The sequence below is a fragment of the Lysinibacillus sp. K60 genome (genome assembly GCF_019731275.1).
Taxonomy (GTDB): Bacteria; Bacillota; Bacilli; order Bacillales_A; family Planococcaceae; genus Lysinibacillus; species Lysinibacillus capsici.
Window position 1 is genome coordinate 1 of record NZ_JAASJR010000006.1, and the last position, 230,686, is coordinate 230,686.

Annotated in this window: 234 protein-coding genes, 8 tRNA genes, 1 pseudogene, 2 riboswitches and 2 other annotated features (1 of these 247 cut by a window edge); of the genes and pseudogenes, 60 read left to right on the top strand and 183 right to left on the bottom strand. The window is 36.2% G+C overall.

The window, feature by feature from the left end; all coding sequences use genetic code 11:
• Positions 1–2 precede the first annotated feature (2 nt).
• The 20 genes from HCH28_RS13990 to acpS form a co-directional block, all read right to left on the bottom strand.
• Positions 3–76: transfer RNA gene (locus HCH28_RS13990), tRNA-Gly, on the bottom strand.
• A 17-nt stretch (positions 77–93) separates the two neighbouring features.
• Positions 94–170: transfer RNA gene (locus HCH28_RS13995), tRNA-Arg, on the bottom strand.
• An 18-nt stretch (positions 171–188) separates the two neighbouring features.
• A tRNA-Leu gene (locus HCH28_RS14000) sits at positions 189–274 on the bottom strand.
• A gap of 66 nt (positions 275–340) precedes the next feature.
• Positions 341–413, bottom strand: a tRNA-Lys gene (locus tag HCH28_RS14005).
• Positions 414–428: 15 nt separating this feature from the next.
• Positions 429–503 (bottom strand) — tRNA-Gln (locus HCH28_RS14010).
• A 5-nt stretch (positions 504–508) separates the two neighbouring features.
• Positions 509–584: transfer RNA gene (locus tag HCH28_RS14015), tRNA-Asp, on the bottom strand.
• Positions 585–614: 30 nt separating this feature from the next.
• Positions 615–686 (bottom strand) — tRNA-Glu (locus HCH28_RS14020).
• A 1-nt stretch (position 687) separates the two neighbouring features.
• A tRNA-Asn gene (locus tag HCH28_RS14025) sits at positions 688–764 on the bottom strand.
• 91 nt (positions 765–855) lie between these two features.
• The gene (locus tag HCH28_RS14030) at positions 856–1,317 is read right to left on the bottom strand and encodes a SprT family protein (RefSeq protein ID WP_053996974.1); all 462 of its coding nucleotides are present in this window, start codon (positions 1,315–1,317) and stop codon (positions 856–858) included.
• 67 nt (positions 1,318–1,384) lie between these two features.
• Positions 1,385–3,556: a Tex family protein gene (locus tag HCH28_RS14035; RefSeq protein WP_370635380.1), complete on the bottom strand. Its 2,172-nt coding sequence runs from the start codon at positions 3,554–3,556 to the stop codon at positions 1,385–1,387.
• Positions 3,557–3,691: 135 nt separating this feature from the next.
• Positions 3,692–4,477 carry an RNA polymerase sigma factor SigB gene (gene sigB, locus HCH28_RS14040; RefSeq protein WP_221681407.1) on the bottom strand — a complete coding sequence of 262 codons (786 nt, stop codon included), beginning with the start codon at positions 4,475–4,477 and terminating at the stop codon, positions 3,692–3,694.
• The gene (rsbW, locus tag HCH28_RS14045) at positions 4,455–4,925 is read right to left on the bottom strand and encodes an anti-sigma B factor RsbW (protein ID WP_016993413.1); all 471 of its coding nucleotides are present in this window, start codon (positions 4,923–4,925) and stop codon (positions 4,455–4,457) included. Before rsbW ends, sigB begins: the two co-directional genes overlap by 23 nt.
• Complete coding sequence (locus HCH28_RS14050) at positions 4,925–5,257, bottom strand: STAS domain-containing protein (RefSeq protein WP_004232057.1); 333 nt, start codon at positions 5,255–5,257, stop codon at positions 4,925–4,927. The genes rsbW and HCH28_RS14050 overlap by 1 nt, the downstream gene beginning before the upstream one ends.
• Positions 5,258–5,320: 63 nt before the next feature.
• Positions 5,321–6,271, bottom strand: a complete 951-nt coding sequence (locus HCH28_RS14055; RefSeq protein WP_255601420.1) for a PP2C family protein-serine/threonine phosphatase — start codon at positions 6,269–6,271, stop codon at positions 5,321–5,323.
• Positions 6,272–6,329: 58 nt separating this feature from the next.
• The gene (locus HCH28_RS14060; RefSeq protein WP_221681409.1) at positions 6,330–6,731 is read right to left on the bottom strand and encodes an anti-sigma regulatory factor; all 402 of its coding nucleotides are present in this window, start codon (positions 6,729–6,731) and stop codon (positions 6,330–6,332) included.
• Positions 6,732–7,091: 360 nt separating this feature from the next.
• On the bottom strand, positions 7,092–7,442 hold the full coding sequence (locus tag HCH28_RS14065) for a type II toxin-antitoxin system PemK/MazF family toxin (RefSeq protein ID WP_004232054.1): 351 nt from the start codon (positions 7,440–7,442) through the stop codon (positions 7,092–7,094).
• Positions 7,443–7,446: 4 nt separating this feature from the next.
• Positions 7,447–7,710 (bottom strand): hypothetical protein, encoded by a 264-nt coding sequence (locus tag HCH28_RS14070; protein WP_004232053.1) that lies wholly within the window; start codon positions 7,708–7,710, stop codon positions 7,447–7,449.
• 300 nt (positions 7,711–8,010) lie between these two features.
• On the bottom strand, positions 8,011–9,132 hold the full coding sequence (gene alr / locus HCH28_RS14075) for an alanine racemase (RefSeq protein WP_221681410.1): 1,122 nt from the start codon (positions 9,130–9,132) through the stop codon (positions 8,011–8,013).
• Positions 9,133–9,311: 179 nt separating this feature from the next.
• Positions 9,312–10,370 carry a LolA family protein gene (locus tag HCH28_RS14080; protein ID WP_221681411.1) on the bottom strand — a complete coding sequence of 353 codons (1,059 nt, stop codon included), beginning with the start codon at positions 10,368–10,370 and terminating at the stop codon, positions 9,312–9,314.
• A 124-nt stretch (positions 10,371–10,494) separates the two neighbouring features.
• Complete coding sequence (gene acpS / locus HCH28_RS14085; protein WP_221681412.1) at positions 10,495–10,848, bottom strand: holo-ACP synthase; 354 nt, start codon at positions 10,846–10,848, stop codon at positions 10,495–10,497.
• Positions 10,849–10,913: 65 nt separating this feature from the next.
• Between acpS and HCH28_RS14090 the strand changes: the two genes are divergently transcribed.
• Complete coding sequence (locus HCH28_RS14090) at positions 10,914–11,537, top strand: rhomboid family intramembrane serine protease (RefSeq protein ID WP_221681413.1); 624 nt, start codon at positions 10,914–10,916, stop codon at positions 11,535–11,537.
• Between the two features lie 60 nt (positions 11,538–11,597).
• On the opposite strand, the gene HCH28_RS14095 is transcribed toward HCH28_RS14090, so the two are convergent.
• From HCH28_RS14095 to HCH28_RS14130, 8 genes are all read right to left on the bottom strand, one after another.
• The gene (locus HCH28_RS14095) at positions 11,598–12,173 is read right to left on the bottom strand and encodes a GNAT family N-acetyltransferase (protein ID WP_054549589.1); all 576 of its coding nucleotides are present in this window, start codon (positions 12,171–12,173) and stop codon (positions 11,598–11,600) included.
• 111 nt (positions 12,174–12,284) lie between these two features.
• Complete coding sequence (locus HCH28_RS14100; protein WP_221681414.1) at positions 12,285–13,751, bottom strand: PH domain-containing protein; 1,467 nt, start codon at positions 13,749–13,751, stop codon at positions 12,285–12,287.
• Positions 13,744–14,223, bottom strand: coding sequence for a PH domain-containing protein (locus HCH28_RS14105; RefSeq protein WP_221681415.1), 480 nt, complete (start codon positions 14,221–14,223; stop codon positions 13,744–13,746). Before HCH28_RS14105 ends, HCH28_RS14100 begins: the two co-directional genes overlap by 8 nt.
• A gap of 136 nt (positions 14,224–14,359) precedes the next feature.
• On the bottom strand, positions 14,360–15,883 hold the full coding sequence (gene cshA, locus HCH28_RS14110) for a degradosome RNA helicase CshA (RefSeq protein WP_221681416.1): 1,524 nt from the start codon (positions 15,881–15,883) through the stop codon (positions 14,360–14,362).
• Between the two features lie 352 nt (positions 15,884–16,235).
• Complete coding sequence (locus HCH28_RS14115; protein WP_221681417.1) at positions 16,236–16,928, bottom strand: alpha/beta hydrolase; 693 nt, start codon at positions 16,926–16,928, stop codon at positions 16,236–16,238.
• Positions 16,929–17,003: 75 nt separating this feature from the next.
• The gene (locus HCH28_RS14120) at positions 17,004–18,371 is read right to left on the bottom strand and encodes a UDP-N-acetylmuramoyl-tripeptide--D-alanyl-D-alanine ligase (RefSeq protein ID WP_221681418.1); all 1,368 of its coding nucleotides are present in this window, start codon (positions 18,369–18,371) and stop codon (positions 17,004–17,006) included.
• Between the two features lie 11 nt (positions 18,372–18,382).
• Complete coding sequence (locus HCH28_RS14125; RefSeq protein ID WP_221681419.1) at positions 18,383–19,462, bottom strand: D-alanine--D-alanine ligase; 1,080 nt, start codon at positions 19,460–19,462, stop codon at positions 18,383–18,385.
• A 247-nt stretch (positions 19,463–19,709) separates the two neighbouring features.
• Positions 19,710–20,462, bottom strand: coding sequence for a hypothetical protein (locus tag HCH28_RS14130; RefSeq protein ID WP_221681420.1), 753 nt, complete (start codon positions 20,460–20,462; stop codon positions 19,710–19,712).
• Between the two features lie 353 nt (positions 20,463–20,815).
• On the opposite strand from HCH28_RS14130, the gene HCH28_RS14135 reads away from it, so the two are divergent.
• On the top strand, positions 20,816–22,003 hold the full coding sequence (locus HCH28_RS14135) for an FtsW/RodA/SpoVE family cell cycle protein (protein ID WP_036079404.1): 1,188 nt from the start codon (positions 20,816–20,818) through the stop codon (positions 22,001–22,003).
• A 57-nt stretch (positions 22,004–22,060) separates the two neighbouring features.
• Here the strand turns inward: HCH28_RS14135 and HCH28_RS14140 are convergent, their stop codons facing one another.
• Complete coding sequence (locus HCH28_RS14140; RefSeq protein WP_004232019.1) at positions 22,061–22,198, bottom strand: Lmo0850 family protein; 138 nt, start codon at positions 22,196–22,198, stop codon at positions 22,061–22,063.
• 368 nt (positions 22,199–22,566) lie between these two features.
• Here HCH28_RS14140 and HCH28_RS14145 point away from each other — a divergent pair, with 368 nt between their 5' ends.
• On the top strand, positions 22,567–23,727 hold the full coding sequence (locus tag HCH28_RS14145) for an MFS transporter (RefSeq protein WP_369354814.1): 1,161 nt from the start codon (positions 22,567–22,569) through the stop codon (positions 23,725–23,727).
• 220 nt (positions 23,728–23,947) lie between these two features.
• The gene (gene cls / locus HCH28_RS14150) at positions 23,948–25,405 is read left to right on the top strand and encodes a cardiolipin synthase (protein WP_202342249.1); all 1,458 of its coding nucleotides are present in this window, start codon (positions 23,948–23,950) and stop codon (positions 25,403–25,405) included.
• 49 nt (positions 25,406–25,454) lie between these two features.
• Here cls and HCH28_RS14155 read toward each other — a convergent pair whose 3' ends face one another.
• The 4 genes from HCH28_RS14155 to HCH28_RS14170 all read right to left on the bottom strand — a co-directional run bounded on the left by HCH28_RS14155 (position 25,455) and on the right by HCH28_RS14170 (position 28,421).
• Complete coding sequence (locus HCH28_RS14155) at positions 25,455–26,234, bottom strand: M15 family metallopeptidase (RefSeq protein ID WP_221681421.1); 780 nt, start codon at positions 26,232–26,234, stop codon at positions 25,455–25,457.
• Positions 26,235–26,384: 150 nt separating this feature from the next.
• On the bottom strand, positions 26,385–26,633 hold the full coding sequence (locus HCH28_RS14160; RefSeq protein WP_221681422.1) for a hypothetical protein: 249 nt from the start codon (positions 26,631–26,633) through the stop codon (positions 26,385–26,387).
• 55 nt (positions 26,634–26,688) lie between these two features.
• On the bottom strand, positions 26,689–27,450 hold the full coding sequence (gene yidC, locus HCH28_RS14165) for a membrane protein insertase YidC (RefSeq protein WP_004232011.1): 762 nt from the start codon (positions 27,448–27,450) through the stop codon (positions 26,689–26,691).
• A 176-nt stretch (positions 27,451–27,626) separates the two neighbouring features.
• On the bottom strand, positions 27,627–28,421 hold the full coding sequence (locus tag HCH28_RS14170; RefSeq protein ID WP_004232009.1) for a helix-turn-helix transcriptional regulator: 795 nt from the start codon (positions 28,419–28,421) through the stop codon (positions 27,627–27,629).
• A gap of 505 nt (positions 28,422–28,926) precedes the next feature.
• Here HCH28_RS14170 and HCH28_RS14175 point away from each other — a divergent pair.
• From HCH28_RS14175 to HCH28_RS14185, 3 genes are all read left to right on the top strand, one after another.
• Entirely contained in the window at positions 28,927–29,577 is a 651-nt protein-coding gene (locus HCH28_RS14175) for a LytTR family DNA-binding domain-containing protein (RefSeq protein ID WP_004232004.1), read from the top strand.
• 340 nt (positions 29,578–29,917) lie between these two features.
• The gene (locus tag HCH28_RS14180; RefSeq protein WP_004232003.1) at positions 29,918–31,438 is read left to right on the top strand and encodes a succinyl-CoA:acetate CoA-transferase ScpC; all 1,521 of its coding nucleotides are present in this window, start codon (positions 29,918–29,920) and stop codon (positions 31,436–31,438) included.
• Positions 31,439–31,591: 153 nt separating this feature from the next.
• Positions 31,592–32,734, top strand: a complete 1,143-nt coding sequence (locus HCH28_RS14185) for an MFS transporter (protein WP_370635381.1) — start codon at positions 31,592–31,594, stop codon at positions 32,732–32,734.
• Positions 32,735–32,751: 17 nt separating this feature from the next.
• On the opposite strand, the gene HCH28_RS14190 is transcribed toward HCH28_RS14185, so the two are convergent.
• The 12 genes from HCH28_RS14190 to HCH28_RS14245 all read right to left on the bottom strand — a co-directional run bounded on the left by HCH28_RS14190 (position 32,752) and on the right by HCH28_RS14245 (position 44,666).
• Complete coding sequence (locus HCH28_RS14190) at positions 32,752–33,060, bottom strand: hypothetical protein (RefSeq protein ID WP_004232000.1); 309 nt, start codon at positions 33,058–33,060, stop codon at positions 32,752–32,754.
• A 497-nt stretch (positions 33,061–33,557) separates the two neighbouring features.
• Positions 33,558–33,839 (bottom strand): GNAT family N-acetyltransferase, encoded by a 282-nt coding sequence (locus tag HCH28_RS14195; RefSeq protein ID WP_009370656.1) that lies wholly within the window; start codon positions 33,837–33,839, stop codon positions 33,558–33,560.
• A 228-nt stretch (positions 33,840–34,067) separates the two neighbouring features.
• Positions 34,068–34,982 (bottom strand): DUF1002 domain-containing protein, encoded by a 915-nt coding sequence (locus HCH28_RS14200; RefSeq protein WP_004231995.1) that lies wholly within the window; start codon positions 34,980–34,982, stop codon positions 34,068–34,070.
• 158 nt (positions 34,983–35,140) lie between these two features.
• Positions 35,141–35,998, bottom strand: coding sequence for a CvfB family protein (locus HCH28_RS14205; RefSeq protein ID WP_004231994.1), 858 nt, complete (start codon positions 35,996–35,998; stop codon positions 35,141–35,143).
• A gap of 29 nt (positions 35,999–36,027) precedes the next feature.
• Positions 36,028–36,447, bottom strand: coding sequence for a transcriptional regulator MntR (mntR, locus tag HCH28_RS14210; RefSeq protein ID WP_004231993.1), 420 nt, complete (start codon positions 36,445–36,447; stop codon positions 36,028–36,030).
• Between the two features lie 122 nt (positions 36,448–36,569).
• Positions 36,570–36,866 carry a late competence development ComFB family protein gene (locus tag HCH28_RS14215; protein WP_004231991.1) on the bottom strand — a complete coding sequence of 99 codons (297 nt, stop codon included), beginning with the start codon at positions 36,864–36,866 and terminating at the stop codon, positions 36,570–36,572.
• Between the two features lie 170 nt (positions 36,867–37,036).
• The gene (locus HCH28_RS14220; RefSeq protein ID WP_221681423.1) at positions 37,037–39,160 is read right to left on the bottom strand and encodes a heavy metal translocating P-type ATPase; all 2,124 of its coding nucleotides are present in this window, start codon (positions 39,158–39,160) and stop codon (positions 37,037–37,039) included.
• Positions 39,141–39,512 (bottom strand): ArsR/SmtB family transcription factor, encoded by a 372-nt coding sequence (locus HCH28_RS14225; RefSeq protein ID WP_221681424.1) that lies wholly within the window; start codon positions 39,510–39,512, stop codon positions 39,141–39,143. Before HCH28_RS14225 ends, HCH28_RS14220 begins: the two co-directional genes overlap by 20 nt.
• A 142-nt stretch (positions 39,513–39,654) precedes the next feature.
• Complete coding sequence (locus HCH28_RS14230) at positions 39,655–42,024, bottom strand: penicillin acylase family protein (protein WP_221681425.1); 2,370 nt, start codon at positions 42,022–42,024, stop codon at positions 39,655–39,657.
• Positions 42,025–42,417: 393 nt separating this feature from the next.
• On the bottom strand, positions 42,418–43,173 hold the full coding sequence (locus HCH28_RS14235; protein WP_221681426.1) for an exodeoxyribonuclease III: 756 nt from the start codon (positions 43,171–43,173) through the stop codon (positions 42,418–42,420).
• 52 nt (positions 43,174–43,225) lie between these two features.
• A complete protein-coding gene (murB, locus tag HCH28_RS14240; protein ID WP_221681427.1) occupies positions 43,226–44,140 on the bottom strand; it encodes a UDP-N-acetylmuramate dehydrogenase in 915 nt (304 codons plus the stop codon).
• Between the two features lie 220 nt (positions 44,141–44,360).
• A complete protein-coding gene (locus tag HCH28_RS14245; protein ID WP_004231981.1) occupies positions 44,361–44,666 on the bottom strand; it encodes a winged helix-turn-helix transcriptional regulator in 306 nt (101 codons plus the stop codon).
• Positions 44,667–45,025: 359 nt separating this feature from the next.
• Between HCH28_RS14245 and HCH28_RS14250 the strand changes: the two genes are divergently transcribed.
• Together HCH28_RS14250 and HCH28_RS14255 are read left to right on the top strand one after the other, a co-directional pair.
• Complete coding sequence (locus HCH28_RS14250) at positions 45,026–45,553, top strand: YceI family protein (RefSeq protein WP_221681429.1); 528 nt, start codon at positions 45,026–45,028, stop codon at positions 45,551–45,553.
• A gap of 34 nt (positions 45,554–45,587) precedes the next feature.
• On the top strand, positions 45,588–45,953 hold the full coding sequence (locus HCH28_RS14255) for a DUF2500 domain-containing protein (RefSeq protein WP_221681431.1): 366 nt from the start codon (positions 45,588–45,590) through the stop codon (positions 45,951–45,953).
• Positions 45,954–45,984: 31 nt separating this feature from the next.
• Here HCH28_RS14255 and HCH28_RS14260 read toward each other — a convergent pair whose 3' ends face one another.
• From HCH28_RS14260 to HCH28_RS14270, 3 genes are all read right to left on the bottom strand, one after another.
• Positions 45,985–48,345: a bifunctional 2',3'-cyclic-nucleotide 2'-phosphodiesterase/3'-nucleotidase gene (locus HCH28_RS14260; protein ID WP_221681433.1), complete on the bottom strand. Its 2,361-nt coding sequence runs from the start codon at positions 48,343–48,345 to the stop codon at positions 45,985–45,987.
• A gap of 303 nt (positions 48,346–48,648) precedes the next feature.
• Positions 48,649–49,275 (bottom strand): FMN-dependent NADH-azoreductase, encoded by a 627-nt coding sequence (locus HCH28_RS14265; protein WP_048394231.1) that lies wholly within the window; start codon positions 49,273–49,275, stop codon positions 48,649–48,651.
• Between the two features lie 178 nt (positions 49,276–49,453).
• The gene (locus HCH28_RS14270) at positions 49,454–50,161 is read right to left on the bottom strand and encodes a DsbA family oxidoreductase (protein ID WP_221681435.1); all 708 of its coding nucleotides are present in this window, start codon (positions 50,159–50,161) and stop codon (positions 49,454–49,456) included.
• Positions 50,162–50,286: 125 nt separating this feature from the next.
• Between HCH28_RS14270 and HCH28_RS14275 the strand changes: the two genes are divergently transcribed.
• Complete coding sequence (locus HCH28_RS14275; RefSeq protein WP_221681437.1) at positions 50,287–51,666, top strand: FAD-dependent oxidoreductase; 1,380 nt, start codon at positions 50,287–50,289, stop codon at positions 51,664–51,666.
• Between the two features lie 38 nt (positions 51,667–51,704).
• Here HCH28_RS14275 and HCH28_RS14280 read toward each other — a convergent pair whose 3' ends face one another.
• The gene (locus tag HCH28_RS14280; protein ID WP_221681439.1) at positions 51,705–52,631 is read right to left on the bottom strand and encodes a manganese-dependent inorganic pyrophosphatase; all 927 of its coding nucleotides are present in this window, start codon (positions 52,629–52,631) and stop codon (positions 51,705–51,707) included.
• 437 nt (positions 52,632–53,068) lie between these two features.
• Between HCH28_RS14280 and HCH28_RS14285 the strand changes: the two genes are divergently transcribed.
• Positions 53,069–53,899, top strand: coding sequence for a GNAT family N-acetyltransferase (locus tag HCH28_RS14285; protein ID WP_255601421.1), 831 nt, complete (start codon positions 53,069–53,071; stop codon positions 53,897–53,899).
• Between the two features lie 110 nt (positions 53,900–54,009).
• Here the strand turns inward: HCH28_RS14285 and HCH28_RS14290 are convergent, their stop codons facing one another.
• Positions 54,010–54,873 carry a MurR/RpiR family transcriptional regulator gene (locus HCH28_RS14290; protein ID WP_221681441.1) on the bottom strand — a complete coding sequence of 288 codons (864 nt, stop codon included), beginning with the start codon at positions 54,871–54,873 and terminating at the stop codon, positions 54,010–54,012.
• 316 nt (positions 54,874–55,189) lie between these two features.
• Complete coding sequence (locus HCH28_RS14295) at positions 55,190–56,419, bottom strand: MFS transporter (RefSeq protein ID WP_221681445.1); 1,230 nt, start codon at positions 56,417–56,419, stop codon at positions 55,190–55,192.
• A gap of 204 nt (positions 56,420–56,623) precedes the next feature.
• On the opposite strand from HCH28_RS14295, the gene thrC reads away from it, so the two are divergent.
• The 3 genes from thrC (at position 56,624) to HCH28_RS14310 (ending at position 59,372) form a co-directional block, all read left to right on the top strand.
• Complete coding sequence (gene thrC, locus HCH28_RS14300; protein ID WP_004231969.1) at positions 56,624–57,676, top strand: threonine synthase; 1,053 nt, start codon at positions 56,624–56,626, stop codon at positions 57,674–57,676.
• Entirely contained in the window at positions 57,673–58,587 is a 915-nt protein-coding gene (gene thrB / locus HCH28_RS14305; protein WP_202342256.1) for a homoserine kinase, read from the top strand. Before thrC ends, thrB begins: the two co-directional genes overlap by 4 nt.
• Before the next feature lie 98 nt (positions 58,588–58,685).
• Positions 58,686–59,372: an MtnX-like HAD-IB family phosphatase gene (locus HCH28_RS14310; RefSeq protein WP_221681447.1), complete on the top strand. Its 687-nt coding sequence runs from the start codon at positions 58,686–58,688 to the stop codon at positions 59,370–59,372.
• Positions 59,373–59,427: 55 nt separating this feature from the next.
• Here HCH28_RS14310 and zupT read toward each other — a convergent pair whose 3' ends face one another.
• The 8 genes from zupT to HCH28_RS14345 form a co-directional block, all read right to left on the bottom strand.
• A complete protein-coding gene (gene zupT / locus HCH28_RS14315) occupies positions 59,428–60,237 on the bottom strand; it encodes a zinc transporter ZupT (protein ID WP_016992734.1) in 810 nt (269 codons plus the stop codon).
• A 157-nt stretch (positions 60,238–60,394) separates the two neighbouring features.
• Positions 60,395–61,003, bottom strand: a complete 609-nt coding sequence (locus HCH28_RS14320; protein ID WP_221681449.1) for a phosphatase PAP2 family protein — start codon at positions 61,001–61,003, stop codon at positions 60,395–60,397.
• A gap of 85 nt (positions 61,004–61,088) precedes the next feature.
• A complete protein-coding gene (locus HCH28_RS25080) occupies positions 61,089–61,220 on the bottom strand; it encodes a hypothetical protein (RefSeq protein ID WP_255601422.1) in 132 nt (43 codons plus the stop codon).
• A 39-nt stretch (positions 61,221–61,259) separates the two neighbouring features.
• Positions 61,260–62,159 carry a hypothetical protein gene (locus tag HCH28_RS14325; protein WP_221681452.1) on the bottom strand — a complete coding sequence of 300 codons (900 nt, stop codon included), beginning with the start codon at positions 62,157–62,159 and terminating at the stop codon, positions 61,260–61,262.
• 422 nt (positions 62,160–62,581) lie between these two features.
• Positions 62,582–63,193 (bottom strand): response regulator transcription factor, encoded by a 612-nt coding sequence (locus HCH28_RS14330; protein ID WP_225341057.1) that lies wholly within the window; start codon positions 63,191–63,193, stop codon positions 62,582–62,584.
• Positions 63,177–65,480, bottom strand: a complete 2,304-nt coding sequence (locus tag HCH28_RS14335; protein WP_255601423.1) for a sensor histidine kinase — start codon at positions 65,478–65,480, stop codon at positions 63,177–63,179. The genes HCH28_RS14330 and HCH28_RS14335 overlap by 17 nt, the downstream gene beginning before the upstream one ends.
• Positions 65,471–65,629 carry a competence pheromone ComX gene (comX, locus tag HCH28_RS14340; RefSeq protein ID WP_221681459.1) on the bottom strand — a complete coding sequence of 53 codons (159 nt, stop codon included), beginning with the start codon at positions 65,627–65,629 and terminating at the stop codon, positions 65,471–65,473. The genes HCH28_RS14335 and comX overlap by 10 nt, the downstream gene beginning before the upstream one ends.
• A gap of 12 nt (positions 65,630–65,641) precedes the next feature.
• The gene (locus HCH28_RS14345; protein ID WP_221681461.1) at positions 65,642–66,544 is read right to left on the bottom strand and encodes a polyprenyl synthetase family protein; all 903 of its coding nucleotides are present in this window, start codon (positions 66,542–66,544) and stop codon (positions 65,642–65,644) included.
• 339 nt (positions 66,545–66,883) lie between these two features.
• Here HCH28_RS14345 and HCH28_RS14350 point away from each other — a divergent pair, with 339 nt between their 5' ends.
• Entirely contained in the window at positions 66,884–67,429 is a 546-nt protein-coding gene (locus HCH28_RS14350) for a hypothetical protein (protein ID WP_221681462.1), read from the top strand.
• A gap of 91 nt (positions 67,430–67,520) precedes the next feature.
• Here HCH28_RS14350 and HCH28_RS14355 read toward each other — a convergent pair whose 3' ends face one another.
• The 12 genes from HCH28_RS14355 to putP all read right to left on the bottom strand — a co-directional run bounded on the left by HCH28_RS14355 (position 67,521) and on the right by putP (position 81,065).
• Positions 67,521–67,835: an antibiotic biosynthesis monooxygenase family protein gene (locus HCH28_RS14355; RefSeq protein ID WP_221681464.1), complete on the bottom strand. Its 315-nt coding sequence runs from the start codon at positions 67,833–67,835 to the stop codon at positions 67,521–67,523.
• A gap of 1 nt (position 67,836) precedes the next feature.
• Positions 67,837–68,862 (bottom strand): siderophore ABC transporter substrate-binding protein, encoded by a 1,026-nt coding sequence (locus HCH28_RS14360; protein ID WP_221681468.1) that lies wholly within the window; start codon positions 68,860–68,862, stop codon positions 67,837–67,839.
• A 64-nt stretch (positions 68,863–68,926) separates the two neighbouring features.
• On the bottom strand, positions 68,927–69,688 hold the full coding sequence (locus tag HCH28_RS14365; protein WP_221681470.1) for an iron ABC transporter ATP-binding protein: 762 nt from the start codon (positions 69,686–69,688) through the stop codon (positions 68,927–68,929).
• On the bottom strand, positions 69,685–70,638 hold the full coding sequence (locus HCH28_RS14370; protein ID WP_004231949.1) for an iron chelate uptake ABC transporter family permease subunit: 954 nt from the start codon (positions 70,636–70,638) through the stop codon (positions 69,685–69,687). Before HCH28_RS14370 ends, HCH28_RS14365 begins: the two co-directional genes overlap by 4 nt.
• Complete coding sequence (locus HCH28_RS14375; RefSeq protein ID WP_004231947.1) at positions 70,631–71,581, bottom strand: ABC transporter permease; 951 nt, start codon at positions 71,579–71,581, stop codon at positions 70,631–70,633. The genes HCH28_RS14370 and HCH28_RS14375 overlap by 8 nt, the downstream gene beginning before the upstream one ends.
• Positions 71,582–71,865: 284 nt before the next feature.
• The gene (locus HCH28_RS14380) at positions 71,866–72,918 is read right to left on the bottom strand and encodes a YkvI family membrane protein (RefSeq protein ID WP_221681472.1); all 1,053 of its coding nucleotides are present in this window, start codon (positions 72,916–72,918) and stop codon (positions 71,866–71,868) included.
• Between the two features lie 50 nt (positions 72,919–72,968).
• Positions 72,969–74,075 carry an o-succinylbenzoate synthase gene (gene menC, locus HCH28_RS14385; protein WP_221681477.1) on the bottom strand — a complete coding sequence of 369 codons (1,107 nt, stop codon included), beginning with the start codon at positions 74,073–74,075 and terminating at the stop codon, positions 72,969–72,971.
• A 21-nt stretch (positions 74,076–74,096) separates the two neighbouring features.
• A complete protein-coding gene (locus HCH28_RS14390; RefSeq protein ID WP_221681483.1) occupies positions 74,097–74,921 on the bottom strand; it encodes a GNAT family N-acetyltransferase in 825 nt (274 codons plus the stop codon).
• The gene (locus HCH28_RS14395; RefSeq protein WP_221681484.1) at positions 74,921–76,066 is read right to left on the bottom strand and encodes a M20 peptidase aminoacylase family protein; all 1,146 of its coding nucleotides are present in this window, start codon (positions 76,064–76,066) and stop codon (positions 74,921–74,923) included. Before HCH28_RS14395 ends, HCH28_RS14390 begins: the two co-directional genes overlap by 1 nt.
• A 205-nt stretch (positions 76,067–76,271) precedes the next feature.
• Positions 76,272–77,759, bottom strand: coding sequence for a peptide MFS transporter (locus HCH28_RS14400; protein ID WP_004231940.1), 1,488 nt, complete (start codon positions 77,757–77,759; stop codon positions 76,272–76,274).
• Positions 77,760–78,158: 399 nt separating this feature from the next.
• The gene (gene hflX, locus HCH28_RS14405; RefSeq protein ID WP_221681490.1) at positions 78,159–79,445 is read right to left on the bottom strand and encodes a GTPase HflX; all 1,287 of its coding nucleotides are present in this window, start codon (positions 79,443–79,445) and stop codon (positions 78,159–78,161) included.
• 132 nt (positions 79,446–79,577) lie between these two features.
• Positions 79,578–81,065: a sodium/proline symporter PutP gene (gene putP / locus HCH28_RS14410; protein ID WP_221681491.1), complete on the bottom strand. Its 1,488-nt coding sequence runs from the start codon at positions 81,063–81,065 to the stop codon at positions 79,578–79,580.
• 198 nt (positions 81,066–81,263) lie between these two features.
• Here putP and HCH28_RS14415 point away from each other — a divergent pair, with 198 nt between their 5' ends.
• Positions 81,264–82,424 (top strand): class I SAM-dependent methyltransferase, encoded by a 1,161-nt coding sequence (locus HCH28_RS14415; protein WP_221681492.1) that lies wholly within the window; start codon positions 81,264–81,266, stop codon positions 82,422–82,424.
• Between the two features lie 62 nt (positions 82,425–82,486).
• Here the strand turns inward: HCH28_RS14415 and HCH28_RS14420 are convergent, their stop codons facing one another.
• Together HCH28_RS14420 and HCH28_RS14425 are read right to left on the bottom strand one after the other, a co-directional pair.
• A complete protein-coding gene (locus HCH28_RS14420) occupies positions 82,487–83,806 on the bottom strand; it encodes an ABC transporter permease (protein ID WP_221681497.1) in 1,320 nt (439 codons plus the stop codon).
• A gap of 1 nt (position 83,807) precedes the next feature.
• Positions 83,808–84,494 (bottom strand): ABC transporter ATP-binding protein, encoded by a 687-nt coding sequence (locus HCH28_RS14425; RefSeq protein WP_004231931.1) that lies wholly within the window; start codon positions 84,492–84,494, stop codon positions 83,808–83,810.
• A gap of 424 nt (positions 84,495–84,918) precedes the next feature.
• Between HCH28_RS14425 and HCH28_RS14430 the strand changes: the two genes are divergently transcribed.
• The 3 genes from HCH28_RS14430 (at position 84,919) to HCH28_RS14440 (ending at position 88,794) form a co-directional block, all read left to right on the top strand.
• Positions 84,919–85,539: a DUF47 domain-containing protein gene (locus HCH28_RS14430; protein ID WP_004231927.1), complete on the top strand. Its 621-nt coding sequence runs from the start codon at positions 84,919–84,921 to the stop codon at positions 85,537–85,539.
• 21 nt (positions 85,540–85,560) lie between these two features.
• On the top strand, positions 85,561–86,577 hold the full coding sequence (locus HCH28_RS14435; RefSeq protein WP_004231925.1) for an inorganic phosphate transporter: 1,017 nt from the start codon (positions 85,561–85,563) through the stop codon (positions 86,575–86,577).
• A gap of 105 nt (positions 86,578–86,682) precedes the next feature.
• A complete protein-coding gene (locus HCH28_RS14440; protein WP_221681499.1) occupies positions 86,683–88,794 on the top strand; it encodes an MMPL family transporter in 2,112 nt (703 codons plus the stop codon).
• Between the two features lie 46 nt (positions 88,795–88,840).
• Here HCH28_RS14440 and HCH28_RS14445 read toward each other — a convergent pair whose 3' ends face one another.
• The 20 genes from HCH28_RS14445 to HCH28_RS14540 form a co-directional block, all read right to left on the bottom strand.
• Positions 88,841–89,449 (bottom strand): alpha/beta hydrolase, encoded by a 609-nt coding sequence (locus tag HCH28_RS14445; protein WP_221681505.1) that lies wholly within the window; start codon positions 89,447–89,449, stop codon positions 88,841–88,843.
• A gap of 17 nt (positions 89,450–89,466) precedes the next feature.
• Entirely contained in the window at positions 89,467–89,658 is a 192-nt protein-coding gene (locus tag HCH28_RS14450) for a hypothetical protein (RefSeq protein WP_004231917.1), read from the bottom strand.
• Positions 89,659–89,680: 22 nt separating this feature from the next.
• On the bottom strand, positions 89,681–90,145 hold the full coding sequence (locus HCH28_RS14455; RefSeq protein WP_221681506.1) for a hypothetical protein: 465 nt from the start codon (positions 90,143–90,145) through the stop codon (positions 89,681–89,683).
• A 134-nt stretch (positions 90,146–90,279) separates the two neighbouring features.
• Positions 90,280–90,903, bottom strand: coding sequence for an NUDIX hydrolase (locus tag HCH28_RS14460; protein WP_202342262.1), 624 nt, complete (start codon positions 90,901–90,903; stop codon positions 90,280–90,282).
• Between the two features lie 11 nt (positions 90,904–90,914).
• Complete coding sequence (locus HCH28_RS14465; RefSeq protein WP_048394176.1) at positions 90,915–92,006, bottom strand: AI-2E family transporter; 1,092 nt, start codon at positions 92,004–92,006, stop codon at positions 90,915–90,917.
• Positions 92,007–92,171: 165 nt separating this feature from the next.
• Positions 92,172–93,869, bottom strand: coding sequence for a M3 family oligoendopeptidase (locus tag HCH28_RS14470; RefSeq protein WP_048394174.1), 1,698 nt, complete (start codon positions 93,867–93,869; stop codon positions 92,172–92,174).
• Between the two features lie 143 nt (positions 93,870–94,012).
• Positions 94,013–94,588, bottom strand: coding sequence for a YdcF family protein (locus HCH28_RS14475; protein WP_257520693.1), 576 nt, complete (start codon positions 94,586–94,588; stop codon positions 94,013–94,015).
• A 77-nt stretch (positions 94,589–94,665) separates the two neighbouring features.
• Complete coding sequence (locus HCH28_RS14480; RefSeq protein ID WP_221681507.1) at positions 94,666–96,408, bottom strand: methyl-accepting chemotaxis protein; 1,743 nt, start codon at positions 96,406–96,408, stop codon at positions 94,666–94,668.
• Positions 96,409–96,632: 224 nt separating this feature from the next.
• Positions 96,633–98,381 (bottom strand): methyl-accepting chemotaxis protein, encoded by a 1,749-nt coding sequence (locus HCH28_RS14485; RefSeq protein ID WP_221681508.1) that lies wholly within the window; start codon positions 98,379–98,381, stop codon positions 96,633–96,635.
• Positions 98,382–98,463: 82 nt separating this feature from the next.
• Positions 98,464–99,759, bottom strand: a complete 1,296-nt coding sequence (locus HCH28_RS14490; protein ID WP_221681509.1) for an arsenic transporter — start codon at positions 99,757–99,759, stop codon at positions 98,464–98,466.
• A 64-nt stretch (positions 99,760–99,823) separates the two neighbouring features.
• Positions 99,824–100,543: a YebC/PmpR family DNA-binding transcriptional regulator gene (locus HCH28_RS14495; protein WP_004231899.1), complete on the bottom strand. Its 720-nt coding sequence runs from the start codon at positions 100,541–100,543 to the stop codon at positions 99,824–99,826.
• Positions 100,544–100,745: 202 nt separating this feature from the next.
• Positions 100,746–101,207: a low molecular weight protein-tyrosine-phosphatase gene (locus tag HCH28_RS14500; RefSeq protein ID WP_221681510.1), complete on the bottom strand. Its 462-nt coding sequence runs from the start codon at positions 101,205–101,207 to the stop codon at positions 100,746–100,748.
• A 60-nt stretch (positions 101,208–101,267) separates the two neighbouring features.
• Entirely contained in the window at positions 101,268–101,870 is a 603-nt protein-coding gene (locus tag HCH28_RS14505; RefSeq protein WP_048394163.1) for a lysophospholipid acyltransferase family protein, read from the bottom strand.
• A gap of 79 nt (positions 101,871–101,949) precedes the next feature.
• Positions 101,950–102,783 carry a putative RNA methyltransferase gene (locus HCH28_RS14510; protein WP_221681511.1) on the bottom strand — a complete coding sequence of 278 codons (834 nt, stop codon included), beginning with the start codon at positions 102,781–102,783 and terminating at the stop codon, positions 101,950–101,952.
• A 2-nt stretch (positions 102,784–102,785) separates the two neighbouring features.
• Positions 102,786–104,153, bottom strand: a complete 1,368-nt coding sequence (locus HCH28_RS14515) for an MATE family efflux transporter (protein WP_221681512.1) — start codon at positions 104,151–104,153, stop codon at positions 102,786–102,788.
• Between the two features lie 134 nt (positions 104,154–104,287).
• Complete coding sequence (locus HCH28_RS14520; protein WP_221681513.1) at positions 104,288–105,055, bottom strand: tyrosine-protein phosphatase; 768 nt, start codon at positions 105,053–105,055, stop codon at positions 104,288–104,290.
• 145 nt (positions 105,056–105,200) lie between these two features.
• Positions 105,201–106,151, bottom strand: coding sequence for an ABC transporter substrate-binding protein (locus tag HCH28_RS14525; RefSeq protein ID WP_221681514.1), 951 nt, complete (start codon positions 106,149–106,151; stop codon positions 105,201–105,203).
• Positions 106,135–106,692, bottom strand: coding sequence for a hypothetical protein (locus HCH28_RS14530; protein WP_221681515.1), 558 nt, complete (start codon positions 106,690–106,692; stop codon positions 106,135–106,137). The genes HCH28_RS14525 and HCH28_RS14530 overlap by 17 nt, the downstream gene beginning before the upstream one ends.
• Positions 106,693–106,849: 157 nt before the next feature.
• Positions 106,850–107,047: riboswitch (cobalamin riboswitch) on the bottom strand.
• Positions 107,048–107,173: 126 nt separating this feature from the next.
• Positions 107,174–107,719 carry a glutathione peroxidase gene (locus tag HCH28_RS14535; RefSeq protein ID WP_009370639.1) on the bottom strand — a complete coding sequence of 182 codons (546 nt, stop codon included), beginning with the start codon at positions 107,717–107,719 and terminating at the stop codon, positions 107,174–107,176.
• 81 nt (positions 107,720–107,800) lie between these two features.
• Positions 107,801–108,355 carry a hypothetical protein gene (locus HCH28_RS14540; protein WP_202342270.1) on the bottom strand — a complete coding sequence of 185 codons (555 nt, stop codon included), beginning with the start codon at positions 108,353–108,355 and terminating at the stop codon, positions 107,801–107,803.
• Between the two features lie 90 nt (positions 108,356–108,445).
• On the opposite strand from HCH28_RS14540, the gene ytvI reads away from it, so the two are divergent.
• Complete coding sequence (gene ytvI, locus HCH28_RS14545; RefSeq protein WP_221681516.1) at positions 108,446–109,504, top strand: sporulation integral membrane protein YtvI; 1,059 nt, start codon at positions 108,446–108,448, stop codon at positions 109,502–109,504.
• A 156-nt stretch (positions 109,505–109,660) separates the two neighbouring features.
• On the opposite strand, the gene HCH28_RS14550 is transcribed toward ytvI, so the two are convergent.
• Both HCH28_RS14550 and HCH28_RS14555 read right to left on the bottom strand, forming a co-directional pair.
• Positions 109,661–110,815 (bottom strand): C40 family peptidase, encoded by a 1,155-nt coding sequence (locus HCH28_RS14550; protein ID WP_004231877.1) that lies wholly within the window; start codon positions 110,813–110,815, stop codon positions 109,661–109,663.
• A 322-nt stretch (positions 110,816–111,137) separates the two neighbouring features.
• Positions 111,138–113,126 (bottom strand): ABC1 kinase family protein, encoded by a 1,989-nt coding sequence (locus HCH28_RS14555; RefSeq protein ID WP_221681517.1) that lies wholly within the window; start codon positions 113,124–113,126, stop codon positions 111,138–111,140.
• Positions 113,127–113,377: 251 nt separating this feature from the next.
• Here HCH28_RS14555 and HCH28_RS14560 point away from each other — a divergent pair, with 251 nt between their 5' ends.
• Positions 113,378–115,072 carry an FAD-dependent oxidoreductase gene (locus tag HCH28_RS14560; RefSeq protein ID WP_221681521.1) on the top strand — a complete coding sequence of 565 codons (1,695 nt, stop codon included), beginning with the start codon at positions 113,378–113,380 and terminating at the stop codon, positions 115,070–115,072.
• A gap of 39 nt (positions 115,073–115,111) precedes the next feature.
• Here the strand turns inward: HCH28_RS14560 and HCH28_RS14565 are convergent, their stop codons facing one another.
• The 11 genes from HCH28_RS14565 to hmpA form a co-directional block, all read right to left on the bottom strand.
• Entirely contained in the window at positions 115,112–116,062 is a 951-nt protein-coding gene (locus tag HCH28_RS14565; protein WP_221681523.1) for a c-type cytochrome, read from the bottom strand.
• Between the two features lie 234 nt (positions 116,063–116,296).
• A complete protein-coding gene (locus tag HCH28_RS14570; protein WP_221681524.1) occupies positions 116,297–117,001 on the bottom strand; it encodes a DsbA family oxidoreductase in 705 nt (234 codons plus the stop codon).
• A 13-nt stretch (positions 117,002–117,014) separates the two neighbouring features.
• The gene (locus tag HCH28_RS14575; protein ID WP_004231867.1) at positions 117,015–117,791 is read right to left on the bottom strand and encodes a sulfite exporter TauE/SafE family protein; all 777 of its coding nucleotides are present in this window, start codon (positions 117,789–117,791) and stop codon (positions 117,015–117,017) included.
• An 80-nt stretch (positions 117,792–117,871) separates the two neighbouring features.
• Complete coding sequence (locus HCH28_RS14580) at positions 117,872–118,099, bottom strand: sulfurtransferase TusA family protein (RefSeq protein ID WP_370635382.1); 228 nt, start codon at positions 118,097–118,099, stop codon at positions 117,872–117,874.
• Between the two features lie 144 nt (positions 118,100–118,243).
• Positions 118,244–119,371 (bottom strand): MBL fold metallo-hydrolase, encoded by a 1,128-nt coding sequence (locus tag HCH28_RS14585; protein WP_221681526.1) that lies wholly within the window; start codon positions 119,369–119,371, stop codon positions 118,244–118,246.
• A gap of 79 nt (positions 119,372–119,450) precedes the next feature.
• Positions 119,451–119,846, bottom strand: a complete 396-nt coding sequence (locus HCH28_RS14590; protein ID WP_004231858.1) for a DsrE/DsrF/DrsH-like family protein — start codon at positions 119,844–119,846, stop codon at positions 119,451–119,453.
• Positions 119,847–119,863: 17 nt separating this feature from the next.
• Positions 119,864–120,412: a sulfurtransferase TusA family protein gene (locus tag HCH28_RS14595; RefSeq protein ID WP_255601431.1), complete on the bottom strand. Its 549-nt coding sequence runs from the start codon at positions 120,410–120,412 to the stop codon at positions 119,864–119,866.
• 63 nt (positions 120,413–120,475) lie between these two features.
• The gene (locus HCH28_RS14600) at positions 120,476–120,775 is read right to left on the bottom strand and encodes a rhodanese-like domain-containing protein (protein WP_004231854.1); all 300 of its coding nucleotides are present in this window, start codon (positions 120,773–120,775) and stop codon (positions 120,476–120,478) included.
• A 12-nt stretch (positions 120,776–120,787) separates the two neighbouring features.
• On the bottom strand, positions 120,788–121,129 hold the full coding sequence (locus tag HCH28_RS14605) for a rhodanese-like domain-containing protein (RefSeq protein ID WP_221681531.1): 342 nt from the start codon (positions 121,127–121,129) through the stop codon (positions 120,788–120,790).
• Between the two features lie 41 nt (positions 121,130–121,170).
• Complete coding sequence (locus HCH28_RS14610; RefSeq protein WP_004231849.1) at positions 121,171–121,431, bottom strand: metal-sensitive transcriptional regulator; 261 nt, start codon at positions 121,429–121,431, stop codon at positions 121,171–121,173.
• Between the two features lie 221 nt (positions 121,432–121,652).
• On the bottom strand, positions 121,653–122,819 hold the full coding sequence (gene hmpA / locus HCH28_RS14615; protein WP_221681533.1) for an NO-inducible flavohemoprotein: 1,167 nt from the start codon (positions 122,817–122,819) through the stop codon (positions 121,653–121,655).
• Between the two features lie 190 nt (positions 122,820–123,009).
• Between hmpA and HCH28_RS14620 the strand changes: the two genes are divergently transcribed.
• Positions 123,010–123,447 (top strand): Rrf2 family transcriptional regulator, encoded by a 438-nt coding sequence (locus HCH28_RS14620; RefSeq protein ID WP_004231845.1) that lies wholly within the window; start codon positions 123,010–123,012, stop codon positions 123,445–123,447.
• A gap of 48 nt (positions 123,448–123,495) precedes the next feature.
• On the opposite strand, the gene HCH28_RS14625 is transcribed toward HCH28_RS14620, so the two are convergent.
• The 4 genes from HCH28_RS14625 to HCH28_RS14640 all read right to left on the bottom strand — a co-directional run bounded on the left by HCH28_RS14625 (position 123,496) and on the right by HCH28_RS14640 (position 127,534).
• Positions 123,496–124,476 (bottom strand): GNAT family N-acetyltransferase, encoded by a 981-nt coding sequence (locus tag HCH28_RS14625; RefSeq protein WP_221681535.1) that lies wholly within the window; start codon positions 124,474–124,476, stop codon positions 123,496–123,498.
• A 767-nt stretch (positions 124,477–125,243) separates the two neighbouring features.
• The gene (locus HCH28_RS14630) at positions 125,244–126,362 is read right to left on the bottom strand and encodes a DUF4179 domain-containing protein (RefSeq protein ID WP_221681537.1); all 1,119 of its coding nucleotides are present in this window, start codon (positions 126,360–126,362) and stop codon (positions 125,244–125,246) included.
• Positions 126,334–126,924, bottom strand: a complete 591-nt coding sequence (locus HCH28_RS14635) for an RNA polymerase sigma factor (RefSeq protein WP_221681539.1) — start codon at positions 126,922–126,924, stop codon at positions 126,334–126,336. The genes HCH28_RS14630 and HCH28_RS14635 overlap by 29 nt, the downstream gene beginning before the upstream one ends.
• A 115-nt stretch (positions 126,925–127,039) precedes the next feature.
• On the bottom strand, positions 127,040–127,534 hold the full coding sequence (locus tag HCH28_RS14640; RefSeq protein WP_221681540.1) for a DUF1648 domain-containing protein: 495 nt from the start codon (positions 127,532–127,534) through the stop codon (positions 127,040–127,042).
• Positions 127,535–127,845: 311 nt separating this feature from the next.
• Here HCH28_RS14640 and HCH28_RS14645 point away from each other — a divergent pair, with 311 nt between their 5' ends.
• The gene (locus tag HCH28_RS14645; RefSeq protein WP_221681548.1) at positions 127,846–129,540 is read left to right on the top strand and encodes a methyl-accepting chemotaxis protein; all 1,695 of its coding nucleotides are present in this window, start codon (positions 127,846–127,848) and stop codon (positions 129,538–129,540) included.
• 59 nt (positions 129,541–129,599) lie between these two features.
• Here HCH28_RS14645 and HCH28_RS14650 read toward each other — a convergent pair whose 3' ends face one another.
• Positions 129,600–130,373: an HAD-IIB family hydrolase gene (locus HCH28_RS14650; protein ID WP_221681550.1), complete on the bottom strand. Its 774-nt coding sequence runs from the start codon at positions 130,371–130,373 to the stop codon at positions 129,600–129,602.
• A 197-nt stretch (positions 130,374–130,570) separates the two neighbouring features.
• Positions 130,571–130,809, top strand: a binding site (T-box leader).
• Positions 130,810–130,900: 91 nt separating this feature from the next.
• Between HCH28_RS14650 and HCH28_RS14655 the strand changes: the two genes are divergently transcribed.
• Positions 130,901–132,472: a 2-isopropylmalate synthase gene (locus tag HCH28_RS14655; protein ID WP_004231834.1), complete on the top strand. Its 1,572-nt coding sequence runs from the start codon at positions 130,901–130,903 to the stop codon at positions 132,470–132,472.
• Between the two features lie 50 nt (positions 132,473–132,522).
• Here HCH28_RS14655 and metG read toward each other — a convergent pair whose 3' ends face one another.
• From metG to rsgA, 4 genes are all read right to left on the bottom strand, one after another.
• Complete coding sequence (gene metG / locus HCH28_RS14660; protein ID WP_221681554.1) at positions 132,523–134,157, bottom strand: methionine--tRNA ligase; 1,635 nt, start codon at positions 134,155–134,157, stop codon at positions 132,523–132,525.
• A 57-nt stretch (positions 134,158–134,214) separates the two neighbouring features.
• Positions 134,215–134,474 (bottom strand) — a binding site (T-box leader).
• Positions 134,475–134,562: 88 nt separating this feature from the next.
• A complete protein-coding gene (locus HCH28_RS14665; protein ID WP_221681555.1) occupies positions 134,563–135,210 on the bottom strand; it encodes an HAD hydrolase-like protein in 648 nt (215 codons plus the stop codon).
• A gap of 15 nt (positions 135,211–135,225) precedes the next feature.
• A complete protein-coding gene (fosM, locus tag HCH28_RS14670; RefSeq protein WP_221681558.1) occupies positions 135,226–135,651 on the bottom strand; it encodes a FosM family fosfomycin resistance protein in 426 nt (141 codons plus the stop codon).
• A 17-nt stretch (positions 135,652–135,668) separates the two neighbouring features.
• Entirely contained in the window at positions 135,669–136,739 is a 1,071-nt protein-coding gene (gene rsgA, locus HCH28_RS14675; protein ID WP_221681564.1) for a ribosome small subunit-dependent GTPase A, read from the bottom strand.
• A gap of 805 nt (positions 136,740–137,544) precedes the next feature.
• On the opposite strand from rsgA, the gene HCH28_RS14680 reads away from it, so the two are divergent.
• A complete protein-coding gene (locus tag HCH28_RS14680) occupies positions 137,545–138,474 on the top strand; it encodes a polyprenyl synthetase family protein (RefSeq protein ID WP_221681566.1) in 930 nt (309 codons plus the stop codon).
• 3 nt (positions 138,475–138,477) lie between these two features.
• Here the strand turns inward: HCH28_RS14680 and HCH28_RS14685 are convergent, their stop codons facing one another.
• A complete protein-coding gene (locus tag HCH28_RS14685; protein WP_004231821.1) occupies positions 138,478–138,651 on the bottom strand; it encodes a hypothetical protein in 174 nt (57 codons plus the stop codon).
• Between the two features lie 65 nt (positions 138,652–138,716).
• Between HCH28_RS14685 and HCH28_RS14690 the strand changes: the two genes are divergently transcribed.
• Positions 138,717–141,002 carry a sensor histidine kinase gene (locus tag HCH28_RS14690; protein ID WP_221681568.1) on the top strand — a complete coding sequence of 762 codons (2,286 nt, stop codon included), beginning with the start codon at positions 138,717–138,719 and terminating at the stop codon, positions 141,000–141,002.
• Between the two features lie 5 nt (positions 141,003–141,007).
• A complete protein-coding gene (locus HCH28_RS14695; RefSeq protein WP_004231818.1) occupies positions 141,008–141,643 on the top strand; it encodes a response regulator transcription factor in 636 nt (211 codons plus the stop codon).
• A 198-nt stretch (positions 141,644–141,841) separates the two neighbouring features.
• Here HCH28_RS14695 and HCH28_RS14700 read toward each other — a convergent pair whose 3' ends face one another.
• From HCH28_RS14700 to HCH28_RS14775, 16 genes are all read right to left on the bottom strand, one after another.
• On the bottom strand, positions 141,842–143,602 hold the full coding sequence (locus tag HCH28_RS14700) for an ABC transporter ATP-binding protein (RefSeq protein ID WP_004231816.1): 1,761 nt from the start codon (positions 143,600–143,602) through the stop codon (positions 141,842–141,844).
• 58 nt (positions 143,603–143,660) lie between these two features.
• Positions 143,661–146,258: a class III lanthionine synthetase LanKC gene (gene lanKC, locus HCH28_RS14705; protein WP_221681576.1), complete on the bottom strand. Its 2,598-nt coding sequence runs from the start codon at positions 146,256–146,258 to the stop codon at positions 143,661–143,663.
• 38 nt (positions 146,259–146,296) lie between these two features.
• Entirely contained in the window at positions 146,297–146,452 is a 156-nt protein-coding gene (locus HCH28_RS14710) for a class III lanthipeptide (protein ID WP_004231812.1), read from the bottom strand.
• A 385-nt stretch (positions 146,453–146,837) separates the two neighbouring features.
• A complete protein-coding gene (locus HCH28_RS14715) occupies positions 146,838–147,026 on the bottom strand; it encodes a thiocillin family RiPP (RefSeq protein ID WP_004231811.1) in 189 nt (62 codons plus the stop codon).
• A 17-nt stretch (positions 147,027–147,043) separates the two neighbouring features.
• Complete coding sequence (locus tag HCH28_RS14720; RefSeq protein ID WP_004231810.1) at positions 147,044–147,223, bottom strand: thiocillin family RiPP; 180 nt, start codon at positions 147,221–147,223, stop codon at positions 147,044–147,046.
• Positions 147,224–147,269: 46 nt separating this feature from the next.
• Entirely contained in the window at positions 147,270–147,422 is a 153-nt protein-coding gene (locus HCH28_RS14725; protein WP_004231807.1) for a thiocillin family RiPP, read from the bottom strand.
• 233 nt (positions 147,423–147,655) lie between these two features.
• Positions 147,656–147,823: a thiocillin family RiPP gene (locus HCH28_RS14730; RefSeq protein WP_004231805.1), complete on the bottom strand. Its 168-nt coding sequence runs from the start codon at positions 147,821–147,823 to the stop codon at positions 147,656–147,658.
• 32 nt (positions 147,824–147,855) lie between these two features.
• Positions 147,856–148,614 carry an ABC transporter permease gene (locus HCH28_RS14735; RefSeq protein WP_221681577.1) on the bottom strand — a complete coding sequence of 253 codons (759 nt, stop codon included), beginning with the start codon at positions 148,612–148,614 and terminating at the stop codon, positions 147,856–147,858.
• Positions 148,611–149,327: an ATP-binding cassette domain-containing protein gene (locus HCH28_RS14740; protein ID WP_004231802.1), complete on the bottom strand. Its 717-nt coding sequence runs from the start codon at positions 149,325–149,327 to the stop codon at positions 148,611–148,613. Before HCH28_RS14740 ends, HCH28_RS14735 begins: the two co-directional genes overlap by 4 nt.
• Before the next feature lie 31 nt (positions 149,328–149,358).
• Positions 149,359–149,988: a hypothetical protein gene (locus HCH28_RS14745; protein WP_221681578.1), complete on the bottom strand. Its 630-nt coding sequence runs from the start codon at positions 149,986–149,988 to the stop codon at positions 149,359–149,361.
• Entirely contained in the window at positions 149,989–151,503 is a 1,515-nt protein-coding gene (locus HCH28_RS14750) for a nitroreductase family protein (RefSeq protein ID WP_221681579.1), read from the bottom strand.
• Positions 151,484–152,077 (bottom strand): hypothetical protein, encoded by a 594-nt coding sequence (locus HCH28_RS14755; protein ID WP_004231796.1) that lies wholly within the window; start codon positions 152,075–152,077, stop codon positions 151,484–151,486. Before HCH28_RS14755 ends, HCH28_RS14750 begins: the two co-directional genes overlap by 20 nt.
• A gap of 20 nt (positions 152,078–152,097) precedes the next feature.
• Positions 152,098–153,363 (bottom strand): YcaO-like family protein, encoded by a 1,266-nt coding sequence (locus tag HCH28_RS14760; protein ID WP_221681582.1) that lies wholly within the window; start codon positions 153,361–153,363, stop codon positions 152,098–152,100.
• Between the two features lie 15 nt (positions 153,364–153,378).
• The gene (locus HCH28_RS14765) at positions 153,379–154,041 is read right to left on the bottom strand and encodes a lantibiotic dehydratase C-terminal domain-containing protein (protein ID WP_004231791.1); all 663 of its coding nucleotides are present in this window, start codon (positions 154,039–154,041) and stop codon (positions 153,379–153,381) included.
• On the bottom strand, positions 154,041–156,164 hold the full coding sequence (locus tag HCH28_RS14770; RefSeq protein WP_221681583.1) for a hypothetical protein: 2,124 nt from the start codon (positions 156,162–156,164) through the stop codon (positions 154,041–154,043). The genes HCH28_RS14765 and HCH28_RS14770 overlap by 1 nt, the downstream gene beginning before the upstream one ends.
• Positions 156,161–157,075 carry a zinc metalloprotease gene (locus HCH28_RS14775; RefSeq protein WP_221681589.1) on the bottom strand — a complete coding sequence of 305 codons (915 nt, stop codon included), beginning with the start codon at positions 157,073–157,075 and terminating at the stop codon, positions 156,161–156,163. Before HCH28_RS14775 ends, HCH28_RS14770 begins: the two co-directional genes overlap by 4 nt.
• 332 nt (positions 157,076–157,407) lie before the next feature.
• On the opposite strand from HCH28_RS14775, the gene HCH28_RS14780 reads away from it, so the two are divergent.
• Both HCH28_RS14780 and HCH28_RS14785 read left to right on the top strand, forming a co-directional pair.
• Entirely contained in the window at positions 157,408–158,490 is a 1,083-nt protein-coding gene (locus HCH28_RS14780) for a type III polyketide synthase (RefSeq protein WP_221681590.1), read from the top strand.
• Position 158,491: 1 nt separating this feature from the next.
• Complete coding sequence (locus HCH28_RS14785) at positions 158,492–159,034, top strand: isoprenylcysteine carboxyl methyltransferase family protein (RefSeq protein WP_221681591.1); 543 nt, start codon at positions 158,492–158,494, stop codon at positions 159,032–159,034.
• A 20-nt stretch (positions 159,035–159,054) separates the two neighbouring features.
• On the opposite strand, the gene HCH28_RS14790 is transcribed toward HCH28_RS14785, so the two are convergent.
• The gene (locus HCH28_RS14790) at positions 159,055–160,248 is read right to left on the bottom strand and encodes a GTP-binding protein (RefSeq protein WP_221681592.1); all 1,194 of its coding nucleotides are present in this window, start codon (positions 160,246–160,248) and stop codon (positions 159,055–159,057) included.
• A 169-nt stretch (positions 160,249–160,417) separates the two neighbouring features.
• On the opposite strand from HCH28_RS14790, the gene rpmG reads away from it, so the two are divergent.
• Positions 160,418–160,567: a 50S ribosomal protein L33 gene (rpmG, locus tag HCH28_RS14795; protein ID WP_004231780.1), complete on the top strand. Its 150-nt coding sequence runs from the start codon at positions 160,418–160,420 to the stop codon at positions 160,565–160,567.
• 167 nt (positions 160,568–160,734) lie between these two features.
• Here rpmG and HCH28_RS14800 read toward each other — a convergent pair whose 3' ends face one another.
• The 4 genes from HCH28_RS14800 to HCH28_RS14815 form a co-directional block, all read right to left on the bottom strand.
• Positions 160,735–161,469, bottom strand: coding sequence for a hypothetical protein (locus tag HCH28_RS14800; protein WP_221681593.1), 735 nt, complete (start codon positions 161,467–161,469; stop codon positions 160,735–160,737).
• Positions 161,470–161,480: 11 nt separating this feature from the next.
• Positions 161,481–161,762: a hypothetical protein gene (locus tag HCH28_RS14805; protein ID WP_221681594.1), complete on the bottom strand. Its 282-nt coding sequence runs from the start codon at positions 161,760–161,762 to the stop codon at positions 161,481–161,483.
• On the bottom strand, positions 161,755–162,327 hold the full coding sequence (locus tag HCH28_RS14810) for a hypothetical protein (protein WP_221681595.1): 573 nt from the start codon (positions 162,325–162,327) through the stop codon (positions 161,755–161,757). The genes HCH28_RS14805 and HCH28_RS14810 overlap by 8 nt, the downstream gene beginning before the upstream one ends.
• Positions 162,328–162,412: 85 nt before the next feature.
• Entirely contained in the window at positions 162,413–163,063 is a 651-nt protein-coding gene (locus HCH28_RS14815) for a BMQ_0737 family morphogenetic spore coat protein (RefSeq protein WP_004231775.1), read from the bottom strand.
• 235 nt (positions 163,064–163,298) lie between these two features.
• On the opposite strand from HCH28_RS14815, the gene HCH28_RS14820 reads away from it, so the two are divergent.
• A complete protein-coding gene (locus tag HCH28_RS14820) occupies positions 163,299–164,486 on the top strand; it encodes a hypothetical protein (protein ID WP_221681596.1) in 1,188 nt (395 codons plus the stop codon).
• Between the two features lie 163 nt (positions 164,487–164,649).
• Positions 164,650–165,267 carry an exosporium glycoprotein BclB-related protein gene (locus tag HCH28_RS14825; RefSeq protein ID WP_221681597.1) on the top strand — a complete coding sequence of 206 codons (618 nt, stop codon included), beginning with the start codon at positions 164,650–164,652 and terminating at the stop codon, positions 165,265–165,267.
• 79 nt (positions 165,268–165,346) lie between these two features.
• On the opposite strand, the gene HCH28_RS14830 is transcribed toward HCH28_RS14825, so the two are convergent.
• The 13 genes from HCH28_RS14830 to HCH28_RS14890 form a co-directional block, all read right to left on the bottom strand.
• The gene (locus tag HCH28_RS14830; protein ID WP_221681599.1) at positions 165,347–165,859 is read right to left on the bottom strand and encodes a YfiT family bacillithiol transferase; all 513 of its coding nucleotides are present in this window, start codon (positions 165,857–165,859) and stop codon (positions 165,347–165,349) included.
• A gap of 273 nt (positions 165,860–166,132) precedes the next feature.
• A complete protein-coding gene (locus HCH28_RS14835) occupies positions 166,133–166,612 on the bottom strand; it encodes a DUF4871 domain-containing protein (RefSeq protein ID WP_221681601.1) in 480 nt (159 codons plus the stop codon).
• A gap of 72 nt (positions 166,613–166,684) precedes the next feature.
• Positions 166,685–167,332: a hypothetical protein gene (locus HCH28_RS14840; protein WP_221681603.1), complete on the bottom strand. Its 648-nt coding sequence runs from the start codon at positions 167,330–167,332 to the stop codon at positions 166,685–166,687.
• Positions 167,333–167,343: 11 nt separating this feature from the next.
• Complete coding sequence (locus HCH28_RS14845) at positions 167,344–167,817, bottom strand: GNAT family N-acetyltransferase (RefSeq protein ID WP_221681605.1); 474 nt, start codon at positions 167,815–167,817, stop codon at positions 167,344–167,346.
• Positions 167,818–167,900: 83 nt separating this feature from the next.
• Positions 167,901–169,472 carry a BCCT family transporter gene (locus tag HCH28_RS14850; RefSeq protein WP_221681607.1) on the bottom strand — a complete coding sequence of 524 codons (1,572 nt, stop codon included), beginning with the start codon at positions 169,470–169,472 and terminating at the stop codon, positions 167,901–167,903.
• 118 nt (positions 169,473–169,590) lie between these two features.
• The gene (locus HCH28_RS14855) at positions 169,591–170,361 is read right to left on the bottom strand and encodes an alpha/beta hydrolase (protein WP_221681609.1); all 771 of its coding nucleotides are present in this window, start codon (positions 170,359–170,361) and stop codon (positions 169,591–169,593) included.
• Positions 170,361–171,140 carry an ABC transporter ATP-binding protein gene (locus tag HCH28_RS14860; protein WP_221681822.1) on the bottom strand — a complete coding sequence of 260 codons (780 nt, stop codon included), beginning with the start codon at positions 171,138–171,140 and terminating at the stop codon, positions 170,361–170,363. Before HCH28_RS14860 ends, HCH28_RS14855 begins: the two co-directional genes overlap by 1 nt.
• Positions 171,141–171,169: 29 nt before the next feature.
• Entirely contained in the window at positions 171,170–172,165 is a 996-nt protein-coding gene (locus HCH28_RS14865; RefSeq protein WP_221681825.1) for a FecCD family ABC transporter permease, read from the bottom strand.
• 28 nt (positions 172,166–172,193) lie between these two features.
• On the bottom strand, positions 172,194–173,201 hold the full coding sequence (locus tag HCH28_RS14870) for a FecCD family ABC transporter permease (RefSeq protein ID WP_221681611.1): 1,008 nt from the start codon (positions 173,199–173,201) through the stop codon (positions 172,194–172,196).
• Positions 173,202–173,356: 155 nt separating this feature from the next.
• Positions 173,357–174,340, bottom strand: a complete 984-nt coding sequence (locus HCH28_RS14875) for an ABC transporter substrate-binding protein (protein WP_221681616.1) — start codon at positions 174,338–174,340, stop codon at positions 173,357–173,359.
• Between the two features lie 205 nt (positions 174,341–174,545).
• Positions 174,546–175,376, bottom strand: coding sequence for a helix-turn-helix domain-containing protein (locus tag HCH28_RS14880; protein WP_221681617.1), 831 nt, complete (start codon positions 175,374–175,376; stop codon positions 174,546–174,548).
• Between the two features lie 10 nt (positions 175,377–175,386).
• The gene (locus HCH28_RS14885) at positions 175,387–175,851 is read right to left on the bottom strand and encodes a DinB family protein (protein WP_221681618.1); all 465 of its coding nucleotides are present in this window, start codon (positions 175,849–175,851) and stop codon (positions 175,387–175,389) included.
• Between the two features lie 20 nt (positions 175,852–175,871).
• On the bottom strand, positions 175,872–176,441 hold the full coding sequence (locus HCH28_RS14890) for a nucleotidyltransferase family protein (protein ID WP_221681626.1): 570 nt from the start codon (positions 176,439–176,441) through the stop codon (positions 175,872–175,874).
• 112 nt (positions 176,442–176,553) lie between these two features.
• Between HCH28_RS14890 and HCH28_RS14895 the strand changes: the two genes are divergently transcribed.
• Positions 176,554–177,348: a sulfite exporter TauE/SafE family protein gene (locus HCH28_RS14895; RefSeq protein WP_221681627.1), complete on the top strand. Its 795-nt coding sequence runs from the start codon at positions 176,554–176,556 to the stop codon at positions 177,346–177,348.
• On the opposite strand, the gene HCH28_RS14900 is transcribed toward HCH28_RS14895, so the two are convergent.
• From HCH28_RS14900 to HCH28_RS14910, 3 genes are read right to left on the bottom strand one after another with little or no spacing between them, the layout of a single operon-like run.
• On the bottom strand, positions 177,345–177,710 hold the full coding sequence (locus tag HCH28_RS14900) for a YybH family protein (protein ID WP_016993074.1): 366 nt from the start codon (positions 177,708–177,710) through the stop codon (positions 177,345–177,347). The genes HCH28_RS14895 and HCH28_RS14900 overlap by 4 nt on opposite strands.
• Before the next feature lie 54 nt (positions 177,711–177,764).
• Positions 177,765–178,658 carry a DMT family transporter gene (locus HCH28_RS14905; protein ID WP_255601455.1) on the bottom strand — a complete coding sequence of 298 codons (894 nt, stop codon included), beginning with the start codon at positions 178,656–178,658 and terminating at the stop codon, positions 177,765–177,767.
• A 4-nt stretch (positions 178,659–178,662) separates the two neighbouring features.
• Positions 178,663–179,613 carry a proline dehydrogenase family protein gene (locus HCH28_RS14910; protein WP_221681629.1) on the bottom strand — a complete coding sequence of 317 codons (951 nt, stop codon included), beginning with the start codon at positions 179,611–179,613 and terminating at the stop codon, positions 178,663–178,665.
• A gap of 113 nt (positions 179,614–179,726) precedes the next feature.
• Between HCH28_RS14910 and pdxR the strand changes: the two genes are divergently transcribed.
• On the top strand, positions 179,727–181,118 hold the full coding sequence (gene pdxR / locus HCH28_RS14915; RefSeq protein WP_221681631.1) for a MocR-like pyridoxine biosynthesis transcription factor PdxR: 1,392 nt from the start codon (positions 179,727–179,729) through the stop codon (positions 181,116–181,118).
• A 4-nt stretch (positions 181,119–181,122) separates the two neighbouring features.
• On the top strand, positions 181,123–181,614 hold the full coding sequence (locus tag HCH28_RS14920) for an SRPBCC family protein (protein WP_255601457.1): 492 nt from the start codon (positions 181,123–181,125) through the stop codon (positions 181,612–181,614).
• Positions 181,615–181,658: 44 nt separating this feature from the next.
• On the opposite strand, the gene HCH28_RS14925 is transcribed toward HCH28_RS14920, so the two are convergent.
• From HCH28_RS14925 to HCH28_RS14935, 3 genes are all read right to left on the bottom strand, one after another.
• Entirely contained in the window at positions 181,659–182,423 is a 765-nt protein-coding gene (locus HCH28_RS14925; protein ID WP_255601459.1) for a hypothetical protein, read from the bottom strand.
• Between the two features lie 70 nt (positions 182,424–182,493).
• Positions 182,494–184,125: a ribosomal protection-like ABC-F family protein gene (gene abc-f, locus HCH28_RS14930; RefSeq protein ID WP_221681637.1), complete on the bottom strand. Its 1,632-nt coding sequence runs from the start codon at positions 184,123–184,125 to the stop codon at positions 182,494–182,496.
• A 332-nt stretch (positions 184,126–184,457) separates the two neighbouring features.
• Positions 184,458–184,823: a hypothetical protein gene (locus HCH28_RS14935; protein ID WP_221681639.1), complete on the bottom strand. Its 366-nt coding sequence runs from the start codon at positions 184,821–184,823 to the stop codon at positions 184,458–184,460.
• A gap of 132 nt (positions 184,824–184,955) precedes the next feature.
• On the opposite strand from HCH28_RS14935, the gene HCH28_RS14940 reads away from it, so the two are divergent.
• The 3 genes from HCH28_RS14940 (at position 184,956) to HCH28_RS14950 (ending at position 187,214) form a co-directional block, all read left to right on the top strand.
• Entirely contained in the window at positions 184,956–185,846 is an 891-nt protein-coding gene (locus tag HCH28_RS14940; RefSeq protein WP_221681641.1) for an endo alpha-1,4 polygalactosaminidase, read from the top strand.
• A gap of 71 nt (positions 185,847–185,917) precedes the next feature.
• The gene (locus tag HCH28_RS14945; RefSeq protein WP_221681643.1) at positions 185,918–186,400 is read left to right on the top strand and encodes a DUF2243 domain-containing protein; all 483 of its coding nucleotides are present in this window, start codon (positions 185,918–185,920) and stop codon (positions 186,398–186,400) included.
• 13 nt (positions 186,401–186,413) lie between these two features.
• Complete coding sequence (locus HCH28_RS14950) at positions 186,414–187,214, top strand: cytochrome c oxidase assembly protein (RefSeq protein WP_221681645.1); 801 nt, start codon at positions 186,414–186,416, stop codon at positions 187,212–187,214.
• Between the two features lie 14 nt (positions 187,215–187,228).
• On the opposite strand, the gene HCH28_RS14955 is transcribed toward HCH28_RS14950, so the two are convergent.
• Together HCH28_RS14955 and HCH28_RS14960 are read right to left on the bottom strand one after the other, a co-directional pair.
• Complete coding sequence (locus tag HCH28_RS14955; protein ID WP_221681649.1) at positions 187,229–187,738, bottom strand: DNA-deoxyinosine glycosylase; 510 nt, start codon at positions 187,736–187,738, stop codon at positions 187,229–187,231.
• An 18-nt stretch (positions 187,739–187,756) separates the two neighbouring features.
• Positions 187,757–188,551 (bottom strand): DUF2268 domain-containing putative Zn-dependent protease, encoded by a 795-nt coding sequence (locus tag HCH28_RS14960; RefSeq protein WP_221681653.1) that lies wholly within the window; start codon positions 188,549–188,551, stop codon positions 187,757–187,759.
• A gap of 105 nt (positions 188,552–188,656) precedes the next feature.
• Between HCH28_RS14960 and HCH28_RS14965 the strand changes: the two genes are divergently transcribed.
• Complete coding sequence (locus HCH28_RS14965) at positions 188,657–188,917, top strand: hypothetical protein (protein WP_221681654.1); 261 nt, start codon at positions 188,657–188,659, stop codon at positions 188,915–188,917.
• A 65-nt stretch (positions 188,918–188,982) separates the two neighbouring features.
• Here the strand turns inward: HCH28_RS14965 and HCH28_RS14970 are convergent, their stop codons facing one another.
• Positions 188,983–189,717, bottom strand: coding sequence for a polysaccharide deacetylase family protein (locus HCH28_RS14970; protein ID WP_221681656.1), 735 nt, complete (start codon positions 189,715–189,717; stop codon positions 188,983–188,985).
• A 271-nt stretch (positions 189,718–189,988) separates the two neighbouring features.
• Here HCH28_RS14970 and HCH28_RS25085 point away from each other — a divergent pair, with 271 nt between their 5' ends.
• The 4 genes from HCH28_RS25085 to HCH28_RS14985 all read left to right on the top strand — a co-directional run bounded on the left by HCH28_RS25085 (position 189,989) and on the right by HCH28_RS14985 (position 192,022).
• A complete protein-coding gene (locus HCH28_RS25085) occupies positions 189,989–190,111 on the top strand; it encodes a hypothetical protein (protein ID WP_004231718.1) in 123 nt (40 codons plus the stop codon).
• Between the two features lie 184 nt (positions 190,112–190,295).
• A complete protein-coding gene (locus HCH28_RS14975; RefSeq protein ID WP_004231716.1) occupies positions 190,296–190,598 on the top strand; it encodes a YunC family protein in 303 nt (100 codons plus the stop codon).
• A gap of 105 nt (positions 190,599–190,703) precedes the next feature.
• On the top strand, positions 190,704–191,330 hold the full coding sequence (locus HCH28_RS14980) for a DUF2238 domain-containing protein (RefSeq protein ID WP_221681658.1): 627 nt from the start codon (positions 190,704–190,706) through the stop codon (positions 191,328–191,330).
• 47 nt (positions 191,331–191,377) lie between these two features.
• On the top strand, positions 191,378–192,022 hold the full coding sequence (locus tag HCH28_RS14985) for an SIMPL domain-containing protein (protein WP_221681667.1): 645 nt from the start codon (positions 191,378–191,380) through the stop codon (positions 192,020–192,022).
• A gap of 41 nt (positions 192,023–192,063) precedes the next feature.
• On the opposite strand, the gene HCH28_RS14990 is transcribed toward HCH28_RS14985, so the two are convergent.
• The 3 genes from HCH28_RS14990 to HCH28_RS15000 all read right to left on the bottom strand — a co-directional run bounded on the left by HCH28_RS14990 (position 192,064) and on the right by HCH28_RS15000 (position 194,332).
• Positions 192,064–192,711 (bottom strand): uridine kinase family protein, encoded by a 648-nt coding sequence (locus HCH28_RS14990; protein WP_221681669.1) that lies wholly within the window; start codon positions 192,709–192,711, stop codon positions 192,064–192,066.
• A 60-nt stretch (positions 192,712–192,771) separates the two neighbouring features.
• Positions 192,772–193,329 (bottom strand): histidine phosphatase family protein, encoded by a 558-nt coding sequence (locus HCH28_RS14995; RefSeq protein ID WP_221681671.1) that lies wholly within the window; start codon positions 193,327–193,329, stop codon positions 192,772–192,774.
• Between the two features lie 85 nt (positions 193,330–193,414).
• Entirely contained in the window at positions 193,415–194,332 is a 918-nt protein-coding gene (locus HCH28_RS15000) for a DMT family transporter (protein WP_221681673.1), read from the bottom strand.
• A 119-nt stretch (positions 194,333–194,451) separates the two neighbouring features.
• Between HCH28_RS15000 and HCH28_RS15005 the strand changes: the two genes are divergently transcribed.
• Both HCH28_RS15005 and HCH28_RS15010 read left to right on the top strand, forming a co-directional pair.
• A complete protein-coding gene (locus HCH28_RS15005; RefSeq protein ID WP_221681674.1) occupies positions 194,452–195,789 on the top strand; it encodes an aminotransferase-like domain-containing protein in 1,338 nt (445 codons plus the stop codon).
• A gap of 74 nt (positions 195,790–195,863) precedes the next feature.
• Entirely contained in the window at positions 195,864–196,106 is a 243-nt protein-coding gene (locus tag HCH28_RS15010) for a hypothetical protein (RefSeq protein ID WP_004231701.1), read from the top strand.
• Between the two features lie 48 nt (positions 196,107–196,154).
• On the opposite strand, the gene HCH28_RS15015 is transcribed toward HCH28_RS15010, so the two are convergent.
• The 8 genes from HCH28_RS15015 to HCH28_RS15050 all read right to left on the bottom strand — a co-directional run bounded on the left by HCH28_RS15015 (position 196,155) and on the right by HCH28_RS15050 (position 203,142).
• On the bottom strand, positions 196,155–196,313 hold the full coding sequence (locus HCH28_RS15015) for a DUF1540 domain-containing protein (RefSeq protein WP_004231699.1): 159 nt from the start codon (positions 196,311–196,313) through the stop codon (positions 196,155–196,157).
• Positions 196,314–196,409: 96 nt separating this feature from the next.
• A complete protein-coding gene (locus tag HCH28_RS15020; RefSeq protein WP_221681676.1) occupies positions 196,410–197,294 on the bottom strand; it encodes a helix-turn-helix transcriptional regulator in 885 nt (294 codons plus the stop codon).
• A 69-nt stretch (positions 197,295–197,363) separates the two neighbouring features.
• Positions 197,364–198,620: an erythromycin esterase family protein gene (locus HCH28_RS15025; protein WP_221681679.1), complete on the bottom strand. Its 1,257-nt coding sequence runs from the start codon at positions 198,618–198,620 to the stop codon at positions 197,364–197,366.
• 18 nt (positions 198,621–198,638) lie between these two features.
• Positions 198,639–199,376, bottom strand: a complete 738-nt coding sequence (locus HCH28_RS15030) for an ABC transporter permease (RefSeq protein WP_221681681.1) — start codon at positions 199,374–199,376, stop codon at positions 198,639–198,641.
• Positions 199,376–200,086, bottom strand: a complete 711-nt coding sequence (locus HCH28_RS15035) for an ABC transporter permease (protein WP_221681683.1) — start codon at positions 200,084–200,086, stop codon at positions 199,376–199,378. Before HCH28_RS15035 ends, HCH28_RS15030 begins: the two co-directional genes overlap by 1 nt.
• On the bottom strand, positions 200,083–200,994 hold the full coding sequence (locus tag HCH28_RS15040) for an ABC transporter ATP-binding protein (protein ID WP_221681685.1): 912 nt from the start codon (positions 200,992–200,994) through the stop codon (positions 200,083–200,085). The genes HCH28_RS15035 and HCH28_RS15040 overlap by 4 nt, the downstream gene beginning before the upstream one ends.
• A 109-nt stretch (positions 200,995–201,103) precedes the next feature.
• Positions 201,104–202,477 (bottom strand): sensor histidine kinase, encoded by a 1,374-nt coding sequence (locus tag HCH28_RS15045; protein WP_221681687.1) that lies wholly within the window; start codon positions 202,475–202,477, stop codon positions 201,104–201,106.
• On the bottom strand, positions 202,474–203,142 hold the full coding sequence (locus HCH28_RS15050) for a response regulator transcription factor (RefSeq protein ID WP_221681689.1): 669 nt from the start codon (positions 203,140–203,142) through the stop codon (positions 202,474–202,476). The genes HCH28_RS15045 and HCH28_RS15050 overlap by 4 nt, the downstream gene beginning before the upstream one ends.
• 430 nt (positions 203,143–203,572) lie before the next feature.
• On the opposite strand from HCH28_RS15050, the pseudogene HCH28_RS15055 reads away from it, so the two are divergent.
• Positions 203,573–204,450, top strand: a pseudogene (locus tag HCH28_RS15055) (LysR family transcriptional regulator).
• Between the two features lie 56 nt (positions 204,451–204,506).
• Here the strand turns inward: HCH28_RS15055 and HCH28_RS15060 are convergent.
• A complete protein-coding gene (locus tag HCH28_RS15060; RefSeq protein WP_221681691.1) occupies positions 204,507–204,947 on the bottom strand; it encodes a VOC family protein in 441 nt (146 codons plus the stop codon).
• Between the two features lie 276 nt (positions 204,948–205,223).
• Between HCH28_RS15060 and HCH28_RS15065 the strand changes: the two genes are divergently transcribed.
• Entirely contained in the window at positions 205,224–206,069 is an 846-nt protein-coding gene (locus tag HCH28_RS15065; RefSeq protein ID WP_221681695.1) for an aldo/keto reductase, read from the top strand.
• A 50-nt stretch (positions 206,070–206,119) separates the two neighbouring features.
• On the opposite strand, the gene HCH28_RS15070 is transcribed toward HCH28_RS15065, so the two are convergent.
• Positions 206,120–206,503: a winged helix-turn-helix transcriptional regulator gene (locus HCH28_RS15070; RefSeq protein ID WP_004231672.1), complete on the bottom strand. Its 384-nt coding sequence runs from the start codon at positions 206,501–206,503 to the stop codon at positions 206,120–206,122.
• A gap of 109 nt (positions 206,504–206,612) precedes the next feature.
• Here HCH28_RS15070 and HCH28_RS15075 point away from each other — a divergent pair, with 109 nt between their 5' ends.
• From HCH28_RS15075 to HCH28_RS15095, 5 genes are all read left to right on the top strand, one after another.
• Positions 206,613–207,797 (top strand): MFS transporter, encoded by a 1,185-nt coding sequence (locus tag HCH28_RS15075; RefSeq protein WP_221681697.1) that lies wholly within the window; start codon positions 206,613–206,615, stop codon positions 207,795–207,797.
• Positions 207,798–207,955: 158 nt separating this feature from the next.
• Complete coding sequence (locus HCH28_RS15080; protein WP_221681699.1) at positions 207,956–208,906, top strand: ABC transporter substrate-binding protein; 951 nt, start codon at positions 207,956–207,958, stop codon at positions 208,904–208,906.
• A 464-nt stretch (positions 208,907–209,370) separates the two neighbouring features.
• Complete coding sequence (locus tag HCH28_RS15085; RefSeq protein WP_221681701.1) at positions 209,371–210,942, top strand: helix-turn-helix domain-containing protein; 1,572 nt, start codon at positions 209,371–209,373, stop codon at positions 210,940–210,942.
• Between the two features lie 114 nt (positions 210,943–211,056).
• Positions 211,057–211,461 carry a YuzC family spore coat inner layer protein gene (locus HCH28_RS15090; RefSeq protein ID WP_255601474.1) on the top strand — a complete coding sequence of 135 codons (405 nt, stop codon included), beginning with the start codon at positions 211,057–211,059 and terminating at the stop codon, positions 211,459–211,461.
• A gap of 81 nt (positions 211,462–211,542) precedes the next feature.
• A riboswitch (SAM riboswitch) is annotated at positions 211,543–211,648 on the top strand.
• 92 nt (positions 211,649–211,740) lie between these two features.
• Complete coding sequence (locus tag HCH28_RS15095; RefSeq protein WP_221681831.1) at positions 211,741–212,478, top strand: cyclase family protein; 738 nt, start codon at positions 211,741–211,743, stop codon at positions 212,476–212,478.
• A gap of 30 nt (positions 212,479–212,508) precedes the next feature.
• Here the strand turns inward: HCH28_RS15095 and HCH28_RS15100 are convergent, their stop codons facing one another.
• A complete protein-coding gene (locus tag HCH28_RS15100) occupies positions 212,509–213,105 on the bottom strand; it encodes a DedA family protein (RefSeq protein ID WP_221681703.1) in 597 nt (198 codons plus the stop codon).
• Positions 213,106–213,166: 61 nt separating this feature from the next.
• Complete coding sequence (locus HCH28_RS15105) at positions 213,167–213,940, bottom strand: Cof-type HAD-IIB family hydrolase (protein ID WP_221681704.1); 774 nt, start codon at positions 213,938–213,940, stop codon at positions 213,167–213,169.
• A 333-nt stretch (positions 213,941–214,273) separates the two neighbouring features.
• Between HCH28_RS15105 and HCH28_RS15110 the strand changes: the two genes are divergently transcribed.
• The 3 genes from HCH28_RS15110 (at position 214,274) to HCH28_RS15120 (ending at position 216,886) form a co-directional block, all read left to right on the top strand.
• On the top strand, positions 214,274–214,957 hold the full coding sequence (locus tag HCH28_RS15110; protein WP_221681705.1) for a DUF2225 domain-containing protein: 684 nt from the start codon (positions 214,274–214,276) through the stop codon (positions 214,955–214,957).
• A 22-nt stretch (positions 214,958–214,979) separates the two neighbouring features.
• A complete protein-coding gene (locus HCH28_RS15115) occupies positions 214,980–215,333 on the top strand; it encodes a hypothetical protein (protein WP_221681706.1) in 354 nt (117 codons plus the stop codon).
• Between the two features lie 140 nt (positions 215,334–215,473).
• Positions 215,474–216,886, top strand: coding sequence for an erythromycin esterase family protein (locus HCH28_RS15120; RefSeq protein WP_221681707.1), 1,413 nt, complete (start codon positions 215,474–215,476; stop codon positions 216,884–216,886).
• A 49-nt stretch (positions 216,887–216,935) separates the two neighbouring features.
• On the opposite strand, the gene HCH28_RS15125 is transcribed toward HCH28_RS15120, so the two are convergent.
• The 3 genes from HCH28_RS15125 to HCH28_RS15135 all read right to left on the bottom strand — a co-directional run bounded on the left by HCH28_RS15125 (position 216,936) and on the right by HCH28_RS15135 (position 220,429).
• Positions 216,936–218,111, bottom strand: coding sequence for a DUF4272 domain-containing protein (locus HCH28_RS15125; protein WP_221681709.1), 1,176 nt, complete (start codon positions 218,109–218,111; stop codon positions 216,936–216,938).
• 1 nt (position 218,112) lies between these two features.
• Positions 218,113–219,414 carry an SMI1/KNR4 family protein gene (locus HCH28_RS15130; protein ID WP_221681711.1) on the bottom strand — a complete coding sequence of 434 codons (1,302 nt, stop codon included), beginning with the start codon at positions 219,412–219,414 and terminating at the stop codon, positions 218,113–218,115.
• Between the two features lie 184 nt (positions 219,415–219,598).
• Positions 219,599–220,429 carry a MerR family transcriptional regulator gene (locus HCH28_RS15135; protein ID WP_221681713.1) on the bottom strand — a complete coding sequence of 277 codons (831 nt, stop codon included), beginning with the start codon at positions 220,427–220,429 and terminating at the stop codon, positions 219,599–219,601.
• A gap of 86 nt (positions 220,430–220,515) precedes the next feature.
• Here HCH28_RS15135 and HCH28_RS15140 point away from each other — a divergent pair, with 86 nt between their 5' ends.
• Positions 220,516–220,983: a GNAT family N-acetyltransferase gene (locus tag HCH28_RS15140; protein WP_221681715.1), complete on the top strand. Its 468-nt coding sequence runs from the start codon at positions 220,516–220,518 to the stop codon at positions 220,981–220,983.
• Positions 220,970–222,313, top strand: coding sequence for an MATE family efflux transporter (locus HCH28_RS15145; protein WP_221681718.1), 1,344 nt, complete (start codon positions 220,970–220,972; stop codon positions 222,311–222,313). The genes HCH28_RS15140 and HCH28_RS15145 overlap by 14 nt, the downstream gene beginning before the upstream one ends.
• A 42-nt stretch (positions 222,314–222,355) precedes the next feature.
• Here HCH28_RS15145 and HCH28_RS15150 read toward each other — a convergent pair whose 3' ends face one another.
• The 3 genes from HCH28_RS15150 to HCH28_RS15160 form a co-directional block, all read right to left on the bottom strand.
• The gene (locus tag HCH28_RS15150) at positions 222,356–223,387 is read right to left on the bottom strand and encodes a S66 family peptidase (RefSeq protein ID WP_221681719.1); all 1,032 of its coding nucleotides are present in this window, start codon (positions 223,385–223,387) and stop codon (positions 222,356–222,358) included.
• A gap of 210 nt (positions 223,388–223,597) precedes the next feature.
• Positions 223,598–224,131 (bottom strand): GNAT family N-acetyltransferase, encoded by a 534-nt coding sequence (locus tag HCH28_RS15155; RefSeq protein WP_221681721.1) that lies wholly within the window; start codon positions 224,129–224,131, stop codon positions 223,598–223,600.
• A 65-nt stretch (positions 224,132–224,196) separates the two neighbouring features.
• Complete coding sequence (locus HCH28_RS15160) at positions 224,197–225,249, bottom strand: AI-2E family transporter (protein WP_009370575.1); 1,053 nt, start codon at positions 225,247–225,249, stop codon at positions 224,197–224,199.
• A 422-nt stretch (positions 225,250–225,671) separates the two neighbouring features.
• Here HCH28_RS15160 and HCH28_RS15165 point away from each other — a divergent pair, with 422 nt between their 5' ends.
• Positions 225,672–226,061, top strand: a complete 390-nt coding sequence (locus tag HCH28_RS15165; protein WP_221681723.1) for a RidA family protein — start codon at positions 225,672–225,674, stop codon at positions 226,059–226,061.
• Between the two features lie 89 nt (positions 226,062–226,150).
• Here the strand turns inward: HCH28_RS15165 and HCH28_RS15170 are convergent, their stop codons facing one another.
• Positions 226,151–226,732: a TetR/AcrR family transcriptional regulator gene (locus HCH28_RS15170; RefSeq protein ID WP_221681725.1), complete on the bottom strand. Its 582-nt coding sequence runs from the start codon at positions 226,730–226,732 to the stop codon at positions 226,151–226,153.
• A gap of 248 nt (positions 226,733–226,980) precedes the next feature.
• Between HCH28_RS15170 and HCH28_RS15175 the strand changes: the two genes are divergently transcribed.
• Both HCH28_RS15175 and HCH28_RS15180 read left to right on the top strand, forming a co-directional pair.
• Complete coding sequence (locus HCH28_RS15175) at positions 226,981–228,186, top strand: MFS transporter (protein ID WP_221681727.1); 1,206 nt, start codon at positions 226,981–226,983, stop codon at positions 228,184–228,186.
• A 23-nt stretch (positions 228,187–228,209) separates the two neighbouring features.
• A complete protein-coding gene (locus HCH28_RS15180) occupies positions 228,210–229,283 on the top strand; it encodes an LLM class flavin-dependent oxidoreductase (RefSeq protein ID WP_221681729.1) in 1,074 nt (357 codons plus the stop codon).
• Positions 229,284–229,507: 224 nt separating this feature from the next.
• On the opposite strand, the gene HCH28_RS15185 is transcribed toward HCH28_RS15180, so the two are convergent.
• Both HCH28_RS15185 and HCH28_RS15190 read right to left on the bottom strand, forming a co-directional pair.
• Positions 229,508–230,446, bottom strand: coding sequence for a ring-cleaving dioxygenase (locus tag HCH28_RS15185; protein WP_221681731.1), 939 nt, complete (start codon positions 230,444–230,446; stop codon positions 229,508–229,510).
• Between the two features lie 75 nt (positions 230,447–230,521).
• Positions 230,522–230,686, bottom strand: partial view of an NADPH-dependent FMN reductase gene (locus HCH28_RS15190; protein WP_004231581.1) — the 3' portion only. It continues 429 nt past the right edge of the window; 165 of the gene's 594 nt are visible here — the last part of the coding sequence; its start codon lies beyond the right edge, outside the window — the gene reads right to left on this strand; the stop codon is at positions 230,522–230,524.

Here is a 230,686-nt window from a genome sequence, read left to right on the forward strand (position 1 = left end):
TTTGGAGCGGGTGATGAGAATCGAACTCACGACATCAGCTTGGAAGGCTGAGGTTTTACCATTAAACTACACCCGCATATATTTTCTTAAAAATGGCGCGCCCGGCAGGAGTCGAACCCACAACCTTCTGATCCGTAGTCAGACGCTCTATCCAATTGAGCTACGGGCGCATATGAAATTAATTGACTTGGTGCGGCCGAGAGGACTTGAACCTCCACGGGGTTGCCCCCACTAGGCCCTCAACCTAGCGCGTCTGCCGTTCCGCCACGACCGCATTCGATTAGTAACTTTTTTATTATACTATGATAATTCGAAAAGTCAACTCTTTTTCTTAAAGAGATGAGCCATGAAGGACTCGAACCTTCGACCCTCTGATTAAAAGTCAGATGCTCTACCAACTGAGCTAATGGCTCGAATTAAGAAATGAATGGCTGGGGTACTAGGATTCGAACCTAGGCATGACGGAATCAAAATCCGTTGCCTTACCGCTTGGCTATACCCCAATAAGTGGCGGTCCCGACCGGGATCGAACCGGCGATCTCCTGCGTGACAGGCAGGCATGTTAACCGCTACACCACGGGACCAAAATATTATATAAATTAAATTATGAAAAATGACCCCTACGGGATTCGAACCCGTGTTACCGCCGTGAAAGGGCGGTGTCTTAACCACTTGACCAAGGGGCCATGGCTCCGAAGGCAGGACTCGAACCTGCGACAACCTGATTAACAGTCAGGTGCTACTACCAACTGAGCTACTTCGGAATAATTCATGTTATGTTGTCGCCGTTATCTTGTCGACTTTTACTATTATAGGGACAACTCAACAAAACGTCAACTATTTTTCAAACTTTTTTTACTCCACTAATTTTAATTTCCCCAAACACTTACTGCAACAATACTTTTCAACATTCATTTTTATTTTCCGTATATATAATTGGTGGCAATTGACACAAGTATATGTATAGCGTCGTCGCTGTTTTTTAACTGTAGCTTTAGGGACATGTAAAACTGCACAAAATCGGGGGGCATCTACTTTCCTTAATAATTCTCTAAAATCTTTATCTCGATGCTGATACCCTTTACCTTCAATATGTAGGTGATAATGGCATAATTCGTGTAAAACAATACCTTGAATTTCCTCCAAACCATATAACTCATAGGCTTTAGGATTAATCTCAATATTATGGGATTGTAAAAGATATCGTCCTCCCGTTGAACGTAATCTCGCATTAAAGTAGGCTTGATGCAGAAATGGCCTCTGAAAGTTTTCTAAAGATAAGCGACGAACAAGCTCTTGTAATTCTTGATTGTCCATAGTAATCACCTCTAACAACAAGAATACCACACTGCGTAGTATAGACAGTGTGGCAAAAATTTAGTACTCAAACTAATACTTGATTTTTAGGTGGAAGCATCGTTAAAGAGATACGTCCTTTCGTTACATCTATTTGTTCAACCCAGACAGTTACAATATCCCCAAGCGCCACAACTTCTAATGGATGCTTAATACGTTTATTTTGGAGTTTAGAAATATGCACAAGTCCATCTTGCTTCACGCCAATGTCAACAAATGCGCCGAAATCTACTACATTTCTTACCGTTCCCTGCAATTCCATACCTACTTTTAAATCTTCCATTTTTAATACATCAGTCTTAAGCAATGGTTGTGGGAATGCATCACGTGGGTCACGACTAGGTTTCATTAAAGTATCCACGATATCTTGAATTGTCACGACTCCTACTCCAAGCACATCACTTAACTTTTGGATATTTAGTGCTGCAATAGCTTCCTCTGCCTTCTGTGTCCCTAACTCTTTTTTATCTATTTGAGCCTCTGCTAATATTTGCTCAGCAAGAGCATAGCTCTCAGGGTGAATACCTGTAGCATCAAACGGATTTTTTGCTTCTGGGACACGTAGGAAACCAATAGCTTGTTCATACGTTTTGGCGCCTAACCTTGGAATCTTCTTTAATTGCGCACGTGTAGTAAATTGACCATTTTCCTCTCGCGTCTTTACGATATTCTCCGCAACAGTTTTTGATAGACCAGAAACGTATTGTAAGAGTGATGATGAAGCCGTATTTACATCAACACCAACTTGGTTAACAGCAGTTTCTACTATAAAAGATAGTGATTCATTTAATTTTTTTTGAGAAACATCATGCTGATACTGACCTACACCCACAGCTTTTGGTTCAATTTTCACTAACTCTGATAAAGGATCCTGTAAGCGACGTGCAATGGAGACAGCACTACGTTGTTCAACCTGTAAATCAGGAAATTCTGTACGTGCAATTTCAGACGCTGAATAAACAGATGCCCCCGCTTCATTGACAATCACATAGGCTATTTCAGTAGTAAGCTCGTTTAATACATCCGCGATAAATTGTTCTGTCTCTCGAGATGCTGTACCATTACCAATGGCAATTATACTTATTGGATACTTTGCCAAAATTCCTTTTACAATAGCTTTGGATTTTGCTACATCTGGTTTCGGTGGATGTGGGTAAATAGCTGTAACCTCAAGCATTTTCCCAGTTTCATCTACAACTGCTAGCTTGCAACCTGTACGGTAAGCTGGATCAACCCCTAAAACATATTTACCTTTCATAGGTGGCTGTAGCAATAGGTTACGTAAATTTTCGGAAAAAATATGAATAGCCTGTGCCTCAGCTTTTTCTGTAAGCTCGTTTCGTAATTCCCTTTCAATTGAAGGCTGAATTAAACGCTTGTACGAATCCTCGATTGCTAGTTTAACTTCTGCAATAGCAGGAGACGAACCAGTTGCAGGTATCCATTCTTTCCACATAATCATTAATACTCGGTCCACCGGCACATGAATAGAAACCTTTAAGATTTCTTCTTTCTCTCCTCGGTTTATCGCTAAAATACGGTGTGGTACAATGCGACTAACAGGCTCTTCATATGCGTAATACATTTCAAAAACATTTTTCTTGTCGATTTCTGTATTTTTCACAGACGTCACAAGAATTCCATCTTTCCATGAATAAGCTCGGATTTTTTCACGAATAGAGGCATCGTCCGCAAAGCGTTCTGCTAATATATCTCGAGCTCCTAATAGGGCTTCTTCCGTATTGGCAACTTGTTCATTGTCCACAAAGTCAGTTGCTAATTGCTCTAATGCATCATCACTAAATGCTAATAAGAGATCTGCAAGAGGCTCTAAACCTTTCTCTTTTGCAATCGTCGCCTTTGTACGTCGTTTTTGCTTATAAGGTCTATATAAATCCTCAACACGTTGTAAGATTGTTGCAGAAAGAATAGCCTGCTCTAATTCTGGTGTAAGCTTTTCTTGCTCTTGGATTAATCGTATAACTTCTTCTTTTCGTTGTTCAAGTTGCTGTATGTAGTGATAACGATCTTCTACAGCTTTAATTTGCACCTCATCGAGTGATCCTGTAACCTCTTTTCGATAGCGCGCAATAAATGGTACCGTATTTCCCTCTTCTAATAAGTTAATTACAGCCTCTACTTGCCCTGGTTTGACTGTTACATCCTTTGCAATGAGCTGTAACATTTGCTTTTGCTCCACATCATCACTACCTTTTTCTTTTCATTTTACCATTACACTTTACTAAAAATGCAAAAAAATAGTCTACTCAGACGAATATGAGTAGACTATTTCCATTCACTTTAAAGGTATTTTTCATTAAACACCCACGAAAGATTAGAGCGAAACACCGCCACTTGCTAGAATAGCCTCTTGTAATTTCTTTATTGCTTTCCTTTGTATCCTCGATACATGCATTTGAGAAATCCCTAATCGTTCTCCAGCTTCTTTTTGACTAAGTTGCTCTAGATATGTAAGCTGAATAATTTGTTTTTCCCTCTCATTCAAAACGACCAGCGCATCTTGAACAATCATTCGTTTATTTGTCATTTCATAGCCATCGTCTTCCCTGCCTAAAATATCGAATAACGTGACTGTACTACCGTCTGAGTCTGACTCTATCGAATGGTCCATAGAAAGAGCTTGATAACTACGGCTCATTTCCATAGCTTCGAGTACCTCTTCTTCTGCTACTTCTAATCGTTCAGCAATATCTTTAATGGATGGAGAACGCTGCAACTCACTTGTCAGCGCCTCCACCGTTGATTTAATCCTCGGCCCAAGTTCCTTTATACGTCTAGGCACATGCACATCCCATGTTTTATCACGTAAAAAACGTTTGATTTCCCCAACAATTGTTGGCACCGCAAAAGCTTCAAAACTACGACCAACATTCGGATCAAAACGTCTTATTGCACCTAACAATCCCAGCATCCCTACTTGAACAATATCATCATAATAAGATTTACCATTCGAATATTTACGAGCTATAGATTCAACTAGATATCGATAATGAATCACTAAATTGGTTTGTGCTTCATCATCCTCTGTTGACTGGTACAATTCAATCCACTTAAGTACATCTTCTTTAGATGAAGATTTATGTAGTGATTCTTTCGACATTTTTCTCCACCTGCTCCCTAGTGACATACTTTGTCATGAAGACAGTTACGCCACCATCGTTATTGATCATCACCTCATCCATCAAAGTTTCCATTAAATAAAGCCCCAAACCACCTTCTCTTAGCCCTGCAATACTTTCTTCAGGATGATACGGCCCAATCTTAGATTTAATCTCTTCAAAATTAAAACTATTGCCGTAATCTGCAATCATCATTTCCATTTTATTGTCATACAGCGCACACCCGATGACAATTTCACCCTCTTCTTCGTCTTTATAAGCATGGTGAACAACATTTGTCACAGCCTCACTTGCTGCAATTTTTAAATCTTCAATATCATCATAATTAAAACCAATCCTACTCGCTAAGCCCGAGACAGTTAATCGAATGACACTGACAAATTGCGGTTTAGCAGGAACTCTAATTTCAATATAGTCAAATTCCTTCATTATCTTAATTCCACCTTTTTATCAGTTTCGATATCCATCAAATCACTAAGACCAGTAATTTCAAATAATCTTTGTAACCTATTCGATAAACCAACGAGCTTTACTTTACCATTTTCACGTAATGCTCTCTTATAAAAGGCAACAAAAATCCCAAGCCCTGTACTATCCATGTAATTTACCTTTGATAAATCAAGTTCAATTTCTAAACCCTCTGTAATCTTTACAGCTTCTAATTCCTCTCGTAATCCTGAAGCAGTAAACGTATCAATCTCACCCTCAACAAAGCCAAATAATTTATGATCAATTTCTTTAAAATGTATCGTTACGTCCATACAGCACACCTCCACCATATTTGTTAGACTATTTTCTGTACCCTGTTCAATTAAAACTTAAACCTATTTTTTTAAAATAACTACAGTAAAATCATCAAATAGTTTAAAATTTTGCACTCTCTCTATTTCCTTATAAAGGAGCTGACACAATTGCTGGGCAGATAAATGTCTATTTTCCTTTATTAAAGTTGTGATTACCTCTCGCGAATTTAATTCCTCTTTCACTCTAAATTCTGTCACACCGTCGGTCATCATAATAATCAAATCATTTTCTTCTAAAACAATTTCATGAAACGTATAGTTTGTTTCAGACAATACACCCAGTAGTAAACCTTTAGCCTCTAAGGTAAAGAACTGATCGTTCTTTGCACTATAATGTAAAGCTGGTTCATGGCCTGCCGAAGCATAAGAAAAAATGTTTTGCTCTACATCTAAGCAACCATAAAACATCGAAACAAACATACTGTCATCCACACCTTTTTCTATTACCCTATTAATAACTTCTAAAACATATGAGGGATCTTTATATGCATATACCAATGTTTCAAGTCCATATTTCACCATCGACATACATAAAGCAGCAGGAACTCCTTTACCGACAACATCTGTCACAGCCACACTCAAATATTCTTCTCCATCATGAAAAAAATGTACATAATCGCCGTTCATTTTTCGAATAGGTACTGAAATCATACCTATATCAATATTTTGCATATTCGGCACATAAGTTTTCAATAATGTTTTTTGGATGTTTGTCGCTATTTTCATTTCCATTTCATATTCAGCTTGCTTTTGAAGTAAACTTTGATGCTCTCTATGTGCCATTCCATAATGCACCATTACTTCAATCAAAAAATCATAAGCAGGCTGTGAGTCGTTCATTTGATTCGGAAATATTTGTTCTACAGCATTTTTATGAATGCTAATAACATCCTCGGGAGAGATATTTTTTTGAATTAACTGACGTGTGAAGTTCTGAGCGATATATAAATTTCTTTCTGTTTGGTTGACCATATAATCTGCTAATATTTTTTTATACTGAGCTTCTAATTGTTTCAGTTTTCTTCACGTCCTAACGCAACCATTTTTCCGCTCTTATTGTTGTTCCCTCTCCAATGACAGATTGAATATCTAAACTATCCATCAATCGTTTAACACCTGGCAAACCAGCACCTAGCCCCCCCGAGGTGGAATAACCATCCTCCATTACTTTACGAACATCTTTAATACCAGGCCCTTGATCTATTGCAACAACAACTATTTTCTTTTCAGTATCCGCCTCAACCCTTTCAATTTCTATGACGCCTTTACTTGCATATAAATATATATTTCGTGCTAATTCACTAATTGCCGTGGTGATGCGGGCTTGATCAACAGTGCCAAATCCAAGTGCTTTTGCTTCATTGCGCCCCAGTTGTCTAGCTGCAACAATATCCCACTCTGTAATAATTTCAACCGAAGACCTATATGTCACTGCTGTCCCTCCATTTCTTTTGGAGTTATACTCTAACACTTTTATTCAACCTGCTTGCCATAATTTAAGTTGAATTAATCGCCTCTATAAATGGAATATTCTATGTAGATTTTCATATACCTTTTAAGAATTTTTTCAAAAATCTATTTTTATTAAAAATCTTGTGTATATCTTAAAGCTTTTTGTAACATTTATCAATTACACCTTGGCTTAATTATTTCAGGCACTTCATCTTTCGTAGCAAAATCGTTTGCTGAACAAGATCTATAGTAATCCAAATTATAGTAAATACATTTCAGCATATAAGACAAAAAAGCATCGAGATTTCATAATCTCGATGCTTCTATACACATATGTATATCAAAATTTAACTAGACCTAAACTAATCATCAACGCACCATCAACTTTTTCCATCACAGCATGATCAAGTTGCGTAATACGATCCGTCAATCTTGACTTATCAATTGTTCGCACTTGTTCTAGCAAAATAACCGAATCACGTTCAAAACCATACTTTTCAGCATTGATTTCAACGTGTGTCGGTAACTTTGCCTTTTGAATCTGTGCAGTGATAGCTGCGATGATGACAGTCGGACTAAATCGATTGCCAATATCATTTTGAATAATCAGCACCGGCCTAGTGCCTCCTTGTTCAGAACCTATTACCGGTGATAAGTCTGCAAAAAAAACGTCACCACGTTTTACATTCAAAGTGTCATCCCCCGCTAACGAGACGCTCCACCATATGTTGTGCTTCATACTCTGCATGCAAGCATTCGCTCGCAATCATTAAATTAATATGAGACATTTCAACATATCCTTTAATCATAGCTTCCCGTATTTGATTTGGTTGCTCCTGCATTAAATTTTTGCGCGCCAAAATACGCACAAAAGATTCACCTTCAATTACTTCCTTTGTTTGTAGAAATAGTCTGTCTTGAACAGCAATTGTAGCTTCTCTTAACTTTTTCTCGTACACAGCAAGCACCTCCAACGGAACCATACACTTTTCATTACTTCTCATTCTATCATTGAAAGATATTGTTGAAAAGACATGAAATGACAAAATATCTGACAATTTGAAGTACAAATTGTAAAAATATGTTGGTTGTCGAAGGTATATGCTGAATAATTATTATTGCAATGTGTTTCCAAATATGACTCATTACTATGTTTTGGAAAAGAAATAAGTTCTCCAGTGCTAATTTATTTACCAAATTCAACTTGGAACATTGCTCATGACATTACATTGAGATTTGACTAATTCTAATGAAAATAACTAAAGATATATTCTAGGAACTCTTGTTGTTATAATGCATGGTATTTCATAATTAATTGTTTCGAGCTTTGTTGCCCATTCATCGATCGATACGCCAGTATTCCCTTGCCGACCAATGAGTGTTACCTTCTCACCTATATCATATGCTTTTGGTAGGGCAACCATACATTGGTCCATACAAATTCGTCCAACAATCGGCATTCTTTTTCCGTCAATTAAAACCTCTTGCCCACCTAACTTGCGAATCACACCATCTGCATAGCCTATTGGAATTGTTCCTATCCACATATCTGTCGGGGCAACATATGTAGCTCCATAGCCAACTGGATCACCTGATTTTATTTGCTTTACATGAACAAGTTCACTTTCAAGCGAGAACGCTGGTAACAAAGGAAAAGGTAAAATACTTTTCACATATGCAGAAGGTGATAATCCATACATTGAAATACCAAATCTAACAGCATCATATTGTAAATGCGGATCTTTTACTAATGAGGCTGCTGTATTAGATGCATGAACAAGTCGCGGCTTATTAGGTATTACAGCTAAACATTTCTCAAAAAATTGTACCTGTTGATCAAAATGTAGCGTATCCTCTTCATCAGCTGTCGCAAAGTGTGTAAATATTCCATCCAGCTCCATGTTATCTGTAGACTGTATTGTTTGATAGAGCTCTAATAATTCCTGCTCTGAGCGAATACCTATTCTACCCATTCCGCTATCTATTTTTATATGAAGTCGTAAAGGAAGCGCTTCATCCACTAAAAGAGAAGCAGCTTGCTGCATCCAATCATCGGCAAATGCCGTAAGTATAATACGTTGTTGCGCTGCATAAGGAGCAAATGAAACTGGAGATGCACCTAATATTAATATGTCTGGTTCTTCAAAATGTGCTCGAATATGTAATGCCTCATCGGGCGTTGCCACTGCAAGTACTGTGGCACCAGCTTCAAGAGCTGCCCGTGCAACGGCTACATCTCCATGACCATACGCATTTGCTTTTACTACAGCGATAATTTGAACATTAGGTCGTAAAAATTCTTTTAAGTTTTTTACATTTTGTTGAATTGCTTGTAAGTCTATTATTGCTTTGGTTGGACGAAAAAACTGCTGTGTCTTCATAAGAATACCCTCTTTATTTTTAATTAAAACATTATGTAGGACATACATGTTGCAAAGTATGTCAATTTAGCTTGTACACACAAAGTTTTAGCTTTCGCATGAGCCTATACTTTATAAGGTTCATTTTAATTATCAATAAGCTACAGCCTCCGTATTCCAGAAGGCTGTAGCCAGAAAAGTTACTTCATACTACTTATCGTCATAGATGTAGCAACTTCAATCATTTCTTCTCGCGTTAATTTACTTGATGCTACAAAGAATTCAACGCCATCTTTTTCCCAACTAATTGATGTATCTGTAATAGCACCAATTGTATAGCCTAAATCAACTGGATCACCAGGTGACGATACAGGTAACATTGAATTTTCCTTCATTACTGGTTGCTGCATAACAGTAAATGCCTTCTCACCTTCGTATGTTAAGATTACTCGTTCCATTCCACTTTCCTGCACAACTTTTTCATTCGCTAATTGTGCCCAATTTACAACAGGATAATGTGTTTGGAATTCTTGATATTCAACTTCTGCTCCAACAGCTTCCTTATCCTCATTATCTTCTTGCCCTTCTTTTTCGGCAGGTGTAGCTTGTTCACCTTTCGTGTTATCTTTATCAGTGAATTGCTCAACTGCATACTCTTTTGCAGCATGTTGTACACCTAGCTTAATTTTCTTAAATGTGATTTTGATTTGCTCTTCTTTCACATCATTCATAATAACTACTGAGGTTGGCAATAAAGTCTTCTTATCTACTGTTATAACCTGATGTGGCATACTGTTCTTATAGCTATTTCTAGTAGCCGCTTCAAATATATATGCTTTTTCTTCTTCTTTCATGACAAGATTTTTATCTTCTGCTAAATCTTCTGCTAGCGCTCCAATTAAGTACGCCTGACTATTTTTCTTTGGCCAATCACTTTGGAATTTATACATTTTGTTTAATGTCGGTGTTACGACAAAAACACCATCAGCATTACGTACAATCATTTGAGAAACATCTTTCCCACTTTCAACTACTTCTACTCGATAGAAATCAGGTTTTGTGTGCCATACTGTTACATCATAATTTCTTGGTTCCCCACCCGATTTAATTTCCATCGATGCATTTAATTCATAACCATTCGTCTCTGCCCATTTACCATTCACTTTCTTCAACACTTTTTCCTGTGAGGCTGCACCACATGCCGACAGAAGTAATATCGTACAAAGTAAGACGAGCCATTTAACTATACGGTTGCCCACGCTTTCACCCTTTCTTCTTTCAAATCCACTACGACAATATATGAACCGTATTTGTCAGTTATGTCATTTGAAGAAAGGGCAATATATTTAAATTTACATGCAATCCTTTTAGACAAGTTAAGTACTATTCTAATAAGATTACTTGAGCAGCTGCGTATTGCTTAGAATGCGTAATACTAACAAATCCATTGACAAGTTCATCCTTAAAATATAAAACAGGATTGCCTGCCGCTCCTTTTAATACTTCCATATCATGAAGCTTACAATGTTCCCCAAGCCCTGTTCCCAAAGCTTTCGAAAATGCTTCTTTTGCAGCAAATCGCCCAGCTAAAAATTCTATTTTACGAGTTTCTGAATAACCATCAAATATTTTTTTTTCATTTATCGTTAAAATGCGGTCTTTAAATTTATCTGTTCGTTTCATAGCCTTTGCAATACGATCAATCTCTACAATATCGAGGCCAATTCCCTTAATCATGTGAACCTTCTCCTTTACCTACTTCCAACAAGGCATGTATAATAATTGTAAATTGAGGTGGAGCCATGTTTAGTAGAACGGAAAATTTTAAGCAATATACAAAGTATTACCCTGTTGTTTCAACTTTAATAGCAATAAATCTTACTCTTTATGTACTGTCTCTCATACCCAGCATAGGAACACTTTTGTGGAATTACGGAATCCAAGCAAATTTCCTGATTCAAAGTGGTGAATGGTGGCGTGTTTTCTCTGCCATGTTTTTACATGCAGGTTTTATGCATGTGTTTTTTAATATGTTTTCCTTATATCTCTTTGGACCAGAGCTAGAAAAAATCGCAGGGAAAGCACGTTTCATTACAATTTATTTAGTATCAGGTATTGTAGGCAACATGGCAACCTATATATTCTATGATAGTAGTTATGCGAGTCTTGGTGCAAGTGGGGCTATTTTTGGAATTTTTGGGGCATTTGGGGCATTAGTTTACTATACTCGACGTACAATGCCAATGCTTCGTAAGCTCATTTTACCAATCATCGTCATCAGTGTCATTATGACTTTTCTCCAACCAAATGTGAATGTCTTTGCACATTTAGGCGGTTTAGTAACCGGATTTATCCTTGGACTTGTCTATTTACATCCAAAAAGAATTTTAAATTGGCGAAAACAAAAGATGGCTGGTAGACCTTAACATTAAAAAGAGGAGCTGCTCACCTATAGAGCAGCTCCTCTTTCCTTACAATGACATCCATTATAAAACCACTGTAGCTTCATTTGACATCTTTATTTTTTTCCATTCAGTTGCTGTTAAACCATAAACAACCTGATCTACGTAGTGATCATATAGCCACTCAGCATCCCTTAAACGCCCTTCTTCATGAAAGCCCAATACCTTTGGGATTGTACGACTACGAATATTACCTACTGCAACACGCACTTCTATACGATTTAACTTTAAATAATTAAAGGCAAAATCAATCAATGCTTTCATGGAATTCGTAACGAGCCCCTTTCCTACAAATTCATTCCCTAGCCAGTAGCCAATACTTGTCCATTTATGTTGCCAGTTGATTTGGTGATAACCAATAACACCCGCAAGCTTTCCATCATAGTATATCCCTGCTTGTATGCCATTGTGATCAGCATATTGTTGCATAGCATTTTTTACGAATTGCTCAGTATCCTTTACTGTTTTGACATCATCTACAAAGGGCAACCATTCACGTAATGTATCTCTTGAACGATCAGTTAAAGCGAATAACTCTTCTACATCACTTAAATCCAAAAGCTTTAAATAAGCGCTTTCATTAATGTCATATTTAAACAATGTCTCCACCCCTTTTGTTCTGTTTATTATATTATAAACAGCATCTCTATTTAATTATAGTTAAAAAAGCTAATCCTTCCATAAAATTGAAAGGATTAGCTTTTTAGTTCATTAATGTTCATACCATGTTAAGATCGTCTCGGCATCTTGTTGCTCTAAGCTGGAAACACTCCCTGTTGTACCAGTTGCTCCTGACATGACGGTTGCTTTTACAGACATAACATTCTTTCTTTTTTGAAAGTATGATTGTGTACTTTCAATAGATTGTATTCGCTTCTTCTCCATGATTAACGTAATTCGACTAAACACCCGATACTGCATAGCTAGTTGCTTGCCATCTATTTGATAGCCTGCTGTTCTATGCTGCCAAATACCAAGTAAAATTGTTAATGGAATTAACAGCAACGACAATAGCCCGTATGGATAAAAGAAATAGATAGATGCACCGATAACCGGAACTAGCCAGAAAAAATCAATGCGATAAAAAAATGGTCTTGCCCTTTTTGGTGAGCGAGTAAATGTAGGCTGCCAATTCATATCTGGAAAAAGCTGTTCTAATGTTTGCATACAATCTGGCTTCTTAATAAGTGGAAATAGCGTAATTTTTTTATCATTTCCATTTTCACCGTTACCACCAGCACTTTCAACAACCACTGTAGTAAAGCCTGTTAACTGACGTAATGGATTTTCCACAATACGAATTGCCTGAATTCGATTCAACGGCAAAGTAATACGCTTCTTTTCTAACAGACCTTTTGTGATAATCAACTTTTCTTCCTCAATGCGGACCGTATAATCATAATAATTTATCAGTGTGATGACCACAGATACAATCCAAGCAACGATTAAAACAACCATCACCGTCAATGCCACTAAAAATGCGCCGATTTTCACAAAATCAGCTAACTCATGAAATACAGTTTCATAAGGAATAATATCGGAAAATTGTGAAGCAACTGCTGCAAGACCTGATAACACAACACCAATTCCACCAGATGTTGTTGCTAATACCAGTAAATCTCGCATGGACATATGGTACATCATCGGAGTTGGTATCGCTTCCTCTACTACCTGCACTTGATCCTGTTGTTGAACCGCTTCGTTTTTAGCATGACGCATTTCTAATTCAATAATATCTGCCGCTGCTTTGCGAATGGCTGTCAGCTCAACCTCAGGTTTTCCTCCTTTACTACCAGCAGTCTCCACCTGAACTTTCACTAAACCAAAAATGCGATGAAAAACACCTTCATTGTAATTTAAACTTTGAATACGTTCAAAAGGGATATAACGTTTCTTTTTAACAAATAATCCATATGTCACACGCAATTCCCCATCTTCAAACCAGTAAACAAATGTCCGCCATTTTATGATTCCTCCCACGAACGCAAGAAGTGCTGCAACTCCCCATACACCGAACAGTAAAATGGTTTCAAAAAAATGATCACTACGAAAATTCAAAGAAAAATTAAAGCCGTTACTTATGATAATAATCGCAATTGGTAATATCATACTTTTCAATGCTTTTACACTTGTTATAATTGCAGACACTGGGTGTAAACGATTAATTTCCTTAGACATCATCTTCAGCCACCCTTGCTAAATCAGAAATACGCGCACGCAGTTCGTCTGCTTCATCCATAACAAGTGCAGGAATCGTATGTACAGTTGCAGCTGTAGAAATAGAGATATTACCTAGGTCGTATTTTTTTAATATCGGCCCTTGTGTTGTATCAACATGTTGCACACGTACCATTGGAATTAATGTGCGTTTCATAACAAATAAACCATGTTGTACTTCGATTTCATGCTCTCGAACTTCATAGCGCCATCTTTCCCATCTTATTTTCGGGAAAATAAAAATAGATAATATCGCACTTAGTAATACAATTGCACAGGCTATGAAGTAAATAAATGAAGGCCATTCAAAATAATAAGTACCATAGCTTACAAGTCCTGCTACAACTAACAGCACCAATGTTTGTATGACTCCATATAAACGCCACACTGTTAGCCCTTTACGAGAAATTTGATGAATCGGTTGTGCTCTCATTGTCGTTCCCCCCTCTTTCTTCATTAGGTGTATACGAATTCACTCACCTTTTTGTTTCAACTATAGCCGAAAAAAAACCTTACAGCCATCATGACTGTAAGGTTTACTATAAAAATTAAGTGTAATTTGTCTAAAATTATCCTTCGTGACGTCTTGGAGAACGAGAACGACCTTGTCCACCTTCACGACGTCCGCCTTCACGGCGTCCACCCTCTCGACGGCTACTGCTACTGCGACGCTCTCCACTGCGAGCATTGTCACGACGTCCTCCACCAAAGCTACGGTTTCCGCGGCCACGATCACCGCCACCACGATTATTGCTAGAACGTTCACGACGCATTGGTAATGGACGTTCTTCTGTGATTGTTACTGGTGTATCGTCTGGCTCTCTTGTTAATGAACGTAGAGCAGCTGCAACAACATCGACTGCATCATGATTCTCTAGTAATTCTGCTGCAAATGTGCGGTAATCACCTAAATTGTTATTAGCAATAAGACCTTCCAATGTTTCCACAGCTAAACGTTGTTGACCTTCTAATGCTTCATCCGTTGTTGGTGGGCGAAGAGGTGTCATACGTTTTTTAGTAGTTTCTTCTACAATACGTAAGTAACCCATTTCACGTGGTGTTACAAATGTTACTGCAAGACCTGATTTACCGGCACGACCTGTACGGCCAATACGGTGAACATATGATTCAGGATCTTGAGGAATATCAAAGTTATAAACATGTGTTACACCAGAAATATCAAGTCCACGAGCGGCTACATCAGTCGCAACAAGGATATCGATTTTATTTTCTTTAAACTGACGTAATACTGAGATACGCTTCGCTTGGCTTAAATCACCATGAATACCTTCAGCTAAATAGCCACGAATAGATAGGGCCTGTGCAAGCTCATCTACACGACGTTTTGTACGACCAAATATAATAGCTAGCTCCGGTTGGTGTACATTTAATAAACGAGATAAGACATCGAATTTTTCACGCTCAGCAGACTTAACAAAATATTGATCAATGTTATCAACTGTTAATTCTTTTGCTTTAATTTTTACAATCTCTGGATCACGCATAAATGTTTCTGCAATTTTACGGATTGCTGGTGGCATTGTTGCTGAGAAAAGTAATGTTTGGCGCTCAGAAGGTACGTTTTCTAAGATTGAATTAATATCATCGATAAAGCCCATGTTTAACATTTCATCTGCTTCATCCAATACTAATGTTTGAACATCTTCTAATTTTAACGTACGACGATTTATATGATCAATAATACGACCTGGCGTACCAACAATGATTTGAGGTCTATTTTTCAGTGCACGTATTTGACGGCCAATTTCTTGACCACCGTATACTGATAATAATTTTACGCGTTTGTCATAGCCAATTTTATAAAGCTCTTCTGAAACTTGAATCGCTAACTCACGAGTTGGAGCAATGACTAATGCTTGAATATTAGGGTTTTTTGGATCGATTTTTTCAATTAGTGGAATCCCGAAAGCGGCAGTTTTACCAGTACCTGTCTGTGCTTGACCTAATACATCGCGGCCTTCAATTGCAAAACGAATAGTACCTTCTTGGATTGGTGTTGCTTCTTCAAATCCCATACGCTTTACAGAGCGTAATGTAGATTCGCTAATATTTAATTCTGAAAAATTTGTCAAACTTCTCAATCTCCTTTTTTTCCTTTTAAGTTGACAAATGGTTACATTTTCAGATGAAGTTGTCGGCAAATTCGAGCCTGTGTAGTGGAACGTTTCCGTTACTTAAAAATTTTCTCTACATGATAGTCCATATAGAGCTCTCTTATATGAAAAGGAAAGCCCGGTCTTTACCGAGCGGTTCGATTCTGTCGTAATTTTTCACTTTAGAATAAAACCGTTGTGTTCAAAAAAAAGTACTCTTCAACCAAATATGAAGAGTCTTCGCACAAAATGTATCCATTGCTTATACTAGTCTAACATGGCTTTAAATCCTATGCAACGATAACGCATGAGTCGTAATAATCTGACTACTTTATTTGTCTTTCAAAAACATTAAAACCTGTGGAAACCATTCAGAGCAATCTTCCTCAAAACATATATGATGCTTGCCATTATCAGAAAAATACAAGAATTTGTCTGTAGAGGCTAATTCATCAAAAAGAAATTGAGCTGTATGATAAGGCACTATCCCATCCAACTTCCCCTGCACAATATATACAGGAGTTTGAATATGTCGATAATACGGCTCCACCATTCTTACCAGCTTCATAAATTCTACTGTTGAGGCAAGCGGCACATTGTTAAACTTATGACGGTATCGTAGATAGAGTTCGTTATTAGTCAAATTATGGTGATAGGCTTCAGTAGCTATCATTTTAAAATCTTTGACTAGCTGTTTAGGGCTCACATACTTTGCAGCAGCACTTAGTAATACAAGCTTTTTCACTTTATAGCGTTTAGCTAAATATAGCGCTATAATTCCTCCCATTGAAAAGCCAACAACGATTACCTCGTCAACTTTTTTTGCCAACGATCGGAAAGCTAATTCGGCATCCATCAACCAGTGTTTCGCCTTAAAACCACTCATATGTAATTCTTCACCATGCCCAGACAATGTTGGCTCTTCAATTATCCAATCTGTATGTGAACCTAAATAACTTGTGAATGGCTTCACCTCGTATGGACCACCTGAAAATCCATGAATACATAGTACACCTACTGACAACGTTCTCACCTCATTTAACAAAGATAAACCTACACAAATAAATCGGTGAGCGTTTCTCTCACCGATTCATTGCTACTATGACATAAATTTCTTTAAGATCGTCTCTAATCTCATACCACGTGAGCCTTTAAGTAAAACAATAGATAATTCATTCGCTTGTTTTAGCTTTTCAATAATAGCCGTATAATCATCTTCAGTATACAATAAACGTTCCGCCTCAAAGCGCTCTTCTAATACTTTGTAAAGATATAGCATTCGAGGGCCAAACAAACAGACATAATCAATTTCATCCTCATTAATATGCTCAGCTAGGCTCTCATGGAAGACTTGTTCATTTGGTCCAAGCTCCAGCATATCTCCTAACACAAGCCATTTTTCAGGTCGAATAGTTGATGTAGCCATAAATTGAATGGCAGCTTTTACGGAGGTTGGTGCTGCATTATAGGCATCATTGATAAATAGAGCGCCATTCGTTCCTAGTACCTGTTGCATCCTCATATCTGTTAATACGACATGCTCTAAGGATGTACGTATTTGTTCATTGCTTAAACCAAGCTTATGAGAAATTAACATTGCCACAAGTGTATTTTTCACTTGATGCTTGCCAAGCACTGAAATAAAGAAATCACCCTCTATCATACCGTGTGTAGTGAAGTGGCTGCCATCAGCGTTAGCATGAATATTGTCTGCGTATAAAAGATTATTGGGTTCTAACCCGAACGGTACTGACTGTAAGTGCTGTTCCTTTGCCACTAATTCTTGGAGCAAAGGTTCATCACCATCATAGAATAATAGACCATCATTTTGCATTCCTTGAATAATTTCAAACTTTGCTTTTGCAATACCAGCACGAGACCCCAAATCCTGCATATGGGCCTCACCAATGTTGGTAATAACCGTCATATGTGGACGAGCGAGCTTCGTTAAAAACTCAATTTCACCAAATCCACTCATGCCCATCTCAAGGACAGCCACATCTGTATCTTCATCAAGCTGTAAGATAGTAATGGGCAGGCCCAATTGATTATTAAAGTTCCCGATCGTTTTTTGTACTTTAAAGAATGGCGCTAGTGTTCCCGCTAATATATCCTTTGTTGATGTCTTACCATTTGAACCTGTAATGCCTATAAATTTTGCTTTATGTTCATTACGATATGCTCTAGCCATTTCTTGCAAAGCTAATTCTGGATCATCCACAAACAACAAAGGGTAACCTTCTGGTGGGTTCGGCTCATCCTTTTGCCAAAGAGAAGCTCCGGCACCTTTCTCAAATGCCTGCATTACAAACTTGTGCCCATTTGTATGCTCACCACGAAACGGAACAAATAGGTCTCCTTGTTGAATTGTTCTTGTATCAATAGAAATTCCTGACACAACAGTGTCACCAAAAGCCGCCATATCCTCATTTAACCATGCAGCTAATTGTTTTAAAGTTTTTTTCACGATAATCCCACTCAGTCTTTTTTATAGTGAAGCTGTTGTTTTTCTTCATAGCGCTCAATTGCTAGGGTAATTAAACGGTCGATCAGCTCTGGATAACTCACATCTGTATGCTGCCATAATAATGGATACATACTTACAGGCGTGAAACCTGGCATTGTGTTTACTTCATTAATGTAAACGTTATTTTCAGCCGTTACAAAAAAGTCCGCACGAACTAAGCCGCTACCATCTATAGCCTTAAATGCACGCTTTGCCAGTTCTTTTAAGCTTGCCACAGTTTCTACTGGAAGCTCAGCTGGAATAATAAGTGCTGTAGAACCGTCCTTATATTTAGAATCATAATCATAAAAATCAGTAACGGGTTTAATTTCTCCTGGCACTGATACTTCAGGATAGTCATTTCCTAACACTGCCAGTTCAACCTCACGAGCGACAATTCCCTGTTCAACAACGATTTTACGATCATATTGCAAAGCAACCTCAATTGCTTTTACTAATTGCCCGCGATCTGTTGCCTTGCTAATCCCAACACTTGATCCTAAGTTTGCAGGCTTTACAAACATTGGCCAATTCAAGTTATTTTCACAGCGTTCAATGATTGCCTGTTGCTCATTCTTCCACTCACTACGAATAAAATACGTATAGGGCACTTGAGGTAATCCAGCAATTTCAAATAATTGCTTCATTACCACTTTATCCATTCCAGCAGAGGATGCTAATACACCATTTCCTACATACGGTAAATTTAGAACTTCAAGTAAACCTTGCACTGTTCCATCCTCACCATTCGTACCATGTAACAATGGGAAAATGACATCAAACTTTACCTCATTGCCACTTTTATCAATCAAAAAATCAGTGATATTATTTTCTAAAATTGTAGTATTATCACCAAATTGTAGTTCTTCTATTGCACTTACGGGTTTTTCTAAACGCTCTCCACGACGCCATTCCCCATCAGATGTAATGAAAATCGGATATACTTCATACTCCTCGAAATTCAAAGCTCCAGTGACTGCACGTGCTGTCGATAATGACACTTCGTGCTCCGCTGACTTTCCGCCGTATAATAAACCGATTCTTTTTTTCATTTTTGTGCCCTCCACATACTTCTTGAGTACTATTAGTTTATCATGAAACGTCTTGACAAATGACATAAAAATCTCACCGTATTTTTAACGGTGAGATTTTACGTATATTTCATCGATTATGCCCTGGCATCATTAGTTCCTGCTATAGAAAATTATACAGGAACAATGCAATATGAATAATATCTACCAACATCCTAGATCTTCAGTTTATAGAAGTCATTGTTCTTTGATTGCGTCACCATTTTAATTAAATAATATAGATTAATTCATCGTGTTCTGTTTTTAGAATCGTACTTAAGTCATCCCAAACTTCGTCAGGAAAAGAATATTCAGACAGATTGCGAACTTCTATTCCATACGCTACTTTCGGTTTCTCAATTCGATACAGAGATAGTAATGCTCCATCTTTCGCAAAGGATCGGTAAGAACGTAAAAAATCTGGTGATATAGCGGGTATACTCGCTTTTACTTTTCGACGCCAAAATCCAGTGCTGCGTTCCTTTTCACGAATTAAACTATTAAAAACATTGGCAACCAATAAATCCGAATCACTTAAATGACGAAAATAAATTTTCGTCATTTTCTCTAAGTCTGAAGAATAATAGACAAATCTATTTTGTAATTTATTAAAAAACGCTGACGTAATCGGTTCTTTCTTGTGACTTATGTAAAGCAATTCTCCTTGTTCCATCGGTGTTAAATGATCTAGCCTCTTCTCGTCCATAAAATCAATCCAACATAATTCTTTAGATTCAGCAGATTTTTTAACAAAACGAGGAACATCTTCTTCTAATACATATTCAAATTGTGTATGCATATTAAAAGAACCGTCTTCATAGGAATGTTTTAATAACAGCAAGTGATGTAGTGGTTCAAGTGCAGCCACAAATTGCGAGAATTTTAACCCGCTAAATATAACAAATTTATCGACATCATTCATATGAACATAAATATGATACATAAAATCATCAGATGACTTTAATTTTTTAGCCACAACCATCACCCCATTCTTCACTACATTATAAGACTAAACATGATTTTTTTGAAACATTTTATGTTAATTGTCGTCACTACTATATACGCAGGCATAAAAGTAATTTATGCGTTATAATTAGGAATGTTAAACATGCATTTGCATATAAAGTTTAGATTACTCAATGAGTTCAAGTATTTGCTTAAAATTCCATTGACAATATTCAAAGCAAATTGCAAGCTTATCAATAGATATGAGCTATTCTTACACCACTGCTGGTTATTATTTTGCTTTCTTCTTTGACCAATTATAAACGAAATAGGGAGAATCGCATCATATTTACTCATATTGAGATACTATTTTAATTTTAGGTGGCTTTTATGGAAAATAAACGAAATTTCGCAAATCGTTTTGACTGGACACTTGCATTTATACTCTTCACTTTTCTAGTCATTAGTTTGTTAGCTATTGCATCTGCCCAAACCTCAGGACAATATGGCATTAACTACGTACCAAAACAAATGCAATGGTATGTGATCGGTGCAGTAATTATTGGTATAGTCATGTTTTTTGAGCCAGATCAATATAAAAAAATGTCATGGTATATGTATGGAGCAGGGATTGCCTTACTGGTACTGCTTATTTTTATGCCAGAAGGAGAAGGTCAAATCGGTGCACCCGTTAATGGTGCTAAAAGCTGGTATCATACGCCGATTGGAAATATTCAGCCTTCTGAGTTTATGAAAACTTTTTACATTTTAGCACTAGCTCGATTAATTAGTAAGCACCATGAAATTTATTCATTACGATCAATTAAAACAGACTTTTTGCTACTAGGTAAAATCGCTATCACCCTAATCGTACCATTAGCTATTATTTTAAAGCAGCCTGATCTAGGCTCAGCACTTGTATTCTTTGCTATTACTGCCGCACTCATCATTGTAGCAGGTATTTCTTGGAAAATCATTCTACCAACATTTTTAGGTGGCATGGTAGCAGGCGGTACACTACTGTGGATGGCACTCTATATGCAGGACTTTCTAGAAAAAACATTTGGTTTTAAGGCTTATCAATTTGCTCGTATTTATTCTTGGCTAGACCCCTATTCCTATTCATCCAGCGATGGCTATCATTTAATTACCTCTTTAAATGCCATTGGATCAGGTGAAATTTTTGGTAAGGGATTTAGAAATCGTGAAGTATATGTAGCTGAAAACCATACCGATTTCATTTTTACAGTTATCGGTGAGGAATGGGGCTTTATTGGGGCTAGTATTGTTATTTGCATATTCTTCTTATTAATTTATCATTTAACAAAGACAACCCTTTTATTGAAAGATCCCTTCTCGACCTATGTATGTGCTGGGATTATTGCCATGATTACCTTCCACGTTTTCGAAAATATTGGTATGACTATTCAATTATTACCTATCACAGGTATTCCACTTCCGTTCATTAGCTATGGAGGAAGTTCACTTATGGGGAATGCTTTAGCGATTGGGCTAGTCTTTAGTATGCGATTCCATTATCGAACATATATGTTTACCACACATGATGAAGATGAATAACTATAGAAAAAGGGAAGTCTCGCGTAATGAGACCTCCCTTTTTCTATTGGAAACGAGTTAAGCTTGAACTTGCGGAGTTTGCGTTGGTGGTGTTAGCACTTTTAAAAGTTCTAGTCGAGACTTTGTTACAGTGGCTGTTACACCCAACTTAGATAAATTCGAAACAATCTTTTTCAAATCTACTTCTTTTGTCATACATTCCACCTCAATCTTTCCTCGATTTTATATAACGTTTTATTTACGAAAAAGTTTCATTTTTCTACGAGTATGATGTCTGACAAATTTATCATACCATTTAACTTACCTTTAAAATTTTTCAATTTTGTTACATTGTAAAATTTTCACATCATCAAACTTTTCCATCAAACATATTTAAATTACCCAAAATGGCTACATTTTATTCAAAAATCAGAACATAGATTTAAAAAATCTCAAATTGCTTCATTTTTTCTTTACTAAATTGTTCCACTTTATTCAAGCTTAGCATCCCCTATTGTTGTAATCGCAAGAACAAGAAGGGTAGAATATACATATTGAAATATCGTATGAAAGCAGGGAACTGTATGAAAAAGGCTATTTTACTATTGATGTCTGTTCAATTCCTCGTTTATCTAGGGTTCGGCATTATTATCCCCGTCTTACCAGAGGTAATTGTGCAGCAAAATTGGCATGATCTCCACGTAGGTGGTTTATTGACCGTCTATTCACTTGCAAGTTTTTTCACAGCACCGTTTTGGGGTATGCTATCCGATAAGGTAGGGCGAAAACAACTAATCCTTACTGGTCTAATTGGCTTTAGCCTTAGTTTTGTTATTTTTTCACTATTTATAGATAACCTAGCTATACTGTATGTTTCACGTATTATTGGTGGTTTATTTTCTGGTGCATTATATACAGCAGTAACAGGATTTATCGCCGATATGTCTAGTGAAGAGGATCGCAATAAGTATATGGGCTTTATGGGCATGTCCATTGGTCTTGGGTTTATTTTTGGTCCAGCAATCGGGGGAATGCTAGGCCATTATAGCTTGCAGCTACCGTTTACTGCATCAGCAGCATTAATTGCACTATTATTTATTTATGCAAGTTTCGTCCTAAAAGAACCTAAAAAACGAAAAGATTCAAATAAACGTGCTATAGTGCCAAAAGGTGCTGCAACCATGCTACAATACCGTGTGCGCTATCTGTTTATGTTTTCTTTTTTAGTAACTTTTATGTTAGCAGGCGTTGAGGCTACATTTCAGCTATTTCAAATCGAAAAAATTCACATTACACCGTTACAAATTGGTTACTTGTTCATGTTTAGTGGCTTTGTCGATGCAGCTATTCAAGGAGGGGTCGTTCGACGCATAAAAAATGGCAGTGAAACGACATGGTTAATTGGCGCACAAATTGTAACTGCTATCGGCATGCTTTTATTTACATTGACAGCTAATCTTTTTATCGCCGGGCTTGCCCTTTGTGTCTTTACAGCAGGTAATGCACTTGCAAGAACATGTGTTGTATCACTCTCCTCTAAAGAATCTGGAGGACAATATGGGACTGCCGCTGGACTGTCCTATTCAATGGATAACTTAGGACGTATTCTTGGACCACTATTTTTCACATGGTTATTTACCGTACAAGCAAGTCTTGGTTATTATATTTCCGCTGCAATAGCTATTCTTTCTATAAGCCTAATCTACATATATAAGGCATCGCGTAAATCATTGCGCCATCCATAAAATATAGTAGGTTACATTTTTTATGGATACCAAACGTTGAGTCAGTAATCGGAGAAACATCCTATTCTATTAGAGAATTACTAATTAAACCATGCGGATTATCCCTATCTATCAAAGGGATAATCCTTTTCCATGCTATCTAGCCATTTCATATCTTCTTTCCGCATTTGAAGTAGGCTATACTAGGTATGTTATTAATAATACAAAGGCAGGTGTAGGAATGAGCATTTTTACAGATATAGAATATTTAGTTCCTTTAACTTTGTTTTTTAATATTTTATTAGCCATGACCATCATTTTCTTAGAACGTAAAGATGCTACCTCTACATGGGCATGGATTCTCGTTTTATTTTTCCTGCCATTAGCTGGATTTATTCTGTACTTATTACTTGGAAGACAATTACGAAGAAAGCATCTATTCCGTTGGGAAGGACGCAAGGATATCGGGATTGATAATCTGATTACCTATCAGATGGAAGCGATTCGTGATGAAACGTTTGAGTTTCGTATTGCTAATGCAGAAAATTATCAAGAAATGATTTATATGCACCTCAGAACAAACAATGCAGTATTAACACAGGACAACCATCTGGATATTTTTGATGATGGTGCCAATAAGTTCGAGCAGCTTCTTAAAGACATTGAAGCAGCTAAAGATCACATTCACATCCAGTATTATATTTTCAGACTTGATGACTTAGGTACACGTATCGTCAATGCATTGATAAAAAAGGCAAAGCAAGGTGTTAAGGTACGTCTTCTCTATGATGAAATGGGATCACGTAATGTTAAAAGACGCCATTTCAAAGAGTTACTGCATGCTGGTGGTGAAGTAGAAGTTTTCTTCCCATCCATTTTGCCACTTCTTAACCCTCGTTTAAATTTTAGAAATCACCGAAAAATCGTTGTCATTGATGGTCGAATTGGCTATATTGGTGGTTTTAACGTCGGTGATGAGTATTTAGGTTTACAAAAAAAGTTTGGTTATTGGCGAGATACACACTTACGTATTGAGGGTAGTGCCGTACATCCTTTGCAAACACGCTTTTTACTCGACTGGAACCAAGCTAGTGCTCAACAAAAAATGGGGTACTCGGATCGTTACTTCCCTGCCATCCCGAAAAAAGGTGATGTGGGTTTACAGATTGTTTCAAGTGGACCAGACTCAGACTGGGAGCAAATAAAGATCGGTTACTTAAAGCTTATTAATATGGCTCAAAAATATATTTATATTCAAACACCATATTTCATCCCAGATGTTAGTTTTTTAGACGCCATTAAAATTGCCACCTTGTCGGGCATTGATGTACGTATTATGATTCCTAACAAGCCTGATCACATGTTTGTATATTGGGCTACTTATTCTTATGTCGGTCAATTATTACGTGCTGGAGCCAAAGTCTATATCTATGAAAAGGGCTTTATCCATGCTAAAGCTATTATTATTGATGACGAGGCTTCCTCTGTCGGAACAGCGAATATTGATGTACGAAGTTTTAGTCTGAATTTTGAAGTCAATGCCTTCATATATGATGCAAATATATCACACCAATTGGCAGAACTGTTTGAGAAGGATATTTTTGATTGTACGGAATTAACATGGGAAATGTATAAAAACCGTTCAACACTGATTAAATTTAAAGAATCTATTTCCCGTCTATTAACACCTATTTTATAAAAATAAAAAGGAAGAGAGCCTGTTCACAGAATGGCTTCTCTTCCTATTATTATTTTACGCCTAAATATTCTTCCAACGTAATGTTTTTCTTTGTTATCTCTTTTGCAACCTCTTTGCCCACATAACGATAGTGCCAGGACTCATACATATAACCTGTTATTTCTTCTTTGTTTTGAGGGAAACGCAAAATAAAGCCATACTCCTGTGCATGTGCAAATAGCCATTGCCCTGCTGGAGTTTCCCCAAACTCTTCTGTCAGCCACACATCTTCTTTTCCACGCTCTCCTATATCAAACGCTAAGCCTGTTTGATGTTCTGAGTAGCCAGGACGAGCACTATATCGATCTGCTGCTGCCTGTCCATCACGTTTAACATAATTATCATAAAGTGTTGTCTGATATTCAAAAGATCGGTAGCCACTAAATGCAACTAAATCAAATCCTTGTTGCTTGGCAGCGGCTAACATTTGATTTAACGCTTCTCGTGCTTCTGGATTTTCTTCAGGTGCAAAGGTAGATGGAAGCGGATAAATTTTATTAGCTAACAGAATACCATTGATATAAGTTGGTTCCGTAGGTAATGTTTGATTTGGAAGATACCCATTTTCGTCTGGTTGTTGCTCTGGCTTTGCAGGTGTTTCAGTATTGTCTGGTTTCTCTATTGCAGTAGAATCTTGTTCAGTTGTTTTGTTTGTTTCTGTTGTTTTTGGCTGCTCATCAGATGCACTATTTACTTGATTATTTTTATAGTTATAGACTACAAAAATTGCTACGATTAACGCGATAGATATGAAAGCACCAACGATAAGCGGAAGACGATTGTTTTTCACTCTTTATACCCCTTTTAAAATATCAGGTATCTAAAAGGATGTTTTAAAGCATTTCACCTTGAAAATACCTATTTTATTGTATTACTAGTTATAATCTTATTTTAGCACTGTTCACATTTTCAGGTGTAAATTTACTACGTAAATATTCAATTAATCTGTTAGAACGATGACAAATACTACTATAGATGCAATTGCAAAAAAAATTGCCATATACTGCATCCATTTTGCTTCTTTTATATAACCTTGCTCTTTAAAGCTTTTTGCTCTAAACCCATTTGATAGGGCAAACATGACCGTCATTGCAAGTACGGCAAAATTAAACTTCCCCATAATAATAAATACAAGTGCTGCAATACTAAAAACTGCAACAAGAATAGATGATAGCCATTTTTTGTTCATCTTGCTGTCCTCCTAAAAAAATCGAGGCAACAAAGGCGCCTCGACATCAATCAATTTATTTTTTTGCTTTCTCAGGATGTTCCGAATAATATTTACGTCCAATATATGTTTGAATAATCAACAATGCACCACTGACAGACCAATACAAAGGCAGTGCTGCCATAGAAGACATGGAGATAAAGACAATCATAATTGGTGAAATATAAATAAACATTTTCATCTGCGCTTTTTGTTGCTCAGGTACCGTCCACAAAGATACACGAGCCTGGATTAGGTAAACAATCCCTGCAACTATAGTCATCACGATATCAGGTGAACCTAAGCTAAACCATAAAAACTCATGGGATTTCACATCGGCAGAATACAAAATCGAGAAATACAGACCCATAATAATCGGCATTTGAATTAACATCGGTAAACAACCCATATTAAGTGGATTAATGCCATGCTTTTGATATAGAGCCATCATTTCTTGTTGATATTGCGTTTGCTCCTCTTTTGTCTTAGCTTCCTTCATTTTTTTCTGAACGGCTTCCATTTCAGGTTTAAAAGCATCCATCTTCGTTTTCATTAATTGCTGTTGACGATAGTTCTTTAACATAATCGGCATTAACACTAAACGAATTAGAACAGTAATCGCAATGATTGCTAAACCATAGCTCCCTGAAAAGATATCATTCCCGAAAAACTCCAATAAAAATTCCATAGGTTTTACAAAGATACTATAGAAAAAACCTTCTTTGTTTTGCACAGCTTGACAGCCACTAAGAACAAAAACAGCAATACCAAGCATTGAAAATAGCTTCAAATTTTTCATTTTTCCACCTACTATTATTTATCAACTACTGTGAAGTATACCTTATAGGGTCTCTCTTTATCAAATAGCAAGTGCTACTCATTCCTTCAGCCTTTTCCTCAGATGATTCATCAAAAAAGATGCGAGCTTTAGCAACGCTAATATGTTCGCACCTTCTCATTCCCTATGCTCAAAATCTAAACATTTTGTAATTCAGTCTCTGCCATTTCAAAACGATAAAATTCGTGATGAAGCTCGTCTCTAAAATGTTTTGGCGTAACTCCCGTATATTTTTTGAAAATACGTGTAAAATAACTTTGATTACAGAAATGGAATTGATCTGAGATAGAAGTAATACTTTTGTTTGTATGTCGTAAGTAGTATTGTGATTCTTCTACACGTCTTACATTTAAATACTCAACCAATGTAATGCCCACATGTTCTCTAAAAATACGTGATAAGTGACTAGTGCTTATATGAAAGTTATTCGCTATACTTTCAACAGTTAAATCATTTTCAAGCTCGTCATTTATATACATTATCACTTTGTTAACAGTTTGATGTCGGAAAGTCGGTTGTTTGCGATCTGCAATAAAGTAAACAAAGAAATCAATTAAATCATCAGCAAATTGTAAAAACTCTGCGTCTTTCATCTGATTTTCTATCATATCGTTACACGCAATATTGAAAGCAAATGCTTTTTTCGAAGGTACTTGATTGTCCAGCAATTTACGAGCAACAATTGATGACAAAACAGAAAAATAACTTCGAACGATTTTAATGACCTGTTTGCCAAAACGAATTGAGAGAATATCAATTAACTCATGCAAAGATTTTTTCGCTTTTGCAGATTCTAAATGGTAAATTTCAAAAATTAATTTCGATTCAATATTAAAAAATTCTTCGACACCGATATATTGATTAATATTATCGATTTCTTGGAAGTATCTTTTGGATATCGTTTCTGACATAGAATGTTGATGTAGTTGCATAATCTTCCCCATCTTTCCTCAGAGTGCACGAATTGCATGACAATATTTGACACCAATCCCGACGAATTAAAAATAAGAAAATAGTATTTACTTATTCAATATAAGAACTGAGTCCTATTTCACAAATTTTATTAACAAATAAATCAAAAATAACCCTACTAAAACACCAAATATAAAAAAAATAGACTATACAGTGAATTTTACCATATTCTGCGATTTCCTTTCAACCACATTTTAATTGCTACTCTAGTTCTAATTTATCACATATGCATAGTAGAAACCTCGTAAACTTATTCCTAACAATTAAATTTTACCATATACATATCAAAATAAATTAGTCATTTTATAAATTTATTTACAAATTATACAAAACAACTAACATCATTCTAATGGATCATTCGACATTTTTCTATTTTATTCCTAAATCTTCTCTATATAATTTATATGAATATGTAGTAAAATAGATGATAATACTATTTTTAAAAGTTTAGACGAGGTGTTTAAAGTGGATCCAAAACAAATAGAAGAGATCATGGAGATTATTAAGGAATTCTTCCCTGAAAATACGTCCATCGCTATCTCTGATACAAATGAATATTTGTATTATCAACCAAGCAAGAAAGTTGATTTAAAAATTAAACCTGGTGACCCTATCAAAGAAGGTTCAGCCGCACACAAAGCATTAAGCTATGGTCAAAAAATCAGCTCTTATATCGAACCTGATGTCTTCGGTGTCGCATATTATGGCATGAGTATTCCTTTAATGGAGGAAGGCGAAACAAAAGGAGCTATTACTGCTATCTTCCCGCAAAAACCATCAGCATTCTTAACAAACTACATTACAATCAAAATTGATGATTGCTGGTACCCAATCAAACATGATCAAGTTATTTATTTAGAAACACAACTCCGTAAAACATTTGTTAAAACAATGACTCGTGAAGGTTATCACCGTTTAAACTTAAGTGATCTAGAGCTATTTTTAGCACCTGACTCATTTATTCGTTGTCACCGCTCTTATATCGTTAACATTGACTACATCGATGAAATTCAACCAGATTCACACTCAACGTTTTTATTAATTATGAAAGATGGTACACGTATTCCGGTAAGCCAACGCTATGCAAGCTATTTCCGTCGTTCTTTAGGTTTCTAATTTGTATGAACAGCGCGCAATTTTTATAATTGTTCGCTGTTCTTTTTTGTGAACAAATCCTCCCCATTTAACTATTTTTGCACTGTTTTTAATGTAGAAAACAACTAAATTTATACAGCTCTACAATAAAACGTTTTCTCTGTCGAAAAATCATCTTAATGCTCGATTTTCCTTTTTTTACTCAATTTAATGCTAATTCTAAAGTTTTTGTGACAATTTGGTGATAGTATTATTCAAATGGTTGGAGTCATACTACAACTGAATAAACAGAAAATTCTTAAATGTTTTTTCTAGTTTTGTAATCGGTTTCCATCAAAATTATTTAGGGGAGGATTTTTTTATGGATGCAAATGTTCAAAAACGCCTAGGTTTAAAAGAACTTGAGAGTAAAATTGTAACTGCTGAAGAAGCAGCAGCACTTATTTCTAATGGTGATGTAGTTGGGATGAGTGGTTTTACTCGTGCTGGGGATGCAAAAGTTGTTCCAATGGCATTAGTTGAGCGCGCAAAAAATGAAGAATTCAAAATTGATGTATATACAGGTGCATCATTAGGACCAGAAGTAGACAAGTACTTAGCAGAAGCTGGTGCAATTCGTAAACGTGGACCATTCCAGGGTGATGCGGGTATCCGTAATTTAATTAATTCTGGGGATATCTTATATGTAGATGCTCATCTTTCTCATAATGCTGAGCTAGTGCGCCAAGGAATTATTGGACCGATCAAGTATTTAATTCTTGAAGCGGTTGCTATTACTGAAGATGGATTAATTATTCCAACAAACTCTGTAGGTAACTCACCTATCTTTGCAGAATATGCAGAAAATATTATTATCGAATTAAATATTTCTCATCCAGAAGCTTTAATCGGTATCCATGATATTTATGTACCTGGAGAACAAGGTAAACGTGAAGCTATTCCAATGACAGATGCTATGCAACGCCTTGGTGATATTGGTATCAAAGTAGATCCAGCTAAAATTAAAGCAATTGTTATTTCTGAAGAGCCAGACGCTCCTTCATTAATCGTACCTCCAGATGAAGAAACACAAACGATGGCAAACATTTTATTAGACTTCTTCCGTGATGAAATTAAAGCGGGTCGTTTAACAAACCAATTAATGCCATTGCAATCTGGTGTAGGTTCTGTAGCAAACGCTGTCCTTGATGGCTTTGCAGATTCAGAATTTGAAGATTTAATTGTTGCATCTGAAGTACTTCAAGATGCTGTATTTAACTTAATCGATGCTGGTAAAGTTAAATTCGCTGCTGCAACTTCAATCACACTTACTGAAGAATTACAGCAAAAAGTTTATGGTAATTTAGAAAAGTATGCTGATAAAATTTGCTTACGTCCACAAGAAATTTCTAACCACCCTGAGCTTATCCGTCGTTTGGGTCTAATCTCAATCAACACAGCTCTTGAGTTAGATATCTATGGTAACGTTAATTCGACGCATGTTTCTGGTACTCGTATGATGAACGGTATCGGTGGTTCAGGTGACTTCGCACGTAACGCACGCCTTGGTATTTTTGTTACAAAATCATACGCAAAAGGTGGAGCAATTTCTTCTATCGTGCCAATGGTATCTCACGTTGACCATACTGAACATGACGTTGATGTTATCGTTACGGAACAAGGTATTGCTGACTTACGTGGTCTTGCACCAAAAGAACGTGTACCTTTAATTATTGAAAACTGTGCACACCCAGACTACAAAGAACAATTATGGGATTACTATAACCGTGCAGTTGAAGCAACTGGCAACCATCAAACGCCTCATCTTTTAGAGGAAGCACTTTCTTGGCATGTAAATCTTGCTAAAAACAAAACAATGAAAAAAGAAGTTGCAAAAGCTTAATTATTAAATTGTCGTACGTCTAATAAGTTAATACTTATTAGACGTTTTTTTACGTGAACGCAAAAAACAAGTGAGAAGTATTATCGATTGGAAAATGCTATAATAGGACTATATCAATCATTGACTATAATGTTCTATTTCATCGGAGGAACCATGAAGAAATTTATCTATGCTATTATTTTCTTTTCGTTTTTCGACCTTTTTACTCAGCTTCCTGTTATGAGTACTTATGCTGAGTCTTTAGGTGCATCGGCATTCCTCACTGGTCTTGCAGTGGGCATGTATTCGCTTTCTAATACATTCGGTAATATCATTTCTGGCTTCTTAACGGATCGCAAAGGACCTTTCGTCATACTCATAATAGGTCTTCTAACAACAGGTCTATCATTAACATTTTATAATCTAGTAGAAGAGCCTATTGCTCTATTAATTGTACGTTTTATCCATGGCCTTGTTGCAGGCTTCATTGTTCCCGCTGCCTTTACATATCTAGCGAACGCTACAGAGCAGGATAAAAGAGGAAAGGGCAGTGCTATTTCTGGCGCCTTTGTAGGTATTGCAGCCATTCTAGGCCCTGCATTTAGTGGCATTTTAGCTAGCCGGACAAGTGTACCCTTTGTTTTCAATATCACAGCAAGCTTTATGCTTCTGCTAGGTATCTTTGCGTTCTTTATATTGAAAGCAAATCAAGTAAAAAAAGAGAAGGCTAAACAGAGTAATTACATTCCGATCAGTGTCTTTTTTAATAACACAGGAACATTAAAAGCCTTTTTAGGAGCGTTTTTCTTAATGTTTTCCCAAGGGGTTATTGCGTATCTACTCCCCCTTAAAGTACATTCCTTAGGCTTCGACTCTCGTTTAAGCGGCACTTTAATGAGTACATTTGGAATTATTGCAGTCCTTGTTTTCCTATTACCAACTAATCGTATTTTTGATAAGGTTAATTCACTCAAAACATTGTCTTTTGGTATAGGTTTAATGGGAATAAGCCAGCTATTAATTAGCCAAGCAAATTCTAGCTCTTTACTCTATATAGCAATGGCTTGCTATGGAATCGGATTCGGTTTCCTATTCCCTTCAGTAAATTCGCTTCTAATTGACTCTACAACTGCTGAAGTACGAGGAAAAGCATACGGCTATTTCTATGCGTTTTTCTCTCTAGGTGTAGTTATAGGCTCTTCTTTATTAGGTTGGCTATCACTTGGTACTGTAAGTGGCTTTGCATTTACTGGCTTCTTGTTATTGCTCTTTGCAGGCGCCATCCTAATCCCAAACAAAAGACCTTCTCATGCTTAGATGAGAAGGTTTTTTGTTTACTTTTCCTTTTCTTGAATTTCTTCATTATAGAAATGGACACCAGTATGTCCTCCACCTTCAGCTACCATTTCATTCGAGGCAATTTTAGTTGGTGAAGTACCAGCCTCTGTTGCTACCTCTGTAGCTACACGTTCTGCAATATTGTCATGCATATCAGGACCTGTAGTAAGATACGACTCTAATTTTGCTTTCATACTATTAAACATTGTTAGTGCTTTATCACGATTCTCTTTTTTACTGAAATAAGATGCTGCTAGTCCTGCTAATCCCGCAACGACAACACCTGTTCCTTTTCGTTTTGCCATAGTTTATAACCTCCTAAAAATATAGAAACTAGCTCTGTAGTATAGTTTTTCCCTATTCTTAAAAGAATAAACATTATTTTTTTATACCATCTAGCATATATATTAATGTATGGATAAATACTTGCCCTTTTATCTAGTAATAAATCCGTCAATCCATTGTAGTTCGTCTAGTTTTAATGCAGACAATCTCACTCGATTTCCTATTAAAGTCCAGTTATCGTACCCCTATTTTTAGCATTCGTCAAAATTTTGTAACTATTTATGATTATAAAAGGCAAGTAAAGGGAATTAATGAATTAATACTAAAATAGGAGAGTGGTTATGATGAAAGAAATCGATTTAGCATATGATTGGATAGATATGGCTTCATTAATCGGCGGGGCTGGCTTCTTAACAGTACTAATTTATAGTGTCATTCTATTATAAGGAGCTATTTACATGATTTGCTCTAGCAATTAAAAGGCAATCCGCTTAATTAAAAGCAGATTGCCTTATTTTTATTGTTTCACGTCATTGTATGCATCTGATTTTTCAAAAGCAGCCACAACATAAGAACAAACGGCCTTCATTTTATAACCATTTTCGCGTGCATACGATGCTGCTTGATCGAGTAATTGTTTGGCCACACCTTGACCACGGAGCTTATCTGATACATATGTGTGATCCATTACCATTACTGAGCCATTTTGCTGCCAAGTAATTTCTGCTAGTTTTTCCCCTGCTTGCTCATTCAAAAATGCAAACTTATTTTCTGCTAATTGTTGTAATTGGAATTCCATTTCTCACCACTCCTTTTATTCATAGTACCATAAGCTTTTTATATTTTCACAAAATTTGTGTACGCTTCTTTTATCTAATCAGCGAAGCTATGTCCAGATAATCAGTTAGCTTTCCTATGTCGAAAACATCTCACTTCAAAATTTTTCACTTGTTTAATTAAAAAAATCTGTACACCTTCTCTAGCAAAGTGAGAAGGTATAACAGATTTTCTTTCTATCACTATAAGTTTAGTTAAACCATGAAGAAATAGTATCTTTTAAATTAGCAAAAAAGCTTTTTACGCTTTCCCAGAAACCTTTATCTTCCATAAGTGAACCGAATTTTTCTTGGATCGTATTACTGATATCATTTAATTGATCAGACCATTTACTAAAATCAATGTCCAGCTTGCTTATTTTATCCATTAAATCTACTAGCAATTGACGGTCCTTTTCACTTAAATTAATTTCAAGCTTACTTAATTGCTCTTCTACAATTTTCTCCACATCTTCACGTGTTGCTGGCTTTAACTCTGCAATTTGCTTTTTAATTTCTGTCAGTAATTCCGCAACCTTTGCATCGTCTACCCCTGCAGATTCTGCAATGGATGTTGCTACAGATAATTCTTCGTTTGCTACATCTGTACGATCAATATCCAGCGTTTCCCCTGTAGTGACCTCATATGCCTTGTAAATACCTACTAATGCTGAATGCCCTGTAACGGCTTTTGGTGCAGCTACTTGTACGGATGCATCCTGAATTCCTGCTGTTAACATCGCATTTGCGTACATCTCTGAAGTTACCTGCGTTATATTCGATGGTGTGACAATTTGTATTACTAGACCCTCTCCTGCATCTCTGCGTGTAATCTTTGCAGAAGAGTACATACGTGAGCTTGAATTACTATCTTTAATGTATTTTACTAGATCCTCACCAGACACAGTAATTTCTTCAATTTCAGGTTCTTCGCTTACTTTTAATGATTTTTTCACAGATTCTTTTTCAGCCTCAGATAAATTTGCTCCATACACGACGATTGGTACACCTAATTTTTCATCAATTGCTTTTGGAGGCGTATTGTCAGATGCAAATCCTGTTGCTGGTGCCATCACTCCAAATACTAACATTGTAGCAGTTAGTATTTTAATCCATGTTTTTTTCAAATCGTGTGACCCCTTTCGCTAAAACTTCATAATTAGCAAGTATAATGTATGCCACTATACAATAATTAGTACGAAAAAAAGACGAGAAGGTTTCAAGGATGTCTCTCGTCACTTTTCCTGCTGTAAATGTTTTGCTAGCTAGTCAAACTAACCATCCTTTAAATTTCTTCAGTCCAACCGTCCTGTTGTTTCACTTTACCAGCTTTCATTAATGTTCCTAAGGCACGTTTAAATGCCCCTTTACTCATATTAAACATTTCTTGAATCTCTTCAGGAGACGATTTATCACCAAATGGCATTTTACCGCCCACATCCTGTATATAGTTTAATATTTGTTGTGCATCATTTGAAAGACGCTCATGTTTTCTTGGTAAAAGAGAGCCATTCATGGAACCATCGTCTTTTACATCGATAATACGAACAACTACATCTTGTCCTAATCGAGGCTCATTATTTCGCTCAGACTCGTGCACAAAAATACGGTAAGGAACTTCTACACCTAGCAAAAATGTCCCAATCGGTAACAAACGATATGGGCGTGCTTGGATATTCTTATTATGCATATCTTCAAATGCACCTTCATATAGCTCCGAAATTTTTTCCTCTGTGGCTAAACGACCAAATAAATCACCGTTACGATCTGTACGTAGTGTCATAAATAAATGATCGCCTGGTTCTGGCCAAACCTCTTTTAATGCAGGTAAATCCTCTGCTCTTACTAATACTTCACGAGATGTACCAATATCCACAAAAGCACCTTCACGTTCCACTACTTTCAAGACACGTGCCCAGCCGTATTCACCTTGTGTAAAAGCTGGAATAGACGTTGTTGCAGCCAAATCCCCACGACGGTCTGCAAATAAAAATACTTCAAGGCGGTCACCTACTGTTAGTGGCTCAGTTACCTCTGAAGCATTTAAAGGTAGTTCTTCAACTCCATTTGTTAAAATCCATTTTGATGCTTGTTGCTCTAATACCGTTAATGTAACGACTTCACCTGATTTTAATGCGTTCATATTGTCTCCCTTTCCTTCACACCATCATTCTAAAGATTGTGCTGTGTCTTAGATGCCTCTAATTTTTTCACGATGTCTGGATTTTCTTCCATTACTTGCACAAGATCTGCAATACGATCGATTGAATTCCAACTTAAATGATGTTCAATTCCCTCCACATCATCATAAATACGTTCTTCATCCACACCAATCATTCGTAAAAACTGCTCGAGCAATTCATGACGCTGCACAAGACGCTTTCCGAGCTTATCCCCTTTAGGCGTCAATGTCAGTCCACGGTACTTTTCATAAACTAAATAACCATCTTTATCTAATTTTTGAACCATTTTTGTAACAGAAGAAGGAAGAACAGATAATGCTTCAGCAATGTCAGACACTCGCGCATATCCCTTGTTGGCAATTAATAAATATATTTGTTCGATATGGTCCTCCATACTAGGTGTTGGCATATCCTTTTCCCTCTCTTTCCTTTTCTTACTCTCTAGTTTACTACAAGCTTGGCTTAAAAGTTAACTGAAAATACATAGCCTAGAAAAACACTTCCTTTACAACTTAAATAGAGCCTCTTCTATTAAGAAGTAGGCTCTACTTTGTGTCGAGGATACTTATTTACCACATGTAACGCATGAATAATCTCTTTATTAATGCGCTCAATGTTTCCAGGAGTATTCATTTCTTTAAATGCCTCATCTCTAGCTTCCATAGATGTAACATACTTACTTGGCAATGCATTTAGTGTAAGTGCCACCGTGTCTAATTCACAGATTTCGCATTTACAAAATGTTTGATATTCTGGTCCTCGTAGTAAAAAGCTTACTAAACCACGCACAATTTCTTCTGTAACATTTACTAAAATAGGATCTGACATATTCAAACTTTCGCCTCATTTATATTTAATTGTTACATTACTCCTGAAACTATAATAGCCTTAAAAAAAGTCTTTTTCAAGAATCACAAGTAGCATCTATTCGCATAAAATCCCTTGTGTCAAAGCAAGATTAATTTCCTATCTTTTCAGATTGTTCTACACCTTACTTACTACTTTTTTGCTCTAATTAGTCTTAATGAATTAAACACAACTAATAGTGTTGCACCCATATCGGCAAAAATTGCTATCCATAATGTTAACCATCCTGGTATGACAAGTAGCAATGCAATTAATTTTAAAACTAGGGCAAATATAATATTTTCTTTAATGATACGTAATGTTTTTCTGCTCAAGCCAATAGTGTAAGGAAGCTTTGTCAAATCATCACCCATTAAGGCAATATCTGCTGTCTCAAGAGCTGCATCCGTTCCTGCTCCACCCATGGCTATTCCTACGTTTGCAGTGGCCAATGCTGGTGCATCGTTTACACCATCTCCAACCATTGCTACAGCACCAAATTGTGCACGTAAATCCTTAATCGCCTTTAATTTTTCTTCTGGTAACAAACCAGCGCGCACATCTGTCATCTTTAATGAAGTAGCAATGGCTTGCGCTGTAGGCTCTGCATCGCCTGTTAGCATCACCATATGCTTTACTTTTAAGGCATTTAATTTGTTCAATACGTCCTTGCTTTCATGACGTAATTGATCAGCAATTGCAATCAGGCCAATAAGTTGATTATTCGAAACAGCTGCTACTACTGTTTTACCCTGTTCTTGCAAATTCTTAACCTGATTTTCTATATTTTGATCTACAGAGGTTAATGAAGTAGCCCATTTCATGCTACCTACATAAATAATCTGATTATCAACGGTAGCATAGGCACCTTTTCCTGTTACTGATTGGAAATCTATTGGTATGAGCTCAGATAATTTTTTATCGTGTAATCTATTTAAAATTGCTTTAGCTAAAGGGTGCTGTGACTGTTTTTCTACCGCTGCCACTAGTTGTAACACATAGTCCTCTGACCAATTTTCAGTCGTTACGATATCTGTTACTGCTGGCTGCCCTTTTGTTAATGTTCCTGTTTTGTCAAAGGCAACAGCTTCAATATGTCCTAGCTGCTCTAAATGAACACCACCTTTGATCAGTACACCTTGCCTTGCTGCATTACCAATGGCTGTAACAATGGCAACGGGAGTAGAGACGACCAGTGCACAAGGACATCCTACCACTAAAACAGCTAGACCTTGGTAAATCCAATGCTGCCAATCACCTACTAATAAAGGTGGAATTACAGCTACTAGAAAAGCAATAATCATAATCGCTGGTGTATAATACTTTGCAAAGCGATCTACAAATTGCTGAGAAGGTGCCTTTTCTGCCTGTGCTTCTTCCACTAGATGAATTATTTTAGCGATAGTAGTATCTTCTACACGCTTTGTCACACGTACTTCAAGTGCACCCTCTTCATTTAAAGTCCCAGCAAATACTTCATCATTTACTGTTTTATTTACGGGAATCGACTCACCTGTAATAGCTGCCTGATTGACTGCAGACAATCCACTAATGACTATGCCATCCATCGCAATCTTTTGCCCAGGCTTTACAATCAAAATATCTCCTATTTCTATATCCTCCGTAGGTAACTCAACCTCATGGTAGTGTTCACCGTGGGCTCTTTTGATAATCGCTGTTGGTGGAGCAATATCCATTAATTGACGAATAGATTGACGTGCTTTATCCATTGAATACGCTTCAAGTGCCTCACTCACAGCAAATAAGAATACGACCACTGCCGCTTCTTCCCATTCACCGATAATAGCAGCTCCGATGATGGCGATTGTCATAAGCGTCTTCATATCAAATTCAAAGCGAACTAAATTGCGGAAGCCTATTTTAAAAATACCCACTCCCCCCACAAGGATAGCTATAATAAACATGGCAATCGGTAGCGGATTCGATTCCCCATTCATACCCACAAATAGATAACCTAGAATGACAAAAAGCAATGAAATTCCTGCTAGAACATTTTCCTTTTTACGATAAAAAGGTGTAGTATTTTCAAGTGCTTTTGCTGCCGATTGTGTAACCTTAATGCCATCAAAGGCACCTGCTTCTTCAATTTGGTCTACACTAATAGCACCGATTACTGTAATTTTAGAAGCACCAAAATTCACTTGTGCATCCTGTACTTCTGGAATAGCCTTTACATTTTTCTCAAACTTTGCGGCACAACTAGCGCAGGATAAATTTTGTAATCTGTATTCTTGTTTAATTGGCGTCGCTGCCATTCGCAATCCCCTCTTTCGCATGTTCGTAGGCAATTGTTACAATTTGATATACATGCTCATCCGCTAAAGAGTAATACATTTGCTTACCTTTGCGGTGTGATCTCGCTAAATTATTATCTTTCAAATATCGTAAATGATGGGATGCTGTAGCAACTGAAGAACCAATAATAGTTGCAACATCACAAACACATAGTTCATCTTCCACAGTTAAAGCATAGGCAATTTTAAGTCTAGTTTCATCAGATAATGCTTTTAAAAATTTTGCTACACCTGATAAATCAGGCATTTGTTGTTTCACCTTTGTGACTGCTTCTTCATGTACAAGCGTCACCTCACATATTTCTTTTGGCATTTTTCTCACCTCATTCAAATATTCGTTTGATTGTATTCAATGTAACATATTATTCCATCATATTCAAACCAATATTTGAATGTTAGGATGTATATCCTTAAATAAAAAAAGTTAGCGCACCTTCTGTACGCTAACCCTTTTATTACTTCGCTATTAATTGTAATGTTTTCCCTTTTATCTCTTCCTGTTTGATAAATGTTTGATGGTAATCACCATTTGCCCAATCCAATACCTGATCTTGATACCAATCAGATTTCACATGACCACTTTGACCAGGGCCAACAATATGATAGGCTGAGCTTAAATCACCTACATCCACCACAAAACGCCAAGATGCACCGTGATCTACATTACCAGCTAAATCATTATCTGCTGCTTGTACGGTAACTTTCGAACCACCAATAGGAACCTTTTTAGCATTAAAATAGGCTGCAAGAATAGGCGATGCACTTCCTAGTGTATGGTCAAAAGTAAGCTGATGGTAATCACCCCATTGCCATTTCGAGGAATTTTTCCCGAATTGATTTTCTAATTGTGCAACCGTTAGCTCAAATGCCTTGTATACGGTTTCATCAATGCCACCCTGCTCCTCAACCCAAATACTTTTCTCTCCTGAATAGGCTGTACGTAAGAGCTGGTCTGTAATATTAAACTTCCCATACATGATGCCATACATATCTTCAGGCATTTGATCTTTAAACAAAACTTCCTGTAACTTAATCATTAATGTATGGAACACAAGTGGTGCACCTGATTCCTTTGCATCCACCATATCCCACTTCTCTAGCATGGCCATAATCTCAGCGTACTTCCCATCCTGATCTTTTTCTTTTATCGATGTTAATAAATCAGGCAGAAATTCTCTTGCATAGAGATTGTGCTGATCCATTTGCAAAGCCATCATATCGTCTACTGTAATCGCATCATTTGCCTCTAACACTTCTTTAATTCTTTCGAAACGATAAGGTTGCGCCCAGAAATCAGTGATGTGATAAGGGTAGTCCTCTCCTATTACTTGGTTATTTGCGGTTGCAATAAAACCTTCTTTTGGATTTACTAGAGTTGGTAATTCACCCCATGGTATAAAGCCCTCCCAGCCATAATCACTCGAATCACCTGGAACTGGTAATTGGCCTTCACCTTGCTTACGAATAGGTATTTGACCATTAGCTTTATAAGCAATCGTACCGTCCTTTGATGCAAATACAAAATTTTGTGCTGGCGCTTTAAAGTCTTCTAAAGCTTTTTCGAAATCACCCCAAGTTTTTGCCTTATTAAAACCAAGCACTGCTCTTAGTTCAGCTGTCGGTTGTAGTGCTGTCCACTGCATCGAAAATTGTGCGGTTGGCTCTGTATCTTTAAAAGCTAAATCTGTCATTATAGGGCCGTGACGTGTAACAACGACTTCAAAATCTACCGTTTCTCCATCTTTTACCTTAATTGATTCGTCGCGTACCTCTGCTTGTTCCCACTTTCCATCGTATCTGAATTGTGTTGGATCATCTGGATTTGGTATTTCAATATATAAATCCTGTACATCTGGACCCACATTGGTTACTCCCCAAGCAATTTCATCATTATGGCCTAATATAATACCTGGAATCCCTGCAAAGATAACGCCACTAACATTTTGCTGTGGTGATTGCAGATGCATTTGATACCAAATAGAAGGAGTGCTTAACCCTAAATGTGGGTCATCTGCTAAAATAGGCGTTCCTGATTTCGTTTTATCACCTGAAACTACCCAATTATTACTTCCATTAAATTCGTTTGGTAGCATTTCCGCACTGAATTGCCCAGCTACTGCTACAGGATTTTGGATATTGGCCTCGATAATCGCCGAAGCATTTTCTGGATATTTAATAAATAATTCTTTTGCCTTTTCTTCATCAAAATTCTGTAATGCCCAATGACGAAAAGCTAATGTATTCCAATTTCCACCCAAATCATAGGCCATATATTTACCAATTGTTAAGGAATCAACAACTGTCCACTCCTCTGGTTCATAGCCTAACAAGGCAAATTCATAGCTTAGTGTATTGCTTTCCTTTGCCTGTGCAATAAAAGCATTTACTCCTTCAGCATACCATTCAAGTACTTGTTTGCTTTCGTCATCATAGGCAGCTAATGATGTCTCTGCAGCATTTCTCAAGCTAAATGTACGGAAATGTTTGTCGGTATTAATCGTTGCTTCTCCAATAATTTCAGATAATCGACCACTTGCCTGCCTTCGTGCTAAGTCCATTTGAAATAGTCTATCTTGCGCTTGGACATAACCTTGCGCACGATATAAATCAGCATCTGTTTTGGCAAAAATATGTGGAACCCCTTTTTCATCTCTCGTGACTGTCACATTCTGATCCAGAATAGTAACAGCTAACTCACCATCAATCACCGGCTTAGATTTATTCATAAACCATGTAAATCCAATAAAAGCCACAAGAGCCAAAGCAGCTATTATCCCAGCTATGACAATGAGCCACTTTTTCCAATTAAACTTTCTCTTCCCCACTGAATAACCCCCTCTTTGCACTATATTCCCGTACTACCTTCCCAAACCCGCTTTGAAAGGTAAATTTTTTAGCGAAATTTATTACTTTATGTATATAAAATTGTCTCTAAATACAAAATTTTATATTTATTCGCTATTAGAATAGTATAAACAATAGAGATTATAGAGGCTACTGAGTAATGTTAAAAATTCGCATTCATAAAGATATGATGTATCCTCTCTCATGAAGCCGTCCTATTGTGGTGGAAGCGGATTCCCACATGGTTGGAACGTCTACTCCTCACTTTCGAGCTATCTCCCCTGAAATTATCACACCTCACATTTTTAAAAGTCACCTTATTAATTTACAAATACAAAAAATCGTATTTCCATTTAGAAAATACGATTTAAGTACTAGCATTGTAATTGCAATTCAATTGGACAATGATCACTGCCCATAATGTGTGGGTGAATTGTTGCGCTTTCAATTTGTTTCTTCAATTGATTTGATACAACAAAATAATCGATACGCCAACCAATATTACGTTCACGCACTTTATTCATATAGGACCACCATGTGTAGTGGTCAGTTTCCTCAGGATGCTTGTATCTAAAAGAATCTACAAAACCACTTTCCAATAACGCTGAAAATTTTGCTCTCTCTTCATATGTAAAGCCCGAATTTCCAATATTAGATTTTGCATTTTTTAAATCAATTTCCGTGTGTGCAACATTTAGATCACCACAATAAACCACTGGCTTCTGATTATTTAGTTCTTGTAAATAGCTAGCCAAACGATCCTCCCATTGTAAACGTAGTGGTAATCTCGCTAAATCACGTTGTGCATTTGGTGTATAAACATTTACTAAATAGAAATTCTTATATTCTAAAGTTATAATTCTACCTTCATCCTGAGAATCTTCGGCGCCCACTCCATACTTAACAGACAATGGCGTGTGCTTCGTGAAGATTGCTGTTCCAGAATACCCTTTTTTCTGCGCGTAATTCCAATACTGTTCATAACCTTCGATAGAGAGCTCTACTTGTCCAGCTTGACATTTTGTTTCTTGGATACAAAAGAAATCAGCATCTATTTGATGAAAGAACTCTAAAAAGCCTTTACCGAGACATGCTCGTATCCCATTAACATTCCATGATATAAATTTCATTTTATCCACACTCCTAAAAAAACGCCCTTCGGCTTATGCGAAGGGCATCCTATTATAGATCGTCACCAACAATTTTAACTTCAGTCTCTAATTCAACGCCAAATTTTTCTTTCACTACACGTTGAACCATTTGGATTGTCTCAATATAGTCTGAAGCAGTAGCATTTCCTTTGTTGACAATAAATCCTGCATGCTTGGTAGAGACTTCAGCATCACCAACACCTTTACCTTGTAGGCCACTATCCTGAATAAGTTTTCCAGCAAAATGTCCAGGTGGGCGTTTAAATACACTTCCAGCAGATGGATATTCTAAAGGCTGTTTTGATTCACGTTGGAAGGTTAAATCAGCAATCTTCGCATCAATTTCCTCCTGTACACCTACTGCTAATTGAAATTCAGAGGACAGCACATAATAACCCTTTTTGGCAATAATGCTTTGTCGGTATCCTAGCTCAAGTTCTTCTTTACCTAATATTAAAATGTCCCCTTCTTTTGTTAACACCTTCGATGAAACAATAATATCTTTAATCTCCCCGCCATATGCACCTGCGTTCATAGCCATTGCTCCACCAATTGAACCAGGAATACCACATGCAAATTCAAAACCTGTTAAGGATGCTTGCGCTGATAGCTTCGATACATCTTTGATCAGTGCTCCACTTTGTGCATACACATGCTCACCAGTAATACGAATCTCATCTAAGCGTGAAAATGTTACAACGATTCCTCTATGACCGCCATCTCGAACAACCATATTAGATCCGTTACCTAACATTAATAAAGGAATATTATTTATATATGCATAGCGAATAACGGATGCTGCCTCTTCTTCTGTTTCAGGAAGAACAAAAACATCTGCTTTGCCACCTAATTTTGTCATTGTGTATTGCTGTAATGATTCATTTAACTTAATATTGGCAGGATTAATACTTTTTGCTAAATCCATCGCCCATTGTTCTTTTGTCATGAGAGCTAATTCCTTTCTAACGTCCTTCTTACTCTACACCAGTATGGATTTACAACCCCAATTTGACAAGTAAAATGAAGGGTATTTTTATCTCATAGTTAAAAGACAGGTAAGACCTGTGCAGAGATGATGAATATTATAAAGAAAATTGACAGTCATTCCAAGTGTCGTTTTTAGCACACTATTTCATTGTATTATCTAGTAAAATAATCTATTCACCTTAGAGCCAACTACTTGCCCATGTTTCGATATTACGAATAGCACCTTCAAGTGCCTGACCTTTATCTGTTAATGAATACTCAACGCGTACCGGTACTTCTGAATATACTTTACGTTCAACAAGTCCCTCTTTTTCAAGCTCCTTTAAACGTTCTGATAATAAACGTCCACTGACAGGTAGTGCAGATTCGATTTCATTAAAGCGCTGTGGTCCATCTAGTAATTGATATAATATTAACCCCGTCCATCGTTTTCCAATTAAATCCATTGCTTTAGCTAAACGAGGACACAAAGTTGTCTCATTCATAATTTTTCACCTCTATGTACCTATTGTAACGATTAATGCTCTAAATGTAAATTTGAAGTAACTTATTTACGTAAAATAATCTATTAACTTTTATATATTTAATTACAAATAGTAACTTATAATTTCAAGGTTAGTCATATCTAACAAGGGTACATAAAATTTCTTAGACTAAACGCTATCCTAATAAAACGCACATATTTCCAATAATATGCCTATTCCATTTTAAATATGTTTTGTTTCATGTTCACAGATTACACTTTTATAGAGGGAAATACTTCCACATTTATAAAAAACTCATTGAATATGCGATTTGTTTACTTTATCATTCGTTGTAGAATGCTGTTTTAGGAGGTTTTCAAATGAAAAAATATACTATCGATTTCAGTCATTCAACGATCGGGTTTTCCGTAAGACATATGATGATTTCTCGTATTCATGGTACGTTTGAATCGTACAGCGGTGAAATAGTTGCATCCAATATCGAACAAATGCAGGATGCAAACATTTCTATCACGATTACAGTGGCTAGTGTCTCCACGAAGAATCATGATCGCGATGTCCACCTTGTGTCTCCTGACTTTTTTGATGCAGACGTCTATCCCAAAATAGTATTTACCTCTACATATATTGATAAACTTGATGATAAAAATTTTGCTATTCATGGTGATTTAACCATCAAAAGCATAACAAGACCTATCGTATTTACAACAGTATATACAGGAAAAGGTGTGAATCCATGGGCACAAGAAGTTTTTGGCTTCCAAGCTAAAGCCCAAATTGATCGTCGTGATTTTAATCTAGTCTACAATACCTTTTTAGAAACAGGCGGTGTATTGATTAGCGATGAAATAGACGTGATAGTAGATCTTGAATTAAATCCTCTTTAAGTATTGTTTCTACCTTAAAGAAAGGGAGGAATTTATGTTTTGGTTTGATAATGGTTTTTTATTTGGCTCCGCTTTTATTACCATCATCTTCTTTATTGTTTTTGGGAGCATAGCCTTTATGATTGTAAACGGTATTATCACTTGGTCTAAAAACAACCGTTCACCAATTTTAACAGTACCCGCTAAGGTTGTGACAAAGCGTACGAATATACGTGGGGGATCTAACAATACTGGGGCATCTACGTCCTATTACGTTACGTTTGAAGAGCAAAACGGTGAACGGCATGAACTAAAGATGAATGGCTACGATTATGGTCAGCTTGTAGAAGGTGATCTTGGCATTTTAACCTATCAAGGTACACGGTATCATTCATTCAACAGACATAAAAAAGGAGAGTAGCGATTATCGTTACTCTCCTTTTCCTATTCTTTTATTTAATTAAATATTTAGCAAATCCAGCTTCTGTATCTTCTAAATATTCAATACCACTACCTACTGGAATGAACTTTTGTGCATCTTTTGCAGATAGGTAGATAACCTTTGTATTGGCTGGGAACGATACAAATGACCAGTTATTATCCGCAGCTGGGTTAATTGTTTTATTCGCCATAATATAATCTACAACAGCTTGTCGATTTTCATAAGCATAGTTTGTTATGTTAGAGCCGTCAGCATTTTTAAATGTCGCCCCATATGATCCACCAACACGATAATTATTTGTAATGATGATGAACTCTTGTTTCAAATCGATTGGTTTACCATTATATTGTACATTCTTAATTCGATTTGCCTTTTCATCAGTAAGATTACCGCGGCGGTCATATTTTGCTGGCGATGTGACATCAATTTGATATGTTAAGCCATCTAACACATCAAAGTTATATGAACGAGCTTCTGCATCGATAATATTTTGCTCTTCTGTTTTAGTCGGATCAATTGTTGCAAAAATACCAGCAGCCATCTCTAACCACTCGATTGCTTGTGCGCCTGTCACTTTAATCGTAGCAACAGTATTGTCATAATGATAAATGTCAGCCATATTTTTAATAGCAAGTGGTCCTACAGGAATATTTGTATAATCTAATGGATTATTACGAGATCCTGCTTTGAAAGGTGCCCCAGCCGAAAGAATTGGTGTCTTTTCATCAGCCGTACCCTTTAGCTCTTGTTCGATAAACCATTTTTGAGCTTGTGTTACGATTTGAATGGATGGATCATCTTGCACCATTGAAAAATAACTATGGATTGGTGCAGTTGTTTCTCCAACAGGCTGACGGATATACGTTAATGTGCCATCATGTGCCTCTTTAATAGCTTCTAAAACCGTTGTGGATGGTTGTAAACCTTCTTGTTTGATCGATTGCAATGAACCTTTACCATCTACCACTACCCACTCAGATCCTTGTTGTTCTAGTTTTAAATCAATTACACCAAGATGACTACCATAGCTACCTGCCATAACAGTAGGAACACCGTGAATTGTACCCTTTTCTTGGTCAACATCTTTCAAATCCTTATAGTCACCAGGGAATGTTAAATGAGAGTGTCCTGTAATTAAAGCATCAATACCATCAATTTCTGCTAATTGGTAACCAACATTTTCAGCACCCTTCACATAAGTATCTTCACCGATACCTGAATGTGACAGAACGACAATCACGTCTGCTCCAGCCTTTTGCATTTCTGGTACTACTTCTTTTATAGCTTCTACTGGCTCTTGCATTTCAACTTTACCTGCTAAATGAATGGCATCCCATTCAACAATTTTCGTTGGAACAATCCCTGTTACACCAACTTTAAGTGTATGCTTTTCACCTGAACTATCTACCACTCCTTTATCAAGAATGACATAAGGTGTAAACATGCGTTCTTTTGTTTTTGCATCATAGGTATTAGCATTTACGACTGGATACTTTGCATCGTTTAACACTTCATCTAAAAAGTCTAGACCATAGTTAAATTCATGATTTCCTAAAGTTCCACCATCGTATTTCAATGCATTGAGTGCAGCAATTGCTGGATGAACTTCACCAGGCTTTAAAACACTTTCTAAGGCTTTATATGAGCCAAGTGGTGTGCCTTGAATTAAATCGCCATTATCAAATAGTAATGTGTTTGGATTTTTTGCTCTTGCTTGCTCAATTAGTGTGGCTGTATTAGCCAAACCAAGCTCTGCTGATGGAGCATCTAAATAGTAATTGTAATTAGCTAAATTGGTATGAATATCTGTTGTCCCTAAAATCTGAAGATCAACTGATACGTCAGTTGAAGGTGCTTTATATTCTGCTACAAAGCGCTCCACAATACTCTCCATCTGTTCCTTTGTCACATAGTCATGAGGACGAATAGTATTATCCTCAAATGCTTGTAAAATGTTTGCAGCAACAGCATTCGCTAAATCTTGTTTATATGCCGCTGCAATTTGATCTGCATCCTTGAATTGTTCTAAAATTGTGAGGGAAGCGTTTTCACTAACTAGTCCGCGAGCAGAGATAACAAATGCTTGTTGACGTGTTAATTTGTCATCTGGACCAAATGTCGTTGCTGTTTTACCTTTAATAAGTTTTAATTGAACAGCTTTTTCTACATAAGGTGCTAAATCCTTAGAGACATCCTTAAAGGCAAGCGAAGAGCCGTCACCTATCTCTACATCTAAATTTTCTACTAATTCTTTTACATAATCTGCGCGTGTTACATCATTGGAAGCAGCATCAGCAGAAATTCCAAATGGTATAAACGCGAAAAGGACTAGTAACGTCGTCAAGAAATTAGTTATTAATTTCTTATACATACAACAACCTCCTTAATAATCTAGTATTTTCCTACAAATACTATTATATTAAAACCATTCTAATTTTTACTGAATATATAGTCCTAATTATATGTATATTTAAAAGAATGGTTAATTACTTCCCCTCAAAATCATAGATTTCTACCATTCTTCATTTTTCTATTAAATAGGATGTTAGTAAATGTAAATTCTAAATAATTAGTTACTGTCAATATGTCCTACCTCCATACCACACCATACATCTGTTGACAAAATAAAAAAAGTCCTCTCAAAATGGAGAGGACTTTTATTAAAAAATAATTTTTATGCATTCACAGTTTGTAGTGATTGAGCTACCTTTTTCACTTCTTCTAGGCCATTCGCAATAATTTCTTGTGCTTTATCTGGTGAAGCATTGTGACCTTCAATAATCACTTCTTCAATAACTTCCATCCCGAATACGCCACCTACTACGTTTTTAATGTAGTTTACTGACATTTCCATTGGTTGAGCTTCTGGTGATGAATAGTAGCCACCACGAGCATTTAAAATAATCGCTTTTTTGTCAGTCATTAAGCTAATTAATTGACCATTTTCACCATATTTGAATGTGAATCCTGCTTGGTATACATAGTCAATAAATGTTTGTAAAGGTGCTGGAATTGTTAAATTCCATAGTGGGAATGCAAATACAACTAAATCAGCGGCAGTTAATGCATCCATTGCTTTTTGTTTTGCAGCTAATAGGCGTGATTCAATGTCTGTTAACTCTCCACCATTTTGTACTTTACCAAAAGCATTGAAAAGGTCTTGTCCAAAATAAGGCATATCTTCTGCAAATACGTCAAAAGTTGTTACATTGGCACCCTGCACATTTTCCATGAAAGTATCATACATTTTTGTTGAAATACCGTCTGGACGGTTGTTAGCTTTTACTACTAAAACGTTCATTATATAAAATCTCCCTTAAATTTCAAAATCTAATATCTCGAATTCAAGATATGTGTTTATCTTAAAAAATTTCATCTAAAATGTCAATGCTACTTGCCTCAGACTTTTGACTGAAATATTCTATCTTTCATCCATTCTAACAAGAGGAGTTGAAAGCCTTACTCCTCTCTCTAGTAAGCTAAAATTTACAGTTATCGTCTGTACAAATACCCGCATCACCTGTGCCAGCCATCTTTAGCGATGGTCGTAAACCCTCTTCTTCAGCAACTTTACGCAATGTATCCTCAAATACCTCCTGCGGTTGTGCACCTGAAATACCATACTTACGGTTTAGAACAAAGAACGGTACCCCTCGCACACCAAGCTGGAGACCTTCCTGAATATCCGCTTCTACTTCATTTTTATAAACATCATCGGCAAGAACCTTAGCAACTTCTTCACGCTCTAGCCCTACTTTCTCAGCTATCTCTAATAAAACATCATCTTGACCGATACGCTTCCCTTCAATAAAATGACTGTGTAAAAGTAACTCCACTAGAGCTGTAACATCTCCCTGTTTTTCAGCCCATTTTACAAGCCGATGTGCTTTTAGCGTATTCTCTTCCATCAAATTGCTAAAATCATAGTTTAGCCCTACCTCTTTCGCACGTTCCGTTACACCCATTGTCATTTCCTTTGCCTTCTCTAAGGACATTTCATATTTCTTTGCCAATGATTCATAGACAGTACTATGCGAATCTATTGGAGTAGTTGGATCTAGTTGATAGCTTTTATAGACAAGCTCCACCTGCCCAGAATAGCCAGTATCCTCAATCGCTTTCTCTAATTGTTTTTTACCAATATAACAAAATGGGCATACATAGTCAGACCAAATTTCAATTTTCATTTCTTACTCACTCCTTTTGCTACATTGTAGCGATAGTTGAAATCACAAGGCAATTTTAATGCCTCACTGCATAAATTTTCAAGTTCTTCTACATACTGAACACAAAAACGATGTGAGGTTTCTATATGACACAATCTCTTTGGCTTGCTACAACTGAGTCAGTCTCTTTATCTTCTCTTTCTTCCTCAACAACATGCGATGTATGTATAATCGGTGGTGGCTTAACTGGTTTATATACTGCCTATACTTTAGCAAAAGCAGGTGTGGATGTAGTTCTTCTTGAAGCAAATACCCATTTTGGTCACGGTACGACAGGGCATTCAACAGGAAAATTAACAGCCCAGCATAGTATTGTATATGCAAATCTTTTAGAAAAATTATCTTTAGAAGAGGCACAGCTTTATTATCAACTGAATCAACAAGCCATTGATAAAGCTAGACAAATACTTCCACTAGACAGCGTTCGTTCAGTGGATTCACTGTTATACTGTCAAACAAAAGAAGGCTATGCACAATTATTAAAAGAATGGAATGCCTATAAGGTTTTAAACATTCAGTCTAACCTTACCTCTGACACAGAGCTCCCATTCCCTATTACAAAGGCTTTATGTATGACACAACAAGCACAAATAAATCCTGTTGAAGTAAGTAATTTCCTTACGAAAGAGGCACAGAAGATGGGCGCCAAACTTTATGCAAATACTCGTGTTCAGCAGTTAAACATACCACAAAATAACTTATATACCGAAAAAAATATGTCGGTTCAATATAATAAACTTATTTTATGTTCACATTATCCCATCGAAGCATTTAAAGGACTTAAACTTTTTAAATTATCCAATAGTCGCTCCTATATGGTTGCAAGCAAAACCTCTGAGACTATGCAAGGTCAATATTTATCAGTAGATTTTCCTTCTCGTTCGATACGTACTGCCACGATTAATCAGGAAAATTATTTAGTATTAGGAGGGGCGAATCACATTGCTGGCGAGACCGTTCATACTGAGCCATATTATGAGGCCATTTCTAATGAAATGAAGGAGCATTTTGAACAACAGCCACTCTATCGATGGTCAGCCCAGGATATAGAAACACCTGATATTGTCCCTTATGTTGGAAGAATTACAAACTCCTTACCTAACGTACTAATTGCCACTGGCTATCGAAAATGGGGAATTTCCAATTCCTTTGTCGCTGGTGATATCTTATCGTCTCTTTTAACAGGCTCAAAGATCGAAGAGGGTGCTATCGCTCTTTATTCACCATCACGTACTAAATTCGGTGCCCAATTCATGCAAATGCTGAAAGTAGGAGGCTTTGTTGCCAAGGAATATATAGCTGGGTATATGAGGAATGCCACTGCTCCAACCTGTACTCATTTAGGCTGCAAAACGAAATGGAATGAAGCTGATGAAACATGGGATTGTCCTTGCCATGGTTCCCGTTTTAACGCTAAGGGTGAGGTACTTGAAGGCCCTGCAGTACAACCATTAAAACTCGATTAAAAAAGAGGTTGTCTTAATAGACAACCTCTTTCCTATCTTTATTTTAGTGCTTCTGTTAATACTGGTACAATTTGTTTCTTACGAGAAACAACACCTGGTAATACAACACGATTGTTGACAAGTTCAGCACCGAATCCTTTTGCTGCCGCTTCTGCTACTTGCCCAATTGCAACAGCTGTAGAATCATTATTCAAAATGTCAGTCACAACGAAGAAGAATAGATCTAAGCCATTTTCTGCAACATTTTTATTAAGTAGTATTTCTAACTCCTCTTGACGATTAAGCACATCATTAACATCAACTGCATTAACTTGAGCTACAACAGATTTGTACTCACCAAATTGAAACTCTTTTGCATCTAATGATAATAAATCTTCTAAAGATTTATCAGATAAATCAGCACCTGCTTTTAGCATTGCTAAGCCATACTCTGCAATTTCCACACCAGCAATTTTTGCTAGCTCTTCACCAGCTTTTACATCTTGCTCTGTGCAAGTCGGTGATTTGAATAATAATGTATCTGAAACAATTGCAGATAACATTAAACCGGCAATATTGGCTGGTATCGCTACTTCGTTTTCATTAAATATTTTGTTTAAAATTGTAGCTGTACAACCTACTGGCTCGGCACGATAGTATAATGGATCGGCTGTTTGGAAGTTTGCAATACGGTGATGGTCGATAACCTCTGTAATTTGTACTTCCTCAATGCCGTCAGCTGATTGCTGGAATTCATTGTGGTCAACAAGGATTACCTTGTCCACTTCACCAGCAACAGAAGAAATTAAACGAGGCGCTTCAAAGCCAAATTTATCCAATGCAAATTGGGTCTCATTATTAACATCTCCAAGACGGACCGCCTCAGCTTCTTCACCAATTTGCTGTTTTAAATAGGCATATACAATTGCAGACGTGATTGTGTCTGTATCTGGGTTTTTATGTCCAAAAACTAATACTTTACTCATTGAATTAATTCCTCCTAAAATAGCACTTACATTTATATTTTATTTTATCATACCTTATAGCCTGACAAGTGATAAAGTGAAACTTTGGAACAATTTCGCCTCAGCTTATTTGCCACTGACCCTCACTCTCGGTATAACAAACAGTGCTCATGGCGCCCTACTGTATTATTCAAATTTAATATGCAAATATAATGGCAGCGCTCTAAATCCATACTTTTCAAATAAAATATCTATATTATAACTAGCTTCAGTTGCTATGTATACTTTTAATAGGTCTAATTACTTCTATAAAATTCTCTATTTTTACCAACCTATTTTTAACATTCAATAGTAAAAATGCCTCTTTTTTATAAAATAATTAGTTTATATAGATATTTAGTTGGGTTTTCATATTTAAGTCATCATAATTTTATGCTATCATCAGGTAGTCTATATTTTTGGATATTCAGGAAATGGGGATTACGATGACGAAGAAGATAGAAAAAAAGTACATTCCTTTAGCTAACTATTTTGATGTAGCTTTACAACAAGAAATTACTTTATCCTTTAGTGAATTAGAAAACATTATGGGACAAGCATTACCGAACGCTGCCTACTTAAATAAAAGCTGGTGGAAAAAAACTAAGCCCCCTCTCTCACATTATTTATCATGGACAAATGCAGGCTATTATGTCACTGATGTTAAACTAGGTTCTAGTGTATCTTTCTCACGTACGCAAATGAAGTCTACCGAAAACAACACTTCTAATAGTGAGGAGAATTCATCTGCATACATAATACGAGGGATTGAAGCATCTGATGCTAGATCATTTATTCATTTACAAGAGGAGATTTTTCAAGAAACTGACTTCATGTATAATGTTCAAAACGAGCTAGATCTCACTGTCCAACAACTTCGTAAAAATTTAACCTATTGGAAGCAATTAAAAAACCGTACTATACTACTTTGTGTACTCAACGGAATTTTTGCAGGTTATGCGGTTATTCATGGATATAAACAATCAAAAGCTAGACATGTTGCCTCTATTCGTTTAGCTGTGAAAGCAGAGCATCAACAAAAAGGTATCGGCTCCGCACTGATGAAAGCTGTTGAAAGTTGGTCTAAACAACATGATATTTCCCGTTTAGAGTTATCTGTTATGGAGCATAACAATGTAGCTTTACACCTCTTTACAAAGCTAGGATTTCATCAGGAGGGCATTCGAAAAAATGCCATTAAATTAAATGATACTTTTATTAATGAATATAGCTTAAGTAAAATTCTATAATTCACTTTTCCTAGATGTCTAAATACTATTTGGACATCTTTTTATATAGAAAATTTCAAAAAAATACGCATAGATAGTGTGTTTCAACAAACTATCTATGCGTATTTACATTAAAAAACCTGCTTTTCTCTAACAGCATCTAAGAATAATACATTACTTTCTACTTGCTCATACAATTGCTGATATTTTTCATAGTGGTCTTTATCCTGGTTTATCATTTCCTCTATCAACGCATGCAAAAATGAAATCAAGACTGGGGCAATGTCTAGAGAAGAATGATTTTTAGTGCCGAGGGTAAATAATGCACTGGCATATTCTCGAATAGGCGAAAATGCAGAACCTGTAATGGCAATAATTTTTACTTTCTTTACCTTTGCAATTTCAACAATCGTTTTAATATCCGCAATCTGTTTATCAAAAGATAGTACAATTAAAGTCGTATGTTCGCCCATACTGTTTATTTGATTCACTAAATCATCTGAGTCTAAACGAAGCTGCTTAATATTAGCACGAAGTGTTTTCAATGTATTAGATAACCAATTTGCAACAGATGCATTGTAACGAGTACCTAGAATATAGATATTATCTGCTTCATGCATCCATTTTGAGCAGTTTTGGATCTGCTGATCGTTGATCAAATGAATTGTTTCTTGAATATTTTGGCTATCTCGTTGCATCACCTTACCAAAGCTAGTATTAGTCAGCTTCTTAGTATATGTAGGCTGTAGATTTGCACCTACATCTTGAGACATAATAAAGCCTCTAACTTCCTCTTGCAGTTCTACATACCCTGACAAATCCATAGCATAACAAAATCGAATCACAGTTGATTCACTTACATTAGCCAATCTGCCAACCTCTGCAGCTCCATTAGCAATCACTGTTGTGGGATTATCCATTACAAATTGCGCTACTTTACGCTGGCCCTTTGACAGCCTTACAAACCTTTTCTTTATATCCTCATGAATACTCATTCCTAACAACCTTTCTTTCAATGACCTTATCACGAACGGGAGATTGTTTCCTACTGACTCAAAATTCGATTAAAAATACAGTATCACGATTACAATTTGAATACAATGACTTTTCTGAAAAATCTTCATCGCATTAACCTGCTAATAAAACAATTTAATTTACTCTTTAACCATTTTATATTGATTTGTCATTTTAACAAATAAATCAGTAAAATCGAATAAAAATTAATAAATGCTCATTTTTATGTATTTTTTAAGCGAAATTAGACAAAAATGTCCTAGATCAATTCTCTGATCCAGGACATTCTGTTTCATATTATTCTAATTCAAGCTGCTTCGTTTCCTTACCAAGGAAGATGACCCCTACAACACCGATAATAATTGCCCCACAGAAAATGGCAAAGATAAAACCTATATCATAGCCTGCCGTTAATAAAAACCCAACGAGCAACGGCCCAAAAATACCACCAATTCGTCCAACCGCTGCTGCCATACCAGCACCTGTTCCACGAATAACCGATGGATATTGTTCGGGTGTATAAGCATATAATGCTCCCCAAGCCCCCAAGTTAAAGAAAGATAAAAACATCCCTGAAGTTAGCAATACGGCTAAAGTATCTGCATTTCCAAAAATATAAGCACTCGCTGCAGTACCAATTAGATAGGAAACAAGGACAAATTTACGCCCGAACTTTTCTATAAACCAAGCAGCTGTAAAGTAACCTGGTAATTGAGCTAAAGTCATGATCAAAACATATTTAAAGCTTGTGATCATGTCAAAGCCCTTCCCTACCATCACACTTGGCAACCATAAAAACATGCCATAATACGAAAATACAACCGTAAACCATAATAGCCACAGCATAAATGTAGAACGAGCATACTTTTTTGACCAAACCTCTTTCATATTTTGACCAATGCTCCGTTTTTTCGCTTCTTCCTTCACCGTAAATTGAGGTGAATCAGGCAAATGCCAACGAAGATAAATAGCATAAAACGCTGGAAGTGCTGTTAGTATAAGGGCTACTCGCCAGCCCCATGTGGGAATAATAAAATACGAAATAAGTGCCGCTATTAACCAACCTGCTGCCCAAAAGCTTTCAAGTAATACAACCACACGACCTCTTTCTTTGGCAGCCACACTTTCAGATACAAGTGTTGAAGCTACAGGCAATTCTCCTCCTAGCCCCATCCCTACTAAAAAGCGTAAAATTAAAAATGCAGTTAATGTTGTTGTAAAAGCGGACAAACCACTTGCAATAGAAAAAAGGACAAGTGTCCACATAAATATTTGCTTGCGACCTACTTTATCAGCAAAGACACCGAAAAAGAGAGCTCCTACAGCCATCCCGATAGAATTTATACTACCAATCCAACCCGATTGACTTGGTGATAGTCCCCACTCAGCGGCCAATGCTGCAATGACAAAGGATAGTATACCAACGTCCATTGCATCGAAGAGCCACCCAACCCCCGCTACACCCAATAACTTATTTCTGGAAATGGATTGCTGAGGTTTCTTTGTTACTGCTGTATTTATTGTCATTCTAACCACCTGTCTTTACACATGACTTTACATTATAAGATTACTATACAGTTGTTTCAAGAAAGTGACAAGTACTATTCAAATTACCGAATTGTTTCGACAATTAGTGAAATGGTATTGAAATAATAGTGCTATTTGCGTTAAAATGTCTTTTATACAAAAACAACTGTTCTTTCTATAAGAACAAAAGGAGATCGTTACGTTATGTGGAAAGGCCTTATTGAAGAATATAAACAATTTTTACCCGTAACTGAAAATACACCTGCTTTAACTTTAAACGAAGGCAATACGCCTCTTATACATTTAGTGAATTTATCTAAGAAACTAGGCATTGAGCTTTACGGAAAAATTGAGGGTGCAAATCCTACTGGCTCATTTAAAGACCGAGGAATGGTATTTGCTGTTGCAAAAGCTATCGAGGATGGAAGTCAATGCGTTATTTGCGCTTCTACAGGAAACACTTCCGCTGCTGCGGCTGCCTATGCAACTCGTGCAGGCATCCAATCAATCGTTGTTATTCCAAAAGGTAAAGTTGCTCTTGGAAAGCTAGCACAGGCAACAATGTACGGGGCAAAGATCATTGAAATTGACGGAAACTTTGATGATGCACTCAATATCGTTCGCCAAGTAAGTGAAACGACACCAGTTGCACTTGTTAACTCTGTAAACCCATACCGTATCGAAGGTCAAAAAACGGCTTCGTTTGAAATCGTAGATGCCTTAGGTTCAGCCCCTGATTATTTGTGTATTCCAGTTGGGAACGCAGGTAATATTACTGCATATTGGAAAGGGTTTAAAGAATATCACGCTGCAAAAAATTGTGGTCTACCAAAAATGTATGGCTTTGAAGCTGAAGGTGCTGCAGCAATCGTTAAAGGTGAGCCAATTGCTAATCCTGAGACAGTGGCAACTGCCATTCGTATTGGCAATCCTGCGAGCTGGACATTGGCAGAAGCTGCTCGAGATGAATCTGGCGGTATCATTGATTCTGTTACAGATGAAGAAATTGTAGCAGCCTACAAATTAATTGCAAGTACAGAAGGCATTTTTGTTGAGCCTGGCTCTGCAGCTTCTTTAGCAGGTGTTATGAAATCTGTTGCAAATGGAAAAATCCCTCAAGGCGCCAAAGTTGTAACAATCTTTACAGGGAATGGCCTAAAAGATCCTGATACAGCCATGAATGTATCCACTGTAGAGGTCGTATCCCTTAAAAACGATGAAGAAGAAATTCGTGCATATATTGAGGGTGTACTATGAGTAAAATGTGGCAAATCTCAGTTCCTGGAAGCACAGCCAACTTAGGTCCAGGCTTTGATTCAATAGGACTTGGCTTGTCTCTTTACTTACAGCTTTCTGTTACATTGCAAGAACAATGGGAAATTATTCATCTTGATGATAATGGTCCTAAAGAGTTTGAGCTTGAAGAACACTTGCTATACGTCATTGCTAAAAAAACTGCAGATCTATATGGTCAACAGCTACCTGCCTGTCGTGTGGAGATGGCTAGTGAACTTCCGTTAGCACGTGGACTTGGTAGCAGTGCAGCAGTTATTGTTGCAGGTATTGAGCTTGCTAACCAAGTCTGCGAGCTGGAATTAACAATTCAAGATAAACTCAATCTCTCTTCACAAATTGAAGGACATCCAGATAACGCAACTGCTTCAGTTTTAGGAGGATTAACGATTTCTTCGATGGATGACAATGGCGTAGTCGATACATTCCACATCAATGATATCGATGCCTCCTTTGTGGTATATGTACCAGATGTTGAATTAAAAACGAGCGAATCCCGTTCTGTTTTACCAGAGCAATTTAACCGTTCCTATGCTGTTCATGCCTCAGCAAATGCGAATATGTTAGCCGCTTCTTTAATGGTACGAGATTTTGAACGTGCTGGACGTTATATGGAGGCAGATTTATTCCATGAACCGTTTCGTGCAAAGCTAATTCCTGGTTATGATGAAATTCGTATGGCTGCAAAATCGAACGGTGCATATGGTACTGCTCTAAGTGGTGCTGGACCAACAATGATTTCTATTATTCCTTCTGCTATTGCCTCTGACTTCGTTGAATTAATGAAAAAGCAATTCCCAGAGCATCAAATTATTTTAACAAATGCTGATGAACATGGTGTACAAGTCAATGAATGTGTGAAACGTCTACTTTAATAGTAGGCGTTTTTTCTTGAAAGCAAGTTAGGATAAAACTAATATTATAGAAGTATAGAATTAGACTTTTATACGCGCTTTTCTAAGGAGGAATTATCTTGAAACCCATTATATTCTGTGATTTCGATGGCACAATAACAGAAACAGATAACATCTTTTCACTTATGACTGAATTTGTACCAGAAGAATCTGAGAAAATCGCTCAAGCGATGATGGAACAAACCATTTCATTTAAAGATGGGCTATCAGCAATGTTTCATCTACTTTCTACTCATCAAAAAGGTGAAGTCATTCAATATCTAATGGAGTCGGCAGTCATACGTGAGGGATTTGGTGATTTTGTCCGCTATGCTCAAAACAACGATATTCCATTTTATATTGTAAGTGGCGGAGTTGATTTTTTCATCGAGCCTTTAGTTGAAAAATTTGGTCCCTTTTCAGGCATTTACTGTAATAAAGCGGATTTTTCTGGTAAACAAATAGCGTTGATCTACCCAAATAGCTGCGATGAGGAATGCGCTAAATACAGCACACAAGGATGCGGTTGCTGTAAACCAAGCGTGATGCGGAAGGTTGCTAAGGAGGATCATTATAAAATTGTAATTGGTGATTCTCTATCGGATTTTGAGGCAGCTAAACTAGCAGATATTGTTTTAGCTAGAGATCATCTTATCCAACGCTGTGAAGAGCTTCATGTTCCATATAGACCTTTTACCACATTTCATGATTGTCTAAAAATAGTACAAGAGCTAGTGGAGTCCAAAAAAGCTATTGTTACACGCTAATAGAAAAAAGAAAAAGGAGCCACTTTTACAAAGATGTCTCCCTTTTCCTACTTATTTATGCTAATAATACTAAGCTAATGGCCATGACCGCCATCCCCCCTACTAGACCATACATCGATAAATGTGTTTCATCATATCTTTGTGCAGCCGGTAGCAATTCATCTAGTGAAATAAAGACCATTATCCCTGCAACCCCAGCGAAAACGATTCCAAACATGACATCTGTTAAAAAGGGCATAAGGAGCAAAAAAGCTACTAATGCACCTACAGGCTCTGCCAATCCTGATAAAAAGGATAATTTAAAGGCTTTCCTTCGATTACCTGTTGCAAAGAAAATAGGAACAGATACAGCAATGCCTTCTGGAATATTATGAATAGCAACTGCAATGGCAATAGCAATCCCTACATTCGGATCATTAATAGCTGACATAAATGTAGCGATCCCCTCAGGAAAATTATGAATTCCAATCGCCAGAGCTGTAAAAACGCCCATCTTCATCAAATGTTCTTCATTAACTTGAGGTTTGATGGCATTAACATCCTCTACTAGCTTTACTTCATGAGGATTAGTTGCCTTCGGAATGAATTTATCAATTAAGGCTATAAACAACATCCCACCGAAAAATCCAAGGATTGTCATCCAATAGCCATTGGTTGTACCTAATGCATTGGTTAAAGCATCTTTAGCTTTCACAAATATTTCTACAAGGGATACATAAATCATTACCCCTGCTGAAAAACCCAATGCTAATGATAAAAATTTTGTATTTGTTCTTGAAGTAAAAAATGCTATTAAACTACCTACACCTGTTGCAAGTCCAGCAAACAGGGTTAATCCTAATGCCAGTAAAACATTTCCGTCCATGCCCTTCTTCCTTTGCTCTTTTTCTTATTGTACTCATCTTAACGTAGAAGTTTCCTATACGCAATTCTTTTTTATAAGGCAAATATCATTCTTTACAATGTCTCGGTAAAATGTAAAAAGCAGTATCTATCATAAGAAATAGATACTGCCTGTCTTTTTATTTATGATTAGATTGAAATAAACGTTTACGCCGTTCGTACCAAATGACACAGATGATAAACCAAGTATAGCCGATGCTCCAACCAGCAAGTACATCTGTAGCAAAATGTCGAGCTCCTGCAATACGTGATAAACCAATAAGCACCATTAAAATTGTTGCCCCAAGCCACAGAAGGATTTTACGTCCTTTACTACTATTCTCCGCTAAAATATAAGCAAGTGTAAATAAATAAAGTATACCTGTCATCGAATGTCCAGATGGAAAACTAAAGGATGTCAGTTGATCCTCAATTTCAGGTCGTGGACGCTGCTCCCATTTTTTCAGTAATTGGTTCAGAACATTGCCTGCTGCAAAAGTTAAGACAACAAATAGCATACCTCGATAATTTTTTACCTTCCAAGCTAAATACACCATTAAAACTACTGCAACAGCAACAACAAATTTAGGCTCACCTATATAATGAAAGATCTCAATAAAACGATTACCCAAAAAAAGTTCTGCCATCTTTGCATCAAATGTATTCATCAGCTGACTTTGATAAGTGGCCCTTAATACTATAAAAACAAATAACGTTATAACTGCTAATGGATATGCCCATTTTTTCATTTTTTCACCTCAAAAAACATTCATGCTATGTCCTTCACATCATAACACAAATAAATCTTTTCTGAATGAAATATAGGCCTACATTTTAAGAAAGATTTACACCATTGACCTCTTGATAAATAGAGATAGATTCTTCATCTGGTTTGTTAAAGTAATTGGAAACAGCCAATGCAACAATGAATAAAATGGCTACTATAGGTAGTATTCTTCTAAACATCCTAAACACTCCCTTATTCTTTTACTAGTCCAAATTTGTCTACTTAATTAGCACTGGATCAAAAAGCCAATCTTTTGGACCAAAGTTTGCATCCTTTTCTCCTCTAACCTCACGTGAAATACCATATTTTATAATAGTTTCTCTAAATCTTTTACTAAACAATGTCTTTCTATATAGATATCTTCCGTCATGACTACACTCAGCTGAGTAGAAAACATCACCTTTTAAGTTTTCCAAATCTTCATGATGATAAATATCAGGACCATTAATGACACCATTTAAACCACAACTGCACGGAGGTTGCTCAGTTGCAAAGTATAATTTGACTCTGTCCTTACTACACTCAGGGAGCATTTGTATAGGAATAATTTGATAAGCTGGCTGTTTGCCTTCTTCAGGGCCTTGATGGATCACCTCTAAAAGCTCATAGCCTTCTAGTTTTTCTCTTTTCATTAATGATACTAGTTCCTCAGAAGCTACCCAATAACCATTTACATGCACTAAATGACGATCTTTCATCTGCGTAGTATCGATGACGATTGGTGATAGCTGTTCTTTATCCATGAGCCCACAACACTTACAATGTGTACTCAAAGAAAATAGTGTCCCTTTATCTTCTAAGAACATTTCTGGTGAATTACCTGTTGAATTTAAAGTAAATAATGGTGCTCTTTCATACTCTATATCTGAAAATTCAAAATAAAACCGTTCTCCGATTGAAACGATTCCAAATTCACGCTCTAACGACTCATATAAAGCTGTTACCTGCTCGTATGTTACATCTTCATTTAATGTAAAAATAGGATTAAATTTTGTTTTTAAGTTTCTTTTTCTCAATTCAGGCGCACCAATAGCAATACCATGACGATTATAAACGTTAATAACTTGATCTTGACTAGTTTCATCTATGGAAAACAAATTTTCAAGTTCTACTTTCACAATACACGCCTACCTTTATAAAGTTTTATGGTGAAGTATATTGACTAGCTAGTAACATTCTACAATCTACTAACGCTACTTTATTCATAGATAGTCAGGCTGCTTATTTAATAAAATGATTTATATATTACTCACTAAAGCAAATCTACTTAACCACTGTTAATTTAAGCGTACCAGTAGTTATACCGTTATTTCAACTTCGGGTTTACGCCAATTTTCTGGCGTGATTCAGACAAATTTTTGGCGTGATTTGGCGGTTATAAAAAAACACCGCCACTTTTTTGGCGGTGTCTATCATATTTTATAGGCATTTTAGTATAGGGATATGGTTTTATTTTACTAAGGTAATATATAGGATATTTAATTCCCATAATGCTACCTATTAATTGAAAAATATACCAACAGTATAACATAGAAGTAGTTTAGAGTAAATTCATTCTCTCAGCAAGATTTACAGCTTCTGTTCGTGAATCTACATTTAACAAAGAAAAGAGTTGAGTTAAATATCTCTCCGTTGTACGTTGAGGAATATTTAATTCAATAGCGATAGCTTTATTTGTGTGCCCCTCTGCAATGAGTCTTAAAATTTTCTTTTCCTTTTCATTTAAGTGAATATCTTTAGCACCTTGCAGTTTAAATTTATCATCCAGAAAATCTAAGAAATTTTTAGGTAAAACAATTTCACCGTTTGCAATTGCCCTTACTGTTCTTAATATTTGCTCTTTCGAAGCTGTTTTAGCTAAAATGCCTTCTATTTTTCTTTCTAAAATGAGTGGATAATAATCCGTAATATCATCACCTGTGTAAAGAATAACTGAAGCATTTGACTGAATAGCCTTGATATTACGGGCTAGGTTAATTCCATTTTCTAATGGCATATTGATATCTATTAGATAGATATCGTACGGTTTATTCTTTATCCTTTGAATAACACAAGTTGCATCACTTTCCGTATCGATGATAATATCTTCATTCTCTTGAAATAAATTTTTAGTTCCCTCTAACACTATAGGGTGATCATCCACTATGAGCATCGTAATCAAGTGTTTCACTCCCTTCTTTCACCATGATTCTAATAAACATCCCTTCATTGATATTCGAGTCAATAGTAAATTGTCCGTTAAACGCTTTTACGCGCTCCTGCATGCCTTGAATGCCCATAGATTCTGCTACTATAATGTCCTCTACATTACAGCCTACACCATCATCTTTATAAATGATTTCGAAACCATCGTTCATTTCTTTTAAATGAATTTCAACTGATGCTGCATAGGAATGCTTTAACGCATTATTAAGTAGCTCTTGGAATAAACGATAAATCATTAAATTCATACGCTCATCCTCTAAATAAAGACGATCAATGGTGTAAATAAGAACGAAGTTAGCTCTTTCTTGAACTTTTCGAATCAATTTTTCTAATGCAGCATTTAAACCTAATGTATCTAGTAACGGCGGTTTTAGGTTTTCACAATAAGTACGTAATTCATGTAAGGATGCAACCATTTGTTTATGAATTTTTGCAAGCTTATCTTGAATATCCGTTGTATTTTTTGCATTTACTAGGACATCCACCTCGCGGGCTATATGAAGTTGCTCCTGTAAATTAGTGTCATGTAACTCTTGAGCTAACTGGTATTTTTCTTCTTCAAATCTTAGCCATAATAGTTTATTCAGCCACGGTAACTGACCGTCATCAGCTTGCTTCATATGCTTCAGTTCCTCTAGCAGCTCTTCCACCATCTTGGTATTCTCAATAAAATTGTTTACATATAATAAGAGCAGTTCAAGCCATAAAAGCTCCTCATCTTTTAAATGGATCGTATTATTATGCCCTAGCACTAACGCTCTTTTAAAATGTGCATCCTGATGGAGGAATGCTATATAAACTTTGTCAATTTTGCGTATTTCACCTAATCGGATTTCTTCCATTATGTCAGGATCTATCGTAATACTTTCACCAGCTATTGGTATAAATTCATTTTTGTCATAGTTATATGTTAAGACAAAAACATCCTCTAACTCCAGATGCATGGAAACCTCATAAGCAAACTTTTCTAAAAGTTCGTCAATTTTAATTGTTTTCCCAATTTTATCTACGGCTGTATATAGCTGATGAATATAGTCACCCTTTGTGGAAAATAATATTTTTCGCTTACGATAATCGACCTTCTCCTTTACGTAGAAAAGTATGACTAATGAAGAAAATGTAAAGAAAGATACCCCTGACATGACAGTCATGGTTAAATAACGCCCTGCAATAAAATATAGTCCCACTGTAAACCATACAGTAAAGATTAAAGAGAATATAACATAATAACGTAATCTTGTAATATGATACTCAATATCAAATAATCTCTCTGCTAATTGCGTAAAAATAAAGCTAAAGGGTATAAGCAATAAAAATAAGGAGCTTATCTCAGATGAAAGTATATACGTATGAAAAAAAATTTTAGGGAGTGCATATAAAAAAAGAAATGGTAGAAACGGTATTAATATACTATTTAATAAAATTTTCAACTGAGGTGAGCTGTACTTAAAATAGCTTATTAATAAAATACTAAGGATGATCACTAGGAGAATAAAGAAAATAGCCAATATAACATTGGAAAGAATATCATTTGAAGCAGGATAAATAGTACCCATACATCCTAATACAAAAGCTATGAAAGGAAGTATATAAAAGAGCTTGATATTATTTGTAAACACCCAATTTGTCTTCACAAATGAATAATAATTTCTCAAAAAATGTAATAGTATAACTAAACATAACAGCATACTACTTCGATTTACGATAATGCCAATCGTATCCATCCTACCAGAGACACCACTACTTACATAAGCCAAAGAAACCGTTAACATAAACAGAATTAGTAAGTCCGCTAATTTTGTATTCCTTTGTTTGAAATGTAAATAAAATGCAACAAATAATGTTAATAAATAATAACAAGCTGGAATGATTAATACATAAATGAATTGTTGAGGGATATCCAAATGCTTAATATGTATATTGATTAGATCTCCATCGGGCTTCAGTATTGTTATTTCATTAGCAGATAAAATTTTAGATTTATATCTTAGTTGATTTAATTCATTGATGGGTTCATGATCTACAGTTAAAATTGCATCACCAACAGAAATATTTTGACCCTCTGCCCAGTCTTTATAATAAAGTTGAGAAATGACCCATTTGTCATTCTCTTCTTCTACCCCAATCTGAATATAAGGCTCGCTATAATTCACATAATTTAAATAAAAACCAATAATCAAATAGAGAATTATAGCGGGCCAAAACAACTTACTTCGCAACTTTCTTAGTTCCAAATATCACTTTCTGTATTCATTTCACCGTTAAACGCTTCTAAAATTGCTGTTTGCTCTACAGATGAAACTCCAACTAATGAGGCTTTTTGTTCTTTTAATAGTGCAACTAGGCTTGGATTTTGCTCTAAATATTGGATTACATTAATCATTTTTATCTCTCCTCATTTCAATAGTTTTTGTAGGTATTCTCTACCCACCTGATTTATAGCTACATTTTCAAGGAAATTCAATGCTTTAAATTTATAGACGTTTTTTATGGTAATGGCATAACGTATCGCCCCACCATTTGTCAACGCGTCTTCTGTTGCATTATTATCCAAATCTGTAACTATATCATCATTATAATAGCTAGAAACAGATTTTGAAACATCATTTTTCTGTGATAAAAGATAAATAATAGGCAGAGAATACCTTTTATTTAGTAGATCATTTTTCGGCCCCCACACCTTTAAGCTTTGAATATCATTTTTAATTTGTTGGATGATCCCTATGTATTTCCCATATTCCTCTACTTCTTGAGATATTACTCCTTTTGCAAGTACTTCGCCAACCAAGCAACCCATTGCTGTTAATGATCCGGATTTCAAGGTAATCATTTTTACATAGGAATCTTCATCGCGACAACTATTTAGTAAGTCTAATTGCTGTCCATTTATACTTTTTAATGCGTATTCATTAACTATCTTTATAGCTGCTCTTTTATGTTCAAAAGAGGTTTCTTCTATTGTTTTAGACGCCATGATCAGCATAGCTAAAGCAACGTTTAATGATAATTCAGGTGTTTTGTTCCAACTATAGTCTGAATCTTTATCCTGCAGATCATCAATAATATCAAAAGACAATATTAGAAGTTCAATTGCAGCAGCTACCTTGTAGATATCTTGATTTATACTACTTGAAAATGCTTCATAATGCCAAAAACACATTTTACCAAAGGAAAAACCTACTGTTGTTTTTTCTTCTTTAAAGCTTTTTAGCATTAATTTTAGCTCAGTTCCAAGTAGTAGCTCATTTTCTATAAGGATGTCTAATGATTCATTGATGTGTACATCTAAATCCTTCAATAGTCCTCTCCCCTATCTAGTGTATTACTAGATATTATATAGATTAGTGGGAAATAATACTAGTGACACAATTATATAATACATTAAATACCATTAATTCCTTTATAAAGAGAAAGACCGCCAAAAAATGGCGTTATTCATGCATACCACGCCAGATTTTTGCTAATTATTACTAAAAAAATGGCGGTAGAGAACCAAGTACCGCCATTAAAGTGGCGTAAACTTACCATTGAAATGGCGCTCTAACAGATGTTACGCTTAGATTAGCAATAAAATATATTTATAAAGTCAGGATAGATTGATGAACATGAAATCTTTTTGTACTGGGAGTGACTTAAAATGAATGAAACTGTTTTCATACTTACGGCTACTTTTTCATGTAATATCTCTGTCTCAGCTGAAGAAATTACAATTAAACAGCCTAGTAATGATCAACGACGAATTGAACAAATCATAATTCAATCTGAAGTAAAAGCCTATCAAGATACACTGGCTGCATATAAAAATATTTCACCCTATTCAAAGTATATTAGTGATATTCCTGGATTTGAGGATACATTTCAACAAAAACGAGATTATTATATTGAGCAATATGGCATTATTAGAATATCAAACGAAAGTATTTCTACTATGTCATTAGTCAATCCTTTCACTTTTGGTTTAAATATAGATTCCCCTATAGTATATGTAACGCCACATGACACAATTATTAATGCAAGAGGGCTAGCAATGGCGGCCAATGCATCTAATAATAACAATCATTCAGATAGTTTGGATGAACTTTGTAATACAAGTATCTCAGGCTTATCCATTAATGAGAACACAATATCCTTTAATATGGATTCGACATTTAGTAAATGGCGAAAACCAACTATTAAACATTAACTCATCTATCAGCTAAGCAGGTCACAATGATTGTGACCTGCTTTTTGTGTAATAAAAAGGTGTCTCAATCCCTTGAGACACCTTTAGATGATTAACCTTTTACATAATAAACTTCTTGTCCGCTTTCAATGATATGATCAGGCTTTGGCTTACCTGCGCTTGCCTTATGACCAGCAATATGCTCAGGGCTCTTCTCCCAATTCTTCCATGCTTCTTCTGATTCCCAACGAACCATCACTAGCACTTCCTCATCACCACGGCGAACTTTCTTAACAAGTACCTGTTTATCAATGAAACCAGGTTGTTGTTCAAGTAATGATGGTCCGTTTGGATTAGCACCAAAACGTTCCACCACTTTATCCGAATGCCCTTCCGTCACAACGATACGTTTAATTTGTACAAACATATTAGTTAAACGCCTTTAATACATCTTCAGCTTTTTGTGTTTCTGACTGTAAACCGCCACCTGAAAGGTACCAAATTTCTGGATCTAGGTAGAATACTTTACCGTTTTTCACAGCGTTTGTTGCACTTACGATTTCGTTTTCAATTGCAGCTTTTGTACCTGATTCACCGTTTTCATTTACAACAGCGTCACGGTCAATGACGAATAAGATATCTGGGTTTTTCTCACGTACGAATTCAAAGCTTGCATTATCACCATGTGATTCGATTTTGAAACCACTAGCTTCAGCTACAGCTTTTACACCATATACATCATGAATCACACCGAAACGTGAACCAGGACCGAATACTGATAATGAACCTTCACTACCTAAAACGATTAACGCTTTTTCTTCTGTTGCAGTAGCTTTAGCTTTTACTTCTTCTACTTTTGCTTCATATGCAGCAATTGCATCTGCAGCTTCTTTTTCTTTACCAAAGATTTTGCCAGCTAATTCTGTATTAGTTTTGAATGACTCTAAGAAGTTAGTATTATCTACACCAATGTATACTGTAGGAGCAATTTTAGATAATTCAGCATAAGCTGCTGAAGCACGACCAGAGATGAAAATAATATCTGGGTTAATTTCAGATAATTTTTCATAATCAGGCTCGAACAATGTACCTGCGTTTACATAAGTGCTATCTTTAAACTTGCTTAAATATGCTGGTAAGGAGTCTTGTACCACTGCTGTAGGATTAACGCCTAAAGCATCTAATGTATCTAGGAAACCATTATCAAAAACGACAACTTTTTCTGGCATTTTATCAAGTGTTACCTCTTCAAATGTTGTACTACCGTCACGACCTTCAACTGTGCTACCTGGAATTGTTAGTGGATATACCGATGATTCTCCATTTTTTTCTTCAGCTGGTTTGTCAGTTGAAGTACCTTTATCATCTTCTTTTGCTTCATCTTTCGAACCGCAAGCAGCTAATACTAATAACATCATTGCCATTAGTACTGTAAGTAATTTCCATTTTTTCATTGTGAAATTTCTCCTTTAATTAATATATTTGATAGTTAGACGGTTTATCCATCTGAAACTATTTTTACGAATTAAAATAAACACAAATTCGACAGCCATCCTGCTCTTGAACAGGAATATCCATATCATAAATTTCCTTCAATGCATGTGAGTTAATAATGTCATTTGTAGGACCATTTTTAACAACACGGCCATCTTTTAATGCAACAATATGGTCAGAGTAAACAGAAGCAAAATTAATATCGTGTAAAACGATAACCACTGTTTTGCCTAACTCATCAACCAACTTACGTAAAATCTTCATAATCTGGACAGAATGCTTCATATCTAAATTATTTAATGGTTCGTCCAGTAAGATATATTCAGTATCTTGGGCAATAACCATTGCGATAAATGCTCGCTGACGCTGACCACCTGAAAGCTCATCTAAATAATTATGTTGCATATCTTCTAAATTCATATAGCGAATAGCTTCGTCCACTTTTTCTTCGTCATCAGGTTTTAAGTGTCCTTTTGAGTAAGGGAAACGGCCAAAAGATACAAGCTCACGAATCGTAAGACGAACATTCATAAAGTTTGATTGCTTTAAAATCGATACACGTTTAGCAAAATCATCCGATTTCCAGCTACGTACATCTGCCTTATCGAGTAGTACTTCGCCAGTATCTGCATTCAGTAAACGACTCACCATAGAAAGTAGCGTGGACTTCCCTGCACCATTCGGTCCAATAAACGATGTGATTTTTCCTGAAACAATATCAACACTTACATCTTGAACGACAGGTTTTTTACCAAAAAACTTTGTAATTTCTTTGACTTGTATCATCCTGCTGACCTACTTTCTCTTAATAATAAGTAGATGAAGTATACCCCACCCACAAAGTTAATAATGACACTAAGTGTAGTAGTGAAACTAAATAAACGCTCAACCATCCACTGTCCACCGACTAAAGCTACAACACTCATTACACAGGAGCCAGTAATTAAGATGGAATGCTTGTATGTTCTAAAATACTGATATGATAAATTTGCAACGATTAAACCAAAGAACGTGATCGGACCAACAAGCGCTGTCGAAACAGCAATCAAAATTGAAGCTAAAATTAACATGCGTTGTACAAGCTTATCGTAAGGTACACCTAAATTTATAGCTGTGTCTCGTCCTAGAGACATGACGTCTAATTGATTCATATGACGAGCACCGTAGATAAACGTTATTAAAATGATAACGCCTGCTAGCCAAACTAAATCTGAATTAACATTATTGAAACTTGCAAACATTTTACTTTGTAAGCCTAAAAACTCATTCGGATCTATTAATACTTGGAAGAACGTAGTGATACTTCCTAAAAACGTACCAACAATCATTCCAACAAGCAGTAAAAAATAAATCGGTCGCTTTCCTTCTTTAAACAATACTCGGTAGAAAATTAAAGCGAATAAAATCATCGCCCCTATTGCAAGCGTAAAATTATAGTAGATATTAATAACTAATATGGATGTAGAGCCAAAGAAGAAGTAAATGCATGTTTGAATTAACATATACAAAGCATCTAAACCCATGACACTTGGTGTTAAAATACGATTATGTGTAATTGTTTGGAAAACTACTGTTGAATAGGCAATTGCTATACCCGTTAATGCCATTGCCACAACCTTTATGACACGGCGTGGAAAAGCATAGTGATAATTACCATTGAGTTCCCAAAATAAATATAGGACAACTGCTATAACAGCGAGACCTAGTAAAATGAACATTTTTGTACGATTACGCATATGCTCTCCCCCTAAACAACATGAATAGGAAGATGGCACTTCCAATTACACCAACAGTCATACTTATTGGTATTTCATAAGGGAATATCAGTACTCGTCCTAAAATATCACAGAATAATAAGAATGACATACCAAGTAATGCTGTGTGCGGCAAGGTTTTTGCCAAATTATCACCTTTAAACAGGGAAATAATGTTCGGAATAATCAAACCAAGGAATGGAATGATACCGACTGTTAACACCACTGTCGTGGAGATAAGAGCTACCAACACCAAGCCTAAATTGACTACAAATTTATAGGATAGACCAAGATTTTTTGCAAAATCCTCTCCCATCCCAGCTACTGTAAAACGATTTGCGTAAATGTAAGCTAAAATGAGTATTGGTACACTTACGTATAACAGTTCGTAACGGCCTTTCATGATTAATGAGAAATCTCCTTGTAACCATGCAGAAATGTTTTGGATAATATTCGCCTTATAGGCAAAGAATGTTGTAACAGAGGACAAAATATTCCCAAACATTAAGCCAATAAGCGGTATAAAAATCGCATCTTTAAACTTAATTCGGTTTAATATTTGCATAAATAGTAATGTGCCGGCTAAAGCAAATATGAAAGCGAAGGAAATTTTTTGGAAATACGTAACGTTCGTAAAGAACATCATGGAAATCAATACACCTAACCGTGTGGCATCTAATGTACCAGCTGTTGTTGGTGAAACGAATTTATTCCTACTTAAGCTTTGCATAATTAAACCAGCAATACTCATACCTGCACCTGCCAGCAAGATTGCAACAAGTCTAGGTACACGACTAATTAAAAATAGTCTAGCTTCTTCTGATTGGAAGTCTAATAGGTCGCTAGGCTTAATATCTACTACTCCGATAAAGAGCGACACAATAGACAGCACAACAGTTGCTGTTAAAAGATATCTTATTTTCATAGTAATCCCCGGTAGATTTCATTTTTGTGTGTAACTCACTTATTAGTGAAAATGATTATCATTACTCACGATTTCCATTATAAGCATGATTTTATTCTCAGTCAACCAACAAATGAGAATTATTCTCGTTTTATTAATGATTAACGAAAAAATATGCCAAATTAACGAAATATCAGCATTACCATAAATCAATCAACAGAAATAATTCACTATTTCTACAATATTTTTATCCAAATAAAAAGGTAATTGAGAATGAAATCTATTCCTCAATTACCATTTTTATATTAGATAATATTTTTTGTGCCTCTTAACCATGCAGAGATAATGAATATGATTAATACTAACCCTACATAGCCCATAACCGCGTATAATTTAGCTACTAGCGTTGTGAATCCTACAAGGCTTGCTAGAAAACCGAGACCACCTATAAATATGACTGCAACCCTAAAGCTTGCTCCGCTTGGCTCGAAAAACCTTACCATAAAGGAATATAGCATCCCTACTGCCGTATTATAAATCATTCCCAAAAGAGAAATAGTCATTAATACTCCAACAATCGGATGAATTTCATTCGCTAACGCTAGCATTGGAATGTCTAGTCCAACAATGATATTCATCTTTGCTAAAAGGGAGAAATTCACAAGCAAGATTAAAGCACCTAACAAAATCCCACCAATTATACCACCCATTCCAGCTACCTTATGATTGCGTATGGATCCACACATAACAGTCAATAAAGAGAAGCTAACCCCTACATTGAACGACATGTACAATAAAGCCGTTACCCACCAACTTTTCTTACTTATTTGAGCCTGTTGAGCAATAACTGCTTGCTCTGCAAAGGTAAAATCCATCGTGGCAATAGCATAGATAGCGATGATGGACACAACTGTTAGTAGATACGGTGTGGCAAGTGCTATGATATTGATGATACTCTTCACATCCATCATGACTGTGGCTACTGTAAGTAAGATCATACAAATACTCCCTAACCAAATAGGCAGTCCAAACATTTGCTGAAATGTTGCACCAGCCCCAGCAAACATGATGACAGCTACACCAAATAAAAAGAGTGATAGAACTAAATCCAAGACAAAGCCCATAGTATTCCCTGAAATTTGATAAATCAAATCCTTATGGGACGATGTACGAAGCCTAGAGCTCACTTGAGCAACACACATTCCAACAATTGAGAAACCAACCATAGCTAACAATGCTCCATATATTCCTTTAAAGCCATAGCTTGTAAAATAAAGGACAATTTCCTGCCCTGATGCAAATCCTGCTCCAACGATAATCCCCACATAGGCACCACCGATTTGCAAGCTTTTTTTCAAACAGTTCTCTCCTCGTTTTCCATATACTAAATGATCGACTAAGTACTGCGTTATTGATAGATTTCTTTGCTAATTGTTAATTTATCAATCACAGCCATATTAGGCTTAAAACCAATACCTACCGACTGGGGTACCTCAATATAGCCATCTTTGACTTTTACTTCAGGATCAATAATATCCTCGTACCAATAATGACTAGAACCTGCTGTATCGCCAGGTAAAATAAATTGACTAAGAGATGTTAAGGCAACATTATGTGCTCGTCCAATCCCTGCCTCTAACATACCACCACACCAAACTGGAATATGGTTTGCTTTACATAAGTCATGGATTCGTTTCGCTTCCGTTAAACCACCTACTCGTCCAATCTTGATGTTGATGACACCACAGCTTCCAAGTTCAATTGCTCGTCTGGCATCCTCATATGATGAGATGCTTTCATCTAAGCAAATAGGCGTTTTTAACTTTTTCTGTAATGCTGCATGATCGACAATATCATCAGTAGCTAATGGTTGTTCAATCATTAATAAATTAAAGTTATCAAGCTGCTGTAGTATTCCTATATCCTCTAATGTATAAGCAGAGTTTGCATCTACCATCAAGGGTAAATTTGGCAGTTCCGCACGAATTGCCTGTACTACCTCTACATCCTCTCCAGGCTTTATCTTAATCTTCACCCTTTTGTAGCCTTTTTCAATATGACCTTTTATTAATGCTATTAACTGAGCGATAGAGGGTTGAATACCCACACTGACTCCTACTTCAATACGTTGTTTTTGACCACCTAACGCCTGTGCAAGTGATTGCTTTGTTTGCTGAGCATAGATATCCCATACAGCACCCTCAATTGAAGCTTTCGCCATGCAGTTTCGCCGAATAGGTGCAAATAATGAGGTTACCTCATCTGGATGCCCAATCTCTTTATGTAACAAGATGGGTATCAAAAAATCTTGTAGCATATGCCATGTTGTCTTTAATGTTTCTTCTGTATACCATGGTGCTACAAAAGCAACAGTTTCTCCCCACCCCGTGGTCCCTGATTCATCTTTTGCTTCTATTAGTAACATTTCCTTTTCATCAACTGTGCCAAAACTTGTAGTAAATGGTGCTTTCATAGGCATTTTTAAATGCCTTAATGTAATCTTTTCTAATCTCACATTGTTCACTCCCTATCATTATTATAAAGCTAATAAGGAGCGTCTGACTAACAGATAGCTATGAACATATTGTGGATGTTTCTTCATGCGTACGATGGCATAATCTTGGTTAAATAATGTTGTTAAGATAGTACGAATTTTATAACGCCAGTCCTCTGCAAGTTTTGGACTTTCCACTTTCATTTTCTGTAGAGATTGAGGGATCGGTAAAAGATAGGCATCTTTATAAAAGGATTGTTTTAACTGAAATGTATTTTCTATATCTAGAACAGGTAATCCGTCAACTGTTAATGTCCAAGGTACAATTTCCTGTGCTACTTCTTCTAATTCATCAAGGCTATCTGCCATTTGATCACGCTCGATCCACCATTCAACGACCAATCTATCTGAAGGTAGTCCTTCATTAAAGTCATCTCGAAGCGGACCATAATAATCATTTTCATATTGATAACTAGTAGCGTTCAATTTTAGAAATGCTAGATTCGCTAAACGCGCCTCTAATGGTTCAATTAACCAGCGGACAAGTTGAAAACCATGCTCTTTTGCATATTCTTGTTGGGCATGCTTCAATAATTCACCCACACCTTGTTCACGATATGCTTTTTCTACACCAATCATGTGCGAATGTAAGTACATTTCTCTACTCTGATAACCAACGAAGCAATAGTTAAAGCCAATTAGCTTTTCATCTAAATATGCTCCTAATACGATTCCCCCATTTTGTACAGCAGCTAGTAATTGATGGGAGGGGATTGCTTGGCTGCCCCATATTTCACCATTTAATTTTTGGATCTCTGCAATTTCTTCTGGTGTCGTTACTTTGTGAATTCGCACTTGCTCTAACATTACGCTGACGCCTCCTTTTTATGCCCTGACTCCAAAGCTAATAAAACTGCTCTTGTAAGTATCTCCACTCCCGTGACAAGTCTTGCTTGTTTAAATTTCATTTTCGGATGATGCAATCCTGGTGTTAATCCACAACCCAAGCCCAGCATGGTTGTTTTTAAATGCGGCCGTTGTACAGCATAATGGTGAAAATCCTCTCCTCCAGGTGTATGAACAGGCTTTCTTAAATTTGATAAACCAGCGGCCTGTATAATTGCCTGCTCCATCAAATATTGAGCACTTGTATCAACTTCAGCAGCTACGATATTGGCCACCGTACGTAATTCAATTTGTACCTTATGCAACAATTTAGATGAATCGATCACACGCTTTACGCCTTGTGCTAAATCGTCCATCACCTTGTTTTGCTGTGCACGAATATCAATTGTAAATGAGGCATTACCTGGGATAATATTGCCCGAATCTCCCCCAGCATGGAATTTCGTCATCTTAACAGATACAGGAACCATAGGATCTGTATGAATGGTTCGCAAATCTTCGATGATTGTTGCACCTACTTCAATGGCATTAATACCAAGGTGCGGCCTTGCAGCATGAGCATCCTCTCCGATAATTTCGCCTTCAAGTAAACGAGAGGCACCATGATATAAGGCTGCACAATAAGTGCCGTCCTCTAGCTCATGAACAGGTCTTACATGGACACCAAATAAATAATCTAGGTCATCAATAACACCTTCTTCTAATACAGATAACGCTCCAGTTCCTTTTTCTTCAGCAGGTTGGAAAATAACGCGGATTGTACCATTAATAGTTTGCTGTAGTTCTTTTAAAAGTAAAAGTGTACCAATGGCCATCGTCATATGACCGTCGTGTCCACATGAATGATTCGCTCGGAAATGACCATCTACTTCTTGCCATAAGGCATCTATATCTGTTCTTAGTCCTACTTTGGGGTTACCGGTGCCTACATCAACATATAATCCTGTCGAATTTTTAAATCGTATAGGGGAAAAGCCTTCCTGCTTTAATAGCTCCACGATATAATTGGTGGTTTCTACTTCATGCCAGCTGATTTCTGGATTTGCATGTAAATACGTAAAAATCTCCATTAATCTTGGCCTCAAATAATCTAACTCTTCCTTCATAGATTCCAACCCCTTAAATTTTCTTATTATTAAAATTATTATAACGAAAATGATAATTTTCTACATAGAAACTTATACCCACATTCAACAAAATAACTACTTACGATAATATATTTCGCTCTCAGCTTCATAGATAGACTTTTATTTAGATAGCAAAAAAAGATGCAAGTACAGTTTTTTTAATAACTGTACTTGCATCTTTCATTTAATTAATACCCTTCATAGCCTTGGAAATAATTGGTGAAAGCACCAATATAATAATACCGACTACAATAGATAAGGTACCTAAGAAACCAAAGTATGTGAATTCGCTTACAACTTCATAGACCTTAACTAATTGCGCATTAATTGCTTGTGCTGCTGCACTTGTTAAAAACCATAAAGACATCGTTTGCGCTGCGAATGCCTGTGGTGCCAATTTTGTTGTAGCTGATAGACCAACTGGTGATAATAATAACTCACCAACAACCACTAAGAAGAATGACAATACTAACCATAAAGGACTCACTAATGTATCTCCACCAGACAGATGTGCTGGAACCATCATCACTAAGAATGACAGACCCGCAAAGAACAATGCATATGAGAACTTACGTGGTGTTGTCGGCTGCTTGTCTCCCCATTTAAGCCATAGCATCGCAAATAATGGTGCCATCGTAATAACAAATAATGGGTTCAATGACTGGAACCAAGAAGATTGAAGCTGAATACCGCCAAAACTTAGCTGTGTACGCTCATCTGCATAAGTCGCTAAAATGGTTGCTCCTTGTTCTTGAATAGCCCAGAACATTACAGCTGATAAAAATAAAGGAATATAAGCAAGTAGACGAGACTTTTCATCCTTCGTTGTTTTTTTACTGCGATACATATAAATAAAGAATGCAGTTGGAATTAATACACCTAGAGCTGTGATGATTAAACTAAATACATTCATTGTTAAAGTACCAGTTTTAATACCGATAGCACCCAAGATGATAATAAGTAAAGCTGCAACTCCGAATTGTGTAAAGACTTTTTTACGTTCTTCAGGCTTTAATGGGTTGTTTACTTGTAAGCCCGCTAAGCCTAAATATTTTTTCTCTGTTAATTTATAAACAATTAAACCAATAAACATACCTAGACCCGCTAAACCAAAGCCAAGGTGGAAGCTATATTTTTGTCCAATTGTTCCGACAATAAAAGGTGCAATAAATGCTCCCATATTAATACCCATATAGAAAATAGAAAACCCTGCATCACGGCGGCTATCTGTTTCAGCATAAATGTCCCCAACAATACTTGAAACGTTTGGTTTTAATAAACCAGTACCCATAACGATAAATGCCATGGAAGCAAATAACATGCTTACACCACCAGGCAATGCTAGCAGTAAGTGACCAATCATAATTAACACGCCACCATAAAAAATGGTTTTTCGTGTTCCTAAAACTCGGTCGGCAATCCAGCCACCTATAATACCAGACATATAAACAAGTGAGCCGTAGATGGCCATAATAGAGTTCGCTGTTCCGCGGTCTAGACCTAAGCCCCCGTCATGTAATTCGTAATACATAAAGAAGATGAGAATTGCTCGCATACCATAGTACGAGAAACGTTCCCAAAATTCTGTGAAAAACAAAGTAAAGAGCCCTTTAGGGTGTCCAACAAAGCCATTTTGAGGGACAGATTTTACAACTTCATCTTTACTAGACATACAATACCCTCTCCCAATAAAAAATTATTCTACAAAAACATAACTACCCTAATATAAGGATAAAAAAACTTTATTTCATCATACTAAAGCGTTTTAAAAACTTTAGCAAGAGTTTTAAAAAATGTTGAAAATTTGTCATTTTTCTATAAATTCTGATTGATTATTAGGTAAATTATTAAATCCTTTGATATATCTAAGTTTTCTCACACTTTGTGCCTAAAAGATTTTTAAATCTATAATGAATTATTCTAAAATATCTAAAATTCAGATTCCTTACTTTACTTGAAAATTAATACAATTTCCCGAGTACAGTTTTACCTTTGTTCTAGATTCTACTATTCCCTCTAATCACAAAAAGCATGCCAAAAATCTTTTGGCATGCTTTGGGAAGTACATTTTTTAATTAATAACATAGTGCTGATACTTTGCGTAATCTGCTGCTTTTACTTCAAGAGACAATAATGTCCCACCCTCTTCATAGGCTGTATTAAAAACAGAGGCATTCTCATTTAAATAAGAAACAACGTTCCCATGATCATAAGGTATTAACATGTCACACGTTACATAGTGCGAGAAGATGTGTTGACGAATTAGCTGTACTAATTCTTCTAATCCATCCCCCTGCTTTGCTGAAATCCAAATATTATCTCCACTTACCACAGGATATGGAACATCCGCTATATCTGCTTTATTGTATACATAAATTGTAGGAATGTCCTCAACACCAACTGCTTTTAGTGTTTCATTCGTCACATCCATCATAAATCCGTGCTCAGTATTAGAAACATCCACCACATGGAGTAAAAGATCCGCATCTCTGGCCTCTTCCAAAGTGGAGCGAAATGCCTTCACTAAATGGTGAGGTAATTTACTAACAAAGCCTACAGTGTCTGTCAGTAAAAAAGTCTTCTTATCAGGTAGTTCAATCTGACGAACAGAAGTTTCAAGGGTAGCAAAAAGCATATCCTTCTCAAAGACTTGCTTATGCTCTTCTTGTCCTATTTGTGTAAGAAGTTTATTCATAATCGTTGATTTCCCAGCATTTGTATAGCCAACAATCGATACAACCGGAAGAGCATTTTTACGACGCTGTTTACGCTGCGTTTCTCTCTGTTCCTTAACGTGCTCTAAATCCTTTTTAATTTTAGCAATTTGATCTTCAATTTTTCGTCGATCCAATTCCAGCTTTGTCTCACCAGCACCACGGTTTTTAAAGCCTCCCCCAGTACCTCCACCCTGACGGCTTAAAGAGGCATGCAAACCCACTAAACGAGGTAGCATATATTGAAGCTGTGCTAATTCCACCTGCATTTGGGCTTCACGTGTTTTTGCGCGCCTTCCAAAAATATCTAAAATAAGCATTGTTCGATCTATGACCTTCGTTGCTAAATCACGCTCTAAATTACGGATTTGCGAAGGAGACAGTTCATCATTAAAAATAACGAGGTTTGCTTGTGCTTCTTCATAAAAATTTTTGATTTCTTCTATTTTACCTGTACCCACATAATGGGAAGGTGTCACACGTTCCAAATTTTGCGTGACAGTCCCCACTACTTCTACATGCAAGGCCTCAGCTAAATTTTGTAACTCTTCCATAGAATAATCAAAGTGCTTATCATTTCGTAAATTTACGCCAACTAGTATGGCCTTTTCAATTAATACATCAACTTCCTTAATTCTATCCATTAGAAACCTCCCACCAAAGCTTGGTGTCGCTACGACAAATTTTCTTCATCTTACCATAATAGACCCTTTTTCGTATTTGAAGATCATCGTTAACTTTTTTAAAAATGCGCCTCATGGAGAGGCGCATCACAACTATTTTCTTTCTTCTTTTAGTAGGGCTTCTGAGCGTGTGAACTCTTCTTCAATTTCTTTATTTGGTTTATATGTCAGCATACTGACAACAACCGCAACAATTAAACAAACAATGAAGCCAGGAACAATTTCGTACAACGCACTTGATAAAGCATCTACTTTACCCCAAATAAACGCAGTTGCAGCCCCTGTTACCATTCCGCTAAGTGCTCCGTAGTTCGTTAGCTTTCTCCAATATAAAGAAAGTAAAATAACAGGTCCGAAGGCTGCACCAAATCCTGCCCAAGCAAAGCCAACTAAGCTTAAGATAGAACTATCTGGATTCCACGCTAGGATTGCTGCAATAATTGCAACAACTAATACAGCCATACGCCCAACAAAAACGTAATGCTTATCGTCTGCTGTTTTATTAAATAATGCTTTATAAATATCCTCTACAAGCGCCGAAGAAGTTACAATTAATTGAGAAGAAATTGTACTCATAACAGCTGCTAAAATTGCCGCCAGCATAATACCTGCTATAAATGGATGGAATAAAATCTGTCCAAGTACAATAAATACAGTTTCAGCGTCTTTTAGCTCACCCGCATTTTGCTGATAATAAGCTACACCCACCAAGGCAGTTCCAATAGCTCCAAATAAACTTAACATCATCCAGCCAATACCAATGCGTCGTGCTTGCTTCGTTTCTTTAACGGAACTAATCGCCATAAAGCGGACGATAATATGAGGCTGTCCAAAATAGCCTAGTCCCCAAGCAACTGAAGAAATGATCCCTGCTGCTGTCGCAGTGGCTGGTAATAAATTTAGAAGATCTGGATCAACAGATTTTATAGACGAAATAGTTTCCCCTATGCCACCTGTTACAAACAAGCCAAATATTGGTACCATAATAAGTGCTAAAAACATAATAAGACCTTGTAAGAAGTCTGTATAACTTACCGCTAAAAATCCGCCAAAAAGAGTGTATGCTACAACTACAGCTGACACAATTAATAAGCCTGTATGGTATTCATAACCAAAAGAACTATCGAAAAACTTGCCCCCTGCTACCATTCCTGACGATACATAAAATGTAAAGAATATGAGGATGATGATACCTGAAGCAATCCTAATAAGCTTTGTATGATCACGTAATCGATTATCCAAATAACTTGGAATAGTAATGGAATCATTTGTAACCTGTGTATATACCCGTAAACGCGGTGCCACAAGTAGCCAGTTTAGGTAAGCTCCTATTGTTAATCCAATTGCAATCCAAGCCTCCACAAGACCTGATAAAAATATCGCACCTGGTAAGCCCATTAGGAGCCAGCCAGACATATCCGCAGCACCCGCACTTAGCGCAGTAACCGCAGGACCTAAGGAACGACCGCCAAGCATATAATCTGTTAAATTCGATGTTTTAACAAATGCATACCAGCCAATTGCTAGCATGGCGATCATATAAATAATAATCGCTAATAATTGATACATGTTATCCGACATATTTTCTCCTCCTTATTAATCCTTAGTATCACCAATTCAAAAAGAATTACTGTATTTAAGATACCACGAATATATAATTCCACCTATAAATACTCGGAATTTTTATTAAATTAATTCCGAATACCAAAGATGCCATTGTCTATTATAAAATGTGTTAAACTAGTGCCATCTATTACACAATAAAGTAGGCGAAAATGTATGACCTTTGAAGAAATGAAAGCTCTACTCACTGAGCAAATTTTGCAACAAAAGCTTGTCACAGCTACAATCAGTCAACCACGTATGAAATCAAATGAAATAAAACGTATAAAATTAAAACCATTAATGTTAAAGAATCAGTACCATATACAAATTGAGTACCAATATGAACGTATTTTAAAACATGAAAATATTCTATTGGCTCATTTTTCTTCCAAGCTTGACACATTTTTTGAGGAGTATCGTCAAGCTCATATTGATTTCGTAGATGAAACGGTACAAGTGCAATTATCAAAAAAGAACAAAGTCGTTTGGAAATCAGATAAAACGGCTTCACCTAAACAAGTCCATTTAAGCCATAATCGTAAAAAAAATTATTTACTATCTGATGATCAACCCTATCCATTTTTAATACGACTGGGGGTGCAAACAGAAGAAGGAAAGGTTAAGAAACAAAAGTATGATAAATTTAAACAGATTAACCGCTTCATTGAATTTATTGATGATGCCTTAACATATTTACCTCAGGATCGACAGGTGAGGATTTTAGATTTTGGTTCAGGTAAATCCTACTTAACCTTTGCTTTGTATCATTATTTAAAAATCGAAAAGGGCTTAGACATTCGTGTTACTGGTTTAGATTTAAAAAAAGAGGTTATTGAAGAATGCTCAAGAATAGCACAGGATCTAGGCTATGATCAGCTAGAATTTCTTGTAGGAGATATCAATGATTATAATGATGAAAGTGCTGTAGATATGGTGGTGACACTCCATGCATGCGATGTAGCAACAGATATGGCCTTGGCTCGTGCTGTGAAATGGGGGGCAAGTGTCATTCTAAGTGTGCCTTGCTGTCAGCATGAGTTAAATCGTCAACTAAATACACCTGCTCTCGATATTATGTTGCAACATGGCCTTGTTCGAGAGCGATTTGCGGCACTTGCTACAGATGCTATTCGAGCTGAAATTTTATCGCTTGTTGGCTATGAGGCACAGCTTTTAGAGTTTATCGATATGGAGAATACACCGAAAAACATTTTAATTCGAGCCTATCAAACAGGTAAAAAACCAAATGAAGAGCAACGTGCCAGCTATGATGCCTTCTTAAAATTATTGAATGCAACACCATTTTTAGCGAATGAGTTAAAAGAGTATTTATAACGTACAGATGTACTTCTGTCCAAATAAAAGGCGATCCAATGTTGATTGGACCGCCTTTTTTATTATAACTCTTGTCGTAAAGCTTGAATAACGTCGATTTTAGTTGCTTTACGTGCTGGGCGATAACCTGAAACCATCGCTACGCCAACACTAATGGCCGCTGCAATAATGACTAGTTGCCATGGAATAAGAGAAAATGTTATATCATTTGTTGCAAACGCTTCCTCCCCTGTTGCCGCCTTAAGAATTAATGGTAATGCTGCATTAGCTGCAAAGCTAATAGCATACGAGATGACAACCGCAATTAGCGTACCAAAAATACCGATAAATGTGCTTTCCATTAAAAATAATCGTTGAATAAGCTTCGGACTTGCCCCAATTGCCTTTAGCACACCAATTTCACGTGTTCGCTCTGTGACAGCCATTGTCATTGTATTAAAAATACCAATGGAAGCAATCAACACAGCAATAGTGCCAACAAAGATTAAGCCAATTTTTAATACAAGGAAAAATACATTCATTTGATCTAGTTGCTCTGTTACTGAATATACGCTATAGCCCTTATCTTTTAACTTCTCTAAAATCGGCTTTACGTTTTCTAAAGTATCCGCATAAATATTAAATTCAGAGTAAAACAGCTCATCCTCTGCCATGTTACTATCTGTTGATAAATTTTTAACCCATACTGTCTTTTGCTCTTTATCCATATGAATAGCGTTATCAACCATCCAATCATAAGAAGGTTTCTCCATTACACCAACAATTGTATAGCTCATTTTTTGCGTTTCATCATTTTTACCCGTGTGAGGAACTAAGGACAGGTCAATGTTCTTTCCAATCAATGATTCTTTATATCCCTCTTCACTACCATCATAATACGTACCCTCTGCTTCAGCCTTTTTACTTTTTTCCGCAATGACATCACGTTCTGTGTCATTCAATAATGTTTGAGCAAAATGATAGCCTACAACAATTTCATTAGATTTTGTTGGGTAACGCCCTTTTGCAAGCTTTCCATTTACCTGTTCAAAGTCCTGCATATCTGACAATATTAAATTAGAAGTTGCATCACGGTCTTCAAAAAATGATTGTGCGGTAGCATTGACACTAATTGTTTCAAGCACTGTTTCTACATGTTCCATTTTTTTAATTTCTTGTACTTGGTCTTCAGTTAATTGCTTATCACCATATACTTGAATTTTTGTAACTGTTTCGTTTGAAAGAATTTCATTGCGTAAAGATTCCTGTAAACCAAAACCAACGGATGCTAGCACGATTAGAAAGGCACAGCCCATCGTTGCAGCTAGTATCGTCATAAACACACGCAGCTTATTTTTCTTGATATGCTGTGTTACAAAATCTAATTGATCCTTAAATAACATGTTAAGCTTCCTCCTTTACAAGTTCTCCATCGTACATGCGGAAGCGTCTATGTGCGATAGTAGCCACTTCTTCATCGTGCGTGATAATGACAAAAGTTAGCCCTAACTCACGATTTAAACTTTGAATAAGCAATAAGATATCCTGCTCGGTTTCTGAATCGAGACTCCCTGTTGGCTCATCTGCAAGTAATATGGGAGGATTCGTAATAAGTGCTCGTGCAATGCTGACACGCTGTTGCTGTCCACCTGACAATTCATTGGGATAATGGTCTGCTACTTCTGTCAAACCAACCTTATCCATTAATTTCTTCACTTTTTCTTTGCGCATAGCCTTACGCAAACCCTGTAGCTTTAAAGGTAATTCGATATTTTCGAAAGCAGTTAAACCAGGCATCAATTGGAAGTTTTGAAAAATAAAACCGAATTGACGTAAACGGAAGGCAGCACTTTCTGTTTCAGTTAGATGGGCTGTTTCCTTTCCATTTACTTTAATAGAGCCCTGTTCAGCTTTCATAAAACCAGCTAGAACTTGTAATAAGGTCGATTTTCCTGAGCCACTTTTACCTACAATAGCAACAATTTCTCCTTTATTGACCTCGAAGTTCACACCTTTCAATACTGGTACTTGCTTTTCCTTCCCTCGTTTTCCAATTAAAAATGTATGTTGTAAGTTTTCAACCTGAATCATTAGTTAATAAACGCTCCTTTCCTATTCATTTTCCATTGTAGAAAACAATTCTTAATAAAGAGGGAGGATAAAAATGAAGATATTCTTAAGAATAAGAAGGTACTCTTCTGGTTATCAAATGAATTTACAATACCTTTACAATTCCAATACGTTATTTTTATTATCTTCTATCCTCTTTCGCGTTTTAATCTGTACTAATAAGTCACCGTTATAGAAGAATATCCATTTATAACAGGGTTTTTCTGTACTCATAAAAATAAATACAGCTGGATTACCTCACATTTTGTGAACAAATAATATATTACAGCAATGTAAATTTTCATGTCGAATAGTAAATTTTTATGTAGATAAATTAAAGATTTTGTTATGATAGTAAAGTTTAGAGGTCGATTAATTTATTTATATCCAGGAGGATTCGATTCACATGCTTAACTCAAAAAAACAAGACCCTTTCTTTATTGCATTGCATAAAATTGCTGAAAATATGAGAGAGGCTGTACATTACGCAAATGATTTTCGTATTAACAGTGTAGCTGACCTAAAAGAGATTAGCATTACAATGAAAAATTATGAAACTGCTGGTGATAAGCTTATTCATGAACTGATTGTCATGTTAAACAAATCATTTATGACACCTATTGAACGTGAGGATATTTTAGAGCTCGCCATTCGTATGGATGATGTTTTAGATGGAACAGAACACTGTATTGCACATTTTGAAATGTTTTCGCTCACTGAGATTGATGAATCTATGCGCATTTTCTTAGGGTTTATTTCAAAAAGTGCTGATGAAATAGTCAAAGCGACAGAAGAGTTAAAGAAAAAGAATCTAATTGGCATGCGTCCACACGCAATTCTTATTAAAGACTATGAACGTGAATGTGATGAGGTACAACGTACTTCTATTAAGAAGTTATTTTTAAATGAAAAGGATCCAATCCGCCTCATTAAATTTAAGGATATTTATGAACAACTTGAAGATATCGCTGATCATTGTCAAAACGTAGCAAATACTATGGAAACAATTATCATGCGTAACGCATAATTAGGAGATGGGCACTTTACAATGAACACAATCATTATATTAACCGTACTGGTCGTCATCTTTGCCCTAACATTTGACTTTATCAATGGCTTCCATGATACAGCAAATGCTATTGCAACTTCGGTTTCTACTAGAGCTTTGCCACCTCGCACGGCAATCATCATGGCGGCAACTATGAACTTTATTGGTGCTATCACCTTTGTAGGGGTTGCAAAAGCTCTAACAAAAGATATTGTAGATCCTTTTGCATTAAATGCTTTTGAAGGAGACACAACTGGCTCAGTCGTTATTTTAGCTGCATTAATTTCAGCTATAATTTGGAATTTATTGACATGGTATTTCGGTATTCCGTCAAGTTCTTCACACACATTGATTGGGTCTATTGCCGGTGCTGCAATCGCATCCGCTGGTTTTAATGTGTTAAACTATGGCGGCTTTACTAAAATCATCATGGCTTTAGTGTTTTCACCTTTACTTGCTATTTGTGCAGGCTTTATTATGATGACTCTTTTTAAACTCTGGTTTAAAAATTTAAATTTATATCGGACAAATAAAGGTTTCCGTACAATGCAAATTTTTACTGCTGCCATCCAATCATTCACCCATGGTACAAATGATGCGCAAAAAGCGATGGGGATTATGACGATGGCGTTAATCGCTGGTGGCTTGCACACTGGAGATGAAATACCTTTCTGGGTGCGTGCTGCTGCAGCTACAGCAATGGGGCTAGGTACCTCAATTGGTGGTTATAAAATCATTAAAACGGTTGGCGGTAAGATTATGAAAATCCGCCCTGTTAATGGTGTTGCGGCAGATTTAGCATCGGCTACTGTTATTTTTGGCGCTACGCTAATCCACTTACCTGTATCAACAACACATGTCATTTCTTCATCCATTATGGGTGTCGGTTCAGCACAGCGTGTGCGTGGTGTAAACTGGGGGATGGCTCGAAAGATTGTTACTACATGGGTGATTACAATGCCAATTTCAGCTGTCATGGCATCTGTTATTTATTTCATATTATCATTATTCTTTTAATAGTAAGACTCCTGTCCAAAAAGTGGATGGGAGTCTTTACTTTGTCACACGACAAAATGTGACACATCCTTTACACTAATTGAAAAGGGGGATGTATAAACAACTATGAAAACTTTTTCAGCTTTTATTACAGCACATGCGAAAGCAATCGTAGTCATATGGCTTATTATTTTTCTAGCAATGGCGTACTTTGCTTTACAGCTTCCAGGCAAACTTCAAGGTGATGGTTTCTTTGTCGAAGCAGATCATAACTATGTTACCAACGAGCTAGCAGAAAAATTTGATTTACCATCTAATACGATTTTGGTTGTCTTTGATCCAGCTGAAGATCAGCAAATTAAAGACACTTTAAAAAAATTAGATAACATAAAAGAGATTCATTCTATTCAATCACCTTTAGAAGACTCCTCTTTACGGAAAGATGGCATTGCCTATGCTATGGTTCACATAAAGAACGATGTAGAAAACCTTCCTGACATTGTTGAGGAATTCCGTTCATTGATTGAAAAAGACGGTATTAGTATCACTGGAGGGCCTGTTATTTCTGCCGACATAAATACTGCTAGTCAAAAGGATTTGGCATCAGCTGAGGCCATTGGATTGCCAATTGCCATTGTGGTTCTCTTATTAGCATTTGGTACAGTTGTTGCTTCTATTTTGCCAATCATCATTGGTGTTGTGACAGTGATTACCGCCTTTGGTATGATGACACTGCTCAGTGCTAATGTCAATCTATCTATTTTCGTCTTAAATATTGTTCCAATGCTTGGGCTGGCTTTAAGTATTGATTTTGCGTTGCTGTTTATTAATCGTTACCGAGAAGAACGCACACAAACTTCTATTGCTCAAGCCATTCAAACTGCTATTCAGACAGCAGGTCGTTCTATCATTTTCTCCGCAGTCTGTGTCATGATTGGCTTAGGTGCGATGATTGTCATTGATGTAGAAATTTTTCATAATATCGCCCTAGGAGGCACTATCGTCGTCCTGTTAGCCGTTCTTTCTGGCTTAACATTACTTCCTGCCACTATGATGCTATTAGGAGATAGACTTAATAAATGGCGCTTAATACGCGTTAAACCAGGTGGGGCAAATCGTTGGCGTGGCTTTGCAGGTTTTGTCATGAAACATCCAGTAGCTATAGTGATTTCAGCATTATTATTACTAGGCATTGGCATGATCCCTTTAAAGGATATCCAATTAACCATTCCACAGGTGGACTCCTTACCTACGAAATATGATGCACGTGCAGCATACGATAAATTAGATGAAACGTTTGGACTAGGTGAATCCTCTACATTATATTTGTTAGCTGAACGAAAAGGTGGCTGGGAGGATACTGAGGGTAGAGAGCTAATTTATACTATTCAAGAAAAGCTATTAAAGGACCCATTAGTGACTAATGTTTCAACTATTTATACAGCTGCTAACATTCAAACACCAGAGGAGCTTTCTGCTTCTTTAGCTATTCCACAGGTTGCAGAACAATTAAAACCTGTTATTAATTCATTCTCGAAGGATACACAGCTATTTGTCCCCATTACAATTGATGCAGCAGGTTCTTCCTCTACAGCTCAAAAATTTGCCCGAACATGGATGGACAAAGACCTGGGCGTGGATTTTGCACTTGGTGGACCAGCTAAATTCAACCAAGAAATTTTTGATGAAATTGCTAATAAAATTGTTTTAGCTATAGCGATTATTATCGTTTCCACATTCTTTATTTTAATGTTGGCATTCCGTTCTATCTTAATTCCGTTAAAGGCAATAATCATGAACATTATTGGGCTTTCATCTGCATTCGGTATACTCGTTTATATTTTCCAATATGGTCATTTTGGTATTGAAGCAAGCTCCATTGTACTAATCATTCCAGTAATTGTTTTTTGTCTTGTTTTTGGCTTAAGTATGGACTACGAAGTCTTTTTAATTTCTCGTATCCAAGAGGAATATTTAAAGGGCTCCGATAATACGCGCGCAACAATTGATGGCTTAACATCCACTAGCCGAATAATTACATCGGCAGCGCTTATCATGATTGTTATTACAGGTGCATTTGCCTTCACAGATGTCATGCCTGTGAAGCAAATTGGTGTGGGTATCGCTATTGCTGTCGCTATTGATGCAACGATTATTCGTCTTATGCTTGTGCCTAGTCTCATGAAGCTATTTGGTGATTGGAACTGGTGGCTTCCTTTCTCAAAGAAAAGTAAATAACATAATGAAAATCCACCTCCCTTATTAACGGAGGTGGATTTTTCAATTAAGCGTAGATGCTGTTATACCATTCTTTTGCTGCTTGTACTTCAGGCATTGTTAGTTGATGACCAAAATTAAACCATTTCGTCGTTACTGTTGCACCTGCAGCACTTAAAAGGGTTTCTAAATCCTCAGATTCCTGTGCTGTACACATCGGATCATTCGTACCCGCACCGATAAACACAGGTGTTGGAGAAAGTTGCGGTAATTCAATACCACGCCTTGGTACCATTGGATGATGCAAAATAGCTCCGGCTAACGCATCATCGTAGTGGAATAATAAGCTTGCTGCAATATTAGCACCATTCGAATATCCTATTGCTACAATTCGTTGGCGATCAAAGCCATATTGATGTGCTGACGTCTGTAAAAATTCATGAAGCTCCTTTGTACGAAAAATTAAATCCTCAATATCAAAGACACCTTCGGCTAATCGACGGAAAAAACGTGGCATTCCATGCTCGAGTACATTTCCGCGAACACTTAAAATATTGGCTGTTTCATCTATTTCCTTTGCCAGCCCAATAAGACTTTCCTCATTACCACCTGTACCATGTAGCAATAATAATGTCGGCTTCGTTTCGTCTGTACCTTTATAATAAATATGTTGCACTGACAGTCACCTCTCAATTATCTTGAATTCGAGATAATTGTAGCTTGTGGCAAAATTAAATTCAAGCTCTTTGACTTATTAATTTCACGATTTTCACGATTTGGCTGTTCTTCGTGGTTTTTATAAAAATTAGTAATGGTATAAACTGAAAATAAACATGCAGCAATCACAACAACAATAACAATTCCCACTAATTTTTTTCCGTTCATCTAACATGATCCCCCGTATTTCTTATTTCTTTGTACGAAAGCCTTCTTCTAGTAAATATTCCTTTGCTGCCTCATACGTACCAAATGCCTCTTCCAGATTGTCTCCATGATACACGTTCCAAGAACGTTGCTCAAAAGCTAGCTGTAACTGACTACCATCTCTACTATGCCAAATCTCTACAATTGGCTCCTGCTCTTCTACTTCTTCAGATAAATATTGGATTGCGTCTTCAATAATTTCACGAAGTTGTTGTTCATCGTAATCGCGGATATTTACTAATCCTTTATCATTAGCCTCATTCTCATAGCGTAATAAATCTCCCACAAAGACAAAGCCATTGCCATTTGGATGTAATTTCTCAACTACAATCGTTTTTTCATAAAGACTGTCCATATAATGATAATTTAGGCGCTTTAAAGAAACTTCTTTTTTTGTTAGCTCAGAAAACGATTCAATAATCACTTGTTTTTGTTCAAATGTTAGCATATAAAAAATGCTCCTTTTCTTTACAATCTATCTAACAGTATAACTCATTTTTTCCTATTATATCGTGTCGTTTCTAAATCATTTTTGCGCAAGAAAATAGGACAAGCTAATATTATAGCTTATCCTATTTAAATTTATGAGGTTTGATTAACTATTTTTTCACGTGTGAATTTTATCACCTGTGCAACATACAATTCCCGATACGGAACAAATTGTGCAGTACCTACTGGTCTGACAATTCTCACACGTTGACCATCAGGGAAATATTCATACCCTTCTATATTAAGTGTCGTCGTTTCTCCCAAGAAGAAAGCCTCTGCCTCATTTAGCCTCGCTCTTACTACACCCGATACTTCCTCATACTGCAAAGCAAAGGAATCCCAATCATGCTTGAAAGGATATATGTAGACATGACAAAATTCATTGTCGATCATATTTTCAGAAACGATACTACAAGAGGTCATGCCCATTTTGACAACCTCATGGACATCAATGTTGAGTCCTAATTCTTCTTTTACTTCTCGAATGCCTGACTCTACTGTCTCAATCGCTAAAAGATGCCCTGCTGCTGTAATATCGAGTAACCCTGGATAATCCTTTTTCTGCGAACTACGTACTTGAAAATAAATATAATCTTCATTTACAAGCCAGCAATGAAAAGTCTCATGCCAAAGCCCTTTTTCATGCACTTCCGCTCTCGTAGCTGTCCCAATTTGCTCATGCTGTTCATTAAATACCTTTACAATTTCTTGTTCCATTGTTTTGACTCCTATACTGACTTCGTCGCTTTTTTCTTAATCGCATTACGTTGATCATAAATATTGGATACGATAACCTTTAAGACTGCATAAAATGGTACAGCGATAATAATACCAATAAAACCTGCTATATTACCTGCCGCTAAAATAATTGTAATAACGGTAAGGGGATGGATATCAAGTGATTTCCCCATGACATTAGGTGTAATAAAGTTGCTGTCTATTTGCTGAGCAACCAGCGTCACAACCGAAACCCACACCACTAAAATTGGATCTTGAATAACTGCCACAATCAGGGCTGGCGCAAAGGCAATCCAAGGCCCGATAAATGGAATCATATTCATAAAGAATGCAAAAATCACTAGTAATAACGAATAGTCTAATCCGATAATTAAATAGCCTACATACATTATTAGTGCTAATAAAAAACTAATTTGCAGTTGGCCCTGAATGTAGGTACGTAATACATCGTCAATCTCACTTAATGTTTTCTTTACCCATTGCTGACGTTCACCACTGAAATATTTATAGATGGATGGAGCAAACTTCTCATGATCCTTCAGCATAAAAATAAAGAAGAATGGAATTAAAATGGCTAGTAACGACACAGATACAATGGATTGTAAAAAGGACACAAATCCTTTACTCGCCACTACTGCAATATCTTGTACCGAATTCGCCATTTTTTCGATAACATCATTTAATTGCTCAGGGAAGTTATCCTTATTTTGCGTTACATAGTCTGTTAGTTGCTGGATGCTCGTACTAATACTCGTACTAATCATAGGGGCATTCTTCACTAATTTATTGACCTGCTCGGCAATCGGGTTACCAATAATCCAGCCAAAAATACCTACCATTGCTATTAGTCCGAACACAATCGTCAATATACTTCCCCATCGAGGAAATCTACGTTTTTCTAAAAATCTCTGAATTGGTTCCGTCACATAATAGAGAACACCACCAAGTAGTAAAGGCACAAAAATGGCTTTTAATATGATGACAAGCGGTGAAAAAATCCAATGAATTTCTATAAAATATTTAATGATTAATAGTGTAAGTAGTATCCCTACCCCTACTTGAAACCAAACTTTCCTTGTCACTTTCTTTCACTTCCTTTAATAGCAGTTACTGAAAATACTACTGATATATTAACCATTTCGCAAGTATCCTAGTATTTTTTTACAGAACTCCTCTGACAAACTAAAAAATTCGCTCACTTCCACAATAATAGTTATCGTGGAAGTGAAACGAATTTAAGTCATCCATTATAGAGAAGAATCATCTATGGAATTTAAGAATGTCTCAATTTCTCCAATAACCGATTCAACACAACCATCCTCAAATGGCGAGATTAAACCTGCCTCTTTTACAAGCTTTGTAAAGGACATAGAGCCACCTAAACCACAAAGATGAATATAGTCTTTCCAAGCCGCTTCAAATTCTTCACGTGAACGTTTCCAGAATTGGAAGGCACAAATTTGTGCTAACGTGTAATCAATGTAGTAGAACGGACTTGCATAGATGTGAGCCTGACGTTGCCAAATGCCCCCAGCCTCTAGGTAACTGTTATGATCATAGTCACGGTGTGGTAAATACGTTTCCTCAATTTTTTTCCATGCAGCTTTACGTTCAGCAGGAGTCATTGTTGGATTTTCATAAATAACATGCTGGAACTCATCTACTGCCACACCATATGGTAAGAATAAAAGACCACTACTTAAATGTGTAAATTTATATTTCTCTGTATCACCTTCAAAGAACAGCTCCATCCAAGGCCATGTAAAGAATTCCATACTCATCGAGTGAATCTCACAAGATTCGTAGGTAGGCCATAAATACTCAGGAATGCCAATGTTACGACTTGAATAAACCTGGAAAGCATGTCCAGCTTCATGTGTTAATACATCGATGTCACCTGAAGTACCGTTAAAATTTGAGAAAATGAATGGGGAATGATAGTTTTCAATAAACGTACAATAACCGCCACTTTCTTTCCCTTTCTTCGCTACAAGATCCATTAAGTCATGGTCAATCATGAAATTAAAGAACTCTCCTGTTTCAGGTGAAAGTTCCTCATACATTTTTTTACCGTTTGCTACAATCCACTCAGGATTCCCTTTTGGTGTAGCATTACCTGATAAGAAGTTAAGTGCTTCATCATAAAATTTAAAATCTTCAATGCCAATTCGCTTTGCCTGACGCTCGTAAAGCTTCGTTGCAACAGGCACAATTAAATCACGTACCTGATCACGGAATTTTTTAACCATATCAGCATTGTAATCAATCCGATTCATACGAATATAGCCTAGTTCAACATAGTTGTTATAGCCAAGTTTAATTGCAATTTCATGGCGTACCTTGACAAGTTCATCATATAAACGATCGAATTCATCTTCATGCTGTGCAAAGAAGCCAAAGCGAGCATCCGTTGCCGCCTTACGTGTTTCTCGATCCGTTGACTCTGCAAACGGACCAAGTTGAGCGAGTGTTAATGTTTCCCCATTAAAGTCAATTTGTGCAGATGCAACAAGCTTATTGTACTCAGAAACAAGTCTGTTTTCTTTTTGCATCAAATCAATAACTTCTGGTGAGAAGCCTTTAATTTGATAAGTTGCTAGATCAAATAATTGTTGACCCCATTTTTCTTCTAATTGCTCACGAAATGGTGAATCAATTAAAGCTTTATAGTATTCTGTCGTTACTTCTTCTAGCTCAGGACCTACTTCATCGAAATAATCACGTTCTGCTTGATAAAATTCATCGTTCGTATCGATTGAAGCACGAATATATACTAAATTAGCCATTGTCGCAAAGTCATTACTAATTGCATTGTGCTTTTCAATGATATTACTTTGCTCGTCCATCGATTGTGCTTGTTTAAATTGCTCAATGAGTGCTAACTGCTGCTCTTTCATTGATGCCACATTTGGACGGCTGTATTGATATTCTTTAAACGTTGTCATTAAAGTCCCCTCTTTCTGTCCTATACCCCGTAATATTTCTATTATATGCCAAATAGAATCTATTAAGAAACAATTATCTCTTTTCTGTTGTCATGATTTTTTTTGAGAAAGAAGCAATTCCTAAATTTAATGGCGTTGTTGTTTTAATAGCCCACAATATATGTTTTTAATAACGCAGCTCTTTCTCTTATTCTTAATTTTGCTTCTACTGATTTTGGTGTTCTTGCTGATAGGACATCTACTTCAAAATCTAACGATTCAGCAAGATATTTTGCACGCTTCAAATGAAAGTCATTTGAAACGATGGTAATTTTCTTTGTCTCTTTTGGTAATAATTCTTTAGAGAAAACTAAATTTTCATAAGTAGATGTAGACTGGTCTTCTATGATAATTCTCGTGGCATCGATGCCATGCTGTTCCAAATAGTCTTGCATTACAGATGCCTCTGTACGATCTTCATCAGGCCCTTGTCCACCTGACACAATGACCTTAACATGTGGGTATTTTGTTAAGTATGGAACAGCCACCTCTAATCTACTTTTTAATGAAAGCGAGGGTACACCACCTGGCCTTACTTTTGCTCCCAATATAATCATATAATCCGCTGAACCATTGGCATTCGGTTCCATCCCCTGATCAATTTCTTTTCCCAGCCAAATATAAAGAACGATTCCACTACCGATTAAAATAACACCAACTGTCATCAACCATCTTCTCACAAATCATCCCTCCTTTTCCTTTTATTAACGATGATAAAAAGAAAAGGATGCTTGTTAACCAAGCACCCTGAAAGATATTATCTCAATATAAATCGTTTAATAGACTCCTGTAAGGCAGTTATTTCATCGGTTAAATCATTGGAAGATTCGCTAACGAGTTGTATTGCGCGTTGTTGCTCATCTACAGAGGCTGTTACCTCTTCAGACGCAGCTGCATTCTTTTCACTAATCATCGCAATGCTTTCAATCGAATGCATAATCGTATTCTTAGAGCTATTTAAATATTCTACACTATCTGTCGTATCGCCTATAATGGCTATGATTTTTTCAACAGCTAATTTAATTTCTTTAAAGGATGATTCTGTTACCATGACAGAATCATTTTGTTGACTTACAATGATATGGGTTTTCTGCATTTCATCATTGACTAAGTTTGTTTCACTTTCAATGCCTTTTAGCGTCGTGCGTACTAGCTCAGTTGCTACAGAGGTTTGATCAGCAAGTTTACGTACCTCTTCCGCGACAACAGCGAATCCTTTACCATGTTCACCCGCTCTTGCTGCTTCAATAGAGGCGTTAAGTGCAAGTAAATTCGTTTGATCTGAAATCTCTGTAATCGTCCCCACGATGCCTTCAATTTCACGTACCTTGACAATTAAGCTACCAAATACAGACTGAATATTCTGAACAAGATTTGAAGATTCCCGCGACTTATCCTTTAAGCTTTCTAGATTAACTAGGCCTTCTTCATTTGATTTTTTCATATGCTGTGAGGCATCTAACATTGATTCATTTTTATCATGCAACCCTTCAATTTGCTGCGCAAACTCGATAGCCGTTCGGTTTGTATCCTCTGCATCAGAGGCTTGCTTGACTGCACCCTTGGATACTTCATTGATTGCTTTGACGATTTCATCACCATAGGCATTTGTCTCTTCGGCTACTGCGGTTAAGTTTGCTGAAGTTGATTGTATTTCTACAATCGCTTCCTCCACATCTGAAATAAGTGTTTTAAGTTGATGTACCATTTCATTAAAGCCATCATTCAACTGTCCTATTTCATCCGAGCGCTGTAAATGCTCAATTTCAACCGTTAAATTCCCTTTTGCTACTTCACGCACACGTTTAGATAACTTTTGAACTGGTAATGCCAGATGTCTTGATACTAGAATGACAACGATCGCCCCTATAATGACGGCACCTACTAATGTCAAACCAATTACTAGCAATAAAGAATTCGCCTCTGCATTAAAATCCTGCATATATGTACCTGATGCAATAATCCATCCCCAATATGGATCTTTCTCAGAATAAATAATTTTATCTGCTAAGACATCCTGACCTGGTAGTTCAAATTCATATTGTGTAAAACCACCACCATCAAGTGCCTTTTCAGTTACTTCTCGAATAAAGTAATTGCCACTGCTATCTTGGTCATTCCAAAGATTATCTCCTTCTCGTGTTGGATGTGTTGTTAATGTTCCCTTATCATCCAACACATAGATATAGCCATATTCCCCTAAATCACCAGGATAATTAATAGGCCGTTTTCCTTCGCTATCTTTCGGACCAAGAAATGCTTCTCGTACCCGTTCCTGTGCAACCTCTAAGGGAATGTCACCCTTTTCAACACTCTCGTTTGCGAGCTCGATTAATTGCAAAGCAGATTCAACACTATTGTAAAGTACCTGCTCTCCTATATCCTCCATCCCATTCTTAGCCTTACCATAACTAACTATACCAATTATTAAACTTGGAATAATTAGTAGTGCCAATGAAATAATAATCAATTTCCCCTGTATTGAACGTAAAAACTTCATACTTTAGCCCCCCTATTTTCTTCGTTCAACAATATATTACTTTCTATTATGTTATGGTTTGAAAGTTTTCACAATGGGTAAAGCACAAATTATTTTCTAATTTCCCTTAATATGGTTTGTTTTCATGCCTTTATGCTAACCTCCAGTTAAATTTTAAATGCCAAAAATTAAAAGAACTATTTCTCCACAAGACATAAGCTTATAGAGAAATAGTTCTAAGCTAATCATAATTTAAATGTATTAATCGTTTCTATAACCTCTTTTGATGTTTGATCTAATATTGTTACAACTTCATTTAATTCAGAAACCATGGTTACTTGTAAATCTGAGGCAGTTGCTACTTCCTTTGTTCCTAGGACACTATGCTTCGCAATGGCATTCATCTGTTCGGTAGTAGCTAATACTTCCTCAGAGCCTGCTGACATTTCCTCAATTACAGCAGAGTCATCTTGAATTTTATTATTCACCTCAAGGACAGATTGCAATATTTTCTCTAGATTTTCACCTATGTGTTGCACTGCTTTATTGCCTGTCTGTACATCTATGGTACTACTAGCCATCTCCTGTAATGCTCGATCGGTAATCTTCTTAAAGCTTTCTAAATGCATGTGTATTTCGTCAGCAGATGCTTTAGACATCTCTGCAAGTTTACGAACTTCATCTGCCACGACCGCAAATCCTTTACCAGCTTCTCCAGCTCTTGCTGCTTCGATTGCAGCGTTTAAAGCCAGTAAGTTGGTTTGATCCGCAATACTCGTAATGATGGTTACCATCTCTTCAATTGAGCGGAACTTATCACCCATCTCCTCGACATGATTAGCCGTACGTAAAACAGAAGATTCTACGTTTTGAATTTGAGATACAACTTCTTGAGAATGACTAACACTTGTTTCCACAAGTCCTGTCATTGCTGATGATGACTCTGCAATTTCTGAAGTTGTATCAGCCAGTCGTTGAATACCAATTGACATCTCATTCATAGTTAATACAACCTCTTGATTATTTTGCTGCTGTTGCTCACTACCAGCAGCAATTTCGATAATTCGATCTGCAATTTGAGCGTTTGATTCTTCCACATGTTGAGAAGTCTCATCAATTTTTTGAACAACATTTTGTAAAGCAAATGTGCGTTGTTGAATCGTATGGAAAGTTTCTTTTAATTTTTGTAGTGATTCTCTGAAGGATTGTGCAAATATTGTAATTTCATTTGCTCCTTTTAACTGAATTTTCTCCACCTCTATCGTTGCCTTAGCAATATTTCCTTGAGCAAAACTTTGTGCTGCAACACCTAAATGTGCAAGGGGTTTTAATGCCCCATTAATATAACGATATAGGATGAACATAACAATACCAGTTAAAGCTAATATGACAATAATTAATGTAGGTAAAATAGCCGTTAATACGGCATTCGCAACATTGCCTACCTCTGTTGCTTCTATATCCACCCCAACAAAGGCAACAATATTCCCTGCCTCATCCTTTAATGGAACAGTACCAGATAAATAATCTCCAAAATCACTATGTAAAATAGCGGAATAATAACTTCCATTATTCTTTACCTTTTCAATATCCTTGTAGTATGTGGTGGAGGATTCATCTCCTATAGCTCCAGCATTTTCTTGATCATCTGCTGGCATACCGTCCACTAAAAAACGTACCTTTTTATCTTCCTGTGGTACTGCAAAAGTATAGGCATAGAGAACACCATTTATTTCACGTAATTCGTTGAGCTCTTCTCGAAGTCGCCAATATAACTCAGATTCTTTTGGTTCTTTTGAGAGTTGCTCATATTCAGCAGCATTTAGATGTTTTGCAATATTCTCAGCAACTGCAACTGCCTGTGTTCCCATGGTTTTATTAACAGATGATTTTGCTGTGTAGATTGTTGTTATAACGAAAAAAGATAACAAAGCCACTAACATTACCAATGACATTAACACTATTTTATTGCTTAATTTGCCTGTCGCTCGCATACTTTCCTCCTTTAATATACTGATATACTAATATCTTAGTAGTTCCTATTGTACTATTTTTTCAACTATTTCGACAATAAATCTATGATATTAAGCATATCCAAATAATTAATGCCATTAAAGTGGCGAACAGTGTCGGAATGGTAAGAATAACACCGATTTTAAAATATTGTCCCCAGCTAATTTTAATGCCTTTCTGGGCTAATATATGAAGCCATAGCAATGTTGCCAGTGAGCCAATCGGAGTCATTTTTGGACCTAAATTCGTACCAATTATATTTGCATAAATCAGCCCCTCTTTCATCATGCCCGATGCACTTGTTTCTGAAATTGCCAAAGCATCTATCATAACAGTAGGTAAATTGTTCATGACAGCAGACAAAATGGCAGCGACAAACCCCATCGTCATCGTTGCAACTACGAAGCCCTGTTGTATAGCTAGTTCAAATAAATTTGCTAACACTCCTGTCATTCCTACATTTTTTAACCCATAGACAACCACATACATGCCAATTGAGAAGAACACAATATTCCATGGCGCTCCTTTTACAACTCTTTTTGTATCTACCACAGAGCTACGCTGTGCTAGCCATAAGAATATTGCAGCGACCCCACATAAAATAAAAGATACAGGGATGTGTAAAACCTCACCAGCTACGAAGCCCACTAATAGAATCCCAATCACATACCAAGCGATCGAAAATAATTTGGGATCTCGGATTGCCTGACTTGGTTGCTCAACTGCCGCAAGAGAATAATGTTGTGGAATGGAACGACGAAAAACAAGGTAAAGTACTACTATACTTGCCACTAACGAAAAGAAATTTGGTACAAACATATGAACTGCATAATCTATAAAGCCTATATCGAAAAAGTCAGCTGATACGATATTCGTTAAATTGCTAATAACGAAAGGTAAGGAGGTTGTGTCTGCTATAAATCCACTTGCAATAATAAATGGAAAGATCATTTTTTCACTCAAGTTCAGTTTTCTCACCATCGCTAAAACGATCGGCGTTAGTATTAAAGCACCACCATCATTCGCAAACAAAGCCGATACAACAGCTCCAAGGCAACTAATATAAACAAATAAGCGAATTCCACTTCCCTTTGCAAGTCGTGCCATATGTAGAGCCGCCCATTCGAAAAAGCCAATTTCATCTAAGATGAGGGAAATTAAAATAATACCAATAAATGATAGCGTTGCATTCCAAACAATCCCCGTTACCTCTAACACGTCATGCCAGGTTACTACACCTATTAATAGTGCAATAGCTGCTCCTATACAGGCTGACCAGCCAATTGATAGTTTTCGTGGTTGTACTATGACAAAAAATAATGTGACTAAAAATAAAATAATGGCTAAAGCAGTCTGCATCTTTTCCTCCCTAATTAAAAACCAGTAGCTTAAATGCTACTGGTTTACTCATTTTGTTAATGGTTTATTCGCCTAAATCTGCGTTGTGGAAAACATTTTGTACATCTTCTAAATCTTCTAATGCATCAATTAGTTTTTCAAACTTCGCTACATCGTCGCCAGTTAAAGTCACTTCTGTTTGAGGCAACATAGAAAGCTCTGCTACTGTAAATTCTTCTACGCCCGCAGCCTTTAATGCTTCTTGTGTTGCAAAGAATTGGTCTGGCTCTGCATAAATAATTACCGCTTCTTCCTCTTCTAAAATATCGCGAGCATCAATATCAGCTTCCATTAAAATTTCTAGTACTTCATCAGCCGTTTTACCTTCTAAACCAATAACTGCTGTTGAATCGAACATATAAGCTACAGATCCACTGACACCCATATTGCCGTTATTTTTGCCAAATGCTGCACGTACATCAGATGCTGTACGATTTACATTGTTTGTTAAAGCATCCACGATAATCATTGTGCCGGCTGGTCCAAAGCCTTCATAACGTAATTCATCAAAGCTTTCATCACCGCCACCTTTTGCTTTATCAATGGCTTTTTCTATAATATGTTTTGGAACACTGTATGTTTTTGCGCGTTCAAGCACTACTTTAAGTGCACGGTTTGACTCTGGATCTGGTTCGCCTGATTTAGCTGCCACATAAATTTCTCGCCCAAATTTTGCATTAATACGGCTTGTGCTTTGATCTTTAGACGCTTTCTTTTCTTTAATATTGTTCCACTTACGACCCATTGTTTCCACTCTCTTTCAAAAGATAAATTTATAAAAATAATAGATACGCAGTTGCATATCTGTAAATGGTAATTAAATACTTATCGTATCTTTACTCTGCAAATAATAACACAATGATGCTTACAAAGCTAGATATACCAATGTTTAAGGTAGCATTTTTCTAAAAAAAATGGCTGTTAAAATTTACGATTTTAGCGCCATCTTACAACAGCTCTTGTTTAATTTTTGCTAGTAATGCCTGACAACCTTCTTGCACCAATTCATAGGTTTCCTGAAAATCACCTGTATAATAAGGATCCGGGACATCCTTGCGATGCGCTGTTAAATCTAAAAAACGAAAAATCTTTGGCGAGTTTGGATGGCCTAGTATTGTACGGATATTACGAATATTGCTTTCATCCATTCCAATAATATAAGCAAACTCTTCAAAATCTGACTTTTGTAATTGTCGACCTTGCATATCTATTGTAGAAATACCATATTCCCTAAGCTTATCCTGTGTACCTCTATGTGGAGGTTCACCAATATGCCATGAGCTGGTAGCAGCGGAATCCACTTCAATCTTATCTTCTAAATGCTCTTTCTTCACCAAGTCGCGCATGACCGCCTCAGCCATGGGTGAGCGACAGATATTACCTAAACATACGAAAAGTACTCGAATCATTTTATTTTCCTCCTACAACAAAGCACTCAAAATCAATTTGATTCTGAGTGCCATTTGCTTTTATTTTACGGGAATACGTTTTTGTAGTTCTTCTGTTAAAGCAACTAATTCATGCTCAAGGTGTTGAGTAAACTGCTCACGACCTTCTTTACCCTTGCCTGTTACATAAAATGGCTCACCATAAATTAAATAGCCTTTACCTCGCTTCATTACATCGCCCACATTACGTGCACCAACATAAGCAGCTGGAACAATTTGCGCCTTTGCCAACTGTGCAATGGTAATAGCCCCTTGTTTTAAATCTGTTCCTTCTGCACTACGTGTCCCAGAGGGGAAAATCCCTACAATTTTACCTTCCTTCAATAACTGCGAAGGAATTTTAATCACGCTTGGTCCAGGATTATCACGGTCTACCGGAAAAGCATTTAAATGCTTAACAAGCCAGCCAAGCCCTTTCATTTCAAATAATTGCTTCTTCGCCATAAAGTGAATTTCACGAGGGTACATGGCTACACCAAGGTTTAAAATATCAACATAGCCGGTATGTGTACAAGCTATAATAAACCCACCCTCTTTCGGCAAGTTTTCTTCTCCGTATACACGAGCCTTTGAACCCATTAATTTTAATATTACTTTGACAACATTTGCTGCTAGTTTATACACTGTTACATTCCTACCTTATTCAATAGTTATTCCCATTGTAATCGAAAAGACCAGTATACTGCAATTGCAGGTGACCAACTTAAACCTTCCCTACTAATAGATCCACATCAATCGTGATTTCATTTAGTTCAACGGCTGTTTGTTCTGCTTTATGCCACCCCATTGGTGTCATCTCTAATAGCGCGGGTACTAGCTCTTCTGAAAGCGGTAAAGTATAAGTTACGCGTTCTACGTTTACCTCACGAAAACTATCTTGAAAACGAGCTACAATTTGTTCATTAGAGTAAGTTTCCTTGTTTGAATCTGCATATAATTGAGCACGCAGTTCCCGCAAATAACCACTTTGCGGTACAACCTTCACAAGACAGCCATTCGGTGTAAGAAGTCGTTTAAACTCCTCATAATTTGCTGGCGATAATATATTTAAAATGGCATCGAAACTCGCTTGAGCAAATGGACTTTTAGCTAAATCCCCTACACACCAAATTTGTTGAGGATAATGACGTGCTGCAGCCAAAATGCCCTCCTTCGCTATGTCAATTCCAACGCCAATACCATGCTCCCTATCATTCATAATGCGAGCTAAATGTGAGCCCTCTCCACAACCAGTATCAAGCACTGTTTTTGCAGAGCTTATAAGCTCACCGATTCGAGCTTCTACAGCATCATAAATCCCACTATCAATAACAGCCTTGCGGGATTCAAAAAGGCTCTTACTATATTTAGAAGCGGCGCTATGTGTCAGCATATTGACATAGCCTTGTTTCGCAATATCAAAGGAATGGTTAGAAGCACAAACCAATCTCCCCTGCTCATAGACATGCATGGATCGCTGACAGATTGGACAAGCAAAAAGGGTGATATATTGATCCATTAATGCCGCCCCGATAGCACGTTTCGATAATGCGCCCATTTCTATGCCTCCTTCTTGTCGTTTGGTGATACAAGAGCATAGCGCTCCCATTTACGACTTTTCCATCTAAAGTATACGATAATTGCCCGCACCCATTCATCTGCTGAAATGGCTAGCCAAATTCCGACCAAGCCCCAATCCAATACAAAGACAAATAAATAGCCAAGCGGCAGGCTCATGCAAACCATTGATAGAAAACCAATTTTCACTGGGAATCTAGCATCCCCAGAAGCGCGTAAAGAGTTAATAACAACGATATTCATCGTGCGACCAGTCTCTAGTAAAATACTTAATGCTAACACGGATGCCCCAATCTTAATGACTTCTGGATTATCAGTAAAAACCTGCATAAGGGGCTTACGGAATAGCGTAACGACTGCAACCATAATAATCGTAAAAACAAATGCTGCACGGACACTTTTCCATAGCTGATGATACGCCTCATCTTTTTCTCCTGCACCTACATGACGACCAATAATAATGGCTGTTCCTGTACCAATGGCAATCGCAAATAAATACGTAAACATCGAAATATTCATAGCATATTGTCGTGCTGCTAGTGTTTCTGCTCCTAAGTAAGTCGCATAATATAAAAAGATGATTTGGCAAAATTGATAAAGCACCTGTTCAAACGCAGATGGTAAACCAATGTTTAGTATTTTCCTCACATATTCCTTTGAATACTCAAAATAATATTGTAACTTTACACGCACTTCCATTACCTGATACAGCAACCAGAAAAATACTAGGACGGCTAATCCGCGACTAATGACAGAGGAAATAGCCGCTCCTTTCACACCAAGCTCTGGGAAACCTAAATTCCCAAAAATCAGACCGTAGTTTAGCACAACATGTAAGACGTTCATGCCAAGCGAAACGTACATAGTTTGTTTTGTCCAACCATGTACACGAATAATTGCTGCGAGTGCATTAATAATAGCCTGTAGGAAAATAAAACTCCCAATGATGGCTAAGTAACTTTGTGCATAGTGGAGGACTTCTCCCTGCAAGTTCATCATTGTCATTAAATGTCTCGCAAAGAAGAAAAATAAAATACTCATTAAAAGCCCAACGACCAAATTCATCGTGACCGCTAACGCCGAGATCTTGGCCGCTTCAAAAAAACGTCTGGAGCCTAAATATTGGGAAACAACAATAGATGCACCATTGCCCACTACTTCCAGAATCAAGATGGCAATATGGATATATTGATTGGCTGCACCTACTCCTGATACAGCATTATCTGATAAAGCACTGAGCATAAAAGTATCGGCTAGTCCCATCAACATAAATAGAAAAACTTCTAAGAAGATCGGCCATGTTAAATGGAATAGACTTAACTTATTTGTCTCTTTAATTGTGTCTGCCAATACTTTCACTTCTCCTATATTTTCTTAAAAATCTATTGTATCTTATCACAAATATTCAGACTGTAAAGAGATTTATAGGAATACAGCGCTTCCACATAAAAAATCCCTCCCACATCGTGTGAAAGGGCCATTTTTTAAATTAAGCAATAGGATTGTAATTGCTCTCGTTTTTCAATTGTTAGGCCAAATTCCTGCTCTAAAAACCCAGTCTTAGAACCATAGCGACGATCCATCGCATCCAATGCTGCTTGTAAATAGTCTTCACGGGCGGACATTAATGCATAAAATTGCTGTAGTTCTTGCTCATTATACTGATGCTGAATAGCCTGAGCCATTCTTTCTACCATTGGACGTAAATGTATATTAGTATCTAAATAGTCCTCCATGATGGTCTCCTCTGGTACATCTAAAGCTAGTAAAATAAGTGCTCCTCCAATACCCGTTCGGTCCTTACCAACTGCGCAATGATGTACAAGACCTAGATTATCAGGGTTTTGAATCGTTTGCATTAACTCTTTAAATGAAAGATTGTTAAAAGGCATTTGTGCATAAAAATCTCGAAACATCTCAGGTCTTACCACTTTATAGAAATCTCTACCACCAGCATTGGTAGGCATTTCAAAAGCATGATTACCCTTCGCTGGGATTTGTATATATTGAGCATACGAGAACACTGGGTTAGGATTATGATACGCCTCATTGTTATCGCGATAATCAAAAATGGTTTTAATCCCTAACGTTTCAAATAGCTCTTTATCCGCCAGTGTCATTTTTCCAAGAGCAGCTGAGCGGTAAAATAAACCGTTCTTTACCCTACGCCCATCTTTTGTCTTATATCCACCCATGTCTCGGAAATTATGGACTGCTTCAAATGGAATTACCTTTGTCTCTAATTGCTCCAATCACTACACCTCCTAAGATTATTAAGCATACTTACTTTTATTTTAAAGAACAAACTACATTAATTCCAATTTTCACGCTAGGTAATAATTTAAACCACATAAAAAATGCTAGCTGAATGGCTGACAGCTAGCATGAAAACATTTCTTATTTAAATAACTCTGGGTACACAGCCTTCGCTACTAATTCTACAGCTTCACCAATACGCGGACCAGGTCGATTAGAGATATCTGTATCGATGGACAATACCGCTTTGTTTTGAATAGCTGTCACAGTATTCCAACCATCTCGTCCAAGAATTTCTCCTATTGGATCTTCTGTATAGTTTACTGTTGTTAAAATAACATCTGGATTTTTAGCAATAACATCTTCCTCATTCACTTTTGCCCAGCTATTCAAGTCAGAAAAAACATTATTTACATTAGCTGCATCTAATATTTCTTGCTGGAAAGTGCTAGAGCCTGCTGTATATATGTCTGGCTTAGGGCTAACCTCTAAATAAACATTTTTCGGCGTTTTTACGTCCTTCACCTTCGTTTGTACTTCAGCAATTTTCGCTTTAATCTCTTCATTTAATTTATTTCCTTTATCAGCAACATCCATCACAGCAGCAATTTGTTCGATATCTCCATAAACATCATCGAAAGTAGTCGCAGATTGAATAACAAACACTTTAATTCCTGCGTCCTCAAGCGGCTTTAGTGCATCCTTATCACCGATTGTATAAGCAATAACAACATCTGGCTTTAACGCTATAATTCTTTCACTGTTAAAGTTCGTAGTATCAGAGACACGTTCAATTTTTTGTGCTTCCTCTGGGTAAGTATCGTACTCAGTTGCTCCTACAATTTTATCGCCAACACCTAAAGCAAACAAAATTTCAGTATTACTTGGTTGTAAAGATACAACTGTTTTTGGTACTTCATTAAACGCTATTTCCATTCCACGGTCATCTGTCACTTTATAGCTTGTTTTCTCTACGTGTTGTGTATCCTGCGAGGCATCTTTATTTTTTGTATCTTCAGCAGTGCCACAGCCTGCTAATACCAGTGCAAGTAAGAGCACTGATAGCCATTGGAAATTAAATACTTTCTTCATTGTTATTCTCCTTTTTCTTTTTCATTGGGTAGGATTTACTAATAAACGGTATTTCAGCTATTCCAGCTTGCTGATTCATAAAAACAGCCATGACAAAACATACATTAGCTAATAAACCAAGGTAATCGAAAAGAATAGCAGGAACCTCTCGTTCTTCTGATACTTTGTGTAAAGTACGATATGATTTTTTTGCCTCACTGCGACAAAGATGTAAGGCTGCAGCGGCCTCTGTTCCTTGAGGTAAAACAAAACTTTGAATCTCTTCCTTCACATGGCAAACGTAAAAATCATAACGCTCACTTAACCAAGATAAATCCTCTTCAGTTACCGCTAATTTCCCACGAACTGAGCCATTCACATGATACGCCATAGGTAACATAAGTAATAAATCCTCAGCAACAACTTGAACATCCTCTTTTTTTACCGCAGCTAATGCAACTCCTAGATGTGTTGTAAGGCTATCTGTTCGAATTTCAAAATCAACCGTTGAAGCTTTCTCACGCATAAATGGATAACAAGAATAACGGGCATCTTTTTTCACTTGCTTCCCCCCTATTTTCTATAATGAAAAATTCTTACTTGAAAGGCATAAAAAAGTCGCTCCTTTTGCAAAGGAACGACAAAAATACAAGATTGAGCCATCAAACTAGAGAAAGCCTATGTATTTGCCGTATATCCTCCTAGCTTCCGAGAAGTTTTTATACGTTCAAATAAAGGTCGGTCTCCTGGCTTGTACAGTTCGTCACATAAAACGAATGTGTTATAAAGGACCTTCCCATCTTCTTTGAGACAGTGGTAAATCTTTATAATGGCTGTACTTACAGTTGCGGAAACAGCTCCGGTTTTTCACCGGATTCCCGATTATGCTTACTAGCACCTTTATCCTGCAAGAATATTTCATTTGTAAAGCAGTTTATCATATATGATTCAGAAAAAATAGCTGTACTCAATTTTAAAATATAGTAACACTTCTAAACTAGAAGAGAAAATTCCAACAATTTTTTACATTATTAAGAAATTTACTATAGTAGTGTTTCAATTGCTTGTTCAATATCGAGCTGTGAATCTGTTGGTTCAAAGCGTGCGACGGTCTTACCATTAGCATCTACTAGAAATTTTGTAAAGTTCCAGCGAATGTTACGACCATCTAAAAAGCTTGGGGCAAGTTGAACAATTGCTTCTGCCAACATTTTCTCCTGCATACTTGCCTTCCCAAACTCTCGGTAATTCACTTCATGCTTTAAATAATTAAAGAGTGGATGTGTAGCCTCTCCATTTACCTGTACAAGCTCAAAAATCGGGAATGTGACCCCATAGTTTACCTTGCATAGATGCTTAGTTTCCTCTCCATCCTCAGGATTTTGATGGCCAAATTGATCACAAGGGAAGCCAAGAACTACAAAATTCTCTTTTCCATATTTATCATACATTTTCTGTAAGTCTTCAAATTGATATGTAAATCGGCATTGGTTTGCCGTGTTAACAATTAACATTGTTTTTCCACGATATGTTTCCATTGATAAAATTTCGCCATTAGGCTTCCGAACTAGATAATTATAAATGCTCATGCTATAATCCCCTTTTTCCATTCATTATAGTTGACTATTCTACCGTTCATCAAAGAATTTGCACAAAAAAACACCACCTCGCTACTTTGAACGGATGGCTGACTTATACTTCTTTTTATATTTAGCATCTTGTTCTTCATTAATTAAACGATGGGCAATATCTAATAATTTCGAGTCATTTGTTTGATCATATAGCTTTTTAAATGACATAATAATATCCTGACGAATAAGAGATGGCTGTTTTTCATCTATACATGTTTGAAATCTTTTAGCTAGATACGATACAACCAAATCTCTTTGTACTTGACCCGCCTGTCCAATTTTCCAAATCGCTTGTAATGCATGCCTTGCTGTAGCAGATTGTTCATCGTAAGTCACAGCCCAAATCTTTAAAAAATCCTCCAAGACCCTTTCTTCTGGATCACTTTTTGCAGCTAAAGCGCATAAAATTTGTGCAGCACGTGCACGAGAATAACCATTATTGTATGTAAGTGCTTTTATTAGCTGTTCCCAAACTGCATATGTCCAATCTACGGGTTCCTGCATAATTTTCATTAATTCCTCGTAAGATTCATATTGAATATCGCGATCATGCTCTGTTAGATTACTAAAAAGTTGCAAAATCTCTTTTTCCATAATTCATCCCTACCTTTATTGTTTCAGAACGTAATAAAATTTGATTTATGGTACACTTAACTTAATTTTTTTCGCAAAGAAGGTGAGTTTATGAATAAATTTAATGCTAGGAAATTGATTTTTCGGTTGATTGTGATAATATCCCTACTTCTAGCTGCTTATTTTGTTATCCCAGTGTCCATGCCTTTAATACTTGCTGGGATTAGTGCATTTTTCTTAGAACCCATTGTCATGTTCTTTAAACGGAAATGGAAAATGTCACGGAAAATAGCAGTTGCTTTTATTTACATAGTGAGTGTTATTGTTATATCTATTATTTGTTATCTATCCATTACACAAATAATGGCACAAATAATTTTACTATCTAAGCAAGCTCCCTATTATATTTCCAAGCTATCAGATATGTGGCTTCATATGCAAGAAAATATTTCTAAATACACAGAAGACTTTCCACCTGAAGTAAGTGCTTCGCTTCAAAAAACCACAATGGATTTCATAAAGAAAGTTGAAGAATCCTTTTTAAGCTTCTTTAATTATAGCAAAGTTTCTGCCTTCTTTTCAGAGATACCCAGCCTATTTATCAGTCTTCTCGTTTATATGATTGCGCTATTCCTATTTATGCTTGATTTGCCTAAGTTAAAGCAAATCACTTATAAATATTTAAAGCCCAATACAGCAAAGAAGATAAAAATTATTTTAAATCGCTTAAAAGATGCTACATTTGGCTATATGAAGGCTCACTTATTTGTAAGCTTTATTATTGGAGGCGTCACACTCATTGGACTGCTATTAATCCAACCGAAATACGCAGTAACAATGACGGTTATTATCTGGTTAATAGATATTGTACCATTCCTAGGCTCTATCATTATTCTAGCGCCATGGGGGCTTTACCACCTATTGATGGGAAACACCTCTATAGCTGTAAAATTATTCATCTTAGCTGCTATTTTACTTATTATTCGTCGAGTAGTCGAGCCTAAATTAATGGGAGACCATATCGGTTTGTCCACTTTACCAACATTAATTTCCATGTTCATAGGTCTACAGTTATTTGGTATTATCGGTTTACTTGTTGGTCCATTCGTTATTATTTTCTTTATTGCGTTGAAAGAGACAGGTGTCATCAAAGTAAATTTTAAAATTTAATATCAATCTAGTATGCAGGGAAATCTCTTTTCAAGAATAGAAGTAGTCGTCTTGTTTCTTTTGAAAGAAATGCAAAATAAAAAGGTCAATCTTTGTATATTTTTCTCTACAAAGATGACCTTTTTCTTATATCAACCGTCTATATAATAGTGAGGCCTATTGAATACGTCCAAAGCCTACTAAGTATTGATTCCACCAATCAAGTGACTCAATTACGACACCATTGTTTTGAGCGTCGATCATTGTGTTATTACCTAAATAAATACCTACGTGTGCAACCCCTGAACCATAGCTGAAGAACACTAAGTCCCCAACACGTGCTTCACCTGCTGAAATGCGTTGTGTTGCTAAATATTGTTGTGATGCTGTACGAGGTAAAGAAACACCCGCTTGCTTATATGACCATTGCACAAGACCTGAACAGTCAAAACCTGTTGATGGGTTGCTACCACCCCAAACATAAGGACGTCCTAGGAATTGTTTAGCTGTTGAAATGGCATCTCCTGAAGAAACAGTGCCAGCTCCTGACCCAACAATAATCTTTTGTGGTTCGCCTCCACCATTATTTTGAGTTGCTTGTATAACTGGTGTAGCTGCTTGAAGTGCACGTAAACGAGCTGCCTCTTCTTCAGCTGCTTTACGCTCTGCTTCTAAACGTTCTTCTTCTTGTTTCGTTGCAATTTCAGCTTTTAATGCAAGTGATTTCGCTTCGTTTTCAGCTTTCTTCACTTCCATTTCGCTTTCTTTTTGCTGAAGCTCTTGGAATTGTTTTTGAAGTTCCTTTTGTTTTTCATCTAATGTAGCTTTTTGTTGCTCTAAGCTTGCTTTATCTGCTTCCTGTTGATCCACTAATTCTTGGTCAGCATCCATTAATGTTTTTACCGCTACGACACGATCCATTAAATCTGCAAAGCTTTTTGCCTCAAGCACTACGTTTAAATAAACACCTACAGTGTTGTCTTGCGCTTGGTATGCAGCCATACGTTCACTTAAAATTTTTGAACGTTGCTCGATGCGTTTTTGTGTTTCAACAATACTAGCATCCACTTCTTTAATATCAGCTTGTACTTGTTTAAATACCTTTACTTTTGCGTCGATCTCTTGTTGTAGTTTCGTTAGTTCTTCTTGTAATTTTTTAATTTGTGCATCTATTTCTGCCTTTTTCTCAATCATTTGTTGAGATGTTTCTTCGGCATGTACTTCTGTTGGTTGAATTGTATTAAATAATAAGCCGCCAGCTAGTGCTAATGCTAGCACCATCGACTTACGCCATTTGTTACGCTTAGCCACGTTACCTTCATTTCCCTTCATCTATCAATTTCGCTCTCGATATTCTATGTAATCACTTGAACGATTTCTATTTTAATTAAATGTTCTTATATTTATTTTAGCCTTTTAAAGTTTAGCATTTTCTACATAACTTTTATACTATTTCATGTCTATTTAATACATTAGTAAAACTCGAAATATTTCTGTAACATTCGCCTATAAACTACATTATTCTACAAAACACATTTTTCTTCTACACAGGGAAACTATTAGCTAATTCGACATTAGACCCAGTAGATCTTTTGTAATGTTTTTGTAATATTTGAGGGTATCAAAGAAAAAAGGTAGGGAAAAAATTCCCTACCTATTGCTTCATTGACCTTAATGCTTGTATAGATAATCTCACTAACAAAATGGCACATAAAAATAAACCTAAATATGCTGCTGTGTTCAAATAGACCGCATAAGAATCATGGATAAATTGTGATATTGCTAAAAGAGCGACAGATATAATACCAAAAGTTATACCCACCAGCAGCAAAACAAATTGAGAAAACAAATGTGTAATAAAACGTGCATTATGCTCATCCGAAAAGACATCATGATGTAAAATGATTTTTCCGCTTTCAACTCGCTGAATGAGCTGATCGACTCTTCTAGGCATTTTACGCAAAGTCGGTATAAGCATAGATAATTCTTCTTGCAGCCGCTCCTTAGTTGCCATCGGTTCTTTAAAAGGTTTAAGGAAAGAGGCACGCATATATGTAGCAGAAAAATCCTTTGCCTCTGTAAAGATATCAAAACGTGAATCTATTACCCGTAATGTGCCATCTAACGTTACTAAGGAACGTAGAGCCAATCCCACCGCTGGATAAAATGCAAGTCCAAAATCTCTTACCACTGTAAACAGGGCGTGAATTAATTCTTCAGTAGGTATACGGTCAACATAGGAAATTTTCAGTAATATTTGGTCGATTGCCTGTTCCATTCTCGCACGTTCTGCATGATCAGCATTTTCCACTAATAATGTTAAGCCATCATATAAAACGCTTGAATCATTTAGTTGAATGCCCATCAAAAATAACTTTAAGCCTTCTTGCTGTGTTGCACCTAGACGTCCTACTGCGCCAAAGTCAAGTAAGACTGGTGTGCCATCTGATTCATCTATATGGATATTTCCTGGATGTGGGTCTGCATGAAAAATACCAGAGAATAGCATCTGCTCAAAAAATGAATAGAGGACGGTTCTTGCAAACTGCCTACGATCAATAGACAAACGATTAAATTCAGATGCCCCATCTGCCACACTTTGTCCACGAATATACTCCATCACAATAACATTTTCATTACTGTAAGGCGTAAATATTTTAGGAATTCGAACCTTGTAATCGCTTTTCGCCAGTGCATTCTTCACCTGTAGCGTATTACGTACTTCAATATCTAAATGAATCTCCTCACGTAGTCCATCTGCAAATCCCCCAGCCAACTCTCTAAAGCCCAATGATTCTGCCCAGGTTGATTTTGTGGATAGCCAATTAGCAAATTCCTCTAAAATTTCAAGGTCATCGCGCATAATACCTTTTACTTCTGGACGCAATAGCTTGACTACCACCTCTTCATAATCCTTAAGCCTTGCTTTATGCACTTGGCCAATAGAGGCTGCTGCAATGGGCTCCATTTGAAATTGGCTAAATATTTCGTCCATTGATTGCGGAAGAGACCTCTCTAAAATTTGTTTCACTTGCTCCTCTGATAAAGGCCTTACTCGGTGCTGAAGCCTTTCTAATTCATCAATAAAAATAGGTGTAAAAAGCTCTTTTCGTGTGGAAAGCACTTGGCCAAATTTAATGAAAATCCCACCACATTGTTCTAAAGTTGCACGCAAAGCAATTGCAAGCTCTTTTTCATTTTCTCGTTGCCTCGCATATTTAATCGTTTGTACGACACCATTTGTAACAGCAATTTTTAATACCTGACGCAGGCGTTTCTGCTGTCGCCAATAGCTACGCAATCGCAATAGTAAAGATTTTTGGCCGTGACGGCGATCTCCATTCGTAATGCCGCTAGGGTCAAAAAGCTCAAATACCAAATAAAGCAACATCGAAATGAGTAGCATACTACCGATCCAAATCAGTGTGCTTACCTCAGTTACTGTTTGCATCATCGTTTCTGATAAAAAATCTGTATGGCGCAGATAAGAATACCAGTATACAAAAGAGGTTAATGTCACACTAATAACGACTGACAGCACTCTTCGCACAAAATTAATATTCGAGCCAATTAATCGTCCACTTACAATATAAATCAAACCCGATACTATGAGGATTTGGGTTAAAAATTTCAAAAAGATCAACAGTGTCACCCCCTAAGCCATTTCCATTTCCTACTACCGTTAGTATAGCAAATTTGTGCACCAACTTTCTTGAACGAGGAACACAACAAAAAATATATTAGTTCTATACCTTGATAAAATACCTATAAGGGTATATTATTTATTTGTAGTATTTAAACTATATTATTCACCTATTTTCAGAAGCAAAACCTTCATTTAAATGCTTTTAAATACCCTAATAAGTATTTACTAAGAAAAGGAGTGTTTATCAATTGAGAAAAAAATTTTTAGTAGTAGGTGGCGTTGCAGGTGGTGCATCCACGGCGGCACGTATTCGTCGTCTCGATGAAAAGGCAGAAATTATTATGTTTGAAAAGGGGCCAAATGTTTCATTCTCTAATTGCTCTCTACCCTTCCATTTAAGCGGGATTGTTGAAGATAGCAACAAATTAATTTTAATGACGCCTCAAGGCTTTCAAACAAAATACAATATAGAGGCTCGTGTTCAACAAGAAGTTGTACGTATTAACAGAGAGCAAAAAACCATCACCATTAAGGATTTAAAAACGAATAGAGATTATGAGGAAAGTTACGATACGTTAATTTTATCCCCAGGGGCAAGTCCTATCGTCCCTGACTTAGAGGGCATTCATTCTAAGCACGTCTTTACCATTAGAAACGTGGCTGATATTGACCGTTTAAATCGGTATCTACAAGCAGAGAATGTACAGGATATTGCCGTGGTCGGCGGAGGCTTCATTGGTGTAGAGGTAGCAGAAAATTTGAAGCTAGCAGGCTTTAATGTCTCTCTAGTTGAATTTGGCCAACAAATTATGGCCCCTTTTGATTATGATATGGCTCAAATCTTACACAAGGAAATGACTGATAAAGGGGTTCAAGTTATTGTCAATGACGGCCTTGCAAAGGTTACACCAAATAATGTGACGTTGAACTCAGGCAAACATTTGAAAGCACAAGCAGTCGTATTAGCGATTGGCGTTCGTCCTGAAATCCACTTAGCCAAAGAAGCCGGGCTAACTATCGGTGAACTCGGAGGCATTCAAGTTGATGCTAATTACGTGACATCCGATCCTTCTATATACGCTGTGGGAGATGCGATTGAAGTATTCCATCAACTTACCCATAAAAAGACACGACTTGCTTTAGCCGGCCCCGCTCAGCGACAAGCTCGTGTTGCAGCTAATCATATGTATAACATCCCTCATCACAATAAAGGGGTTATTGGATCTTCAAGTGTACAAATTTTTGAACTCGCATGTGCGACAACAGGTTTGAACGAAAAAACAGCTCTAGCAAATGGCTTTCAGGCGAAAAGTGTTTATCTGATAGCTCCTGATAAAGTAGGCTTAATGCCAAATAGTAATCCTCTTCACTTTAAGCTCGTTTATGAAACACCAACGGGTAAAATCCTCGGAGCCCAAGCTATAGGTAAAGGCAATGCAGATAAACGAATTGATGTAATAGCAACCCTCATCACAATGGGCGGTACTTTAGAAGATTTAAAGGAGCTGGAGCTATCCTATTCTCCAATGTTTAGCACTGCCCGTGATATTGTTAATTTGGCAGCTCTTGTAGCTCAAAATCAATTACATGGACACTTCAAACAAGTAAAAGTTGATGAAGTGAGAACACTCATTGAAAATCAAGCCTACTTCTTAGACGTACGCGAGAAGAATGAATTTGAATCTGGTCATCTCCTTCATGCACACAATATTCCTCTAAGTGAACTTCGAGAAAGAATGGATGAAATTCCTAAGGATCAAGCAGTGTATGTGCATTGCCGATCCGGTCAGCGTAGCTATAATGCTGTTATGGCCCTTCAAAATAGCGGTTTTTCTAACGTCTTTAATGTAAGTGGGTCATTCCTTGGGATTAGCTTATATGAATATTTTACAGATATCACAACGAACAGAGATAAAATAGTAACTGCTTATAATTTTAAATAACTTAAAAGGGATGCCGATTATTAGCATCCCTTTTCTTCGTTAGTTTGTAGACAAAACTTTTTCCCAGTCAATCGTACCATTTTTAACTTGTTCACGTTTTTCCTTATCCATGATGTCATTTGGACGCCCGCCTTTTGGCCAGTCTTTTTCATGGTTTGCCCACTCTGGACGATCCTGTGATAAAATAAAGGCAGCTAAATCTGCAGCTTCTTGATCTGTTAAGGTCCCCGCTGCACCTATCGGCATATTATTTTGAATATAACCAGCCATTTTTGACATACGTGCCATGCCTGCGCCATCATTAAATGAATCATCTCCCCATAAAGCCGGACCAGTATTAGCACCAGTTCCTGCGCCATCAGCTGCATGACAGGCTATACAGGACTGTGCATAAAGCTCCTCACCATCTGCAACATTTGGAATCGGCACATTCTTCATATCACTAGTGCCCGCCCATTCACGTTTTGCTCCAATCGGAACACCTTCAGAAATATAAGCGAAATACGCCACCATAGCCTCTAGTTCATCACTATTCATTTCGAATTTTTTACCATTCATACTACGAACCATACAGCCATTAATGCGCTCTTCTATTGTAACCACACCACCTGAGCGTCCGATATACTGTGGATAATTTGCCATTACACCTACTAATGATGAGGCTTGCTCGTCATAGCCTGCACCAGCATGACAGCTTGTGCAAGATAATTGGTTGCCCACATATTCATCTGCCGCAACATGCGTGTTATTAACAAGTTCATAGCCATTTAATATTGCTTCTTTCATTGGACCATCTGGTACTTCTTCAATACTTGGCGGAGCATAGACCACTGACTGAGCAGCTGCTGTTGTTGGTAATTGTGTTTGCACTGTCGCTTCTTTCTCACTTACATTCGAATCAACTGTAATTTTGTCACTGACAAACGTCCCAACAAAAATGGCGCCTGCTAACAGTACTGTTCCTGCTACTCCTGCTACTATAGGTTTCATCTATAATACCCCCCTTTGTATTCTCACTTATATTTTAGCAACATAACAATTTATTGGATGTGATTTTTCTCACACTACCACAAAATAGAACCATTAAGATGATAAAAATGGTTAATTTATACATTTAATTTTGTTCTATAACACAGAAAACAAGACTTAATACCTCTTGCAGTATCCATATACTTCGAAACAAAAAAGCATCGAGTACAAATTCGCACTCGACACCTTTTAGTCTTATAGTTTACACTGTCCATCAGCACATGCTGATTCTCCATTACCATTTATCGTTACTGTTGGCTGAATCCCAGCTATTTCCGCAGCTTGATGCAAAGTCCGCACAAACACTTCATTCGGCTCAGCCCCTTTAATACCATAACGGTTTTCAAATACAAAGAACGGTACACTTTGCACGCCAAGTTGCTGTGCTTCATAGCGATCCTTGTCTAGCTCTTCACTAAAATCAGTTGAAGCTAAGATTCTCTCCGCTACTCTTCTATCCAAATCTAATTGCGCAATAACTTTTAATAAAAATTCATCTTTATTTAAATCTTCACCATCTTTAAAATAACCAGCCATTAGTGCTTCCGTATAAGCTGTCGCTTTGCCAAATTGCTGCGTCCATTTCGCTAAACGATGAGCCTTTTCTGTATGCGCTGTTTTCATCTTAGCAAAATCATAATGCAAACCAACTTCCGTTGCTCTCAAAGCTATACCTTCAACCATATCTTTCACTTCTTCTAGCGTGACATCATATTTTTTAGCCAGCGCCTCATAAAAAGATGGTGCATTCACTTTCGGATTATCTGGGCCTATTTGAAATGCTTTATATTCTATTTCTACTCGTCCTGTATAGCCTGCAATGTCAATTGCCCGTTCAAGTTCTCGCTTGCCAATATAACAAAATGGACATGTAAAATCAGAGAAGACTTCTATTTTCATTACCATACCCCCTTTATAATATATCCACCCAAATTTTAATAGCTGTTGCTAATATAAGAATCGCTAAAATAATTTGTAGGAATTTTGTATTTAACTTGCCCCCTATTCTCGCACCTAGAGGAGCAGCTATTAGACTTGATACAATCAAGATGAGCGCCGGGTAATATTCCACTTGTCCAGTCATTAATTTACCAATGGTACCTCCTATTGAGGAGATAAACGTAATAGCAAGGCTTGACGCAATAGTCATACGAGTAGGAATTCCTAAGACCACAAGCATGATAGGTACTAGTAAAAATCCACCAGCTGCCCCCACAATCCCGGAACCTATACCAACAACGAAAGCTAATAGGACCGCCAATGGTTTATTAAATGTAACAGCCTGCATTGGTTTATCATCAATTTGCTTTTTCGGTATGAACATCATCACAGCAGCAATTAATGCAAGAATTCCATAGACAATGTTAATACCTGACTCTGATAAAAATTTCGAACCGAAGCTACCTACAAAGCTTCCCATTAATATGGCGCTCCCCATATAGATAATAAGTGATTTATTTAAATACCCACCTTTGCGATAGACCCAAACACCAGAAAGAGCAGCAAAAAGTACCTGAATCGCACTAATCCCTGACACCTCATGTGCTGAAAAAGCCGCAAATCCTAGTAATGGCGGTATATATAATAGCATTGGGAAATTAATGATGGCACCGCCAATACCTAACATCCCTGATACAAATGAACCGAGAAAACCAATAAGTAAAATGGTTAAGATCCATGCAATATCCATTTATTTTTCCTTCTTTCTGGCTGTATTCAACAAAGTGAAAGGAGGGTTGTTCTACTGTAATAGACAACCCTCAATCAGCCCTATGCTTTCTGAATGAAAAATGTAATGACGCCAGCCTCTTCAGCTTGATCTAAAATGATATGACCTCCAGCTTTTGCCCAAGCAGGAATATCCGCTAAAGCTCCTTTATCTGTCACCTGAACTTCTAAAACTTCCCCAGACTTTAGGGTATCTATTGCTTTTTTTGTCTTCACAATAGGCATTGGACAAGAAAGGCCTTTTGCATCTAGTTTTAAACTTGATTTCATCATATTCTCCTTCGACTCGGCAAAGGTTGTAAGCGATTTTGCCGGTTCTTCTTGTTTTATATCTTCATGAAGGATGAGCGCCTTCAATTCACGAACTTTACATATAATAAGCATACATGCATACTCATTGCACTTTAGCATGTTTTATCGTACTGCACAGCGATTTGGTCCAATTTCCATTTCTGTTTGCTGATCTAACTCAGGTGTTATTTTCCCCATATTCACCTGACGAATTTCCTGATAAGCATTGGGTTGTGGAGGTAATTCATCTGTTACCACACGTCTAAATTCTGCTTCATCTTGAATATTTAATCCATGGTTTTGTACAAATAAATCCCCTAGTCGTCTTGCAACCGTTCCATCTTCATTCAGCTCATCAATAATCATAAAATGTGCTGGTAAGACAATAAGTTCATCAGACAATTCTCGATAACGCTTGTAAAGCGTGTCTCGTAAATCTCCAACCCAGTCATCAGCAAGGCCAGCTAAATCAGGACGTCCGATTGAGTCGATAAATAAAATATCTCCTGTTAATAAATATTTGCTGTCAACAACAAATGAAGTAGAACCTATTGTATGACCAGGAGAATAAATAGCTCCTACATCTATTTTTGATGCACCGATTTGAACAGTCGTTCCATCAACTAATGGTGTATAGTGGAACACAACTTCCTCAGCGTCCTTAGGTGGCAAATAATAGGTTGCACCTGTCATCTCTGCGATATGGCGCCCACCTGAAATGTGATCAGCATGTAAGTGTGTATCAAAAACATGTTTAATTTGGACATTTTTAAGTTCTGCAAAGTTTATAAACACATCTGTAAAACGTACAGCATCAATAATAGCTGCTTCACCTTCAGAAAGGACCATATAAGACAGACACCCCTTTCCTAAGCGAACAAACTGATAAAGCTCACCACCGCCTGTTAAATCACCTACTTTAATCGGCTCTAAATATTCACTCCAGGATTTCATACCTCCTGCTAAATAGGCAACCTCAATACCTGCCTCAGCTAACATTTCAGCGACCATTAAAGACGATCCTTCTTTTGCACAAACGACTAATACTTCTTTATCAGTTGGGATATTCGGTAAAATATTATCAATACCATCTAACAGTTCAAAATACGGTATATTTAAATACTCAAAACGATGGCCATCAATTTTCCAATCTTCGAATGCATCCGCATTACGAACATCTAAAATAAACAACTCTTCATTGTGAATAACCTTTTTAGCTACTTGTGACGCGCTCCATTTTTGAATTGACATCTCAATTACCCCCATCGGTATTATTTTTACGTTTTTTATAGCGGAGAGGGGTGCCCTCTCCGCTTTTATAGGTAGGTCACTAGAATGTAAGTGACGGTGCTGCGTCTTTCGCGAATTCTAGGAACGTTACAGCTCCACCCACTTCAATACCCTCGATGAAATCTTCAGTAGTTAAACCCATAACATCCATCGTCATCTGGCAAGCAATAAATTTCACACCTAATTCTTGTGCCATTTCCACTAGTTGAGGAATAGCTGGCACATTTGCTTTTGTAAACCCTTCAGCATAGTGTTCTGCTCCAGCGGGCATTGGTAATACATGCATACCTTGCTTATGAATTAGATTCAAACCTTCAAATGTAAAGAAGATAGCTACCTCTTTCTCAGAAGCTGCCGCAGCTGTTGCGATATTAAATACCTTATACGCATCAAATAAACCACCGTTACTTGCAATGATTGCTACTTTGTTCGACATAATAAAATTCCTCCAATTTAAATATTTTTTGTTAAATCGCCTGACCACGATGTCATTCCTGGTAAGACGTTAAATACTTTCGTAAAACCACGTGAAGCCAGCTTTTGCGCAGCCATGTCACTTCGTTTTCCAGTACGACAAATAACATAGATCTCCTGCTCTTTATCAAGCTCAGAAAGTCGCGTCTCCAGTTCGCCCATTGGTATCGATTTTGCTCCCGCAATATGCCCAAAAGCGAATTCCGCTTCCTCACGTACATCTAGAATTAATCCTTTACGACTTGTGATTTGCTCTAAATCAATTGTTTGATCAAACGTCATTTCTTCAATTTGGTCGTTTGTACATTTACGAATATAATGTTTCATTACACCATCATCTTCTATAGTACCAATATACTGATGACCTACAGTTTCAGCCCATGCCGCAATATCAGCTTTTGATCCTTTATCTGTCGCAGCTACTTCTAAAACTTGACCATCTACTAAATCAGCCATCGCTTTTTTTGTTTTCACAATCGGCATCGGGCAAGAAAGGCCCTTGGCATCTAGCTGAAAATCCGCCTTCATACTTTCCATAACCTCCATATACCTATAAGGGTATTTTTTTATTCAAAAAAATATAGATTTAATCTATAACTGTACTTTTCCCTCCCAAGCTAACATACCACCAATCATATTAGTTACATTAAAGCCATTACTTTCTAATATTTGAGTAGCCCGAGCACTACGTCCACCTGATCGACAAACCATAATATACGACTCTCCCTTATTTAATTCAGGTAGTCGAAACTCTAATAAACCTAGTGGGATATGAATAACGCCTGGAATGCGACCAGCCTCTACTTCATCTACCTCTCGCACATCAATAAGATTCAACTTCCCACCTTGCTCCATAATTTGCTGAACTTCTTTGGCTGTAATTTCTTTCACCTTTTTCTCCTCCTAGTATGCACTCATTCCACCACGAACATTAGAAACACGATCAAAGCCTTGCTTTTTCAGTTGCTTACAAGCCTGACTACTTCGCATGCCACTCTGACATATAACTACGATCTCTTTATCCTTCGGTAGGTTTTCAAAGTTCGATCCAAGCGGAACATTTTTAAATTGCGAAATATGCCGACCTTTATACTCAGCAGGCGTGCGTACATCGATAAATATCTTATCCTTATCATTCAGCATATCTTTTAATCGAGCTGTAGAAATTGATTGAACGCCCTTCACAGGCTTCATTCGCCAAACGAAAAAGGCTGCCACAAGCACAATAATAATCCATATTTCCATATGATCAGTCCTCCTTTTTATACGATTGTGGGTATATTAAGTTATCGACTTTTCACGACCAAATCCATCGCCTCTTGGATAGCAGCATTCATTTTTTCAGCATTGCCTTCAGCAGTCGATACACAATCTAATAAATTTTCACTTACAATGACACCGATCGTCCGGTCAACAGCAGAACGCACGGCAGATAGCTGTGTAATCACATCTTTACAACTTTGATCTTCTTCCATCATGCGTAAAATACCGCGCATTTGACCTTCCATACGTTTCACACGATTTGCAGTGTTTGAGCCATACGCCATTCTGTTATGCCCCCTTTCAAACGATAGATTGAACTTCCTTACGAGTTTTATATTATACCCCTATAGGTATATTGTCAATATAAAGCTTCAATCTTTTTTAAGATGCTGCAATTGCAAGGCATAATGTTCTCTATATTGCTTAAAACTCATCTATCTGCTTCCTTATTATTCAACAAAAAAACCCTACTACGAGTTATTACTCATAGCAGGGAGTTTATTTTTTATTTAGCTAATTGCATGGCCGGTCCAAAGAATTCATAGTGAATTTTTTCATCTTTCACGCCAATTTCCTGTAAATTTTTAATAACCGCTTCCATAAAGCCTACAGGGCCACATACATATACATCTGCATTATCAGCTACTTTTTCAGCCAGCAATTCTTTTGTAATAAGCTTGTCTTCATCAGAGTATAAAGCTGTATAGGATGCATTCGGTAATACGTTTACTTTCCCTTGAATATCATCGCTGAACGCTACAACCTTCTCATTACGAGCACATTGGATAAAGTTCACTTCATTCTCTGCATTATCATTTAAAGATTGCAGCATACTGTTTAAAGGTGTTACACCAATACCGCCACTTACAAATGTAATTGGTGCAGCCGTTTCTTCTAATACAAATAATCCAGCTGGAGCACTTACATCTACTAAATCACCAACTTGTAAGTGATCATGAATATAATTTGATACTTTACCATTTGGCGTATGGTCACTTTCACGTTTCACCGAAATACGATAGCCATCTTCTGCACTCGCTTGTGATAGTGTATATTGACGGTTCATTAAATACTCTTCTCCCGGCACTTTCACTCGAATAGAGATGTATTGACCTGGTTCATAAGTTGGTAGTGGTGATCCATCTTCATTTACAAAATAAATAGAAGTTACTAAGTCACTTTCCACAACTTTTTTCGCCACTTTTAATGGTTTAAATAGACGCCATCCACCATTGTTCTCAGTTTTTTGGTATAACTCTTCTTCTACTTGAATGAAAATATCTGCGATAACGCCATATGCCTCGGCCCATGCACCAATAATGTCATCAGTTGCTGCATCACCAAGTACTTCTTTAATCGCTTTTAATAAATTTTCACCCACGATTGGGTAATGTTCAGGTAAAATTCCTAAACTACGGTGTTTATGTGCAATAAGCATTACTGCTGGTAAAATTGCTTCTAAATTTTCAATATGAACTGCTGCAGCGTAAACAGTATTAGCTAATGCTGTTTGCTGACGGCCTTGTTCTTGGTTCGTGTGATTAAAAATATTTAGTAATTCTGGATGAGCTTGAAACATATTTTTGTAAAACGTCTTTGTGATTTCAACACCATGAACTTCTAATACAGGTACTGTTGCTTTAATAATTTGAATTGTTTCTTGTTTTAACATATCGCTTACCATCCTTTCGTGATTACAATATAACGCTTTCATTCTCTTAAAGCAATATATAAAATACATCTTTAACAAAATAGACATATTTGATGTATTATAAATACATCTTTAAAAATAGGTTGAAGATATTATACTTCAATGTAAAAATGCTATAATTATTATGAATTATAGAAAGTAGGGTGTTCGGATGCGCTTAACTTTATACACGGACTACTCTCTGCGCACGCTTATTTATTTAGGCGCAAAGGAAGATGGTCAATTATCAACTATTCAAGAGATCTCAGATGCTTATAATATATCGAAAAACCATTTAATGAAGGTGACACACCAGCTTGGATTATTAGGTTACATTGAAACAATTCGTGGACGCGGCGGTGGTATTCGCCTTGCTATCGATCCAAAAACCATTACCATCGGTGAAATTGTTCGTCATACAGAAGAGGATTTTCATCTTGTAGAATGTTTCGATAAAGAGAATAACCTATGTAAAATAGCTCCAGAATGTCAACTAAAAGGTGTACTGTATGAAGCTTTGCAAGCCTATTTGAACGTGTTAGATCAATACACCTTGGACGATTTCCTTCATTCTAAGGAAAAATTAATGGCGCTACTACTCGGTAAATAAAAATACCCGCTCAACATTTGTTGAACGGGTATTTTTTTATGAAGTTGCTTATAATTGTTTTGTAAAGAAAATCATATCCAATGCACGAATACCATTTTCATAAATTGGTTCTGGGTAATGACTGAAGAAATCCTTTTCAATAGCCTCCATGCGAAAGCCTGCTTTTTGATAAAAAGCGATATTATCAATACTTGAGTTCGCCGTTCCAACCAACACTACCTGATAGCCTTCCTTACGGCATTTTTCAGTAAGTTGTCGTAATATCTCTTTGCCCATTCCCTTCCCTTGGTACTTGGTTTCAATAGCAATATTCTTCAATTCAATTGTAGTGTCAGATTGAGGAATGACTAATGCCACTCCCACTAGCAGTTCTCCACAATTAATTTTATATAATGTACCCTTATCTAAATATTTTCGAACCGCCACTTCACTTTCATCCGCTAATAAAAGCTGAGGTAAAAAAGCTTCTCGGTTCCCTTCTACCTTTTCTAGGGATGTTCGATAACGGACATAATCTTCTCGTTCAAAAACATTTAACACACATGGTTGCTTTTCCTTCACTTCTAACCACGAATGCTCCTCAGGATAATCCTTTTCCACTCCTAATCGAACAAAAGGTAGCTTTTCTTGTGCTTTCTGCGAACGGATATTAACCTTTCGGGCTCCTGCAAATACACGTGATAATCCCAGTTCAAAAAACGCAATATCTAAAATAGCCGTTTTTGCTTCAAGATTATAGCCCTTCCCCCAAAATTGATAGCCAAGCCAAGAGCCGATATGACAGCTCTTTTTATGATGGTCTATAAACATCAGAGATGTAACACCAATGACTTGCCCCTCCTCATTTAAAACCACACGAGGAACGGTTTTACCTTCTTCTTCGTCTATACGTTCACGCTTAATAAAATGAATCGTGTCTTCTACCTTGCCAGCAGGTAAGCCAAGGGCATCACGAACCTGCGGCATAGAAGACAACGCATGCATAGCCTCGGCATATTTGATATCGTGTCTCACTAAAGTTACCGTCATCTTCTATTCTCCTTTATTTCTGTTAACAATACATTTTCTTTATTGTAAAGCTTACGAAAAACTTTTTCATCGATTGGAATATCCATAAGACGTAATAATCTTTGTAGCCTTACAAACTACTTTAAATAAAGGCAACAAAAACTACAACCAAACGAGTTATAAAAAAGTTTACTTTATTAATGCTTTTATTATTTCTTTCTATAAAAGGTCAACTGTATTTTATGCATAGTCATTTTGCAACATTTCATTATAAAACACTTATTGTAAAATATATAATATTTACCATTAAATTCACAACACGGTATTTTTGTAACGTTATTATTTATTGGAATTTAATTCAAAATTAAGAAGAAAACTAAAGAAGTATTTTGGTAAGTTAGCTTCTGTAGTCTTAGTTACAACTATTGTCGGTGGTGGATTCAGTATCAATGCTAGTGCTTCTGAATTAGAAACAAATGCAATTACATACGTGATTCCCGCATCAGCTTAAGAAGAATCAATTAACTCAACAGATGAATTTAAAGTTACTGTGACTTTTGTGCCTGCTTATGAATATAACAACACTCGAGAACGGCACGTTAACACATATGTTGGCTCTAGAATCGCGTTGAATTATCATCATTGGTCAATTTCGAAAGGAGAGAGTTGTCAATGTAGGGAACGCTGTAGTACAAGCACTACTTGGTACTTATTATTTTTATATAAGAGGATAGTTTGAAGTACTAAAAAGTAAAGAAAGTGAGCTTTGCCTCACTTTCTTTACTTTTTTATTCTTTTGAGTTAATTGGTATTGTTATTTCTAGCTCTGGAATGTATTGAATCTTCGGGTCTCCGTTTTCATCCAGTTGGTATGATCCCTCATCGTCATAAAGATGAATATACGGTTTGATTGTAATAGCTTTTGGTAAGGTTTCAAATGGATGTAGCCGTAAATCCATTATGAAATCGCTATTTCCTTTATTTGTCTCACGTCTACCATTGCCATTAATTAGTTTTAGTTCATGCCCTTGTTCATCATAAACTTCGATACTTATTCCTTCCCGAAAATCTACAGAAGTTGATTTATCAAGCAAGGCTATTCTTGTCGTAATACTAGTTGTAATAGGAGTTAGCATAATTTGTTCAATAGTAAACTGATTATTTTTATATTTTCTACTTATATTAGGTTGTAGGTTTACATTGTTACCAATATCACTCACTGGAATATCCATTTTAAATGGCTCAGAAATCCCAGTTATTGTAGCAGATAATGTCAAATTAAATTGCTTTGGGAAAGGGCTTCCACCTTGATTTTTCAAATCTGCAAATTCAAATATTGCGGAATTATTATCCTTACTTAGTTGTCCAAAAACACCACTAAAATTATTCAGTGGTTCACCATTTAGTAAAAATTCAATATTACTAATTTGCTCTGATAAACTTTCTTTTGAATTATCACCTTCTTTATGATGGCGTTCAATCCCAATTGCAACACGTGTACCGTCATACACTACTTCTGTTACATTTAATGTAAAGCCTTCATGCGTAACGCTTATATTCAATTTTGTTGAGAGTCCCTTTTCATCTGCGGCCTGTAGACCAAGATCCCTTGTAAATTTAAAAACAGATGATAATAAAGGCACTTCTTTCATCGTAGCAGCCATCGTTGGTGAAATTAAACCTGTAACAATAATCAAACTAAAAATCATTGCTGCGGAGACGGTAATCATCATGACTCTTTGACGTAAGTTCTTACGAGTTTTAAATTTTTCAGACGGCTTTGTATCACGGCTGCTTTCATATTTGTCCATTGTCCGACTTACTAAATCCACTTCCACAGGTGTTTCCCGAATAAACCTTTCTATCTGAGTTAACTCCTTATCCTCCAATTTTGAACGAGTGTCCATAAATATCCCCTCCTAACATATTTTCCTTCATCAATTTTTTACGTAATCGTTCATACTTTTTTCTTACTGTGGCTGCTTTCATATCCATAATGGCAGCAATTTCATCAAAGCTATACTCCTCAATAGAACGAAGTAATAAAATCCTTTTTTCATCTACATGTAAGTTTTCCAATAGCCTATGCACCATCTCATCATATTCAGGTATCGGAGCTTGCGTCTGCTTCACCTGTTCTTGCTTCAGATTTAGCCAAAATTTATAACCCTTATTTTTGGCTTTAATGACATCAATACAATGATGGTGGGCAATTTTATAAAGCCATGCTGACAAGGAAACCGTATAAGAAAATCTATGAATATTTTCTAATCCCTTAATAAAAATATCTTGTGAAGCATCCTCCGCCTCCTCTTTGGTTCCTAGCATATAGTAACAATAAATATAAATTTGCTTTTGAAAACAACGAATGATTTCTGCATAGGCACGCGTGTCACCTGATTGAACTTGCTCCACAATGGATTGAATATCTATATCAGATCGCTCTTTTGATGGATCTCGTGTAGTCAATGTTGTCCCCCCTTTCCAATCTATATAACTGAAATCAACAGCCATTTGTGACACACTATAAAAATTTTTTCACAAAAATAAAACGCTTAAGGGTGTCCTAAGCGTTTGAGTCTCACTATTTTATTTTGTAGCTTGTTATAAATCCTTTAATAATCGGGATAAATACTCCTATCAATATAATGGGCAGGAACCACCAGCCTAATGAATTTACCTCACCAAGACCAATACGAACCATCTGAATCGATATAAAGGCAAATAAGATGAGACAGATATTTTTTACTTGATTTAGTATTTTTCTGCTATTCAAATAAAATGATTCTACATTACTTTCATCCAAACGTGACGGATAATTATGCATATGAGGTGCTTTTTCTAGCAGGCCCATTAGCATCCATAAAAATAAACCGATGAATGGAAGAATAAATAATTCTATTTTTGCGCCCCAGCGATCAACCTCACCCATCCCATTGAAGTGACCAGGTATTTCATCAGGCAACTTACCCCATGCCAATATAATATAAAAGATGGATAAAATAAATATACTACCACCAATATAGTCCCATATCTTTTCTGATCTTGTTTTAGGTAACTTTAAAATTGGCCTATACATTTTCTCCACCCCTGTTTTTTTCCTTTACTGCTTCTACGTTATGACTACTATTAAAGTTTCAAAATTTATGAAAATTGACTTAATATTCAATATGCACCATTAATTATCCCTATTATTAGTAGCATTATAGCGATAAAATCTACTTTTTTTATTACTTCATATATAATTAATACCCATTTTCAAACTACTAATTACAGTAGAAATACTCATAATACTTTGTAAAATTCATATAATCTGATATAAATGATATATATACATATTTCATTATTTTGTAACATTTCTACTAAATACTGAGAAAGGATATTTCAACTATGCGATTTACTATCTACAAGAAATTATTACTCGGTTTTTTTATAGTTATTTTGGTACTCGTTACAACAATCGGCTTAAATATAAAACAGCTCGATTCTGTCAATAAGACCTATCGTACATTACTGGAGGAACAAACTACTAAATCTATAAGTATTCAGGAATTACGGGTGATTGCAAAACAGGAAATTGTCAGCATGCGAGGCTACTTACTACTTGGAGACAAACAAAACTTTCAAAGTAATCAAGCCTCACGCGAGGAATTCAAACAAAAATCAGAAGAATTAATGGCTACTTTAGATTCAGAAAAATCAATTAAGATGCTTGAAGCTATTAATAAAAGTGAGCAAAATGTTCAACAATTTGCAGATCGTATGTTTGAATTAAAAGCTGCTGGAGAAACAGAGAAGTACGAAAAATTGGATAGTACTCAAGGACGCTTAATTATTAAACAATTCGACGAGCGTGTTGAAAACCTTTCTAATTATCAAAATGAATATGTAGAAGGTAAAATGGCTGCTACATCCAATCAAATTCAAGACATCAAGCTCCAAATGATGCTTCTTGGAGTCTTTGCTGTTGTCATAAGTCTGATAATTGCTATGGTTGTTGGTAGTCTAATGTCTCGTCCAATTAACGGTATGGCTAAGGCTGCGAAAAAAATAGCTGAGGGTGACTTAACAGCTGAACAAATTCGTATAAAGAATCGTGATGAAGTTGGTGATTTAGCGCTTGCGTTTAATCAAATGGCTACAAATTTAAAGGATTTAATTACAAATGTTCGCCAAAACACTGTACAAGTAAGTGGCTCTGCTGCTGAGTTAACAGCTAGTGCAGAGCAAACTATACAAGCTACAGAACAAATCACTTCTTCTATTCAAGAGGTTGCTAGTGGCTCAGAGGCTCAAGGGAAGAACGCAACTGAAAGCTCAGAAGCAATGAAAAACATGACAAAGGGTATACAACAATTAGCTTCTACTACTGCTGCTGTTTCTGAACTGGCAATCGAGACAAATTCAGAGGCTAAGAAAGGAAATGATTCTTTACATCGTGTTATCTCTCAGATGACAACAATCAACACGGCTGTTTTAGAGTCAGCAAGTGTTGTTAAAAACCTAGACGGGCATTCCATTGAAATTGGCAATATCATTGGTATTATTACTGATATTGCAGAACAAACAAATTTATTAGCACTTAATGCTGCAATTGAAGCAGCCCGTGCAGGCGATCATGGACGCGGCTTTGCAGTCGTTGCAGATGAAGTGAAAAAGTTAGCAGAGCAATCAAAAAAATCCGCTGAGCAAATCGCTACCTTGATTTCTGAAATACAGCAGGATACAAACCGTGCTGTAACGGTGATGGATACTGGAACTCAAGAGGTTCAAATTGGTATGCAAGTAGTAAAGGTAGCAGAAGAAGGTTTCTCTAAGATTGTTGAGCTGATTGAGCAAGTATCCATGCAAATCCAAGAAGCAACGACTGTTTCAGAGGAGATGTCCTCTAGTGCAGAGCAAATTTATGCTTCCTTTGATGAAATTGCAACTATTGCCCAAATGTCCTCATCTAATTTACAAAATGTTGCATCTGCTTCCGAGGAACAATTAGCTACTATTGAAGAAGTAGCAGCTTCAGCAGCAACACTTTCAAATATGGCAGAAGAACTTCACACGCAAGTCTCTCGTTTTAAGGTAGAATAAAAGACTGCTCGTTTTCTTTAGGCTTATGGCCTCTAGAAAATGAGCAGCTTTTTCATGTTTTATGTATTTCTATTTGCTATGTTTCCGCTATACTTTTCGCTTAACATATCAAGCATCTTAATTACAGCTGCTTCCTCGCTCGCAACATGTAAAGAGGCCATTTCACGTACCTGATGCCCTCCTACACAAACACTTTCCTTAGCTTTCAAAAACATGGAAGCATCGTTTGCATCATTGCCAAAGGCGATAAACTCCCCTGCCTCAACACCCAATTTAGATAAGCCATTCCACTTGTCGATGCCATAAGGGCTTATGTCCACAATATTTTCTGATGTATGCTCATATAGACAAACAGGAAGCTTTTGCAGCTCAGACAATACAGCATCAAGATAATCTCCAGGAAATAAAACAACTTTTACTATGTCTCTAATATCCTCTAAGGCTACCTTTTTAGCTGCTTTTAAAGGGTCTATATTTTGGTAAATTGGATGATCCTCACTACCTGAATAAGCATAATCCCAATGACTATCTACTAGATAGGGTAATTGAAAGGCTGTGATAACCTGGCGAATTGCCTCAGCTACTTCTGTAGTAAATGCTGTTACCTCAATTGTTTCACCATCACGAGCAATAAATGCACCATTCCCACCTACCATTGGATATTTTCTCATCGTTTCCGGTAATACAGGTAGTAGATCACGTATCGGTCTGGCTGAGGCAAAAATGACTTCATGTCCAAGCCGTCTACATGCCTCCAAAGCATTAGTGATCTCTTCACTTAATGGCTTACCTTTAAAACAAATAGTACCATCTAAATCAAAGACAAATTTCATGATTTACCTACCTTTCATATGCTAACTCACCACATAATTATCTCACAGAAAAATACATTTATTAGTGCTTTCAACTACATTTCACTAAATATCAAATATTTAATAAGATAGTCAATACTTAAGACAGAATTAAATAAATTTTTAGAATATTATTGACAGGAAGTTAATATCCAAGTAATATTGCTTTCAACAACACATTGCAGGCCAAGATTGGAAATAGTAAAAGTGGTTGTGTACTTGTAGAGAGCCGATGGTTGGTGTAAATCGGTAGGCACACATTTTGAACTCGTCCATGAGCTACTCCCTGAACTTTTCAGTAAGGGATGTCGGTTTCCCCCGTTAACAGGATAGACAGTGATAGCTGTCGATAAGGGGACTTTTTCTATATAGAGAAGGTCAATTAGAGTGGTACCGCGAGCATAAACTCGTCTCTATTTTTACATAGAGACGGGTTTTTTTATTTTTTAATGACTTATTGGCCTAAGTGTAGATTTTAGATACTAATCACTAAAAAGGAGTGTTTGAAAATGGGAAGAAAAATTTGGGTGTTTGATACAACTTTACGTGATGGCGAACAGGTGCCTGGAGCAAAGCTAAATCTTTACGAAAAAGTAGAGATCGCACAGCAGCTGAAAAAATTGGGTGTCGATATTATAGAGGCTGGATTCCCCGCTTCCTCTCAAGGTGATTTTGATGCCGTCAAAGCTGTAGCTGAAAAGGTTGGCAATACAAACGACATTATGATTACAGCATTAGCACGTGCTGTAAAGGCTGACATTGATGCTGTCTATAACGCTGTGAAATATGCTCAAAACCCGATGATTCACATGGTACTTGGCACATCTGATATTCATGTAGAGAAAAAATTCAGCAAGTCAAAAGATCAAATTTTACAAATTGGCGTGGATGCTGTGAAATACGCTAAAACATTATTGCCGCAAGTTCAGTATTCCACAGAGGATGCCTCTCGTTCAGACTTTGAATATCTTTGGAAAACAATTGAAGCTGTTATGAGAGCTGGCGCAACGATGATTAACGTTCCTGATACGGTAGGCTTTGCAGAGCCAGAGGAATTTGGCGAAATGATTTTTAAATTAAACGACCGTATGAAAAACTTAGATGATAGCGTTCTTTTAAGTGTTCATTGTCACAACGATCTTGGAATGGCAACGGCTAATACGCTAGCTGCAATTAAAAATGGTGCAGATAAGGTAGAATGTACAATCAATGGTATCGGTGAACGTGCAGGTAATGCTGCATTAGAAGAAGTTGTCATGGCACTTAAAACTCGTGGCTCCGTCTACAATGCAGAAACACGTATTAATACAAAAGAAATTATGAATACTTCACGTCTTGTTTCTAGCTTTATGGGCTTAGATGTACAGGTCAATAAAGCCATTACAGGAGATAATGCATTTGCCCATTCTTCTGGTATTCACCAAGATGGTTTGTTAAAATCGCGTGATGCTTATGAAATCGTCCATCCTGAGGATGTAGGTCTTGATGATATGGAGCTAGTACTAACAGCTCGCTCTGGTCGCCATGCAGTGAAAAATGCTCTTGAAAAATTAGGGTTTACTAATCTTTCAACAGAGGAGTTTGAGGGCATTTTTGAAGGGTTCTTAAAGCTAGCCGATGCAAAGAAAGAAGTATATGATCACGACTTATATGTTATTGTTGAAAGCTATTATGAAAAACATGATGCCAACAATAAAAATGCTACACATTATAGTGAGCAATTCTTTGATTTTGATGATCTACAAGTCGTCAGCAATACAAGCTTCCCTTCTGCAAGTGTTAAGGTCCGTAAAGGCGGTGAAGTATTTAAAGCTAGTGCAGTAGGCTCTGGCCCAATTGATGCTCTCTATTCAGCCATTGCAGAAATTACAAATATGGATGTAAAACTAGTGGAATATAATATCAATAGTGTTTCACGAGGCAAAGAGGCTTTAGGTAAAGTAAAAATTACGATTGAGCATGAAGGCGAAAAGTATATTGCAAAAGCAGCAGATACTGATATTCTTAAGGCAAGTGCATTAGCCTATATTAATGCGATCAATAGCATTGTAGTGACAAAATTAACACCTGTTATGAATTAAATGAAACTAGCAAAGCAGTATGGCTCTTCCGCCATACTGCTTTTTCAATCCTAGTGACTATCCCTAACTAGTTTTTGATATTCCTCATCGATTCGTTCAATATCCAGACGTTCAAATAATGGTGTCACCTCTTGAATGACTTTAGGCAGATCTACTTGCTCATGCCACATCATTTCATTTATACCTAACATATTTCTTACTTTCTTTGCTGAAAACGGTAAGAAAGGATGCAGCAGCTGTCCTAAATTCCCAATGATATAGACGCAAGTTGCTAATGTACGATTACCTGCCTCTATGTTTTCTTTTACCTGTAGCCATGGCTGTTGTTCATCAAAATAACGATTAGCTCCGCGAATATACTCAAAAATGGACTCTAATGCCTGTTTGAAATGACCACCTTCAATAAGAACGCCCGCTTCATTAAACAATTGTACAGTTTGTTTTCGAATGTCGCTGTCCACCTCCGCTTGTGGCACCTGACAAGCAAATGATTTCTCAATAAACTTCAAAGTACGGTTTACAAAATTACCATAGGCTCCGAGTAGTTCACCATTATGGCTATAAATAAATTCCCGCCATGAAAAATCAGTATCACGATTTTCTGGCGCATTCATCGTTAAGAAGTAACGAATAGAGTCCGCATCATAACGACTTAAAATATAAGGAACCCATACAGCCCAATTCTGGCTAGTAGATAATTTGCGCTTTTCTAATGTTAAATACTCATTGGATACAATATGGGTAGGTAATGCCTTAGATCCAATTCCCATTAAAATGGCTGGCCATATAACTGTATGGAATGGAATATTATCCTTCCCATGTACATAGTATGAAATGGTCTCTTCATTCCATAAATCTTCAATGGCTATTTGATGCTCTTTTGCCCATTCCAAGCTTGCTGTTAAGTACCCTGCTACAGCTTCTATCCATACATATATTTTTTTCCCTTCAAAACCTGGCACTGGAACATCTATGCCATTCGGTAAATCTCTTGTTACTGCTCGGTCGGGAACTCCCTCTGCCAAGTATCGCTCCGTTAACCCTAAAGCATTGTCACGCCAACGTTTCTCGACTTTCGCTTGTGCTAAATAAGACTCCAACCTTCCTTGAAATTGACTAAAGGTAAAATAAAAGTGCTCAGTTTCCCGAATAACAGGTTCGTTCCCACAAATTTTGCAGCGCTTATCAATTAAATCTAGTGGGTCTAAAATTTCTGAGCAGTTATCACATTGATCTCCCCTTGCTTTCGCTCCACAATTTGGACAAAGTCCCTCGACAAATCGATCTGGTAGGAATTGTTTATCCGTCTCACAGTAAGCCTGTTCAATTTTCTTTTTGTATAAAAAATTGTTGGCCAGTAGCTGTAAGAAAAGGGCCTTAACAGATTCATGGTGGTGCTCCGCATCCGTTCTTGTGTACAAATCATAGGTAAATCCTAAATCATGAAAGCATCTAGTAAACTCATCATGATAGTGATTAGCTATAGCCTCTGTCGTTGTATTCTCTTGTGCGGCACGTATAGAAATGGGTGTACCATTACAATCACTGCCTGATACATATAAAACCTGCTCGCCTTTTTGTCGGTAATATCTAGCCAAAATATCACCTGGTAATAATGCGGCAACATGCCCTAAATGCAAAGAGCCATTTGCATACGGCCAAGCGCCTCCAATAACAATCGTCATTCTAAATTGCTCCCCTCACAGAAAAAATAGTAAAAAAAAATCGCCCTAATCAAATCTGATTAGGACGAGTATACCCGTGTTACCACCTATATTTACAAATAGCTCACACTATTTGCCTCTATCAGTACGTCTTCACTCAAAAAGAGATACTGCTGCTGTTGTAACGAGTGCCCATCTCGTCGTAATCTACTGGCTAAAAAGCTTTCGGTACGAAGCTCAAAGGTCATTTTCAAAAGGGTTCATTTACCTCATTTCCACCAACAGAGGCTCTCTACAAAATGCTAATCCAATTTACTTTTCCTTCTCCATGCTTTTTCTATAGGATTTGGCATTATTTTACGCCTTCTTGTGAGGAAATGCAATGACTGTTATAAAAGCGTCCTTTTTTTGATTCACTTTCTTGAGTTAATCTAATGTAACCTTTAGCAAATCAGTTAAATCATCAATTACTATATCTGCTTTTTCTAACTCCTTGTCTTGTGCAAAGTCAAAGCGAACACCTATTGATAGTAATTGATTGTCCTGTGCAGCTTGGATATCCGAAGAACGATCTCCTACCACTGCTCCGTAATCAATTTTATTTTCATCTACAACTCTTTTGACCAGATCCGATTTATGCCCACTTGCAATGGCTTGAATGCTATAGATTCCCTTTATAAAACGCTCCAACTGATAGGTTTCGACGATTGCTTGTAAATAGTCAACCTGTCCATTACTCGCTATGTATAACGGATAATTCTCTGACAATGTTGCAAGGGTATGTTCAGCGTTTGGATACAATGCACCTTTATGTCCACGTATTTGCTCAATCAGCTTTACATGGAATAATACATTGCTCTCTTCTCGTATCTCTACCGCATGCATAGGACATAATGTTTCCCACACAACAGGTAAAGGAACCCCCATTATTTCTCTATATTTTTCTATCGGTGTTTCTCCCTGCCAAAGCCCATTTGTCCGCAGCACATCGAATGTTGCATCGAGCGCAGGCTCTAAAATAAGATTGGTTTGAAATAATGTTCCGTCCATATCAAAAATAAACGCTTTATTCATAAAATCACTCCTTAATTAGTTATCAAAAAACGCCATATGCTGCTTTTCTTGCTTATAATAATCCAAACGATCCTGCAAAGTTCCTGTATGAAATTCAAATTTATGACCATCAGGATCTGTAAAGTAAATCGATTTTTTATCCTTTTCATCTCTTTGCCGACCTGCTAAAATATTGACCTTTAGCTGCATCAATCTGTCATACATCTTATCAAAGTCATCCTCAGCGATTGTGAAGGCAATGTGTGTATAGGAATGATGGATGTCATTACGTGGTATATCCTTTTCTACATTAAGAGCTAGCCACAGCCCATTTACATCAAAATAGGCTGTGCTGTTCCCCTTTACTAGCAACTTGGCATCGAATACTTTTTCATAAAAAGTGATGGATTCCTCTAAATTAGAAACTGAAAACAATAAATGATTGATGTTTTGAATTGTCATGGCTGTGCTCCTATTAATTATTTCTTCCCCTTTTTCATTCCCTTGGCTATTTGCTTCCACTTGCGCTGCTCCTCAAGTTTTGCTTGCATATTTGTTTTGCGCTCCATATAAGCCAATTCTCTTTGCAGCTTAAAATAGCTTTGTAGACGATATTGGTCCAAGTCCCCATCTACAATAGCTTGCTGGACAGCACAATAAGGCTCTTTTTGATGTGTACAATCACGATAACGACAAGCTGTTGCTAGTTCCTCAATATCTTGAAAGCTAGAAGCTAAACTATCCCCTTGATCCCACAGTTGAAGCTCACGCATCCCTGGCGTATCAATTAGGCAGCCACCAGCAGGCAATACTACTAGCTCTCGATGGGTTGTTGTATGTCGTCCCTTGGCATCATCCTCACGTATACTCGCTACTTTCATCAGTATCTCACCACATAAAGCATTTGTTAATGTGGATTTCCCTGCTCCAGAAGACCCCAATAATGCCCCCGTGACCCCTTCTGTGAATAGCGTTTGAATTTCCTTTAGACCTTCGCCTGAAAGAGCACTCGTTACAAAGATATCCACACCAAAGGCTACAGACTCCACTTCTTGTACTAAGCTCGAAACATCCTCGCATAAATCAGCTTTTGTCAGGACAATAATGGGCTTTGCACCTGAATCCCAAGCAGCCACTAAATATCTCTCTAAACGTCGAATATTAAAAGCAGCATTCAAGCTCATAACAAGTAACACAATATCGACATTTGATGCGACAATCTGTTCTTGAATTTCCGTTCCTGCAACTTTACGTGAAAATACAGATTTTCGTTGGAATAGCTGATGAATAATTGCTCGTTCCTCACCGGGCATTTTCTCCACTAGCACCCAATCACCAACTGCTGGATAGTCCTCCCTCGCTAAAGACGTATACGCATAATGACCAGCAATTGTCGCAAGCCACTCTCCCTCTTCAGCTAACACCCGATAAGAATGCTTATGCTCTAAAGTAACCCTTGCAGGCACACAATTTTTTAATTTAGCCTGTTTTTTCATTTCTATCATTTGCTCTTCAAAATATGTTGTAAAACCTAATATTGTTAAATTCAATTTATTTTCCTCCTAAACGTATGATGCCTCAGCGAAAATAGTTGCCATCCGCAAGAGGCCCTATCGCAATTCACCTTTTGGAACTACGATAAAAAAACCTTGTAGCTGCAATTCGGCAGTTACAAGGTTTCACAGGCACGTTTAAAAGATACACAAATACCCCGAGTTATGGCACGGCGTCACTTTGTATATTTTAGGCGTGTGAAATTGAACAAACCGAATTGCAGTTCGCTAATTACAGATCTATTCATCATGTCACATCACCTACTTTCCATTTAGTTGTTATCAATATAGCTAAATTTTCAGAAATTGTCAATTACAAGATTTCTTTTCAAAGGATCCATCACCATAACGTCATTAGGATTATTACCACTCCGACAGTCACTTTTCTGAGAGCGACCGATTAATTTCCTTCTGCAATAGGAATTCGTCGCAAAGGCATCACTCAATACTGGAATATATGCTTTTAGATTTTAGAACTCTTTCCTCTAATTATCTCACTTCAGGGTGATTCCAAAGGAGTCGTCAATCCTCCACTCCTATCATTTTCAATTAATGATGAAACTTAAAAAAGGAAATCCTTTTTTCAATAATCTAAAAAGGAATTACTAAATAAAAAGAAACTATTACAAATGTGTTATCGTAAAAAAATTATTAAAGAGGATTTGTAAAGACCTATCTAATATTTAAAACATCTTAACTATTTATAAAAAACCATGCTATACTGTAATATACTTACATAATTACTAATTTTGTAAAAAATACATTCCATTACTTACAGACATTTTAAAAGAAAGGAGAAAAAATGAACACTACTTCCCAACAAGAAATTATGGATTGTGCATATAATTGGATTATTGAGTCTTTTTTCAACCAGCAATTACAAGATACTGCAATTAAGTATATACAATTTAAATTTAAACAACCTTTAAGTTTCTCAAAATTAACTGAAATACACTACAATATTTTTAGAAACGTACATAATAAAAGCGAATTAACAGAAATCCAAACTATTGTAGAACTTATACTTTTATCTGCCGATATTTTGGATGATATTCAGGATAATGATGCCCTATGTAATCCTTGGAGTAATAAACCCCTTAGTTATAATTTAAATATTCTACTAGGGTATTTATTTATAGCTCTCCAAAGAATACATTATATCAATTGTTCCAGTGATGTAAAAAAATTCTTTAACATCTTTATTTACCCATTAATGCTTGATGCAATTAATGGGCAGCACACTGATTTAATTAATGACACTATTACTGAACAAGAGTATTTTGACATGACTGCATTGAAATCAGGATCTCTCATCTTGTTAGCAAATTTACTTGGTGCCGGAAATGTATGTCCATCAACATTTGAAAAAATAAAAGAATACTCCTATTATCTCGGAGTTATTGCACAAATAAGAAATGATGTAAATGATTTATCTTATTCGATACATAAAAATGATATCAAAGATAAAAAGAAGACACTTCCTATTTTATATTATCTACATATACAAGATCCAAAATTTTCATCAATAAAGGAATATTATAACAATAATAAATCTTTTGAGGAATTGCTTGATAGTGAACTTCAAGAATTACTACTTTGTATTATGAATGGTGGTGCAATAACATATTGTCATGTTGTTGAGCAAATATACCTTAAGAAGTTTAAGGATTGTATATCTTCTTTAGATATCTCAAATAAACACAAAAATTTACTACTTAACATTAAAGTTTAGTCATTATTTTGAAGCCCACGAACTTGAAGCCGGTAGAATAGAAGTATTTACGCTTTCAAGCGATTTCAGAGCATCAGTAATTACTTTAATTTCATCTGCAGATAACATATATATCAATTCTTTTTGATCAATGTTACTCGAATTATTTAATAATAAATGAATTACATCCATTAACATTTAGATTACATCCTTTCAACTATATTATTTGTTCTTAAAACACTATAATTATGGGAAGTGAGATTATGGTTTTCAAAAAATTTGTTTTAATTTTAAGTAGTATATTTATCATTATACATTTTTATTTATTATCATTAATGCTAACGCCATATATGGGCATAAATATATCTAATAATTCAACTGGTGAATATATAATAACCAATATTAACCAAAATGATGGATGGGTACGTTATACAACCGCTTCACCCGGAAATATTATCAAAAAGATTGACGGACAGCCAATTACTGATGTATCTATAAACAGAGGAAGCAAAGTAGAAATTACAGACGGCGAAATTACACAAACAGTTGCTATCCCAAAGTTTGAGACAAGAAGTACTATTAAAGAACTAATTATTCCAAGTTTATTTTCTATACTAGCATTAGTTTTATCCATGCTAATGGTTAAATCTCCAAATGCAGTGAATCGATATTTCATTGGATTCTTGTTATCAGCTGCTTTGAGTTTATTTGCTTCGACCGAGTCTGGAAGGGATGATATTATCGCTAATATCATCATTATTACTTTTCTACCACTAGGATCAATGTATTTAGTTTTATTTATTTTTGCTCTTCTTCATGAAAGAAGAATTATTCAACAACAATCATCGATGTGGTTTAACTTTAATAAAGTTTTTTCCATCATTATCATATCAATCAGTATATTAAATTTATTATATAAAGGTCATTTTTCAGCAATTAGTGCAAATATAGTTTTATTTTACTTTTGCTCAAATGTTTTTTTTGTGATTCTTTTATTATGTTATTACTACATAAAAAACATATGTCATGAAGGGAAGACAATCCTAAAATGGTTAGTATGGATTAATGTCCTCGCATTCACACCATTCATATTGCTGCATGCATTACCATATATGCTAAATTTACCCTACCTAGATGATGATACCGTTGAAATTTTTTTGTTTATTATCCCTATTGGATATTTCTATTTATCTGTCTCTAAACAAGTAATAGATTTAAACTTCATATTAAGTAGAATTCCTTATTACTTTTTACTTTCTCTTTTACCTGCTATAAGCATTGCTACAATTATTATTTTTGGCAGCTTAAATCCTAATTCTCAGATTTTATATTTTTTCTTTTTAATTTTTTTAATTGTAAGTATGATTATTATTTTACTTTTTATCAAAGAGAAAGTAGACTTTGTCCTTCGACATCGCCTTTGGATGCGGGATGATAGTTTGTCTCAGCAGCTTGAGTTTTTTATTGGAAAATTATCATCAAGCATGAAAGAAAAAGATTTAAAAAATTTGTTTATCAACCAGCTTCAAGAATCATTAGGGCCAAGCATTATTGCTTTTATAAAGTTTGACTATCTTACAGATAATTTCCATTTAGAGGAAATTCCAAAAAACGAGCAAGCTATTCACCTTTCTGAAAAATTCAAAGATAAAATACGTAATCATAAAAATAAAAAGATAGATTTACTTGATTACCAAGGTTTAATTGGTATGAGGATTTATACAATCGAAACAACCCATACATACATATGGATTGGCTATAAAAAAAATCAAACAGTTTTTAACCTTCATGAAAAAGTTTGGTTTATTAATATTGTTAAATATATAAGACTCGTTTATGAAAACGTTTTTGCTGTTGAAAATCTAATACATACCATTGAACAAACAGAGGTTCAACAGTCACAATCATCTTCCACTTTATCACGTTTTCTGTTTCAATTATCCGAGCAAGAAAGAAGACGTTTAGCAGCTGATCTTCATGATTCAGCCTTACAGGATCAAATTATTTGGTATCGTTCACTTGAAAACTTAATCACTACAACGCCCTACCTTCCAAGAGATACACTAAGTCAATTACATCAAATAAAGAACGGGATGCAAGATGTAATTAATCAAATACGCACTACTTGCAATGAGCTTCGTCCAATCTCAATAACAAAAGGGGGATTAACTGTAGCTTTAAGAGAATTGTGTGCAAATATGCAAAAAAAGGCTAGCTTTGACATTACATATGATTTTCCCCCTATCATCGAACACGACGACTATAATTTGGAAATTTGCATTTATCGGGTTATTCAAGAACTTCTAAACAATGCACATAAACATGCTAATGCAACTAAAATATCATTAAGTTTATGGGATGATGAAAAGAACATATATCTTGACTATCGAGATAACGGTAATGGATTTAAGCCGGACTCAGTAACAGTCAATAACTCACATACAGGACTAAATGGTATAAAAGAAAGAGTTTATAGCTTTAACGGAAATATCAACTTCATTACTGAAATTGGTATTGGTACGGAAATCCATATAACAATACCGAGGTGAAAAAATTGATTCATATTCTTTTGGTAGATGATCATCAAATGGTAGGTCTAGGTACTAAAGCCATATTAGAAAATGAACAAGATTTTAAGGTTACTTATCTTCACGAGCTAGAAGAAATATATAAAGAATTTGAAATTAGCGACTATGATATTTACTTATTTGATATACAAATGCCTGAGTGCTCTGGTATAGATCTAACAAAAAAACTTTTAGCAATACGACCTAAAGCTAAAGTTATTCTATATACTGGCTTCGATTACTATTCACAATTTAGCTCGCTTATGAATTTGAACATTTGTGGAATAGTTAGTAAAACTGTTCCTTATGAAGATTTAATTATGACTATACGTGCTACATTAAAAGGGTATGTCTTATTGCCTTTACCCTTATTAAAAGAACTAAAAGAACCAATTCCCTCAAGCAATAATTTAAGTACACTACTCACTCAAAAAGAAATATCCATCCTGAGAAGCTTGATTAAAGGGTATAGTAATCAAGAAATTGCCGATGAATTATTTTTAAGTATACGAGCCATTGAATACAACTTAACTAAAATTTATAAAAAATTAGGCGTAAACTCTCGCACAGAAGCTGTAACAGAGGTAATCCGTTTAGATATTTTAAAAAGTGGTCTGCCCTAATGTTCTAAAAGTAATATAATATAAGACATGAGGTTGAGAACATTTAAATATAGAAAGCTATTTGAATATCCTCAGATTGTTAGAAATTCTTCTAACAATTTGGGGAGATTTTTTTAAATATCAAAATTCAAGTTGTTTTATATTAAAATTGTATTTCCCATTCATAATGAACGTCCCAGTAAAAATATATAGGGAAATTCAATCCTCGTTTTTCAGTTGTTGACGCACTAGCTTTTCGTAGAACATGTGTGTTTGCATCAAGTCTTTATGTGTACCGATACCTGTAATTTCTCCACGTTCTAACACAACAATTTGATCGGCATCAAGTATTGTAGAAAGTCTATGCGCTATAACGAGTGTTGTTCGATCCGCCATTAATTTTTGTAATGCTTTTTGAACAAGTAATTCGGAATCACTATCTAGATTGGAAGTAGCCTCATCCAGCAATAAAATTTTTGGATTTCGAATTAAAGCTCTTGCAATGGCAATCCGCTGTCGTTGCCCTCCTGAAAGCTTCATACCACCTTCTCCAACTTGCGTATTAACACCATCAGGTAGTCTATCAATAAACTCCCATGCATTGGCTTGTTGTATAGCATGTTGAATAGCTGTCTCTGACACTCCGTGTTCAACACCATATAAAATATTTGCTTTAATAGTCCCTGACATTAAGGGACTTTCTTGTGAGACATAACCAAGCTGACTGCGCCATGACTGCAGTGAAATGTCATAAATACTAGTTTGGCCTAGTAATATTTCACCTGAGATGGGCTTGTAAAAACGTTCTAGCAAAGAAAATAATGTCGTTTTCCCACTACCACTAGGACCAACAAATGCCGTCATTTTTCCAGTAGGAATTGTTAATGAGAGATTTTTAATAATCATATCTTCTTGATAGGCAAAAGAAACATTGTAAAATGATATATTTTGTTCTGCACTCTGCACTTCTATCTTTGCGTGCTCGCCCTCGCCCTCATGCTGAACAAAAAGAATATCTCGAATTCTTTCAATCGCCCCAAGTGCCTTTTGTAGAGATGTAAAGAAGGAGGCCATTTGAGTAAAGGGCACCGTAATTTGAAACATATAAATTATAATCGCTACTAGCGCACCAGCAGTTAGTGCACCAGAGGCTACTTGTACGCCACCATAACCAATTAATATAACAAGAACAAGCATCATTACAAATGTCATGAATGGGGAAACGAAGGCTTGAACTCTTGCTTCTTTTAAGCCAAATTTAAAAAGGTTGTGAACGTTCTTCTCACCATACTTGCCTTCGGTTTTCTCAGCATGATACGCTTTTACAAGACGAATATTTGCTAACACTCGACCAAGGTTAGCAGAAAAATTCGCCATTTCATCCTGCGTAGCATTTGCAATCTTGTACATTTTTTGTCCCAAGGGTAGGATAAATAAAATTGACAAAGGAATAGAAATCAGCATAATAACAGTCATTTTCCAATCAATGAGCAATAGGAAAATAATTGACCCAATAATCGTAATGATCCCTGTGACAAATGTGATTAAATGCTGAGTAATCAATGCTTTTACAATATTTGTGTCCTGCGTAATTCTACTCAATATTTCCCCAGACTGACGGTCATCAAAAAAGGAAATGGGGAGTCGTAGCACATGTCTCCACAATCGATTTCGAATAGAGGCAACAATGGATTCTCCTATATAAGTCATAAAATAGAAGGATAATCCTGAGGATACTGTTTGCATAATTAAAATAATCCCAAATAAAAGCATAAAAGAAAAATTAAACGCTGAGCTAGCCAATTGATCTACTAATTTCATCGTAAAAAGTGGAACTAGTAACCCAACAACAGTTTCGATTATTCCTAAAACGATAGCAAAAAAGATTATCCATTTTGGTGGATTTGCTTCTTTAATAAGCTTTAAAAAAACTTTACCACTTAAAGTTTTCGAATTTTTCCGTTCACTATTTTTATTCATTTGAATTTGCCTCATTCTAGCTAATTGATTGTAATATTTTTATAGCAAATGAATGATTTTAAAGAACAGCTATTCCATTAGTTGAATTTTGATAAGAAGAAAAAGTTTCTTTCAAATTAGGTAATGGTAGCCAAGAAAATCTATCTTCTTCAATTCCTGAAAGTGCCAATAACATCCCCGCTGCTCCAGAAAAAATGTCACCCGAAAGTTTATAGCAATAGTCCCCTGGCATAAAATATTTATCATTATCACTAAGTACATATAAATTTAAGGTATTTATTGCTTTATCTAAGAATTGTCCTCCCGTTTGAAGCTCGATATCAACTGCGTTGGCAGTTAGAATTATCCCGCCTAAGCCACGAAAAAGACCTGAACCGTAAAAGCATTTGGAACTAGCCACTTCCCCTATGCCTTTTAATTCAGTTTCCCATCTCTTGTCCTTTAGCAAATGTCTCAACTCTATCATGCTAAGACCTATGCCCGCGCTGCCTCCTGCAAGATACGGAATAAACCTTGTGTTTTCTTTATCGATAACTTGGTACGTTCCTGAATTATCCATAGTACATATACTTATATCTTTTTCTAAAGCTTGCAGAGAAAGTTCTAACCATACTTTTTCTTCAGTAGCTTTATATAAAGCACTATAAAATAGAGAAACACCGGACCATCCATCTACTAGCCCTAGTGGAATGGCATCAGCATCGTTAGAAGTTACCACTATATCTTTTTCAAGAAGGGAATGTAACTGAAGGCCTATTTTAATAGCACGATTAAGCATGTACTTAAAATCAGATATATAGGATGCAGATATAAATGCTAAGCCTATTCCAGCTAATCCCGTTCTTATTGAAATATCCTCATTATTTGATTCTATTTCTATTGAATCATAGATTGCTTTGGATCTTTCAATCATCCCTAAATCATAAAGTACTCCTGCTATTCCCGCTTTTCCTGAAAAAAGCCCCATATCAAGCTGATTAATAACTTCTTGCGAACTATATTTTATTGCCCAAGATTTTGCCTTTTCAGGTACATCGCCTGTGCGCATTAATGCCATGATTACACCAAAGCCACCTGTTAGTATATTAAAGATACCACCTAAACTTTCATACTGACGGATATCCCCCGATAATAGTTTGACATCACACCTCAAATCATTAATAATACCAGCTCTGATTGATGAGAGAATTTTGGGTATATCTGATCTATTAAAATATTTAGATGGCGCTGAGAGGAAACTTTTTTGTGGTATAACGCACCTTTTATTACATTCACTTTCAATTTCTTCAATCCATCTCATTGCCTTACTACCGAATTGATCAAAAATCCATTGATCATGTTTTTTTATGATGTCTACCGCTATATCTTGAACAGGCCCTATCGGTAGAAACAGATATCTTGCTATACGAAGTAAGGCAAACCAATCTGTCTGTTCCCGCGAAAGATTTGGAGCACCTACAAAACCAAGTCGCATTAAACCTGAAGGAATACTATCGTTTAAATGACTCGCTGCTTCAAAATCAATTAGTTTAATATCATTAGAAGCTGTTACCATTACATTGGCTGGCTGTAGATCGCCCATACCAACGTCTCTAGCATGGATAGATTGCAGAGCATCTTTTAATTGTTTTAGTATAAAACATGCATTGTCACAGTATTCACTTGAGTTTTGCTGTGCAGAGAATGGATAATTCGTTGCTATCCAAGTATCTAAGGATGTCCCACTAATATACTCTTCTTCTAAAAATACATGTTCCCACTCTTGGAATGTTTTATGGAATGAAACCACGGATTCTAATCCTAGGAGTTTTTTTAATATACTACCCTCATGATTTAAACGCTCGACCGCATCTCTTCCTTGACCATCTAAACCTGCATTTGGTCGCCCCTCTTTCAATACTACTTTAGTGTTTGAAGGAATGTGATTTGCCACATAAACCCCACCACCATTACTGAAGTGCAAAGCAGATTCAATAATATAATTATCAAGCTCTGATACAGCAGTTTGTATTTCCCCATGCGCTTCTGACATTTTTTTAACAATTAGTGGCTCTTCTATAAAATCAGGAACCGTATAATATGGCGCTCTAGAATCGGGTATTAACTCACCAGAAAAATTTTGAATGGCTGGAATTTTTGATGCACCGTTAATTAAATACATCTCCTTGAATGCCCCATATCTAAAATAAACATTCCCATCTAACCATCTTTTATCGTTCAGTATGTATGGTCCGTTTGAAAAGTCTTTCAATAGATAATGTAATTTCTCTAAAAGGAAAGTAAACTGACTTTCGTTATTCGGATAGATCGTAATAAATTTACCTGACGAGGCTCTGTCACCATATTTAGAATTCTTTAATACTAATTCCCACACATTAGATACATGTTTAAACGGAACAGAATTCTCAAACAAAAAATCCGAAACGACTCTCAATATTTCTTTAGCTTCTTTTGGTATAGAACTTATATGTATCTTCCAACCCTGAATAGGCAAATCAGAGTCTGGCTTAGAATAATATGTCCAATGTTTGTCAGAATTTATAACCCAATTGAAGGGTACATTAGAAATTTTCAGAGCTGACTCTGTCGCCTTTTCAAGTGGAGGCTCATAATATTTTTCTTTAAGATTAATATACTGTACATAACGCATATCCATAATTATTACCTCCACTCTTTATTCGTTACAGATCCGATTTATTTGCTACAAGTAAATTGACTCATCATGCTTGGTGTACCGATACAAAGGAAATTACTTGTTGTTGAATAACCCATTACGCCATTCAACTTTTTATTATTGACATCCATTTTTTGCAATTCTAGTACATTTGATTTTTTTTTGTTATACGTCATTATTCTCACCACCTTTCAAACACTACAATAGGATTAGTATAAAAAAACAATATTTTGTATAATTTTACATTTTTATAACATCAAACACAACCATATATTTTCCATTTTTCGCTTTAGTAGTACGTTCTATTTGAATACCTTTTGTTGACATTCAAAGTAACTCTTAAAACTTTAGAAAGAAACGGAATATTCAAACTCAAATTTGAATAATTCTAAACATAGAAAAAAAGGTTTCAAAATATAAATAAATATCGATAAGAATGGTATAGACAATTGCTTTAGAGAGTATAATGAACGGAAAGATGATATAATACTCATTAAATACATTACATATTTAATGAGTATTATGTATGAAGTTATTCTAATGAATTATATAATGTTAGATTTAGTCACCTGCGCTGGAGATACATGATCCTGTAGAAACAGAACTTGCACAACTTCCGACAGAAGCAAAAGATCCACCTGTTGCTAGACTACTAGTTGTTGTAAACCCAGCAAACTCTGACACGTCCATTTGCTCTTCGATATATAAAGTATCTTTTAGGTTTCTATTAAAATTTTGATTGTCATTCATAATATCCATCCTCTCTATCAACCGAATGATGAAGCAGTTGCTCCAGAGCTTGCAGTTGATGCACTACTACCAATTGTAGATGCTGAAGCAAATGTTGTTGCGGACCCCCATGTACCAGCAACTTCATTTAACTGCTGCTCTTGCTCTTCAATATATAAGCCCATTTCGTCTGCTTTATTTTTTTCGTGTTTTTCCATTTAAATACCTCCGTTTAATATTTTCCAGAAAATTCAAGTTCAAATTTCATCCAGCTGAAGAAGCAGTTGCTGCAGTTGCAGCTGGACAAGAAAAACTTGATGCACAACCCCATGTACCAGCAACTTCATTTAACTGCTGCTCTTGTTCTTCAATATAAAGGCTCATTTCTTCTACTTTATTTTCAGCGAATTCTTCCATTTAAATACTCTCCCAACATTTCATATTTAATCTTTCATCTTTTTCATCCAAAATAAAGAGATTACTGAATTTGAAAGATTAGAAAAAGATAGACAAGTTTAGGCTTGTTCTTGTAAATTCCTTGGTCCAGTTCTTATTTAATCATTACTCCTGCTCTTCATTTCAGGCTCCTATGCTCTACTCTAACTTTTTGATTCATCAAAATACTATTCATCTAATTCACAGATACAAGTTTATCCAGCTGTAGACACAGATGAAGTAGTATTTAATGAAGAACCTGGACAAGAACCACTCGAAACAGTACTTAATGTACCAAATGAAGCTGCTATTTCATTTAGTTCTTCTTGCTCTTCGATGTAAATCTTTGATTCTATTGATAAAAGATTGTTTCTCTCTTCCATCAGTATCACCTCCTTTCAGTGAATAAAACTCTTTACTTCAGATATCGAAAAGTCTTTTTTGAAATTATAAATAATAAAATAAATAAGGCTAAAAGAATGAGTAAATAATTTGTCAATTCCAGCCATGGAGATTCAGCTAGTCCTAAAATATAATGCAATGTATCATTTAAAAATAGCATTGGGTTCCAAATTAAAAACTTATAATAATTTTGTGGGTCATTACCACTTAGTGATACAAATAAATCTGTCATGGTAACCGAAAATAGTAATATTAACATCAATGGTACTAACATACTTGTTGCGGTTTTGCCATTAGGGAATAATGATGACAACACATAATTAATTGGATATAATGCAATGAATGTAAAGTTAGAGATCAACAAAATTTTACCTATGTCTACCAATTCAAGTGTTGTAATTGTGCTGAACGCTAATAAAATAATTGTTAAAAATATATTTAATATAATTAAAATACCTAAACCTAAACCTATGAAATACTCATAAAACTTAATATTTGTTTTATCTAACCATTCAAAAACTCGCTCAGATCTCTTATCGGTTAAATAAACAGTACCCCCAGAAAATGCCACAGAGAAAATAGTGAATAATATACAGGTAGTAAGAAATTGACCACGTATCATTAAGTCAAGTGTCTCTGTACCGACTGAAGCTGCATTTTTTATAAATATAGATATAACAAAAAACATTATTGCAGGTAATAGAGTACCGATAAGTGCTCCAAAATTCCGAAGTGTTTCCTTTAAGTAAATTTTAGTAATCATCAAAGTCATTTATTTAACACCAGCCTTTTTCCAGTCACCGCATAGAATAAGTCCTCGATACCAAAATTATCGGTTGTTTTATATTTATTTAATAATTTCTCCAAGTGATCAGATTCCTTTATAACACCATCATCTAGTATCGAAACAGTATCAAATAATTCTTCATATTCATTTACTTCATGGCTAATAATTATTAAAATTTTTTCCTTTTCTCTTGCATAATAAGTCAAAAAAGAACGAAGATCTTTTTTCTTCTTCAGGTCTAAATCTGCAAATGGCTCATCCAAAATAATAATAGGTTTATTAAGTAGAAAAGTGATGAAGATGGAGACTGCTTTTTTCATACCACCAGAAGCATTTTTGATTAGAGTTTTCTCGAATTTTTTAAGGTCCAATAAATTAAAGAGATCTTGATTAAAATCGTATTGCTTTATTGTTTTTTTAAAGAGCTCTATAACCTCACTAATTTTCAGATATTGAAATGCTTCAAAATTTTGATATTGAATGGCGCAATCAACTATATTTTTTTTGTCAGTCTTTAAATAAACTTGACCAGAATCTATAGATAATTCACCTTCAATAATCTTTGTTAATGTAGTTTTTCCTGCCCCATTTTCCCCCAGTAATAAATGGCATCCCTTAGATGGAAAATTTAAATTCACACTTTTCAGTACAGTTCGATTATTAAAACTCTTACTAATGTTTTCTAGGATTAAATTCATTTATATTTAGCCCTCCCATGAAGAAATTTATCTACTGAATAGCAAAAGCAAAAAGTGGCAATTGTTTTATTTGTCTGCTTTGTTGAATTTCTTGTAGATATTCTATTAATGTTAATCCAGCGAATATAGTACCTTTTAATTCCATCTCTGAAGCCTTTAAACTTAACTGATGACCCAGTAAACCACTAATTGATAACATATAACGATAATCTATTAAACGATTAAAACTGTTAATATACTCTACATTCCATTCAAAGTAAAAGATTCCACTTGCTCGATGCATTTCTTTCTGTAAAAACAACGATTCTTCTACTGACGAAGCTGTTAACAAACATTTTTGTTCCCAATCTTCTAAATTTTTAAAATATATACCTCGATCTAATGCGAATAATTTCGATTGATCTATAAAACAAACATGAACTAAATCCTGTAACTGAAAATGATTCAAACAGTCCATTACGTGATTGGCCAACATATTTAACTGAATTTTAGTTAACTGACGATCATTAACATTAAAAAAGCGATAAGATTTTCTTTTTGAAAGCGTCTCGAGAAAATTTTCTTTCTCAAAGGGAAATGGCCACTCATCATTACTAATTGTTGGCGATAAGATGGATTTACTAAAATTGTTTTTACTTTGAGCAACATATTTACCGTACATTTAAACCACCTCCACAACAAAATTAATTATTTCATTTGAACGTTCAATTCCTAAAAGATGGAGTATTGCTTTTTCATCAAAACGAGTGTGAACTTTTAATTGAACGTCGGCAATTTTTGATAAGGACATTAGGTTAGACAATAAAATACCATTATTTAAATTTGCAATCTTAAAGCTAAAATCGTTATACTTTTCCGCAATAATGTCTGTATCATTCCCTAAGAGCAAATATCCTTGAACATTCTGATTGGTAGTACAATTTCTATCCAAAAGTTTTACGAAGTTTGTAACATCTAAAAGTTCATCATTCATTATTTGATAATAGGTATTATCGGTATTGTTATAGAAGTAAATACCCTTACCCATGAATGCCTTTTCGTTAATATTTACATAAAACAACAAATTCGAATTAATATTACCTCCTGTTGGAGTATAACGTTTATATTTGATTTCTAAATCTTTGTAACCAACTGTTTTTCGCATCAGTAAATCGATTTGAGAAGGGATCTCTACATCATCTAATTTTTTCCACAAAAAAGACGCTTGATTATATACAGTTAGTTTCAAATTTTTAGATTTATAATGAGTTAAATGTGAAGAAGCATTAACAAATTTACTCGCAGGAAACTGTATAAATTTTTCAAATGATACAATACTAGGGACGTCGTGTTCATACAATTTATTTCTTAGTGCATAATATTTGAAGTTAATAAACTCTTTTTTATAAAACCCTTCAACTAGTGATGTATTATTAATTTTTCCGATTTCGCGTACAGTATTTAATGTTACACAATTTAAAAATTCTTTCTCATCCATTTCTTCAACACTTGGATTAATCTTTAAAGATTCTAAAATTCCGATATATTCATCCGGCATAATCCCTTTTTGAGAAAATAACGGACCAAATTGTTGTCCTTTATAATTTACATATAATACATCCATATATCCTAAAATGTTTTTAATAGAAGTTTCATTAAAATCATCAGTATAAATACATAAAGATCGCTTATTTGAAAGTGACACAGGGTTAAAGTCATTAGCAGTAAGAGTCATAATATTAAATGATTCAAAATTTTCTTTTAAAGCTTCTACTAATAAGGCATCCTTTCCAAGAATATAAATACAGCAATTATCTAGGTGGGTCTTAAAAGCTTTCAGACTACTAAAATTTTTGAATTTTGATATATATCTTAAATAGAATTTATCTGTTCTATCTAATAATTGATGGTCTTCCTTCTGCATTAAGCAACCCTTTATAAATAAAATTTCCAGCAACTGATCAACTTCTTCTTTTGAATAACGAGCTTTTATATACAATGCTTCTAAAGATATTCCTTCCTTTAATAAAGGAAGTAAATCACTGACAATTTCCTTTGCTCTAGTTCCATTTAATCGAAATGGACCATCCACACTTCCAATAACGGTTACAGCTTCCTCTATAATAATATTAATATTCGGTAATAATTGTGGTTCCTTTGGGAAATGAACCATGGGATCACTTATTAGTTGAGACATATCTTTTTCCTCCCTCTAAAGATGTTCTCATCTCTTCAATATTGACATCATAATTATCACAGTTAGGGCAATTTGTATAACCTGATATTTCTTTGAATATCATTTTATAGTAATCAAATGAGAAGTTTGCAATTTGATTATTTAAATTGGAGTTAATATAAGTAATAAGATAGTTACAGAATATCGATATTTCCTCTGGTAAAAAATACAAGTCTGAGAATTCGTCTTCTAGAGATATTATTAGCTCATGCATTTTTGCTGGAAAATAATACTCTTGCATTCTAGATAATGCACAATCTATGCATATTCTTTTAAACTCTTCCCCATTCTTAAATAAACCAGGTATCATAATCCTATCAATATCTACAAAAATCGGAATGGCATTTATAGCGTGACTATTTAAAAACTCCTTACATATATTAAGTTTTGGACCATCATAGATGACAAAAAAAAGGTCTTCACTATTATCCGTAACTTCTGAGTAGTCAATTTTCTTTACTGCAAACTTTCTATTTAATAGCTCTTTATAAATAGCATCCTGACTTTTCCCTATACCTGTAACAATATAATTCATAGAATTTCCTCCGTTTCTCCTTATGAAAATGGTAAAGGTTCCTCATTAATAAGTTCTTCATCATAATATCCAAACATTTGAGTGGCAAATGACTCTAAACGTTGACTTTTTAAATATCGTGCTGAATGAACAAATGAAATAGGTTGTAATGATGGTATTGTCACTTTCACTGCACATAAACCCTGTTCTCTGCATTCACGTGATGTTAAATCTGTCACATAAACCTTATGTCCCTGTTCTTTTAAACAATCAATTAAATAATGAAGTTCTTCTAGATTAGAATTAAAAATTGGTTTTTCAGTTGGGAATGGGACTATCCCATTTCCTTCTAAAAACGAGAACTTATTGGCCATCGTTTCATGCGCCATAAATAATGCTCCCTCATCTACTGAGTAAAATAAATCATATGGACGACTTAGAAGTTCTTTTTGCTTTGGAATTCTACTTACAAGGCTAAACATTACAGAAATAAGTTCTTTTTTTATTTTGTGTATGGCTTTTTTCGGGCATGCATTTGTCGAAAACATAAGTACATTTTTTAACTCTTGAGAGTGATTTGTTTCAGCTCGAAGACAAAACGTATGTATACCATCAACGGTTGATGCTTCATATAGTGTTGTTTTTCCTAAAAAAGGATGAGTAAATATATTTAGATCCTCTAGGTAACTTTCTTCACTTACTTCTTTTAATGGACGCTTTAATAGCCAAGTAAGTGCTATCCCATCCCTTTCTATTACTTCATAAATCCCATTAATTACGGCATCAATATAATTTTGGTGAATAGCACAACCAGTAGATATTGAATGCGAAATATTTTCCCCTTCATAATCAAACTGTGTAAATAAATTAATATATATTTGAGGAATGTAACAAATCTTATCTTCTGTAATATTAAGCGATTCACACCATCTAAGTTTTTGATTACTATTTGATGGTTTTAAATGGCTGTTTGTTTCTCTTTCACTAATCTGAGGAAAATCAGTAAGTGGTACAGCTAAGTTTTTTAAATCTCCTTCAGTTGCTACTATTGTTCGCTTTGTAGGAATACTGTTTGCTAAACGTTCGTATGCTTCCATTGTTGCTAAAAACATAGCTTGTTCAGGAGTATCTCCTGTCCCTGCACCAGAAAGATTTGCTACCGAGTCATGCACTTTCTTTCCTGCATTTACAGTTCGATAATGGTTTATATCAGCAATATATGCAATGCCAATATTCGTTTTTTGTACACCACGAGGGGGCACTACATTACGTTTAGAAATAATGAACTTATCAAAGTTGTGATTCATAATAATACTCCTCTCCTATTTCTGTGGACTAATTGTGTGTTGCTCTAAATAATTAGATAGAATGACAAGCTCATCCATAATACTGAATCCAAATTTATTCAAAGTCATATGTAAAAATTTAAAACAAATTTCTTTGTTTAAATGCTGTTCCTCTAATGGGTATAAAATTGAAATTACATTAGTAAATGGGGGGCTCTCAAGACTTCTACTTAACTGTTGTCGTAAATTTTCTTGCTGAGTTTTATTTTGAAAACGAGCATATCCTTGCCAATAAGACATATAAAATTGAATAAAATTAATGTTATTACATCTGAAATGTTCTAAGAGCATTTTTATAATATCTTCTATATAGGAATGTGGCGGAATATCCCGATAACTAACTAGAAATTTAGTTAACTCAACTGAGTATTCCTCATAGATTGGTAGTGAATCCATAAATAACGTGTATTCAGGATCATAAACCTTTTTTAGAATACGGATATTCCCAAAATATTCGTTGATTTTTAGCTCTATATTTTGTTGCTCAACACTTTGGACACGTAATCGAAAATGAAAACCTATTGGGTCTACATATTGGACAAAGAAAAACTTACTATTATAATATTCATTTTGTAGGTTATCTAAAATTTGTAAAAACATTTTACGGTTACTTGTGTAAATATGGTAACTTCTCCACATTAACATTCCCCCTCCGTTGTTAATATACAAAATTCCTCTACATAATCTCCATTGAGCCTAGGCTTTACTTCTTCTATTTCAATATAGCGTTCATTCAACAGTAAATGCTTTAGAACTTTTATAGACTCGACTGAATATAATGAAATCCATATGGGTTTTCTAGAAGTAAAATTAATCATTTTTTTCTTTACAAAAAATTCGAATGGTAAATTATTAGTTTTAAAATAGTCGGTGATCGTATAGTAAAATTGAGTATCAGATAAATCATCTGAATCACTAATAGTTTGCCAATTCAGTTGAGAGACTTTTCTTGTATCCAAGTTGTTTAGCCTATTAATATCCACCGTCCAAGGATGAATTAAATTCAAAAAATCCCCTTTTATACCTGAGAATAAATGGAAGGGAACTGTCCCAACATATATTAATTGAATAGGTTTACCACCTAGCGAAAATGTAATATCATCGTTTGAGATATGCATTTTTACTTTTAAAAGGTCTTTTGGCCATACTAATTTTGGGAAAATTGATTTACCTACATCAATATGATTTGAGATTTCTTCATCAATAACTAATTCATAAATAGGATATGGAGACGTAAATAGATTCTCATAGTATGTTTTTAATTTATTTTTAATATTTTCATTAAATAAATCACCATAACGATGATATACTGTACCACTTCCAATATTAACGTTATTTAAAACCAGGGATCCATCTTTCTCACTTTGTAAGTAAAGGAATGCACTTTTTTTTATAGAGGGTTTGAATCTAATTTTAGGTAAGGGTGTTTCATTTTTCTGAAATTTCAATTTTTCATGAACATCAACAAGTACAGATAAAACCGATTGCCCTTCATATATGTTTTTGTTCATAATTATTGTTTGATGCAGCCTGTAAGTATAATGATTAACAACGATACACTTCTTAAATATATCTCGAATAAATTCACCTTGAATTTCAGGTGTATTAAAATGATCAAAAGCTACATAGTCATGGTAAAATAAGGGGACGTTATTTAATTTTTCTTCATAGGTTTCACCTAAATATAGATTATTAAATTTCTCTAAGTAACCAGTTAATAGTTTTTTAACTGAATTATTCTTTATGTCACTAATTGACTTTGGGTAGAATAATTGATGTTCTTTATCAAGAAAAATTCTTCTTAAAAGATCATCAAAATTTTTGTTACAACTAAAATAAAAATTAAAATTAGGTATAACCAGGCCATTGTTTATTAACATTTCATACGTTATTTCTTCACAGTTACTAACTTCCCTCTTAACTTCTGCTGGGGTTTCACAATGCTGTATTTTTGATAAAAAATCCACGACTTCTTTTTGGTGTAATATATCATCTTGTTTAAGTATCCAATCTACACCTTTTAATAAATAGTTCTTTTCAAAATAGACAGCATCCATTCCATTACATTTTTTGAATTTAGGGCATACTTTAATTTGTAATAAATGATCTAAACTTTTATTATGAAGAGAAGCCATTAAAATTAAAGATTTTACTACATTATTTAATTTAATTTGTTCAGTAATTTTAGTTTCATCACTTAAATATATAGTTTTTCCTAAATAGCTAAGTGGGCTAGTTTTTACAGTGGCACGCTGAATAAAACGATATCGAGCTCTGTTTACTGAGTCTTTTGTAATTTCTGGATTAAAAAGTTGTTCATATGCTTCAAAAGCTGTAATTGACAGGGCTTGTTGAAATTCAGAATGAGTTAAAAATGATTTGTAACGATTTACTTTTCTTAAAAATGCATCTTCGACTTGCTTTTCAATCGACTTAATCAACTCGAATGTTTCATTATAGATTCTTGAATGCTCTTTAATTTGTTTATCATCTATTTCATCTAAAATCGCTTCACGAATAATGCGTTCTTTTTTTAGAGTTTTTTTTATATTTAAATACGATTTCATCTCTTTCAAATTCTTATTTATGTAAAGTATTTCTGTTTTTTCATTCAACATCTTTAACAATTGTTTTTTAATCTTTTCAAGATTTTCTTTATAATTATTCCAATTCGAATACATCTTCAATGGTTCATCTTTTAAATCATCTAAGCGTTCTGTTTTAAACAAAGTCTTTCTTTTCATACAAATTGTATCCTTCATCCATTAACACCTCGTATAATCCAATATGTAATATTTAATCCTGTTGTCACTAAAAATAGAATAAACATTCCATAAAACAAAATTCCATAAATTAAATAATAGAGATGAATCTTTTTATGGAAAGCTGAGCGTCTTGTAAAAAAATGATTAGTAAAATTAATTGACTGGACACGAAAATCGGGTTTTTTAATCAATGAGAAAAATCCAATATAAAAATCTGTCGGAAATAGGATATTGTAATTAAATACACCCATAATGATTTGGAGTGTAAGAACTATACTCCATATGAGATCGCCTGTTACAATAAACATACTGCTATAAATAATTATTAAAAAAGAATCAGCGACATTCCCAGCAAAAGCAATATTTGCTCTTTTTAAATTATTCCCTGTAGGAACTATTTTGACATAAAATATAGGGATAAAATAATACTTAAGCTTAAATGAGATTGTAAAAACTTCAATATTTTGTAACCTAGCGCTTAATACATGGGCCATTTCATGAACTGAAATAATACCCATTAAAAATATAAGCATTGATTTTATAAAAACAAAGCCATCTACATTAAAGTTTGCTATTCCGTTTATCTCCATCATTGGCCAAGAATTCCAAATTGATAAAGTAGCACCGAGTATTCCAAACAACATTAACAATATACTAATAGTAAATAGTGTTTTTTCACTTATAGGATTTGAAAACTTAATTATTCTATTAATAAAATGAGGCTTCTTATAAAGAGCTTCATTGTCGTATAAGCCAAGTGCTGCTAGAGATTCTATACGATTTTCTGTTAAACTTTCTACGGTATTATTATTTAAATGAATATAGTAACCTTTACACGCTTCTCGATCACTTAAAAAAATCTTATTTGCTTCACAAGATTCAATACTAAAGTTTGGATTAATCTTCAATTAACAACCCTCTCCTTCTTCCTCTTATACTTACTGAAATCTACTAAATTTTAATTTATTTAACTGCAAGGAAATCATATGTATAGATAATTTCCTTTAATGACTATATAACAAAATATAACATCCTTACTCTAATTCGGCACCGAAGCTACTCCGCACAAAAACCACATACTTTAATTTGAGGTTTCCACAATTCTTACACCATTTACTTAAAATTCAGACATTTCAATACTTAGTGGATACTATATAATTAATATCAAAATTACGTTAGCATTTATTCCAATCATCCACGCATACAATGAAAAAACCACTAAATGCGAGGAGATGTTGAGTTGCCTAAAATCATTTCAATTAGCACATATCAACCACCTTACACATTACAGCAAGATAACGCAGAGGAACTAACGAAAGAGCTTTTCTATGCAAAAATTCCAAAACTAGAGCGCTACTTAAAGGTTTTTGATAATGGTGGCATCGACACACGCCATTTTTGTGTGCCAGCTGAATGGCATCGTACGAATCACTCCTTTGAAGAACGTAATAATTTATATATTGAGTTGGCTACACAATACAGTGTAAATGTCATTCAAGCATGTTTAGCTAATACAGCTTTTTTATCCTCATCTATTCCAACTGAGGACATCGATGCCATCATTTTTGTTAGCAGTACAGGAATTTCAACACCTAGCATTGACGCACGTGTTATGAACAAGCTTCCCTTTTCAGATCGACTTAAGCGCATTCCTCTATGGGGTCTTGGTTGTGCAGGAGGAGCCGCTGGTGTAAGCAGAGCCTATGATTTTTGTAAAGCCCATCCACATGCAAAGGTGCTTGTCGTTTGTGTCGAGTTATGTAGCCTCACTTTTCAGCCAAATGATTTTTCTAAAAGTAATTTAATTGGTGCTTCCCTTTTTGCCGATGGTGCAGCATGTATACTTGTTTGTGGGGATGAAGTAGCTTTCGCAACAAAAAGGCCAACCCCTAATATTCTAGCTACAGGTTCTAAATGGATGCCAGATTCGGAAAATGTAATGGGTTGGGATGTGAAAAACAACGGGCTTCATGTCATTTTCCAAAAAAGCATTCCTTCTATTATTACCAATTGGCTCGGACCTTTCATCGAGCAATTTTTAATGGATCAAGAACTGTATAGCGAACAATTGACTCATTTTATTGCGCATCCTGGAGGAAAAAAGGTATTAAAAGCTTATGAAGATACACTTTATCTATCTCCCCAAAAAACCGACATTTCTCGGGAAATATTGAGACGACATGGTAATATGTCATCACCGACAGTGTTATACGTATTAGAGCAGTTTATGTTAAATGAAGGACAAGTGGAGGATACAGGTTTGCTCGTAGCTCTTGGCCCTGGTTTTTGTGCAGAAGCTGTATTATTAAACTGGAGGGAGTAACATGATCTTCTATTTTATTTTTATCCTTGTCGTTCTACAAAGATTGACAGAGGTTGTCATTGCCAAGCGCAATGAGAAATGGATGCTCTCACAAGGAGCCTATGAAGTAGGTGCTTCACACTACCCCTATATGGTAGCCATGCATGTTAGCTTTTTTCTGTTTTTAATAGTGGAAATCGTCACAAACAACAATGGCATCTCGCCCTTATTTCCGTTATTTTTTATATTATTTTTAGCAGTGCAGGCTTTACGGATCTGGTGTATTCGCTCTTTAGGCACTTTTTGGAATACAAAAATCCTCATTTTACCTGACGCACAAGTTGTTCGTAAAGGGCCATATGAATATATGCGCCACCCCAATTATGCGGTAGTTTGTTTAGAAATCCTTTTGCTACCACTCATGTTTCAGGCTTACTTTACAGCATTTTGTTTTACATTACTCAATATTACAATGCTTTCTGTCCGAATACCTATAGAAGAAAAAGCATTACGAGATGCTACTAATTATAATCGTATATTTCAAAAGAAGATTTCGGAGTCTTAGCCGAAATCTTCTTTTCTTCTTTATTGCCATTCCCAGTTAAATGGGTCTTGTAGACGTTCCCAAGGGTTCTGAAACTCTTCATTTGTTAACAAACAGTTGTCTAACTGTTTAGTGATTTCTTCTCGATCTAGATCAATGCCAATAATAACAAGTTGTGTCATTCGATCTCCGAACTCTTCATCCCAATCTTCCAATACTTCAGGGCTTTGCTGGAACACATCCTGCTGCTGGGCTTGAGAAAGAGCTGCTACCCAATAAGAGACTGGTTCAATTTTTGCAGATGACCCAGCTTGTGATAATAATAGTGCAACTTCCTGATGTCTTGCACTCCAAATAATACCCTTCGCTCGTACTATTGAATCTGGCATGTGATCACACCACTCAACAAAGCGCATCGGATGAAACGGTCTTTTGCGTTTATAGGTAAAGGAAGAGATCCCGTACTCCTCAGTCTCTGGTGTATGGTTTTCATGACCAAGCTCCAACTCCTTTAACCAACCAGCCGATTCAGAGACACGTTCAAAGTCAAAGCGCCCCGTATTTAAAATTTCAACTGGATCGATAACACCATTTGTTGTACGTATAAGTTTTGCCTCAGGCTGTAATGCACGTAAAATACGTTCTAACCGTTCAAGCTCCTCTGCGGATACTAAATCGCACTTATTTAAAATAAGGACATCACAAAATTCAATTTGATCAATAAGAAGGTCTGCAACATCACGCTCATCTAATTCACCAACAGCTTCCTTCCGCTCCAATAAGCTTTCCCCAGACTGAAAATCATGCCAAAAACGATGGGCATCTACGACTGTAACCAATGTATCTAATCGACAAAACTTCGTTAAATCAATGCCAAGCTCCTCGTCTAAATAACTAAATGTTTGTGCAACGGGAATCGGCTCACTAATCCCTGTCGATTCAATTAAAATGTAATCAATATTGCCTAGCTTCGAAAGACGTTCCACCTCCTGCAATAAATCCTCTCGTAATGTACAGCAAATACAACCATTCGATAGCTCTACAAATTTTTCCTCTGTACGTGATATACCACTACCATTTGCGATAAGCTCCGCATCAATATTAATTTCACTCATATCATTCACAATAACAGCGACACGTAAATCCTTTTTGTTTTGCAATACATGATTCATCATTGTTGTCTTACCAGAACCTAAATATCCACTCAATACTGTAACAGGAATTTTCTTTGTCATTCTTACAACTCCTCAAATCGTAATCATTACTATTTACAATTTGTAATTAAATCATATTATTTTGGAAAATGCAAAACTTTTTATTACTAGTGAAATTAAACTTGACAATATCCAGTGAGAAATATATTGTTTAAATCGTAATAATTACTATTTAAAAGGAGGTCCTTCAATGCGTGTACAAGTAACACTAGCCTGTACTGAAACAGGTGATAAAAACTATATTACTACTAAAAATAAACGCAATAATCCCGAAAGATTGGAGCTTAAAAAGTACTCCCCTCGCCTGAAACGTGTAACCCTGCATAGAGAAACAAAGTAATATTGGAATGAGGGTCAAAAGGGACCTCTGGAGCTAGTCTCACCTACTTTGGAGTGCCTTCCTCTTCATTGTGAGCGGTTGAACCTCCTTAAAAGCTTCTTATTCGAATCAAAAAAATGACTGTTTCAAAGGCATACTTTTGAAACAGTCATAATGAAATTTTATAGCTAAAGCTGCTCACTATTGATTTCTAACGCTAATTCATTCAATTTCTCATCTAATTCATCGAGCATGCGTAATCTAAAATCTATTTGTTCATCAATATTAACTCCTTGTTTCATTGATGTGCTACTATCCTTAGATTGTTTTTTTAATGCAACTATTTCATTGGATAATCTCTCAATATCTAGATTTTTCATCTCTAACTCACTTAATAAATGTCGATGAAGGCTGTCCGATTCTACTTTCTCTCTATGGTATTTTTCTAGAGTCTCTATAATATTCTCCATTTGTTTACTTGCTAAGGTTGTATAGTCACTTAACTTTTTATCTATGCCTTCCACCATAGACCTTTCATTTGGATCGATCGAAGCCTCCTTTGATGCTTGAATTTTGTCCATCAATGACTTATTTTCAGCCCGCAACTCTGCCAATTCCTTTAATAATGCCTCAATGGATGCAATTTGCTTTTTTCTTTGTGCTTCTCTCTTCTGAATTTCTTCATCGTAAGCTTGCAATTCTTTATCAAAGTCTCTTTTCAACTTTAGGAGCTCCATTGAAAGTTCTTTTTTATGCCTTGTTAATTGAACATTTTCTCGTTCAAGTCGAAGAACCAAAGCATAATAATCACTATCTCTAAGTCTTTTTACTTCATTTTTGTACTTGGCTAACTCGGCCCTTAAAAAAATAATCATTTGTTGGAGCTGTATTGGATCATTGTTTTTCACAATATCATTGTCCATCATCACACCCCCTAGCCTGAATATCTTTTTAGTAAATTGACCACCTCTTCAAGCTGCTCTCTACTTTCCTCTAGTAAATCATCCAGCTGCTTCATCCATTTTCCTTCTGACTTTGAATTCTCTAATTGGTCAACATGACTATTCTCGCCTGAAACAAGATAGGCAATTAATAGCTGTAATGTACTTTTTTCAAGAAAGGCAAAGCTATTGTCTTGTTCATTGCGACGACTTAGCTGTTCCTTCACTAATTGTTGAATTACACTACCAAACTCTTGTTTTTCGTTGTCACTCATTGTCTTCCTCCTGTGTCTGGCCCATTCCATTTAGATTAATTGGATTTAAAACAACAACACCTTCTGTGAGCTGATCGCAATATGTAAAACCCATAATCGTGCCTGAATATGATAAATTATGGGACCATTTTATTTGAAAATTGGTAAATGAAATAGTTTCATTCGGTTCGATTGTTGATTTACCAACTGGTCTCAGCCAATACTCCTCTTTGCTTGATTTGTCATTAAAACGCTCCCACTGACTCTGCCCCTGTGTTTTAAAATTCGGAGTGAAATTTTCATGAACATATCTCCCTGAAAAGTAAAAAGGTGACTCCTTGGGTATTGTTATACACAGAGATGGGTTCGTGACGGCTGCACTACCAATATTACGAATATGATAGGAGCCTAAACATAAACTCTCTTGCTCAGGATCATAAGAAATATTAAATGCAGTTGTAAAATAACTAATGAGGTTAATCCTATTGGGAATTGTTAATTCCTCAACCAACCTTTTAATATCATGAACATAGGCATTTGTTTGTTCTTTTAGTGCCTGTATCTTGTCTTCAATACGATCTGCCACTTTAAACCTCCTTGTTATTTCCATTAAAAAAAAGAGAGGATTACCCTCTCTTCATAGTATGACTTTCTTCTTTTTGTTATCACAATTAACCAACAGTTGGGAAAATAACTGGGCATTGTTGTGGACGAACCGCAGTTGGACATGAGAATGGTAAGTCTGCTCTTGGTTCGCAGAAAGTTGCTAAAAATTCCACAGTAACCGGGAATGTAGATTGAATACTTTGACAAACAGCAACAGTAATTGTCAACGCAGAGAACGTAATTGTACCTGCTGCAGCACCTGTTCCAACACTAAGTGTTCCAGTTGTACAAACGAAGCAATCTAAATCTGTGTATAAAATTTCAACGTCTGTTCCCTTAGGTGCACATAATGTCACTTGCTCACAGCGAGAAACTGGAATATTATTGCTTGTGAAAACAGTACCATTAGGTAAAGTAACGACAATTGTTAGAATGAAGTTCTTTTGAACATTTAGATGTTGCAGACAAACCGTTGATCCATCAATAGAGAATTGGCGATTCTCACGGTTCAGAATCACAATTGGATTTGTAGTTGCTGGAATTACTCGACAAGTAACAATAGCACCTGTTAAGTCAGTAGTTGCTGTAACACCTGGGAATGTAATTGGTCCAGTAGGTGAAATATCAAACGACATTTCTTTTACAATCCAGTCGTATACCTTATCAACATTTATACAGATTAGTTCCTGCGCCTGGGATGGCATATGCTCTTGCATCCTTTTGACACCTCCATAAAATTTTTATCTTTCGTTTGTAGCATATGTTTTTCAGCTATAAGTGCATGGGCTAACAAATAGTTACATTGGATATTTATTAAAATCAATCAAGATTTGTTTTCATACACTTCCCTCATTAACGATACGAATCAAAATGTTGAAAGAACCGTTATATTTGTAACAGAAAGTCAATATTTTTAATAAACTAATAATGGACTGAAAGGGGTGAACTACAATGGAAGAGTCAAAATTGTATACCACTCAAGAAATTGAAAATTTAAAGCAAAAAATTGAATCTTATAGAGAATCGTTAACCTCGTTAAAAATGGGGGAGTCAATTGAAGATTTCCTTTATATGAAGCAGGAGTTTGATGGACTAAAAACACAGATGGCCCATTTAGAAGGGATTACTCAGACATTGGATACTAAACAAAATTCATATATAAAAGGATACGACGATCAAATTAAGGTTCTTTCAACACAGCTTGAGTCTTTGAATCAAACCATTGAAGGAATGAACCAAGAGATTTTATCAATTTTAAATAGACTATTGCCAGTTAAAGGAAATGATACAAAAACCGTACCGCCCTCCATTGACATGCCTGCTCAAGCTTATTCTAATCTTTTACCTAGACAACCTAGAATGACACAGACAGCAGATCAAACTACAATTACATCAGCACAACCTTCTTATAGACTACTACAAAGTGTGGCAGGTAAAGCCAAAAACCACCAACCAAATGTAAATATCGGGGGTCCCTCTCCTCAGAATGGTCTACCGGAAACTAAACCTGAAGAACGGCATTTTAATCAGCAATATTTTCAATCAATCAATACGCACCCCAGCCAAATATACAATGGTTTATACAGAAACACGACAGTTGAATCCACCTTCCATTTTAAAAATGCCATGGATGCAAAGGAAGTTCCAGTAAGTGTTTATGATCCATCTGCCGTACAGCCTGCTTCAAGCGAAGAAAACATCGAGAATGATACTTTACAATCTTCTATAGTTAATGAATCCGATAGCACTAAAACTGAAACATTAAATAATCCTATGGAGGTTGTGAAAATTGAGAATGAACATAACAATCTTGAGAATCCCATTGTAACGAATGACTCGATAGAACGAGTTATCTTGGAGCAACCTAGCGAGCCTGTTAATCAAGACATTGAAGCAATAGCTAGTGAGCCTCTCAACCAAATCATTGCAGAAACAGTAGCAGAACCTGCAGATATAGATCACTCTCCTTCATTGGAAACAGAAGAATATGTTGAAGTGTATCATGCTGATGCAACCTATGAGGTTCATCCGTCCTTTGAAGAAGAGATCATGCAACTTGAACCTGTAAACAAGCCGATTGAGGAAGAACATAAAAAGGGAAAAAACTCATTTTTCGATTTCTTTAAAAGATGGAGTTAACATTATCTTAAACATCCACTATGTCAAAACATACATAGTGGATGTCTTTATGTGTCAAATAAAAGCTGTCATTAAGAAATCATTGAATTTATAGGTGAAATAGATAATTGCCCTTAACCCCTAATCTGAAATGAATAGAATAATGAAGAAAGGGGGTGTAAAAATGTGTTTGAATAACTCAATGTGTGGCTGTTCAGGTAACGGTCATGGTAACGGGGAGTGTACTGCACTGGGACCTTTTGTTGCAATTGACGCTGCATGTATTACTCCACCAGCCGCTACTGGTTCCATTATCCCATTCTCATCAGGAATTACTCCTGTTGCTTTAGTGTCTCTTGCTACTGGTTTAGTTGGTACTGTAAGTCTTGTTGGATTTGGTACATCTGTTCCAGGGGTTGCTCTAGCTGGCGTTAATATCGATTTAACATCTAGTCTTGCTACAGAAGCATTTACTGTTCCACGTCCAGGTACAATTACATCTATTTCTGCTACAATCTCAGCAACAGCTGCTTTAACACTAACAGGAACAGCAACAGTAAGAGCACAAATTTACCGTGCAGTTTCAGGAAGCAACGTTTTCAGCCCAACTGGAGCATTTGTTGATTTAGCACCAGCTTTACCATTATTAGCATTAGCTGTAGGTACGATTGCAAGTGGTAATGCAAACGTTTCAGTACCTGTAAGTACTGGTGATCGTTTACTAATGGTATTCTCTATGACTACTACAGGAGTTGCTGCTACACTTGCTGGTAACGCAAGTGCTGGTATTACTATCGTATAAAATAAACTTAAATAATAAATGAAAACAAGTGATTTCCTCATTAGCAGAAATCACTTGTTTTTTCATAAAACATCAATATTTATTTAACCAAAGCATTCTGAATATGTGCCAAATGATGCTTGCCATGCCATGCATAAAGGCCAATTGCATGCTCAAGAGTCGTCAGGCCTGAATCAGGATGATTAAAGGCTCTTTCTAATTGTTCATCCGATAAACTTGACAGTAAATAAACCCAACGTTCATGTAAGCTTTCAATCAAATTAAAAGAAATTGCTACTGGCATTTCAGAATCTGGTAGCTGTGCCCATTCTGCCTCATTGTAGGGCTTAATGGTTGGTACATCCTCTGTTAACGCTAGCTTAAAACGGATATAGCTATTCATATGACTATCAGCAATATGATGGACTAGCTGTGTCACGGTCCAGCCATTTTCACGGTAAGATTTTGCTAAGTCTTGCTCGCTTGCACCACTTAACGCCTCTGCAAGTTGTTTTGGTAACAAACGGATTTCATTAATCCACTCTAGTACTTGCTGTGAATTCATTTCTTTGGGAAATTGGAATTGTCCAATAGGATAACGTAAATCTTTCATATTGCTGACCTCCATTTTACTTTTTATATTACCAATTTAATATTTTTCTTGCTACAACCATGCACTGTAATTATCTATGTTCAATAGCTTTTCGTATTTATATATACTTTCTGAATGGCGACTTCAGCATCTTGTGCATTTCAGAGAATATGAAAGCAATACACAATGTAAGCTTACATACGCACAACATACACCTCCTTTCCCAATACATATTCAAACAATCAAAAACCCTTATTTTATAAGTTTAAATACTTACAAAATAAGGGTTTACTATTATTCCCGGATATCGTATATCAACGTATCAAAGTATTTTTCATTTGTATATAGTAGAATAGCCCATTCACCAGACTGAGGAATTTTCACATGAGAAGGTGTATGTGCATCTGCTCCATTAACAGGTCCGCCGAGTCCTATGCTCCAACCATCCACTAAAATCGGTTGTATGACTTTAGATTCTCTATGGTATCCAATAACCGTTAATTCTGTATCTCGTACTTCATCTATTCCCCATAGATGCCACATCCATTTTTGTATGCTTAAACTTGGCATATCTGCGCCAATGACACCCGATTTATCAGCATTACCAATAATGCCTCTTTCACCAAATTTCTCTGCCTTATGCTCCCAATCAACTAATGCAAAATCATTTTCTTGTACAAAATCAGGTAGATCCTCTGGCATTGTAACATTTGCTTTATCTGTACAACCCACTAAAAATAATAGCAATATACATAAAAATACAACTCGTTTCATAACATCCCCCTTTCTTATGAAACGTTTGTTATAACCATATTGTTACAGATAATTCTGTAAATTGCGAAACCATCATTTTATCGTACTCTTTACAATATCAACTAATGACTTTAATGGATGGAGAATTGTAATCGCCGTGTGATCTTCAAATCGTTGTGCTGCATCCACCATCGATAGCTGGGCTACAGATAGAAATTTTTGCTCAGCTGATAAAGTATGTAAAGTTCTTAAAATAGTCTCATCATAGGCTTCCTTTTTCCCCTGTATAATAAGCTCAAATGTATGGTCAATAATTTTTGCCTCTACATCTACTGATATTCCTCGTTGCTTAGCATATTGGTGAAGTCTTGCCATCGTTCCTTCAACAGTCGCTGGATTTGAGAAAAGAATTGTTTGAGGCTGTTGCTTACTACATATACTTTCAAAATAGGGCTCATCAATCTTTATAATAGGGATCAGGGGATTAGAAAAAGTTTCTCCTTCTAATAAAGCAATATAATTTGTACACGTTATTAAAATGGCATCCACATCACAGCTAATTATCCATTCAATTTGCTCCTTAACTTTACGCGCTAAACCATCACTACCTTTAGACACGTGCTGTATCGCGCCAGGGTCTACAAAATGGAGTATCTCTATGTCTTCAGCGCTTTGAAAAGCGTGCTCTATGTATTCTATATTGGAATAATGAGCATGCAAGCAGCCAAGCTTTTTTCTCAATTAAATTCCTCCTAATTGGAAAGTTTCTTTTCCATTGTTGCTATTACTAGAGAGTTACCATTACAATTCTTCACCATTTCCTCTTTCGTTACAACATAACCTAATGAACGATATAACTCAATATTACGCGGAACACTCATACGTACTTTGCACTGACTAATTGTTATCCCCTTCGATAGTGCATATTGTTCAAGCCAAGAAATTAGTGCCTTAGCTAAACCTTGTCCTTGTCTTTCTGGGATAACTGAAAGTCTAAAAAAATAAATCCCCTTTGTACTGAGTTTAAACCTTACCATGGCAACTGGCTGTTTATTGATATAGCCAATAAACGCTTGTTCACTTTGCTCCATTGCCTGCTCAATAGAATACACCGTTTCACTTAGTGCACTGGATGGTGGTGTAGCTTTTTCATATTCTTGAAACGCCTGTAGCATCAACTGATGTATTACTGGGGCATCCTTGCACTCTGCTAACACAATTTCCATCATAAAGCACCCCTAATAGTTTTTTTATTCATAATAATGTATATTAAAACAAAAAGAAACCGTATTATTTCTAATACGGCCTACTACTTAGTATGTTTGTCTTTTATTTTTGCTTCCTTTTCAATATGCTTTCTCGCTATTTTCAAACGTTGAATATCCTTTTTCTGAAGAGGAATAATCTCTTCCTTCATCATCTTAATATACGCAATCATTAATAAAAGTAAAACCACTGTAAAAGGTAATGCTGCGATTAACGAGGCCGTTTGTAATGCTTCAAGACCCCCTGTATACAATAAAACGCCTGAAATAGCTGCCATTAAGACACCCCATACTAACTTTGATAAAATTGTGGGATTTAAAGAACCTCTGGACGTCATACTAGCCATAATAAATGTAGCTGAATCAGCAGAAGTGATTAAGAAAGTAAAAATTAACATTATGCCTATAACTGGGGCTAACAGTGATAATGGCAAATGTTCAAGCATTTGAAAAAGTGCAATTGTAACATCATTACTAACCGCTTCAGCTATATGTGCATTTTCATGTAAATCAAACCACATGGCAGTACCACCAAAGACTGCAATCCAAAAACAGGCAATAAGGGGTGGGATAATTAAAACCCCTATAATAAATTCTCGAATCGTTCTACCTTTAGATACACGAGCTATAAATGATCCCACAAACGGAGACCAAGCAATAGCCCAAGCCCAATAAAAAATAGTCCAATCTTTTACCCAAGTTCCCCCCACATATGGCTGCATTCGAAGGCTATACTGAATAAAATTTGAAATATAATCCCCTATTGCTAATGTAAAAGTTTCTAGAATGAAAACTGTAGGGCCTGTTATAAATACAAAAAGCAACAGAACAATCGCAAGACCCATATTAACATTACTTAAAATACGAATCCCTTTTTGAAGACCTGTCGTAGAAGAAAACATATAGCCTACAAACATAATGGCAATAATAGATATTTGTATAAAAAATGTATTTGGCAAGCCAAAGACAAATTTCAATCCCCCATTTGTTTGTAGAACTCCGAGGCCAATAGACGTGGCTACACCCATAACTGTAGCAATAACTGCCAGAATATCAATCGTACTTTTGACTATACGATTTGAACCAGTGACTGGCTCTAAAGCTGTAGAGATTAATAAATTTCGTTTTTTATTAAATTGTACATAGGCCATGACCAGTCCCATAATAGCATACACTGACCATTGGCTTATACCCCAATGAAAGAATGAATATCCCATGGCAAGTCTTGCAGCATCTGTTGTTAAAGGTTCCGTAGAGCTAAAAGGTGGTGAAAAGTAATGACTCATTGGCTCAGCTACTCCCCAAAAGACCAAGCCTACGCCAAGTCCTGCGGAAAAAAGCATGGAAATCCATGTTAGAAAGCTAAATTCAGGTCGACTATCTTCTGCCCCTAAGCGAATGGTGCCATATTTACTTATTGCCAAGCCGAATAAAAAAATAACGATAATAAAGACTGTCAATAAATAAAACCAGCCGAAATAATCCGTAGTCATATGAAATACGCTGTTTGCTACGTTCTTAAATTTTTCTGGTATCGTTGCTCCAATAATGACCAAAAGAAAAATTACTCCACTAGAAATAAGAAATACTGGGTTTTTTAAAATTTTATTTTGCATACAGCGCCTCCATTTATCCCAGACAGATGACCAAATTTCCTTTATTATGCGTACCATTCGGTAATTTTATTAATAAATAAAAAGAAACCGCACTGTCAAAAGACAATGCGGTCTACTATTAATGTGATTTATGCGTAAAACGTATGGCTCTACTCATAACAGTTGGTACGATCGAAGCATGATTTTCGTTTAAAGCCTCATAAAATTCAACATTCATTATTTTTTCTAATACGGTCGCCATTTGGCGCGCATCATCCACCATAAAGGTTTCAAGTTCACCTGCGCTCAAAAACAAAGTTTCGTTCATATCTTGATGCTCGTTCAGAAATACTGAAGCACAGTGCACTAATTCATGCTCATTCCACCAAATGGATGGGCTAATAGCTAGATAGCGCTGGAAGCTTGATTGGTGGTGAAATAGTTGCCACAGTGTAAAGTAACCTCCTAGGGAATGACCAAATAAAGCTTGCTGTGCTCGATTTACTGGATACTGTGCCTCAATCGTTGGCTTTAGCTCTTCTTCTATAAAGCGACTAAAATCCACTGCTCCTCCAAGCTTTTCATGACTTTTTCCTTTAAATCTTGCTGGATAAATATACGACTCCGCAGGTGCTGTAAAATCATAAAATCTTCTTTCACGCATATCGTCGCCATGACCAATTCCAATAACAATAGCAGGAAGGATACCTGTTTTTGGTGCATTACGACTTTGTAGACGCACCGCTTCCTTTACAAGGTTAAAATAGGGTGAGCCATCGAGTACATACAAAACTGGGAAGCCATCTTGTGGTGCTTCCTCCTCTGGCACATAGATGTTAATCGTGTACGAATAATTTGTCAATTTTGAAGTCATTTGTTGTGTAACGTAGTCTACTTTATTTATATTCATTAGATATCCTCCTTCAAAATTTCGTAGCCATAACATACAGGTGTATTTGTTACAGGATCTTCCATAATGCGTGCATCAATATTAAATACTTTACGCATCACCTCAGCACTTAAAATTTCCTGTGGCGTGCCAGTTTGCATGATAATACCGTTACGCATTGCAATAAGATGATCTGAATATCTGGCAGCATGGTTAATATCATGTAGAACCATCACTATTGTACAGCTGTGCTGCTCATTTAAACTTTTAACAATGTCCAATACCTCTAGCTGATGAGCCATGTCTAAATAAGTAGTAGGTTCATCCAATAGCAAGATATTTGTTTCTTGTGCTAAGGCCATAGCCAGCCAAACACGCTGACGCTGACCTCCTGAAAGCTGGGCAAGCTCCCTATTTTGATATTCCATCGTATTAGTAACCGTTAAAGCCCATTCAATCATTTCCTCATCCTTATTCGTTAAACGATTAACATTGTTGCGATGTGGGTAGCGACCATACGCAATTAACTGCTCCACTTTCAATTGACCAGGAGCTATCGGTGTTTGAGATAATATTGCTAGTTTCTTGGCAATATCTTTGGTCGATAAATTTTGCATATTTTGCTCCTGCAAATATACCGTACCTTGTTGTTTTTTTAAAATACGTCCTATCGTTTTTAGGAGTGTAGATTTACCACAACCATTCGGACCGATGATTGTAGTCACTTTGCCCTCTTCTATCGTTAAATTTAACCCTTCAAAGACACGTACCTGCTCATAACCTGAAGCCAGGTTTTCCATTCTAAATGCAGTTTGCACGCCATTTCCTCCTATGCCTTAGATTTCACCAGTAAATACAAGAAATATGGAATCCCAATAATTGAAACGACAATACCAACAGCCAGTTCCGATGGTGCAAAAACGGTTTTACCAATAAAATCAGCTAGGATTAACAGACCTGCTCCAATTAAAGCACTCACTGGCATAACATAACGGTGTTGAATACCAACAAGCTGCTTGGCAATGTGTGGGGCCATTAAACCTATGAATCCAATACTCCCTGATACAGACACACAAGCACTGACAAGACCTACACTGGCTAATAACAGCTTCATTTTCTCCTTTTCAACAGCTATTCCTAAACTTGTGATGCTATCCTCTTCAAGCTGAAAATAATCGAGTAAATAAGATTTTCTATGCACATATATTCCTAAAATCAAAAGCCAAGGTAGCATCGTAAGCGCAAAGATCCAATTCGCATTATAAATAGAACCCGCCATCCAAATAGCCGCTGATTCAAAATCTTGTGCACTCATTTTTAAGGATAGGTACAAGGACAAAGCTCCAAATCCACTATTGATAGCTATACCAGTTAAGATTAATCGCTGCATATCCAGATGACCATTTTTTAAAGCAAATGAAAAAATCAAGATAGCTGCAATTGTTCCACCGATAAAACCGAATAGTGGCATCATTAAAATTGACATCCAGCTGTTCATATCTGCACTCACTAGCTTTAATTGAAAGAAGTACATGAATAGAACGACTGCTGCACCAGCTCCAGCATTAATCCCTAATATTCCTGGATCTGCTAGTCCATTGCGTGTAATCCCCTGTAATACAACTCCAGCCATACCTAAGCCAATACCGACAAGTCCAGCAATGACAACCCGAGGTAAACGGAATTCAAATATAACAAGATCAAACTTTGAATTTGACTCCATCCGCAACAATGTTTTGATGACATCCATTACAGACATATCAAAAACACCATTTGTAATATGTAAATAGCTCGCAACTAAAATCATTAAAACAAGCATCAGCATGGTTAAAAAGAATACACTTGAGGTTTTTTTACGCACGTTTTTCACCTCCGTGCTTACGAACTAAATATAAGAAGAATGGTACACCGACCAATGCGGTTAAGACACCAATTGGCGTTTCAAATGGATAATTGACAACGCGGCTCAGGACATCACAAAGCGCTAAGAAAAAGGCTCCAATGACGGCTGCACAAGGAATAATATAGCGATAATCAACACCAACAAGGAAGCGTGTAATATGTGGTATGACTAACCCTACAAAGGCGATTTTCCCTACAAGGGCAACGGCTGTCCCTGTCAAACATACGACAGCTAGCATGCTAATAATACGTACTGCTTTTGTTTTCTGTCCTAGCCCCATGGCAATATCTTCACCTAATGAAGTAATGGTAATTGCTTTTGCAGAGAATAAAGCCAAGATCAACCCAGTTAAACCAAATGGAATAGAAAGGATCAGCATATCCATATCTACCATATGTACCTTTGTGTTATACCAAGCACTTACTGTTTGTGATACTTGGAAATACATCGCAATAGCAGTAGCAATACTACTTAAAAATGTGCCAATGACAGTTCCAATTATGGCTAGCTTTACTGGAGATAAGCCATTGCGGATTAACGAGCCAAAACCAAAGACAATACCTGCTCCCAATGCAGAACCAAGCATCGATAATAAAATCATTTGATAGTTTGGTAGCCCTGGAAAAAACACAATGGCTAATGTAATGACAAATGCAGAGCCATCATTGACACCCATTAATGAAGGCGAGGCTAAATAGTTTCGTGTAATCCCCTGCATGACTGCACCGGCAACTGCTAAAAATGCTCCAACTAGTAATACCGCGACAACTCTTGGAATACGGCCTGTCCGTATAATTTGATGATCAACATCCGATGGATCAAATGCTGTCATCGACTGCCATACTGTAATGGCACTAATATCTTTTGTCCCATACATAACAGAAATAAGTGCCACAAGGGCAATAAGGAAAGGAGATATCGCTAATATTGAAAACGACACTATGTTTGTTTTTTTCAACTTTCACACCTTTTTCTTTATCCATTTTGCGGTATACAATATCGATCACTTAAGTGTATACCCTTAACAACTGCCTGCAATGAAAAATGCCACATCTTACAAAAGGCCGGTAATAGCCCGGTGATATCACCAAATCTACTACCAGCCTGTTTATACTATTTAAATAATTTTTCAGTTGCAGCATCTAAGAATTTCACCTTAGACCAAGCAGTACCACCTTGTGCTAATGGCTCAATTGTGTTGACGAAAACTTGATTATTTTGTGCTGCCTTTAAGCTAGTGAAAATTGGATTCTTTTGTAGCTCCTCTAAAGCTTTTGGCGTATCCTTATTCTCTGAATCCTCGAATTGTAGGAAAATCACATCTGGATTTACTTGTGCTAATGTTTCAAGTGATAGTTCCGCTTGCGCCTTAGCTGTTGTAACAACTTCTGGTACAGGTGCTCCTAAATCTTCATATAGAACAGGGTTTAAATAAACGCCTGCTGGATAGATGTACATCACTCCACCACGAACACGGATGATTAATACTTGCTTATCTGCTAATTGCTCCCTGGATTTTACTTGGGCATCAGCAACTTTTGCTTCATAGTCAGAGATGATTTTCTTTGCATCCTCTTCCTTCCCAGCTAATTGTGCAAGCAATGTTAAATTTTCTTTCCAATTTGTTGAAATATGTGAGTATGGAATCATTGTTTGAATTTTGTTGAGCTTTTCAGCCGTTTCTTCAGGGAATTTCGAAGTACCCACAATTACATCAGGATCCAGATTAAGAATGGCTTCTGCATTTGGCTCCATTTTATTTCCTACAAGTGTAGCTCCCTCAAAATCTGTTGCTAGATAGGCAGGAACTTTTCCACCTACTTCTAGGACACCTACTGGCTTAATACCAAGCATCGCCGCATCTTCCATCGATTCAAGACTGGCAGCGACAATGTTTTTTACTTCGGCTGGTAGCTCATATTGCTCACCTAAGTACGTTACGGTCTGTGTTGATTTAGCTTGCTCTGTCTGTGATTCTGTTGCACTTGTCTCTGCTGTATTAGCTGTTGATGTTGATTCCTCTGCTTTATCTGTTCCACATGCAGCCAGTGATAATACTAATAGTGCAGGTGCACACATTTTAAAATATTTATTCATAGATATTCTCTCCTAACGAGCTCATATTGATAATGATAATCGTTTTCATATATAAGTCAATACATAATTGATACTCATTATCATTTACGATACTATCCTAACAAAGTGAAAAAAGATTGTGAATGGACGATTTCGAGAATGACATGGATTTTTGCCGATTTTGCTATTAAAAAAACTGCTTCTTTTTTTGGAAGAAGCAGTTTTTTTACATATAATTGGATTCCTCCATTTTCATCTTTCTATAGGCGGAAGGAGATAAATTTGTGCACTTTTTAAACACTCTACTAAAGTAAAAGCAATCGACATATCCGACACATTCTGCTACTTCAGCTACTGGAATGACATCATATTCTAGCAAGTCTTTTGCACGCCGTATACGATATTCCGTAATATAAGTGCTTGGATTCATACCTGTATGCTGCTCAAATAAATAAGCAAAACGACGACGCTCAATGCCCAATTCCATCGAGATATTTGATACTGAGATTTGCTCTGAATAATTTTCATGTATATACTGTAATGCCTGCTCTATTAATTCGCTGGTACTATCTAAAACCTGCATTTTTGCCGCCACAAGGATATCTTCCAACAAATTCATAAATAATGTCTTAGACTTGAATACAGCCATATTACCAGGAAAGGAATAGCTCTCCACTAATTGCTTAACATGGCTAATAATTTGTGTGTTAAAACCTGTATTAATTAGAAAATGTTGCTCTGCTAGTGGATATAGATTTATTTCTTCTGTTGGTAGGCGATAATGAACAACTGCATACTCCCAACCTTTATGACCAGTCGCTCTCACTTCTATCGGCATCTGGGGGCCTGCATGGACAATCATTCCAGGCTCCATCATATAGGGGGTTCCATTAAAGCTAAAGATCGCACTCCCTGCAAGTGGTACTACTAAACCACACTTATCTGGAGCTGTTGTTCTACCAGCATCTACTTCACCTGGGTCCATTTTTTTAGTAAAAACATCTGTAAATTTTACAGAAGCATGTGCAAAGTAATCAATTAAATATTTGATATCCATATGCTAACTCCTATACATGTATAACATTCTGAATCTGTGGAAAATGATGTAAATCATGATTGATTAATCCTACAAAATAGTCGATTATAGTCATTTCTGACTGCCCAATTTTAAATGACTGTTGCCATTGCTCGTCTGTCCATTGCTGAATATTCTGCAATAATTGACGCCTTGTGGACATAAAATCATTCAATGTTTCCTCCATTGTTTGTTCACGGCTTTTCTTAGCTGCCATCGTATTCAAATGTGCTACATCTGGTCCTTTCGGCAGACGCTCATCTGTAAACAGCAAAGGGATTCGGTGATTTAGCACAAACTTGTCCCATGGAGGAAGATGCCCAATTACCTCTGCAACCGACCATTTCCCAGGTTCAATAGGCATACGCCATTGCGCCTCAGATAACCCTCGCAAATTATCTATCCAATCTAAAGATTTTTTATAGTGTTTAATGACATAGGTTTTATCTTGTTGCAATTGGTCCCCCTCTTTCTTTTTTATTGAAGATGAATTTTCAATTCTGGCCAACTCAAATGCCATTGCTTTTGCTGAATTCTTTGACGATAAATCGCATAGGCATCCTTATTTTCTAGGTAAAACGGTGTTGGCTCTACAATGCCTGCTCCTAAAAGAAGAATACCGTACGGTGCTGCAATGTCTAGAAACCCATCTGATAATTTTACTCCAATTGCCGTTGGGATTTCTGGGAAATGAGAGATTCCATCAACAGCAGACTGATATGGTTTACTACCATTTAGGACATGCATTCGGGCTTGATTTTTCACGGACCAAGGCTCGTTTGGAGATACCTTTCTCAGTTCTTGCTCATACTGCTTCCCTACTTCTTCTGCTAAATTTTCTTTATCAAAATATATCACATCAATATCAGCAATTGGTGTTCTTTCCTCCTTATCGTGAAGGTAATCCCATACCTTTGAGCGAATAATTCCTGCGCATACCCACCAATCTGGTAATTGCAAAGTTTCTACTGTGGATAAAATGCTCATCATCCAGTCATCAGATGCGATTAAGTTCTTCAGCTCTTCCTCCGTTTGAAGCAATCTCATTCAGCCAGCCCCCATTAATATAAATTAAATCTATAAATCATCAAAAATTATATATTAGATTTATACATCAACACCATTTACCCTAAAGCTAATAAAAGAAAGGGAGAAGATTATGAATAAAATGATCCTGCTGTTGTTATTTGTACTACTTAGCTTAATTGGACTTTTCTATGCAAACATTTCTTTAACACTCGTATGTATCGGAATGGTAGCTGCTTTTATCGGTACACTTGCGGGAGGTGGTGGACTCATTACACTTCCTGCCATGATGCTTGTCGGTATCCCGATTCAAACAAGTATTGCCACAAACAAATTTTCGACAGGCATTTCGTCTTTATCCAGTATTTTTTATCTACTCTATCAGAAGGAGCTACATCTCACATCTATCATTAAATATATAGCCCTTGCTATTGTTGGGGGGATTTGCGGCTCACTTTTAGCTGTTTCGCTGTCTGAGCAAACTATGAACTATATGGCCTGTGTACTACTCCTTTTGGCTTTAGTCGTAACTTTAAAAAATAAGGCGTGGACGGAAGTTCCTGATTCGCTAGAACATCAAGCACCTCATTTTTGGCAACCATTTATCATCGCCATGTATGATGGTGGTTTCGGCCCTGGCTCTTCGACATTTAGCATCTTACACTATCTACGTTCACATCATACTTATATAAAGGCTGTACAGCTCACTCGAGTACTCCTCTTCGGGAGCTGTACAGGTGCATTTATTGTGTTTTATCACACTGGCTTTATTCAATGGCACTATGCAATTGCTATGGCACTAGGCTCCATTATAGGCTCCCAATTAGGTCTCCTAGTGCTCCCCTACATTCCATTAAAAATAGCCAAAACACTACTAACAGTGATTATTATATTGTTGCTTGTTCAAGTTACATTGAAAATAATTTAATGACCACTACTCAAATGCTCATGAATTATCTTCCATTGATCGTTAACTAATGTAAAAATATTAGTCGCTCTACCGCTACCTGATACAAACTTTTCGTTATGATAGCCTTCATAGTGATATGTATAGAGACAGGTAGCCGTCTTTTCATCAACGGTTAACCATTTTACATCAGTAGCTGAATAAACCTCTTCTTTAATGACATTCCATGCATGCTTGAAATAAGCCTCAATCTCCTCTGTTGTTGTGCAAGTTTTATCAGAGAACCAATAAATTGCTTGTGGATGCAAAATAGCCTTTACTTGATTAAAATCATGGGTATTTGTTGCTTGGATATATTGTTCCAATGCTTGTTGATGTGTCATCTTCACCCCTCCTTTTTTAACAATATTATCCTATAATTAACTTCTTATAAATCACTAGTTCCTTATCCCTTTCTGCTTTGACAGTAAATAGATGGCAGCTATAATTAAGAAAAAACCACAGACCTGAAGATTAGTTATTTTTTCATCCAATAGAATAGAAGATAAAATCATACTACTAATTGGCAATAAGCTAGTAAGTACACCTGCCCACGATGCTGAAATTACTGCAAGACCCTGTTGCATCAAAAGAAACGCTATGACGGTTACAACAATGCCGAAATATAATACTAATCCCCACTCTGCAGCTGAAATTTCTTTAAATTCAAAATATCTGCTTTCAGCTACAGCAAATGGGAAAAATAATATGACGCCAAATAAGCTAACCATAGATGAGACTGTAAGAGCACTCATACGATAAGAAATTAACTTACCTATGATGATAAATAAAGATTCGCAAAATACTGCCCCTAAAATGAATAGATTCCCTAATAATGAAGTTGAATAATGGTTAGTAGCAGAATAGTTAGCAATGTTCATAAAGATAGCTCCCACTACGGCAAGAAGTATGCTAATCCCCATATTCCTCGTTAATTTCTCCTTCAAAATAAAATAGGATAGGATTGCAGTGCAGACTGGCAGAGTACCAGTAATAATACCAGCTTCCATAGCAGTCGTTTTTGAAAGACCATGGAGCATTAATATATTAAATAAAAACACCCCTAATAACGCTTGTAAAAAAACCGCTACTAATTCTTTTCTGTTTAATGTTGAAAATCCCTCTATCTTTATCCACAAAGGAATTAAAATAATTGCAGCCACAAGAAATCTTAGTTCATTCGCTAAGAAAATTGGAAAGCTTTGAACAACCAACTTGCCCGCAACAACTGAACTACCAACGATACTCATTGCCACAATAACTTTCCCGCTACTCCAGATCCATCTATTCATTCTTCTATACTACGCGTTCAATGGATTCATTAATAATATCGGTTACTGCTAAATAGAGGTTTTCAGGGTGTTCAGCGATTCGGTGGCAAAGATATAAGTACCACTCATTTCCATACGTTAAATATACTCTACAACGATAATCTTTCCTTCTTAATTCATTGAGTAATGTAGGACGTACACCATAAAGCATCTCAACTTCAACATTTGAGTTATCAAGATATTGACGTCGCTCTATCTCTTGAATAAGCATTTCATCATGTGTAGCGATTGATATCGGATGATTTGCATTTACTAACTGTTCAACATACTCAAGATAACGCTTATTCAATTCTTCTGATCTGATCATGGCTATATCTACAGACTCTTGAAAAGCCCCTTTAACAAGTCTTATTTTCCCTGGATATTGCATAAGTTCTTGTAAATCTACCTTTGTACGATAAAGATGAACTTGCAATGTAATTCCAACATTTGTATACTTCGTTGCTATTTTTTTGTAAAGAGTAATAATATCACTAGTCTTTGAGGATTCTTCCATACTTATCATCAAAGTTACTCCATACTGTTGAGCTTTTTGTGTAAGCTCTTCAAGGTGCTTATAAGCAATCTCAGCATTAATAGAAAGACCTATATGAGATAAATCGAAAGATACTGTTTGCTTCAAAGATAAAATCCCCATGTCCTCAATTACTTGTAAAAGCTCAACCTTTGCTTTTTGACAATCCCTTAAATTGATTGTATTTTCCCCAATATATTCAATGGAGATATTATAATTGTCATTAAGATAATTACGTGCCGCAGTGATGGCATCCTCTCTCTTTTCCCCTGTTACATACCTTTTTGCTGCTTTCCATAATAACGGGTAAAGCTCTGTTGATTGCTGCACCGCATATTTCAAGCGCTCGTCTCGTGCCGCGGCTTTTAAGGCTTGAATCACTAATTCTTCTGTTTTCTTCATATTTATTCCCCCTCTTCGGTATTGGTAAGTACTTTATCATGATAAAATTGGTAACTGTAGAACCACTTTAAAGTGATTTTAAAGGTACCACTTTCAAATTGGAGGTATGTAAAATGTTATGGATACCTATTGATCGAGCATTAGATATTCCTTTAAATCGTCAAATCTATCAGCAAATACGGGAAAAAATTTTAAGTGGACACCTTCAGGCAGGAGAAAAATTAGTATCAACACGAGAGCTTTCGGTAGAATTAAAAGTATCAAGAAATGTCATATTAGAAGCTTATGATCAGTTACTAGCCGAAGGATTTTTAATTGCACGAAGAGGAGCCGGTACATTTGTTGCAGAAGGGGCGTTGTTACCACAACAGACCAAACCTTTTATTACAAATAAAGCAGGAGATTCAATAGTAGGGAAAGAAGTTATCAACTTACGCTCAGGTATTCCAGCACTCGACTTGTTTCCTCGTAAAACTTGGGCGAAGATAAGTCATCAACTTTGGCACGATAGTGAATCCTCCATATTGGGATACGGGGTTCCAGAGGGGCGCATAGAATTAAGGCATACTCTTGCCCACTACTTATTAAGAACAAGGGGCGTTGAATGTCATCCAGAGCAAATTATTATTACATCTGGTGCGACACAGGCAATGATGCTTGTGTCGAGATTATTGCTGTCACCTAATGATCTTGCTATTATGGAAGATCCTATAACGAATGATATTCAAACTATCTTTAAAGCTTCAGGTGCTACCATTTATCCGATACCAGTAGATGAATTCGGGATGAAAACAAGCCTATTACCAGATAATATAGATCCTAAACTTGTCTTTCTAACTCCCTCTCATCAATTTCCTTTAGGAAGTACCTTACCTATTCAACGTAGAATTCAATTAATTGAGTATGCTAGAAAGAATCATTGCTTTTTAATTGAAGATGATTATGATAGTGAGTTTCGCTACGAAGGGCCACCTGTTAGTTCTTTACAGGGACTAGATCCAGAGCTTGTTCTCTACATCGGTTCTTTTAGTAAAATTCTCTCTCCCGCATTAAGAATAGGATACATTATCCTTCCAACACAGCTTACTGAAAAATGTCGTCAATTAAAATGGTTTACGGACTTACATACACCTTCCTTAGACCAACTTATCCTTTCTCGCTTTATACAGGAGGGCTATATGGAAAGACATATCACAAAAATGAAGAAGTTCTATAAAAGCCAACGTGATTTTCTGATTCAATGTTTACAATCCACTTTTTCACATAACATAAAGATATTCGGCTATTCTACAGGTATGCACTTAGTTGCAGAATTTGAGAAGATTGATTTTACACAAAACTTATTAGTGAAAATAGAACAATTTGGTGTAAAGGTTTACCCAGTAGAGGATCATACAATTAAAAAGGGAAAATATAATAACAGATTGATTATTGGCTATGGTCATTTACAAAAGCATGAAATTGAACTAGGCATCACTAGACTTTTTCAAGCAATTTATCATTAGGAGGATGTCTGTGCTAGCTACTATTGAAAAACAATCAAATTACCATATTGCTACGTTCAAACGAAAATTACTATATCCAATAGATGCCGTTTGGTCCGCTATGACTAACAATGAAAACCTACAAAAATGGATGAGTAATTTAGAAATCATTGAGCTACGTAAGAACGGGAAAATACATTTTAATATGAATGATGGAACAGGTAATTTTGAGGAAATAACCATCACAGATTATGTTGAGAAAGAAGTATTGGGATTTGGTTGGGGTACAGATACGGTGAGATTTGAATTATTTTCTACTGAAAAGGGTTCTTTATTGGTATTAGTAGAGACACTTCAAAATCTGACAGAGCATACACCGAAGGATTTAGCGGGATGGCATATTTGTTTTGATATGTTAACAGATCTACTAAATGGCCTTGAACATCAATATTTCCCAATGGATGAATGGCAGCAAAAATTCAGCGAATACCAAAAAATGCTGAATAGTATAAAGTAAAATAATACAAAAAATCCTAGAGCATCTTTACTCTAGGATTTCTATTATTGATAAAAAGCTGTAGCAATTGCTAGTGCTTTTAAAGGCTCTTTGATTGAATCGAGTGTGTAAACAAGCTTTTCATCCTGCCAAACAATTAAATTACCTGATTGATAAACATCTAGCTGAGCCATGCCATATTGCCTTGGAATAGGTAGCATGTGGTTTTCTAAATACGCTACTGCCTGCTTAGCAAGTTTGACACCTGCATCAGGATTATCAGTTCGTGTGTGAGTGGCAATTGCCCATCGCCCTTCATTCCAACCAGTCCATAATGAACCAGCACCTGCATCTTGATAACCTTTTATATTGTAACCAAGATCAACCTCTTGCCCGCCATTTTGATTGAAATTATCAAATGCTATCTGTGTGCTTGCACCTTCCACACTTTTATATTTCTTGACCAGCAATCTTCCAATAACAGTCGCTGATTTCTTTAATCGAATATCATTAATGGGCATATTCTCTTTGCTTTCATAAAAAATAACTTCAACCTGGTCGCCCTTTGTCCTTGCTGTAGCTGATAAAAATGCACCCTCTGCAATAGGTAACGTTGTTGGCATTTTTATTGGAACATCAAAATGAATCTGCTCCTTTATTTGTTGAAGAGCTTCAGTTGCTTGAACCGCATCAACTTGATCATTATTTGACTGTGCTACAGATGTACTTGTTTTAATCTCATGTTGTTGTTCATTCTTATTTCGTTCTGCACAAGCACTTAAGCTACAAATGCTTAACAATAAAAAGAGAAATACTACCTTTTTCACCATGTTAACCCCCATTTAAGAAATGCACTCTCTCCATATTTTTCCCTGGAAAAGGTTAACTTAAACGCTTCAGCTATCGAAGTTCATTGATGCGCTTCGTTAGCTCATTAAACTTCTGGTCAAGCATTGCGTAGTCCTTATCTTTATCTGTTAGAAAGCTCAGTTTGCCTAAAATCTCTTGCCTTTCCGTTTCAAGCTTTAAACGGCGAGCCGCTGTATCATCCACTTTATTCGGTGTGACTTCTGTCCACTTTTTCTTGATGTGCTGACCGTGAAGCTCCCAAACACTGTTCGTGACTTTTTCTAGAAAGTATCGATCATGTGAAACGACAAGCAAAGTCCCATTATATTGGGTAAGAGTATGCTCTAACTGCTCACGAGAAGGTAGATCAAGATGATTTGTCGGCTCATCTAAAATAAGAACATTTTTATCTTCTAAAATATAAGCCATCAGCTTACACTTTACGCGTTCTCCCATACTCATTTTGCCTATGGGCGATGTCCAATGTGTCAGTGTAAATCCTAAATTCTTCATCAAGTTGCGCACTTTAGCGCGCTCTTCAAATGTCTCTCGATAAAAATATTGCTCTGGTGTCTGAACAAGTGGTAAATCAAATACTTCCTGTGTCAGATAACCAATGTTTGCAGCTGGTGATAGCCATACTTCACCCTCAGCTTCTAGCTTGCCTAAAAGTACTTTTAAAAAGCTTGTTTTCCCACTTCCATTCTTTCCTGTAATAGCTATCTTATCTCCAAATTGAGCTGTAATATTCACATCGTTAAATAATATGCGTTCCCCAAATTTTAAAGTTAAATGCTTGATTTCCAGTAAGCGCTTGCCAACTCGTTGATTCGTGCCTAAAGAAAAACGAATCTCGGCTTCTGGCTCCACTGCTTCCACTCTTGTCTTCGCAAGTTCAGCTTCTAATCGCTTTTTCTTAGATTTCACCTGCGAATCTAAGCGCTTTGCTTTCACACGGTGGTACTCCTTAAAGCCTTCCAGTTTTGTTGACTGAGTGTGGCCCTTTTGTGACCAAGACGTCAGTTCCGACATTTGAGCCTCAATTCGTTCAATGTTTTTTTGCTGCTTCTCGTAGGAACGTTGCTGGGTTAATCGTCGATGTTCTCTATCTGCCATATAGCTTGTATAATTACCATCATGTTCAATCAGGCTTTTTTCCTCAATAGACCAGATTTTTGTGGCAACCTTATCTAAAAAATAGCGATCATGTGATACAACGATGATTGTCCCCTTATAGTTTTGGACTTGTCTGATGAGGAATTCGGTACTTTGTTCATCTAAATGATTCGTTGGTTCATCAAGTAATAAAATTTGAGCATTCTGGGAAAAACCTTCTGCAAGACGCATTTTCAGCTTTTCACCCCCACTTAACGCTGTAAATGACACATTAGGTACCTGCCACTTAGCCAGCAGATCAGCTTCTCTTGCGGATACTTCTAATTTGTCAAAATGAGCTAGCTCCTGTTCAACAAATGTAATTTTTAAAGCCTGTGCTCTCTGAATTGCTCCCATAGTTGGTGATAATGTACCTTGAATCAATTGTAATAATGTCGATTTCCCAGCACCATTTCGCCCTATAATGCCGATGACTTCGCCTTGTTTTACTGTGCCTGTCACATGCTCAAATAACAATATATCCTTTATTTCATAACGTACATCCTGTAATTTTAAAAGTTCCTTCATACTATCCATCCTCTCCAGTTGGAGGGACAAAAAAATCCCTCCAATTCATTTGGAAGGATTAGTCGCTACAATATCATACACAAATAAGCTCCAAAATTATTATGAAAACAATCTTTGGAGTAGCTAAATATCAGCAGTTGTTTGCGAATATAAAGCAATTATTATGAAAAATGGGCAGACTAATCCTATTTTTGTTGTCCGTGAAATATAAAATTTCCTATACAAAAATTAAGATTAGTTATTCATTAGCCACCCATCTTCCCTTCATTCATCGTTATCGTTCATTGTAACATCATTTTTTTAAAAATAAAACTCTATACCTTGAGATAAGTCTATCTAAAACATTCATAGGAGCGAATTTGATTTCTAGAAATCGTACGGAAATACCAGCCATATCTTCGACTCCATCTAAAGCCAGCAATGATTTCCCTTCCTACAGCTGTTGGGAAAAACCAAAAACTTCTACCACTATTCATCCAAATATACGTATTTCTAAACAAACAGGAACGTATACCACTAGACCCTTCTCGCCAAGCAGGAATTGGTGGTGAAAAACCTGGTGGTGTGCTCATGGGCATTTGTCCTGCTGGAGGGGGGCCGAAATGAGTTGGCCCAAATGACGTTGTTTCAAAATCATTATAATCTCCCCAACCACCAGGTCTTCTAAAATTATCTTCTCTAAATGGATTATTATACACACAAACCCTCCTTTTACATTATTCAATATATGTAAAAGGGCGATTCACCTTTGAGCCATTGCCCATTTACCACAGGTAACCCAATTCCTATTATTGTATAATGGATGGAAAATCCTTAAAAAAGGAGTACTTATGAAAAAATTATTGATACTCTTATTAGCCCCTCTAATCGCAGGTAGTATGTGGATGCTGCTTGCTAAAAATCCAGTATCTTCTTCCACAAGTATCCAAGCAAAGCTTGCTGATGTGAAAGATTACACATACTACTTAGATAAAGGCAACGATGCCATTGGCAAGAGCATGACGAAGTTAGATTTAGTGATTGTAGAACCTATTGAAATGCAGCAAAAGTATATCATCAATGCTCAAAAAAGCGGAACTTTAGTGTACGGCTATATTAATGCGATGGAAGCAGACAAATGGAATACAGCACTCTATCATCAATTGAAGGAAGAAGATTTTTATCGAGACAAACAGGGGGAAAGAATATATTTTGCCAAATGGGATTCTTTTTTAATGGATTTGACTTCTACGCACTATCAAGACATTTTGCTAGCAGAAATACAGCAGCAAATTGTTGAGAAAGGCTTAGATGGTGTGTTTTTAGATACGGTTGGTAATATCAATTCCTATTTACCTGAAGATGAACAAAAGTGGCAAAATGAAGCCATCTTGTCTTTTATCCAACAAATTAAAAAACGTCATCCCGATTTATCTGTTGCTCAAAATTGGGGATTTCAAACACTTGCTGATTATACAGCGCCATATGTTGACTTTATTATGTGGGAGGATTTTTCGTATCCTGTGGTAGGAAAAGATGAATGGTCACTCGATATGATGCAACAGCTTATCCACATACGCAATAAATTTGGTACACAAGTGATGACAATTGGTTTTGAAGAAGAATCAAAAAGCCGTGCTTTAGCTGAGAAGCATCACTTCAAATTCTTTTACAGTCCTGCTGGCTCTTACTATAATAGCTGGCAATCATCCTTACTTCCCTCTGACAAACAACTGTTTTGAGGGATATTTGTTTAAGAGCTCATCTCAGGGGTAGACTAAAAGAAAATTAGCTTGAGGTGATAGGATTGGATATGACGAATATGTATGAAGAACAAAAACATAAGCATGAAAATCGCTTTCAATATAAGCAGCGTAACATGTGGACTGGGATTTTATTTGGGCTTGGGGTGGTGGCATTTATAGATGAGGTGATTTTTCATCAATTATTACACTGGCATCATTTCTATGATAAGTCTACAGCAGCTATTGGGCTAGTTTCAGATGGTTTATTTCATGCATTCAGTTTTTTTGCTACGATTGGATCTGCTTTTTTATTGGCTGACCTACATAGAAAACATGGGTTTTGGCTAAAAAGATGGCTAGGCGGTATTTTTCTTGGAGCAGGCTCATTTCAGCTTTACGATGGAATTATACAACATAAATTCATGAAACTTCACCAAATTCGTTACAATGTTGAAATACTACCCTATGATATCGTTTGGAACATACTGGCGGCGCTATTAATAATTATCGGTATTGTCTTACTGCTCCAAACAAATCAAAAAGGACGATAGGAGGTGGCGCATCTTGCATTCTCACGAAGTTCATGCTCAAAACTTTCCTATTATGGTTCAGCTTCTACTGGCTTTGCCATTTGTTTTAGTTCTTATAGGCTATATCCTCGCTGTTATTATTTCGAATCAACATAAAAAACAATGGCCTCATTTCCGTACTATCTGTTGGATTATTGGAAATGTCTGTGCTCTGATTACATTAATCGGCCCATTGGCTGCTCTTAGTCATATTCATTTTGACGCACATATGATAGGACATTTATTGCTTGGCATGCTGGCACCATTACTTATGGCATTAGCAGCACCCATGACTCTATTGTTAAGAACCTTACCAGTGAACAACGCACGTATACTTTCTCGGATATTAAAAAAACCGTATGTTCTTTTTATTCGCCATCCAATTATTGCATCTATTTTAAATGTAGGCGGTTTATGGTTACTCTATACAACCTCACTCTTCAACATGATGCACGAATATATACTACTGTATGTATTCATTCATCTTCACATTTTTCTAGCGGGTTATTTGTTCACCATCGCCTTTATTTATATTGATCCTACTCCACATCCATACTCTTATGTTTTTCGATCTCTTACATTAGTAGTAGCATTGGCTGCTCATGCCATATTGGCAAAATTTATTTTTGCAAATCCGCCTCATCATGTACCATCCACTGAGGCAGAACTAGGTGCTAAGATCATGTACTACGGTGGGGATGCTATTGAAATCCTTCTTGTGTATATTCTCTTTTATCAATGGTTTAAAAGCACAAGGAATACTATTCACCCCAAAGTAGCTACTTCATCACGTTAATCTCGTCCTGATGTTTAGACTAAATAGAGTTGGATAATCCGCCAGTCCTCTAGCTTTTCAGTGAACGTTTTAATATTTTTCCCTGGTATTGGACTTGTTGATGGCATCTTTTTATAGGCTCGTCCATCTAGAAACTCTAAGCCAATATGCTTTTTAAAAACCTCAAATGCTTTCGCTCCATTAAAAAGCACTAATTGGATATTAGGGTATTGTTCAAAAAGGGTTTGAAAATCATTGGGCTTTTCATTACGTATCGCTGCATCTAAACTTCCTTCGCGTTTACAAGTTGCAATCGTGTCCCAAAGACCGATTGCATTGTTTTTTAATAAGGCTATTCTCTCTGTATAATCATTTGGAATCGGTATCTCTAATAACTCACCCATAATAGGCCAAAAGTGATTGCGTGGATTGCCATAGTATTGCTGTTTCTCTAACGATTGTTTTCCTGGCATGGATCCAACAATGAGCACCCTTGTTGCTGAATCTACAATTGGTAATAATATATTTTTTAATTCATTGGACACAACAATCACTCCTTTTCTCTATTGTAGCGGAAAATTCGAACCAGCAAGTAAATCTTGGCTTGAAATGAACAAGGGATGTTGGCGTGAATGGTTCATTTTATACGACTGGACAATTTTGTAGCCTATACAGTAGCCTATCCAAGGTGGAAGGGGCCCCCCGTATAGAAATGGATGATGTTGTTCGATTCCTTGGAGTTGTAAATTCGGTAAAAAATGATGCTCCCATAAAGCTAAAAGTTCTTTATCTGAGTAGGATTGTAACCAAGGAGCAATCCACCTTTCCCCATATAAATCTTTCACCGCATCTTCTGCTAAGCCTTCTAAAATGAGAGAATCCAATAAAGTCATATCATCTAAAGTTTTTTTTAATATGTGTATACGACAAACATGGTTATATTCATGAGCAAATAATGCTTGAAGCTCCTGCTTTTCTAAATCACCCACAAATAAAAAAAGCGAATGAGGATAAGCGACACCATTTTTATTGGTTATCGTTTGCTGCTGAGTAATTGGGAAAATATAAATTGGTATTGATGGGCCATTCCATTTTCTCTGTAAGTATAGGAACTCCTGCTGTACACTGGCCCACACTTCTTGCCTTTTTAATTTTTCAACATCGACTTCCTCATGAGGTAAAAATAGACCCTGTTGCTGTAATGTATAGTGAATTTCTTCTGGAAGCCCATCTCGAAATAGTTTGACTAATCGATCGCAAAGAATCGAGCATTGTAAGCTTGTTCGCTCATCCCTTCTAGTTGATTTTCTAGCACTTACAAATTCATTTAACCACTTATCCGTTGACACAACTGCCATATTATCACCTCTTCACAGCATATGTCTTGAATAGACAATCGGCTAGTGATAAATGCATCAAATCGCATATATTAGCTTGTAATGACATTGAAAGGAGGGATATGTGTGAATCCAGCTGATACTTATAGTCTTTGCTGTAAATATCATGGTAAACGTGTTCGAATCTCGGATTCATCTGGTAAAGTACATGTTGGAGAAATCACAAGGGTAGATAGAAGACAGGTATGGATTCTACCTGATAGAAGATATAGTGGTTATGGTTTAGGGTTTTGGGGATTGGGAGGGTATGGAGGAGAAGGTTTTGGTTATGGAATTGCTCTAGGAACAATTTTAGGTATTGCACTAGCTCCAATTATTTTCTTCTAATTCAAACCTTTTATTTAAGTGAAAAAGAAGCCATTTCAAACATTGTTGAGATGGCTCATTTTTCATTATTGAACTTGCTCTTGTTGCTGTTTGCTTTCAATCAGCTCGGGTATTGTAACAAATGTGTAACCTTGCTTTTTTAATGCAGGTAGTATTTCTTCTAGTGCTTGAATTGTTTGTTTACGGTTCCCGCCACCATCATGAAATAAAATAACATCTCCAGGCCTTGTTCCCTTCATTACCTTTTGCACAATTTTCCTTACACCAGGCTCTTTCCAATCTTGCGTATCCTGATGCCAGGACCACATTACTACCTTATAGCCGTCCTTAACAGCAGCATTAATCATAGCATCCGTGTAATTTCCACCAACGGGACGGAATAAAACTGGGGAAAAACCAGTAATACTATAAATCGTGTCATTTGTCTGTTGAAGCTCCTCTTGCAATTTTTTGATGGAAACTTTAAATGGATGTGTATACGTATGATTTGCTAATTCATGGCCTTCTGTATAAGAACGTAAAACAAGCTCTGGATATTTTTCTGCATTTTTTCCAATAATAAAAAACGTGGCTTTTGCATCATATTTTGCTAATAAATCTAGCACAGCAGCTGTGTATTTAGGATGTGGACCATCATCAAAGGTGAGTGCAACAATTTTATCCTCTGTTTTGATATCCCAAACAACTTCACCTGTCTCCTCATAATAGGGACGACCTCTATCTGCGTAGCCTTCCTGCACTAAAAATCCCGAGATGATTAAAAAGAAAACCATAAAAATGAATACGTAATTACGTGTCATAGCATCACCTCCCAAGTCCGAAATCACAGAACTCCGTCAACTTACTATTTACGAATTACTCGGAAATATACTTGTGAAGGATTGTCTGTTTTCTCCTTTTAATTATTTCAAAAAAATTTTAAACGTTCTTTATAATTTTGAACAATATGTGAAAATCTTTGAATAGTACTTTATTTTTTTATTTATTGATGTAAAATTAAATCAAATCTGATATATAACAGTTATTATAAATATATAAATGTTATGCAACACAATAAAGGGGATGACATATATGTGGATTATTACAGTATTTGAAGAAAACACTTATCGCATGTTTGAGTATAGTTCTAAACGTGAGGCAACAAATGCATTACATAAATTTAAAGAAACTGCTTTGCTTTCTTATACAAGATAATAAAGGATAAAAGGAATCTATTCATTTGAGTAGATTCCTTTTTGTTATAAAGTACCTCCGATGCTTCCCCTCTAATTCCTTTCATCCTTATACATCTAGCAACATATTTAGTTTTTTTTTCATGAAAATGTCGAACACCTTGCTAGCCTTCACCATATGTATATAGAGAAAAGGAGTGATTTCAATGGTGACAATTGAACCTATTATGATTAAAGGGCATTTCTTCACTGCAGTAGTTGTTCAATTACCTAAAACAACATTACTAACTATTTCTAATGATACAGGCTATATTATGTGTGGTGCTTTAGATGTCGGCCTATTAAATAGTCGCTTAGTTGATCGAAAAATTATTGCTGGTCGTGCAGTAGGCGTGAAAACAATTGACGAGCTATTAACAGCTCCATTAGAATCTGTAACATATGAAGCAGAACAGCTTGGTATTACAGAAGGAATGACTGGTGTAGAGGCACTTTTAAAAATGATCTAATTGGCTAAAAAAGCGTCAACTAGACGCTTTTCTTTTTTGTTTGCTAACTATTTGAATAAGCAATTTCCCCATTTCCCATACTGTTAGACAAAGGGAGTTGTTAGTATGAATAGTAGGCAACATGTTAAAATACACGCCACCTTACTTATTATTGTTTTAATTGTTTTCATCTGGTCTGTTATAAAGCCGTCCTCTTATTTAGATTGGCTAGCTGAAGTTAGTCCTGGAATTGTGGCAATAACAGTCGTTGTTTGCATTTATCATAAATTCCGCTTCACCACATTTTCTTATTTTATTATCGCTCTCTTGTCGATCCTGACATTTATAGGTGGGCATTATACCTATTCGGAAGTCCCTCTTTTTAATTGGATAAAAGATGAATTTCATTTACAACGTAATCACTATGATAGGTTTGGCCATTTTTTAAAAGGTTTATTAGCCATCGTAATAAGGGAAATACTAATCAGGAAAACACCACTTTCAAAAGGAGCTTGGCTTACAGGTATTACGATCAGTATTTTGCTCGCAATTGCTGCTTTTTATGAAATCATTGAATGGTTAAGTACAAGAATCTCGAAGGGAAGTAAAGGAGCAAAGGATTTTTTAGGCATGCAGGGAGATAAATGGGATGCACAATGGGACATGTTTTTAGCCTTGCTGGGAGCTATTTTAGCTTTACTTCTATTCACAAAGCTACATGACAAATTTTTAAAAAGAATAAATAAATCATAAATATTTTTGCATAGCATGATTATATAACCTATGAAAGGTGGTATTAGATGTACTATGCACAGGTCAGTCAACAAACACATCATCCATCACGTACTATGATTGTAATCGGCTATGGACAGGTAATGGCTACACCTAGCTCTGTACAATTACAAATTGAAGTCCAAACAAAGGGCAACCATGTACAAGGTCCTCAACAGGAAAATGCGGCAATCATGAATGAAGTTATACAATCTCTTATCGCACTTGGTATTCCAAGAGAACAAATTCAAACTGCTAGTTATACAATCACACCACTATATAATTTCGAAGATGGCAAACAAACTTTTAATGGCTATGAAGTAGTCAACGCCATTTCCGTCAACGTTTCAGATACCAATGATTTGGGCTTAATAATTGATACGGCTGTAGAAAATGGGGCAAATCGAATAACCAATATTCAGTTCAAAATAGACCATACCGATGCTTACTATCAGCAAGCATTAAGCTTAGCGCTACAGAATGCTCAATTGAAGGCGAAAACAATAGCAGAAACTATGCACCTGCCTTTGCAACCACTCCCTGTAGAGATTGTGGAAGAGCAGGCTAACATACCTATCCTTTATCGCTCTATGGCTGTATCCTCGGGAATTACGCCTATAGAACAGGGACAAATTGCTATTGATGCTACTGTTCGTGTAAAATTTCAATACTAAAGTTAGAGCCTTCCGCTAGTCAACGTGCAGAAGGCCCTCATTTATTTTACAAGTGGATTTTTTTCAATATGGATTTCATCATCCTGAGTTTTAATAACCATATCAAAATGTTGGCAATGTGGATGCATAAATAATTCATATTGAATACGTCGCTCATCATGTGATTGTTTTAAATAATTTATATCTGTCCCTCTTTCAAGCACATCACGATCTGATCTTCTCTTAAGCTCTGTAGCCCCATCCGTATAAAAATAAATCTTTAAATCCAGTAACTCCGGATCTATAAATGCTACACACATTCCTTCTACTATTGTGATCTGTTTTTTCGAAGAAATTAATGTACTTTTCATATAATGTGTATCGATTGTCATTAAATCGAGTCCTGCTCTTATCATCTGAACATCTCGCTCCAATGATGGCAGATGATGAGCTGCGGGATGACAAGCCGTCATTTTAAAACGATGAGGCTCATTTTGATATGTATAATCAAGTATTGTTTGCTTGCGAATATCCGAATTCACAATATACGGATCAGTATTCAAATAATTCACTTGATCTTGATGTAAAGCATGTATAAGTTTTTTGGCAAATGTCGTTTTTCCAGCAGCTCCATGACCAGAAATGCCGATTATGATTTTTTTATCAGCTTGTTTAACCCATTTTAAAATTTCCTTTAATATCGTCTCCATCTTACTCTCCTTCACTATAAAAGGTATGGCAAGAAACAATTCCTACCATACCAATTAATATTAGCCTTCACTATACTGTGCACCCCATATTCGCTCTATCATTACTTCATTATGCTTAGGGCTTAGTAGAAAAACATCTGGGTTGCTTAAATTTTTCCAACAGTGAAAATCAACATCCTTATCATAATACTTCAGTAGCAAAGAGATGATATTGCCATGACTCACAATTAATGTATTATCAACATCCTGAGCAAATGCATCTTTTACAAGGTCTACAATTCGATGCATCGCTTCATTACTGGATTCTCCACCATCATATTTTAAATCCATATCAACAAATGTCGCCTGTAATTTTTCGTACCAATCTGGAAAATCTCTAGTACTTAAAAGGCGCTCCGAAAGACGTTCATCAATTTCAATCGTTATACTTTCTCTGCTACTTAATGGTTCAATGGATTGGATTGCTCGTAAGAAAGGGCTAGATACAATTCGATCAATTTTTAGATTCTTGAAAAATTCAGCTAAACTATTTGCTTGCTCTATTCCCTTCTGTGTTAAGGGTGCATCTAGTGATTGTCCTTGTGCTAGACAATGTCTAATGACATAAATTTTCCCCATAAAAACCTCCTAATTTAGAAAGTCATTTATAAACGATTATTATACCCCGTTTTCTAAATAGCTCCGATTTAAATGTTCCTATTCATTATCTCACTTGTTCTACATTTTTCCGCCCAAAATAATTCGTCCCTATCACACCAATAATAATCATGATGCCACCAATAAGATGATTTAGATGGAAATCTTCCTGTAAAAATAAGACCCCTGCCAAAATAGTAATAAGTGTTGCAAAATTGCTAAAGACACTCATTTTAGATGCTTCCAATTTAGATAAAGCATAATTGGATAAATAGGATGTACCGAGTGAAGATAGTATACCTAAATATAAAATAGCGAAGACAAAATGAGCATGTGTTAATGGCTTAAAAAATTCATTGAGTGTTCCATTCATCATATGACTTCCGAGAGCCATTCCATTAAAAATAACAAATCCACACAATGTCATGACATATGTTAATGCTAGTAAAGAATATTTCTTGGTAAGCCCTCTAGCAAAAATATTATAAAGCGATGTCGCAATCGCTGATAGTAATATAAATCCCCTTCCTATAATATTTCCTGTAGTAGCATTTGTTCCATTCATCATTAACAGATAAATGACACCAAGTACAGACAAACTTACAGATACAAGCTGACCCCGTGTAGCTTTTTCCTTTAACAATAAACCTGCCAGTGCTAATGTAAAAATAGGGATTGTCGCTTGAATAATTCCCGCCTCTGATGAGGAAATTTTAGCAAGTCCAAGCACTTGAAATGTAAAAAAAGCAATTGGATACAAGATGGCTAACGGTAATATTTGTAGTAGGTCCTGCATGTTCATTATTAGCTTATTTTTTGTAAATACCATTATTATAACAATACCTATGAATGCAAAAGTAAAACGATGTGCAAGTATATCAATAGGACTTGCTACAGTCAACGTAACTTTCACAAACATAAATGAGAGACCAATGACAAATGCATAAATTATTGCTGCTATATAGGCATTTCTTTTTCCTGACATAGGATAGTACTCCTTCTTTAAAACATTCCGGCCGGTATAGTTATCGTATTAAATAGAGAACTTATTGACGATATAAAAAAAACACATCTGTACCGATACAGATGTGCTGGAGGTTATGTATGCTTAAATACGAATGGATTTATTCTCAGCTCCTGACTCAGATTCAAACAGGTTCATTTCAAGCAGGGGCAAAGCTCCCCTCTATTCGCCAGTTATCACAGCAATTTTCCTGTAGTAAGAGTACGATTTTAGCATCTTTAAAAAAACTGGAGGATCAGCATCTTATCTATTCATTGCCTAAAAGCGGCTACTATGTTGTTGATCATCAACTGCCCATCCAACCAAAAATGAAAAATTACATAGATTTTGCTACATCTTCGCCCAATTGGCATGCATTCCCTTATCAAGATTTTCAGCATTGTATTAATAAGGCCATCGACACATACCAAGCAGATTTATTTAGATATGGGACACCAAAAGGCCTACCGTCATTAATAGTTGAAGCAAAAAAACTATTAACAGGCTATCAACTGTTTACAAAGGAAGAAAATATTTTCATTACTTCAGGTGTCCAACAATCTCTATCCTTGCTAAGTATAATGCCCTTTCCAAATGGTCGCTCAACCATCTTAGTGGAACAACCTAGCTATCATTTGTATATGGATTATTTAAAAACCTATGAACTTCCGGCAATGGGCATCAAAAGAACAACGGATGGTATTGATTTAGATGAACTAGAAAACATTTTTAGTAAACACGACATAAAGTTCTTTTATACGATGCCACGTCTGCACAATCCTCTAGGTACTTCCTATAGTAAAAAAGAAAAGGATGCAATCCGAAAACTTGCCTATAAATATAATGTGTATATAGTTGAAGATGATTATTTAGCGGATTTTGAGCAAAATACAAAAATAGATCCCCTATTTACGGAGGATACACAGGATCGGGTTATTTATTTAAAAAGCTTTTCTAAAATTATGTTTCCTGGCTTACGTATCGGACTTGCCGTTTTACCAAATGTTTTGATTAATACCTTTCAACAGTATAAAAATACCACTGATATTGATAGCTCCATGATCTCCCAAGCTGCATTAGAGCTCTACTTGAAAAGTGGTATGTTTGAACGTTATCAGAAAAAAGTCAGTGAAGCTTATGCAAGCCGAGCAAATCAACTTCAACAATCTATAGCAACTCATCTGGCTGAATATCAATCCTCTAAGGAGATCTGTATGCATAGCCATATTATTCTACCAAGACAGGTGAATACTACTAAGATTATTGATCATTTGGCACAACAAAATATTTTGTTAGATCCTATTAACCGCAATTATTTAGATGCATTTTATCGTGAACGTATTATCAAACTGAATGTATCAAATATAGACGAATCCAAGATTGATGTTGGCATAAGGGAAATTGCGCTAGCCCTTCATAACACGAGCAATTATTTCTAAAGAACATTATTCATGAAACCTTATTGTAGCTCATATAATTAGACATCATAAATTGGTTCAATAAGGAGGATTCAATGCAATCTGAAAAATTGCGACTAAGGAAGATCCAACGTCTTGCATATGAAATTATGGATGAGATGCACAAAGAGAAGCATCGCACAGAAATGCACAAATTAATTCCGATTATTGACAATTTGTCGCGGGCAATTGGGGATTTAACAGATTCTGTTGGTAAATACTCACTGGATTATGTAGAAGAAAAAGTGAAAAATGCCCATGCTCTTTTATTTAACAAAGAAAAGGTAGATATTTATTAATAAAGACAGGGAAAAAGGGTAACCATATACATGGCTACCCTTTTGGCATTAATGCGTTTCAGGTTCGAATGTTTTACAGTCTGTTTCCTCGCTGTTGGAAGCATGTTGTCCCTTTTGGCTGACAACATAAATTTTTTCAGCTGTGCATTTGTTACCAGAATCCCAAAATGTGCAGTTATTGACTTCACAAAGAATTTCTTGTGCCATCGTCTCACACCTCCTCTTTGTTATCTTTAACAAATTAGAGGTAATCAATACGCTATTCAAAAAAGTCATCTCGCAATTTTGTAAGTGCTGTCTAATTTACTCCATACTGAAGTCTAGATTAGTAGGATGATTTGATAAATGTTCCTGCGTAAGCATATTTGTTGAGGGAACCTTGTTGTCAACTTCTTCAAAACGAAAGCCATCTGCCCAGACTTTACCCGAACCAATTAGTAACACACCAAAATAAATGGAATGACCTTCTTCAGGTACGTCTAAGACAATAGAATAATGATTCCATTCAGTAGAACCTGTCACAGGGCGCTGATCCATATTATCAAATTGAATCGTATCACCTGTACCATTGTCAATACTCATCCATGCACCACACTTTGTAGCATCTGCCGTCTTTAAATAGCATGACATTTTCAAGCGTTTCCCTTTATAGTCAGCTGCCTGAAAACCCTGCATCATTGTAGCAAATTGACCATGATTTGCTGAGGCAGTTGTGGAATACAATACTCCTGAACGCTTCCCTGAATGAAATACCTTGTCATCTGTATGAAATTTATACAATTCTGGATTAGCACCACTCAACACCCATCCTTTAACCTGTTCAACTGTTTCCATGTAATGTTTCTCCTCCATCATATTTAATGATTGCATTACTTTTCGATACTTTCCTGGTGGTAAAGCATAAACTTCTTTAAAGGCTCTTGTAAAAGCCTCTTGTGATTGAAACTGAAGTGAAACAGCAATCGTTAATATCGATACATTAGAGTACATCAAATAACTCGCTGCCATAGCCAGCCGACGTATACGAATATATTCACCAATCGTAAATCCCGTTTCTTGCTTAAAAATTCGACTTAGATGGTACTTCGAATAACCAGCAGTATTAGGAAGACATTCAAGAGAAATTTCCTCCATCAATTGCTCCTCGATATAGGCAATAGTTCTTTGTGTCGCTTGACTATACTCCATGTTACTCACCTCATCTTTATCATACTGGAGATGGAAACCGTTTTTTTGATGAAGGTTGCTAAATTTATCTTAATCAATTATTTTTGTTGGTGTTGCTTCTTGCACAACGATGAGACCATCATAGGCTTCCTCAGGTGTCATTTTAATGGTGTACAGCATTTGTGTCAGCTTATACCATGGACGAAAATCATCGCCGATATTGCCCATTCTTTGCTTTTTTGAAAGAATATTCGCAAGCTCCTTCGATTGTTTGGCAGCTTCAAAATCCACATAAAAGATGTTATTGTCAATGTCACTAAAGGCATCCACTAAAGCATTGTGATGCTCAATCGTATATTCCTTTCGTTCACCAGATCCATTTTGTGCCTGGAATGTATTTTTCACAAAGTCTGTGCCAATCGCAAAATATTGATCTTTATATTGCTCACTTAAATAATGCCCCATCGATTGATAGCCTGCCATCGTAGCAGAAGTTTTCTCAATATGACCATTATGAGCAGACATTAATACTTTATCATGACCTTGCGTTGCTTCATATTCAACAATCCATTGTAAATTTTCAGCTAAATATTCGTCCCGTAAATTCATATAATTATCTTCATTTAAAAATAATTGCGTACGTTGCTTCATAATTTGCGCATATTGAACAGCAAAGGAGAATTCATCCTTTGAAGATTTTTTCTCATACATCGCTTTGTTTGATTGTAAATCGTTGATGATTGTATCAATCGTTTTATCTAGCTCAATTAGCTGACTATCCGATAATTCTCTCATCGTTTTGTTGGAAACATGCTCTAGCTTAGTCGTGAATCTTTTTGCATTGTCAGCATGTACCTTGGCGTAATAATCAAGTAACCCCTTTTTACTGTAATCATAGCGCTGCATATCATTGCCATAAAAATAAATTTTCTCTTGATCATCAACTGTCTGATTATAGTCATGCATCCACTGCACAAACTCTACCATTTGTTCTGTTTTGTAGATGCCATAGTCTAACGCTTTTATAGCTTCCTCCGCCGTCCCGACACCGTTTTCGATAAATTGATTTATCTGCTGGGCTCCTCCAAAATCTCCTTCTAAGACAAAAACATGGACATTTTCATTTTTTATCATCGCTTTAAATACATCTCTTTTTAATGTTTGAAATTCGATATTGCCATGTGTTGCTTCCCCAAAACCAATAATTTTTACATCATCAGGAATGTTGATATCTTTAATTTCATTCGTATATTGTGCGGCATCTTTTACAGCCTCTCTCTGTCCACATCCTACTAGAGCTACTAATAGCATCGATGCAGTTAAAAAACGTAAGCTACGTTTCATCATTCTCATTCTCCTTTTAGGTTAAATGGATTTTCGCTGGAAATAGTAATATCCTCCGAGGAAAAATAGGATAAATCCCCCACCTACTACGGTTAACAATTGCTCCCACGGTACAAAGAATACATCGTCTGTATTGCCACCTATATACATCATCGAAAAGGGTTGTGCCCAAGGATAATACGGACCAATTCTTTCAGAATTCACTGCTAAAATTGATGGTAAAGTAAATATGACATTAACAGCAAATGGAGCAGCAAAGCTTTTAAACATAATGGACATCCACAATTGCAAGGCTACTAATGGCAATGTCGCTACCCAACCCCCCACTATGCTTTTCCAAACAATCTCCATAGGGAAAGAATCTGTATAGCCTTTTACCATCCCAACAGCAAAGACCGAGCCTAAATACAATATCTGCATTGCTAAAACAAGCAGCATAATCAATATGTATTTAGCTACAAATACTTTCCCTCTTGTTACAGGTAATGCTAAAAGCTGCTTCCATCCACCAGACTGATGTTCATACCTACAAATAAGACTGGTAAAAACACCAGAAATAAGAGGTAAAAATAATAGAGCATATGTTAAATTCATCGAAAATAATGATATATACCACTCATTGATTTCAATCCCTTGCATGTTGTCCTCTAAATTAGCGGATAGGCCTATAAAAAGTCCAATCATGGGTCCTGCTAAAATAATGGGTACCATTTTTGATTTACGTAACTTAAACCATTCAGCTTGAAGTAAAGCAATCATTATTTCACGTCCCTTCTTGCAAAATCAATCATGCCGATAATATAGAGTAAGATACCAATTCCTAAGCCTAATAAGACATTGATCATCGGCTCATTCCATTGGTTCATCAATGATGGCCACTTCCATATCATCCAATCTGGGAGAACATAGGAAGAATAGGTAAAAATCACCCCAAAAATGCCTACAGTTATCGGAATCCCTTGGTTATGACTTACACTCGCTATCCACAATTGAAGAGCCAAGATAGGTAATGCTGCAAAAGCAGGGAAATAACTATATTTGGCTAGCTCCATGTAAGGTACTGTGTCACCTAATTCTAAAAACAGCCCGTAGCTCAGGGTAAAAAACATTAATAACGTTGAGGCGAAAAATAGTAAGATAGCTAACAGCGTAAATTTTGACAAATACACGGTTAATTTGGAAATAGGTAATGCAATGAGCTGCTTCCAAGCATTGGTCTCATTTTCAATGTTTGCTATGAATGACGTAAGAATGGCAATACCCAAGACTATGGCAAGCGGTGTAAATGAATGCACATTTAGTAAGAAATAGCCCCAATCATCCTCACTTTGCTGTAAGAGATAATCCTTTCTTACTCCATAATTGACCATTTGCAGAGCAATCACTCCTAAAGGGCCGATAAGTGTTAGAAGCCATAATCCTTTACGTTTGATTTTTAAGAAATCAGCAGTTAATAGCTTTCCCATCATATACCCTGCTCTCCCATCGTCATTTCCAGGAATATATCCTCCAATGAACGTTTCTCTTCCTCGACTCGGAATACAGATATGCCCTCCTGAACAAGAACTTGGACAATATGAGCAACCTTTTCATCCGAGCACTCTTCTAAGAAAATCACACCATCTTGATAATCCGCCTTAATACCATTTGCTAATAAGAAACGCCATCCTTTTTCACCATTGTTTACTTTAAAAGTAACCTTTGGTTGGGCAAATCGACGCATAGCCTCAATAGAATCTTGGAAAATTAATTTCCCTTTCGAAACAATCCCAACTTGTGTTGCCATTTGATTAATCTCTGATAATAAATGGCTGGAGATTATAATGGTCATGCCATATTCCTCTGGTAATCTTTTAATTAAATTACGAATCTCTATAATGCCTGAAGGATCGAGGCCATTCGTTGGTTCATCTAAAATGAGTAATTCAGGACTATGTAGTAAAGAAGCAGCAATACCAAGACGTTGCTTCATTCCTAAAGAGAAACCTTTGACCTTTTTATGGGCAGCTTCCCTCAAACGGACAATTTCCAAAACTTCATCGATTCGAGTTTTCGGTACACCTAGTATTTTTCTTAGTGCCTCTAGATTCTCATATGCCGTTAAATGTGGGTAATAAGAAGGGTTTTCCACCAATGAACCAATCTTAGCTAAAATTTGGATACGTTCCTTCGTAATATTTTTTTCAAAGACTTTAATTGTTCCAGAAGAGGGCTTCATTAAACCTAGAAGCATTCGAATTGTAGTCGTTTTACCTGCCCCATTCGGACCTAAAAATCCATATATTTCACCTTTGCGTATTTGCAAGTTCAAATTTGAGACAGCTTGCTCTTTCCCAAAGCTTTTTGATAAGTTTTGTGTTTGTATGATATATTCCAATGTCCTCACCTCTTTAACTATCTTAAAAAGGGAAGTTTAAAAAAAGGTATGGGCTAAGTTTAAATTTTGTTTAAAAATCATTTCTATCATAAAAAAACCTACGAAGCATTTATTTCTCAAGCTTCGCAGGTTTTTTTATGATAATTTGTGTACCAGAGTGATCAGAATGTATATTCCATTCTAGATGCATGCCCTTTATCATGACATCAACAATTGATAAGCCGATTCCAGCACCCTTTTCATTCGACTCATTTTTCATCCCTTGACCATGATCCTCAATAATAAATGCTGTATAACACTCCGTCGATTCCGTTTTCACACTTATATATTTACCACTATTCGCATGGCGCAGTACATTTTGGAAAATATTATCTAATACTCTCCCTAACCACAATGGATCAACACGCCATTCAACAGGCTCAAATGGCTGTAGCTCAATATCGATTGTGAAACCTGCTCGCTCGAAAACTGGATACCATGTCGTTAGATGTTCCCTTACAAATCGGATAACATTGATGTCTTTCGGTTCAAATTTATATTTACTTGCCATAAGCAATGTGTAGGACATCAAATTTTCAATTAAAGCATCAATATTCACTATGGATGTATCCATAGCCTTTAATGCCTGCTTCCCTTCCTCAGATAATGCTTCTTTGCTAATTGTATAGGATTGGGCTCTTACTTTCGTTAAAGGTGTCCGTAAATCATGTGATAGATTAGCAATCAATTCACGTCTTAGCTGTTCTTCCTTCTGTTGACGCTGTTTACTGTCTCGCAGTTCACAAACCATTCTGTTAAAACTATGCTCCAATTGCCCAATCTCATCTCGTTTTTTCACCTGAATTTCAATAGGTAAACCATCTACATCACGTATTTCCATAGCCTCTTGCAGATATAATAGTCTTGTTCGAATCCCCTTGAAAAATAAAAGCGAAACTACAATGAAAAATAATATAACCGCAATTACACCAAAAAATAAAAAGTTACCATAGTTATCATAGACTTTTATAAGTGGAGGATTAAATGCTACCCTTGGAATCTCTAATACAATAAAGCCATTTGATATATCATCACCTAAGAAGGCAATAACAGTAAATGGATCATCTCCATAACGTTCTTTTATAAATTGAGTTGTGTAGGCTGGTGTCCACTTTGCTGGTAACTGATCCTTCACATTCCATGTAGTCAGTAAGTTCCCCTCTTCACTTACCCAAAACATAGAAGCCTTAGGAAATTGCTCTTGCCACTTTTGAAATAACTGCTTCATCACATCATCTGTTGCATTGGTCATATTTTTAGCCTGTGCATGCCATTGCTCTTCAATATCACTTTCTACAAGTACTCCACTTGAAAATTCTCCTGTCCCTGTCTTTGTAATGCCTAATACAAAAATAGCAACACCAAGATAGGAGATTTGCACAATTGATATGGCTAATATAATAATGAGCATATATTTTGCTAATAATGATCGAAAAAATTTCATTGTTTCACCCTATAGCCAATGCCTCGGATTGTTTCAATAATCGCAGGCTTTGCAGGATTGATTTCTATTTTTTCTCTTAAGTAACGAATATGCACCATGAGTGTTTTATCACCTTCTATATAGCTCTCACCCCAAACGCCTTCATAGAGTTGTTCCTTCGTTAAAATTTGATTTAAATGACGTATAAAATACTGTAATAAATAAAATTGTTTCCCTGTCAAAAGAATTTCTTCTTCATCAATCGTATTGATTATTTGCATATCTTTCGTATAAATTTTAAGGTGCTGCAATGTCAGTACATCATCACTTTTTTGATATCTTCTTAATAATACTTCCAGTCTTGCTACGAGCTCATCAGGGTGAAATGGCTTTGTTAAGTAATCATCAGCAAAATGTAGCCCTTCAATTTTATCTTCAACAGCTGTTCGTGCTGATAACATTAGAATTGGCAGGTCTTTATTTTCCCGTTTAATTCTTTTACCTATGGAGAAACCGTCCAATCCAGGTAGCATCACATCCAATATAGCAATATCTTTTGAGTTAATATGTTGCTCAAGCCCCTCCCCTGATTCCAGCCACGTCACATCATAACCTCGTTCAGTTAATTCCTTGCTTACCCATTGTCCGATTTCTTTTTCATCTTCTATGTACAATATACGAATCAATGTTCATCCTCCTTGATACATTTAACTTGAAATAAAAAATTTATAATTTCCATACATGGTTATTATAGGGGAACTGTTATTTATTTTCTTAGGAAAATCAAAAACGTTGATTTATTGAAAAAAGCAACTAATAAAAGTGGCTCTTTTATAGTATACGCTGCTACTTTATCACCTGCTTCAAATTCATTTAGAAAGGTGTAGGAATCAGTATTGCAAGGCAAGCCCCAAAGCATGGCAAGAGTCATATACTCCTAATAAAAGTGGAATTATTTTATCTTCTACGTTGCTCGCTTCACATTTAGGTGCTAGAAAAAAGAAACTTCACTTCTTTTTTCTTTGATAAATATGCTAACATGGCCCTAACTATATTAAAAACATGAGAGAAATATAATTTTCTTAGGTTTTACCTATAGTAGAGGGGTGTTTATGTTTGGATATAAGACAACTACGCTATTTTATAGCAATTGTGGAAGAAAAAAAGATTTCTGCTGCGGCTGAAAGGTTACATATTTCTCAACCACCATTAAGTCAGCATTTAAAAACGATAGAGGAAGAACTCGGTTCAAAGTTAGTAGAAAGGAGCGGCAAATATTTTGAAGTAAGTGAAGCCGGAAAGACATATATAAATATGCGTTGCAGGTTGCACAATTAATGAAAGAGGCAGAAGCAGAGGTTAAGGATATTGGATTAGGCCTTCATGGTTGATTGACATTGGGCATTAATACGTTTTCAGTAATTGAGCTACCTCCATTACTACAACAATTTCAACAATATTATCCAAAGGTGACTTATAAAATTCAACAAAACGAATCTTCTTATCTATGTAAATTAGTAAGGGAACGTGTTGTAGAACTTGCCATCATTCGCTTACCTTTAGAATTAGATGATTTCTCTGTTCTTCATATGTACACTGAACCATTTTACTTTATACAATCCAAAAAATTCGACCTCTTAGAACACGATGTATCTTTAGCGGACATACAAAATTGGCCAATCCTTTTACCAAGCACTGAAGGCTTAGGCGTACATTATTCGATATTAGAAGCATTTTCTCGCTTCCAGTTGCAGTCCCACATTGTTGGAGAATGCTCAGATACGGCACTGTTAATGAACTTAATCGCTTCTGGCTTTAGCTCCTCTATCGTACCTGAAACTATTTTAAAGCAATATGGAGATTTACCACTTCATGCATACGAAATTCCATCAGCAGAATTATCCACCTCAGTAGGACTAATATGGCTGAAGAATCATTATTTATCTAAAGCCGCTCAAAACTTTGTGGATTTAATGAGGGAGCATTATTGTTAACGATTAATAAAAAAGAGAACAAACTAGAAGCGTTAGTTTGCTCTCTTTTTGAACAATTATTGAATAATCAGCATATCATTCTCATCAAACTGCCACATGTCGCCATAGGCAACTTCCCAATAGTAGCCATTTGGATCTTGAAAATAGCCACTATAGCCACCCCAAAATACAGTTTCGGGCTCCTTAATAATTTTTGCACCCGCCTTTTTTGCTAATGCAAAGACTCGATCCACTTCTTCTTTTGATTTACCATTATAGGCAAGAGTGATTCCACCAAAGCCTTGGCTAATTTCTGGTGGATTGGTTTCATTGATATCTTTGACTAAACGTTCAATTGGAAATAATGATATTTTTGTTCCTCCATTATTAAAGAACATGACATCGGGATTCGTCTCCTCTCCGTATACCACCACTTCAAAACCCAGTCCCTCTCGATAAAAATTTAGAGATTCCACCATATCTTTAACACCTAATGTAATTAAATTTAAACGATTCATCTTCAAAATCCCCTTTTTAAAGTATTACTACTTTAATTCTCTACCGAACGTACATTTCCTTTTATTACCGCAAGAAAAATATTTGTTTAATTGTATCCAAAGACTTTTTGTAGGCCAAGCAATATTTTTTACTAATTTTATTTCTCTAATCATTGCCAGCTCACAAAAGTTACCTCTACGTTTCTATGACACAAAAAAGTACGTACTTTTTTTGAGAGTTTATTAGCAGCATAATGAGTAAGCAATCAAATAATCACAAAACATGGAGGACTAAAAATGATTACTCATTTACAAGATACAATCACTTTAAATAATGGCCAACAAATGTCTGGTATGGGTTTAGGTGTTTTTCAAGTAGAAAATGACGCTACAGCAGAAATGGTTAAAAATGCTATCGAGGTTGGCTATCGCAGCATCGATACTGCTGCTATTTACGGCAATGAAGCAGGTGTAGGGGAAGGTATTAAACAAGCTCTAGCATCTACTGGCTTACGTCGTGAAGATTTATTTATCACATCTAAAGTATGGAACGATGGTTTAAGCTATGATGAAACAATTGCAGCATATGAAGAGAGCCTAAAAAAATTAGGTTTAGATTATTTAGATCTTTATCTAATTCATTGGCCTGGTAAAGATAAATATGCTGAATCGTGGAAAGCACTGGAAGATCTATATGAACAAGGCAGGATCAAAGCAATCGGTGTATGTAACTTCACTGTTGCTCACTTAGAAAATTTACTGTCATTTGCTCATGTTAAACCCGTTGTGAATCAGGTGGAATTCCACCCACGTTTACAACAAGCTGAGCTTCGTTCATTCTGTAACAAGCATGAAATTCAACTTGAAGCATGGGCACCTTTAATGCAAGGTGGACTTCTTGAAGATGAAACAATTTCAAAAATCGCAACAAAATACGGAAAATCAAATGCTCAGGTTATTTTACGCTGGGATGTACAAAATGGAGTAATTACAATTCCAAAATCAGTACGTAGAGAGCGTATGATGCAAAACGCTGATATTTTTGACTTTACTTTAACAGACGAAGAAATGGCATTAATCAATGAGATGAATCGTGAACAACGTGTTGGACCAAATCCAGATGAATTTGACTTTGCTCTATAAAAAAAGAGGAAAGAGACTGTCTTGTATATGACAGTCTCTTTCTCCCCTCACTATGATGTTTGCTGCATGGCGATATCATCATCACGTTGTTTTAACAGAACATCTTCACCTTTATCCTGTAATAATTCAACATGTTTTTCACCCCACGTACAAAGCATGTTCAGAATTGGTTCCATTCCTTGTCCATAAGGTGTTAATGAATATTCAACTTTTGGCGGTACTTGATTGAAGACCTTTCGATTGATTAACCCAGCCTGCTCCAGTTCCCTTAATTGGTTTGTGAGCATTTTTTGTGAAATACCTGGAATCAATCGTCGAAATTCGTTTGTTCGAATTTTACCATGGTGGTTTAAATGACAAAGAATAACTGGTTTCCATTTACCCCCAATAACTTCTAGTGTAGCTTCGACACCAATATTGTAAACTTTTTGCATCGTAAACCTCCTGTAATATACAAAAGTAACTAAAAGTACTATACATATCTTTTTGGTATGTATGAATATTACTACACAAAATAAAAAAATCAAAGGAGATAGTAGTAAAATGTCAAAATCAAAAAAGCCAAATGCTACACTCACCTTACTAGCACTTGCTATCAGTGCATTTGGTATAGGGTCCACTGAATTTATCAGTGTCGGACTTTTACCATTAATTACAGATGACTTTGGTATTTCTCTTAGCACAGCTGGCTTAACCGTTTCTATATACGCACTAGGGGTAACTGTTGGGGCTCCATTATTAACAGCCCTAACATCCCGCCTTAATCGAAAAACCGTATTATTGCTTGTCATGTCCATTTTTATAATGGGTAACCTAGCAGTCGCTTTAGCTCCTAATTTCGCTTTACTATTAATCGGACGTATTATTTCAGCATTAGCACATGGTGTATTTATGTCCATCGCTTCTGTTATAGCAGCCGATGTAGTGGAACCAAATAAACGAGCAAGTGCTATCGCCTTTATGTTTACTGGCTTAACATTAGCTACTGTAACAGGTGTCCCACTCGGTACATTTATTGGACAAGTAACAGATTGGCGTATGTCATTCATTTTTATTGTCGTCATTGGAATTGTCGGTTTATTTAGTAATGCATTGTTAGTACCTAGCCAATTATCGAAAGGCAATCCCATCTCTATTCGTGATATTGGCAAAGTATTAGGCAATATTCGAATGATCTTAATACTATTCATTACCGCAATTGGATACGGCGGTGCTTTTGTTGTCTACACATATGTTTCACCTATTTTAGAGCAATATATGGGGTATTCCCCACAGACAGTCGTCATTATTCTAGTTGTCTATGGTATCTGTGTAGCTATCGGTAATACTCTAGGTGGTCATTTTGCTAATCATAATCCACTACGTTCCATCTTTATTATTTTTGTTGGACTTGCATTGGCATTACTTGGCATTGGTTTTACTCTTGAATCACCTATTATAGGATTAATGATAGTGCTGACAATGGGATTGTTTATGTTTATGAATGTCCCAGGATTGCAGCTATATGCTGTTCTACTATCTGAAAAATATATTCCATCAGCAATTTCAATGGCCTCAGCATTGAATATTTCCGCTTTCAACATAGGCATATTTTTAGGCTCATATATCGGGGGTTTTATTATTCGCCACCAATCGTTGGCGCATACGCCCCTATACGGATTCCTGATGGTTATGCTAGCAGCAATTGTTACACTTTTATGGTTACTTTTCGATAACAAAAAACAATAACTCTCTGAATTTCATTTTGTATAAAAAAGTAGTAGAGAATGTGTATTGTTTGTTGATATGTTGTATCCTATAATTTACTTGAACCAAACGAGAATGATTATCATTCTAATTTAAGGGAATACCCTTACTGTTTTAGTAAATCTATAGGAGTGAATAAAATGCGTAGAGGTCGATATTTTTCATTTGTAGTTTTCTTTGCACTAATATTCGTATTAAGTGCCTGTGGCTCAAATGAAGTAAAAGAGGATACAGCTACAGAAGAACAATCATCTAAAGATACAAGAATTGTAGAAGACGAGTTTGGAAAAGTAGAAATTCCTACAAATCCACAGCGTGTAGCTGCTATCTATTTGGAAGACTATTTAACTGCTTTGGATGTAAATCCCGTTGTGCAATGGTATCACCCATCTTGGGGAAAACAGGACTATTTAGGATTAGATGTCCCTGAGTTCGACATTACTGGTAGCATGGAAACATTATTACAAGCCAAGCCTGATTTAATCATTGTAGATGGTGCCGCAGACAAGGCAAAGTATGAGGAATACTCAAAGGTAGCGCCGACTTACCGCTTGAAAGAAGATATTCTACAAGATCCACGTGAAATTGCAAAAACAATAGCTGATGTTTTAAATATTCCAGATAAAGCAAAAGAAATGGTTGATCGATATGAGCAACGTGTTTCCGATTTAAAAGCAAAACTAGATGAATCAATTGGAGACGAAACAGTTGCTGTTGTACGACTAAATGTAGCAGATAATACATTAGCGTTATTTGGCATTAAAAATCGCTACTCTGGCTATATTTACACAGAGACAGGCTTAACGCCACATCCATTAGCCCGTGATATGGCAGAGTCCCAAGAGGTCTTATCAGAAGAGGCTATCACGGAATTAGATGCGGATCATATCATCCTTTTCCCTTCAAACGGTACATGGGAGTCTAAAGAAAACCAAGAAGCCATTAAGTGGTTAGATAGTACACTATGGAAAACACTCCCTGCTGTAAAAAACGGGCATGTCTATATTGCTGATCGCACATATTGGCAATCTGGCGCAATCACAGCCAATTTGCTAAAGTATGATGATTTAGAGAAATGGTTCGTCAAATAATTTTCAAAAGAAAGCTCTTAACGAGGGCTTTCTTTGGTTTAGTGTTAAAAAACAAAATAATCAATAGCACTTTTGTGAAGGAGAAAATGGATAGGTTTTGTCACTCATCACTTCTTCACATTGAAATAAGTGCCTATCCTCTCTTTAATAGACTTTTTTGTTCCCTACTGCTAGTACGAAAGAAGAAAAGACACGTTAGCAGCATAGTTGATTGGAGTGGAGCCAGCGTCACTCCAAGGGGATTTAGCGTCACAGATGAGACCCTGGAGCGAACGTAAGTGAGTGAAGCGGCTCATCGGACGCCCCCTGGAAAGGACGCTGGAGGAGCGGAAATCAACCCCTTGCCTTGCTAAATGGGCTTTTTCTACTAGTCATATGATCTTTTTCAACAACATGAAGAACGCTCTTAATGAGGGCTTTCTTTGTGTTGTTATGCCAATTCAACAAAAAGGGGTGAATTATCAATGGGTAACTTAACACATGTTTATACGTTACAAAATATCTCTTATGCAATTCAATCATCAAAAAAGTTATTGATTAGTAGTGATTTCTATACACTTTTCATCGTAATGAATGGTAGCGGAAAGCTAGAAATAGATCATGACACCATTCATTTTAGTGAAGAAAAGTGCATATTGATACCGCCAAATAACACGGTTAGTATCCACATTCAAAGTGAGCACCTTTGTTTTTATCAATTACAATTCAACATTGTCAATCTCAGTAATAGTCAGAATTCACATAGCCATTTTACAAGTATCAGCGAACGACATCTTCTCCCCTTTTCACAATGTCATAGACTGCTAGAAGTCATCTATCAGAACCGGTTAGCGGAGGATGAACACACGATTTTTGAACAGCATGTGCACTTTCAAGAACTGATGTTATTGCTCTTACATCAAACCATACCCAAGCAGATGCAAAAAAATGATCGCCAATCTGTTGAACAATCCATTAACCATTTACATAAACATTATGAAAAGGAGTGGACGGTTGAACAGCTAGCACAGCTCGCTGACGTACCAAGATGGAATTATACGCGTATTTTTAAAGATATTACGGGACAAATTCCTCTTCACTATTTAACTAACATTCGTATTGAAAAAGCTAAGCAACTATTAATGACAACAAATGATCGAGTATTTGAAATTAGCCAATCTGTCGGATTTAATAATGAGTATTATTTCAATCGTCGTTTTAAAGAACATGTCGGCATCTCTCCAGGACAATATCGAAGAAATCAAGGCAGCCATCTACGTGTATTTGCACCATTCTTAGAAGATTTCTTTGTTGCCCTTGGGATTACGCCAATTGCTCAATTCAGTCATTCAAAATGGGGAAAACAAGACTATTTAGGTCTACAGGAAGTGCCAGATATCGATGTACAAAATAGAGAAATAGATCGACTCCTTTACTATAAGCCAACTTTAATTATGCTAGATTCTGGTATAGAGCGTTGGGAATCCTTTCATCATTTAGATGAGGTAGCCCCCGTCTGCCACCTCTCACACCCCGGAGAGAATTGGCAATCTACTTTATTTAAAATTGCAGATCTAACAGGAAAAACCTCTTTGATGCAAGACGTAATCCTACAATATGAAGATAAAGTACAACAAGCAAAAGGAATTCTTAGCAAATCTGTTTATGGGCAAAGTGTGGCATTTCTCCGTATTTCAGCCATTGGCATTACTCTATACGCGGGCCCTGAATGTGGCTATACGGGCCCCATTTTATATCGTGACTTAGGTTTAATGCCACATTCACTAGTATGGAGTATTCCGCACAATCAACGTAAAGTTCAACTGACATTTGCTCAATTGTTGCAATTAGATGCTGATCATTTATTTATTACCTTTGATAAACAACATTCCATTTATGAAAATGAGGAACGTGCTATTTTAAAAACTCCTACTTGGAAAAACCTAGCTGCCGTTAAAAGCAACTGTATCTATGAAGTAGACTTTTTAACATGGATGAATTATGGCATTTTATCACATAGTAAAAAAATTGATGATGTCTTGAATGTACTTGGCTAAAAGGAAGCTTACTTTAGCTTCCTTTTTAAATGTTTAGGACAAACATTGCACTGCTAATAACACCGAAAGCCGTTTGGCTACATAAGATAAGTTATCAGTTATAGGATAGGAGGAATGACCTTGTATTACAATCCTTATCCGTATTTTGTGCATCCCTATCATTATCCAACATCGCCTATCGCTAATCATTTTGCCATTAGACCCTTTTCGCAACACCTAGCAATGCCGACCAATAATCCTTTTCCACCTGTCGATACACACAAATTAAAAGCTTCAGCATCACGGATGAAGGCGATGATGCAGCAAGCCCAATTACTTACGGATAAAATAGATAGCTCCCAACAATTCGCACATGATTTAATGAATGCTGCTCAACTTTCAAATAAAACAGAGGTTGAAAAATTAATCACATCAACAGGCATTACGGTGAAATTTGAAACAAACTATACACCAGACAGTTTTATAATACGTCTTATTGATAATGATTGTTGTGGCGTCACCTTAAATTTGAATTGGTGAAAATTCCTAGTGAACTTGTAAACTATAAAAAACTATGCTAAAGTGTTTGTATTGTTATTTCTGAAAATTCTTATATTACTTTTCTTATCAAGAGAGACGGAGGGATTGGCCCGATGAAGTCTCAGCAACCAGCTAACAGTATGGTGCTAATTCCAATTGGCAAAATGATCAGCCTTGAAGATGAGAAGAAGAACTACCGTTGTTTCAAGCAGGAGTCCTCTTCTATTAGGGGACTCCTTTTTTATTTACCACTATTTTTTACAGAAAGCAGGGAAATCGATATCTAATGAACTTTTGCAAGCATTGGAATTATTAAAATCGAAACAGTGGGTTGACTTAACACATACTTTCGGCCCTAATTCACCACATTTTTTTATGTTTGAGGACGCTAAATTTGAAACATTATTTTCTCATAAGGATGGTTTCTTCGCTCAACAATTCACGTTCCCTGGTCAATATGGCACACATATCGACCCACCCATTCATTTTGTGCGAGATACTCGCTACTTAGAAGAATTAGAACTAAAAGAGCTTGTTCTCCCCCTTGTTGTTATTGATAAATCACAAGAGGCTGCGAGCAACCATGATTTTACATTAAGTGTAGAAGATATTCTTAATTTTGAGGACAAGCATGGAGAAATTGAAGCAGGAACATTTGTTGCATTACGTACAGATTGGAGTAAGCGCTGGCCAGATAAAGAGGCTTTCAGTAATAAGGATGCAGATGGACATAACCATATCCCTGGCTGGGGTTTAGAAGCTTTACAGTTTTTACTAACAAAACGTAAGGTAAGCGCAATTGGTCATGAAACATTCGATACGGACTCTGCTGCTGATTTTCGTAAAAATGGCAAGCTAGAGGGCGAATATTTTGTGCTTGACCAAGACACCTATCAAATTGAGCTAATGACTAATTTAGACAAGCTACCTGCGAAAGGTGCTATCATCTTCAATATCGTACCTAAGCCAGAAAAAGCATCTGGCTTCCCTGTGCGCTCATTTGCTATTTTGCCATAACATAAAAGTCGGTATAGCGTATACCGACTTTTATGTTTGTCCATTTCTTTTTTTGAATAAAAAGTAAGCAATGAGCATCCCTACAATAAATAAAAGGATAAGATAGATACTATAATGAGTTAAATAGTATCCAACAAATCGCCATTTCTCTCCAAGCATCTTTCCTAATGATATAAATGTGAACGTCCAGATAAATGCCCCTATATAGGCAAAAAGCGCAAACTTTCTATAAGGATAATTATTAATAGCCGCAATATATGCTGTCAAATGGCGTACCCCTGGAATAAAATAGCCAATTAATAATAGGGTAGGTCCTATTTTTGTAAACATCTTTTTCGTAAAGTCAATTTTTTGCTCTGTAATATGAATTCTAGGGCCATATTTCTGCAATAACGGTAAGCCAAAACGATAACCAATATAGTAGCTTAAGGTAATGCCTCCAACCGCACCAATCATTGCACTGACCAAAGCAGGAATGTGTTCAAGACTTTCTCGGTAAACACTATAGCCTACATAAGTTAGAAACACCTCATCAGGAAGTGGCACCCCAACAATACCTCCAATTAGAATCACGATAATCCCAAAGTATCCGTAATGTTCAATTAGAGACTGCACGTGATGTGCCATAAATCATCCCACCTAAAATTTATTAAAATCTACCTGCTATATATAGTGTAACCTCAGCGCTCTAAATGACTTGAAGCTGACGTAAAGCAAAATTGATACCGCCATCCGTAGATTTCTTTGTAACAAAATTGGCAGCTCTTTTTAGAGCTTTACTACCATTTCCCATAGCAATTCCTACTCCTACATACTCCAACATATCAATATCATTATCCCCATCCCCAAAGGCAATCGCATTCTTAGGGTCAATATTAAAATGATCAAGCACCGCTTTAATAGCTATAGACTTCGAAACATCCTGCTGTAAGACATTCACTATATAAGGATGCCAACGCTGTAAAAATATATTCGAAAATTGGCTAGTATATCTTTTTTCTGCCAGCTCATCCGCATATAAACACATGAGGAAAACCTCTTCATCTACAATTTTTTCATTTATAAGTGGAAAAGCTCGTAAAGATAAAGTTTCTTGCATCGCTCTTAAAGCTACTGGACTTTGTATGCTATTCATGGATAGCTGCTCTGTAAAAAATGTTAGGCTATGCTGCTGTTCCTGTGCAAAAGCCTGTACATTGTGGACAATTTCTTTGGCAATCGGAGTTTTATGTATGACAAGTTCCTTATGTTTCACATAGGCTCCATTTGCTGTAATAAAGGTTTCAATCCCCAGCGCTTTTAACTCATAGCACATAGATAAGGGTCTTCCAGTAGCCGCTACAAGATGGATTCCCTTTTCTTGCAATAGCTGAATAGCTTGTTTTGTACTTTCTTCCACACAGCCATCCTCATAATTAATCAATGTGCCGTCTACATCAAAAAACACGATATTACACTTCATTTTGAGCACCTCCATTATAGTTATTTAGAACCAATTAAATTAAATTTATAATTTTTCTCCCTTGAAATATGTGAAAGTATTTTGACAAACTGTAAGCAAACTATACAACTTCCATTTACACCACCGATAAAAACTATTACAAGCGTATTTATAATAATATTTAACTAAAAATTCCTTGAATATTTTTATTTTAATAATTCTAAAGGAGTATACCAAAGAACACAAAATTGTTAAAATAAAAGATAATAACTTAAATACATTGAACGATAAAATCTTATGTATAAATAGAACAAAAGAAATAAAATTTTAGAGTACGCAAAGGAGTTGATTCTTATGGCATTTAACATTTACTACTATGAAAGTAGTGTGGATTGTAAATTTTGCAAAAAGCAGTTTACAACATATAAAGTTCGCCCTAATCGATATAAAATTATCGAAGAACAAACGGATTTCATGCCTGTTTACGATGGCCTAAACCCTTTGCTATATGAAGTTGCCGTATGTCCACATTGTGGCTATGCCTACCATAAATCTATGACACGGACATATGGACCTTTCATGCTACTCATTGATGAACTATACATTAAAGAGCTCCAGAAACCTATGGATATTTGTCAGGAACGTACAATTGATGATGCCATTATCAGTTTTAAGCTCGCCTATTTAGTATCCCGTGCGTCAATGGAAGAATCTCTTTTAATGGCGAATTTCGCTTTAAAAATTGCTTGGCTCTATCGATTAAAAAAGGACGAAGAATCCGAAAAGCGCTATCTTTTTGCAGCTAGAGACTTTTATAGTAAATCCTTTGCCTCTAATCAAGAAGGTGGAGAGAGAATTCAGTTTTTACATGCTGAATTGAGCCTTCGACTTGGTGATATTCCTGAAGCTAAAAAAGGATTTTCACGCTTAATTGCTGATCGAAATGTTTCGACAAAATATCGCAAGCTTGCACGCAATCGTTGGGAAAATTATAAATATGACGAACAACCTGTAACAATTAATGAAATCATTAATTAGTGGGACGAGGAGATGATTAACTATGTTGCTATTTCAAAGGAAAATTGATGTGAGAGAAGAGGATATATTTTCAGAGCTACATCATTTTTTATTAAGAAAAAATAATCGCTACCTAACAAACGATGAAGTTGTCGCTTTAACAGGCGTATCATCTGAGTTGCTTCACAAATGGGTAAAAGCAGGAAAATTAAAGAACTCCATTTTCCCTAATTTAGGGGCACCATGCGAACGATGTGGGCAGATTACGCAAGCTAAAATTTGCGTGAGCTGCTCTTCCTCCATTGTTGGTACATTAAAACAAGAAGAAAAGGATCGTGCATGGTTTAACCAAATTCAACGTAACCATGCAAGAGCAAGTACGTATCACTATAAATAGCATTCCTACATCTCCATCACTTGGAGGTGTTTTTCTTTTTTACATACTAAATTTAAACTAATTTTAAACAAATTCTTCCTAAATTTTAAACTCCCCTTCCTATAATTAAGTATCAATATAAAGTGAAGGGCTGATAATTAATGAGGAAAGCTAGGAAGCATAAGGTTTTATTAAGTTTTGCACTGGCAAGTTTAATAACAGTAAGTGGAGTAGTAAATGTCTCTGCTGTTGCCCCTGTAAATGAGGAGATTATTGAAAACGTTTCTGCCGTCAAACAAGCTAGGACTTCTAATGAAACATTACTTGATTGGAAAAAATGGGCGAATGACCATGCATATAGCCTGTCATCCATCCAGCCTGAAACGTTTAATGGACTAAAAATTCCCGCTAACAAATTTGAGGATTTAGAGATGCTAAAACCTTTATTACATGATAAACGTATTGTCTTTTTAGGGGAAAGCTCTCATGGAGTGGCACAATTCAATCTAGCAAAAACACGTTTAATACAATTTTTACATCAAGATATGGGCTATAATGTCCTTGCCTTTGAAAGTGGTATGGGCAATGTAATGAACGCTCAAGGACAAATTGATAAACAAGCAGCTCTACAAACAATGAAGGATGCCATTTTCGGCGTTTGGTGGACAAAAGAAACTTTGCCTCTGTTTGACTATGCAAAATTGACTCAAGCAACAGAGCAACCTCTTGTACTTACTGGCTTCGATATTCAACAGCAAGGGGCATTTACGAACGGAGATTGGCTGCATAACCCCAAGTTGGCTCAGCAATTCAATGAAGCTGAGAAGGAACTTGCTGAATGGAGCTCGGGAAAAGATTTGAAGGGCTATCAAAAAGTAAAAGCTACTATAATTGATGTGTATAAACAGGTAAAATCACAAATACAAATCAAAGAAAAAGAGCTACAGGCAGCTTATCCAAAAGAGCCTCATATTGTAAAACTAATGGATCGCACTCTAGCAGATCGCATTCGACTAGCAGACGAATATATAGAGTTAACAATTCAGTCCAATATCGACATTGAAAAAAATAATATAGAATCATTTTTGCAAACTATGGAATGGCGAGATCAAGCGATGATGGAGAACTTACTTTGGTTAGCTGAAGAGGTGTACCCAACAGAAAAGTTTATTGTATGGGCTCATAACGATCATATTCGTAAAGCACAATCGGATGTAATGGGGTCTCCTTACCCAGTTAAATTAATGGGGGAACGTTTACCTGATATCTATAAGAAATATAGCTATGTAATAGGTCTATACATGACTAGTGGAGAGACAGCAAATAATATGGGAGAACCTATGCCTGTCTTACCTCCTGTCAAAGGATCTATTGAAGATATTCTGTCTTCAACAAATAAACCTTACACATTCATCGATTTACGCAATCGTCAAAATGAACGAGGCAACTCATGGATGTTTGAACCACGCTTATCCTATAGTTGGGGAATGATACAGGAAAGTCTTGTTCCGAGCGACCAATACGATGGTCTACTTTTAATAGACCAGGTGAATAAACCAACTTATATCAAATAATCTCTCTTATTAAACAATAGCAAACTAGATTTCCTAGTTTGCTATTGTTTTAAGTATCCATCGATATAGTATCCCATTCTTCGCCTTGATATCCAATCATCCAAAATAAGCCTCTACGTCTTTCCATCACAACACTTTCATTTAATGCTAAAGGAGCTTCTTGTCCATTGATGCGACTATCTACACAAGCCCAATGTAATCTGTAAATTTTATCCGCCTCATCTACTATTTCTTCCTTACTGTGCGGTACAGTTTGATCATAAAATTGCTCAAATGTCTCGCAACGAGAAACTACTTGAATTGCATATTCACAATCACATACATCGTCAGGGAAATTTAGCTCTTCCACAAGCCCCAATGCCCAAATAAGTGTCCAATAGGCTTCATATTGCCATGATATATTGACTGCTTCTTGAGCGCCAGGATGCTGAGCCTCAAGAAAGCATTTTTCATGCTCCGTTAAAAATTCATGCACCTCATATGTGCGTAGCATATTGGTAAAGAACTCTCTAGACTCCTCAATATCACCCTTCTGTGCTACATCACAAGCGAATTGAATAACAATCAACAGGGCAACCGCTCTTCTTGCAATATCCTCTTGGCTTTTAAATTGAAGATTTTCTACTGGTGGTAGCTGAGGAAGCGATGACGCATAAGGTATGTCCTTATCTGTTAAAAAAGCTATCGTTCTATTTTTTCGTGCCTCTCCCTGTGCTGATGTGACCTCTTGTGCATGTATCTTTCTTGTGCAAGCATGTGGTTGAAAATCAGATGGACCTGATTCTCCATTAGGATAAACAATAACCATACCGTTCTGATCCAGCAAAGTACCATCTGCTAGGAAACCAATCCCCCCTATGCTTGCTAGTAATTTTATAAATTGCTGCATATGGTCTTCTGTCATCTCTTTGTTCATTTCGATTGCAACGACAGTATTGAGCACTGATATTTGAATCATTATGCGTTCTTTTAGCTGTTCATCTTTAAATGGAATTTTATCGTAAAAGCCCATCATCCCAGGTATATTTTTTACAAAATAATCAGGGTGCGTATCTTCAGTTAAAATATTTATAGAGCATCTATATTTATTAAATAAACCTCTTGATTTTAATAAATATTCGTTATCATCTTTTTCAATAATGAAGCTTTTTGCCAATACATCGGATAGTTTATCCTGAATATCATCTGTATCATTTTTGGAAGCAAATATCGTAAAATGGTTCAATCTACTCTCCCCTTAGTCGCATATAGCATTTTAATAACCAATTTTCCAAACAACTAAGCGCTTGGTTAAACAGCTGTTTGTTTTTCCGTAGCACCTCATGTTCAACCCAATATCCCAGCAAAGGGCGCCATTTTTCTTCGTCTATCATAGTTGTTGGTGTGATTCCCCGCTGCATCATCTGACAAATAGCTCGGATGGATGTTAGCCTCTCTACTTCGTTGCCATTTAACCACTCGTATAACGTCTCTGCACTTGGCTGTGACTCAGCCAAAAGTGTATCCCACCCATCAATAGGAAACGTGACATAGGATCTCATCCAGTCTATAATATTCGGATGATGAAATTGGCGTAGACGATATAGGGCAGTATAGGCATCAATTCTATCTTTTTCGATATCCATTAAGATGAAAGATTGTCCTTCATCAACTGGCAAACAATGTGCTGTTACATAATCACGCAGCCAGTCCGGTACGTCACTCTGTCCTTGCCAAAGTTCTCTCGCCCAATTTCCCGCCTCACTCGGACATATCTTGACTAAAATTTCACTCCACGCCTTTTGTTCTAATTGAGATTGAGCTCGCTCTAACTTATGTCGAAGTGCCTGATACACCTGTACTCCATCAAAATGCAAAAATGCCTCCTGTACGCTTGTTTTTTTCACACCATGCATGGAAACATAATGAAGTAAAGATTCTAAGCTGGATTGAGCCTGCTGTAAATTAGAGCTTAAATATTGTTCTAGCCAAGTTAGCCATACTTGTGAACTAGCCAATTCAATATCCAATCCATTTTCACTACAAAATTGACGATGTTGTCCGCAGTCTACTCCAATACAGCCTAAAGCCGTCATATTATCAACGTACGAATGAAAGCTAGCAGCAAGCAAATCAAGCTCATCTTCTTCATGGCTCCAATACCAAACTGTTTCATCGTCAAGCTTAAGCAGAAGAGCATCTCCATTACCTGCCGTAAAAAATTGTAAATATTGCTGTTCATACGATTCATCATTCTCTCCAAAGTAAGGAAAGTCTAAAGCTTTTAGGCTCCAGCCAAACTCACCAGAAGGCGTATCTAACAGTTCAATGGGAAGTATCGCCTCATCTGGTAATGACCAATAAATACTTACTTGCTTTGAGCAATTTTGCAACAGTTGACGAAACCCATTAGGGATTTGTACTCCAAGTCTTTCCTCAACCTGCTGTAACTCTTGCTCGGTAGTGACTGGCCGCATTTCAATCGGATGTACACAAGCTCCCTGCTGCTTCAATCGCTCTACTAAATGATTCCAACGCTCAATCCACATTGTCTCTAACCTCCATATAAGGCTCATGTGATGTCATACTTCTTATTTATCGTCAGGAAATCATTTACTGATTAGGCTAACTTTAAACAGAATGACAAAATGCTATTATTTTACTGCCATCTAAACCTTCGTATATGATAAATGACTCAGCTAAATTCATTCCTTTCTATTACGTCTTAATGAATTATTTTACTTTCTTTACTTCCATCATAATTTTGGTTACATACTCTTCTTCTCGATTTTTCATTACGGCATCATAAATGTATTCCTCGTATACATACTGACCTAGCTCATAACCCTTTTCATGCATGACATTAAATAGCCGTGTGTATGTCTCACCAAGCTTTGAGGAGGGGCCTACATGATAACCAATCACAAATTCACCCTCTATCGCCTTAAAATAAGGATGCCCTTCTCTTGGATTTGGTTGCTCAATATACAGATAACTATAGTTGTCGTAATTTCCAGCTAACACTTGCTCTCTTCTTGTTATCCCTCCAATGGGATACCCCGTATCTAATTGAGAGCGATCCAATTCCTCAATAAAGTCAGATACAGCCTTCACAAACTGCTCTTCTGTAGAATTCTCAATATTTTTACTCAAATATAATGTATCTTCAGGAAAATACTCAATCGTGATGTCCTTAAAGTTTAGATGCAGTGCTTCCTCTGTCATTTTGATTTTGACGTCAATAATATTCTCAATCATTTCTAGTTCTCTACGTTTCTTCGCAACATGCTCTTTTTGTTGGTGCATCAATTCTAAAAAATTTTCAGGTGATTTCTCTGCCATATAATGCTGAATATCCTTTAAGGACATCCCCACTGCCTTTAATAATTCAATAACACCGAAAAAATCATATTGAGCAAGTGAATAATATCTATAATCCTTACTATCCTTCATGATGGGAGATAATAAACCAATTTGATCATAATAAATAAGTGTCTGTTTATTCACCTTACATAATTTAGCAAATTCACCAGTTGTAAAGTACTTTACACTTTTATTAAGCATTTTTTGAGTTCCCTCCCTTGACTATATAGTTACTATATACTTTAGATTGTACCTATTCAAAATAAAAATAGAAAGGTTTTGACATTATGTTCACGGAGATTCGTGACATTACAGCTTTTAACAAGAAAGAAATTTTAGCATTACGCATCGCTGACAATCAGCAACATTTTATTGAATCTACAGACCAATGCTTAGCAGAGGCGGAAATGGATCGACGCTTTACGCCTTTAGGTCTGTATAAAGATAACACCGCTATAGGCTTCGCTATGTACGGCTTATTCCCTCATGATGATTACAGTCAACGAGTATGGCTTGATCGCTATCTAATTGCAGAACAATACCAAGGACAAGGTTTGGGAAAACATTTTTTACAGCAACTTATTCAATATTTAACAGTAAAGTTCAACTGTCTTCAGATATATTTAAGTGTTTATGACAATAACGCTGTAGCTATCCAGCTGTATAGACAATTCGGTTTTATATTTAATGGTGAGCTAGATGATAAAGGCGAAAAAGTAATGGTTTTGGAGGTGCATCGTTATGACAACCATTAATCCAATTGAAACAAAGCCACTGAAACCATTATTTTTATCATACTTATTCCCTGCAATGATCGGGATGCTTTTAATGTCCGTCAATATATTGGTAGATGGCATTTTCGTTAGTCATGGCGTGGGACCTACAGCTTTAGCTGGAGTTAATATAGCTGTTCCTATTTTCTCTATTTTGCTTTCTATTTCTCTATGGATTGGCATGGGAGGAGCTACTCTTTTCTCCATTTCTCTTGGGGAGAGCAATAAGCAACGTGCTCATCAACTATTTACACTGTCGTTCTCTACAATGCTAGTGGTTGTCATCACGATAATTGGATTCCTCGCGTTAAATCTAAAGGATATTTCTTATATATTTGGGGCAAGCGATGATACGTATCCTTTTGTACAGGAGTATTTACATGTAATTTTGCTCTTTGGGGTGTTTTACACAATTGAAAATCTTTTAAGTATTTTTATTCGAAATGATGGCAATCCAAAGTTAGCTATGTTGGGCTTAATTACAACGTCGGTTTTGAATATAGTCTTAAATTATGTTTTCATCTTCGTACTAGACTATGGTGTGACTGGCTGTGCCTTAGCGACAGCAATAGCTACAATTATAGGAACATCCGTGCTATGTCTTCATTTTTTCCGTCCTCAATCTGAGTTAAAATTTGTCACTTCATTTTTAAATCTATCAGATTTTAAAAAAATTTTTGCTATAGGTTTACCTAGCTTTATCGTTGAAGCTTCCGTTGCAGTTATCGTTATTTTGTATAACGTTACATTTTTACATTATTCAGGTGCGAATGGCGTTACTGCCTATGCAATGGTCAATTACATCCATACTGTCTTGCTGACTATTTTCCTTGGCGTCGGTATGGCTCTACAACCGTTAGTTAGCTATCACCACGGGGCAAGATTATTAGAAAGATTAACAGCTTTATTAAAAATCGGTTTAGCTACCGCATTTATTTTAGGATTAACCACAGCTCTTATAGCTCTTCTTTTCCCTTCTCAATTAATGGCGTTATTCGGAGATAGCTCATTTGAAATTCGTAGTATGGCAGCACAGGGCTTTGTGCATTTCGCCATTGGCTATGTATTTTTAGGGATCAACATGGTGTTCGCAGAATTCTTTCAATCCATTGAAAAAATCCGTATTGCCACGACAATTATGTTACTACGTAGTATTATTTTATTTATCCCTACTCTCATCATACTACCCAAGGTACTTGGCTCGCAGGCTATTTGGTGGACCTTCCCAGTAGCAGAAGGAATTACAACCTTTCTTATTTACTTGTTCATTAGGAAAAATCCAAGAACCCTTTCATCTCCTGACCATGCTTAAATAAGAGGGGACCTCATCAAGGTCCCCTTTTAATATGTTTGCCTAAGAAAATTGCATTTTTAGCGTACCTCTTCCTTCTTCTACGATTACTTCCCCAACCGCTCCATTCACTAGAATTAATTGAGGGGGCACATGTCCAATATCTACTTCATAGAAAACTGGTATTTCCATCTCGTCAAAAATATCTCGTAATGCATCCATCAATGTAAAGTCCCCTAGATTTTCATATAGTCCTGCTCGCCCGATTAGAACACCATTACATTTATTAAACCAACCATTATACTTTAATTGCCACAAAGCTCGGTAGATTTTTGCTGCATCCATACCAACACTTTCTAAATACCATATTGTTCCTTCCTCAGAGCAATATTCATTAATAAAGGATTGAACGTAATCGAAGGGCGTACCTATAAGAATTTGCAATGTATTTAAACAGCCACCTATCAACCTACCTGTCATACGATTACTACGCTCTTGGTTTAGAACTTTCCACTCGGTTTCACTGTCAAAATAAAATCCTGTAGCAGGATTTTTATAGACTTGCTGCCAGCTCGATTGAAAATAGTGAGAAGAGCTTTGAGTTATTGAATGACCAGACTTACATGTAATTACGTCTATCCATTTAGAAGAAAGTTCATCCCATTGAGGTGCAGATAATTCAGTAAAATTCACACCATGTGCGGATGCGTACCCCGTCATGGTTGTGTATACAAAAGATAAAGTACTAATATCTGAATACCCTAATATCCATTTGGGTCCCGCTTTTTTTAATTCGTCCCAATCGATTAGAGGTAATAACTCCATTAAAAAACTGCCTCCCCACGGTGGCATGACGACATCTATACGCTCATCTAATAAATAGTCCATAAGTTCAGATACTCGCTTTTCTTTTGTTGTACTTCTACCTTTAAGCTGCGTCCAGGTAGTATTTCCAATAATAACTTTCATGCCTCTTTGTATTAATTGTTTTTCAGCTTCTGTTATTAATAGATGAAGATGCTGTTCGACTCCACTAGAGGGTGCTGTCACACCAACCGTAAGAGGCGTTTTTAAAGTAGGATATTGTATTTTCATTTACCATCTCTCCTTTATGCCTGCAAAAAATAATTGTTTTACAACAACAAAGACGATTTTGGGTCTCTTAATTAGTTTTGCTGCATCAGATTTAGAATGCATTTTAACTTTCAACACTATTTTTTCCCTTCATACAGACAAAGAAATTTTTACCAATTATACTTGTATTCAGAAAAAAAACCAACACAAAAATCTGTGCTGGTTAAATTTCTACTTTTTAATTTTCATATACTCATCACGCAACAAACTCATAATGATTTCATCAGAAAATGTATTATTCATAAACAAGGCCTGTCTCAAAACACCTTCTTTTTTAAAGCCGACCTTTTCATAGGATTTAATTGCTCTACTATTGTGTGAATATACCTGTAATTCTAAGCGATTCAGATTTAGCTCCTCAAATGTAAATCTTTGAGCAAGCCTAACTGCTTCTGAACCCATACCTCTGCCACAATTCTCTATATTATGTAAAGCTATACGGAACACTGCCTTTTTATTATCTAAATCAACTTCCATAATCGCCAAATCGCCCATTACCTGATCATTATCAACTAAACAAATAGCAAAATCATAGCGAGAAGAATCTGCTTTAAAGCGTTTGATCGCCTCTTTGATTTGTTCCTTTGTTAAAATGCTCCGTGTTCCTGTCATATACATGATTTCTTCATTTTGAAAACATCTTATAATACTATCACTATCATCTTCACGTATTTCTCTTAAATAGACCTGTTGACCTTTTATCAATATAAACACCTCTTGTGCATTAAATAAGGAATCATCATGTATATAGATGATTCCTTTGTTTGGAACTATTCCATTTGTTTTTCAGTGTGTACCTTCACCGATTTCTTCGCAGGGTCTTCCGAGGAGTTTACACCTAGAATATCAAGCAGGAACATAAATAGTGGAATACCTATGATTAGTCCCCATACACCCAGGAAATGCTCAGAAAAGAGAATGACCATAAACGTATAGAAAATCGGTAAATCTGTTTTGGCAGACATAAGCTTTGGATTTAAGAAGTAAGCTTCAATGGCATGTAAAACCATGACAATAACTAAAATATAGACGATGTACATCAAGCCACCGATGCTATATGCGATAATACTTAATGGTATTAATGAGATGATAACGCCTGCGACTGGAACTAAGCCTAAAATAAAGAGCATAATCCCAAGGGCAATCAAATGTGGGAAGCCCATAATAGAAAGGGCAATGACGGATAACACACAGTTAACAGCAGCAATAATAAATTGTGCTTCAATTACTTTACCAAATGAGCGGATGAATATTCTTGAGAAATAATGAAGCTCATCGTAAAGCGGCCCAATTTTACTATCCTTAAACTTAGCTGTAAACTCAATAATACGATTCTTTTCTAACAAGATGAATAAACTCAAAATTAGAGAAATCAATATTTGCATAATGATTTTACCAATATTCGTAATATTTTTAAGAGTTAAATCCACACCTTGCTCTAAATATTTCCCGAGCTCTATCTTCTCAAAAGTCGGTGCTAAGTATCTCGCAATCTCATTGTCATCTGGATCGAGATTAAAACTTGCAATGAGGTCGAAAAGCTGTGTGATCTGCTGGGTCACAATCGGTAAATATTTGTAAATAACAGCTACAATACCCGCAACAAGTAAAAGGTATAATGTTACCGTCACAGCTTTTTCATTCATCGGCGCATATTTTCTTATGCTTTTCGTTGTCTTCGTAGTAAGCTGGTTCATCAAATAAGTAATAATAAACGTAAGTAAAATTAGATTGATCATACTACGCATTAAATATAATGCAAGAGCAATCCCAACTAGAATAATAAAACGCTTAAATCCATTACTCCGAAAGAAATTATTCATTTATTCACTCCTTCTACAAAACGGCCTCGCTGCCTCTGCTACCTAGGGCTACACTATAAAATTGATTTATAACAATACGCATCATTCTTATGTAAAAATTTCCCTCTCATTTAATGAGTATAGCCATCTACCTTCAAAATAAGACGAAATGTATGTTTCTTTTAGAAGTGTCTGTATAAAACCTAAGGCGGGGTTGAAGTGAATTGTATGTCTTGTCAAATTAAAAAGTCGATACTCTTATCCTTTGTGAAAGCTTTACCAGCGTATTAGCCAAAATTCTATAAATCTATTATAACCCTTTAAACCTGCATATCCAATTTGTATGTTCTTTTATAATGGTATTTGTATAGAACTTTTATCAACTATTACTTTATGCTATTTTGTTTAGAGATATAAATTAAACAGAGACAAGGACTGATTCTATGAAAATAGCGAGAAACCCTCAGAACATTCATCCACCCGTTGCTCCTTATGTACATCAAATTGAGGTGACAGGACCTCAGAGATGGTTAACATTATCTGGACAAATCGGCATGTTAACTGATGGATCTATACCTGAAGATGCGATAGCTCAATTGAAGATAGCACTTGAAAATATTAAAAGAAATCTAGATAGTGCCGATATGGAGGTTCAAGATATTACAAAGCTCGTCTTTTATTTAGTGGGGGATATGGATGCTATTCAACGAAAGGAAATTATCAGTGACTTCTTGGGGAAACATCTTCCATGCACAACATTAATGTATGTCGTTGCACTCGCTACGCCAGATTTAAAGGTTGAGATTGACGCATGGGCTTGTAAGGAATTATAAATTCATCCTATGTTTTATAAACTAAATTTGTGCATTTTTTTCTTATTTTTTCAATACCCCTTTAGCACTGCTAAAGGGGTATTGCCTTATTATTTAAGTAATGTCAGCGTCGTTGCAATGGCGTTATCAACAAACGAGCGTTGTGGCTGCGATTTCAGCATAACTGTTAACCCTATTAACGCAACAATTAATGCTTGCGCTAAAGACTTTGCATCCGTGTTAGCCTCTAATTCTCCTGATTGAATTCCCCGTTCAATTGTCTCCTGAAAAATTACTGATAGATAGAGTTGATGCTCTCTCGTCAAAATCTCAAACTTCTCATCATGTGGAGCTAATTCAACCATTGTATTGATACAAAAACAGCCATTACTAAGATCTTTTGTATATTCAGCAGTAATCACATCTTCAAAAAATATAGAAAACGCCTGTTTTACAGAGGCATTGCTTTGAAGTTTAGTCCGTATTTCGGATGCGCGAGATGTCGTATATCTACGAAGTGCCGCTTCAAATAGCTCCTTTTTATCCCCAAACGTTGAATAAATACTAGGACGCTGAATCCCCATTCTAGCAGTAAGATCACTTAAAGAAGTCGCTTCATATCCCTTCTCCCAAAATAATTGCATTGCTGCCTCTAACACTTTTGCCTCATCAAATTCCCGAGTTCTTGCCATTATAGATACACCCCATTAGGAAGAAATAGTAAGTTAATCATTAAATTTTTACGATACTAAACAGTATGTAATTATTTTATATCTGGCTTTTTTTATTGTCAATTTCATTTCATCAACCGAATTAAAAAGAAAATATATACCAAATAAATATTGACAAATCCAATGTAGTTAAGATATATTTACCAATAATTATTTTGTACCGAACGGTATGTTATAATTACAACTCAATTAGAAAGGGAGGTTACAGTGTGAACAATGCAAATGATGATGCAATTCATATAAATCAATCATCTTCTATATCCCGAGCTGTAACATTATTATTCGCTACAGCCTGCGGAATGTCTGTCGCCAATATTTATTTTGCTCAGCCGCTGCTAGATGAATTATCGAATGATTTTGCTATTGATCAATCAATTATTGGTTTGATTATTACTGTCACACAAATTTTCTATGGGCTAGGCTTACTTCTTCTAGTTCCACTTGGAGATTTACTAAACCAACGCCGCTTGATTATTGGACAAATGCTATTGTCCTCTGTTGCTTTGCTTCTAGTCGGTACTGCCTCCTATGTTGTAGTGCTATTTGCGGGTATGGCCTTAGTTGGTCTACTTGCAGTCGTGACTCAAACCCTTGTTGCGTTCGCTGCAACTATGGCTTCCTCTACAGAACGTGGTCGTGTCGTAGGCATTGTTACAAGTGGCATTGTCATTGGCATACTACTTGCTCGTACCTTTGCTGGGTTAGTAACAGATCTTGCAGGGTGGCGTTCTGTCTATCTAGCCTCCGCCGCTTTCATGCTTCTAATGGTTGGTATGTTTATAAAAGTTTTACCAGGGGGCGGGCGTGAAGTAAAATCACTCACCTATTCTCAGCTAATTCAATCCGTGTTCACGCTGTTTATTCAAGAGCGAACATTACGTATCCGCTCTATTCTAGCCATGCTAATTTTCGCTGATTTTAGTATTTTGTGGACGCCCCTTGTTCTACCACTTAGTTCACCACCATTGGCTCTATCACACACTGTAATTGGCGCTTTTGGTCTTGTAGGTGTGGCAGGGGCATTAGCTGCTGCACAAGCGGGCAAACTTGCTGACCAAGGCTATGGACAAAGAACGACAGGTATTGCTTTAACGCTTTTACTTATCTCCTGGATATTTATTAATTATTTAGATAAGTCATTCTTGGCATTAATTATTGGCATTGTGTTACTTGACTTGGCAGTACAGGCAGTACATGTCACGAACCAGACGATGATTCTCCCATTACGTATAGAAGCACGAAGTCGACTGACCGCAGGCTATATGGTGTTCTATTCTATTGGTAGTGCTAGCGGTTCAATCGCTTCAACTCAGATGTATGCACATTTTGGTTGGGGAGGGGTTTGCTTACTCGGAGCCTCTATTAGTACGGTTGCTCTTCTTTTTTGGGCAATAACCAAACGATTTACTAAATAAAATTAGACTTGGAGAGATAACAAATGGAAATAGGAATTACTTCTTTCGTAGAAACAAAACCAGATGTTCACAGTGGTGAAGTAATTAGTCATGCACAGCGTTTACGTGAAGTAGTAGAAGAAATTATTCTTGCAGATCAAGTAGGATTGGATGTCTTTGGCATTGGTGAGCATCATCGAGCAGACTATGCTGCATCTTCGCCAGCAATGGTGCTATCTGCTGCTGCTTCTCAAACAAAAAACATTCGACTCACAAGTGCTGTAACTGTCCTTTCTTCGGCAGATCCTGTGCGTGTCTTTCAGGATTTTGCCACATTGGATGGACTATCAAATGGACGTGCAGAGATCATGGCAGGTCGTGGTTCCTTTATCGAATCCTTCCCCTTATTTGGCTACGATTTACATGATTATGATGAACTTTTTGAGGAACATTTAGACTTACTACTTAGCATTCGGCAGTCTGAGAAAGTAAATTGGGAAGGGAGACATCGACCAGCAATCAATCATTTAGGTGTGTATCCTAGACCAGTTCAAAAGAATCTCCCAATCTGGGTAGCTAGTGGAGGAAATCAACAATCTGCAGTTCGCGCTGGGCTTTTAGGTTTACCTCTAATGTTAGCAATTATCGGCGGCAGCCCAATGCAATTTGCCCCGATTGTTCAGTTATATAAAAAGGCAGCACTTCATGCAGGTCATGATTTATCAAAACTTCAGGTAGGTACTCATTCAATAGGTTTTGTTGGACCCAGTAGTGAATGGGCAGCGGACACATTTTTCCCATCAACAATGGCTGGTATGAATAAATTAGGCAAGGAAAGAGGCTGGCCCTATTATGACCGTTCTAGTTATGATGCTGCACGAAGCTTTGAAGGAGCACTTTATGTCGGTGATCCAGATACTGTTGCTAAAAAAATTATTCACCTATGCAAGCACGTAGGAATTACACGATTTATGCTGTACGTGCCTTTAAGTACCATGCCACATGATCAAGTAATGCAAGCTATCGAACTACTAGGTAAAGAGGTTGCTCCTCGTGTACGTGAAGAAGTGGCTAAATGGGAGGCAGAAATGGAACAAGAAGCACATCCGCTTCTTTAAAGTCTTTTGTGTGTAAAAGCGAAGTAAATTTGTATTATTTAGATGGTATTGATAATAAAAAAAGCGAAAATGTTATTAACTCAACATTTTCGCTTGATTAAATTCTATTCGTACAAGTTCGCTATCTGTAACAGGCAAGGAGCAGCTGTTTCATTTATCTGCTCTACAAGTTTCTCACTCTGAATTACTTTTAGGATTAATCGAAATAAAGCGACTTCCTCCCTTTAATCCAGTTCACGTACATTAATAGGAATTAATGTTCTTTCCAATTGTTCACGATGCTGCTCATACTGAGGTGGTAACATTAATTGGCTACCCATAGTCTCTGGTGTCTCGTCATGAGCAAATCCAGGAGGATCTGTAGCGATTTCAAATAAAATTTCACCAGGTTCACGGAAATAAATCGCATTAAAATAATTACGATCTTTTACTTCTGTTACATGTTGTCCATGATTCATCACATACTCTTGCCATTCTAAATGATCTGTATTATCTTGAGCTCTCCACGCAATATGATGCACTGTTCCTACACCCATTTGGCCACGTTGACCTGCAACTGTTTTTAAATCCACTGTATTGCCGATCTCTGCACTAGAAGTAAAACGCGTATAGTCACCTTCTGTCCCAACCATTTCAAGACCCATTACTTCTGTTAAAACTTTTGCAGTTTCTTCAGGGTGACTTGAGAATAATGTAGCTCCACCAAATCCTTTGATAGCAACCTCAGGTGTTACTTCACCAAATGACCATTCGTTGAGCCCGCCTTCCGCACGTGCCACGATTTCAATATGCAAACCATGTGGATCATCAAATTGAATGACTTGCTCACCAAAACGTTCAGCTTTTTGGAAAGGAATCGAGTATTTCGCTAAGCGATTAACCCAAAATGGCAGTGCTCCTTCTGGTACAACATACGTTGTAACGCCAACCTGACCATCACCAATACGTCCATGATAAGTATTAGCCCAAGGGAAGAAGGTAATGATTGTTCCTGGTTTCCCACCTTTGTCACCGAAATATAAATGATATGTGCCCGGATCATCAAAGTTTACTGTTTGTTTTACTAAACGTAAGCCTAATACTCCCGCATAAAAATCAATATTCTCTTGCGGATGTCCTACGATCGCTGTGATATGGTGTATACCTGCTGTATGTTTTTTCATGTTAACAAGCCCTTTCATGACTATATTTCTCACCTATACTATGCTCTATTTATACCTACCTCAATCTGTAAAAGCTTAGCGAATTGTATACAACGCTTTAGACCATGGGATCAATTGATCTAACATTTGGTTTACTGAATCTATTTGTACTTCTTTTGGTTTGAATTCTGTGCCATTTTCAAAATCTGTGAATAATGATAGTGCTGGATGAACACGCACATCTGCGATTAAAAGCTCACC

What these genes read in the sequence shown, in the direction of transcription:
- HCH28_RS14030 (WP_053996974.1), bottom strand. Translation starts at nt 1,317, where the DNA reads ATGGACAATCAAGAATTACAAGAGCTTGTTCGTCGCTTATCTTTAGAA.
- sigB (WP_221681407.1), bottom strand. Translation starts at nt 4,477, where the DNA reads ATGTCGAAAGAATCACTACATAAATCTTCATCTAAAGAAGATGTACTT.
- rsbW (WP_016993413.1), bottom strand. Translation starts at nt 4,925, where the DNA reads ATGAAGGAATTTGACTATATTGAAATTAGAGTTCCTGCTAAACCGCAA.
- HCH28_RS14050 (WP_004232057.1), bottom strand. Translation starts at nt 5,257, where the DNA reads ATGGACGTAACGATACATTTTAAAGAAATTGATCATAAATTATTTGGC.
- HCH28_RS14055 (WP_255601420.1), bottom strand. Translation starts at nt 6,271, where the DNA reads ATGGTCAACCAAACAGAAAGAAATTTATATATCGCTCAGAACTTCACA.
- alr (WP_221681410.1), bottom strand. Translation starts at nt 9,132, where the DNA reads ATGAAGACACAGCAGTTTTTTCGTCCAACCAAAGCAATAATAGACTTA.
- acpS (WP_221681412.1), bottom strand. Translation starts at nt 10,848, where the DNA reads ATGATTAAGGGAATTGGCCTCGATATTGTAGAGATTGATCGTATTGCA.
- HCH28_RS14090 (WP_221681413.1), top strand. Translation starts at nt 10,914, where the DNA reads ATGTTTAGTAGAACGGAAAATTTTAAGCAATATACAAAGTATTACCCT.
- HCH28_RS14100 (WP_221681414.1), bottom strand. Translation starts at nt 13,751, where the DNA reads ATGTCTAAGGAAATTAATCGTTTACACCCAGTGTCTGCAATTATAACA.
- HCH28_RS14105 (WP_221681415.1), bottom strand. Translation starts at nt 14,223, where the DNA reads ATGAGAGCACAACCGATTCATCAAATTTCTCGTAAAGGGCTAACAGTG.
- HCH28_RS14125 (WP_221681419.1), bottom strand. Translation starts at nt 19,462, where the DNA reads ATGAAAAAAAGAATCGGTTTATTATACGGCGGAAAGTCAGCGGAGCAC.
- HCH28_RS14130 (WP_221681420.1), bottom strand. Translation starts at nt 20,462, where the DNA reads ATGGTTGTGGCTAAAAAATTAAAGTCATCTGATGATTTTATGTATCAT.
- HCH28_RS14135 (WP_036079404.1), top strand. Translation starts at nt 20,816, where the DNA reads ATGGAAAATAAACGAAATTTCGCAAATCGTTTTGACTGGACACTTGCA.
- HCH28_RS14140 (WP_004232019.1), bottom strand. Translation starts at nt 22,198, where the DNA reads ATGACAAAAGAAGTAGATTTGAAAAAGATTGTTTCGAATTTATCTAAG.
- HCH28_RS14145 (WP_369354814.1), top strand. Translation starts at nt 22,567, where the DNA reads ATGAAAAAGGCTATTTTACTATTGATGTCTGTTCAATTCCTCGTTTAT.
- cls (WP_202342249.1), top strand. Translation starts at nt 23,948, where the DNA reads ATGAGCATTTTTACAGATATAGAATATTTAGTTCCTTTAACTTTGTTT.
- HCH28_RS14160 (WP_221681422.1), bottom strand. Translation starts at nt 26,633, where the DNA reads ATGAACAAAAAATGGCTATCATCTATTCTTGTTGCAGTTTTTAGTATT.
- yidC (WP_004232011.1), bottom strand. Translation starts at nt 27,450, where the DNA reads ATGAAAAATTTGAAGCTATTTTCAATGCTTGGTATTGCTGTTTTTGTT.
- HCH28_RS14170 (WP_004232009.1), bottom strand. Translation starts at nt 28,421, where the DNA reads ATGCAACTACATCAACATTCTATGTCAGAAACGATATCCAAAAGATAC.
- HCH28_RS14180 (WP_004232003.1), top strand. Translation starts at nt 29,918, where the DNA reads ATGGATGCAAATGTTCAAAAACGCCTAGGTTTAAAAGAACTTGAGAGT.
- HCH28_RS14185 (WP_370635381.1), top strand. Translation starts at nt 31,592, where the DNA reads ATGAAGAAATTTATCTATGCTATTATTTTCTTTTCGTTTTTCGACCTT.
- HCH28_RS14190 (WP_004232000.1), bottom strand. Translation starts at nt 33,060, where the DNA reads ATGGCAAAACGAAAAGGAACAGGTGTTGTCGTTGCGGGATTAGCAGGA.
- HCH28_RS14195 (WP_009370656.1), bottom strand. Translation starts at nt 33,839, where the DNA reads ATGGAATTCCAATTACAACAATTAGCAGAAAATAAGTTTGCATTTTTG.
- HCH28_RS14205 (WP_004231994.1), bottom strand. Translation starts at nt 35,998, where the DNA reads ATGAACGCATTAAAATCAGGTGAAGTCGTTACATTAACGGTATTAGAG.
- mntR (WP_004231993.1), bottom strand. Translation starts at nt 36,447, where the DNA reads ATGCCAACACCTAGTATGGAGGACCATATCGAACAAATATATTTATTA.
- HCH28_RS14215 (WP_004231991.1), bottom strand. Translation starts at nt 36,866, where the DNA reads ATGTCAGATCCTATTTTAGTAAATGTTACAGAAGAAATTGTGCGTGGT.
- HCH28_RS14220 (WP_221681423.1), bottom strand. Translation starts at nt 39,160, where the DNA reads ATGGCAGCGACGCCAATTAAACAAGAATACAGATTACAAAATTTATCC.
- HCH28_RS14225 (WP_221681424.1), bottom strand. Translation starts at nt 39,512, where the DNA reads ATGCCAAAAGAAATATGTGAGGTGACGCTTGTACATGAAGAAGCAGTC.
- HCH28_RS14235 (WP_221681426.1), bottom strand. Translation starts at nt 43,173, where the DNA reads ATGAAATTTATATCATGGAATGTTAATGGGATACGAGCATGTCTCGGT.
- murB (WP_221681427.1), bottom strand. Translation starts at nt 44,140, where the DNA reads ATGACAAAAGAACAATGGGCGATGGATTTAGCAAAAAGTATTAATCCT.
- HCH28_RS14245 (WP_004231981.1), bottom strand. Translation starts at nt 44,666, where the DNA reads ATGAATGAGACAACTTTGTGTCCTCGTTTAGCTAAAGCAATGGATTTA.
- HCH28_RS14250 (WP_221681429.1), top strand. Translation starts at nt 45,026, where the DNA reads ATGAAAAAATATACTATCGATTTCAGTCATTCAACGATCGGGTTTTCC.
- HCH28_RS14255 (WP_221681431.1), top strand. Translation starts at nt 45,588, where the DNA reads ATGTTTTGGTTTGATAATGGTTTTTTATTTGGCTCCGCTTTTATTACC.
- HCH28_RS14260 (WP_221681433.1), bottom strand. Translation starts at nt 48,345, where the DNA reads ATGTATAAGAAATTAATAACTAATTTCTTGACGACGTTACTAGTCCTT.
- HCH28_RS14265 (WP_048394231.1), bottom strand. Translation starts at nt 49,275, where the DNA reads ATGAACGTTTTAGTAGTAAAAGCTAACAACCGTCCAGACGGTATTTCA.
- HCH28_RS14270 (WP_221681435.1), bottom strand. Translation starts at nt 50,161, where the DNA reads ATGAAAATTGAAATTTGGTCTGACTATGTATGCCCATTTTGTTATATT.
- HCH28_RS14275 (WP_221681437.1), top strand. Translation starts at nt 50,287, where the DNA reads ATGACACAATCTCTTTGGCTTGCTACAACTGAGTCAGTCTCTTTATCT.
- HCH28_RS14280 (WP_221681439.1), bottom strand. Translation starts at nt 52,631, where the DNA reads ATGAGTAAAGTATTAGTTTTTGGACATAAAAACCCAGATACAGACACA.
- HCH28_RS14290 (WP_221681441.1), bottom strand. Translation starts at nt 54,873, where the DNA reads ATGAGTATTCATGAGGATATAAAGAAAAGGTTTGTAAGGCTGTCAAAG.
- HCH28_RS14295 (WP_221681445.1), bottom strand. Translation starts at nt 56,419, where the DNA reads ATGACAATAAATACAGCAGTAACAAAGAAACCTCAGCAATCCATTTCC.
- thrC (WP_004231969.1), top strand. Translation starts at nt 56,624, where the DNA reads ATGTGGAAAGGCCTTATTGAAGAATATAAACAATTTTTACCCGTAACT.
- thrB (WP_202342256.1), top strand. Translation starts at nt 57,673, where the DNA reads ATGAGTAAAATGTGGCAAATCTCAGTTCCTGGAAGCACAGCCAACTTA.
- zupT (WP_016992734.1), bottom strand. Translation starts at nt 60,237, where the DNA reads ATGGACGGAAATGTTTTACTGGCATTAGGATTAACCCTGTTTGCTGGA.
- HCH28_RS14320 (WP_221681449.1), bottom strand. Translation starts at nt 61,003, where the DNA reads ATGAAAAAATGGGCATATCCATTAGCAGTTATAACGTTATTTGTTTTT.
- HCH28_RS25080 (WP_255601422.1), bottom strand. Translation starts at nt 61,220, where the DNA reads ATGTTTAGAAGAATACTACCTATAGTAGCCATTTTATTCATTGTTGCA.
- HCH28_RS14330 (WP_225341057.1), bottom strand. Translation starts at nt 63,193, where the DNA reads ATGCTCATAGTGGATGATCACCCTATAGTGTTAGAGGGAACTAAAAAT.
- comX (WP_221681459.1), bottom strand. Translation starts at nt 65,629, where the DNA reads ATGATTAATGTAATCCAATATTTAGAGCAAAATCCAAGCCTAGTTGCA.
- HCH28_RS14350 (WP_221681462.1), top strand. Translation starts at nt 66,884, where the DNA reads ATGAATGAAACTGTTTTCATACTTACGGCTACTTTTTCATGTAATATC.
- HCH28_RS14355 (WP_221681464.1), bottom strand. Translation starts at nt 67,835, where the DNA reads ATGTTTGTACAAATTAAACGTATCGTTGTGACGGAAGGGCATTCGGAT.
- HCH28_RS14360 (WP_221681468.1), bottom strand. Translation starts at nt 68,862, where the DNA reads ATGAAAAAATGGAAATTACTTACAGTACTAATGGCAATGATGTTATTA.
- HCH28_RS14365 (WP_221681470.1), bottom strand. Translation starts at nt 69,688, where the DNA reads ATGATACAAGTCAAAGAAATTACAAAGTTTTTTGGTAAAAAACCTGTC.
- HCH28_RS14370 (WP_004231949.1), bottom strand. Translation starts at nt 70,638, where the DNA reads ATGCGTAATCGTACAAAAATGTTCATTTTACTAGGTCTCGCTGTTATA.
- HCH28_RS14375 (WP_004231947.1), bottom strand. Translation starts at nt 71,581, where the DNA reads ATGAAAATAAGATATCTTTTAACAGCAACTGTTGTGCTGTCTATTGTG.
- HCH28_RS14390 (WP_221681483.1), bottom strand. Translation starts at nt 74,921, where the DNA reads ATGTTAGAGCAAGTGCGAATTCACAAAGTAACGACACCAGAAGAAATT.
- HCH28_RS14395 (WP_221681484.1), bottom strand. Translation starts at nt 76,066, where the DNA reads ATGAAGGAAGAGTTAGATTATTTGAGGCCAAGATTAATGGAGATTTTT.
- HCH28_RS14400 (WP_004231940.1), bottom strand. Translation starts at nt 77,759, where the DNA reads ATGTCTAGTAAAGATGAAGTTGTAAAATCTGTCCCTCAAAATGGCTTT.
- hflX (WP_221681490.1), bottom strand. Translation starts at nt 79,445, where the DNA reads ATGGATAGAATTAAGGAAGTTGATGTATTAATTGAAAAGGCCATACTA.
- putP (WP_221681491.1), bottom strand. Translation starts at nt 81,065, where the DNA reads ATGTCGGATAACATGTATCAATTATTAGCGATTATTATTTATATGATC.
- HCH28_RS14415 (WP_221681492.1), top strand. Translation starts at nt 81,264, where the DNA reads ATGACCTTTGAAGAAATGAAAGCTCTACTCACTGAGCAAATTTTGCAA.
- HCH28_RS14420 (WP_221681497.1), bottom strand. Translation starts at nt 83,806, where the DNA reads ATGTTATTTAAGGATCAATTAGATTTTGTAACACAGCATATCAAGAAA.
- HCH28_RS14425 (WP_004231931.1), bottom strand. Translation starts at nt 84,494, where the DNA reads ATGATTCAGGTTGAAAACTTACAACATACATTTTTAATTGGAAAACGA.
- HCH28_RS14430 (WP_004231927.1), top strand. Translation starts at nt 84,919, where the DNA reads ATGCTTAACTCAAAAAAACAAGACCCTTTCTTTATTGCATTGCATAAA.
- HCH28_RS14435 (WP_004231925.1), top strand. Translation starts at nt 85,561, where the DNA reads ATGAACACAATCATTATATTAACCGTACTGGTCGTCATCTTTGCCCTA.
- HCH28_RS14440 (WP_221681499.1), top strand. Translation starts at nt 86,683, where the DNA reads ATGAAAACTTTTTCAGCTTTTATTACAGCACATGCGAAAGCAATCGTA.
- HCH28_RS14450 (WP_004231917.1), bottom strand. Translation starts at nt 89,658, where the DNA reads ATGAACGGAAAAAAATTAGTGGGAATTGTTATTGTTGTTGTGATTGCT.
- HCH28_RS14455 (WP_221681506.1), bottom strand. Translation starts at nt 90,145, where the DNA reads ATGCTAACATTTGAACAAAAACAAGTGATTATTGAATCGTTTTCTGAG.
- HCH28_RS14460 (WP_202342262.1), bottom strand. Translation starts at nt 90,903, where the DNA reads ATGGAACAAGAAATTGTAAAGGTATTTAATGAACAGCATGAGCAAATT.
- HCH28_RS14470 (WP_048394174.1), bottom strand. Translation starts at nt 93,869, where the DNA reads ATGACAACGTTTAAAGAATATCAATACAGCCGTCCAAATGTGGCATCA.
- HCH28_RS14480 (WP_221681507.1), bottom strand. Translation starts at nt 96,408, where the DNA reads ATGAAGTTTTTACGTTCAATACAGGGGAAATTGATTATTATTTCATTG.
- HCH28_RS14485 (WP_221681508.1), bottom strand. Translation starts at nt 98,381, where the DNA reads ATGCGAGCGACAGGCAAATTAAGCAATAAAATAGTGTTAATGTCATTG.
- HCH28_RS14490 (WP_221681509.1), bottom strand. Translation starts at nt 99,759, where the DNA reads ATGCAGACTGCTTTAGCCATTATTTTATTTTTAGTCACATTATTTTTT.
- HCH28_RS14495 (WP_004231899.1), bottom strand. Translation starts at nt 100,543, where the DNA reads ATGGGTCGTAAGTGGAACAATATTAAAGAAAAGAAAGCGTCTAAAGAT.
- HCH28_RS14500 (WP_221681510.1), bottom strand. Translation starts at nt 101,207, where the DNA reads ATGATTCGAGTACTTTTCGTATGTTTAGGTAATATCTGTCGCTCACCC.
- HCH28_RS14510 (WP_221681511.1), bottom strand. Translation starts at nt 102,783, where the DNA reads ATGGGCGCATTATCGAAACGTGCTATCGGGGCGGCATTAATGGATCAA.
- HCH28_RS14525 (WP_221681514.1), bottom strand. Translation starts at nt 106,151, where the DNA reads ATGAAGAAAGTATTTAATTTCCAATGGCTATCAGTGCTCTTACTTGCA.
- HCH28_RS14535 (WP_009370639.1), bottom strand. Translation starts at nt 107,719, where the DNA reads ATGAGCATTTATAATTATCTAGTTCGGAAGCCTAATGGCGAAATTTTA.
- HCH28_RS14540 (WP_202342270.1), bottom strand. Translation starts at nt 108,355, where the DNA reads ATGGAAAAAGAGATTTTGCAACTTTTTAGTAATCTAACAGAGCATGAT.
- ytvI (WP_221681516.1), top strand. Translation starts at nt 108,446, where the DNA reads ATGAATAAATTTAATGCTAGGAAATTGATTTTTCGGTTGATTGTGATA.
- HCH28_RS14550 (WP_004231877.1), bottom strand. Translation starts at nt 110,815, where the DNA reads ATGAAGGGAAATGAAGGTAACGTGGCTAAGCGTAACAAATGGCGTAAG.
- HCH28_RS14565 (WP_221681523.1), bottom strand. Translation starts at nt 116,062, where the DNA reads ATGAAACCTATAGTAGCAGGAGTAGCAGGAACAGTACTGTTAGCAGGC.
- HCH28_RS14570 (WP_221681524.1), bottom strand. Translation starts at nt 117,001, where the DNA reads ATGAAAATAGAAGTCTTCTCTGATTTTACATGTCCATTTTGTTATATT.
- HCH28_RS14575 (WP_004231867.1), bottom strand. Translation starts at nt 117,791, where the DNA reads ATGGATATTGCATGGATCTTAACCATTTTACTTATTGGTTTTCTCGGT.
- HCH28_RS14580 (WP_370635382.1), bottom strand. Translation starts at nt 118,099, where the DNA reads ATGAAATCAAGTTTAAAACTAGATGCAAAAGGCCTTTCTTGTCCAATG.
- HCH28_RS14585 (WP_221681526.1), bottom strand. Translation starts at nt 119,371, where the DNA reads ATGTCAATTCAAAAATGGAGCGCGTCACAAGTAGCTAAAAAGGTTATT.
- HCH28_RS14590 (WP_004231858.1), bottom strand. Translation starts at nt 119,846, where the DNA reads ATGTCGAACAAAGTAGCAATCATTGCAAGTAACGGTGGTTTATTTGAT.
- HCH28_RS14595 (WP_255601431.1), bottom strand. Translation starts at nt 120,412, where the DNA reads ATGAAGGCGGATTTTCAGCTAGATGCCAAGGGCCTTTCTTGCCCGATG.
- HCH28_RS14605 (WP_221681531.1), bottom strand. Translation starts at nt 121,129, where the DNA reads ATGGAAATATGGATTATTATTGTGCTTGTGGCAGCCTTTTTCGTTTGG.
- HCH28_RS14610 (WP_004231849.1), bottom strand. Translation starts at nt 121,431, where the DNA reads ATGGCGTATGGCTCAAACACTGCAAATCGTGTGAAACGTATGGAAGGT.
- hmpA (WP_221681533.1), bottom strand. Translation starts at nt 122,819, where the DNA reads ATGTTAAAACAAGAAACAATTCAAATTATTAAAGCAACAGTACCTGTA.
- HCH28_RS14620 (WP_004231845.1), top strand. Translation starts at nt 123,010, where the DNA reads ATGCGCTTAACTTTATACACGGACTACTCTCTGCGCACGCTTATTTAT.
- HCH28_RS14625 (WP_221681535.1), bottom strand. Translation starts at nt 124,476, where the DNA reads ATGACGGTAACTTTAGTGAGACACGATATCAAATATGCCGAGGCTATG.
- HCH28_RS14630 (WP_221681537.1), bottom strand. Translation starts at nt 126,362, where the DNA reads ATGGACACTCGTTCAAAATTGGAGGATAAGGAGTTAACTCAGATAGAA.
- HCH28_RS14640 (WP_221681540.1), bottom strand. Translation starts at nt 127,534, where the DNA reads ATGTATAGGCCAATTTTAAAGTTACCTAAAACAAGATCAGAAAAGATA.
- HCH28_RS14645 (WP_221681548.1), top strand. Translation starts at nt 127,846, where the DNA reads ATGCGATTTACTATCTACAAGAAATTATTACTCGGTTTTTTTATAGTT.
- HCH28_RS14650 (WP_221681550.1), bottom strand. Translation starts at nt 130,373, where the DNA reads ATGAAATTTGTCTTTGATTTAGATGGTACTATTTGTTTTAAAGGTAAG.
- HCH28_RS14655 (WP_004231834.1), top strand. Translation starts at nt 130,901, where the DNA reads ATGGGAAGAAAAATTTGGGTGTTTGATACAACTTTACGTGATGGCGAA.
- metG (WP_221681554.1), bottom strand. Translation starts at nt 134,157, where the DNA reads ATGACGATTGTTATTGGAGGCGCTTGGCCGTATGCAAATGGCTCTTTG.
- HCH28_RS14665 (WP_221681555.1), bottom strand. Translation starts at nt 135,210, where the DNA reads ATGAATAAAGCGTTTATTTTTGATATGGACGGAACATTATTTCAAACC.
- fosM (WP_221681558.1), bottom strand. Translation starts at nt 135,651, where the DNA reads ATGACAATTCAAAACATCAATCATTTATTGTTTTCAGTTTCTAATTTA.
- HCH28_RS14680 (WP_221681566.1), top strand. Translation starts at nt 137,545, where the DNA reads ATGAACACTACTTCCCAACAAGAAATTATGGATTGTGCATATAATTGG.
- HCH28_RS14685 (WP_004231821.1), bottom strand. Translation starts at nt 138,651, where the DNA reads ATGTTAATGGATGTAATTCATTTATTATTAAATAATTCGAGTAACATT.
- HCH28_RS14690 (WP_221681568.1), top strand. Translation starts at nt 138,717, where the DNA reads ATGGTTTTCAAAAAATTTGTTTTAATTTTAAGTAGTATATTTATCATT.
- HCH28_RS14700 (WP_004231816.1), bottom strand. Translation starts at nt 143,602, where the DNA reads ATGAATAAAAATAGTGAACGGAAAAATTCGAAAACTTTAAGTGGTAAA.
- lanKC (WP_221681576.1), bottom strand. Translation starts at nt 146,258, where the DNA reads ATGGATATGCGTTATGTACAGTATATTAATCTTAAAGAAAAATATTAT.
- HCH28_RS14710 (WP_004231812.1), bottom strand. Translation starts at nt 146,452, where the DNA reads ATGACGTATAACAAAAAAAAATCAAATGTACTAGAATTGCAAAAAATG.
- HCH28_RS14715 (WP_004231811.1), bottom strand. Translation starts at nt 147,026, where the DNA reads ATGAATGACAATCAAAATTTTAATAGAAACCTAAAAGATACTTTATAT.
- HCH28_RS14720 (WP_004231810.1), bottom strand. Translation starts at nt 147,223, where the DNA reads ATGGAAAAACACGAAAAAAATAAAGCAGACGAAATGGGCTTATATATT.
- HCH28_RS14725 (WP_004231807.1), bottom strand. Translation starts at nt 147,422, where the DNA reads ATGGAAGAATTCGCTGAAAATAAAGTAGAAGAAATGAGCCTTTATATT.
- HCH28_RS14730 (WP_004231805.1), bottom strand. Translation starts at nt 147,823, where the DNA reads ATGGAAGAGAGAAACAATCTTTTATCAATAGAATCAAAGATTTACATC.
- HCH28_RS14735 (WP_221681577.1), bottom strand. Translation starts at nt 148,614, where the DNA reads ATGACTTTGATGATTACTAAAATTTACTTAAAGGAAACACTTCGGAAT.
- HCH28_RS14740 (WP_004231802.1), bottom strand. Translation starts at nt 149,327, where the DNA reads ATGAATTTAATCCTAGAAAACATTAGTAAGAGTTTTAATAATCGAACT.
- HCH28_RS14745 (WP_221681578.1), bottom strand. Translation starts at nt 149,988, where the DNA reads ATGTACGGTAAATATGTTGCTCAAAGTAAAAACAATTTTAGTAAATCC.
- HCH28_RS14750 (WP_221681579.1), bottom strand. Translation starts at nt 151,503, where the DNA reads ATGTCTCAACTAATAAGTGATCCCATGGTTCATTTCCCAAAGGAACCA.
- HCH28_RS14755 (WP_004231796.1), bottom strand. Translation starts at nt 152,077, where the DNA reads ATGAATTATATTGTTACAGGTATAGGGAAAAGTCAGGATGCTATTTAT.
- HCH28_RS14760 (WP_221681582.1), bottom strand. Translation starts at nt 153,363, where the DNA reads ATGAATCACAACTTTGATAAGTTCATTATTTCTAAACGTAATGTAGTG.
- HCH28_RS14765 (WP_004231791.1), bottom strand. Translation starts at nt 154,041, where the DNA reads ATGTGGAGAAGTTACCATATTTACACAAGTAACCGTAAAATGTTTTTA.
- HCH28_RS14770 (WP_221681583.1), bottom strand. Translation starts at nt 156,164, where the DNA reads ATGAAGGATACAATTTGTATGAAAAGAAAGACTTTGTTTAAAACAGAA.
- HCH28_RS14785 (WP_221681591.1), top strand. Translation starts at nt 158,492, where the DNA reads ATGATCTTCTATTTTATTTTTATCCTTGTCGTTCTACAAAGATTGACA.
- HCH28_RS14790 (WP_221681592.1), bottom strand. Translation starts at nt 160,248, where the DNA reads ATGACAAAGAAAATTCCTGTTACAGTATTGAGTGGATATTTAGGTTCT.
- rpmG (WP_004231780.1), top strand. Translation starts at nt 160,418, where the DNA reads ATGCGTGTACAAGTAACACTAGCCTGTACTGAAACAGGTGATAAAAAC.
- HCH28_RS14800 (WP_221681593.1), bottom strand. Translation starts at nt 161,469, where the DNA reads ATGGACAATGATATTGTGAAAAACAATGATCCAATACAGCTCCAACAA.
- HCH28_RS14805 (WP_221681594.1), bottom strand. Translation starts at nt 161,762, where the DNA reads ATGAGTGACAACGAAAAACAAGAGTTTGGTAGTGTAATTCAACAATTA.
- HCH28_RS14815 (WP_004231775.1), bottom strand. Translation starts at nt 163,063, where the DNA reads ATGCAAGAGCATATGCCATCCCAGGCGCAGGAACTAATCTGTATAAAT.
- HCH28_RS14820 (WP_221681596.1), top strand. Translation starts at nt 163,299, where the DNA reads ATGGAAGAGTCAAAATTGTATACCACTCAAGAAATTGAAAATTTAAAG.
- HCH28_RS14825 (WP_221681597.1), top strand. Translation starts at nt 164,650, where the DNA reads ATGTGTTTGAATAACTCAATGTGTGGCTGTTCAGGTAACGGTCATGGT.
- HCH28_RS14830 (WP_221681599.1), bottom strand. Translation starts at nt 165,859, where the DNA reads ATGAAAGATTTACGTTATCCTATTGGACAATTCCAATTTCCCAAAGAA.
- HCH28_RS14835 (WP_221681601.1), bottom strand. Translation starts at nt 166,612, where the DNA reads ATGAAACGAGTTGTATTTTTATGTATATTGCTATTATTTTTAGTGGGT.
- HCH28_RS14845 (WP_221681605.1), bottom strand. Translation starts at nt 167,817, where the DNA reads ATGGAAATTGTGTTAGCAGAGTGCAAGGATGCCCCAGTAATACATCAG.
- HCH28_RS14850 (WP_221681607.1), bottom strand. Translation starts at nt 169,472, where the DNA reads ATGCAAAATAAAATTTTAAAAAACCCAGTATTTCTTATTTCTAGTGGA.
- HCH28_RS14855 (WP_221681609.1), bottom strand. Translation starts at nt 170,361, where the DNA reads ATGAATATAAATAAAGTAGACTACGTTACACAACAAATGACTTCAAAA.
- HCH28_RS14860 (WP_221681822.1), bottom strand. Translation starts at nt 171,140, where the DNA reads ATGGAAAACCTGGCTTCAGGTTATGAGCAGGTACGTGTCTTTGAAGGG.
- HCH28_RS14865 (WP_221681825.1), bottom strand. Translation starts at nt 172,165, where the DNA reads ATGCTGATGCTTGTTTTAATGATTTTAGTTGCGAGCTATTTACATATT.
- HCH28_RS14875 (WP_221681616.1), bottom strand. Translation starts at nt 174,340, where the DNA reads ATGAATAAATATTTTAAAATGTGTGCACCTGCACTATTAGTATTATCA.
- HCH28_RS14880 (WP_221681617.1), bottom strand. Translation starts at nt 175,376, where the DNA reads ATGGATATCAAATATTTAATTGATTACTTTGCACATGCTTCTGTAAAA.
- HCH28_RS14890 (WP_221681626.1), bottom strand. Translation starts at nt 176,441, where the DNA reads ATGAGATTGCTTCAAACGGAGGAAGAGCTGAAGAACTTAATCGCATCT.
- HCH28_RS14895 (WP_221681627.1), top strand. Translation starts at nt 176,554, where the DNA reads ATGAATAAAATGATCCTGCTGTTGTTATTTGTACTACTTAGCTTAATT.
- HCH28_RS14900 (WP_016993074.1), bottom strand. Translation starts at nt 177,710, where the DNA reads ATGACACATCAACAAGCATTGGAACAATATATCCAAGCAACAAATACC.
- HCH28_RS14905 (WP_255601455.1), bottom strand. Translation starts at nt 178,658, where the DNA reads ATGAATAGATGGATCTGGAGTAGCGGGAAAGTTATTGTGGCAATGAGT.
- HCH28_RS14910 (WP_221681629.1), bottom strand. Translation starts at nt 179,613, where the DNA reads ATGAAGAAAACAGAAGAATTAGTGATTCAAGCCTTAAAAGCCGCGGCA.
- pdxR (WP_221681631.1), top strand. Translation starts at nt 179,727, where the DNA reads ATGTTATGGATACCTATTGATCGAGCATTAGATATTCCTTTAAATCGT.
- HCH28_RS14920 (WP_255601457.1), top strand. Translation starts at nt 181,123, where the DNA reads ATGTCTGTGCTAGCTACTATTGAAAAACAATCAAATTACCATATTGCT.
- HCH28_RS14925 (WP_255601459.1), bottom strand. Translation starts at nt 182,423, where the DNA reads ATGGTGAAAAAGGTAGTATTTCTCTTTTTATTGTTAAGCATTTGTAGC.
- abc-f (WP_221681637.1), bottom strand. Translation starts at nt 184,125, where the DNA reads ATGAAGGAACTTTTAAAATTACAGGATGTACGTTATGAAATAAAGGAT.
- HCH28_RS14940 (WP_221681641.1), top strand. Translation starts at nt 184,956, where the DNA reads ATGAAAAAATTATTGATACTCTTATTAGCCCCTCTAATCGCAGGTAGT.
- HCH28_RS14945 (WP_221681643.1), top strand. Translation starts at nt 185,918, where the DNA reads ATGACGAATATGTATGAAGAACAAAAACATAAGCATGAAAATCGCTTT.
- HCH28_RS14960 (WP_221681653.1), bottom strand. Translation starts at nt 188,551, where the DNA reads ATGGCAGTTGTGTCAACGGATAAGTGGTTAAATGAATTTGTAAGTGCT.
- HCH28_RS14970 (WP_221681656.1), bottom strand. Translation starts at nt 189,717, where the DNA reads ATGACACGTAATTACGTATTCATTTTTATGGTTTTCTTTTTAATCATC.
- HCH28_RS25085 (WP_004231718.1), top strand. Translation starts at nt 189,989, where the DNA reads ATGTGGATTATTACAGTATTTGAAGAAAACACTTATCGCATGTTTGAG.
- HCH28_RS14975 (WP_004231716.1), top strand. Translation starts at nt 190,296, where the DNA reads ATGGTGACAATTGAACCTATTATGATTAAAGGGCATTTCTTCACTGCA.
- HCH28_RS14980 (WP_221681658.1), top strand. Translation starts at nt 190,704, where the DNA reads ATGAATAGTAGGCAACATGTTAAAATACACGCCACCTTACTTATTATT.
- HCH28_RS14985 (WP_221681667.1), top strand. Translation starts at nt 191,378, where the DNA reads ATGTACTATGCACAGGTCAGTCAACAAACACATCATCCATCACGTACT.
- HCH28_RS14990 (WP_221681669.1), bottom strand. Translation starts at nt 192,711, where the DNA reads ATGGAGACGATATTAAAGGAAATTTTAAAATGGGTTAAACAAGCTGAT.
- HCH28_RS14995 (WP_221681671.1), bottom strand. Translation starts at nt 193,329, where the DNA reads ATGGGGAAAATTTATGTCATTAGACATTGTCTAGCACAAGGACAATCA.
- HCH28_RS15000 (WP_221681673.1), bottom strand. Translation starts at nt 194,332, where the DNA reads ATGTCAGGAAAAAGAAATGCCTATATAGCAGCAATAATTTATGCATTT.
- HCH28_RS15005 (WP_221681674.1), top strand. Translation starts at nt 194,452, where the DNA reads ATGCTTAAATACGAATGGATTTATTCTCAGCTCCTGACTCAGATTCAA.
- HCH28_RS15010 (WP_004231701.1), top strand. Translation starts at nt 195,864, where the DNA reads ATGCAATCTGAAAAATTGCGACTAAGGAAGATCCAACGTCTTGCATAT.
- HCH28_RS15015 (WP_004231699.1), bottom strand. Translation starts at nt 196,313, where the DNA reads ATGGCACAAGAAATTCTTTGTGAAGTCAATAACTGCACATTTTGGGAT.
- HCH28_RS15020 (WP_221681676.1), bottom strand. Translation starts at nt 197,294, where the DNA reads ATGGAGTATAGTCAAGCGACACAAAGAACTATTGCCTATATCGAGGAG.
- HCH28_RS15025 (WP_221681679.1), bottom strand. Translation starts at nt 198,620, where the DNA reads ATGATGAAACGTAGCTTACGTTTTTTAACTGCATCGATGCTATTAGTA.
- HCH28_RS15030 (WP_221681681.1), bottom strand. Translation starts at nt 199,376, where the DNA reads ATGATTGCTTTACTTCAAGCTGAATGGTTTAAGTTACGTAAATCAAAA.
- HCH28_RS15035 (WP_221681683.1), bottom strand. Translation starts at nt 200,086, where the DNA reads ATGATGGGAAAGCTATTAACTGCTGATTTCTTAAAAATCAAACGTAAA.
- HCH28_RS15045 (WP_221681687.1), bottom strand. Translation starts at nt 202,477, where the DNA reads ATGAAATTTTTTCGATCATTATTAGCAAAATATATGCTCATTATTATA.
- HCH28_RS15060 (WP_221681691.1), bottom strand. Translation starts at nt 204,947, where the DNA reads ATGAATCGTTTAAATTTAATTACATTAGGTGTTAAAGATATGGTGGAA.
- HCH28_RS15065 (WP_221681695.1), top strand. Translation starts at nt 205,224, where the DNA reads ATGATTACTCATTTACAAGATACAATCACTTTAAATAATGGCCAACAA.
- HCH28_RS15070 (WP_004231672.1), bottom strand. Translation starts at nt 206,503, where the DNA reads ATGCAAAAAGTTTACAATATTGGTGTCGAAGCTACACTAGAAGTTATT.
- HCH28_RS15075 (WP_221681697.1), top strand. Translation starts at nt 206,613, where the DNA reads ATGTCAAAATCAAAAAAGCCAAATGCTACACTCACCTTACTAGCACTT.
- HCH28_RS15080 (WP_221681699.1), top strand. Translation starts at nt 207,956, where the DNA reads ATGCGTAGAGGTCGATATTTTTCATTTGTAGTTTTCTTTGCACTAATA.
- HCH28_RS15085 (WP_221681701.1), top strand. Translation starts at nt 209,371, where the DNA reads ATGGGTAACTTAACACATGTTTATACGTTACAAAATATCTCTTATGCA.
- HCH28_RS15090 (WP_255601474.1), top strand. Translation starts at nt 211,057, where the DNA reads ATGACCTTGTATTACAATCCTTATCCGTATTTTGTGCATCCCTATCAT.
- HCH28_RS15100 (WP_221681703.1), bottom strand. Translation starts at nt 213,105, where the DNA reads ATGGCACATCACGTGCAGTCTCTAATTGAACATTACGGATACTTTGGG.
- HCH28_RS15105 (WP_221681704.1), bottom strand. Translation starts at nt 213,940, where the DNA reads ATGAAGTGTAATATCGTGTTTTTTGATGTAGACGGCACATTGATTAAT.
- HCH28_RS15110 (WP_221681705.1), top strand. Translation starts at nt 214,274, where the DNA reads ATGGCATTTAACATTTACTACTATGAAAGTAGTGTGGATTGTAAATTT.
- HCH28_RS15115 (WP_221681706.1), top strand. Translation starts at nt 214,980, where the DNA reads ATGTTGCTATTTCAAAGGAAAATTGATGTGAGAGAAGAGGATATATTT.
- HCH28_RS15120 (WP_221681707.1), top strand. Translation starts at nt 215,474, where the DNA reads ATGAGGAAAGCTAGGAAGCATAAGGTTTTATTAAGTTTTGCACTGGCA.
- HCH28_RS15130 (WP_221681711.1), bottom strand. Translation starts at nt 219,414, where the DNA reads ATGTGGATTGAGCGTTGGAATCATTTAGTAGAGCGATTGAAGCAGCAG.
- HCH28_RS15135 (WP_221681713.1), bottom strand. Translation starts at nt 220,429, where the DNA reads ATGCTTAATAAAAGTGTAAAGTACTTTACAACTGGTGAATTTGCTAAA.
- HCH28_RS15140 (WP_221681715.1), top strand. Translation starts at nt 220,516, where the DNA reads ATGTTCACGGAGATTCGTGACATTACAGCTTTTAACAAGAAAGAAATT.
- HCH28_RS15145 (WP_221681718.1), top strand. Translation starts at nt 220,970, where the DNA reads ATGACAACCATTAATCCAATTGAAACAAAGCCACTGAAACCATTATTT.
- HCH28_RS15150 (WP_221681719.1), bottom strand. Translation starts at nt 223,387, where the DNA reads ATGAAAATACAATATCCTACTTTAAAAACGCCTCTTACGGTTGGTGTG.
- HCH28_RS15160 (WP_009370575.1), bottom strand. Translation starts at nt 225,249, where the DNA reads ATGAATAATTTCTTTCGGAGTAATGGATTTAAGCGTTTTATTATTCTA.
- HCH28_RS15165 (WP_221681723.1), top strand. Translation starts at nt 225,672, where the DNA reads ATGAAAATAGCGAGAAACCCTCAGAACATTCATCCACCCGTTGCTCCT.
- HCH28_RS15170 (WP_221681725.1), bottom strand. Translation starts at nt 226,732, where the DNA reads ATGGCAAGAACTCGGGAATTTGATGAGGCAAAAGTGTTAGAGGCAGCA.
- HCH28_RS15180 (WP_221681729.1), top strand. Translation starts at nt 228,210, where the DNA reads ATGGAAATAGGAATTACTTCTTTCGTAGAAACAAAACCAGATGTTCAC.
- HCH28_RS15185 (WP_221681731.1), bottom strand. Translation starts at nt 230,446, where the DNA reads ATGAAAAAACATACAGCAGGTATACACCATATCACAGCGATCGTAGGA.